A 230,686-nucleotide genomic window follows, 5' to 3' on the forward strand; every position below is an offset into this window, starting at 1 on the left:
AGTGTAGAAGCCATTAAACAATGCGCAGTGGCAGGTCTCGGGATCGCTTTATTGCCTGAAATGGCTTTGAAACAAGAGTTAAGCGAAGGGGAACTGGTTGCATTGCCTTGGGATTTAACAGATGTATCGTTTTCTGCACAAATGCTTTGGCATCGAGAAAAATGGATATCTCCATCCATCGCTGCTTTCATCCAGGTCGCCAAGCGTGAGCTAAGTTGATTGTTCAGAATTTGTTTAGATGTATGTGTTAAAATATTCTTCACAGACATATATGGGGGATTAACAATGGAAAGAAAGATTCGAAATTCTGCAAAAGCATTGATCATCAACGATGGAAGGATGCTTGCAATGAAGCAGGATGATCATGATGAAGTGATCTATATCCTGCCGGGCGGGAGCCAGAATGCAGGGGAGACATTGACCGACGCTGTGAAGCGTGAAGTTGGAGAAGAAATCAGAGTAGAGGTAGAACCGTTATCATTGGAATTCGTTATTGAAGGGGTATACGGTGAAGCTCTTCATCGTGTAGATTTTGTTTTTTTGTGCGAGTACATAGGTTTGATGGACACAGATAGTTCTATTCTGCCAAGTGACGAAAATCAAGTGGAATATGAATGGCTCGAAATTAAAAACATAAACGAACTACCCTTATTCCCTTCAAAATTACGAAAGCAGATTCTTAGATTGGTTGGGGGAGAACCCACGGTTATGTATTTAGGAAATGAGGAAGATGAGGAACTGTATGGTTAGTCGTGTCTAACACATCGAAGCCGAGAATGAATATGAAGTGATGCATAAACAAGCGGAAGTCTTTTATTTATATAAGGAAAGGCTATTTCAAAGGACGTGAGGGTCCAGTGAGATAGCCTTTTTTGCCGTTGAACAAAGTGTACTGATCAATTCGAAAATGCCCCTATACTAAGGGGTTACATAAGGCAAGGCCCACCAAGGTGAGGTGTTACATATCTTGTTCCTTCACACCTGCTGTCATATGTTTCTGACCCCACATGACCATGGATTCAATTAAAGGAACCAATTCCTTGCCTGATTCGGTGAGTGAATATTCCACTCTCGGTGGTATCTCGTTATATTGCTCCCGATGCACGATACCGGAATGAATCAAATCCTTCAAACAGTTCGTTAGCATCGTTCCGGTAATGCCAGGCAATCTTCTTTTTAATTCATTGTAACGTATACAGTCATTTTCACTGAGGATTGCCAGGATCGGAAGATTCCACTTGCCTCCAATGACCTGAAATGCATAAGTCGCTGGACATAACTGATCGAAATTAAACTCGTATTTCACTTGATACCCTCCAATAGTATACTTTTTGATACTAAGTCAGAAAAAGAATCGTACTTGTTCAGAAGATTGTAGACATTATAATCAAACTAACACAAGGAAATCAATTCATAAAGTTAAAGGCGGGATACATGTGAGTAACGAATCTATGATGTGTGATCTGGAAACCGGCATATGTGGTGTGAGCGAAGAAGAGGCTATGCAAGAAATTAATCTGAATCACGTTGGGAAAAAGGTAACCATTTATTACGCAACAGATCCGATTTGCTCTCACTGCTGGGCGCTAGAGCCGGTGCTTCATCGGTTTGTTGAGGAATACGGTCATTATTTTACGTTGGAAATCAAAATGGGTGGGCTACTGGCTAACTGGAACGGTTTCTCGGATGGCGCTAACGGAATTCAGAAACCTTCAGACGTTGCAGGGCATTGGAGGGAAGTGGGGGAACATTCACGTATGCCCATTGATGGTTCCTTATGGCACGATAATCCAATACTTTCTTCCTATCCGCCATCTCGCGTATTTAAGGTCATTCAGAGTACACACCTTGGTAAAGAGCATGAATTTTTAAGACGTGCGCGTGAAGCCGTGTTTGCATTTAATCAAAATATTGGAGAAGATGATGTGCTGACGGATATCGTCAATCAACTGGGTTTGAATGGAAAAGAAGTGGTTGAGGCGGCTGCACAGCAATCTGCACAAGATTTATTAGAGGAAGACTTTGAGCGTGTCGCCAGTTTGGGAGTTAGAGGTTTCCCATCCATTATCATTGTAAATGAAGAGAACCAAGGGATGAAAATTGTCGGAGCACGTTCTCTTGAAACATATGTGCAAGCACTTCAGCAGGTGCTCGGAGCTGATCTGCAACCCAAACAGATTACCTCCTTGGAGCAGAAATTGAAGGAGGGACACCTTCTTTTTTCTAAAGAAGTAGAGGTCATGTACGATATCCAAAAGAGTGACATTGCATCCTATGTGAAATCTGAATTGACAGAGCACACCTATCATGTGGGTCATATTTTGAATGAGATGTATATTAAGCATATCTGAGAAAAAACAAGAAATCTGTAGCAGCACATTATCCTTAACAGAATCTTCCTGCTTCGGCAAACGGTTGTGTTATTCGCACAGGCAAGTCGTCCACCCATTGCGTAGACTAAAGTAGATCAAGTCAAGTGAGGTGAATTCCATGGTTAAGACCAATGAAATACACGTCAAGGCAAAACGGCTCAAAGATCGTCCAGTCTGCGTGACTCTTCATAATGGGGAAACGTACGTTGGCTATATCTCTGGTGTCAATCACGCAGGGGTAGTGATTACCGGAGGCGGAAAGCTTACTCAGGCCGCAATCTCAGCACCCTCATCTGAAGGAAGTGCTCGCAAAAGCAAACCTAAAGCAGAGGCTACAAGAAAAACAGTAACCTCTCGAAAGCGTAAACGGACGAACAATACTCGTAAGTCGCAGGTACGATCCCGGTCGATGTCTTCTCGTTCAATCTCTCGGCAAGCTCAGGTATCATCATTCATGCCTATGTTAGGTTCATTGTTAGGTGGTGGCTTTGGCGGACTTGGCGGTGCAGGCTCGATTGGAGGTATGTTAGGCGGTGGTATGCGGTTGTTTGGCATGATCCAGCGGTTTACACCTGTGGTCAAAATGGGGTATGGCATGATTAAGCAGATTCAGCCATTTATGGGGGCGGTTCAAGGGCTGATGACTCCAGCAAGCCAGGCTGCGGCAGATGCCGAAGGTGAAGAGGAAGCACAACGAGGATAATACTTGAAATGAAAATTGTGAAATAGAACACAACCTTCGTTGCATTTGGGAAGGAAGGATTGCTAGTATGTTGGGTGATCTGATCTCTTTCTGATCTGTTCTTGTATTCTCAGTTAGATGCTTAACTACAAGCTGCTCTCCGTAAGCCAAACGGAGGGTGGCTTATTTGCTTATGCTGTATATGAGGTTTGAACCAGCTCGATTTCGCATGCTTGCTCAATGCTAACGAACCTCAGAAACCTTAAACCTTATTCGGGTCAATATCAAGCCATTAAAATTCGCCCGAATCGGGTTAAATAAGACTCCCTGTGTTTGTTAAATTACTTCGTTGCGAGGAATACAAACTGAGATTTCCAATACGCGTCTAACATCTAACTTTGATACCATGTAGTTCGGCCGACTACCCTTATGCAGCAAAAAGCACCGCGCGCTGGAAGCTGCACACGGTGCGAAAAACAATGCTGATGTTGCAGAGTAGGAGAAAATTCTATTCCGCTCTGATTAAGCTTGTTTGGTTTTAAGACGAATGACGTTCCACGACGCTTTGTTCAGTACAGCTTGCACTTTACCTTGATCTACGGTTGTGTGCCCGCCGTTGTGAGGAAGAACGTTGCGTGGGTTTTCCTTGGTATTGGTTGCTTTTAAGTCGTTGTTCTCCAATACGATATGCTCCACAAATGTGGTTTCTCCGAAGGAACGCAGATCCACATTCAGTTCCAATTTCTCATCCAGATGTCTGTTCACCGCAAAGATCGTGATCGTGCCATTCTCTTCATCATGCACACTGATTGCTTCGAGATAAGGAACATCTGTAAAGTCTTTGGAATCATATTTAGGTGAAGTAGTGATGGAACGCAACACTGTACCACGACCGAAGTTGGATGCGTGCATGAACGGGAAATATGTCGTCTGGAACCAGATCGCTCCGTTATTTTCCGTCATGATTGGTGCAATGGTGTTAATCAACTGAGCAAGACAAGCCATTTTTACACGGTCGGCGTGCTTGAGAATGGTAATCAGGTAACAACCCACGGCTAATGCATCTTCATGCGTGTATACATCTTCAAATTCAGGAGGAGCAATCTGCCAGCGTTCTTCCATACGGCTTGTGCCAATGGATTTCCAAACATTCCATTCATCCAGGGACAGCATCAATTTCTTTTTACTGCGTTTTTTGGCTTGTACAAAATCACAGATCGAAGCCACACTATCAATAAATTGATCCAAATCCAGCGATGTTGCCAGGAAGTCATACGTGTTGTCTTTGTTGTTATTGTAATACTGATGCAGGGACAAGTAGTCTACATTTTCATAGGTGAGATCAAGTACAGTTGCTTCCCAATCTGCAAATGTCTTCATGTCACGGCTGGAGCTGCCACATGCAACGAGTTCAATCTCTGGATCAACCCATTTCATCGCTTTTGCTGTTTCGTTCGCAATACGACCGTATTCATATGCAGTCATTGCACCAATCTGCCAAGGGCCGTCCATTTCGTTGCCAAGACACCAGGTTTTGAATTTATGCGGGTCCTTGTAACCGTGAGAGATACGCAGATCACTCCAGTATGTGCCAGATGGGTGGTTGCAGTATTCAATCAGGTTTCTGGCCGCATCAATACCGCGAGTACCCAGATTTACAGCCATCATCACTTCGGTTCCAACCAGTTTGGCCCAATCTGCAAATTCATTCGTACCTACCGCATTCGTTTCAATCGTCCACCATGCGAGTTCAAGTCTGCGTTTGCGCTCGGCTACCGGGCCCACACCATCTTCCCAGTTGTAACCGGATACGAAATTGCCACCTGGGTAACGAACGATAGGTACATTCAGCGCTTTGATCGCTTCAATAGCATCCTGACGGAAACCTTGAGCATTCGCAGTAGGGTGACCTGGATCATAAATACCGCCGTACACGGCCCGTCCCAGATGTTCTATAAATGAACCATAGACACGTGGATCTACTTCAGCAATCTGAAAGTCTTTATCGATAAGCATTTTGGATGTAAGCAATGGGAAAACCTCCATAGAATTAATTTTAGGTGCGTCATGGACTTTATTTCACGTTGAATTCGCATAAAAGCAAAATCAACTCATTGATTTGTTATCTAATGTGTATCATAATGCTATTATATTGAGCAAGTTCATTTTACAGGGTTCGCTAAAAAACGAATCCTAAATCACTAAATATAATGGATTTTATAGAGATATAGGAGTGAAGTTCATGATGCTTGGCACGGATGCCGCGTCCTTAATCATTTACGAGGCCCTCGCAAGCGAGGCCCGTCTAAATATCGTTCGCTTATTATTGCAGAACAGAGAAATGCACATTAATGCGCTGGCCAAAGAACTGTATCTGAGCAAAGCCATCGTGAGTACTCATGTGAGCAAGCTGCAAAAAGCCGGGATTGTAGGCAGTCGCATGAAGCGGGAGAATGGGGGCACATATAAATACTGCTTTATTCTGCAAGAATTCATGACGATCAATCTCTCTCCTGAACCTGTTGATGCTCCGTACCATGAAGTATCTATTCCAGTTGGTCACTACACGGATTACGAAGCCTGGCCCACCTGTGGAATTGCAACAACAACACAAATGATTGGGCAATATGATACGCCGGCGTGCTTTATGGACCCGGATCGGGTTAATGCGGGTATACTCTGGTTGGCACGCGGGTTCTTGGAATATAAAGTCCCTAATTATCTGAATACAGAACAGCATCTCCAAGAGATTGAGATTTCACTCGAACTCAGTTCGGAAGCACCTCAAGTTAATGAAAACTGGCCTTCCGACATCCGTTTCTCCCTTAATGGAAAAGACCTGGGAACATGGACAAGCCCCGGGGACTTTGGGGATCGGAAAGGCAAGCATACACCGCTGTGGTGGAAATTGGACGTTAACCAGTATGGTGTTCTGAAGGTACTTCGTATTAACAGAGAAGGAACGTTTATGGATGGCCAACGTATCTCGGATGTGTGTATCCACGATCTGCAACTCGATTCATCGACCTACTGGACGTTTGCATTAAGGCCGGAAGAAGGGGTGCCCGGGCGTGGTGGTCTGACACTTTTCGGGAAAGGGTTCGGTAACTACGATCAGGACATTTTGATTCGATACTATTACGAGGATGCAAGGGAATCTACGCCTATTGATGTATAAAATTCCTTCTTTTATGTCAATTTAATAAGACAAAGCACACATAGACGAATTGCATGTAAATTCCATAGTATTGGTATTGACAACGATTACATCGGTGGTGTAAGATACAGCTAAATAAGGAGTGTCACTGATTCGATCAGGCACCACCACAGTCTGGATTTCACAAGTTTGTTTGACTTGTGTCCGGGACCATGGTGGTGCTTTTTGCATATTGGGGGTGAGAACATCATGAGGTTCAAAAAATCGTTAAACAACAACATCGCTCTGGCAGAAGATGCCGAAGGCTACGAAGTCATTGTGATCGGGACCGGAGTTGGGTTCAAAAAAGTGAAAGGACAATGGATTGAACGGGAGCAGATTCAAAAAACATTTCGAATCGGCTCAGATGACAAATACCAGCGATTGGAGCAATTTTTTAATGATATCCCGCTGCAAGTCATTAACGTCACCGATCAAATCATTGAGCATGGCCGGAACCAAATCGGTAAAAAGTTGAATGATTCCATTCTGCTCACCCTAGCTGATCACATTCACTTTGCGCTGGATCGCTTCAAGAGCGGTGTGGACGTGCAGAATCCGCTTCACTGGGATATCCGCCATCTGTATCCTGTGGAATACCGTATCGGAGCCTATGCCGTCGAGCTAATTAACGAAGCTTTTGAGGTAAGTTTGCCGTCAACAGAGGCAAGCTCCATCGCTCTTCATTTTGTGAATTCGCAGTTTGATTCCGGCAGTATGAATCAAACGATCAAGATAACCCAGATGATTAATGACATATTAGATATCATGACGGATCATTTTGGAATGACACTGGATCAGGAAACCACTGATTTTTCCCGTTTCGTTACCCATCTCCGATATTTCATCGTTCGACAATTGAACAGGGAAGTGCTCTCCTTCAAAGATCAGCAGTTTCTGTATGACGTATTGTTGGAGCGATATCCGTCCAGCTTCCAGTGCGCACTTAAGATAAAGGAAGAGATGGAGCAGCAGCGCGGATTCGCAATTACTCCCGATGAGATGGTATACCTCATGATTCACATCGAGAGAGTAACATCCCGTTCCGACACGGGTTGATCTCAATACAACCAGCTTGGAGCTATACCACATGATTATGAATATGGAGTGTTACTGATTCGATCAGGCACCACCAAATGTTTCCGACTCCGCTATCTACGGCGAGCCGGGTTGGCATTTGGTTTTTTTTCGCCCAAAAAAGGAGGAAGCAGCATGAATCATCGGGAGTTGTCGAAAGAAATCATTCACTTAACAGGAGGGCAAGGGAACATAACGCAAGCCTGGCATTGCATCACACGGTTACGATTCAATGTTCGTGATGAAGACAAGGTTCAGCTTGAGCAGATGAGAGCATTGGACGGTGTGCTCGGAGCCCAATTTCAGAGTGACCAGTTTCAAGTCGTCATCGGAAATAAGGTCGCGGCCGTGTATGAAGAGATTGAGGTTCAACTGAAACCGGATGGCAAGCCGCAACCCGAAGCAGGTGCTCCACGTTCCAAAGGCATTAATGCTGTATTGGATACCATCTCGGGTATCTTCACTCCCATCCTTCCTGCCATCATAGGTACAGGTATGCTGAAGGGTATTCTGGCTTTGCTGGTTACACTCGGAGCAATCCAGGAGACAAGTGGAGAGTATCAGATTCTGTCATCTATAGGGAATGCAGCCTTTTACTTTTTACCTTTTCTGCTTGCTGTCTCGTCTGCTCGAAAGTTCAAAGTCAATGAATATATTGCCTTGACCCTCGCGGGTACATTATTGTATCCAACCATCCTGAATGCATATTTGGCAAATCAGCTGGAGCCGATACGTTTTCTCTCACTGCCCGTGTCCATTGTGAATTATACCCAGTCTGTCATTCCAATCATTTTGGGTGTGTGGCTTCTGAGTTATGTTCATCGCTGGGTGGATCGATTCATTCCTGGCCCAGTCAAGGTGATCTTCACCTCGATGATTGTATTAGTCATCACGGTTCCCATTCTGCTCATTGCCATTGGGCCACTCGGGAACTACATCGGTATCTATCTAGAAATGGGTACTTCCTGGCTTTTTGCTCATTCAGGTCCGTTAACGGGAATTGTTCTTGGTGGATTAATGCCATTGATCGTCATGACAGGCATGCACTATGCGTTTTTCCCGGGTACGTTGCAGAATTTGAGCAAACTTGGATATGACGTGCTTTTGTTGCCGATCAACCTTGTGACCAATATGAGTCAGGCGGGTGCCGTGGCGGCCGTGTTTCTCAAAACAAAAGACAAGTCCATGAAGTCCATAGCCTTATCTAGCGGCATCTCTGCCTTGCTCGGCATCACCGAGCCAGCATTGTACGGGGTAACACTGAAGTTGAAAAAACCATTCTATGCTTCACTGATCGGTGGGGCCGCTGGCGGCGGGTTTATTACTGCAGTTGGTTTGAAGTGCTTTGGCTTTGCCGTGCCGGGACTGCTGGCCCTTCCGTTATATATTGGCCCAGGCGGAGGCATGTCTAACTTCTGGTATGCTCTGATCGGTATCGGCATCAGCTTTACCGTTTCATTCATACTGACTTTACTGCTCAAGTGGGATGAGCAGAACACACATAGTAAGGTGGTATCCGGTTCATCTCAGCATCTATCCCAGCCGCATCAAGCCACCACCACTGTTGTGACTGATGAAGAGGCAAGAGCTGTAACCGTACATTCAATTGAGGAAAAGAAAGGCGAAGTATTCAGCCCGCTCACTGGTGAAGTCGTGCCGCTTGCATCTCTACCGGACAAAACCTTTGCTGAGGAGATGACCGGAAAAGGTATTGCCATTCTTCCGCAAGAAGGACGCGTGACAGCCCCATTTGACGGGATCGTCACCATGGTTGCCAAAAGCAAACATGCGGTCATGTTAACGTCGACGAGCGGGATTGAAATTCTTATTCACGTTGGATTGAACAGTGTGTCGCTCAAAGGGAAATTTTTTGACGTCAAGGTTACTACAGGACAAGAAGTGAAGAAGGGTGATCTGCTGTTGGCGTTCGACCTGGATGGCATCCGGGATGCTGGGGTTAATCCGGTCACACCGGTCATCGTAACCAATACACCAGATTACCTTGATGTGGTACCGGTTCAGGTGAAGGGGGTGATTCCGATGAATGAATTGCTTCTCCTCACTGTTCGCTAACAGCTGTATGAAGGCGTACTTTTTTTAAAAGGATTTACGAGCAATATAAAACAACTTTGTACTCACCCAAAAAAGGAGAGAAACCACATGACAAAAACAATTAAACACTCATTTCCTAAAGGATTCTTATGGGGAGGAGCTACCGCGGCCAATCAGCTCGAAGGGGCCTATGACGCAGATGGCAAAGGACTTTCTACTTCAGATATGGCGCCTTATATCCCTCATGAAGAGCGTAACGGGAAAGATTTCACTTTCGACGTGGATTCGGTTCAGCTAGAACAATATCTAAGTGGTAACTCAGGCGTCTATTTCCCCAAGCGGAATGGCGTAGATTTCTATCATCGCTATCAAGAAGACATCGCACTGTTTGCAGAGATGGGATTCAAGGTATTCCGACTTTCCATCGCGTGGACACGCATCTTCCCGACAGGAGAGGAGGAAGCTCCTAATGAAGCTGGTCTGGCATTCTATGACAACGTACTGGACGAGCTGCTGAAATACGGGATTGAACCGCTCGTAACGATCTCACACTACGAAATGCCCGTAGAATTAACCCGTAAATACAACGGTTGGGAAAGCCGTGAGATGATCGATCTGTATCTGAAATTTGCCAACACGCTGTTTGACCGTTACAAAGATAAAGTGAAATACTGGATTACCTTCAATGAAATGAATATGATGCTGACAAGTCTGTACACTGGCGGCGGCATTCTGGAAGATAAAATTAAAGGGACACCGGAGCAGGTAGCCTATCAGGCAACTCACCATCAATTTGTAGCAAGCTCACTGGCTGTCAAAAGTGGCAAAGAGAAGATGCCAAATGCTCAGATTGGCTGCATGATCTGTCGTCTGGAAACGTATGCTGCCTCTAGTAAACCGGAAGATGTGTTGCAGACGATGAAGGAAGATCAGATGAACCTGTTCTACCCAGAGGTGCAGGTAAGAGGCGAATATCCATCCTATATGCAAAGATATTTTGAGGAAAACGGCATTGAACTGGTTAAAGCTCCTGACGACGATGCCATTATTCGGGAAAATACCGTGGACTTTATTGCTTTCAGTTATTACATGACGTATATCGGAAAATATGACCCGAATGACAACAGCAACTCGGGTATGCTGGTAAGTCAGATCAAAAACCCTCATCTGAAAGCTACCGAATGGGGATGGCCTATCGATCCAATTGGTCTTCGCGTCGCGCTGAACCGATTGTATGATCGTTACCGGATGCCACTCTTCATCGTTGAGAACGGGCTGGGTGCTACCGACACACTGAAAGAGGATGGAACAGTGCATGACCCTTATCGCATCAATTACTTGCGCAGCCACATTGAGCAGATGAAAGAAGCTGTCGCTGACGGTGTAGAATTGATGGGATTCACGAGCTGGGGACCTATAGATATCATTAGCTGTTCAACCTCAGAGATGGGTAAACGTTACGGATTTATCTACGTGGATCAGGACAATGCAGGACACGGTTCATTGGAAAGGACCCGCAAGGATTCCTTCTACTGGTACAAACAAGTTATTGAAACGAACGGAGAAACCCTGTAATCATAAAAATTCTTACACGCCGCCCACATGGGCGGTCTTTATTTTGCACTAGTAAAATTAGGAATAATTATGTAGAATTGCGATATTAAAACAAAAGGAGTGAATTCAATGTCTAACAAGGTGATTGTGCTTTAGGTTCACAAAAGGATATTTGCGTTACAGAGATTCCTTTTGTGAACATTGCAGTACGGGAAACCGTCCCAACAATGTTTACTGGAGGAGATCATTATTAAATTTAACGAGGTTGTTAACATTAGCAATACACATGTACTGTCGGTGGTAACCGAGTTGTTTCATCTGGAGGGGTACAATATTCAGCTTATTCCTCCTCATGAGGGAGGGCGGAATGTCGTATACACCTGTGAGCAAGAGGGATGTGAATCGCTAATTCTACGAGTGTCTTTTTTGCCTGACAGAAAGCGTGAAGATTACATTGCCGAACTGGAGTATGTACGGTATTTATTTGATCATGGAGCCAGTGTTTCGAATGTAATGAATTCCAAGAATGGCCATCTGCTGGAAGAGATCACTTATGCTGAGCATAAGTTCTTTGTAAGCCTGTTTAATAAGGCAAAGGGAAAGTTGCTGGTAGAGAACCATTATCAGTATCGTGAAGGGGTTCCGCTTACGGAATACTACTATAATAGCGGTAAAGTCCTGGGCAAAATGCATCAGCTATCCAAAAGCTATGCTCCCGTTCATCGCAGGCATCATTTTTTGGACAAATATAACACGGAGTATATCGAGAGGTTCGTCCCTGAATCATTCTCTTTGCTCAGAAGCAGAATGACGGAACTTCTCCAAGTGGTAAAAGAATTGGGGTCGAGCCAGGAGACATTGGGCATGATCCATTTCGATTATAATGACGGGAATTATTCGATCAATTTTGATACGGGACAAATCACGGTATATGACTTCGACAATTCCTGTTTGGGCTGGTACATGTTTGACCTCGCAAGTCTGTGGATGAACGGAGTCGGTTGGGTTCAATTTGAAGCTGATGCAGACAAACGTAAACAGTTCATGGATGAGTATTTCCAAACCGTGCTCGCAGGATACACTTCAGAAACCCAGGTTTCTGATGCCATGCTGGAGAAGCTGCCTTTATTTATTCAAGTCAGCCTTCTGGAGAATATTTTGGATCATTTTGAGGTGGCGCAACGCGAAGGGGAAGAACCAGAAGAAGATGACGAGGTTCTGTTATATCTCATTAAATGTCTGGAAGAGGATATACCATTTAAGGGGTTTTTCCATGATATCTATTCGAGTGAAGCACCCTTTGAATATGAGGAGCGCTGAAGGATCTAGACCCTAATTAAACCATGAATAACCAATGATTCTAATGATTCACCAAGGTAGAGAGGCAGCCGGATTGACAGGTTGCCTCTTTTTTTGTCTATTGTTATTCGAATTTGGAAGGAGGCACATTGTAGAATTTTTTGAATGCTTTGGAGAACGTAAAGGGGTCGGGATAGCCCAGAAATGCGGCAATTTGCTGGATCGTATATTTTTTCTCGTACAGATAATCTCTGGCCCGGTTCATTTTGATTTGATTAATGTACTGCCCCGGTGTGATACCGAGAATTTTTTTGAACAAAGAAATAAAATATTTCTCAGAGACGCCAGCAATAACAGCAAGTTCATTCACTCGAATGGCACGATGCAGATTCGCATCCACGTATGGGAATACGTTCTGTAGAACTTCCAGACTCGCTTCAATTTTCCTCGGTTTTCGGTCTTTCAAAAATTCACCGTGATAGAAGCCTTGCCCATGTAATTCGAAAATTTTGGCGATCACGAGAAGAAGAGCGGCTTTCATGTAGAGTGGACTTCCGGAAGTGCCGCTACTCTGCTTGAACCTTCGATAGGACGAGGTGAACAGCGTTGATTCCTCCTGAATCAGGTTACCAGGTACGATGCCAGGGAGCTGGAACTCGCCAAGAATCCTTTTTTGATCAGCGATGCTGAAATCAAAGTGTATGTATATGAACCGGCAAAGCTCTCCTGTCGTGGAAGCAGTGTAGGGCATATCCGGATAAAAAAACACGACGTCCCCCGTGGCCGCCATATGCTCGACTCCAGCGATGGTAATCTTGACAGAACCTGATGTAATGAACCACAGATCGTAATCGGAATGTGACTTATGTTCAATCCAATGACTGTCATGCGTTTGTTCCAGATAAGAGCTCATGCGAAGCGTGACATACTCCGAAAGCTCGTCGATTATACTCATATTTACAGTTCCCGATTGCATCGAATTCAGCCGAATCCTCTCTACTTTATGACATCTTTCATTTTCCCCTATCATATCAAAGGAATTACCCTTTGTTAACTATCGTACGATTTGACATCTTTTGAAAACTATCACACATTCCGATTCCATCCCACTCCCCTATAATGAACTTATATCGTTACAAGGAGGGTACTTAATGAATGATATAAGCACACAGCATCCGAAAGTAGTCGTTATTGGCGCAGGAAGCCTGTTTTTCGGTCGTCAGTCCATCTGGCAGATGGTTCACTCCCCCTATTTGAATCAGGGCACGCTGGCTTTGGTCGATACGGACGAGGAACGGCTCTCGAAAATGGTAACTCTGGCGGAGATGGTCGCTAGGCAGAACAACGTATCTTTAAAGATCGAGGGCTCGGTCGACCGTAGAAAGGTACTTCCCGGAGCTGACTTCGTTGTACTCAGCTTTGCGGAGCAATCGGTGAAATATCGTGGCATCGACTGCCAAGTCTCTCTAAAATATGGGATTCGCATGTGTTCTGGTGATACGATCGGCCCTGGTGGGATCTTTCGCGCGATGCGAGAATTGCCGGTGATTATGGAATGTGCCAAGGATATTGAGGAACTGTGTCCAGAGGCCTGGGTGATCAACTATATTAACCCGTCAACCGTTCATGGCATCGCATTACATCGCTATGCACCGAAGCTTAAGTCGTTTGCGCTGTGCGATAGTCATCATATGCCGCATAAAAAAGCCTATTACGCGGTAAGAGCTGGCATCATTGAAGAGAACAGTCAGTTCACCACAGAAATTGACCAAAAATTCGATTTCCGCATCGCTGGAGTCAATCATTTCACTTGGCTGCTCAAAGCCGAGTATGAAGGAAACAATGTGATGCCCACGATCGCAGAAGCCATGCGCAAGATGGCAGGTGAAGAGAACAACGGCGGTGATCGGGGAGCCAAAGCTCTTTTTAACGATGCCATTACCTACGAACTGTATAATATTTTCGGAATCATTCCTACTTGCACGGCACATACGAAGGAATACGTTCGATATTGGCAAGGGCTTGGCAAGACAACGGACACGATTCCACCGTTATCAATCTGGGAGACAGAGGACAGGTATCAGCGGCATGATGAGATGTGGCAGCAGGTGGATGACTTCCTTGCAGGTACTATACCGATTGCCGACTATATGAACACATTTGGCCCGGATCATGCGACCGATATCATTGAAAATATGGTGGGAAATTTGGGCAAGAAGTTCTTTGTCAATACACTCAATCAAGGTGCGGTAACCAATATGAATGCAGATTCCTTCCTGGAACTACTATGCGATGTAGATATGAATGGTGTGAGACCACTCCATGTAGGCGAGATGCCGCGTGGGATCAGAGGGATGCAAGAAATTGTACTGGATACGCATGAACTTACGGTGGAAGCTGTGCTAGAACAGAGCTATGAGAAGTTGCGAAGAGCGATGCTCACTGACCCGCTCGTGAGTTCCATCCATGACGCGGACCAGATCATCCGTGAATTGTTGGAACTGGAGCGTCAGATGATTCCAGACGTTTGGTACAAGGATAGACTACAGTTCAACTAGGAACAGATATCGATAGAAGACCACGTCGTTTCCTTCAAAAGGATTAACGTGGTCTTTGTTTTTAACAATTACCATATGTCATTTAGGAAGATATTCTATTGCACTTTAAACAAGCCAGCATGGTCTTCATAGTACGAAGTAATAAAATCACGAAATTCTCCAACAGAAGGGGATAACCATTTTTGTTTGACCCAGGAGAGGCTAATTGGATATATCGCTGAATCATCAGCAATTTCTACATAGCTTAACCCGAGTGTTCTACATACGGAGATAGGAAGTAATGCAACACCCTGATCAAGTCTGATAATTTCGAGCAGGGTATGAGAATCGACCTCAAATGCAAGGTTGGGAAGGAAGCCTGCTTTCTCACAGAGGGTGGTTGTAAACCGGCTATATTCCTTATTATCTGCAAGCGAAATAAAGGGCTCATCTGCAACAACACTCAATGAGATGCTTGTCTCTCCGACGTATGCATGATTTGTTGGCACAACCAGAACAATATCCTCCTCGACAAGCACAACACTCTCAATTTCCTCATCCTGAATCGGATGCCCCGTAATGCCCAGATTCAACTCACCTTTCTTCAAACCTGTAATAATCTCAGCGCGCGTTCCTATGCCTTGATGGAGCTTGGTATCAGGAGAAGCGTTGATGTAGTCACTTATGAGACCGGTGAGGAAGCGGGTATTCGTAATGGAGATCCTGATCGTATTGGATATATGATGTTCCTCCGCTTTAATCTCCATCTCTGCATTTTCAATTTCAATAAAAATTCGGTTTACGTGTTTCAATAAGATTGCACCTGAGGCATTTAATTGAATGTTTCGTCCTCTCCTGTGAAATAAAGGCGTACCCAGTTCATCTTCAAGTCGTTTAATCGTCAAGCTTAGGGAAGGTTGAGCAATATTCAATTGTGCAGCTGCCTTGGAGATGTGTTCAGTATAGGCAACGGTCTGAAAGTATTTGAGCTGAAGCAATTCCATTTGTCTGCACCTCTTATTTATTTTGATAAATATATATAGTACTTATTATGTATTATATTAAATTTAAATATTGATGTAGAATTTTTTTATGAGATACAGTTCAAATTTTTATATAACAAAACTTAATTAATGTATGAGGCAGGTGTCTTTGATGAAAATCGATGTGAATAACATAACTAAAAATCTGAATACACCCCTAACGGCTCCGGCATATCCAATGCCACCGTACAAATTCGTGAATCGTGAATACTTGAACATTATTTATCGAACTGATGAAAAAGCGTTGCGGGCAGCCGTGCCCGAGCCTTTGGAAATTACTGAACCTTTGGTTAAATTCGAAGTGATGTGGATGCCCGATGTATCTGGACTGGGCGCCTACACGGAAGCTGGACAAGTTATCCCTGTGCAATTCAATGGGGAGGAGGGCGATTATGTGCATTCGATGTATGTAGACAATTTCCCCGCGATTGCAAGTGGTCGAGAACTCACCGCCTATCCGAAAAAGCTGGGCGCACCAAAGTTGTATACCGATTCAGATACACTTGTCGGCACACTTGATTATGGAACGCTGCGTGTAGCCACGGCAACGATGGGATATAAACATGTAGAGATGGATAAAGAACTCGCCAAACATGAGATATGCCGACCTAACTTTATGATTAAGATTGCGACAGACTATACCGGGAATTTAAGAGTATGTGATCTGATCCGAACTCAGATTACGGACATCGAAGTAAAAGAGGCTTGGACAGGACCTGCGCGGCTGCAACTGTTCGAACATGCATTGGCACCTCTGGCAGATCTGCCTGTGTTGGAAGTTGTGTCCGCTTCTCATATCCTTACCAACTTAACCTTGAACGCTGCACAACCTGTATACAACTACCTGGAAGAGAAATAAGGAGGAAAAATAAAATGAGAATTGCAATTGTAGGAGCAGGATCATTGGGAACCATCGTAGGTGCATACCTGGCGGATGGCGGAATGGACGTTGAGTTAATTGATGCATATCAGGAGCATGTTGAAGCTTTAAATCAGACGGGTGCTAAAGTGACGGGTACTACGGAGTTTCAGGCAAAAGTAAAAGCCATTACGCCTGATCAGAAATCGGGACAATATGACCTCGTTTTACTTTTGACCAAACAACTCTATAACGACTCCATTCTTCAGGAATTACTTCCATTCTTGAAAGAAGACAGCATGGTGTGTTCGTTGCAGAACGGGATTCCGGAAGAAAAAGTCGCTTCTATTGTTGGTGAAAAACGCGTCATCGCAGGCTCTGTTGAGTTTGGCGCTACGTTTATTGAACCAGGTGTATCCAGTCTCACAACGGAGTACACGCAATTTAAGCAGTATGCTTTTCAAATTGGTGAATTGAATGGTGTAATCACTGAACGAATTCAACAAGTGAAATCGGTGTTAGACCTTGTGGGCGGAACACATATTTCCGATAACCTGGTTGGAACCAAATGGTCCAAATTGCTGATCAACAATGCATTCAGTGGGTTGTCAGCTGCATTGAATGGGGAATATGGGGACATTATTGATCATGAAGCCGGCATTGTGAGTGCAGCTCATATTGCAGACGAGACGATTAAAGTTGCTCGTGCTAATGGGGTCACATTGGTTAAAATGAATGGATTCGACATCGCTTCACTCGAACTGAACAGCGAAGATGATATCCCTGAACGGGTGAAAACATTACGTTACGTGATGGAGCCATCCAGACTGCTCAAAGCAAGCATGCTTCAAGATCTGGAGAAGAACCGCAAAACGGAAATTGATTATATTAACGGGGTAGTTTCAAGCAAAGCAGAAGGCACCGGAATTGCGACACCTTATAATGATTTGGTTGTAAAGCTGGTCAAATCTGCTGAAGAAACACAAACCGTTCCTGATTTTGACACGAATATAAAAGCTTTTGAAGAATTATTAAGCACACATAAATAAAATTTATTTATTTACAGGTTCATTAGCACAAAATCACATTAAGTAGGGATGTCCTCCGTCATATTTATGACTTGTGAGACATCCTGTTTGTTGTATTGGCTGTTGTATTAATAAATCTAGTTGGAATTTCAGGATTCTCCTACCAAACTCTGATGTGGAGCGTAATTGATATGGATCCGAGGTCTGATATGAATAATCAGTTGTTATACGAATTCGGTTGAGCTAATGCCGAGAGGTGATTACGACAAAAAAACAGCTTGCTGTATAAGGGATTAATAACCGTTGGATAATAATGACATTGACAACTGCAGGTTTTTCCAAAATAATAGAATGTAATTGAATACTGGTACCTTTAATTCAGTCCAGAGAGGCTGGCAAGGGCAGCGGATTTCATAATCACGCGAGAATCAGGGCATATCCCGACATGGGATGCTCTGTGTCTTCGCGCGGGTTATGATACAAAAAGAGGCTACTTGTCAGTGTAAAACCTGATGAAGTAGCCTCTTTTTTCTGCTTTTTTTGGTATCAGATACACTTTATGTTGGGGGTATTCTGATGAGCAAACAAGATCAAGAGTTTTCATGGCAAGCGGTGCCGAAAGGACAAAGAAACAACTTTTGGAAGACGTTATCCGTCATGCTCGGTTTTACATTTTTCTCAGCAAGCATGCTGGCAGGAGGCACATTGGGCGTCAGCTTGACGTTCATGGAGTTCATTGGCATCGTGCTTGCAGGTAATCTGGTGCTTGGTATCTATACAGGGGCACTGGCCCATATCGCTGCCAAAACAGGCTTGTCCACACATTTGCTCGCTAAGTATGCATTCGGTGCAAAAGGGTCGTATCTGCCTTCGTTCCTGCTAGGCTTCACACAGGTCGGATGGTTCGGAGTCGGCGTAGCCATGTTCGCCATTCCAGTCGCGAAAGCGATGGACTGGAACGTGTATCTGTTGATCATCATATTTGGACTTGCCATGACGGCATCGGCCATCTTCGGTATGAAGTCACTCGTCATTCTAGGTTATATCGCAGTTCCTGCGATTGCCATTCTCGGTGGTTATTCCATGTTGGAAGGTGCAGGTTCGCTGGGTGGTCTGCAAGGGTTGCTAGATTACACGCCGACTCAGTCACTTACTGCTGCGGCAGCATTAACGATCTGTATCGGATCATTCATCAGTGGCGGAACACTGACACCTGATTTTGCCCGGTTCTCCCGGACATCCAAACAGGCAGTTACCGCAACCGTTATTGCTTTTTTCCTGGGCAACTCGCTTATGTTTCTGTTCGGAGCAGTTGGCGCAATGGCGTATAACCTGGCTGATATCTCGGAGGTCATGTTCCTGCAAGGATTGATCATCCCGGCGATCATCGTTCTGGGCTTGAATATCTGGACGACCAACGATAATGCACTGTACGCTTCAGGTCTTGGTTTTGCCAACATCACCAAAATTTCAAAGAAATTCTTCGTCGTTGTTAATGGCATCGTCGGTACCGTATTCGCCATGTGGATGTACAACAACTTCGTCAGTTTCCTGAACGTACTTGGCGCGGCGATACCATCCATCGGAGCTATTATTATTGCAGATTACTTCATTGTGAAACGTAGAAACTATAAGCCTTTTGCGGATATGTCTTTCAAAAATGTAAACTGGGTAGCGCTCGTCGCTTGGGCCATCGGCGTGGCATTCGCTCAACTGGCTCCTGGCGTAACACCATTGAATGCACTGCTTGGTACAGCAGTAGCTTATATCATCTTGATGTTGATTGTTCCTGCCAAAGAATCCAAAGAAATGGGGAAAATAAATGATTATACAGAACGCAAAATTGCGGGGTAAAGAAGGATTATGGAGTATTGTTGTGAAAGACGGGAAGTTCGAACAAATCACACAATCACTGGAAGTGACCGACAATGAAGAGATCCTTGATGTCAACGGATCACTTCTACTGCCACCATTTATCGAACCTCATATTCATCTCGATACAACGCTAACAGCAGGCGAGCCGGAGTGGAATCTAAGCGGAACGCTGTTCGAAGGCATCCAACGCTGGTCAGAGCGCAAGGTATCCCTGACGCTTGAGGATGTCAAAACACGTTCCAAAACGGCGCTAAAGTGGCAATTGGCACAGGGCATCCAGCATGTACGGACTCATGTGGACGTTACAGATCCAAGCTTGATCGCAGTTAAAGCGATGCTTGAAGTCAAAGAAGAAATGGCTCCATATATGGACATTCAGCTTGTTGCTTTCCCACAGGAAGGCATTCACTCTTATCCAAACGGTGCGGAATTGCTGGAGGAGTCACTGAAAATGGGCGTTGACGTGGTCGGTGGTATTCCACACTTCGAATTCACGCGGGAATACGGCGTTGATTCCATGAAAGTTACGTTTGATCTGGCTGAAAAATACGATCGGCTCATTGATATTCATTGCGATGAGATCGATGACGAGCAATCTCGTTTCGTAGAAGTCGTTGCCAAGGAAGCCTACGAACGTGGATTGGGTTCACGCACAACGGCAAGTCACACAACAGCAATGGGGTCGTATAATGACGCTTATACGTACAAGTTGTTCCGCCTGCTTAAGATGGCTGATTTGAACTTTGTCTCCAATCCGCTAGTCAACATTCACCTGCAGGGACGTTTCGACACGTATCCGAAGCGAAGAGGTCTGACACGTGTTAAAGAGTTGCAGGAAGCAGGTCTGAATGTATGTTTTGGTCACGATGACATCTTCGATCCGTGGTATCCCCTGGGTACGGGCAACATGTTACAAGTGCTGCACATGGGGATTCATGCGTCGCAGTTGCTTGGTTACGACCAGATCGTGAATTCGCTTGATCTCATTACCAAAAACAGCGCAAGAACGTTACACATTGAAGATGTATACGGTATTGAAGAAGGCAAACCCGCTAACTTTATCGTACTTGAAGCAGAGAACGAGTATGAGGCTGTTCGCAAACAAGCCGGTGTACTGTATTCCTTCAGAGGCGGTCGTAAAATTGCGGAGTCGAAACCGAGGGACACTTCAATCATTTTTGAAGGCAGTTCAGAGAAAGTTACTTTCAATAAATAATCACGCTTTCCTTGAAAGTCGCTATTTTAGCGGCTTTTTTTCTTTTTTGTACGAATCACACCATGCATTATACAACCCAACATTTAACTTACCTTAAGGTTTCCACTAGCAGCTTGCTTCCCGCCTTTCTTACGAACAAAGCTAAGAATCAGCAGCAGCAGTGGTAACAAACCAAATAAAAAAATGGACATATTACCAAGAAAATCGCCCAAAGCTAGCGTTTCCTCCAGGTTTTTGGGTAAATAAGCAATCAAATAGAGCACGGGTAACATCGCAAATTGTATTCCGGTAATATTTTTGAGACGAAACAAATCTCGTATACCAATGGATGCAAAATAGTGCTTGAAGGCATAGGTTGCAAAAATTTGCATTAGCCAAAATACGATGAAAAGCGATTCATAGCGCTCAAATAAAAATCCTTCAATTTCAAAACTCCGAACCATATCAAACGTTGGCCACATCCGTGTCTCAACACCCGACAGAGATAAATTCCCCACGACTGTAACAATTGTTACCATATATATAATCGTACATATAAGTATGCTGAAAATAGCCGTCTTATTACTTGCCTTCACGTCTGTCATATAAGCTGTGACGATGAGCAAAACTTCATATCCGGAATAGGAGAGACAAGATGGCTTAAGTCCCTTCAATACAGGCATAATCCCTTCACCCAGCATGGGTCTGAGATTATTGATATCAAACATTTTCGTACTCAAAAGGAACACCAGTGCGAGCAATGCCAGCGTAACGGGCAGAACGATTGAAAAGACACGAATGATGACCATAAGACCACCCGTTAGCATGTAAATACCAATCCACAAACTAACCATAATGGTGACCCAACTAGGGGTACGCTCAAGGATGTACATACTTGTAATTTCAGCCATGACTCTGACTTCGAATGAACATAGAACAATAAAATATACGATAATTAGAATTCCTAACAGATAAGAAATCCATTTTCCCGTGATTTCAGGAATAAACTCGAACACCGTTTTACCGGGGAATCTGCGACATAACGTTACAAGAAGAAGGCTGATTGTCGTTACGATCAAACCAGCCAGAATGACGGAGATCCATACATCTGGTGTTTTTACCGCCTTGCCAATTGTACGAGGAAGCGTTAGTATTCCTGCACCAAGGATGGAGTTAATAACTACAATTATTACTTCAGAGGTACTGATTGTTGTTGCGGATGTCCTCACAGGCTTCACTCCAAACTGGAAAATTTGTTTGTAGTGTTACCCAATGAAGTTATTTTATGTTATTTAAAATATATAGAAAAAAAGTGCAGGTTGTTTTCGGTCTGCTCGTAATTACACACAGTATCCTAACAAGTTCATGAATTTGTCTCACTAGTTCAGATATTTCTTGCGAAACAGAAGGGGAGATATTCCAACATTTCGCTTGAAACAGGTAGAAAAGTAGGGAGAATATTGAAATCCTATTTCAGTCGCAATACGATCTATCGACCATTCCGTCGAAACCAGAAGCTGTTTGGCCCGCTCTATCCTGAATTGATGTAAATATTGAACAGGTGTCACACCGTACTTCATTTTCATGCAACGAACGATGTAGCTAGGGTGGAAGTGCAATGCTGACGAGAGAGTTTCATTGGTGATTTCCTCTTGGTAGTTCTGTTGCAGAAATAAGGCTACGCTCTCAGCAAGGCGTGAAGCAGGTGTCTTGGCCATATCTGAGGTGCCATTTTCGAGTATAGCCAAAAAACGGAATAGCAGCTGTTGCTTCTCCCAGAAGGATTCTCCCACGGGCAATAGTACAAGCTGGTGCATCATATCAAATGCGAGCTGGGGGTTTAGCAATGTGGTTTTCTTAGGTATTCGTATGGACTTAGGCTTATCAAATGGCGATAGCGGAATTGCTGCTTCCGACTCTTCTATTAAGGGACCTTGATGCCAGTCCACATGCTCAAAATGAACCCAGTAAAACGTTGTTTCCTGTTCGCAGGGCCTGAACGAGTAATGCTCACCTTCCGGCAGTAATACTAGTGCATCACCTGTAGCAAGTGTCCATTCCGTCCCGTTCTCACCGATATGTAGTTCTCCATCGACCACGAGCAACACATCAAACAGGCCGAAATTTCTTCGATTCGGATGACGGTCTCCTGCACGAAACGTTGAACGACCAGATTCCCAGTAATATGGAAGGGGTGGGGTTTGTAACGCAACAATGAATTCTTTGTCCAATGAATTAACCTCATCTTCAGTGTCATTTTGTATAGAAAAAAGCTTATTCCATTACTATTATCGCTTTACGAAAAAGCATATACTCGACGTTGTAAAGAGTCAAATTTTATAAATTCGAGGTGTGTGTAATGGGACAAAAGCAAATCGAAATTCAAGACCAATTTTGGAATACATATTCTGATCTTGTACGAGAAACAGTCATTCCCTATCAATGGGAAGCTCTGAACGACAGGGTGGAGGACGCTGAACCTAGTCATGCCATTCGAAATTTCCGTATTGCTGCTGGCTTGGAGCAAGGCGATTTTGGTGGTTGGGTATTTCAGGATAGTGATCTCTACAAATGGTTGGAGGCCGTTGCTTATTCGCTCCGTCACCATCCCGATCCGAGGTTGGAGCAGATCGCCGATGATTCTATTGAATTGATCGCTCAAGCTCAACATGACAATGGTTATCTGAATACCTATTTCACAATCCAGGAACCTGGGAGACAATGGACCAATCTTTATGAAGCGCATGAGCTGTATTGTGCAGGTCATCTAATTGAAGCCGCAGTAGCGTATTATCAGGCGACAGGCAAGCGTAGATTACTGGAGATCTCTTGCCGATTCGCTGATCTGATTGATCGTATGTTCGGACCCAAGCCCGGACAGATAAGAGCTTACTGCGGGCATCAGGAAATTGAGTTAGCATTGGTCAAGCTTCATACCATTACAGGTGAAGAGCGATATCTGAATCTTAGTCGGTTCTTCATAGATGAACGTGGTAAACAGCCTAATTATTTTATCAAGGAGTGGGAAGGTGGTAACCGGACAAACATCTGGTCCCATGGAACGCCTAATCTGGAAATGTATCAATCTCACCTTCCTGTTCGTGAGCAAAAAGTAGCGGTTGGGCACTCTGTTCGGGCAGTTTACATGTACACAGCGATGGCTGATCTTGCGAGATTAACAGGTGACGACGGACTGAAGGAGGCCTGTGAACGACTCTGGTCGAACACAACAGGCAAACAAATGTACATTACCGGCGGCATTGGTTCGACACATCTCGGGGAAGCTTTTACGTTTGATTACGATCTTCCGAATGATTCCGTATACGCAGAGACCTGTGCTTCCATTGGTTTGATTTTCTGGGCGCGCCGCATGCTTCAATTGGAAGCGAAGAGTGAATATGCAGATGTTATGGAGCGAGCGCTGTACAACAATGTTCTCGGTAGCATGTCTAGGGATGGGAAGCATTTCTTCTATGTCAATCCACTTGAGGTATGGCCAGAAGCAAGTCTGAAAAATCCGGATAAACATCACGTCAAGCCCGTCCGACAAAAATGGTTCGGTTGCTCCTGCTGTCCTCCAAATGTCTCACGCTTACTAAGTTCATTGGACGATTATATATACGATATATCAGAAGAAGAGAGATCGATCTATACTCATCTGTATATTGGAAGCAAAGTTTCCTTTCAACTTGCCGACAGTACAATCACATTGCATCAACGTTCTAATCTGCCTTGGAACGGTCATGTTGAATTCTCGGTTCAGCTTCCCAAGGATAGCGAATCTGTCGAATTTGAACTTGCGCTACGTATACCGGATTGGTTCCAGGAGGAACAGCCCGTGTTGAAGGTGAATGGAGAAAGACAAGATTTTCATATTAAGAATGGGTACGCAAAAATAAAGAGAAGTTGGTCAGATGGAAATATAGTAGAGTGGTTGCTTCCGGTTAAGCCAAATTTAATTGCTGCACACCCATCCATTCGGGCAGATGCTGGCAAAGTAGCCATTCAACGCGGCCCGCTCGTGTATTGCATCGAAGAAGCAGACAATGGAGCCCCGCTCACTACAATCACGTTGGCTGCGGAGCCACAATTAACGGAGTATGCTGATCCAGATCTACTAGGTGGTTGTGTCATCATAGAAGGCGATGGTCTCGTGCCTGATGACAGCAATTTATGGTTAGACGGGATACCGTACCGTTCTTATATTAATCAGAGAAAGGCTGTACGTTTTAAGGCCATTCCCTATTATTTGTGGGGGAATCGCAAGGCTGGTGAGATGAGCGTATGGCTCCGTTTTTAAAGAGGACGTAGGATCACTGGAGGCTTTTTTCGCAGTCACTTTCCAAATAAGCATAATAGAAAAAACGAAGGCATTGACCTTCGTTTTTTTTCTGTTTTGATGAACTCCACCGACTAGTCACTTTTATAAAACTGAATTTATGTGACAATCATGACTCATGACATTTGGATGCTGCTAACCGTGGCGATATTCAAGTTCTGACAGACATAATCAACAAGATCAGGGAAACCGATAAGTGAGCAATTATAGCCCAATATTGATAAAAAAGTTGCGAAGCTATGCTGCTTTGGATATGATTAATTAATTGATGATTAAGATAGTGAGGTAGAAAAAATGATCGCAAGAACAGAAGAAGACTTTAATGGTTTGAAAGAAATCGGAAAAATTGTTGGTGCTATCCGAGATGAATTGGTACAAAAAACAGTGCCAGGCATAACAACTAAAGAGCTTGACGATCTAGCTGGAGCACTTTTTGAGAAAGCTGGTGCAGTGTCTGCTCCAAAAAGTGAATATAATTTCCCGGGATTTACTTGTATTAGTGTTAATGAAGAAGTGGCACATGGTATTCCGGGAGAGCGGGTTATTCAAGAAGGGGACATCGTGAATATTGATGTGTCCGGCTCCAAGAACAGCTATTTCGCAGATACGGGAATTTCGTTTGTCGTAGGCGAAGGTGAAGAAGTATTAACGAAAATATGCGACGTTGTTAAACTGGCATTCGAAGCAGGACTTAAGAAAGCAAAACCGGGCTCCAAAAAAAGTGGAATCGGAAAAGCGGTATTCCAAACGGCCAGACAGCATGGACTAACGGTTATTAAAAACCTTACGGGGCATGGTGTTGGACGTGCGATACACGAAGCCCCTGACCACATCTATAATTATAATGATCCATCGGATGATGAATTGTTAAAAGAAGGCATGGTTATTGCATTCGAGCCATTTGTCTCAACTTCAGAAGAAGAAGTATTCCAGACCGGAGACGGCTGGACCTTTGCTACTAAAAACAGCCATGTCGCTCAAATTGAACATACGATTATTCTTACTAAAAATGGTCCGATTATTGTTACTCAATAAATTTCTGCAAACTGAAAGTCGCTAAATTTAGCGACTTTTTTTGTTTTCTTGTACGTTATAGCATATCGTAATATCTACGTTTGCTTATTAATTTATGTTGAAATTATGGAAGGATTTAACGTATATTTAGGATCTGATGAAAAATAAGAAATGCCCTAATTTTTCCTGTTATAATTTTGTAGTTTTATAGATTAACATAGCAATTCCAATACATATGTTTACTATTATAGTGCGGGCAGTGGTGAGGTAATGCGAAATGAAAAATGAAGCATGTACATTCAACTTTTTCCACTCAGACTTGAAAGGATCGTAATTGTGCTAAAAATAATTAATTTTCTTCTCTTCTTGCTAATCATTTGGGTAGTCATTTTTTATCCTTTTCGTTTGGTTTGGTTTGAAGGTGTAAAACAGATTCCTGCAGACCTTCATGGTGTTTATTTACTTTTCTTGTTCTTTGGATATCTGATCATTTCATCTGCTATGGGACTTATGGTTGGCAAGATGTTTTTCAAACGAAAAGAACAGTAAGTATGAGTAAAAATAATCAGCCTTTTAAGCCATGTATTCTCCAAAACAGGAGGCGACATATGAATACCATTCTGAAAGTTATAGAAAAGCTAAAGTTGAAGGTCTTACATATTGAAGATGTTCCAGAGTCATATAGTTCTGATGTATACAAACTTACTCTTGTCAGTGGAGAAAATGTATTTGTGAAAATCCCATTTAATAAGGATAAACTATACCGTGAATTTCAGATCCTCGAACGATTAAAGGGTGTAATACCTATTCCTAAGGTATTGGACATTTGGTACGGGGATGAAAGTGCTGTTGGAGCGTTGCTCCTTTCAGCACTTCAAGGTATGCCTTTTACAGGAGAGATGGATGAGCATCTTTCTAATCAGATTGGCATGTATCATGCTATGCTCCATGAGGTTAAAACTTCTGGGTATGGTTACCATGGAACTGATGGTTTTAAGTTACTTGACCAAAATAATTGGAGATTATATATCAAAAGTAACTTTGAAAAGTGGAAAGAGCCCTGTAAAGAAATTCTCGACTCTGAATTGTATGAGAGATGTATTCATCACTTTGATGGTGTTTTCTCTGCTTTACCGCATCCTGACGGACCATGCATTGTTCACATGGATTTTAGACCAGGTAATATATTGGTGAATGGTAACGAGGTTGCTGTTATTATTGATTTCGAGAGCGCTCGTAGCGGTTCCTCGGAAATAGATTTCACAAAAGTGAATCGATATATTTGGAAAGTCAATCCGAGAACTAAGATCCCGTATATTAAAGGCTATGAATCAATTCGACCTATGTTGGATCTGGAAAGAGTGCTGCCATTTTACGATCTGTACGATGCTTTCAGCGCAGTTGTTTGGTGTAAAAATAGAGGAATTGAAAAAAATTGTAGATTCCTTCAGGAGAATATTCTTATTTTAAGGAATTCAGTGGGTTATTGAGTAGAATTGATTATATATGATAGGGCTTAATCTCATATGTACTCCATATGATTGTATGCGGTTTCAAAACACCCTAATTGATATAATAAATTCCGTAATTACACCTGGCTTCAAAATAAAAAAATTTGATGAGCATCGTGACTGGGAAAACGAAAATATCCAATGGAAATTTACAATTGAGGCAAATAAATAAATTGAAGATTTATCCCTAGAAAATTTGCTCTTTTGTCGGAGTGACTTTTTCGTGCAGAAATTGCAAGGTATTCATTATGTATTTCCCATAAGCTTACCTTGAAGGGAGGGACTACTACGATGGATTGGTTGGACAGGATGAATGGTGCCATGGAATATATCGAATCAAATCTAGCGGACATTATTTCAATTGATGAAATAGCACAGAGAGCCTGTTGCTCTACCTATCATTTCCAGAGAATGTTTCCATTTATTACTGGCGTATCATTATCGGAGTATATTCGACGTCGACGGTTGACATTGGCAGCATTCGAACTGCAGACAACAGAATCAAAGGTTATTGATGTAGCTATGAAATATGGATATGATTCGCCGGAGGCGTTTGCACGAGCCTTTAAGAATCTTCATGGTATTATGCCTACATCTGCACGCAATACAGGCAACTCTCTAAAAGCCTATCCTCGAATGTCCTTTCACATTTCAATCAAAGGGGATGTCGAAATGAATTACCGTATTGAGCAAAGAGATTCGTTTGAGATGTTTGGAGTATATGGGATTATCAATGCAGATCAGAAAACAGCATTCGCTGAAGTACCTCAATTCCGTATAAAATGTGATGATGATGGCAGCGTTGATCATATGAATGACTTACTGGGACGTTTTGGTGATACCATGTTGCATGCCGCCCTCTATGATCACACGAAAGAATCTTTCAAATACATGATCTGTTATCATGCACCTAAAGGACTTGAGATTCCAGAGAGATTCACAAAACTTGCTGTCCCAGCATTAACGTGGGCGGTTTTCCCCGAGCCGCAAAGTGATATGCAAAAACTATGGGTACGAATCTATTCTGAGTGGTTTCCGACATCTGAATACGAACAGGTTGAGGGCCCTACTTTCGAAATGTATTATGGAATGGCACGGCATGGAAATGTTTCAGGAGAAATCTGGATACCGGTGAAGAAAAAATAACGCACTGATGTTTGCGAAATGCAGGCATTAACGAAGAAGACAACGGAATAAATTCAGCGTATAGTATGGGTCATCCCCACAAAGGATGGCCCTATAACTTGCCGTTACAGACAGCGCCATTAGAGGGAAAGGGAAGATTGTTTGATTATATTATCTTGAGGGGGTTAGATATGGATATTAAAATACGAGAAATAATATCAGATGATTATGCTGAGGTTGTTTTTTTATGGAACGATGTGCTTGGAATGAGCAATGTTAATATTGCAAACTTTCGAGAGACTATGGAAGAGATGAATAGGGAAGGGAATTATAAAACATTTGTCGCATTAATAGAAAATGAAGTGGTCGGATTTGTAACTATTGTTCAAGCTTTATCTGTTGGCGTTCCAATTGGTTATCTACATATTCAAGGTCTTGCGGTTAAAAGAAATGTTCAACACAGGGGAATCGGAACAAAATTACTAAGACAGACTGAAAATTATGCCCAAGAACGGGGAATAGCAAGTATTATATTATGTAGCGGAGTTAAGCGAATCGAAGCCCATGCTTTTTATGAACATAACGGCTATGACAGAGATTCATATTGCTTCGATAAGATGATCGACCTAACTCAAGGTTAAACGGCACTAAATAGGCCCAACTCACTCTGTAATCACAAGAGTAGGATGTTGGGCTTTTTCCGTACTGCATTACACATATCATTAAAACAACCTATACATACGAAGTCATTGATGGATCATATTTCTTCGGTATTGATAAGGCGTAACTCCGTATTCCACTTTGAACAGCTGGATAAAATATTGATTTTTTTTGTAACCGACCATTTGCGCGATATCGTGGACCCGTAGTTCCGAATCTTGAAGCAATTGAGAAGCTTTCTCCAGCCTCTTCCTGGAAATGTAGTTTGACACATTTTCGCCCGTCTCCTGTTTAAACAGTTTGGAAAAGTAGACCGGATGCAGATGTGCAACTTTGCCCAGTTCATCCAGGCTAAGGCCATGTGACAGGTGCTCTTCGATATACGTTTGTACTTTGTCGATGATGGTTTGAATGGACATCTGTTTGTTGTTTGTGATCCGACTGACCCGTTCCATGAGAGTTGACGATAGTTCATCAGGATACTGTAACTGGTTGAATATCCAATCCACGGTCTCGGTGGTATCACGATCCTTATCCGTCAGATACACATATCGAATGATCTCCATGAGAAAGATTACTTTTTGCTTTCGGGAACGGATATGATCATATTTTTTAATAATGTGTCCGGCTGACTCCCCATCACCACATGATGGAGAATGGTTGAATATGGCTATGAAGTCTTCTGAGTGTACATCTTCATTAAGGAAGAACCTGTAGAATATCTGTCGGGTCATGTTTCGATCAGTTAACAAAACTGGAGGAGACACGACCGATTGCTCCAGTTTGATAGTCAGTTCTCCAGCAGCTTCTTCCGGAATAAAAGCAGTCAGTCGGGTTCCAGTAGCCCATACGAGACGATCCAATTTGTCTCCGACAGCATATTTTATAACACTCTCCTGTTCTTGTGTGAAACCTTCCAGCTTGAGACAGCAAAAATGGCGTCCCCCTAGAAATGTAGTATAAGCCTCATACTCCTTACTTAATGTCCCGTTATGACCCAGCAGCGAGAGCAGAAACGCCAATCCATCGAAGTTTTCCCATACAATAGATTGGGCGGGCCTTGTCTTTGCAATATTGTTAATGGCTTTGGACATGGCTTTCTCCACGTCATCTTTATCGACAGGTTTGAGCAGATAGTCGAGTGCACCCAGACGAATTCCCTGTTGCGCATATTCGAACTCGGAGTAACCGGAGAGGATGATAACTTTGGTTGACAAGCCATGTTGGTGGATATGTTGAAGCAGATCGATACCAGAGACTTCGGGCATTCGGATGTCAGTAATCAGAATGTCGATGTGATTTTGAGTCAGCATGTCCCTTGCTTCAATCGAATTGGTCATCGTCTCGATCTGGTCAATGCCGAAAGTGTTCCAATCGAGCAAATGCTTCATGTACTCCACGACGTAATGTCCGTCATCCACAATTAATAAACGCATATCAGCTATCTCCTTTCATCTCGGGAATACGGATGAGCAGCAGGACGGACAAGCCGCCCCAATCATTGGTAGTAAAATGTAACCCACTACGTTCGCCGTACGTATTTTTCAGACGTCGATTTACATTCCAGAGCCCTACACCTTTGATTCCTTCAGGCGGGGAATCGCTCTCAAGCCGAGTCTCCAGGTTGCGGATATCGTCCAGTGAAAGACCCTTCCCGTCATCAGAGACCTTGATCGTTATCGCATCCTCCGTCTGTTTTACATCAATAGTTACTCGATGGGCACCTTGTTGTCCTTCAATCCCATGTTGAATCGCATTTTCAACTACGGGCTGGATGATCAGCGGCGTGAGAGAAAGGGAGGCCAGCTCCGGCGGAAGATCAATGCTGTACTCCATTTTTTTGCTAAGCGCCATAATAATCAGGAAATGTTCTGCAAACTGAAGCTCGCTTTCCAGCGTGACCTCATGCTGATCCAATTTGGTTAAATAACGATAATATTCAGCTAGATGTTTGCTCATGCGCATGACCGAATCAGGTGAAAACTGGGCCACCGACATGATGAAAAACAAACTATTGTACAAAAAATGAGGGTTGATCTGAGCCTGGAGTTGTTGAAGTTCCGCACTTCGCCTGAGCTCCGTTTCGGTCTTCAAGGATACGAACAGATCCTGGATCTCGGTAACCATATGATTAAAACTTTTAAACAGGCTGTAGAATTCTCTATCCGTATTTTCGGTAATACGCGTGTTGTGATTGCCTTGTTCAACCTGTGAAAACTTTCGCTCCAACAAACGAATATTACGGTAATAGTTCCGGTAAAACGTAAAGATCACAACCAGCCCAAGCGTAAAAACGGCTAAAATACTGGCAAAAAAAACCTTGCGATTGCGGTCAAGCGGCTGCAGGAAATCATTCGTCTGTGTATATGTAATCAGATAGGCATCGATGGATTCAATATATCGGGAAAGAACATAGTAATCGTCCGAATTGGTGTGATAATCATATTTTAAAGTGACCTCCGGCTGTGGAGAAACCATATCGGTAACCGCTTTCAAGAGTTCGTTATCGACTTCTTTTTCACTCCATAACTGATCAGTGTTAAACAGAAATAGAGCGTTTGAGCTGTCATTGTTTACAGCCTTTTTCAGCAGATTTTTCAAATAATCGGTATTCAGCTTTACCCCAACAACGTACTGAGTCGGTTCATTTTGTCCGGATTTTTGGATGTAAGGATAGAGGGCAAAGTAATACAAGCTATTGCCGACGATTTGCCAACCCCGTTGATGAACATCCTTGAAAGGAATTCGTGCCTCTGGCGTATTGTTCGTGGACAGAAATGTTTCTTCAGACTTCCAATAGATGCCGATGGACTCGATGGAGCGACTGGATAGAAGCGTTTGCCGCAAGCGATCAACGATATCGTTTTTCTTCATTTGCGAATCGTAATTGCTCAGCTCGATCACATGCCTCTGATAAAACCGGACATCACTGTCAGCTGCATACTGAACCCCGTACATATTTGCCTCGTACATCACTCCATCAAGAATTCCTTTCACATAATCAAGCTGGTTTTTGGAAGCGCCGATCAGATTTTCTTCCAGTGTCTTGGAACTCAATTGATTCATTACGAAAAACAAACTCAACGTTAACAACAGAAAAAAAACAAAAAAATAAATGAATCGTTTCATATACATTTTTCTGATCATATGTGGTTCCTTTCATAACGCCAAACGTAGAAGTGCAAACTCCAGATCGCATTATCCTTAATATAAGCCAAACCTTCGAAAAGCGGAAGGGCAGCATAGGCAATACATGAAAGCGGTTTTAAATTGCTTCAGGTTGGGGTGATGATCTTGAAATTTTGGCATTTTGGAATGAAAGCGCTTTTGTTAAGCTTATCTTCAAGGATCGCTTTTGAAGAGCCATCATAGAGGAGGTATGCAACATTAACGAAACTGTGCCCGCCAGATCCCCGAAAAAAACAAAAACAAAGATTCCCCAGCGATCTTCATTGAAAAAGGAACTTAAGAAAAGCTGGCCTTTGTACGTACTGTGTATTCCCGCTTTTGTGTTTGTCTGCATCTTTTCCTATGGCCCGATGGTAGGATTGCTCATGGCATTTCAGGACTACAAACCATGGCTTGGCATCACAGGTTCACGATGGATCGGGTTAGATAATTTTGAACGAATTTTCCAGTACAAAGAAGCCACACAAGCAATCGTGAATACGCTGATTATCGCCGTTTCCAAAATTATCGTCGGCATTATCGTTCCAATCGTCATGGCTATTTTGCTGAGTGAGATCCGAAATATGGGCATTAAGAAAAGTGTGCAGACACTAGTGTATCTGCCGCATTTCTTGTCTTGGGTTACTGTGGCAGGATTAATGATCGATATTCTCGGATTAGACGGAGGCATCAATCACATCTTGACCCGGATTTTCGGAACCGATCCCATTTACTTCTTGGGTGATCCTGATCTGTTTCGATTCACGGTTGTCATCAGCGACGTGTGGAAGAGCTTTGGCTTCGGCATGATTGTTTATCTGGCTACCATTGCCGGGATCAATCCTTCGTATTACGAAGCGGCAGAGATCGACGGGGCCACACGCCGGCAGCAAATTCGATACGTCACTTTGCCTAGCATGTTGCCCATGATTATCGTCATTTCTACCCTGAGTCTAGGCAATATTCTGGACGCAGGCTTTGATCAAGTATTCAATCTGTACAACCCGCTTGTCTACAGTACAGGAGATATCATTGACACCTATGTCTACCGTTCATCCTTGTTAAACGGGCAATACGGGTTCGGGACCGCTGTTGGACTGTTCAAATCGGGAATCAGCTTGATTTTGATCGTTGTCTCCTACAGGCTGGCCTATAAATATGCCAATTACAAAATATTCTAACAAGGAGGGAGAGGGATCATGTACCATAAGACGACAGGCTATAGAGTATTCTCATATTTTAATTACGCGTTTATGATACTGGCTGGTCTGGCGTGTTTTCTGCCACTGCTTCATCTATTGGCACAATCGCTCAGCAGCAAAGCGGCCATTAGTGGGAATATGGTGTCATTTTGGCCGGTCGGATTCAACGTGGACGCCTATGTCAAAACGTTCAACAATTCCAATTTTAACGGTGCCATGCTGACATCCATTACTCGAACCGTGTTGGGTACAACCATCAGCATGTTTATCCTAATCTGTGCCGGATATGCCCTGTCCAAAGAATTCCGGGGACGCAACGTGCTCATGTGGTTTTTTATCTTCACCATGCTCTTCTCGGGGGGCTTGATACCTTCTTACATATTGATCACAGCCCTTGGATTAAAAGACACGATATGGGTTCTTGTGCTGCCGGGTGCTTTCGGTGCTTATAACCTGATTCTTCTCGTCAATTTTTTCAAAACGATTCCAAAAGCTTTGGAAGAAGCAGCTTTCATTGATGGAGCGTCCTTCTTCGTCATCCTCAGCAAAATATATTTACCATTATCTCTGCCTGGCATAGCGACCGTATCCCTGTTCATTATGGTGGGGCACTGGAACTCCTGGTTTGACGGAATTTTGTATATGTCGGATGCCAGCAAGTATCCGTTGGCTTCGTTCCTACAAACCGTTGTTGTGCAGAGCAACATGCAGAACATGGCGATGAGCCAGTCCGAGGTGGCAGCCATGTCGGAGCAAAGTATCAAGGCAGCTCAAATTTTTGTCAGCACGCTACCGATCATTTTGGTTTATCCATTTTTGCAGCGTTATTTTGTGAAGGGAATCGTACTGGGAGCCGTCAAAGAATAGTTAGAGTAAAGGGGATATGAATTCATGAAAAAAAGAAATGATTTGTGGAAAACGGTAAGTCTGGTCATACTGTCGGCCATGCTTGTGGCTGGCTGTAGCAAAGGGGAGAGTGCTTCCGAGACCGCACCGGCATCGGTACTCAAAGACGGAAAATATGATCCGCCAATGACGATCACCATCGCCAAACAGCAGGATGAAAATGCGGGAAAGTATATCAATGGGGAGACCTTGAATGACAATGTTTTGACCCGTTGGGGTGAACAAAATCTGGGCATCAAGATCCAAACCACCCTGCTGGGCGGAGATGCCAGCCAGTATAATACCAAGCTGCGGCTGGCGTTGACGGGTTCGGAAAAACTGCCAGACGTTCTGCCCGTCTATGATACCATGCTGGTCAATGATCTGATCGAGTCGGGGCAGGTCAAGGAGATTACGGAAGACATCTCCACTTACATGCCTGACCGGCTTAAAGAAATATACAAACAATATCCGACCACTTTCAATCCAGTGGTTAGGGATGGCAAGGTGTACGGGATGGCCATCGCGCCCAATCTGACGGAAGGCGAAGTCATGTTGATCCGCCAGGACTGGTTGGACCAATTGAATTTGAAAGCGCCAACAACGATTGAGGAGTTTGAGCAAGTCATCGCTGCGTTCAGCAATGAGGACCCGGATGGGAACGGCAAGAAAGACACATACGGCTTTACATTCTCGGGTAAAGATTCCTACAACACAGGCTGGGTCAGCGATCCGGTCATGATTTTCAGCGCATACACGGGTAAACATCTTCCAAGGCAATGGCATAATGACAACGGCAAACTCACCTATGGATCTGTCGCTGCTGGCAACAAAGAGGCACTTGCCAAGTTACGCGATTGGTATGCAAAAGGGTACTTGAACAAAGAATTGGCCACCCAAGGGGCTTGGGACGCACTGTCCGATTTTACGGAGGGGAAAGCTGGCATTATCATTGGTCGTCCTTGGCTTTACGACAGTGTGAAGGACGTAGAGAAGAACGTAGAGGGTGCAAAAATTAGTGCTTATCCGACCATTCAAGGCGTGAACGGTGATAAGACCTATCAGTCCGCCCAATTGAACGATGGTGTGTTCATGTTTAATAAGGACTTTCAGAACATGGAAGCCTTCTTCCTATACTACGATAAAATGTACGACGCAGCGTTCAGCACGGGAGATTTCAAATACGGCTACGCTCAGGGATACGATTACGATATCGTCAACGACGAAGTGACTTTTGATCCAACGAAATTTAATAAGCCATTAGAGGCTATACAAGGCGTTGGGAAGATGGCATTCACCAAAAACACACCGAGTGTTGATGGTCCCGGCCAATCGTACTATGATCTGGCGAATGGTGTTAAAGCCGACACGGGCGTCCTCATTCAAAGCGCTTCAAAGGACCAAACGACCCAGGACGGATACCGGATTTCATATGAAAACAAGGATGTTTTGCTGCCCAATGCGTTTAATGGTCCACCAACACCAACGATGCAAAATGTATGGGAACAGTTGACCACCATGGAACAAGAAACTTTCACCAAAATTATATATGGCAATGAGCCGCTTGAGGCATTTGATACCTTTGTCACACAGTGGCACGAAAAAGGCGGAGACACGGTTATCGAAGAAGTTAACGAATGGTACAACCAAGCCAGCGAGACGGATGTTATGACACTGATGAATTTGAAATAAAGTCAATTTTCACCTGAACCAGCCTTCCAACAACAGGGAGGTTGGTTTCCTAAAAAAGGAGATGATGAGACATGGTCAAAGGTAAATCGTGGATGGCTGTCGTCATTGCATTGATGTTGTTAACTGTTCATTTAACGTCCTCAGCACAAACCGTTCATGCGGCTGGTGAAGAGACCAAGATAGCTGCAACACTATTTGTGTTGAAAAATGAATCTGACGTATCCAATGCCAAAATCCATTGGGCACCTGTATCGGGGGCGACTGCATACGAGTTGTACAGATCCGAGAACAATGCGCCATATACGTTAATACAGACCTTAACAGGTATAACGACGGATGATTACGAGCTCAACTTGGGTAACACGTATAAATACCAAGTGAAGGCATACGGTGGGACTTCCTTGTTAACCTCTGCGATCTCGCCAGAATACACCCCTTACAGTCTTCCAGATAACCTCACAACTTTTGATAACACAACGCAATCCACTCTGATGCTTCCGAATGAACTTAAAGTGGGGGATACCTACTATAGGTTTAACTTTGTACAAAAGTCATCAGGCGGTTTTGGCGAAATGATTCAACAGACGTCAACAGATGACATCACATACGGTAACGACAAAGTGGTCCTTTCCTACACGGATCACCCCGATCTGGCGAATTCCAAGTTTGAAGGGATTAACATCCTGTACCATGCGCCTACGAATAAATTTGTTTTTTGGGCTCACTATGAAAACAGTACAGACTACACGCTTGCCAGAGTATCTGTGGCTTCAGCAACGCCTGGAGAAGACTTTATATTTCACAAAAGCTTTCGGCCGGAAGGGAACGAATCCAGAGATATCTCCATTTTCAAAGATGACGATGACTCAGCTTATCTGATCTCTACCGCCAATAATAATTCGGACACGATTCTGTATAAGTTAACCTCTGATTGGCTGGATGTGGATCATCAAGTATCTGTTATATATGAAAATCAACACAGGGAACTACCTAAAATGATCAAAAAGGATGGCATTTATTATTTGTTCTCTTCCCAAGCAGCAGGTTGGTATCCGAGTATTCCTTTGTATTCTTCCGCAGCAAACATAGACGGAGATTGGTCTGAATTACGGACCATTGGCAACACATCAACCTTCTCGGCGCAGTCGGGTTCCGTTATGCGGGTGAAGCCAAACACGGGTGACAACGTGGTTATGGTTGCGTATCGCTGGATGTTCGGTTGGGCAGGTACACAAAATGGAACAACAGAGGAACGATTGCTTCCCGTGTGGTTCTCCGATGGTTATGCATTTTATGATTATTTTGATCAAGTCCTGTACAACACAAGCGATGATACGCTAGTTCCAGTCCAAAATGGAAAACTCCTGTCACAAGGTAAACCGGCAACAGCGCAAACGGCTACCGGAACGAACCCTGCAAGTTATGCGAATGACGGCAACTATCAAACCGAATGGGTGGGCACAGGCAGTTCCTGGCCACATTGGTGGAAGGTCGATCTTGGCTCCGTTCAACCATTGAGTAATGTACAAATCTCCTGGTGGATGCAAAAAGGCTCTGAAGGATTTTACAAATATAAAATAGAAACCAGCACGGATAATGTAAACTGGACCGTGGCGTTGGATCGAACTAATAATACATCTTATGGCTTCACCTCAGATTCTATATCGAACACTGCCGCTAGGTATGTACGGATTAATATGTTAAATGCGACGCTCCATAATAACCCTAACAACTGGTATACCCCAAGGTTATGGGAAGTGAAGGTATTTGGATTGGGTACTAATTAAACGATGTTTTTAAAAGAAAAGAAGAGAAGAGAGGTAACGGTGTGAATAATCAATTAACCAATGGTGGCATCTGGTATGATTCAAGCGGTCAGCCGATCCACGCCCATGGTGGACATATATTATTCCATGACGATTATTATTACTGGTATGGCGAAGATCGAAGAGACGATATATATGTGAGTTGTTATCGTTCCAAGGATCTATTCAACTGGGAGTTTCGAAGCCATATCATTACGATATCTACTCCAGTGGCATCCATTCGAGTTCGGACGAATCTGAGATTAATGAGTGACAAAGGCGGAAAGGTCAATCTCGAACGACCTAAAGTGCTGTTCAACGCGGTGACCAAGAAGTTCGTACTTTGGGTTCACTATGAGAATGGTGATAATTATAACGATGCCGCATGCGCCATCGCCACCTCGGATTATCCGGATAGCCATTTTGTTTATCATGGCAGCTTTAATCCCTATGGGTATATGTCGCGTGACTGCACACTCTTTCAGGACGATGACGGAAAGGCATATTTCATTTCAGCTGCAAGAGACAATGCGGATCTTCATATCTATCGACTACAGGAGGATTATCTTAATGTGGAACGTCTTGTCGAAACGTTGTGGCAGGGGGAGTATCGGGAGGCGCCAGCCGTATTCAAGCGGAATGGAAAGTATTATATGCTGAGTTCATTTTGCACCGGTTGGGAACCCAATCAAGGGAAGTTCGCGATAGCTGATACGATGGATGGCCCATGGGGAATGCTCAGCGACTTTGGGGATGAAACGACGTATCGAACGCAGCCAGCGTTTGTGCTGAAGCGATCAGAGGAGTACCTGTACTTTGCGGATCGCTGGAACGGATCGGACTACTTTCAGTCCAGCTATGTGGTACTACCTATTGAGTTCAATGGGGACATTCCCATTCTAAAGGATTATGCCACGTTATCTTTGCGAGAAGATGCACATCTGATTCATTTTGAACGCTAATTTAACGATAAAACGACTGATGAGAAAAGACTTTGATCCTACAAAAAATGTAGGTTCAAAGTCTTTTTGCACAAATTTTATAATTTCAAATCTAACGAGTAACGATCGCGAAGTACGGATAAATGGTGGAGCTCATGTCCAGCCATAACATATGCTATCGATCGAGTTGAAGCAGGATTCTCACTGACGAGTCCTCTACAGAGCCAAGCTTCCGGCGTGAGGCGACGGAGCATCAGAATGGTTGAGCGGCGTGTAACGGCATATTCTTCGCTCAAATCGGCCAGTGTATACGCATTGAAGGGATGGCTCTGCATAAGCACGTCCTGATCGTAACCGGGATGATTCGTTTTGTCACCTCTGGCGATACGAAGCAATCGGCTGCTCATAATGCGTTCGTTATCCAGAAGATGGCCGATGACCTCCTTCACGCTCCATTTGCCTTCGTCGTAACGATAATTTGCTTGCTCCTCTGTTAATGAAGAGAGCAACGTTGGTACGATATTGGCTTGCAGTTCCAAGCGTTCGATGATGTTCCCTTCAGGCACAAGCCGGATATAACCTTCATAAAAAGCTCCATATTCATCTGTGTTAGGTCGTTCAACCATGGTAATGCCTCCTTCGGTATTCATAACTATGGAATATATTGTAGCATATATCTTGCTACCAGCATTAAGATAGGCCCATCCGCTTGATTGGCAGAAGGGCCGTTTCATGTGATTTGAACATTATATGTCGTTGGGGTGACTACGTCTAATCTGTACGTCCTATGCCTTTTTTCTGAACAAACTTCTCCAATACCTCCAAAGACTCAGTCACATTTTTGAAGGGCAACGTGTCCAGCACTTGTTCCCGGTAACTCTTTTTTGCCGCTGCGCTGAGACGGGAGTCAAGTATGCTGAGTATGCCAAGGTCGGTTTCACTACGAATCAAGCGACCCGTTCCTTGCCTTAACCGAAGAAGCATGTCCGGTACAAACACCTCCATGAACGGATTCTTCGTTACAGATGCCTTATATTCATACACAGGATCGGAAGGAACAGGGAAGGGCAGACGGAAAATAATAATCTGTGACAGGTCAGAACCCTCGATATTCACACCTTCCCAGAATACTCCGGTACCCAGGAGTACACCTTTGCTTTTCCTGAACTCAGCGATAACACTGTCCTGGGAAGATCCCTCTTTTTGAACATGGACTGCCCATGTATTTTCACTTCCCCTTGAAATCAACTTCTGGTGAATGTACTTCATGTCCTCCTTTGCTGAGAAAAGGACGATGGTTCTACCGTGAGTCAGATTACAGAGTTCAACCAGTTCCTTATAAGCTGCTTCAAGATAGTTTTCGCGCTGGTCATGGTCATAATATGGAACGTTGTTCGAGATGTACATCATGGCATGATTGGTGTAGTCAAAAGGGGAGGATTTGCGATCCATAAACTCCCCTCTGTAACCGAGGGAATGTGTCAAATATGAGTATTGTTCCTCCAGTGTATCTCCGCCTTGGCACAACGTCGCCGACGTTAGGATTACAGGCACCTTGTCATTAAATAAGGCGTATTTCAGGAACTGGCTGATATCTTTGGGACAGATGCTGATCGTGGCTGCACCGAAAGGACTGCTTGCCCATAAGAGATAGTTATCTTCTTTTTCTATCAAGACATGAATGAGGGCAATAAGCCCGTTGATGGCTTCAAAAGCGTCATCGATCTCCCGCTCATGGCGTGAGGTCAAAATGGAAAGGCGTAGACTGAAATCTTTCAAATCACTCAACGCTTGGTTCAACGGTATTCCTTTGATCTCCGACACTTTGATTCGGTCGTTATCCTGCTTGGCGTGGTGGAGCAGATCCACATTTACCTGTTTGAATATATGCCGGGCACATTTTTTAATAAAATTGGATTGTGAAAAGAGCTCTTTATCCCCGGACTGCTTCGTGAGCAGCTGCACCGTGGTATCCAGAACGCGGCAGATTCCCCGGTAAGTGAACTCCAGAGTTCTGGCGTCTCGAACTTTTGCTTCCAGATTATGCGCTTCATCAATGATGATCAGAGCAGGCTGTTCCGAGATGATGCTCTTCGTTCCTTCTTTTTTCTTCATCAAATCCCGTATGAGCAGATCCTGGTTCACGATAATAAAATCAATCTCGTGAGCTTTTGCATTTAATTTTGCTCTCATATCATAAAATAAACATGCATTTTTATGCTGGCAACGTTCAAATTTGCAATCATTCACGGAAACGTGGGACCATTCGGCATCACTAACTCCAGCTTTAATATCAGCTCGCTCATCAATCTCATAATCTAATATGCGCTGGGCAAGAGGAGACACGGAGGGGTAGGGATCATCAGACCTGATTAATTCCGCAGCCCTGCTTCGGCAAGCGTACTGACCCATGCCTTTCCCCACAACGGAACGAACCGTTGAGAATCCCAACCGACTGCCAATGATCCTTAAATCTTTATGTATCTGTTCCGAAAGCTGAATGGAGGATGTAGCTATAATGACAGGTTTCTGAGACATTTGATTCGTGAGCAGACTTGGTATCAGGTACGCAAAAGATTTGCCGATTCCAACACCAGCTTCAATCATCGCATGATGTCCATGGATATAAGCATCGGCGATATCGAGTGACATGTCTTGCTGTCCGATCCGCTCTCTAAGACCGATTCGGGGGAACCGGTCATATATTCGGAAGATCGCGTTAACCATAGAACGTTCGATTTCCTTTTGCGGTTCCCGTTGATTTTTTTTATAGAGTTCATTCAACCAATTCATAACGATCGCCCTCCTTCCGAATGATGATCTTCTTGTACTGCATTTTGGAGACGATTTACTTCACAATGGAGTGTTCACGGCATTTTTTAATCTGGATACGCCTTCCTGTAATTGTTCATCTGACAAATGTGCAAAAGATAAATAGATCCCATACTTCGTACCATCAGATGTTGAACTGTTGACTTCTGAGTATACCACACCTTGTAATCTAGCTGATGCCCGAAAGGCCTCATAAGTGGTCACATTACCTCGCCACCAGCCAAACACGTGCAGACCTGCTTCATTCTCTACCCAATCAAACCATGTCGAGAGCTGCTGGTTCAACAGTTTGAGTAAGAGATGGAATTTACGACTGTACAGACGATTCATCCTGCGCAGATGCCGCTCATATTGACCGCTCGTCATAAATGCTGCTAATGCTCGTTGTTCAATCAGGTTGACGGGTCGTGGCTCGTATAATGCCTGCGCCTTTCTAAAGGTGTCTGCCAAGGTAGGGGGAAGAACCACATACCCAAGTCGTACTTCTAAAGGCAAGGTTTTTGTGAAGCTGCCAAGGTAGATAACACGTCCTGCTTTATCAAGTGTTTTTAGCGGTTCAACATGCATTCCCCGATATCGGAATTCACTATCATAGTCATCTTCGACAATCATGGCATCATGCCGATGTGCCCAGTCCAGCAAGGTTTGTCTGCGTTCAAGGCTGAGCATCTCGCCAGTAGGGAATTGTCGTGATGGCGTGACAAACAACATGCGAGCTTCCCAGTCTTGAGGTACAACTCCCTGGCCATCAAGATTGGCTTCAATCAACTTTGCACCCGCAGCCCAAATAGCTTGAGATATCCCGACATAACAAGGACTCTCTGTTACTACATAATCCCCTGGATCTGCAAGTAACTGAGTGAGTAGAGCTATGGCTTGCATGGAACCTGCAGTCACGGCGATATGATCCGGATCGACTTGAATTCCCCGCATTCTCCGAAGATAGGCAGCAATGGCTTCTCTCAATCTCGGTTCACCTGTTGAACTCACCATAGCTGAGGTTGTTTCCAGGTGATGCTCACGCTGCCTTATCTCTGCATACAATCGATTATTCCATTCATCGTAAGGAAACTTGGAGAAATCAGGTTGGTATTTGCTAAAGTCGATCACTTCGTCGCTCTCCATACTGGAACTATTGGTGTGTGCATTTCTTTGAATCGTCTGCTGTCCCAACTGCTGAATACGATTCCCCCAGGCTGATAAGTGATGGGTACACGTTTTCTCGGTGGACGCATCATTGTTCAAATCCAACTGATACGCGACAAAGGTTCCTCTTCCATGCTCTGAAAGAATGTAACCTTGCGCAGTCAACGTATCATACACTTGATTCACGGTTCCCCGGGAAATGTGATACGTCGCAGCTAATTCTCTGGTCGAGGGTAACTTCTCACCATATATTAGATTGCCTTCATGAATAGCATCACGAATCGCATGATAAAGAGCCTTCATCTTGGTATATTTTCGGTTTAAGTATGAACTGTAAGCTACATGAAATTGCATATGCCCTCCAGAGTTATCATTGAAGTGGTACAATAAAAATCGAAATTATTGGATCTTTTTATATGACCATTCTCATTTTATACTAAATCATAGTTTAGAGCGATGCCTTTATTGAAAATCACCCCAAAGTTAATAGGAGGTCTACAATTATGCAAACAGGTACAGATCGTGTAAAAAGAGGAATGGCTGAGATGCAAAAAGGTGGCGTCATCATGGACGTTATGAACGCAGAGCAAGCTAAAATCGCTGAGGCGGCAGGGGCAACAGCAGTTATGGCTCTTGAGCGGGTGCCTTCTGATATTCGCGCAGCCGGCGGAGTAGCCCGCATGGCAGATCCAACGATCGTTGAAGAAGTTATGAAAGTTGTGTCTATTCCAGTTATGGCCAAAGCACGTATCGGTCATTACATAGAAGCCAAAGTGCTTGAATCACTGGGTGTGGACTATCTCGATGAAAGTGAAGTTCTTACTCCTGCAGACGAAGTGTTCCATATTGATAAACATGAGTTCACTGTACCATTTGTATGTGGAGCCAAAGATTTGGGAGAGGCTCTTCGCCGTATTGGCGAGGGAGCATCCATGATTCGTACAAAAGGCGAGCCAGGAACGGGCAACATTGTAGAGGCAGTTCGTCATATGCGCCTAATTAACAGCCAGCTTCGCAAAGTGCAAAACATGTCCAAGGACGAGCTGTATGCTGAAGCCAAAAACCTGGGTGTAGCTTATGAGTTACTCCGCGAAATTCATGAAAATGGCAAACTTCCTGTCGTAAACTTTGCAGCAGGTGGTGTAGCTACTCCGGCGGATGCAGCACTAATGATGCACCTTGGAGCAGATGGTGTGTTTGTAGGATCAGGTATTTTCAAATCAGATAACCCTGAGAAATTCGCTCGTGCCATCGTTGAAGCTACAACACATTACACGGATTACAAACTGATTGCCGAAGTATCCAAAAACTTGGGCGCCCCTATGAAAGGGATCGAAATTTCCAAATTGGCTCCAGAAGAGCGCATGTCGAACCGCGGTTGGTAAGAACAGATTTAACAGCTGGAGTATGAATAGTGTCAAGCAAAGCCGATCCATAGACAAAATGGATCGGCTTTTTGGTTATTGTTGACAAATACAAGCAAAAAGGCGAAGAAAAGAATAGCTGTGTAGTCATCAAATGAGAATGATTATGATTATCATTTACGAAATTCGACATTTGCTGTATACTGACATTAACTATTTTACATAATGCACAAATAGAAAAATATGAATGGAAAAGGGAGAGAATTAAATGTCCACATGGTTAAAAAAAGGAATATTATTTTGTATTATTGCTGTAGTTGTTGTACTCGCAGCATGCTCCAATAACAATGGTGGCAGCGAAGACACGAATGGCAGCTCACAGCAAGCTGCAGAGAGCAGCGACACGAATACAGCAACAAACGGGGAACAAACCGACGCAGACGCTTCAACACCTGCTGAAACAACTTACCCGGTGACCGTTTCAAACTATACAACAGAGAACGGCACATGGGTGAAGAAGGATCAAACGTTTGACAAGGCACCTGAACGAGTAGTTGCCAATACCCAAGGTGCAGCCGAGCTGATGATTCGCTTGGGTTTGACAGACAAACTTGTAGGTGTAGCAGCACTGTTCGGCAGTGTGCCTGATGATATTGCTGATGAATTCAAAAAAATTCCTGTGCTGGCTGAAGGCTATGTAGGTAAGGAATTGACCATAGGTGCTTCGCCTGACCTTGTTGTGGGACGAGGTGGATTGTTTGAGGATGCGGATTGGGGCGTCGGTACAGTAAGCAGCTTGAATGATATGGGGATTAAAACGTACGTACAAAGCACCAGTGTTCCTGATGCATCGTTAGATAGTCTGTATCAGGATATTACTGAATTAGGTGAGATATTCAACGTACAAGCGAATGCAGCGGCATATATTGAGACACTAAAAGCGCGTGAGACTGCGTTGTCGGCCCGAGCTAGCGCTGAAACGATCAACTATGCATCTTTTTCAGATAATGGTGATGGAACCATTGGAATCTACAACGGAAACGGAGATACGTTTATTGAAAGTGCAATGTCATTGATCAATATGCATAATATGCTGATTAATGAAACCGGCACACTCAGTCTGGAGAAGTTAATCGAGATTAATCCGGATGCCCTGATTATTTCCAGGTATGCTGGTGGCATTGATCCTGAACAGACAATTGAAAAACTGCTATCCAACAAGCAGGTACAGAACATCAATGCAGTTAAAAACAAGAAAATCTACATTATTGATTTCAACAACTTCTGGGGCTACGGAGATTCCATCTTCACAGGTGTTGAAGGGCTCGCTGATGATCTCGGGTTATAAATGAATCCCCTTAAAAGTCGCTATTTTAGCGGCTTTTTTTGTTACCAGGAACCAAGTCTCCGACTCTAGTTGAACCGGATTAACTCGTTAAATGATAATGAGAATGGAGTCAAACTTTATTTGGAATCTAACGTTACTATTATAAGATTAAAAATCACATGAATGGGGCGAGTCGATGTGAAAATGAAGTATTTGAAAAAAGTAGTTGTCGTTGCATTCGTGATGTCCGTCTTATTACCACTGGGGGCTCAAAAATCTGAAGCAGCAAAAAAATACGTTAATTTGGAAATTCAGTGGGCGGACGGCCGTATTAACCATGTTGAGACGTTACACAAGGATGGAATCACTTACGGAAGCTTGTTCTCACTTGGTATTAAGGCAGGTCTGCCGTGGGGGATGGAAGATGATAATACGGCCGTACTGAAGAACAGTCAGAAGCATATTGTAGTGCACTTGGGAAGTAAAATTGCCGAAGTGGATGGTCAAAAAGTAGATATGGGCAGTGAACCTGTGTGGTATATTAGTAACCTTTATGTACCGATTAGTTTTCTTGCAACTGCTATGGACGGGGAAGTGACTCATCAAGATACGAAGACGAACAAGGTAACCGTGACTGGGCTGAGTAGTTATACCGATACTTTTTATGGTAGCAACATGGGATACATCTATATGATTCGTGCTGCAAAAGGTGATCTTGAGATTACGAATGCAGTTACTGGAAAAAAGAGTCTGATTCCATTAGGTATAAAGGATATGAATGTAAATACCCATGATCTCAAGATCAATTTTAAGCGGAGTCCTCAAAATCTACTTATTGTCATCATAGAACATACTAACCGAAAAACGGAAGACTACGATCTTTACACGTTGGTATTCAAAAACAAAGGTCTGGTTCGCAAATCCATTGCTCACGGGGTAACGGGGCAGCATGAGATTTTAAATGAAGATAGTACCATTCAACTCATCGATGACAACAGTATACGTATTATCGAAGATGGAAGTGGTAAAGTACTTGAAGTGCTTCCTCGTTGAATAGATATCTGATCGGATATTCTGAATTGTTATAATAAAATAATGTCCAGTTGTCATGCTCTTATATTATTGAATAAAACAATTATCTCAAAGAACCGCTATTAGGTTACTTTGACACTGGAGCGAAATAGAAATGATCTAGGGTCTAAAGAAACCAAAATGTTGAGCTACATGTAAAAATGGTATTGATAGAGCGCCTGGTTCCTTCGATGTCGAGGGGCAGGCTCTTCATTATATTAAATATTTCATTTATAAAATCAGCATAGTCTTAGCGTGTCATAATTAGTTACGGAAATCTTAAAAAATGAATATCTCTGCTTTGAAATTTTCTATAGTGTACCACTCTGCTTCCAGATAAAATGGAAATACCAACCATGTAAGCGCTATCTATTAGTTGCAGTGCAGTTCTCTTTACCTTATTGACCTGCACTCAGTAATATTAACTTTTACATGTTGGAATCATTCATGGAGGTGTATGATGAAGAGGAAGTCTTGGTATACTTTGGCGGTAACAGGTATTGTTTCATTGTTTTTTTCAGTAAGCGCTTTCGCGGGTTATGTGTTCTGGGAACCACTAACCTATTTTAACGCAAGTACATGGCAAAAGGCGGATGGGTATTCCAATGGGGGAATGTTCAACTGTACCTGGCGGGCTAACAATGTCAATTTCACAAGTGATGGAAAGCTTAAGCTTGGGTTGACCAGTTCTGCACAAAACAAGTTCGATTGCGGAGAGTACCGATCCACGAATACGTATGGGTACGGCTTGTATGAAGTCAGTATGAAACCTGCGAAGAACACAGGTGTGGTTTCCTCATTTTTCACATACACAGGTCCCTCACATGGCACCCAATGGGATGAAATTGATATCGAATTTTTAGGGAAGGACACCACCAAAGTGCAGTTTAATTATTATACCAATGGGGTTGGCAATCATGAGCAGATTATCAATCTGGGTTTTGATGCATCCCAAGGTTTCCATACGTATGCATTCGATTGGCAGCCGGGACATATCAAATGGTATGTTGATGGTGTCCTGAAGCATACGGCAACCAGTAATATTCCAAAAACACCGGGCAAAATTATGATGAATCTCTGGAATGGAACGGGTGTAGATAGCTGGCTCGGTCCTTACAACGGTGCCAATCCGCTGTATGCAGAGTACGATTGGGTTAAGTATACAAGTAATTAAGCAGACTGAAGCAGCCCTTAGCGGCTGCTTTTTTACTGTCTTCAAGTGTGTTGTAATTATTCAATCTATATATTCAATATCCAATATCCTAAATTAATGCAATAAATGTTGCAATATTAGTATGGGCATAAATATCATTCATTCATTATGATTAACGTGTAAGCAACATTACATAGACTGGGGGAACGAAGTTGGACACAAGTAAAAAGAGACGCGTAGGCAGCTTGGTCATGATTGGTGTATTGGCCCTATCAGCAGCCTTGAGCGGATGCAGCAACGGAAACGACAAACAGACAGAAACGAGTGCACCGGCGACAACGTTGGAGCTCAAAGATGGGAAATATGATCCACCCGTATCTATTACATATTTACGGCCATGGGGTCCAGATGTGAAGTTTAAGCCGGGTGAGGATCAGGATAACAACGTGCATACCAAATGGGCCAAGGAGAAACTCGGTATTGAGCTGAAAAACCAGTGGATATCTCCTTCCACCAATAATGCATTTGAGACAAAGCTGCGCCTATCACTGGCGTCCAATGCTGAAATGCCTGACATCATTTCGTATCGCGGCGAGTTCAATCTGGTACGTGAATTGATTGAGTCTGGAAAATTTGTCGATGCTGGCGAGTTGTTTGACCAATATGCAAGCGATACATGGAAAGCAGCCGTAAACGAAGATCCTTCTGTATGGTATCCATACATGCAAGATGGAAAAAGAATCGGTATTCCCATTCTGGACTATGCCTATAACGGCGATCCTGTCATGTGGATCCGTGAAGACTGGATGAAGAAATTCAATCTGGAAGCACCTAAAACCATAGATGATCTTGAAGTTATTATGGAAACGTTTACGAACCAAGATCCAGATGGCAATGGGAAGCAGGATACCTACGGATTGACCATTGGCTTCAAGAACTGGCTTAACACCTGGATGTCAGAAGCCGGATGGGTATTTGGCGCTTATGGTACCATGCCGAACCAATGGAATCTGACGGAAGATGGAAAACTTGAATACGGCTCCGTGACACCCGGTGCGAAACAGGCTTTAGCCAAATTACAAAGCTGGATGAGCAAAGGATATATCCCGGAAGAAGCCGGTGTGTATGACGAGACAAAGGCAGCCGAAGAATTTACTGCTGGAAAAGCAGGTATTGTGGTAGGTCCTCACTGGATGCCATCCTGGCCACTGGAGGATGTGAAGAAAAACAATCCTGAGGCTGAATACAAAGCGTACCCGATTCCTTCCGGTCCGAATGGTCAGGCAGGGAGACATGGTACGTCGAATGGAAACGGCGTAGTTCTGATTAACAAAGACATGAAAAATCCGGAAGCCTTTTTCACCTATCAGAACTATCTCTTTGATCACTATGCAAATCCTAAAGAAGGCGACGAGTTCGAACATGGATTTGCCGAAGGATACGATTGGGTTATGGTCGATGGGAAACCATCAACTGATGCAAGTCTAACGGGCGGTTACGCTCCCGAGAAGTACACGTTAACTTTTGATGGAGCGCGTATTCCGAGTTTGAGCATGACAACACTCGCGAAGCTGGCAAGTGGTGAAGAACCAACAACGCCTTTTGAGAAAAAAATCAAATCAGGTGTACCTACACCTATGCTTGATGCAGCCAAAATTGTATTGGATCAAAAAGATATCGTGTTCAATCAGATGTTTACCGGTGCACCTTCCATGACGATGCAGATGAACAATGATATTTTGACGAAGATGGAGAAGGATACCTTCTCTCAAATTGTATATGGCAAAACCTCTGTGGATGCGTTCGACTCATTTGTTGAGAAATGGAAGTCTTCCGGCGGAGATCAGATTACGAAAGAAGTTAACGAGTGGTATGATTCCGTGAAAAGCGGAAAATAGTACGAGGACTGAGACGCGAGTATTACTTCGATGCATCGTGCTCACATAAGCAGACAAAAGGCATTGCTGGATATGAACTCCGGCAATGCCTTTTGCTATGCACTATGAAAACGGGGAAAACGGTGAGTCTGGCAAAACGTTAAAGTCTGGTCGGAGTATTGCCTAAACCGGCAGATTTTCCCGATATTCTTGAGGAGTAAGATCATAAAATTTCTTGAAAACTCGTATGAAATAGGCGGTATTGTTGTAACCGACAAGTTCAGCAATTTCAAATACCTTGGCAGTTGACGTTCGCAAATGATAGGCCGCTTTCTCCATCCTTAATCGGTATACATAGGCAGTAAGTGCTTCACCGGTCTCCGCCTTATATACCTTGGACAGGTATACTGGATGCAGATGCACATGGTCGGCAATGGCAGGCAGTGATACATCTCCGGCCAGATGAAGGTCTACGAAACTCTTGACGCTGCGTACAATGGTGCTGTGATTGTCTCTGAGCTCTTGTTCGGCATCATCTCGTATGTAATAAAGCGTACGTATGGACCAGTCCTGCAACTGCTGTGCAGTAGAATAGCTGGGAGCATGAAAATAACGATTGGACTCGGCTGGAATCAATGATGATATTTGTTTACCATTTTTATGAATGATGTACGCAAATGCACCAGCAAGCGCAAAATACACCTCAATGGTTGACTCCGCAATATCATGATGTTCACTCGAATGCAGCAATTCCTCAAAAATATGCCTGATTTTTTGTTCCACATCCTCAAACCGCCCAGCTTCCAATAGACTGATCAACGTTGGCGGCTGATAAAGTGACCTGATCGTATGAAGCGGATTGGCGTCCGTTTCATCGGAAGCTGTGACAAACAAGCCTTGAACTTGCCCCATCCGTTTACGCATGGACATAACGGCCCGCTCATAGATTTCCCCTATTTCGTGAGGGAACTTGCCCCAGTTAGAGACAGAAATCGAGATCGCACCCTTCAAGTATAACTTAACATTCGTTTGAATCTGGGCAGCATACTGCTCAAGCAGGGTCTGAGGTGTCTCGTTCCTGCTATAGCTCATCGTTGTGGAGTGCTTCATGCTAACCAGAACAACAATGTAATCGTGAACGTCTCGTGTGTGCCAGATATGAAAATGATTATGCATCACTTCACTAATGATATTACATATCGCATATTCCATTAGGGCAAGGTCACCGTGTGCCATTTCAGATAGATGTTTCTCCATGCGAATAACCAGCATACCCAGGTCTTCACCTATGGAGTAGGGAAGCTCCAGCAGATCAAGCTTATCTGCCAGTGTCTTCGGATCATAGACTTTTCCAGTCAGCAATTCATGCAGCATTGTGGATTGAAGCAAGGGCAGGTGATCCTGAAAGGCGTGTAAAGCTCGTTGATGGGAGGCTGCCGTTTCCCACTTTTCTTTTATTCGATGAACGAGGCGTTGGACCGTTTCAATAAGATCTTCATCGCTAACCGGTTTTAGCAAGTAATCAAAGCTTTCCTGGGCGATAGCCTGTTTTGCATATTCAAAATCAGCATGACCTGATAACAGAATCGTCTGTACATGGGGCCATTTTTCATGAATCGCTGTAATAAGCGCTATACCTGACATTTCGGGCATTCGTATATCTGTAATGACAATGTCAATGTCGTGGTTTTCCATGATTTCCAACGCTACCGAACCGGATAAGGCTTCGTGTACTGTGCCAATCCCGCAGCTTTCCCACGGAATGGTCTCGGCCAGCGTTTCCACGACTGATCGTTCATCGTCCACTAGTAATAATTGCAGCATGAGTTGCTCACCTACTTGTTAGTATTGTCGTGCCATACGATGTTAACTTTGATCCCACCTGATTCAGAATGATCATAGGCCAGTCCTGATCCATCACCATAGAGAAAAGACAAGCGTTGGTGGACATTCCATGTGCCACATCCCATGTTCTCATCCAGCGGTTTGGTAAGATTATTCCTTAATTGTTCAAGCTGTTCATCAGACATGCCAAGCCCGCTATCCTCCACTGTAATCGTGTACACATCATTCTCGCAATCGGCATAAATTTTGATCTCACCATTCTCGGATCTGGGTTCCAAACCATGAATAATAGCGTTCTCAATAATAGGCTGAAGGGTCAGTCTGGGAACTGTTTTATCCAAAATAGCATGGGGGACGTCGATTGTAAAATGCATTCGTTCCAATCGCAGTGACTGAATTTCCAAATAATTTTTGACCATCGTCAACTCTTCCCGAAGCGTGGCTTGATCCTTTTCAGACCTGGTTATGTATCGGTAATACTCTCCCAGATTAAGTGCCATGGCTACCACAGCTTTCTCATTTTTCATTCGGGCCATGTTCTTGATATAGAAGAGACAGTTATAGAGAAAATGCGGATTAATCTGCGATTGAAGCTGTTTAAGCGTGGCTTCGCGACTTCTCAATTTTTCCTCGTATACATTCTCGATTAACTCTTGAATTCGTTGTGCCATGATGTTGAAACGTGCAAATAAAAGACTAAATTCATTCCTCGCCGTATGATGCAACCGAACGGAAAAATCCCCGGTGGATAAACGATTCGTTCCTTTCACTAACTGTAGAAGTGGAAGTTGCACACTGCGATAGAGTGTATACAGCACAACAACGCTCATCACGATCAGAACCGCAATTGAAGCGTAAAAGAGATTCCGGCTGCTCGTAATCGGTTTTAATATTTGCTGCATGGGAACATAGTCAACATAGTACCAGCCAAGGCTCTTGGATTGAATGTAAGAGACGTAATATTCCGTCTTGTTCAACGTTGTGCTGAATCCACCACTGGTTTTCAGATCTGCTTCTTTCAGAGAAGGCAGGATGGCCTTCAAGGTATCCTTTCCGGAGCTATTACTGATTAAACCATAATCCGGGTGGAACATAAACGGATCACCCTTGTTGTTTAACTTGTTTTGATTCAGCAGTGCGGTTAAATGGTAATCCGGAAAACTGATTTTGGTAATTAACCGAGCTTTGCCGGGTTTCGCCATCGCTGTCGTTGGATCGGTCGTATACCAGATAAACTGATGATCGGCATAGGTCCACGACTGGGACAGCGGCTCCGTGAATTCGTTATCCCTATAGGGAATATAGGCATAATAATCCGTTGATATCACTTTCTTCATCCGGGGGAAGTACAGCGTAATCGTCGAGTGCCATTTACTCGCTGCGTTATACAGATTCATCTTCTCCAGAATGGCGCTTCCGACTTTTACACGTTCATAAGGTACGTCCTTGTAGTCGGGACGTTGATATTCCTGAATACTGGAATCTTGTCCAATAGACATTCCATATAATGACAATTGGTATATATTGGATTCTACTGAATCCGCAAACGTCGAAAGATGATTCATCGTGTTGTTCTGGATCTCATGTTCGATAACTCGTACGCTTTCCCGGTTCGAGTACGTGTAGAGAAACAATACCAAAATAAGCAGCATCACAAACAACAATGTAATTTTGGTAAAGACATTCATGCGTGTGAGCAAAGTTCAACCTCCTTAATCTCATTAAAATAGTGATATCGTTGTTGCAATATTAGGATATAGATCGCAAATTTCCATTGCTATAATTTTAATATACAAGTTCACGATGACTTGTAAAATATAAATTTTAGAACATGGGGGATGCAGGAGTGAAGGAACATACGTTAGAAACGCCGCATAAACGGCGCTCCACCAGGGTCAAACAGCGCTGGAATATGCAACGGAATTGGACCTTGCATATGATGCTCGTACCAGCCGTATTGCTGGCACTGGTGTTTCAGTACATACCGATGGGCGGCATTGTAATTGCTTTTCAGGATTTTAAGCCTTACTTGGGATTTTCTGAATCCAAATGGGTTGGTTGGGACAATTTTAGATATTTATTCTTATATCCGGATGTAGGTCAGGTGATCTGGAATACACTAGTCATTGCATTTTTCAAAATCATCGCGGGACTGTTCGCCCCATTTTTGTTTGCCATTTTGCTCAATGAAGTTCGCTTGACGGCATTCAAAAGAGTGAGTCAAACGCTTGTGTATCTGCCACATTTCCTGTCATGGGTTATTCTTGGTGGGATTCTGCTCGACATCCTGTCTCCTCAGGGCGGCATGGTGAACCAGCTTGTCGTAGCCTTTGGAGGAGAACCGATCTTCTTCTTGGGAGATGGTACATGGTTCCGTATTACGCTAATCGTCAGCGATGTCTGGAAAGAATTTGGTTTTGGTACGATCGTATTTCTGGCTTCTCTATCCGGAATCAATCCTGCGCTCTACGAGGCTGCCGAGGTGGATGGGGCCAACCGTTTCAAACAGACGCTGCACATTACAATTCCAGCATTGATGCCAATCACAATTGTATTGATGACGCTCTCTATCGGCAATATCCTGAACGCCGGATTTGATCAGGTGTTCAACTTGTACAATCCACTTGTGTATGACAAAGGCGACATCATTGACACCTTTGTATATCGACTCGGAATCTTAAACGGGAAGATGAGTTTTGCCACAGCAGTGGGGTTATTCAAATCAGTGGTGGCTACCATTTTGATTGTTATATCGTACAGAATGGCTTACAAACTGGCTAATTATCGAGTTTTCTAGAGAGGAGAAAAGGGCTTGTATTATAAAACAAAAGGATACCGCATATTTAGCATCGCTAACTATACTTTTCTTGGGATATTATCGTTACTCTGTATTTTACCAATTATTCATATATTGGCTGTTTCATTCAGCAGTATGGCGCCGGCATCATCGAATCTGGTCAGCTTCTGGCCCATTGGTTTCACAACGGACGCTTATGTGAAAACCTTCGGAAATTCAAATTTCATCAACTCGCTTCTGGTGTCTCTTAAACGGACTGTGCTTGCCACGATCATCGGTATGGTCATCATGCTCATTACCGCATTTCCGTTGTCGAAGGAAGATATCAGCTTTAAAGGTCGCTCGTTGTATACATGGTTCTTTGTATTCACCATTTTGTTCAGCGGCGGTCTGATTCCCAGTTACATTCTGATTCAGAAGCTTGGTCTGATGAATACGATCTGGGCGCTTATTCTGCCCGGCGCGCTGTCCGTGTGGAACGTCATTCTGATGATGAACTTCTTCCGTGGTCTGCCGAAAGAACTTGAAGAAGCAGCCTATCTGGATGGAGCAGGTCATATCAAAACGTTGATTCTGGTCTACGTCCCACTGTCGCTACCGGCAATCGCAACCTTGTCTTTGTTTACAATGGTGTATCAGTGGAACTCCTGGTTCGACGGAATGATCTACATGTCTGATATTAAAAACTATCCGCTTGCTTCTCTGTTACAGACTATTATTGTTCAGCAAGATCTCAGCAAAATCAACGTGGATCCTTCCATGTTGGAGAATATCTCGCAGCGGACCGTACGCGCAGCACAGATCTTTATCGGTGCGCTTCCGATTCTGATGGTATACCCGTTTTTACAACGTTTCTTCGTAAAGGGAATTGTTATTGGAGCAGTCAAGGAATAGCTAGATTATGCAAGGATAACTGAGCTGAGGGAGGAAGTAAGATGAGAAGAGGACTGGCATGGTTGGTCGCATCAAGTTTAATGGCTTCACTTGTTTATCCAGCAACTGCTGGAGCAGAAATTGTAAAGGGTCAAGCGGAGGTGGGAAATGTGCAGGCGAAAAGCCTGCACTCCTCTGTTCCCTATACAGACCTCACCGGGCATTGGTCACAATCTGCAGTTACACGGTTGCAAGAGTTGAATGTATTGAAAGGTTATACGAACGGTACATTCAAGCCTAATCAGGAAATTAGCCGAGCTGAATTCGTTATGATTTTGGATCGGGCCTTTGGTTTCACGGGTAAAGCGACGATTGATTCGTATGCGGATATGACTTCAGACGATTGGTACTATGATGTAATGGTACGAGCGAATGGTTCCGGCATCATCGAAGGCACAGACCGTAAACATCTCTCACCGCAAAAACCGATTACCCGCCAAGATGCAGCGGTTATGGTAGATCGAGCGTTTCAGCTTTCAACGATTACAGGTGAAGATAATGAACGATTGGAATTTCAGGATGCAGATGATATTTCCAGTTATTCAAAGAAAGCGCTTACCTATCTGGTGAAAGAAAATATTTTAAATGGCTTCCAAGGTAAATTAAATCCGAAATCTCCGATTACACGAGCAGAGACAGCGGCCATGTTGTCGGCGATGATTACCGATCTGAAAAGTGCTCCTGGTATATATGAGTCCCGGGTGGATGGCAACTTGATTATTAAATCGACGGATGTCACGTTAAAAAATATGATCGTCAATGGAAATCTTCTGCTGGCAGAAGGAATAGGTGAGGGTTCTGTGGTGCTCCAAGGCGTAACCGTTACAGGAAGTGTCATCATTAAAGGCGGAGGCAGTCATTCCATCGACATTAGCAACTCCAAGTTGAATCGAGTGGTCGTTGACAAACGGGGTGAACCCGTCAGAGTTGCCATTGCGGGAGAAAGTAACATTCAGGATCTGCATGTCATGCAAAAATCCATTCTGGAAATCTCTTCAGACAGCCTCATTAATTCTATGAATATTCATGCAGAAGCGACTCAGACCCGAGTGGATACCAAAGGTACGATTCAACAATTAAGTGTTGATGCGAATGATGTTGTTATTAATGGAGAGAAAGTGAAACAAGGTTTGCGTACATCCATGGCAGGGGAAGTTCAGCAACCTGCATCGTCACAGCCTGGGGATTCTACGAGTGTGGCAAACACGCCAACGCAATCTGCTCCAGGAGGGCAAACACCATCCAACCCATCGACACCAAGCAATCCTGCGGGTGAAAAACCGGTGCCTGCTACAACGATTCCGCATGATCAATGGGAACTGGTCTGGAATGATGAGTTCAACGGGCCTGCGATTGATGCCTCCAAATGGACCGTGCAGGATACAGGTCTGGTTTATAATAATGAAATGCAGTATTACAGCCCGGATAACACTCGTATTACGAAAGATCAGAACCGAAGCGTATTACAGATTGAAGCGAAAAAAGGTCCGAAAAATGGTAAGGATTACAGCTCTGGCAAACTGATCTCTATGGGAAAAGGCGACTGGACCTACGGTAAAGTGGTAGTACGTGCGAAGCTTCCTATTGAAAAAGGCATGTGGCCTGCCATCTGGATGATGCCTACGGATGAAGCACATTATGGCGGATGGCCGGCATCTGGTGAGATCGACATTATGGAGCTCATTGGTGGCAATGAGAGTAATAACAAGGTATATAGCACATTGCACTATGATAGTGTGAAGCCTGATGGTTCCCATGGACATGATCAGGGAAGCCTTACTCTTCCGGAGGGAGAAACGTTTGCTGACGATTATCATGATTTCCAGGTGGAATGGTTGCCGGGCATGATCCGCTTTTATGTAGACGGTAAACTGCATCATGAAGTGACTAACTGGCAAACCAAGGCCGCGGGCCAACCTGAGTATTATACGTTCCCTGCACCATTCGATCGTCCATTCTATCTGATTCTGAATCTGGCAGTTGGCGGAGACTGGCCGGGCTCCCCTGAGAGCGACTTCACTTCTGAAACGATGAATGTTGATTTTGTACGTGTGTACTCTTATAAGAATCTCAACACATGGCCTGATGTAACAACCAATCCCATCGAGCCTGTACAACAGCGTGAACCACAAGCCGATGGCAATCTAATCTACAATGATCGTTTTACGGAAGGGTCTGAAGAAAATGGAGTGCCTCTACAGTGGAAATTTATTACGAATGCTGACGGAGCGGGCAGTGTGCAAGTTGTAGAGGATGAGCAGAAAGGCAAAGCAGCACAAGTTAGTATTGATGCATCAGGGACTGAGAACTATTCGGTTCAACTTACTCAGATGCCCATGTACATCAAGAAAAACAAAAAGTACAAGATACAGTTTGATGCGAAGGCTTCTGCTAACCGCACGATTATGTCCAAAGTGAACCAATTCGAAAAGAGTTGGACGAATTATTCGGGTGATAACACCTTTGAACTCACGACTGATTGGCAATCCTATGACTATACCTTCAATATGCGGGATGGATCAGATAATAATGCCAGATTCGAATTTAATTTGGGATTGGATGATAAAACCGTTTGGCTTGCCAATGTTCGACTGATTGAAGTGGGTGAGGCTGATCCATTAGTTGTAGAACGAGATACACTGGCTGATGGCAATTTCATCTACAATGGAACGTTTGATCAAGGTAAAGAGCGTCTGGGATTCTGGACCACCAGTGTTCAGGAGAATGCTGAAGCCAAAATCAGCGTGAATAACTTCTTGAAATTCCCGATTATGGAGCGCCAACTGGTTGTGGATGTTACGCAGACAAATGGTGAACCACAACAGGTTTCGGTGAACCAACCGGAGTTGCAACTGGAGGCGAATTCAACGTATGGATTCTCCTTTGATGCCAAGGCAGATTCACCACGAAGTATGGATATCGATCTTGCCAGCAGTAATGGGCATACGGTGCAGGTTCATCAAGGACAAAACCTCTCATTGAGCCAAGAAATGAAAACGTATACCGGAGAGATCATCGTTGGAGATGGGCCAGCAATCGCACAATCCGAACTTAGACTGTTATTCGGAAGTTCCAACGGCAAGGTATATGTGGACAATGTGCGTCTGACCAAACGAGGCAAACCGCTGTCCGTGAATGGCTACGCACATATCCCTGCAACCGAAGCCTGGATGATGCAAGGTTTGCAACTGGAGGACTCCGTCGAAGGCGGCAAACACGTCAGCTACATGGATCAGGGAGATCTGTTGCAATATAAAATCAATGTAGCCCAAGAGGGGGAATATGTACTCTCTGCCCGAATGGCCAGTGGTAAAAGTGATTCTGAAGTACGATTCAGCATTCAGGATGAACAAGGTACAATTTTTGCTCAGTCCGAAGTGAATCTCGGAGACACAGGGGGATGGCAAACGTACAAAACCGTGTATTTCCCAGGGGTCAACTTGGCAGCAGGCAAATCATATTATGTGAATTTTGAAGGAGCAAATTATAATACCCGTTGGGTGGATATCTCACTAAACAAAGTTCAAAACAGCAAGCTTACAGCGGATCTGAATCATTGGGAGCTGACTCCTGATCATCTGACAGCTTCACATGACGAGGGCAAAGGATTAACGATCAACTTGCCGGGAACAAGTGAACAATGGTGGGAGGCTTTGCTGCAACAAGGTCAGATCGAACTGGATGCAAATAAATCATATCGACTTACCTTCGAGGCATCTGCTTCCAGTCCTAAATCTATGCAAGCGGTCCTTTCTCAGCATGCAGGGGATTTTGTGAAGTATTTCGAAGAAGAAGTGGAATTAACTTCTGATCCACAGTCGTATAGTTATACCGTCACCATGGGAGATACTTCTGATTCGGCAGCCGTACTTGCATTCGGACTAGGATATCCGTTACCTGCAGGTGAACACTCGATTAACATCCATAACATTCAGTTATATGAAGTTAATCCGAATGCAGATCAAGGAGGGCAACCAGCTCATGTTAATCTTATTTCCAATGGAGACTTCTCCAAAGGTAAAGACAGTTGGTTTACCTACGCGGATGGTAATGCAGCTGATCTTGAGATGCAAGTTAGCAATCAACAGCTTCTTGCCAAGATTGGTAATGCTGGACAGAACCCCTGGGATCGTCAAGTCATCAATGAAGGATTTGGCATACAGCAAGGTTTTAAATACAAATTAACGTTTAAAGCCAAAGCAGAGAAGTCCAGAAAAGTGGGTTTGGGAATTGGATGGGTCGACGCAGCTGCCAACTATGAATGGCATGGATTCTTTGGGGCACGAGTTGATTTGACTCCAGAAGAACAGGAGTTCACGTTTACATTTGATGCAACAGAAGCCAGCTATGCGAATACTCGCATCTCATTTGATCTGGGTAACATCGACGGCGCAGAAGACGGTAACACAACTGTCTCTTTGTCCGATGTCAGCTTGATTAATCTGGGTCCTGCCAATTAGCTTCTACTCTCATCCTCTTAGTAGCTAAAAACGTAGAATAAAGTTGCCTTATAGTGACATCATAAAGAGGTAGTACACATCTCAGTTTCCAGAGGAGGATCTCTTTTATGGCTGACCAGAAGAAACGAAAAGAAGCTGCCTGGAAGTCACGAAAGCAAGAACAGCATCCCCATGGTAAAATCAAATCGCTAAAAGAATTATCCAGCGAGTATGAAGAGAAACCTACTACGAATTAAACGAAAGACTGCCAGTGAACATTGCTGGCAGTCTTTTTATACGTTGTAAACATGGAGTGCTAAGTGTATACACATTGTCCTAAAAACGAATGAACATAAGATATAGTGTAGATATAGTTCGTAAATAACTGTGAACAAATTATCAAATCGTTGACATTGCATGTTATTTTAATTAGAATACGAAATGGACTTCAGGTTAAAACAGAGATGAGTATCTTTATGTTTCGTTTTTATGTTTCGTATAGAGCATAGCTGTTAAATCTTTAATCCTAACGACGAATATGGGAGCGTTAATAATACAATCCTATATGAAGATTAGGATTTTTTGATTTTAGCTTGGAGTATAAATTGAAAGTTGGAGGCTGGCTTTAGCATGGACAATTGGTTCAAACTAAAAGAAAGAGGTACGAGCATTCCCACAGAGATTATCGCGGGGATTACAACATTCTTTACAATGGTATACATAGTGATCGTAAACCCAGGTATACTTAGCAGCACGGGCATGGACTTTAACGGAGTATTCATAGCAACGGTACTGGCAAGTATTGTCGGAACCCTGATTATGGGCATATGGTCCAATTATCCCATCGTCATCGCGCCGGGTATGGGACTGAACGCATTCTTTGCATATAGCGTCGTTGCCGGGTATGACGTGTCTTGGCAGGTTGCACTGGGAGCGGTATTTATCGCAGGGATTTTGTTTATTATTTTATCACTTACTTCATTCCGTTACATGTTGCTAGATGCCATTCCTGCAAGCTTAAAACATGCCATAACCGCAGGGATCGGATTGTTTATTACAACGGTAGGTCTTCAAAATGCCGGCATTATTGCCGATTCGGAATCGAATTTGATTACAATCGGCAACCTGGCTGAGCCAATGGCTTATCTGACTATTATCGGATTGATTATTACCGTTGTGCTGATGGCTTACAAAGTGAAGGGTTACCTGTTCATCGGCATGGTGGTTACAGCGATACTTTCCTGGATCATGGGACTATTCCAAATGCCGGAATCCATTGTATCCATGCCGCAAGGTCTCTCGTCAACGGCTTTGCAACTGGATCTGGCAGGTGTATTCTCGAATGGCTTGTATACAATCATATTTACGTTCCTGCTGATCACACTGTTTGATACGACGGGCACGATGCTCGGCGTTGCCGAACAAGCAGGATTGCTGAAGGAAGGTAAATTTCCACGCTCGCGTGGCGCACTATTGGCAGATGCCGTAGGAACAACCAGTGGCGCTTTGCTCGGAACAAGCCCAACCTCAGCTTACATCGAGTCGAGCACAGGGGTGGCTGCAGGAGGAAGAACGGGACTGACGGCGGTAACGGTAAGTGTGCTTCTTGCTCTGACGTTGTTCTTCACACCGATCGTAAGTGTAATTTCAAGCATTCCGGCGATCACTTCTCCGGCACTGATCATTGTTGGCTACTTTATGATTAACGTTATCAGCAAAATCAAATGGGATGATCTCGAAGAAGCATTTCCTGCTTTCCTGATTATCATCCTTACTCCGCTCACGCATAGTATTGCAACAGGGATTGGCGTAGGCTTTATCTTCTATCCAGTACTCAAGTTGCTTCGTGGCAAAGGTAAAGATGTTCATCCAATCTTCTATATCTTTGCAGTATTGTTCTTCATTCAGCTTGTATTCCTGGACCACTAAAAATGGTCTAAACCCTAAAGAGAACTGCTCTAACAAGCAGTTCTCTTTTTTTGCAGTTCATATTCCGTTCATATTCCCGTCACGAAGGGGACATCTTACATGGTTACACTATATCTATGCTGCAAGAGCGGCTCTACAGATATAGAGACAGGAGAAGATGGATGTGGGAAAAACAGAAGATACAACAATAACGGGGACTAAGGGGCGTAAAAGACGGAAGCTATGGTTGAAAATAATGGGTGGTATTATCGGCGCAGTGGTACTGTTTATGGGTATCACGTTTGTTGTTCATACCATCAGTAATGGGATTGAGAAAAAGAAAATTGAATCATATGGCCAATATGTTAATGTCGATGGAAAAAAAATGAATGTATCCATTCAAGGCAGCGGTGAACAAACGATTGTGCTTTTGCCTGGGCAAGGAACCCCATCACCAGTGATTGACTTCAAATTGTTAATCGATGAATTAACTTCTGATTACAGAGTTGTAGCAATCGAACCTTTCGGTTATGGTTTAAGTGACCAAACCGATTCGGAGAGAACAACGGAGAATATCGTCAGTGAAGTTCATGAAGCTGTACAACAGCTTGGGATTAACCGCTACATTCTGATGGGCCATTCCATCACGGGACTATACGCAGCGACGTATGTGAACACGTATCCGGATGAAGTTTCCGCTTTTGTCGGGATCGACAGCAGTGTTCCGAATCAACCTGGGATGGATGTTAAATTACCTTTGAACTTAATGAAATTTCTTAAACAATCAGGGCTGATGAGAGTACTTGCAAAAGTAAGCGGTGATTCAGATGCATCACTTGCATACGACGAACATACCAGAGAACAGATGAGGTTGATCTCGAATCAAGTCTCAACTAATCCGACAATGATCAATGAGCTTGAACACTTGGGTTCCAATTTCAAAAATGGAGAAAACCTCACTTACCCTCGTGATATGCCAATGCTTCTATTCGTTCAATCCAATAACGAGCATAATCCACAATGGATTCCGCTGCACGAAGAGCAAGCGAAACAGTCTGCACAGGGCAAGATGATCCCGATGGAAGGTTCACATTACCTGCATCATACGAAATATAAAGAGATCGCTGAAGAGTTCAAATCTTACATGAAACAACTCCAATAGAGATTGATCATTATTGAACTACGGTACCGAAATGGGTACCGTGGTTTTTTCTGATACAAGCAGCAAATTTACTGAACCAATTGTGCCATATCCGGCTGTAATTTGGTTCGCAAAGCATATAACATGATGGCCCCTACAAGAAACGCGACGGCATCCGCAATAACAAGTGACCAGATCACTCCATGAAATCCATTCAGTTGATTCGCGATATACAATACAGGAATCAGCGTAATTCCTTGAATAATGGACATCACAAAAGCGGCAGTTCCTTGGGCTGTAGCTTGGAAAATTCCAATAAACAACGAAGTCAATCCTGTAATAAACAAGGATAAGAAGGTCACATGGAGAATATAGCTACCCATTTCAATTAATTGTGGATCAGTCGTAAATAAACCAATCAAGTGGTCAGAAATCAGATAAACGATAACGCCGAACAGGACAGCCAGGGCCAGAATCGTTTTAATCGTGAATCCAATGGTTTGTTTCATGCGTAATTTGTTCGCTGTAAATGAGAAGGCAATCAACGGCACGACTCCCTCGCACAGACCCATCAGAATAAACTCAGGAAACTGCAACAAACGCGATGAAATCCCATACCCTGCAATGGCCTGATCCCCATATTCGACAAGAAAAAGGTTAAGAATAAGCGACATGGCACCCAAGAAAACACTCATAACAAAGACGGGAACTCCGATTTTGAACACATTGCTCACAATCTCCTTAGTAACCTTGAACCATTTCAAGGAGACGGTTAAGAACGGGCTCTTATAACTGATGTGGAAAGCGTAGAATGCACTTGCAACCATGTTGGAGATGACCGTTGCAGATGCGACACCAATCACGCCCCAATGGAACACAAAGATGAATAGCGCATCAAGAATAATATTCACCACAACACTGAGCATCATGCCGATCATTGACGTGATTGCTGAACCTTCTGAGCGCACGATATTCTCCAACGTGAAAAACAAGATGACAAATGGAGAACCGATAAGCATGATCGTGACATACTCTTTCGTAAATCCGAAGGAGTCGGGCGTTGCCCCCAGCCCATGAACAATAGGCCCGATCAAAGGGAGACCAACAGCTAGTACGATAAGTCCAAGAACTAAACTGCTGTAAAAGGCAAATGAAGAGACATGCTTCAGATCATCCACTTTTTTCTCACCCAACAAACGAGAGATGAATGTGCCGCTACCTATGCCTATTAAGTTGCCTAGCGCCATAATGACTGCGAATAATGGCAACGTTAGGGCGAGCGCGGTTAACATGGCCGTATTGCCCAATGTACCAAGGAAATAGGCATTCAAGATGGAATAGATGACACTCATTGACGTGCCCAGCATCATCGGGATAGCGAAGTGAGCTACAGCTTTGGCGATTGGTGCTTTTTCAAAGTAATGGAGGTTTTCTGCATCCATGTGGATCACTACTTTCATCATTAATTTTTGATTTAATCTAACACCGTTAGATTGAACCTTACAGTGTTAGATGTTATCATGAACTTATGAACCTGTAAAGCATAAACTTACACTGTTAGATTAAAGGGCGGATAACGATGAAAAAACAACAGCCTCAGATTTCGGAAGATAAGATCTTGGAAACCTCGTGGGAGCTTTTGGGCGAAGAGGGTATTGAGAAATTCAGCATGAGGCGCTTGGCAGACAAGCTGGGCATTCAGGCTCCATCTCTATATTGGTACTTCAAGAGCAAGCAGGCACTTTACCAGCGGTTAGCCAACCAGATATCAAAAATTATTTTGGATGAATTTCAGACTGATGGGAACTGGAAGGAACAGATGGAAGGGCTTGCGATAACTGTACGGAATGTACTCAGCCGATACCCGTGTTCTACCCAGCTCATGATGATGACACTACCCCACGAACCGGACATGATCCGGTTCACCAACCGCATATTGCTCTGCATGGAATCGACGCCACTAGAGCAAGAACAAAAACTACAGGCAGTACTCACGCTTGTGAACTATGTGTTTTACTTCGTTCTGGACAATTACCAGCATCAGCGTAATATCTCTGCTGTTGTTAAGGACAACGAGGAACTTCAGGGTGAAGAGATGATTCACCTTCTGGACGCCATGAGTGAGAAGGAAGCTGGAATATTCAGCAGGATGTATAAGAGCGGTATGTTTGAGGTGATGGGAACTGACGGAGCGTTCGAGTTCGGCTTGAAGCTTATATTGTTGGGGATCGAACAAGTGGTCAAGGAGCAGGAGAAGTAGGTGTGTGAAGCAATGGAGACAGTAACGAGGATTACTGAATGGTAATTAGATAGGTAAAATAACAAAGAATGATAACAACAACCTGCTAAAACAGTGGTTAGTTGGTGTTATCATTCTTTGTTGTTCGAGAATCAAGATGATGATTCTATCGGAAGCTGTAACGCCAGTAATTTTAAAAAGGTTACGGCAATTTAATTACCCTTCGGCATTTTGCTCTCATCCATATACAGCAGGTTCCATCGGTGACCGTCCAGGTCGGCAAATCCTGCGCCATACATCCAGGCGTCCGTTTCACCCGGCTTGCCAAAGATGGTTCCTCCGGCAATCTCTACTTTTCGAATAAAAGCATCAACTTCCTCTTTGCTGTCAGCACCAATGGAAAATATAACTTCTGCGCTGTGAGAAGTATCTGTGATTTTTGAACCTGTAAATTTCTCAAACGCTACATCTGGAAACAGCATGATCGTTGTTTGGCCAATGACAAGCTGGGCTCTCTCGTTACCAACATTCTTCCCATGGAATCCAATCTCATTGAAAAAGGTAGTGGATTTCACAACGTCTTTCACCGGCAGGTTGATCCAGATATTTTGTGACATGGCTGCAGCCTCCTAGAGTATATTTTGAACACTCTTACTATACTCTACTTAAATCCATAATTACATAATCGGGTACATGCGATTATGTAAGAGTTAGAAATAACCGGTATAATGAAGGACCGATTTATCCAACGAAGAGGAAAGCACCTGGGGAGAGTTTATTGATAAAGATGGAAATACAGTCAAGGTATCAGGTACACAGACGTATGATACAAGTCACAAGATTATGCGCTGGGTCACGTTCCGTGATTGGATCAAACATTAATATTCGGACTGGGATAAAACACCGTTCAATCCTTTATCTCCTTCGATCATTAGTGTTTGTCGAAAAAAACATAGTGTCTGAAACAAACAATCTCGGAATATTCCTCCGAATGGTTCTAATTAGTGTTACACAATTTAATAATCTTCCATCCAAAGTCGCTTAATTAGCGACTTTTTTTGTTTTAATAACCTCAAGACTTGACCTACAGTTAACTCTATGTCTTATACTCCGATTAGGCTTGCAAAATTATATGAGGAATTGGAGATTTTATTTATCATGGCGAAGAGCACGAATTGGAATGTTTTTGGACTCGCAATACTACTAGGTTTATTTTCTACATTAGGTCCATTTACGATTGATATGTATTTACCGGCTTTCCCGGAGATTGCACAAAATATGAATACAACGGCATCACTTGTACAATTTAGTCTTACTGCTTGTTTGTTAGGACTAGGTGTAGGACAACTCGTTATGGGTCCTTTGAGTGATGCGTACGGTAGACGGAGACCATTGTTGATCTGCATGGCAGCCTACATTATTTGTTCCTTGGCATGTGCGTTTGCTCCGAATATCGGACTATTGATTTTGTTTCGTTTCACGCAAGGATTTGCGGCATCAGCAGGAATTGTCATTTCCCGTGCGATAGCTAGAGATCTATATAGTGGACATGAGCTCACTAAATTTTTCTCTTTGCTGTTGCTTGTAGGGAATTTGGGGCCTTTGGCAGCACCGATTGCGGGAAGTGGCATTCTTTCCTTCACCACATGGATTGGCGTGTTTATCTCGCTTTCATTCCTGGGGATTTTCTTATTGATCATGACCAAGTGGAGCTTAAAAGAAACACACCCGGCCGAAAGACGTATGGTTCCCGACTTCAAACAGCAATTGGGTAATTACAGAATGCTTCTGCGTGACCGCACGTTTGTTGGCTATATGCTCGCACAGGGAATCATGACGGCAGGGGTCTTTGCTTATGTAGCAGGAACACCTTTTATTTACCAAAATATATATGGTGTTACGCCCACAGTATTTGCTATATTGTTTGCTTCGAATGGAATCAGCTTGATCATCGGTTCTCAAATTGTGGGTCGATTGGCCAAACGTATCCCTGAGCAAACGCTTCTACTATCCGGGCTATGGCTTGCTTTAATAGCAAGTGTCGCGGCTTTGGTGGTAACTTTGGTTCATGGTCCACTTTTCGCTTTGGTCATTCCATTGTTCTTCTTCGTGTGCTCAATCGGCATTACGTCTACAGCGGCATTCCCGTTGGCTATGGAAAGTCAAGCTAAGATGGCCGGAAGTGCTGCAGCACTGCTCGGCGTTGTTCCTTTTCTACTGGGTGCATTGGTTGCTCCTCTGGTCGGGATCGCAGGTGAGGACACTGCCGTCCCGTTAGGACTCACTTTGTTAATGACCAGTGTCATTGCCATTGTTACTTATTTTCTACTCGTTAAAAAAATCTCGCAGCATACACCTAATCATGCCCAGTCTAATGCTGACTTTTAATATAGAAGGAACAGCTCGCCAAGGATTGGCGTGAGGCGTGAGGCATAATGAATATGATTCCATTACAAGTCGCTAACATAGCGGCTTTTTTTGGTTTTTCGTACTGAGCGCTCACTGCTTCAACTGGTATAGGTTTAATCTCTCTTGTACAGCGTTCAGGACTTCCTCCGGAACTTCCTTGACTTTGATATCTTCACCTAGAAAAAGCAACCAATTGGTGATTTCAGTTAATTCGTCTATGTTATGAACGTTCATAAATGCCTTTAGAAGGGCTGTAGTTTGGTACGGATTCGTATAGGAAATTGAAAACTTTAAAGGATGGTACTTTTTATATTGGGCAATCGCCTTTGGGCCAAGTTCCAGAACAAGGTTGATGACCTCTTCCTGCGCATTTCGTTTTAGTTGTTCTACAATCTTTTTCGTACTCCGTCTGTTTTTCGTTGGGTATGCTTCTACACGGATGAGGTTGTCGACAGATATGATGCGTCTATTTTCTTCCTCCAAGTCAAAACCTTCAATGATCCAATGGCCTTTTTGATGATGAAGGTGTAAGAGCACGATGGGATAGGACTTTGTTTTTTTCTCTTCTTGGACAGTAACTAACAAATAACGTTCGATAAGCAAAATTTGGATGAGTTTCTCCAAGGTAGGGTGGGGCAGGTCTGACAGATCTAACAAGTCTGGATTATGGGGATTGGTCCCCTCAAAAAGCAATATTTGATTCAGATGCACAAGGTCATCTTGCTGATTCTCTGAGATAAGGCCCAACAATTTTTCAGCCAAAGATTGACGACTCTTCAGATAAGGAAGCTGTTGATTTCTTGTCGCCATAAAGGCAATGAATAACGCTTTGATTTCATTATCGGTAAACCGGACCGTAGGCAGAAGGGAGTTGTTCATGACAAAATAACCCCCGTCGCGCCCAACTTCAGCGACTAGTGGCATTCCCATCGCTTCAATTTCTCTGATATCTCGAATGGCTGTCGAACGCGAAATATTAAATTCTCGCATGATTTCAGAAATGGTAAAGTGCGCTCGGTTATTGATATACCTCGTGATGATATTAATGCGTTCAACTTTCTTCATTGGCCCCCCTAAACAGTATCATATTCTGACATGATTTAAGGTTATTATAAACCTATCAAGTGAAAACACAAATCAATTGAAAATTAAAAGAGGACGGTGTAAACCATGAGTAATTATCATTTCGAAGAAAAAGACAGCTTTATCGTTTTAGGTATTGGAACAGAACTTAAAAGCGACTACACAGACTATGCTGGTATCATCAAGGAGAAGGCGGATTTTTGGTCCACTGTGAAAGAGGATGGAAGCCTGGACACATTAAAGTCCCTAGCTACTAATGACTATATTTTCGCTGTAAACGAAGCAGTCAATAACAAGATGATGCATTATGCTGGGGTCATGACAGAAGAATCTCTGCCAGAAGCAACGAGAGTAATTCAATTTCCTAAGGGAAAATACCTTGTTGTGAAGGGTGAAGCAGAGACGGCTGATGCGCTCAGTAATATGCTTACTGGCATTGCCTTTGGTCAAGCCCTTCCCGCAGAAAAGGATTATGCCTATGTTGGCGGTCCGAATACAACAGTTGAAATGGGAGAGAAAAACGGTTTGGTATATGGTGAAATGTGGATTCCTGTAGTACGGAATTAAAGAACAGTAGATCATAAGGTCCGAAACTATTTGAAGTGCACCCATTAGAATGGACATTGGTTAACCCATGGTTGATCCGATGAAATTCTACGAGGTGCACTTTATGCGTTGACGGAGACTCACATCAATTTCGCTATCAGGTTCCACCTTAACCGTAAGTTTTCTTTTAATTTGTTGGATATTCGCTTCATACGTGAGATAGTTCAGTAGTTTGCTAGAAAGACATGGATTATGTTGTGCAAAATCAAGATGATTATTCAAAAGAGGCTTTTTATTCAAGAACTTATAACCAAAGTTTGAAAGATCGTTGTCAAAATCCATAATTTTCAATTGATTTAGAAACTTTTCCCTGAATCTAGCGTCTAATACTATGAGTTTTTGAGGGGTTGTAAATAAATAACTAGAGAGTAGAAGGAGCCAAAGACAACGCATGAATATGAAGAAGAAATTATCCATTTTTACCGCTTTAGCCGTTTTTCAGGCATTTGCAGTTGGTTCTGTGAATGCGCAATTAACACAGCAAGGTGACACCACGTCAGTAAACACGGCAAACGTAGAATCCGTAGAGGTGTTAAAACAAGAGCAGCCAATTGCAGAGCGTGAAGTGAAGACGGAGAGCAATAACAAATCGATCAGTACTCCATCCTCTGAAGCCAAGGAAACTAAAACCTCGACTGGCGATCAGGCAACAACCAAAACAGATAGTGAGAAACCTGCATTGGATGGGGAAGAAGCCACTACTGACGCAACGGGCACGAAACCTGAGGTTCAAGAGGAAGTGCCTGAGATGGTTGAAACGCCAGCTACGCCAGCAGAAATAGAGCAACCATCCATTGACGGGACGTCTCCTGTAGCAGCAGGTGGTAATCTGACGTTATACATGAATAGCAACAAAATGGAGCAGGATGGAAAAACGTATCTTGCTGGCCAGCCCATGGCTGTCAAGAACGGTGTATCCTATGTTGCCATTCGTGCGCTGGTTGACCGTGTGGGGTACGGGGTCAAATACGATAACAAAACCAAGGAAACCATCATTATTAGTGGTGACGATGAACTCCGATTCAAGACGAACAGCAAGGACTACACGGTAAATGGAGAGACCAGAACGATGAAAGGCCCTGCTTATCAGCAAAAAAATACGTTCATGGTGCCGTTAACTTCCATCACTCAAGCCCTGAACATCACCTATAAAGTGAATCAGTCAGCCAAGACGGTTGTGCTGAATCTGAATACGAAACCTGTTGCAAGCTTCACCATTACCCAAAAGGAAATCTTTGCAGGCGATACAGTGGACTACGTAACTTCAAACAGTTCACCCAATGGATTGGATATCGTTGACGAACGCTGGACAGGTCGCCAGGATTCATTTGATCAAGCAGGTACATATACGATTTCATATCAAGTACAGGATGCCAACGGCCAATGGAGTGATCCTTACTCGATTACCATTGAAGTTATGACTCCTAATCTTCCTCCTGTAGCCATGTTTGCCACGGATAAAGAACAATATAAAATGGGCGAAAAAATAACATACACCGACCAAAGTACAGATGATGAAAATAATATTGTCAAAGCTGTGTGGGAGAACAATTCACTTGCTTTCTTTGAACCGGGTCCAAAAACGGTAACACTTACGGTTACTGATAATCACGGCGCTACAAACACGTACTCCAAGGTGATCACCATAACCAATGAGACCTTATATTCATTTACCGACTTCAATTTACTCTTCACGCCAGTAGGACAGAAATTCACCTTTAACGGCGGCGAAGTGACTACCATGGAGAAAGTGCCGTATACGTATATAGATGAGCCAAGTTTGTTGATCCGTAGTAACAGCCCGGAAACGGTGAATACGGAAGGCATTGTGTATAAAGAATCATCTTCGGGACAGACCCGTTTCATGATTCACCACGTGAACAATACAGGCAAACGAGTAAAAATGTATGTGATTGCCACCAATAACAACCCGAATCCGGCTGTATTCGAACAGCAGAATATGGGCTTTGCTGGACCTACACCGTATGCTACTGTAGCCGGGAAATTGTCTATTGATAAATGGTTCAAGTCGATTCAGACCGGAGCGGATCAAAAGAAAGAGTACCTTCAACCTGGGGAAAGCAAATTGATTTTGACCGAACTTAATAAAACGCCGATGAAAGAAGGACAAGTCATCTCTCTCTATTCGGATGCATATAGTGATTATTCCTTAGACTATAACGTTATCCTGGTGGAAGAAAATAAAGATCCGTTCGAAGCGTTGCCATTGCTTCCCGTGCTTGATCGTGACGGAGTGCATAACCGGGGGACGTACCCGAACGCAACTCGCATCATAAAGTACGATGAGCACGTGGGACTCAAACCGGCTCGTCTGCCACTTGGTGACAATTCAAGCGATCCCAATCTGGTAGGAACAGATCCGATGGCTTACACAGACGCATCCAACGCGGGTAATTTCGGCGTATTGTACAAAATCACGCTGACCAATGTTGCACCGCGTACGCTTATCTCCTTTAACCCTCGTGGAGGGAAGTACTCCGGAGTAGCGTTGGTGAACAATCAGTTGGTATCGATTGCCGAAGGCAATGTTGCCGTTGCCAATTCAAGTGAACAAAGCGTTCTTTACCGCACCGGATCAATTGGTGAGAGCGTAACGATTCTGTTCTCAGCCGCGCCAGGAAGCAACCTGCCGGTCAATCTGCTCTTTACACCGCTCCCATCGGAGAAGTAAGGTAGTTGTCTCTTATAACGAATGCTTTGAGCGATGCGTTAATCATCGACAGAAAAGACTCCATATGGGGTCTTTTCTTTTCACATCTTATTCCTACCAAGGAGGATTCGAATTCCGATGAATGTAGTCGTCAAGTTGATACGTGGATTCAAAGAGCGGGATAACCAGCGTTTGTTGAAAGATTATCGAGACAAAGTGGAGCTTATCAGAAAACGGAATCTTGAAGCTTGGGACGATCAGCAACTGCAAGCGGAATCCCTTCGGCTGCAAGAAGAGGCAAGATCAGGCACGCCTTTGGATGCTCTTCTAGTTGATGCTTATGCTTTAGTCTGGGAGGTTGCGAAGAGAACACTCGGATTACAGCCTTACGATGTGCAAATTATGGCTGCTATCGCTTTGCATGAGAGATTTTTGATCGAGCAGCATACCGGTGAAGGAAAAACACTCTCCGCTGTTATGCCTGCTTATCTCAACGCGTTGACAGGCAAAGGCGTTCATGTGCTTACTTTCAACGACTACTTGGCAAATCGAGATGCAGAGTGGATGGGCCCGATCTATCGCTTCCTCGGGATAACCGTAAGCTCAGTTCAAGCGGGCATGAGCCTGTTCGAGAAAAGGGAAGCTTACGCCAAGGATATAACCTATGTTACGGCTAAAGAAGCAGGGTTCGATTATTTGCGTGACACAATAGCATTAAATGAAGCTGATACCGTGCATCGTGCTTTCCATTACGTCGTCGTAGACGAAGCGGATTCGCTGCTACTTGATGAAGCGCGGGTGCCACTAGTCATTAGTGGCGATTCGAGCACAACCAAGAGTGATGGTGTTCTTTTCGCAGAAGTGGCCCGGCAGCTGCAGCCAGGAGAGCATTACGATTTTGACGAGTTCCAGCGGAACGTTTACTTGAATGAAGCAGGTGCTGCGAAATCGGAGATGCTGCTGGGATGCGGCAATCTGTACGATAGCGATAACAGTCATTGGTTAACGTCATTGAATTGTGCGCTGCATGTGGAATCGCTATTAAAAAAAGACGTCGATTACATCGTCCGGGATGGTGGAATTGAACTAATCGAGGAACATACTGGCCGTGTGGCCGAGAACAGGTATTTGCCAGACGGGCTGCAAGCTGCCCTTGTGGCGAAAGAAGGATTGCAGTGGAAGGCCGGCGGGAGAATTCTCGGCACAATCACCATTCAGCATTTTATTAGCTTGTATTCGGGAATTTGCGGAATGACGGCTACAGCGCACGCTTCAGCAATGGAATTCGAGGATATCTATGCGTTGCAGGTCGTGCAAATTCCACCGAACCAGCCAAACATACGGATCGACCACAAGCACCGAATATACACCCATAAGGAAGCCAAATATAAGGCACTTGTACAAGAGATCTCCTCCGTTCATAGGGTGGGACGTCCCATTCTTATTGGTACGTCTAGCGTTGAGGAGTCTGATATGCTGGCGGAAGCGCTTGCCGCTGGTGACGTACCTTGCCAGGTTCTGAATGCAAAAAATGATGCGAGAGAAGCCGAAATCATCGCTAAAGCGGGAGAAATAGGCGCGGTAACGGTATCTACGAATATGGCAGGGCGCGGCGTCGACATTCGTCTTGGCGGCGGTAATCCTGCTCAGGCAGAAGTGGTTGCCAAGCTGGGCGGATTATACGTAATAGGTACACATGTGAATGAAAGCATGCGAATAGATAACCAGCTGCGCGGGCGTTCTGGCCGCCAAGGTGACCCGGGAGCTTCCGTATTTTATATAAGCCTGGAAGACGAGTTGATGCTTCGCTTCGGCATTCATAGACTGTTTCGCGCTACCAGACAGGAAGAGGCTCTTGATGATCCTGCGCTCCGTAGCAAAATAGAGCATATCCAGCGCGTTATTATAGGTCAAAACTTCGATATTCAGCGGGAATTAAACAGTTATTCGGATATGGTGGAAGATCAGAGGCGAATTCTATACGAGGAACGTCTCGGAGTTTTGAAAGCCGAGAGACTGATGAGCCCATCGGAGCAGCGTGTACGGCTTTTTTATATCGACCAGTTCTGGGCTGAACATCTGGCATACGTATCTTACATTCGCGAAAGCATCCATCTCCAGAGCATTACCAATAGCAACCCGATCGATGAATTCCATGCGCAAATTACCGAAGCATTCGAGCAAATCCCGGCTAAAATAGATCATGAGTCGGCCCATATGCTTAGAAAACTTGGAGGTTCGAATGATCCTGAGAAATGGGAACAGTTCGGTCTGAAGAGTCCTATTTCGACTCGGACTTATATGATTAACGATCAATACAGCCAAGATAAGCGCAGTTCATGGACAGGAACGACTGTATTCGCTTTTTGGGGCAGTAAGATGCTGAAGCTGCTACTGAAGCCAATATATAGGATGTCAAAATATTGATGGGAGCGTGACATCGATGAACAGTAGAGAACGGTTTACGAGCCGGGTCGATTCGTATTTGAAATACCGCCCGAGCTATCCAATAGAGGCTATTGACCATTTATACGACGTTGTTGGTTTACGTGCGAACAGTAATATAGCAGACATCGGGTCAGGTACTGGGATCATCTCGAAGCTACTTCTGGAACGCGGAAGCTATGTAATAGCGGTCGAGCCAAATCAGGCTATGCGGGAAGCCGCCGAGCAAACGTTAAAAAGTAGTCCGCAATTCGTGAGTATAGCGGGTTCTGCAGAATCTACGGGATTACCTGATCAGTCGGTTGATTTTATTGTCTGTGCTCAGGCATTCCACTGGTTCGATCAATCCGCGGCCCAAATCGAGTTTCGCAGAATTCTACGGCCTGGCGGGAGAGTAATACTCATCTGGAATTCACGTCTTACACACGGTACTCCGTTTCGTGAAGAATACAATCAACTGCTCCATACATATGGAACCGACTACCAAAAAGTTAATCACAAAAATATTTCTCAAACGATGCTGCTCTCTTTTTTCAAGGAAGGTTCAATGCATGAAATGCGATTCAGAATGAGTCAGGAGTTCGATTTCGAAGGATTGAAAGGCAGGTTGCTATCATCTTCCTATAGCCCTGCACCAGGGCATGCAAATTACGATCCTATGATATCAGCACTGCGAAATTTATTTGATAAAAATAATCAAGAGGGTACTGTTGCATTCGACTATGAAACTGAAATATTTTGGGGAGAAGTATAGATCCCCCTAATGAAACCCAGTCATATCAATAAGGAATAAGAATATAACGCCATTTGAAAGTCGCTATTTTAGCGGCTTTTTTTATATTTTATTAGAACAAGTTCTTGTCCAGCTTGCTTGGATTCAGTTGTTGAAACGAACCCTGGTGCACTCCTTAAAATCTTATAAGAAATTCTTGAAATTTCAGAAATTTATCCGATAGGCGGGTGCTATTATACAAATACAAACAAAGACGAGGTGATGAAATGCAAGCAAAATTGGCAGCGGACGCCGTTCCCATCTCCACAAAGCGAAAGTCATGGATAAGGACAATACAAAAGCACAAAGTGATGTATGCTCTCTTATTACCAGCCTTAATTTACTTTGCCGTGTTCAAATACATTCCTATGGCGGGAATCATGATTGCTTTTAAAAACTACAACCTGGCTTTGGGACTATGGGATAGCCCCTGGGTGGGATTCAAAAATTTTACGGATTTTATGAACGGCGTTTATTTCTGGGACATCATGAAAAATACGATCATCATATCGCTGTATAAGCTATTGTTCGGATTCTCCGCGCCCATCGTACTTGCTTTACTCCTCAATGAAGTGTATAGCCAATGGTTTAAGAAAATCGTACAGACCATCACGTATTTGCCTCATTTTCTGTCATGGGTCATTGTTTATGGAATTATGGTGGCATTACTAGCCCCAGGTGATGGTCTCTTTAACATGATTATGAAGGATTTTGGTTTTGAACCCATCTCGTTTCTAACGGAACCTGCCTGGGGCAGATTGCTGATCATCTTATCTGAAGTATGGAAGGATATTGGATGGGGGGCAATATTGTACCTTGCCGCCTTGGCAGGAATAGATCCAAGCTTATATGAAGCGGCTCGAATGGATGGCGCTTCCAAATGGAGACAGCTCTGGCATATCACGTTACCTGGTATTCGAGGAGTCATTATTCTGATGCTGATTCTAAAATTAAGCCATATCCTGGATGCGGGTTTTGACCAAATATTCATGTTTGCCAACACCTTTAACCAGGAGAAGATCGACATTATTGACACATGGGTATACCGGGAAGGGCTGGAGCGTCTCAAGATTGGTCTGGCTACTGCTGTAGGATTGTTTAAAGCTGTCATCGGATTTGCTTTGGTGTTGGCAGCGAATAAGCTCGCCAAAAAATTCGATGGGCAAATTTGGTGAGGTGGTCTTTAGAATGATCCATATGACAATCGGTGAAAAAGTCTGGCAAACCGTCGTTTATGTAATGCTTATTTTGTTATCCCTACTTTGTGTGCTGCCCTTCCTCTATGTGGTTGCTGTCTCCGTAACGCCAGAATCGGAAGTATTAAGAAGAGGGATTGTGATTATACCCGAATCCTTTACCTTTTTAGCCTATAAAGAAGTATTCGTTTCTCAAGGGATCTGGCAGGCGTATAAAATTACGTTGTTTCGAACGATTGTAGGCACTGCGTTAAATGTATTTTTTACAGTAATCGCGGCATACCCGTTATCCAAAAAATATTTGCCCGGAAGAAGTCCGTTTTTACTCTTCATTGTATTTACCATGATGTTCAGTGGGGGGTTAATTCCGACTTATCTACTAATTCGTTCTCTCGGATTGTTAAATAGTCCGTGGGTATTGATTATTCCCAATCTCATTAGTGCATTTAATCTGGTGATCATTAAAGGATTTTTTGAGCAACTACCTGGTGAAATCGAGGAATCCGCGAGGGTAGACGGTGCCAGTGAGCTTCAGACGTTATGGCGGATCATTTTACCTCTGTCGTTACCCGTGCTTTCAACCATTTCCTTGTTTTACGCAGTCGGGCATTGGAACAGTTATTTCGATGCCATTGTTTATATCAATGATTCCAACTACATGCCACTTCAAGTGATTTTGCGCAATATCCTACTTAACGTCGCAACGCAAAGCGCTGATTCACTCGCCAATTCCGGAGCTGTCAGTACGTTCGCTGTGCAAATGGCAACAGTTGTTGTGACTACAGTCCCGATTTTGATCGTTTATCCATTTTTGCAAAAGCATTTTACCAAAGGTGTGCTCCTGGGATCGGTTAAAGGTTAAAAGGTGTTCCAACCTAACTTATTACGGGCAAACCGTGATAATATACAAACAAAGGAGAGGTCAATATGCAGCGTAGAAAGTTTTCGTTTGTTATTCTGTCGGCAATCTTAGGACTTGGAACGCTATTGTCGGGTTGTGGGGGAAATGAAGAAGTTACATCGACAACCTCGAGTAATGTGCAAGACCAGTCTGGCCAGTTTGCAACCAAAATGAAGATCTCCATGTTTAACCAAGGTACGTTCAATGCTGCTGCTCCAGTACCTCCACGGGATGAAGATATTCAACGCCAACTGTTGGAAGAAGAGATGAACATCGACTTGGATATGATGATTCCTCAAGCGGGTCAAGCAACAACCAAACTGAACACGCTCATTGCAGGCGGGGATATTCCAGACTTGATCTTCTTGAAGAGCCGTGCTGATCTTGCACAATATTACGACCAAGGCGTGCTTGCGGATTTGACCCCTTATCTGGATCAGTTTCCTGAATTACAGAAACGGTTTGGCAATGACTCCTGGGAGGCGATGTCCTATCAAGGGAAAACGATCGGAGTTCCAGGCTATGATAATGTAAACGGTATCAGTCGTAGCTTCTTCATCCGTAACGATTGGCTGAAAAAGTTGAATATGGATGTGCCAACGACACCTGACGAGTTGTTCGAAGTTATGAAAGCCTTTACAGAGAAAGATCCGGATGGTAATGGCAAAAACGATACGTACGGATTCATCGGCGGTATGAATAAAGAAGGCAATCTGCAAACCTACGGCTTTGATAGCTTGATGTGGATGTTTGGCGTTAATCCTCCTTCGGCCGTTGAGATTAAAGATAATGAACCGGTATTTCTGTTTATCGATCCCAAAATGAAAGAGGCCCTTGCTTACATTAATAAAATGATGGCAGCCAAAGTCGTAGACCCGGACTGGGTGACGATGAATTCACCTGATCTGTTGGACCAAAAGATGTTTAAGGGTAAAGTTGGTTTCATGATCAGGGATGCCCGCAGACTGGAGCCGGATTATCAGCAGAAAATGAAAGAAATTAGTGGAGAGGTGCCGGAATGGATCGTTATTCCTCCGATGAAAGGTCCTTACGGGGATCAGATTGTAGAGAGAAAATCGTTCCAAGGTAATTCATGGGCCATATCCGCAAAAGCGGACGAGGACAAAATCATTCGCATCTTGTCCATGCTGAATTATCTCTTTACGGATGAAGAAGCTTATCCGAATTTTGCATACGGAATCAAAGGGATTCATTGGGATGTCGTAGATGGCAAGATCAAAAATAAAACCTCGGAGTTATCGAAGGAAATGAAAGAGAAGTACCTGTGGGTCGATCATTATAGAATGCCGCGCCGTGGTGATGATGCGGAGTACTTCAGCTTCCAGAATCCGAAAACGGCGGAAGCCTTCAAGAATAATCAGCAATATGTGGGGCCAACGTTGCCCGGTAATTTATTGACCCCAGACCCGAGCGACACCTTGGATGCTGACCGCCAACGGTTCATTAATGAAAGCTTGGTCAAATTTATGACGGGCAAAGAACCTCTTTCCAACTGGGACAATTTCCTCCAAACGTTGGATACCAAGTTTGACATGCAGAAATATAAGGAAACAGCCACCCAGCAATTTAAAGACGCCGGCCTCATCAAGTAAAAATAAACAAAGAGAGAGTGGCTATTCGTAGCCCCTCTCTTTATTCGCATATGCTATTCTTAGTACAAAACGGAACTAAAAGGAAGATGATCGATGCGAAGAAGAATCAGCTTGCCTTTAAAATTGTTTTTTATCGTGTTCGCGTTTGTATTGGGCTGCATCATCTTGATAAGCCAATTATCTTATCGCTATGTCCAAAAAGAAATACGAACCAATGATATTTATTACACCAATCAAATATTAGACAAGGTGGACCAGTATTTCACCGTTAACTTTTCCTCCTTCCAAACGATCCTCTTCTCGGTTGAAACTTCGGTGAAAGCCAATATTAACCATACCGAAGTGATTAAAGAGCAATTAAGAGAACTGTATGAACTCAACAGTAATTATGTTAGTAATATTTATTTGATCAAAAGCGATTTATCCATTCTGGGCGGAAGTGCACCTACACGAATATTCGATGAACCTTTATCGGAAAGAGAATCTTTATATGATGCGGCTGACAAAAATAGAAGGACTACCTTTGTTAGTGAACCATACAAATCAAAGTACTCCGGCTGGACTGTTACGATGGTTCGTTATCTGAACGGTGCTCCGTTTCCTATGGCCATTGCGGTTGATCTGGATCTAAATGCCATTGAAGAAACCTTGTTCAAGATTAATAAACAGGAACAAATGAATCTGGCTCTGATCACCGCCTCAGGTAAGATCATTGCCGGATTTTCTGAAAATAAAGGACCCCTGAGTATTCAAGATCATACGTTTTCGATCGGGGAGACGTCAGCGGAAGAAATTTTGGATACGTCAGAAACAAATCTTCAACTGCATACGAAGGATGGTATTCCCGTCTCTCTTTTGAAGAAACCAACGGAGAAATTCAACTGGACCATTGTCTCCGTTAATGATGAATCACGTTTGAAAGCAGCTTTGTCCAGATTGGAAACCTATTATATTGAGCTTCTGGCTGCAGGTCTTCTGTTAAGTTTGTTCATTTCTTTCATGGTTGCCAAATTTATAAGAAAACCACTATATACACTCAAAACAAAAATGAAACAGGTCGAACAAGGCATCCTCACAACGACAGTAACCATTAACCGAAACGATGAGTTTGGAGATCTTTCACGCGCATTTGATCGTATGTTACAGCAAATTGTTGAACTGATTCGCCGAGCCGAGCTTCATAATGAACTTGAGCGGAAGCTGGAAATTCAGGTATTACAATCTCAAATAAACCCACATTTTCTGTATAACACGCTTGGTTCGATCAGCAATGTGATACGTCTTGGACAAATAGAGAAAGTCGATGTGGTAATCGGGTCGCTCATTTCATTATTGGAGTATGGGATAGACGATGCTTCTGAGAAGGTTTCCCTACGCCAGGAATTACGCAATGTAGCGGACTATATCGAGATCCAGAACATTCGGTATAACCGAAACTTCAATTTGATTGAACATATCGAAGCAGGATTAATGGATTTTCCGGTTTTCCGAATGTTGTTGCAGCCCCTTGTGGAGAATAGTATCTTCCATGGTTATAACGGAGGCGAGATAGAGGGACCTATTACGATTCATGCGTACAGGGAAGACAGTATTGTGATCATAGAAGTTGTTGACCAAGGTGAGGGAATTCCGGCCGATCAATTAAAGCATATTTTAATCTCAGAACCGAGTGAAGAGGAAGTAAAAAGAAAAAGGATCGGAATGAATAATATTCATGGTCGAATAAGACTTCACTACGGAGATCAATTCGGACTGGAGATCATTAGCATACCTAAGGAAATAACCCGCATACGCGCATTATTCCCGGCAGAATTGCAAAAAGGAGATGCATAATGGGGAAAGAGTATACCTGCTTCATTGTTGACGATGAAGACCTGATCATTCAACGATTGGAATTGTTTTTTAGTGAGCTCTCTCATAGGGATAGACGATTTGTTCTGGTGGGAAAAGCGAATAATGGTCTGAATGGGATCGAGGAGATCATCAAACTTAAGCCGGATATCGTTATATCCGATATTGTCATGCCGCGAATGGACGGAATCTCCATGATTGAGCAGTTAAAAGTGGAGCTCCCCCATACCCAGTACATACTTCTGACCGCTTATTCATCCTTTGAATACGCCCAGCGAGCTATTCAAGCCAACGTATTGGAGTACATTGTAAAGGTTCCGCTAAGGGAAGCTGATCTGAATCGAGCGTTGGATAAGGCAGCTGGAATTCTAAATGAGTTTGAGAAAAAAGAAGCGGAATTTCACTCGTTAAACGTATCCGTACTTGAAAATAAATATAGAGTCCGTAAGCAATTTTTTAACGAACTGATCCGAGGTGAAATTCCTTCTCATCGGGCATCGGATTTTGCCAATCGCATGCAGTTTCATTTCTTTCAAGCCAACTATTGCTGCTTCATCGTTGAGATGAATACGTATGAAAGTTTCCGAAACGAATACGCTGCCGCTGATCAAAACATCTTGAAATATGCGATTACGAATATCATCGAAGAAACCGTGATGAGTGGTGGCCGTGGTGTAGCTGCGGATCTGTCTGATAATCGCTTTATTGGCTTTTTATCCTGGGAAAATAACCGCAGTGATATGGAAACGGAATATGCTTGCCTATCCTTGGGAGGGCAGATCATCACTCATTTGCATCAATATTTGAATCAAAGGGTATCCGTCGCTTTTGGAGGTCCACATCGAGGATGGGAATCGATCAAACAGGCGTACACGGAAGCAAAAAATGTGAGTGAGGATTTCTATTATCATACCGAAAAAGTAGTCAAAACACCGATGCATCGGTTCCAATACCATAATGACAAAAAAGCAGACTTTCAGCAAAAGGTGAATGATTTTCTTATACGGCTCAAACGAAAGATTTCCAAGGAAGAGCTGGACAATGCACTTGCCGAACTGCTGCAATTTGTTTCGGACCATAAAATCCACAAGTCCGTCATGGCGCCCATGATTAGAGACTTGTACAGAGAAATTACCGTAAAGTTTAAATCAGGGAACAAGCTGGCTATGGAAGCAGCTGAATTCCCCATGGAATATATGACATTTCAAGAGCAGCTCGCCTATATTGGCGACTTCACATTCGAATACGTGCATGCAGGCCAACGATTACATCGTGCAGAAATCATGAGTGCTATTCATTTTATAGAGAAAAACCTGAAACAGCGTTTAACGCTGGAGGCCATTGCGGAGGAAGTGAATCTAGCGCCATCGTATTTTAGCAGTTTATTCAAAAAAACAATGAACGAAGGCGTGATTAGCTACATCAACCGTAAAAAAATCAATCTCGCTCTCGAGTTGTTAAATGTCCGGGATTATTCTTTATTGGAATTGTGCGAGGAAGTAGGCATTGTCAATGAAGGTTACTTTTGCAAACTTTTTAAAGAATATACCGGTGATACACCTAAGCAATACCGGATAAAAATGACACGGTAGGAATTCCAATAAGGATGCAAAAAATGTATGATTTTTTCGTGAAATCCTGTAAAAAAAAACGGGCCAAAACCATTACCATGATAGGAGCATCTAATCATGGAGGTTATCAAAATGGAGTCTATAAAAGCTGATGTAACCGTCGTAGGTGGAGGTATTGCAGGGATATGCGCTGCCATTGCAGCTGCACGCCAAGGTCTGAAGGTTTCACTTATTAATGATCGGCCAGTTCTAGGGGGAAATGCGAGCAGCGAGGTCAGAGTGCATATCAACGGGTCGGCTTATCTCGGGAACAGTCCATCCTACTATGCACGAGAGGGCGGGTTGATAGAAGAACTGAAGCTGAAGATATTTCATTACAATCCGTTATACAACAAGAAGCTGATGCTTTCGCTTTCCGATACAGTCTTACTCGACATGGTTTATGATGAGCCCAACATCTCTCTATTCCTGAACACATGCGTACATGAAACAGGTATGGAGAACGGTAGAATCAAATGGGTGGAGGGCCTGCAATTGGCTTCCGAGAGAAAATTTCGTTTTGAAAGCCCTATCTACATCGATTGCTCCGGGGATGGAATTGTTGGATACCAGGCAGGCGCTCACTTCCGATGGGGAAGAGAGGCGAAGCATGAATACAAGGAGGAGCTGGCTCCTGAAGTGGCGGATCATTACACCATGGGCGATACGATTCTGTTTCAAGCCCGTGACGTAGACTATGCCGTTCCTTACAAAAGGCCTGGCTTTGCGTATGATATTACCAAGCTGGACTTTTTCGATAGTATCCGAAAAGGGTTAAACCATCGGTCTTTTCCAAGGAAAATCAACGGACTTGGCGGATTATGGTGGCTGGAATACGGCGGACATATGGATATTATCAAGCATAATGAAGACATTGCATTGGAACTGCGAAAATTGGTGTACGGAATCTGGGATTATATCAAAAACAGCGGCGAGTTCGATGATGTAGACAATCTCATTCTGGATTATGTGTGCCCAATTCCGGGAAAGCGGGAATCGAGACGATTCATAGGGGAACACATGCTGTCTCAAAACGATCTTACAGCAAAACCTCATTTCGAAGATGCGGTATCCGTCGGAGGCTGGTATATGGATCTGCATGCGAATAAAGGCATCTACGATGAAGGGCCAGCTACAGCGTGGAATTTTGTGCCGGGATTGTATAATATCCCGTTTCGCAGCTTATTTTCACGCAATATCCCTAATCTCATGTTCGCTGGCCGCAATATAAGCGCTACCCACGTGGCTTTTGGATCTACAAGAGTGATGGCAACCTGTGGTTGTATGGGGCAGGCGGTAGGAACGGCTGCTGCGTTATGCGTAAAATATGAGGCAGACCCTGTGGCTCTCGTCAAAGCCCATATGGGTGAGCTTCAGGCGCAGCTGCTGCGAGACGGACAAACGATTGTAGGGCTTCAAGAACCGTTGGATCGTTATTTCGCAGATGGATTAACCATTCGTGCCTCGTCTCAGCGAAACTATGAACATCTTCATGCAACCGAAGAGATCTCCTTGGAGAAAGCGTTATGTTTGGTCTTGCCGATTCAGACATCCGTGGCTGAAAGTGTGCAGATCAAAATTAAAAACAGATCCGAGCAATCAGAAACGCTGCAAGTGAAGCTGTACGGCGGGGAACGGAAGGAAAACTATATTCCCACCAGCGAGTTTAAAAAATATCCCTTGCTTATTTCAGCGGGTTACGATGACTGGATTACGCTGGACCTGGGCTGTGAGAAACCGGCTGATGACAAGGTCTACATCGTAATGGAAGGTTCAGAGAGCCTTGCGGTACACACCAATGATGAGAAAATGACTGGAGCGGTGAGCTTCCTTTATATACCGGAAGAGCCATCCAGGCTGAAGAAGCTTAATAAGAGCATTTGCTTCAAGGATCTGAAACCATCCCAGGATATGTATAATCCCGCGAATGTCGTCAACGGATTCTCCAGACCTTATGGTCTGCCAAACGGTTGGATTTCGGAACGTACAGAAGGACGGGAATGGTTGGAATTTGGTTTTGCAAGCCCCAAGAATCTGGATGAAATCCATCTTGTCTTCAATTCGGAGCTGAATTTGGAGCATTTTGACGATCCAATCGAGCCACTGATTCAGGATTATGATGTGACCTTAACGTTTGAGGACGGGATCAAGAGTGAAATTAAAGTCCGCGGAAATTATCTTTCGTTGAATAAACATCAGGTGAATGTGCAAGGTGTAAGCCAGATCCGGTTTGATTTCTGTGCAACGTATGGCTCACCTTATTATGAAGTGTTTGCAGTGAAATTTTTTGCTCCTAAAAATGCGAAGTGAGGTCGGGTGAAGTTGCGATGAAAGAATTTTTTCCTCGGAGAGGGCTTCCTAATGTCATTCAGAAGTTGGAAAATGGGGAACCTGTGACCATCGTTTATTTTGGCGGCAGTAATACACGTTCTGAAGGATACAGAGTCATGACGGCCGATTGGCTGCGAGGGCAATATCCCCATGCCGATATCCGCGCTGTGAACGCAGGCATTGATGGGACAGGATCGGACCTCGGCTGCGCTCGTTTGCAGGCCGATGTACTGCGTCATCAGCCTGATCTCGTTTTTGTTGAATTTGTTGGCAATGATGGGGGAGTCCCCGAATCCAAGGCGCGAATCGAAGGTATTGTCCGACAGATCCGCAAGCACAGCCTATTCACCGATATCCTGTTCGTATATACGATTAAGGAGCGGGATTTGAACTTATTTCAATCCGGAGAGTACCAGAAGGGTGCACTTATGCAAGAGGAAGTTGCCGACTATTACGACATTCCTTCGATTCATCTGGGCGTGGCGGTCAGTCAATTGGTTTCAGGTGGAAAGCTCATTTTCACCTCAAGTGCAGATGTATCCATTCCCGGTGCCATTATTTTTACGCATGATTCGATCCATCCAACGATTCCCGAAGGACACCAGATTTACACAGACACCATCATTCGGTCGTTTGAGAAAATGAGCAAACTTCGAGATCATGTGGGAAAAGTGGAACATCATTTGCCGCAAGACACTCTGGTCCCGGTCAATCCTTGGGAGTATGCAACCATGCTGCCACTGGATCGTCTTACTCATTTTTCCGCAGGATGGTCTTACATGACTCCCGATGATTTTGCCTTAGTGCGCGAGTATGATTGGTTGTTCCCCGGTCTGTGGCGAGCAGTTGATCCCGGTGAGACGATCATAGTGGAATTTGAGGGAACCCACATCGGCTTATTTGATATCGGGGGGCCGGATTCTGGCAGATTGAAGGTGTCGGTGGATGGAGAGGAACCAATTGTTATCGATCGGTTCACACCCTATAACGATCATAATCGAAATCAATATGTTTTCTTACCAGAACTACCCAATGGGAAACATACCGTTCGCTTCGAGATCGATCACGAGAAGACAGACAAAGCGGCCGTGTTTGAAGCAAGTGGCAATGTAAGAAGTATCGCACATGTTCAGCAGCATCCGGATTGGTATGATCAAACGGTCATTCAGCTTGGAAAGTTGTTATTGGTGCAGCCGCCATTATAATGGATTGTTTCACTTGGAAGACTAGGGACATTAGGGACATTTGGAACATGTGATAAACCTGCATTCTATCTGACTGCAATAAGCGCTCAGTTAGATGTAGGTTTTTTACTTAAAATCGTATAAGAAATTCTTAAAATGAAAGAAATTTCACGGTGTTGAGACTGCTAAGATAAAAACGACAGAGCGGGAATAGGCAGAAGGATAAGGTCATAGCTTTTTTACAATCATTTGAGTAAAAGGCAATCTATTATTGAAAGCGTTACCATTTTTGAGGAGAGGCTGTGAATTGTATGGTCAAAAGGAAGCTGTTTTTCTTCATCGTTTTCATGTTGACGATCGTAGTTCCTTTCAGCCTGATTGGAATAAGGACCGCTTATGCGGAGACCTTACCTTATCAGACCATTATCATCGATGACGGGAGTATTAAGATCAATGATGTTCTAACACCTGATGCGGGTAACGAGAACAATGGATATTCGGCTCCAAATTGGACCACAAGCACAGGGGTGAAGGGGTATGATCTTTCCAGCACCAAATATACGAGTAAAGCAGGCAGAACGATCACATGGAATCCACGCTTGGAAGCAGGAACAGCGAAAATTTCGTTCTATAAGCTGGATTGGGCAGATAAAGCAGATAGCAATGTGAAAATTGAGATTGTTCATAATGGGACAACAGATGTAGTCTTTATGGATCTAAGACCCTCATCTGGCGCGCCGGCGGGTTGGGTTGATTTGGGAGAGTATTATTTTTCCGGGGTTGGTGAAGAATTCGTTCAATTGACCCGGTCTACCGGCACCACGAATACAATCCTTACACGAGCTGATGCGGTCAAGTTCGAAGGAAATATTGAGCAAAAAGAGCCACATAAGACGATCATCATTGATGATGGAAGCCTCACGATTGATGATGTCGTCACTGTTGATGCAGGCAATGCCAATAACGGATTCTCCGCTCCGTATTGGACCACAAGCGCGGGAGTGAAGGGATACAACAATTCCAGTTCCAAATATACGGATGCTGTAGGTAGAACGATCACATGGAATCCGCGCTTGGAAGCAGGGACGGCGAGAATATCGTTCTATAAGCTGGATTGGGCGGACAAAGCAGATAGTAATGTGAAAATTGAGATTGTTCATAACGGGATTACGGATGTGAAGTTTCTGGATCTAAGACCCTCGTCAGGTCCATCGGTTGGATGGGTTGATTTGGGGGAATATGAGTTTAGTGGTGATGATAGCGAATTTGTCAGGCTGACTCGAACGCAACCTACGACGGGTACCATTATTACGCGGGCTGATGCAGTCAAATTTGAAGGAAATATCCAGCAGAAAGCCCCGCCGTTGCCCCCGCTGCGGAGCCGCACTTTAGCGAATCTCAGTTACACGGAAAAAGGCAGTATCGAGAATGATAGCTATAAAGCAACTTTCTATGAAGCAGCATGGGATGGGGGCAGCTCTATCGTTCGTGACATGTTTTACAAGAACACAGACACTGGAGACTGGATGCCGATCAATACTGTGGCGGAAAGATTAGAGGAACAATGGGTTGTATTAGACGGGAATGCGGGCAGCCGAACCAATTACTACGATACGATGAATAAGCGATGGATTACATTTGACGGGATCTCTTTTCCAGACAGCCAAACGGCGGTATTAACCGATTCCTCACACGGCAGTGATTACGATTTACAGGTGAACTGGTCCATGGCAGGAGATAAACCCGATGTTTCCTTTGCCTTCACACCTCGCCGTGACGGCAATTATGTGATTGGATATCAGTCTTTCACAACAGAGACAGTCTCCGGCATCAACGAAGTGTTAAATGGATTCCGGTCACATGCCAAAATGGTAGGTACAGTGGAATCTACAAGCTTGAGAGAGCTGAGCGCTCCGATGAGCCTGGTTGAGAAGAATGATGGTTCGGGGAATCCATTGACGTATGGGATATTTGTACCCTCGGGGGAGCTTCCGGTTGAATTTGAACCGGCGGGAGGTGTGACCAAACAACGTTTGGGCATGAGCCTTGTTAACAACGAAGGCAGCGTGCAGCCCATCCTATATGCTCCTCAATTAGGGACCTATTCTCAGATGACCGCTGAAAGCACCTATCAATTTCATATGGGGTTAATCGCGCAAAAAAGTAATCTGTATGATTCCTACACGGATATTCTTCGCAATGAGTACGATTATTCGGCATATCGTGAAAATGTATCAAATAAGTCGCTTACTGACGCGATGTTTAATATGATCGATTTGCTCAAGATTGAGCCGCAAGGAGACGACTCTGTTAATTATGTCCCGTCACCCAGCGGGTGGTGGAGCCGTGCCAAGGGTTTTATTGATATTGAAAATGAGGATAGTGTTCGAACAAGTTCGAATGCGGTTCTTCTGGGGGCTTACTATTTGACCGGGGATGACCAGCTTTATGATACGAGAGCATTGCCGTCCGTTCAGTATGGCGTATCGCGAAATGGTATCGGTTGGTCGCCGACGCAGAAGAAAGTATACGGTGTACCTTCCTTATGGAAAATGGCTACCCTGCCGTTTGATGTTTCAAGCGTAGCCGCTGTCAATCAGATGATGGGCACTTCGGCAGGAATTGGGGCGCTGGCACAGGAAGAGTACCTTATGCGTGATCCTGACCAGAAAGACCGCGGGCCTATCATTCAGCCTCTAATGATGTATCGTATGACGGGAGAGGCACAGTACTTACAGGCTGCGAAGGATGCAGCCGACAGTTATATCACGCAACATATCGATACGCCTGCATCTGTCGATGTGAGTAAAAATGAGTTCATTTATTATTATAGCAAGCTGTGGATGGAGATTTTGGAGCTGTACGAAGAAACGCAGGATTCCAAATACTTGGATGCCGCCTATAAGGAAGCCAAACGGTATGCAACCATGTTTGTTGCTCGTCCAGTTCCTGAAGGGAACGTTACGATTCCTCAACCAGAGACATATAATTACGCGGAGTCATTCCATTGGCCGGAAAGCGGTAAATTTCAATATCCTCGGCTCAAACTTCCCGAAGATATTGCCGGAGGCGTTCAAGCCGAGCGTTGGCTTGTTTCACCAAGCGGATTGACGTTTGAAGCAGGAAGTACAACCGGCTATTATCGGATGAATGCTCAGGAAGCGCCGTTCATGCTGCGATTGTCGCTCTATACAGGGGATAAACTGTTACAGGACATTGCTCATAATGCGGTTATTGGTCGGTATTCCAGTTATCCAGGTTATTATTATAAAGGATTTGCCGTTAGCCAACTTGAACCGGACTTCCCTCTGGAAGGCCCAAGCGGGGCTACATCCATCTATTATCACCATATTCCGGGGCAGCTCGGGCAAACGATGGATTATTTGATCAGCGAACAATCCTTGAAATCGAACGGAAGCATTACATTTCCTTCCGTATTCGAAACGAATTTTTTATGGTTCAAATATCACCTCTATGGGAATAAACCAGGTCAATTTTATGGCAATTCCGACGTTTGGCTATGGATGCCGAAGGAGATCATTAAGACCAATCATCCTCAATTGAACTGGATCACAGGTGAGAGTGGAGATAAATTCTACATTGGGCTAAGCAACGCATCGTCGGAAGAAATTCAGACTCCGATCGAATTGAATGAACAGATCATTGGGTTCAACCCGGCACAAGATTATACTGTAACGATCATCCGCGACAATGGTACACCTGAGCAAACCGTTATGAGTGGCGGAATCATTCAAGCCACCGTTTCAGGCAAGGGCATCACGGCTATCATTGTAGAGGGACTTGACATTGATGTACCGCTGCATCAGATCAGAACAGCTGAACCATCGGATGCAAGCTATTTCTTTGATACTCACAGTCCAATTGATGCGGTTAAAGGTATGCTGATCGTAAAGCCTGACGAAACGGTCTATGATGCTTATGTGCAGGCCAAAACGACAAAACCGGCGACCATTCATTATTCGTTGGATGGCGGGGCTACGTATACGACCGTCCCGGATACGATCTACCCGATGGAATGGTCGATACGGGTGAATGATTTATCCCAAACCTTCACGTACTACGTGGAATCGGAGGGGAAACAGACCCGCAAGCGCACACTCTATCTGCCGGATCGGGTAACGGAAACGCCAGTCCAGCCCGATGATGGGCAGGATCATTCATCGATCATTGTGGATAATACGGAGGCGGAGACAGAAGGTGTCTGGATAAGGGATACAACAGCTAACGACTATTACTATGATAACTATGTGTATGCCAAATCTACGACTGGTACAGCGACAAGCAAAATGAGATGGCGGCCTGAGCTTCCGGAAAGTGTCACGTATAGTGTGTATTACAAGATTCCGCAAATCACTGCAACGAATGAAAATTGGGCAACCAATGCCTCGTTTACCGTTTATCATAATGAAGGCTCCGATACGGTTACTGTTGATGAGACAATGACGAACGGTACTTGGGTGCACCTGGGGGATTATCCTTTTGCTGCAGGTGATAGCGGGTACGTAGAACTAACGAACAAGGCCAACAAATCCAGAGTCGTAGCCGATGCAATGATGTGGGTGGACCCAAACAGGATACCGCAATTGGAGTCTGCCATAGTTCAGTCTGATCGAAACGAGCTGCAGATGACTCAAACCGCACAACTAAGCGTAACCGGCTATTTGGATAACGGTTTGATCGGTGATCTGACACAGGCCGATGTTCAGTATTTCGTTGATCGTACGGATCTGGCTGAAGTGGACAGTAGTGGGTTGTTGACTCTTCTCAATCTCGATGGGGACACGGATCACATTGAGGTATGGGCCACGGTAACGATTGACGGAGTGACCTTAACCACACCGCATTTGAACATCACGATTAAGGATCTAACGATTATCGTCGACAGTACAGATACAACAGGGTTATACACAACAGAAGGGTCTTGGAGCCAAAGTAATTTAGCCGGATACAAAATTGGGGTTAAATCCCGCTACTCAACCGTTCAAGGATCATCCGCAACGTGGAAAGGCCAGTTTCCAGAAGGGAAATATACCGTTTCCATCTACAAGCTCGTCCATACAACGGGAAATGATAATAATGTCAAAGTGGAAGTGAAGCATAAGACGGGTACCGAGGTTACCTATATCGATGCAACAGTCGGCTCATCGGGTTGGCTTAATCTGGGCACGTTTGACTTCACGGGAGACGGCAGCGAGTATGTTCGTTTAACAAGGGTTACGCCTACAACGGTAGACCCGCCAACGCTTCCTGCGGATATGATCTATACAAGGGCTGACGCAGTTATGTTCGAACGGCATTCCGATGATTCGCAGTTGCTTGCAAATGAGGCGCCAGATGAACCGACACTTTCCGAACAAGAGCAGTGAATTATGAATGGAAATGAAACAACGGCAAGTCATGGTATACAAATTATTGTAAAATAACGCTAAGAGCCGAGTGGATCAAAACGATCCATTCGGCTCTTTTTGTTTAGGAGCAAGAAGGTGTGGTCACAGGAAAGGAAGCCAAAAGGCCACCTTCCTCGTACCCATTAAACATTTAAGTTTGCCAAATCCAACTTTTTTGGATTCTCTTAAAAGAATTGCCGCTTACAGATTATGTTTCGTAACACTCAAAACGTTTCTCTAGACCCACACAATTCAGCAATGATACCATCATAGTCGTGCCAGAAAAGAAGATTGCAGGAGGATGTCATTGTGGATCAACTAAAATACGATAATCTAAAGCTGGGGGAGCGCGGAGCCATCATTAGCATTATCGCCTACATATGTTTGACCTTATTAAAACTGATCGTTGGCAATATGGCCGGATCAGAAGCGCTTAAGGCGGATGGATTAAATAATGCTACCGATATTGTGGCCTCCATAGCTGTATTGATCGGTTTGAAGCTTGCCCAACGCCCAGCCGACAAAGACCATACATATGGTCACTGGAGAGCAGAGACCGTTGCGTCACTAGTTGCTTCTTTCATTATGATGGCAGTAGGTTTACAAGTTCTGTTTGAAGCCATCAGTTCTGTGTTCCAGGGTACACATGAATCTCCGGATATCATCGCCGCGTACACAGGTATTTTCTGCGCGGTTATTATGTATCTGGTCTATCGATATAACAAGAGACTTGCTACACGTATCAAAAGTCAGGCGGTCATGGCTGCAGCGCGAGATAATATCTCCGATGCTTGGGTGAGTATCGGTGCGGTCATTGGAATCGTGGGTTCCCAGTTCGGACTTCCATGGTTGGACCCCGTAACGGCTGTTATCGTAGGTTTCCTGATCTGCAAGACCGCTTGGGACATTTTCAAAGAAGCCACACATCATCTGACCGATGGTTTTGATGTTGAACTGATTCAGGAATACAAAAAGACGATTGCCGGAATAGACGGTGTAGAGAAGGTCAAAGATGTAAGAGCACGCAATTATGGCAATAATGCTGTCGTGGATGTTGTCATCACCGTACATGCTGAGCTGGATCTTCAACAAGCACACGATATCTGTACAGACGTGGAGAACGAGTTAATGGAGGAGCATGACGTATACACCGTTCACGTTCATGTGGAACCTGATATGTTGAAAGAATGCATATGAGATTTAGATTTTAAATGAGAAATTCAGCAAAACAAAAAACCAGTGAGCTTTAATCAATCACTGGTTTTTTGCTGATTTCAATTGTGTTTCTGGGAAGGAATCCACGCGTTTATTTATCCCATACCTGACTATCTCGGCAGATTGTAAGTAATCAGATTGTTATATTTATCCGCATGTTTCTGTTCGTCCAGAATGATTCCCCAGACCGTGTCTTTATATATGCCATAAGGGAGACCAAACCATATTCTCCTATACTTTTCCACGGCCGCCAATTCACCTTGAAACGCCTGTTGCAGCCCGCCTAGATAAGAAGTGACCTTCTCAACCGGCTCATTACTTACGCCCGAAATCTCCTGACCTGTCAGATCCTTGTACATTTGCCGATACATTTGATTATGTCCACGTTCATCATTACGGATGCTCGTGATGATGGCAGCCTGATTGGCATCAGGTGATAACTGAATCAGTGAATCATAGAACATCTCATCGTTTCGTTCTCCCTGCACAGCGGATTTGATTAATTCAAGTGCTTCGGCTGTTGATGTTGCCCATACCGGAGTAAAAGTGTACCTGTAACCATAAGGATATGCCACATACATTACGAATCCCTCCAAGACGAATATGAGTTAACATATGCACGTATGCCCATCCGCGTTAACCCTTAGCTGTTTTGTATGTACGCGTTTAACTTTTCAGACCGGGTTTTGATCGCTGGGTAGATGTTTCAATAACACGCCGTACCCGTAAGCCAGCACAAATGGCAGGAGATAGGACAAGAAAGTCCAAAAGATGTTCCAACCGTTAAAATAGATCACATGTCCCAGCATTTTAGCAATCCATTCTATGAATGTCAGTGATAAGGAGGCCGCAAATATGGCTGCCCATGGCTTCGCCCCTTTTACTAAAATGGCATACATCATCAGGCATCCGGCAATTGGATAGATACCGAGGTCCATAGGGAGAGCGGCAAAAGACTGGTTGCGAGTGTTCGGCAGTATGTTCCAGAAATAATTAAACCCCACGTTGTTGATACAAGCAGCAATAGCCACACCTAGTGGATAATAAATAACGAGGATTTTAACGTGTCGTCGCAAAACCCACACGCCCAACAGAATGGGAAGAATCATACCCAAAAGCAAATTTCCTAACATTTATTTTTCCTCCAAAGCTAGTTACTTCAATTATGGATTCTCATGCCTTAAATCAGTCCGTCGTTTTCTTCTCCATAAGACGATCCATTCGATCTGACAGTGCATTTAATTTTTTATCATAATGCTTGTACGTATAGTATCCAATAATTGCTTTGACCGTAAAAAAGAGTATCGCGGCAATAACAATCAATATATAATTGTGGGCAATCTGCCTCAACCAGTCGTTAACCGCATTCATCGGATTTCTCTCCTTCAACACATAGATGGTTAAGTTAGAGTACCCATCTTCATGGGAAATAATGCATGACTATACGGGAGCGAGAACGAACCCAAACGGAAATAAAATCGCCATCCCCTCTATAAAATGCTCCGCGTTTTGTTCCAAACTGATTTCATGTTCATATCATTTTTCTCATATTAACGGATCATGTTGTTTTGTTTCATTTTGTAATGCATAAGGCAACATATTTGAGGACAATTGGGTGAATACTTAAAAGAGTTCCATAATTGTCTAACACGCGAAAGGGTGCTTGTATTGTACGAACATGTTATTATCTTCATCCGTAGTATCTTTGCCTTTATGCTTTTATTGGGAATTGCTCGCATATTGGGAAAACAAACGTTGTCTGATATGAACTTCCATGAATTTGTCACCGCAGTCATCATGGGAGCCATAGCTGCCAATCTAGCTTTTAACGAGAAAATAGAAGTCACACATCTGATTATTTCTCTAATTGTTTTTACCGGAACCTCTTATCTGTTATCTAAATTAAATCTGAAAAGCAGAAAAATCCGTCTACTGGCAGAAGGTTCACCTACCGTATTAATTGAAGGTGGCAAAATCCTTGAAAATAATCTCGCCAAGAATAAACTGACATTGGATTCCTTAAACCAAATGCTAAGACAGAAAGACATTTTCAATATGGAGGAAGTAGAGTACGCCTTACTCGAAGTGAATGGACAAGTTTCAGTCATGAAAAAAAACAAATATAGAACGGCTACGGTTGAGGATGTTCATAGGAAGGTAGAGTCCAAACCTGAACGCATGCCTGTGGAGTTAATTATGGACGGAACGATGTTAAGCAAGAATCTAGAACTAAATGGCATATCAGTTAAGCAATTAATGCAACAGCTTGAATCGAAAAGCAAGAACATAAACGATGTATTTTATGCTGTAAAAGGAAGCGACGGCAGGATCTATATCGATTATTATGAGGATCAAATCAAACATCCCATTGATGTCGAGTGACACCATCAGAAATGAAAAAAATTCCCTTCTCTTCAGATGAAAGAAGAGAAGGGATGATCATAAATTACCGAATTATGGTGAAATTATTGGTGCTTGCTGAGGATATCAAATATGATCTTGGCATTATCTGTGTTGTCGATCAAACCGGCGAAGCGATGACTTGCCGGGCCGTAGGCATATACAGGAACATCCTCCCCTGTGTGTCCACCTGTGGTCCAGCCCGTAAACGAACGGCTATTAATAATGGCTTCAATGGCATTATCAATCTTCGTTACATCTGCACTTTTGGCTGCTTCTTTCACCGATTCAATCTCTTCCGCCTTTAACTCGAGTTTCAGATAACTTTTCAGTGTTTCTTCAACCGAAGCACCTTTCGCAATCTGTGCTGCCATAAAGTCTGGTGTTCGCAGTGCAGCTTTGATCGGGTCTACGAAAAAGTTGTATTCTCCGTCTTTTCCAAGCGTAAGTCCGCCCGTGGAGTGATCGGCAGTAGCCACGACAAGGGTTTCACCATCTTTTTTGGCAAAATCAATAGCTGCCTGAAATGCTGCTGCGAAATCTTCCATTTCACTCATCGCGCCAACGATATCATTATCATGTCCTGCCCAGTCGATCTGGCTGCCTTCAACCATTAGGAAGAACCCTTTATCGTTCGAACTGAGGCGATCAATCGCTGTATTGGTCATCTCAGCCAATGATGGCGTTGCAGCAGTACGATCAATCATCTTGTCCAATCCTCCATCGGCAAACAGTCCAAGAACTTGTTGATTCTTATCAGCGAGGAGAGCGGAACGATCCGTCACATAGCTGAATCCGGCCTTCTGGAACTCCTTCGTCAGGTCCCGACCCTCGCGTACAAAATTGGATTTCCCTCCACCCAGAAGTACATCCACCTTATGCTTGCCATTAATCAACTCATCATAATAATCGTCCGCAATGGCATCCATATTTTTTCGACTGATATCATGGGCACCAAATGCAGCTGGTGTGGCATGAGTGATCTCCGACGTAGCCACGAGTCCGGTGGACTTACCGTTTTCTTTGGCCTGCTCAAGTACGGTTTTGACTTCCTTCTGCTCAGGGTCAACCGCAATGGCCGCATTGTATGTTTTCACGCCCGCCGACATGGCCGTTGCTGCGGAAGCAGAATCCGTCACATTTTGTTTATCATCATCCGGATAGGTCATTTGTGCCCCAACCAGATAAGGGTCAAATACGGTTTTGTCCATGCCCTTCGTTGAAGGATCATCCTTCATATAACGGTAGGCCGAAGTATAAGAGGTCCCCATGCCATCCCCAATGAGGAAGATGATGTTCTTGATTTGTTTTTTCTCCACACTTACAGCTTGAACGGCACTTGCTTGTCCCGCAGACAAGAGAGTAGAAGCCGATACAGCCAGAGTCAGCGCTACCGCTGGTAATACTTTTTTGGATAATTTCACAATGATTCCTCCTCATCATATCTCGAAAACAAAAATGAATGCATGAATCTATATTCATTTGTTCATCATTAAAAAGGTTAGCATTCAATTGTAAATGAAAACCAAGAATTTTGTATACCTGAGGTAAAATAAACAAAATAAGGCGATGTATTGGACAATAGGGTTCCAGCGAAAGATTCACATGATCTACAACAGACGAGATTATAAAAATATACTCATTCCACTATTTTTGAAGTATGATACAACATAAGTAGAACGCTTTCATTTTTCAGTTAAAGTAAATCATTTAAACTCAATCTCATTTCAGGAGGCTTTTCCATTGACCACATCATCTTCAAATTATAATGGGTATCTATTTGTACATTTTATTGGCGAACAACCAGATGGAGAGCAGGTTTATTTCTCCTATAGCGAGGATGGTCTTCACTGGAAGGATCTTAATGGCGGATCACCTGTGCTGTTTTCTGACCTTGGAGAAAAAGGAGTACGGGACCCGTTTCTGATTCGTTCAGTCAAGGAAAATAAATTCTATCTGATTGCTACAGATCTGCGCATCGCAAGCGACAAAGGATGGACTCATGCCGTTAATGCCGGGAGCCGGGACGTAATTATATGGGAATCCAGCAATCTCGTGAATTGGTCATCCCCCTGGAACGTTACATTAGGAGTTGAGGGAGCTGGTTGTGTTTGGGCGCCCGAAGCGGTGTATGATGAAACAACAGATGAGTTTCTCGTATTTTGGGCTTCTGCAACGCAAGAGCCTCAGGAGCAAGAACGAAAGCAAAAAATATACAGCGCTCGCACAAAAGACTTTCGTACGTTCTCCGCATCGGAAAAATACATTGAGCGGGATAATCATATTATTGATACAACGATTCTTCCTTCGGGTGGTTGTTACTATCGATACTCCAAGGATGAAACAACCAAAAACATACGGGTAGAAAAAGGAGACTCTCTCGACAAAGAAGCGTTTGTTCCGCTGCAAGCCCCGATTCTGGAGGCTGTGGCAGGTGTGGAGGGACCTCAGATATTTAAATTCAATGACCGGGAAGAATGGTGCCTGATTGTTGATCGATTTGCTGAAGGCAAGGGTTATCTTCCTCTGCTGACTACAGATCTGGGAAGCGGAGAGTTCCGAATCGTTCCTGATGATGATTTTGATATGGGAAAGAACCAAAAGCGTCATGGAAGTGTCCTGCCCATCACAACTGAGGAGTGCAGCCGGCTTTTGGCTGCTTTCGGGGATGGTCATCAAGTGCTTCCTGGACAATATGCCGATCCAGATGTCGCACAGTTTGAGGATCGTTACTATATGTATCCGACAACAGATGGTTTCGAGGGGTGGTCGGGAACACAGTTCAAGGTGTTTTCTTCTTCAGACCTGAAGCATTGGCAAGACGAAGGTGTGATCCTTGATCTGGGGACAGAGGATGTCACCTGGGCAACCGGTAATGCCTGGGCACCGGCCATTGCAACCCGCAACGGGAAGTTCTATTTTTATTTCTGTGGCAAAATGCTGAATGGAGAGAGTGCCATCGGCGTTGCTGTAGCGGATACACCGATTGGGCCATTCCTGGCCGAGTCGCAGCCTTTGATCACAATGCAGCAGTTAAGACGTCTGGGTATCACCATGGGGCAAGCTATCGACCCTTCTATCTATACTGAAACGGATGGAAAATCGTATTTGCTATTCGGGAATGGACATGCTGCCATTGTGGAGCTTGGTGACGACATGACAAGTGTCTTAGAGGACACCATGAGCAATCTCTCAGGGCTCCATGATTTTCGTGAGGCGGTAACGGTGTTGAAGCGGGGCGGACTATACCACTTTACGTGGTCCTGTGATGATACGGGCAGTGAGAACTATCATGTGAATTACGGTACGTCAGAGCAATTATACGGTCCAATCACCTATCAATACCCGATTCTGAGCAAAAATGTGGAGAAAGGCATGCTGGGCACAGGTCATCACTGTATATTTAATGAGCCCGAAACTGATCAGTACCGGATAGCCTATCACCGTTTTGTCACGCCACTCTCCAGATTTTCCTCTGGAAAGGGTTATCACCGTGAAATATGTATTGATCTGCTTCTTTTCGGCAAGGACAGATTGATTCAGCCTGTTATACTCTAACATAAGACATTCATTTGAATCGTTATTTCATAATTGATCCAATATAAACGCCTGTCAAAAACTCGCTTTTAGCAGTGTTGACAGGCGTTTTTGACAATCATATCAATAAATCATATTTTGGAGGACATATACAGGAGTTGACACAGCTCGAACTGAGTTACTCGCCTTATTTTTCATGTCAAAGATCCCATGAATTATGTTGACTTCAAATTTTTAATATTATAATATAAGCATGCACTTATGTTTAACGGAAGGAGGAAGTGACATGGATTCCATTCAAAATGCAGCAGAAAAGATTAAATTGTTGGGCGATAAAACACGTCTTACGATCCTTACACTCCTCAAAGAACGTGAATGGTGTGTGTGTGAATTTGTAGAGATTTTAGACATGTCACAACCTGGAATTAGTCAGCATTTACGCAAGCTGAAGGATCAAGGCTTGGTTAAGGAGAATAAGCGTGGCCAGTGGGTATACTACTCTTTAAATGTAGAGAATACACCTTATATTAAATCTGTCTTGGAACTGATGCCGGACACGGCAACGATTCTTAAGTCTTTGAATAAAGAGAACTTTACATCCGGATGTAATTAATTTTTTATCAATATATAAGTATATTGTTATATACAAATATAAATCAGATGGCGGAACTGAAAGGGGGAAATATATTGTTTTCTACGCTGCTAGCGTGCATGATCTTTTTAATTACGCTAATCCTTGTCATCTGGCAGCCTAAGAACCTGTCCATTGGTTGGTCTGCTTGCGGCGGAGCAATTCTTGCTTTACTTGTGGGCGTGGTCGATCTTCATGACGTCTGGGATGTAACGCAAATCGTTTGGAATGCTACGCTTGCATTTGTCGCAATCATTCTGATTTCGTTAATTCTGGATCGTATCGGCTTTTTTGAATGGGCTGCCTTACATATGGCCAAAGCCGCTCATGGCAATGGTGTACGAATGTTTGTTTACGTCTCCATCCTGGGAGCAGTGGTTTCTGCTTTCTTTGCCAATGATGGAGGTGCACTGATACTGACACCAATTGTTCTAGCCATGGTACGTGCACTGAATTTTGATGAAAAGAGAGTATTTCCATTTATTATCGCCAGCGGATTTATTGCGGATACGACTTCCTTGCCGCTGGTTGTGAGTAACCTGGTTAACATTGTGTCTGCCGATTTCTTTGGTATTACGTTTATGGAGTACGCAGGAAGAATGTTTGTTCCGAATCTGTTCTCACTGGTGGCGAGTATTGGTGTACTGTATCTCTTTTTCCGCAAGAGTATTCCCAAACGATTTGATGCGAGTGAATTGAAACCTCCGGTAACTGCCCTTAAGGATATGAAGATGTTTCGGTTGTCGTGGGTGGTATTAGCGGTTCTTCTCATTGGATACTTTACCAGTGAATTTCTCGGAATCCCCGTATCCTTTGTGGCAGGTATTGTCGCGATATTCTTCCTGATCATGGCTTCCCGGAGTTCTGCTGTACCGACCGCATTGGTTGTCAAAGAAGCACCTTGGGCCATCGTATTTTTCTCCATCGGCATGTATGTCGTGATTTATGGTCTACGTAATGTAGGCTTGACCGATCTGTTGGCCGTAGTCATTCAGGCTGTAGCAGATCAAGGATTGTTTGCTGCAACAATGGGTATGGGCTTTATCGCGGCAATCATTTCATCCCTGATGAACAATATGCCTACCGTGTTGATTGATGCACTTGCCATCGATGCAACGACAGCAACAGGGACTGTTCGAGAGGCGCTTATCTATGCCAATATTATTGGCTCGGACTTAGGTCCCAAGATTACCCCGATTGGTTCACTCGCGACCCTGCTCTGGCTTCATGTACTTAGCACCAAAGGTGTCAAAATATCATGGGGCACTTACTTCAAGACAGGTATTATAATCACCATTCCGACTCTGCTTATTACCCTAGTGGGTCTGTATCTGTGGTTAATCATTTTATAACTTTAAATAACGAGGAGAGATAAACATGAGTAAAAAAACACTGTACTTCCTATGCACAGGTAATTCCTGCCGGAGTCAAATGGCCGAAGGCTGGGCCAAGAAATATCTGAGTGAGGACTGGGACATCTATAGCGCAGGAATAGAGGCCCACGGTCTGAATCCAAAAGCGGTTAAAGCCATGAACGAGGTTGATCTGGATATTTCGACTCAAACCTCGGACATCATTGAGTCAGAGTTGTTGAACAACGCTGATTTCGTAGTCACATTGTGTGGGGATGCCGCAGATAAATGTCCAATGACGCCTCCGCATGTGAAGCGGGAACACTGGGGATTTGATGATCCTGCCAAAGCGCAAGGTACAGATGAAGAGAAATGGGCCGTATTCCAAAGGGTCCGTGATCAGATCGGGGAGCGTATTAAAGCATTTGCTGAAACCGGAAAATAAATACAACCCTGCCTGAGCAGGATAATTGAATGAATACCGAGAGAATGCCACGATAAGTGGCATTTTTTTGTTCAAAAAAAATGAACGTTTCATTCAGAAACGGTTCTTTGACTTCCCCATAAGCCCAATATAGAGTGAAGACAAGGATGATGGTTGATTTAGTTGATTTAACTATAAAAATGAGAAGCATATTCCCCTTGACTTTCCCCTGCACGGGAAACTATATACTCGCATTATATTAATAGATTGGAGATGATATGTTGTTCAAAATCAGTGCATTTTCCAGGCTAAGTAGGGTTTCGTTAAAAACACTGCGTTATTATGACCAGATTGGCATACTTAAACCGAGAAAGGTAGATCACGACACGGGTTACCGTTACTATTCCGCAGATCAGCTTCTGGAGCTCAACCGAATCCTCATTTATAAAGAATTGGGGTTTACGTTGCCACAAATCACACAATTGCTACAGGAACATATTACATTGGAGAATATTCAAGGCATGTTTCAACTGAAAAAAAGCGAAATTCAGCAGATTATCGATACAGAACAAGCTAAACTCGTCCGAATTGAGGAACGCTTGCAGCTTATGGAGGAAGAGGGGCACGTCGAAACTGGGCAAGAAATCCGAATCAAAGAGGAAAGAGCTCGGCAGTTTCTTTTTCAGACTGGGTACGGGGGGGATGAGGATATTCCGAGTTTATTTCGTCATTTTGATCAGTCATTAACCAAAGAAATACGTCAAATGATCCAGGGGCCACAGGTTGTTTTGTGGAGAGAAATCCCCGGACAAGAGGAAAAGTTCGAATTGGAAATAGGTTATTTCTTAACTTGTGAGCTGCAATTACCTCCATATCCATTTCAACTCCGGACTCTTCCTGCAGAGCCCATGATGGCCACCATAGCTTATCGTTCCAATGCCACCTTTGCCTGCAAAGCCTGTGTTCATTTAGCTACATGGATTGAGAAAAATAACTATCAGATCAAGGAAAACGAAGCGGGTAGGGAACTATATTTACCCTTATCCCAAGAACAAGATGCACAATTCATAGAAATACAGATCCCAATACTAAATAGATAACTGAAGAAGACGGAGTGGAGTAAAGTGAAAAATAAATGGATCATATATATCTTGGCGTTAACTGTTTTTCTGATCGGAACGCTTGAGTACATCATTACAGGAGTCATTGAAATGATCGCCTCAGACTTGAGCGTGTCTACTTCCCAAGTGGGGTTACTGGTGACTGTATTCGCTCTGTCAGCCGCCATTATTGCCCCGATTCTCATTGCAATTACAATAAATATGGATCGCAAGAAGTTACTGTTGTCCACCCTCAGTGTGTTTATTGCCAGTAACGGGCTCATGCTTTTTAACCTTTCTTACGAAACTTTACTATGGGTACGAATAGTTCAAGGGGCTAGCGGAGGCATGGTTACTGTAGTAGCGATGGCCGTATCTACACGAATGGTTGAAAAAGAAAAGCGGGGCAATGCCATCGGCATCATTTTGATGGGGCTAAGCAGTTCGTTAGTGCTCGGTGTCCCAGTGGGTACATTTTTTAGTGAAAGGTTTGGATGGAGAGTTCTATTTGTATTGATTGGATTGTTAAGTGTTCTTCCATTACTTATTATCAACAAAAAGGTTCCGGTAATCAAAGAGGAAGAAAAGATCACCCTCAGAATGCAGCTCTCCATTTTAAAAAATCCACTCATTCTGACGGCCTTGCTTATTACGTTATTGTATATCGGCGGCTATTCAACACTGTTCACGTATATCACGCCGTTCTTGCAAGCTACATCCACACTTACCATGACCGAGATCAGCGGTGTTCTGTTTCTCGCGGGAATTTGCAGCTTTGTCGGATCAAAAGTGGGCGGACAATTGGCAGATGCAAAGGGATCAAAGTTTACAATTGGTCTAGGCCTTCTGTTACAAGGCGTAACTCTTCTTTTGTTTGCTCTAGCTGGAGTTAATCTTGTGATGTTAATCTTGGTTTTAATGATTTTTATGTTAGCCACGTGGAGCATATCTCCGGCCCAGCAACTATATCTGGTTACACTGGCACCTCGTAATCCTGATATTGCCCTTAGCGTCAATACGTCGTTTATCCAATTTGGTTTTGCACTGGGATCTGGATTAGGCGGGATTGTGATCAGTCGTACATCAGTCCTGTACTTAAATTGGTTGGGTTTTGGAGCTGTATGCATTGCTTTACTTCTTGTCATATTACTATTTAAGAACTTGAGAAGCAGGACGGAAACAACAGATCCAGTGTAATTTCAGTGATGGTAATTGTTGCTTCTAAAGTACTTGGTTTTGTTGAGATGCAATCATCCATTATATGTTAAATAAAAAAAGATCTCTTCAGCATTTACTGCATAAGAGATCTTTTGGGTGTATGACAAAGTTATAATGAGAATCATAGTACATCATCATGGCCGAATAGAGCATGAGTTTATTAGCAAATTGCTGATGTTTGTTCATCAATATCAAATTAAATGAGAGCGGAGATTATTATGCGAGAATATATCATCGGAATTGACTTGGGTGGAACCAACATTAAGTCCTCCATTTTCACCCTGGAGTTTCAAAAAATTCACGAAAGAAGCGACCCTACAGAGGCGGTAAAAGGACCGCTCCATGTATTAAACCGAATTGTACACATTATCCAAGAAATGCTGTCTTCTGAGGGGATTGAGCCAGCTTCTATTCTGTGCATGGGTATGGGCATTCCTGGATTATTAGATCCGGAGCTGGGACTATCCATATTTTCACCTAATTTTCCAGGTTGGGAAAACATTCAGGTCGTGAACTATATGAAAAATAATTTTGAATTTCCTGTTTACATCGACAATGATGTTCGGGTAAATCTGTATGGTGAATGGCAGTTTGGCGCAGGCACCGACTATAAAAACCTGATATTGATAACGTTAGGCACTGGTCTGGGATCTGGTATTGTCAATGAGGGAAAAGTCCTCTACGGTACTACATCAAGTGCAGGCGAGATCGGACATATGAATATGTACCGGGAGGGTCGTCCTTGTCGGTGTGGAAGTTCGGGCTGTCTGGGGAGATACGTGTCTGCGGTAGGAATCGTCAAGACCTTTACTGACAAGCTTGAGGAAGGGCGATCAAGTATGATTCTGAAATGGGTTGGAGAGGATTGGACGACAATTACTGCACGTATGATCTCGGAAGCATATGATCTTGGTGATTCACTTGCAATTGAAGTTATGCATGAGACCGGTAAGATTCTCGGATTTGGTCTATCCAATGTAATCAATCTGTTCAATCCGGAAGTAATTATTATTGGTGGAGGAATGTCGGCAGCCGGTGATCGATTGCTGAATACGGTGCGTGACACTGTTGAGAAACATTCGCTAAAGCTTTCATCCCATGCATGTAAAATAGTGCAAGCGAAATTAGGCGGACAAGCAGGGATGATTGGTGCGGCTGCATATGCCAAAAACAAGATGTCATTATAAAGTATCACAATATGATAATAGATCAATTATGCTTGAGAATATGTCATTGCATTATACAGGCTAAAACCTTAACTTAAAATGACAGCAGAGAACGCTAACAAACTCGTTGACGTATACCTTTTGGATGGCTAAAAAGTTAAGTGTAACTGCCCATTGGACAGAGCGAGAGAGTGAGATTTATCTCTCATTCTGTTATGTCAGCCGGGTTCTTTATGTCGTTTATGAATCGCTTGGGTGATACACCCGTCATTTGTTTGAATTGCCTGCAAAAATGCTCGACATTACGATACCCGCACCTGTCGGCGATCTCTGCAACCGTATATTGATGATGTCTGAGGTACTCTTTAGCTAACCGAATTCGGCTATGAATTACATCTTCCATACACGACACCCCAAAGGAGTTCTTATATACAAGCTGTAAGTATCCCGGACTAATATTCATGGTTTTGGCCATGGCAGCAACTGTCCATGGGTGACTCGGATTATTGTGAATCTCTGTTCGAAGCTTCATCAGAGGATAATGCTGCGGGCCAATACTCTCTTGAACGCAAGACTCCAACAGCTTGTTGAACAGCGTTCGTAATAAATAATCTATCGTTGATTCTCGGTTGTTTTTCTGGAAAGAATGCTCAGCAACAAGTAATTGAAACAGCTTGTGACAAAATTCAGGATCATCTAATGGAAATGGTTCGCCCTTCGGTAGGGAAGTTTCAGTTACATACATCTCATCACTTTCGAAACGAATCCAATCATTCACATATTGCTCCGTACAAGAGCGATAATATATTTTCTGATGAGGTGGATAGAGAACGGCACAATGAGGTGGATAATCTATCAATTTCCCGTCCACCCAGAACTGTGCAGGAGTCTGCGTAACAACTAACAGCCAGCAATCATGTCCTTCTGGAATATCAAACACAAACGGATGGTTATGGGCAGCATCATATTCGACGTAAAAAATCGTATTCATTGTTCTTCACCTTTACCATGCAGGTTATGGAATAAATAGAGACACTTATGGAACATTGTAGTTGTTCTCTATTATACGAAAGTAATCGTAAGTGTAATAGATGGTCTATCAATTTATATAAGGAGTGTGCATTGAATGAATAAACAAGGTTTGAATCCATACCTTCCATCCTGGGAATATGTCCCCGACGGCGAGCCTTATGTATTCAATGAACGAGTGTATGTGTATGGTTCACATGACCGTTTTAACGGACATGCCTTCTGTCTGAACGATTATGTATGCTGGTCTGCACCCGTGAATGACCTTGGGGATTGGCGAAATGAAGGGGTAATCTACCAAAAAACTGATGACCCCCTTAATCCAAATGGTCATATGTGCCTGTATGCGCCAGATGTTACGCGGGGTCCCGATGGACGGTATTATCTGTATTATGTGTTGGATAAGGTACCCGTTGTTTCGGTGGCTGTATGTGATACACCTGCTGGCAAATATGAATTCTATGGGTATGTACAATATGCTGACGGCACTCGTCTCGGCGAAAGAGATGGGGATGAGCCGCAGTTCGATCCCGGCGTGATGACTGAAGGACCGCATACCTATCTGTATACCGGTTTTTGTGCACCTGGAGACCCATCAAGACATGGTGCGATGGCCACGATGTTAGGTTCAGATATGCTGACGATTGTGGAAGAACCCGTATTCGTAGCACCGAGCGAACCTTACAGTAAGGGCAGCGGTTATGAGGGCCATGAATTTTTCGAAGCGCCTTCCATCCGCAAGAGAGGGGATACCTACTACCTCGTATATTCCTCTATCGTTATGCATGAATTATGTTATGCCACCAGCCTGTTTCCAAATAGAGGATTTACATATCAGGGCGTCATCGTAAGCAACTGTGATCTCCATATCGACTCCTACAAACCTGCTGACAAACCCATGTATTATGGAGGCAATAACCATGGCAGCATTGTAGAGATCAACGGAGACTGGTATGTTTTCTATCACCGTCATACCAATGGTGACGCATTCAACCGCCAGGGCTGTATTGAGAAGATATCATTTGAAGAGGACGGCAGCATTCCTCAGGTGGAAATGACCTCCTGCGGCTCAAACGGTAGACCGTTGGAGGGAAGAGGCGAGTACCCTGCGTATCTTGCATGCAATCTTTTTACCCAAGAGGATCAAAGGTATACTGGGGGGTTCGGGGCAGGAGCCTGGCTGGACAGCCGATTTCCGAAGATCACCCAGGATGGAAGAGATGGTGATGAAGAGATCGGTTATATTGCCAACATGGTTGAATCCGCAACGGCAGGGTTTAAGTATTTTGATTGCAAAGGGATTCGCCAAATCTCGATCAAGGTGCGTGGATATTGTAACGGGGTATTCGAGGTCAAAACAGCATGGGACGGTCCTGCACTGGGTACAATACCGGTACATTTCACTAATCATTGGAAACCCTATACAGCCGAAATTAATATTCCGGATGGTATACAGGCGTTGTATTTTACATATCGGGGTTCGGGAAGTGCGAGCCTCGCTGCATTTATTTTAGCGTAAAAGTTACAACAGAACATCGAATACCTGAGAAAGATAGAGCAGCTTCTGGACATCCAGTAGCTGCTTTTTGTATTGGTTAGCTTCATGCGGCTCAGAGATTGCTGCATCTCAGTCATCTGAATGTGTGGCTTCACCATTCTGCTGCGAATGACTGCGAAATTCACTTGGCGCGATGCCTGTCCACCGCTTGAACTGGCGGCTGAAATGCGCATTGGTCTTATACCCCAGCATCATCGCAATATGGTCTATGTTCAGGTCGGTTTGTTTTAACAAGCGCTGTGCTTCATTTAGAAGAGTTTCAGATAGAAACTTGCGCGGAGCGATGCCGTATACCTGCCGAAAAATACGATTAACCTGTGACGGGCTAATGCTCAGCGACTTGGCAATATCTTGAATCCAGGTTCGCTCGCTCTCCTGAATTTCCCCATGAAGATGGATATATCTCACCGAATCCTCAATGTGCTCAGCAATCTGATGGGCAATGGTTTCTTTTCTCGACAACGTAACGGATGCTTGCTGAGATAATTGTCCGACCAGGGAACCGAGCAGTTCGAACACAGCGGCATGTACCTTCATCTGTTTGGAAGAGGATAGCGAACTCGACAAATGCTCTGTGGCCAGATTATATAAGGTAGACAGGGAAGAGGACAGCCCCAGAGCCAAATTTGAATTTGCCGGATAATAGATGTCTTTGCAACGGTTGAGTTCTCTGCAAAAGGACGTATCCTGTACACTGAAATGCACGGAAAAGTATGTGAACCCCTCCGGTCCGGCACCCGTACAGGAATGCGTCATACCAGGGCGAATGAACAGAAGATCGCCTACAGTCTGACTGTATAACTGTCCGTTAACAACCATATTCATCTGGCCGTCCATCATCCAGTGCACTTCATACATTGAATGCTCATGAGATGGATACGTCCAGGTTGAATCCACTTTTCTTGCATGTAGCCCCAATAATTGAAAAGACATGCGAACATCAGGCAGACGACCCAAATACACGGCTTCCGAAAGCTTGGCCACAGCACCCCAACCTCCTTATCCTTCTATACTCCAACATCTTATCATTTCGTTGATATCCACTGAACTGAGAATACACACAGGGACGAGAGATGAGTACATCATCCTTGGTTCATCTAATCTAGATTTATCTTAACAGAAAAAAAATGCGTGAAAAGGGTAATTCGTTGGAGTGATTAGAACATCGTCACGAAACCTGGCTGGTGCTAAGGTAATATTATCAACCCAATAGGGAGAATGGGGGCAAGCTTGAATGCGAATTATTCGATTTCTGGACGGGCAACAAAAGTGGCTGGCAGCCGTTACGGATGATGAAAAAGCCTATCGTTTGCCGCAAGCCGATTTTATGACTTTGATCCATCAAGCAAAAGAACAAGGGATATCACCTGTTCAACTTATTGAAAGCGCTTTTAAACCATTAAACAAGCTGACGGATGATTGGACTACCTTACACCTGATCACACCAGTGGATGCCCCGGAAGTATGGGCGGCAGGTGTTACGTATCAACGAAGCAGGGAAGCGAGAAATTATGAAGCGACGGATGGAAAAATGGATGCAATGACCTTTTACGATAAGGTATACGATGCGGAAAGACCCGAAATCTTCTTTAAATCCACGGCAGCACGAACGGTAGGTCCGAATGATGCCGTCACGCTCCGAAGCGACTCCACATGGCAGATCCCGGAGCCTGAGCTTGGATTGGTGCTTGCGGGTGACGGAAGTATTGTAGGATACATTGCCGGTAATGACATGAGCTGCCGTGATATTGAAGGGGAGAATCCGCTGTATCTGCCACAAGCCAAAATGTGGCGCAACTCCTGCTCCATCGGTCCGGCTATCCGATTGGCAGAAACGGTGCAGAATCCCTACGCATTCAGCATTGTCTGCGAAATTTATCGCGCAGGTGAACTGGTTGTTAAGAGCGAGGCAAACACAAGTGAATTAAACCGTAAGCTGGATGAATTGGTCTCTTTTTTAGCAAGGGACAATGATTTGTTTGACGGTACGGTTCTTTTGACAGGTACAAGTATCGTTCCCCCTAATGAATTTACACTTGAACCCGGAGACCGGATTGAAATATCCATTAGTGATATCGGGACACTCGTGAATTCTGTTATTTCAAACTAATCTATAAGGAGGATAAGGCTATGACCGCATTTCAAGTGGAGCAGACGTACAACAATTATATTAACGGAGAATGGGTGAAGGCCACATCTGGTGAGACCGAACCGAGCATCAATCCTGCGAATCGGAAGGAAGTTGTCGGCTATGTACCCACTTCCGGCGTAGAGGATTTGAACCGGGCTGTCGCAGCGGCGAAGGAAGCAGCAAAAAAATGGCGGAGATTATCGGGTGCAGAACGCGGCAACTATCTATTTCAGGCAGCAAATGTGCTGGAACGTCGGGCCGATGAAGTTGCAGAGGCGATGACCAGGGAAATGGGCAAAACACTTCCTGAAGCCAAAGGAGAGACGATGCGCGGTGTCGCGATCTTAAGGTATTACGCCGGAGAAGGCATGCGAAAAACAGGGGACGTTATCCCCTCGACAGACAGTGAAGCGCTGATGTTTACGACTCGTGTACCCCTTGGCGTAGTAGGAGTTATTGCCCCTTGGAATTTCCCTGTAGCCATTCCGATTTGGAAAATGGCTCCGGCCTTAATCTATGGCAATACAGTTGTGTTGAAGCCGGCTCAGGAAACTGCGGTCACTGCGGCTAAAGTCATGGAATGTTTTGAAGAGGCGGGTATCCCGGCAGGCGTTATTAATCTGATTTGCGGCAGAGGCTCAGTGATCGGTTCAGCACTTGCCGAGCATCCGGATGTGGGAGGAATAACGTTCACGGGTTCCAATGAAGTGGGGAAACGGGTCGGTGCTGCAGCGCTAGCACGTGGGGCCAAGTATCAACTCGAGATGGGTGGCAAAAACCCGATCATCATTGCAGCTGACGCTGACCTGGATTTGGCTGTCGAAGCCACCATCAGTGGTGGATTGAAATCAACAGGGCAAAAATGTACAGCTACCAGTAAGGTCATCATTGAACGAAACGTATACGATGCCTTTAAAGAAAAACTGCTCTCGCAAATCCAGGAAATTCGGCTGGGTGACGGCATGTCTGCTGGAAGCTGGATGGGTCCATGTGCGAGTGAAGGACAACTCAATACGGTGCTGAGTTATATCCAAAAAGGTCAGGATGAAGGTGCCGTTCTGCTTGCTGGCGGAAAAAGAGGAGACGGTCCCGGACTGGAAGAGGGATTCTATGTGCAACCGACTGTATTTGAAGGGGTCGAATCCCATATGTCCATTGCCCGGGAAGAAATCTTCGGTCCGGTTCTGGCCTTAATTGCAGTAGATTCCCTGGAGGAAGCGATTGAAGCGGCGAATGACAGCGACTACGGCTTAAGTGCTTCCATCTATACTCAGAACGTAGGGGCGATGCTGTCCTTCATCCGGGACATGGATGCAGGACTTGTCAGAATTAATGCAGAAACGGCCGGCGTAGAGCTGCAAGCTCCGTTCGGTGGAATGAAGATGTCAAGTTCACATTCCAGAGAACAGGGGCAAGCGGCTATCGAGTTTTTCACCGCCATCAAAACGGTCTTCGTGAAGTCATAAACTGTGGGGGGCTATCATGCACGAACAGATTACGTCGATTATGGGGGAGAAGGAAGCCAACTGCTTCGATATCATAGCACATGCTCCAGGGGCTGCCGGACGGCTGCCATTAACGGATGATTTACTGCGAAATGCTCCAAGTGGCGACTTGTTCGGCATGTCCCAGAATGTTGGAATGGGATGGAAACCTGGGGAATTGAACGGAAAACAATTTCTGATCTTAAGTACACAAGGCGGCATTCGCAACGAGGATGGTAGTCCCACAGCCCTCGGTTACCATACGGGTCACTGGGAGGTCGGTCTACTGATGAAAGCTGCCGCAGAAGAACTGTCAAGCCGAGGAGGAATCCCGTTTGCCGGCTATGTCAGTGATCCGTGTGACGGCAGATCACAGGGAACGACCGGCATGTTCGACTCGCTTCCTTACCGGAACGATGCTGCCATGGTATTTCGCAGACTGATTCGCTCGCTGCCGACACGTAAAGGGGTGCTGGGTGTCGCTACTTGTGACAAAGGTCTACCGGCAATGATGCTCGCGCTTGCCGGTATGCCGCAATTGCCTGGTGTAATTGTTCCCGGTGGCGTCACGCTTCCACCTACCGATGGAGAGGACGCTGGTAAAATTCAGACCATCGGTGCACGATACGTCAGCGGGGAACTTTCGCTCGAAATGGCGTCGGACTTAGGATGCCGCGCGTGCGCTACACCGGGAGGAGGCTGTCAGTTTCTAGGTACCGCCGCAACAGCCCAGGTCGTAGCAGAGGCCATGGGCATGACAGTACCACATGCCGCGCTTGCACCTTCCGGGCAGCCCGTCTGGATTGAAATGGCGCGCCAATCGTCACGCGCACTCATCCATATGGAGTCTCAGGGAATGAGGATGGCAGACATCGTCACGGATGCATCCATTCGCAATGCCATGACCGTGCACGCTGCGTTTGGCGGATCGACCAATCTGCTTCTTCACATACCGGCGATAGCCCATGCGGCTGGTTTAACCGTGCCTACGGTACAGGACTGGATACAGGTCAACAAGAATGTTCCAAGGCTGGTTAGTGCCCTGCCTAACGGTCCCATCTTTTACCCGACCATTCGCGTCTTTCAGGCCGGAGGTGTACCAGAGGTTATGCTTCACCTCAGACAGCTTGGTCTGTTGGATGAGTCTGTACCAACGGTTACAGGGACGTCATTGGGACAGGTGCTGGATTGGTGGGAATCGTCGGAACGCCGTCATCTCATGCGGAAGCAGTTGAAAGAGCAGGACGGCATCGATCCGGACAGTGTCATCATGAGTGTAGAACACGCCCAGCAGCTTGGCATCTCTTCGACCGTAACATTTCCAACCGGAAACATCGCTCCGGAAGGTTCTGTCATCAAATCCACCTCTATTGATCCTGCTGTGCTGGATGAGAATGGCGTGTACCGTCATCGTGGCAGAGCCAAGGTATTTACCACCGAACGCGAGGCGATCCGTGCGATTAAGACCGGAGGTATCTCGGCTGGGGATGTGGTCGTGCTGCTCGGACGAGGTCCATCCGGAACAGGAATGGAGGAGACGTACCAGTTAACCTCTGCGCTTAAGCATTTGTCTTTTGGCAAATACGTGTCACTGATTACGGATGCCCGGTTCTCCGGTGTTTCCACCGGTGCGTGTATTGGTCATGTTGGCCCCGAAGCGCTGGCAGGCGGACCAATTGGCAAGCTGCGGAACGGAGATCTGATTGACATCGTGGTGGATCGGAGCACGCTGGAGGGCAGCATTAACTTTGTCGGAGAAGGAGAAATTGAGGTTTCGCCGGAAGAAGGTGCTCTCATCCTGGCACAAAGGACCTTCCATCCGGATATGCGGCCTGATGAAGCTTTGCCGGACGATACAAAGCTCTGGGCTGCGCTGCAATCTGTCAGCGGCGGAACATGGAGAGGCAATGTATACGATGTAGAGCGAATTATAACTGCTCTGGAAGCCGGCAAAAAAGCGCTGGGCTGGTACTGATTTCTACCTTTCGTGTATCTGCTGTTGTACAGATCATCACTTTCATACCGGAGGTTTCTTCCATGAACAGTATCAAGAAAATGATCACCAATCCCATCCTCCCCGGATTTCATCCAGATCCGTCCATATGCCGGGCGGGAGAAGATTATTATATCGCCACGTCCACCTTCGAATGGTTCCCCGGTGTACGCATACACCATTCGCGAGATCTGGTTCATTGGCGACCAATCGCTTCACCGCTGACTCGTGCAACGCAGTTGAACATGGAGGGCAACATTAACTCCGGAGGTGTATGGGCGCCATGTCTCAGTTATGACAACGGCGTGTTTTACCTGATCTACACCGATGTCAAAAGCCGGGTAGGCGCCTTTAAAGACACTCACAATTACCTTGTGACAGCAACCGATATTGAAGGGCCTTGGTCCGAACCGATATATCTCAACAGTAGCGGTTTTGATCCTTCCCTGTTTCATGATGAGGACGGACGGAAGTGGCTGGTCAATATGATATGGGATCACCGCAAGGGCAAAAACCGGTTTGCAGGCATCGTTCTGCAGGAGTATTCGGTTGGGGAGCAAAAGCTGGTCGGGCCAGCCAAGAACATTTTTGAAGGAACCGCTTTAGGATTAACCGAAGCACCTCATCTGTATAAACACAAGGACTATTATTATCTCATTACGGCTGAAGGGGGAACCGGTTATGAGCATGCGGTTACAGTAGCACGTTCCCGGACACTACAAGGCCCTTACGAGGTTGATCCTGCCAATCCGATCCTTACTTCATATGGCAGAACGGATTTGGTTCTGCAGAAGGCAGGCCACGGCAGTCTTGTTGAAACACATACCGGCGAATGGTACATGGCTCATCTGGTTGGACGACCCGTTCATCAAAAATATTGCATTCTTGGACGTGAGACCGCACTTCAGCCGTGTACGTGGAGCGAGGACGGCTGGCTGAGGCTTGCGAGCGGTAACCGGTATCCCGAGGTCCAGGTCATTGCACCGAAGATTACGGCACATCCGTTTGAACCGTTAGCTGAAATGGATCATTTTGATCAATCCGAGCTTCGGAATGACTGGAATACTCTTCGCATTCCACCCGACCCGACTTGGCTCAGCTTGTCGGAACGTCCCGGTTACTTGCGCTTGCACGGTATGGAGTCGATGAGTTCAACACATAGGCAAAGCATGATCGCGCGAAGATTGCAAACGTTTGAGTGTGAAGCCGAAACAGTTCTGGAATTTGCGCCGGATCATCCACAGCAGATGGCAGGATTGATTTTGTACTACGATACCAAGGACTATCTCTATTTACGTGTAACTTATCATGAAGAGAAGGGGCTGTGCTTAGGAATTATTCAGTCCAAGTACGGGATGTATGACGAACTGTTGGAGGATATTCCGCTAGAGTCGGTGAATACGCTTCGCTTAAAAGCAGTGGTTGATCATGATCGCGCCCGCTTTTACTATGCGTTAAATAAGGATTCATCCTGGAATCATGTAGGCGAGTGGGTTGATATCACACATCTGTGCGATGAATCTCCGGAGTATATTCGGTTTACGGGAACCTACATCGGACTTTGTGTGCAGGATCTCGGTGGAACTCGAAAACATGCCGATTTTGATTACTTTGTGTATAGAGAAACAAAGCATGAAGTGAATGCATTAAGCCATATAGATTCTGCGGATGGTGTGTCTGGAGAGTTATCAAGAAATTAGAAGATTGTGTGATATTGCCCAAATGTTATAAGGTGAACTCGTGATAAAATATTTCTATTCGGATAAAGCAGCGCTCCCTTGTGAAGGGGGCGCTGCTTTATAAAATAGGGATGAATAACTACATAATAATATGATATTATGTTTGTCGGTAACAGGTCGAATATAATAGTTGGAGGCATATTATGAAATTATATAAAGTTGTTCAACCCCATAATTCAAACTATCCTGATCCCATCGTTTTAGCTAAAGGAGATACGGTCCTATATGGGAGAGAAGATACTGAATTCCCCAACTGGATTTTCTGTGAATCCGTACATTCTAAAAAAAGCGGCTGGGTACCGAAGCAAATATTAAGCACTCCCAATGAAGAACAGATCGCGACTGCATTATCAGATTATTCAGCACACGAATTAACCGTAAAACCCGGTATCATCGTTACAAAAGAATTTGAACTAAATGAATGGAGTTTTGTTCATACCGCAGAGGGTGAAAAGGGCTGGTTACCAAATAAGGTATTGATTCCATCCGAATAATAATGTAAGGCATAGAGAAACTTACTCTAGATCATAAATGGGGATATTTCGCAGTTGTAATGGTCTAGTTCGTGATTAGGCATGCATTTACCTTGAGGATTTTATTCCTTTCGTGTAATGCATGCCCGTTTTTTATTTGTGCTGTAAATCCCTTGTGATTTTGCGTCCCGTTGGTGTCTGAGCGAGGCCACCGCCGGCTGTTTCGCGAAGGGATTCGGGCATGGCTGATCCGACCTCCAGCATAACCTGTACTACTTCATCCGAAGGGATAATGCTGCGTACGCCAGCAAGAGCCATATCGGCAGCTCCCAGCGCTGTAATCGCCCCAAATCCGTTGCGAACAATACAAGGGATTTCAACCAAGCCAGCAACCGGATCACAAATCAGGCCAAGCGTGTTTTTCAGAGCAAGTCCAACGGCGTGGATAGACTGAGAAGGGGACCCGCCTCGGATTTCCACCAATGCACCAGCTGCCATCCCGATGGCAGAACCTACTTCAGCCTGACAGCCACCTTCCGCACCAGAGATGAACGAATTGTTGGCAATGACGTAACCAATAGCTCCAGATGCGAACAGACCATAGACCATTTGTTCATCCGTCCATCCAAACCGCTCCTGACTGCTAATAAATACCCCGGGAATAATGCCGCAAGAACCCGCCGTCGGTGTAGCAATAATTCGGCCCATGGAAGCGTTGACCTCGGACACCGCAAGCGCGTAACTCATCGACAGACTGGCATGGTCGCCAAGCAAGGGTTGCCCATCTGCACGGTAAGCCATCAGTTTGCGGGCATCTCCGCCAGTCAATCCGCTTTTGGAAGTTGTATCGGTGTGAAGACCTTGATGAACTGCACTTTTCATAATTCCGTAATACTCACGCATTTGGCCGAAAACTGCGTCCTTGTTTTCGCCAGACTCATGACATTGCTCTTCCAACATAAGCTGGCCGAGGCGGAGGTTGCGGGTCTCCGCCAATTCAGCAAGTTGTTTTAAAGTTCGGAAATTCATTGGCGCAAGCTCCTTTTTGGTATAACTGAAGTTAGATATTTAAGCTAAAGAGAGAGTAGAGTGACTTCCTGAACCTCTCGAATGGCTTCGATTTGTTGGACCACGGCAGAATTCATCTTGCCATCGCATTCCAGCACCATCATGGCCTCACCGCGTCGGTTCTTTCGATCCACAGACATATGTCCAATATTGATGCGATTATCCACGAGCAGTCGAGTAACGACAGCAATGACACCAGGTTCATCGCTGTGACGAATGATGAGAGTAGGATAGAGCGCCGTCAACTTCAGGTTGTAGCCGTTGATTCGGACGATTTCGATATTTCCCCCACCGATCGACGTGCCTACCATATTCAATGTGCGATCTCCTGCAGCGTTGGTTAATGCAATCTCGACCGTGTTCGGATGAGGGTACAGGCCTGTCCCCGGACGGATGATGGTTTTCATACCAACAGTCTCTGCATGGGCAAATGCATCAGGAAGTCCGGGGTCATCCGTGTCCATGTCCAGCAGACCGCCGACAATGGCGGTGTCGGTTCCATGTCCTTTATACGTTGCGGCAAAAGAACCAAACATGAGTATCTCCGCATGTGAAGGACATTCCCCGAACAGATGTCTAGCCGTCCGTCCAATCCGTGCAGCTCCAGCGGTATGGGAGCTTGAAGGTCCAACCATGGCTGGACCGATAATCGAAAATACGTCTTTGAACCTCACAGTCTTATTCTCCCCGTTTCGGCGGTTGCACATCTGCAGGAACGAGGCAATCATAGGCTTCTCCGCCGAGTCTGTCCCGTAATTCCTGTTGTGCTTCCTTGATGATCTCTGGATGTAAAATGGACTCAATAGCCGTAGCCGCCATTGCTTTGGCTGCGAGCAACATACCCTTGTGAGCAAAGCTGCTCTTACCCTGAGCAACGGTCTGCCATGCGTGAAGCGGCGTTCCAAATGCCATCGTCGTTGTAATACACTGCGCCGTCGGCACATTCCAGCTGACATCGGCTACATCGGTTGAACCACCCATGAATGTTTCCTTCTCATCCGAATAAGGGGCAATAAAGTTCGGCAGCGGCCGTTCGGCCAGAAGAGGAGCAAGCTCAGGACCAACTAACGCGCCAGCTTCCTGCTGATTTTGGAGCGGCAGCGTGTCATAGATCTCTTTGGCATAATTGTATTCATTCTCTTCATAATCAGGAGCACCGAAGGCAACGAGATGCTGATGCATCACATTTTCAAGCGTACTGTTCGGAATCAGGTTGGCGCAGGCGCCTTCATATCTGAAGTCCATCGTTGTTTCGGTCATCAAGGCAGCGCCTTCTGCCACTTTTACCAGACGTTCAAACAGATTGCGTACCTGTGCGCTCTTGGGAGCTCGAACGAGATACGTGACCTCGGCTTCTGCTTGTACTACATTGGGTGCCAAGCCGCCTGAGTTCGTGATCGCATAATGAATTCTGGCCTGATCAATCATGTGTTCCCGCATATAATTCGAACCGATATTCATCAGCTCAACCGCATCGAGAGCACTACGTCCCAGGTGAGGAGCGGCAGCAGCATGAGCACTAATACCTTTGAAGGTAAATGTACCGTGAATGACTGCATTGGAGCTTCCATGCATAACGGCATTCATAGAATGAGGGTGCCAGGAGAGGGCAGCATCTACATCTTTAAAATAACCTTCCCGAGCCAGATAGGTTTTACCATATCCACTTTCCTCGGCGGGACATCCATAAAAGCGCACCGTACCGGGGGTCTCCGGATGTTCCTGGAGATAGTCTTTGACAGCCACTGCTGCAGCCAATGCACCGATGCCGAGCAGATTATGCCCGCATCCATGACCGTTTCCCCGCGGTTGAACAGGTTGATATGTACTGATTCCGGCTTCCTGGCTGAGATCAGCCAGCGCATCGTATTCGCCTAAGAGAGCAATGACGGGCAGGCCTGAACCATACGAAGCAATAAATCCAGTTTCTAATCCTGCCACACCTTTCTCGATCGCGAAGCCTTCGGATTCCAGTATCCCCATGAGCAGCTCTGCTGATTGGAATTCATCGAATCGGGTCTCTGCAAACTCCCAGATTTGGTCACTGGCATTGGTGAACATATTGCGTTTTCCTTCAATGGCTTCCGAGAGATATTGGGTCAAATCTACAGTTGTAGTCATAATTCATAGCACCCCTTATTCGTTAAAATGGTTGGTTTGTAGTATAAACCTGCACTAAATATCGAAGCAGCATGTGGCTGCAAACTCGTATGTTTAGACCGCTTTTGCTTGCATCTCAGTCGTGTTACCCTGATCCGAATTCGAACGACGGGAGAACATCAGTGTAATGGAGCAGATCAGCGCAAAAGCGATCAGCATGATGAAGGCAGTGGCGTAAGACCCCCCGGAGGCTTCAACCAGGAATCCGATCAGCATCGGAGTGAGGAAACCTGCAAGCTGTGCACCTGTATTGATGAATCCATTGGCTGTCGCAACGACAGATTCGGGCATCGTTTTAAGGGACTTTGAAATGATCAGTGTTGAGATAAATCCGGCCATTGCCGTAACGATTGTCATGTACGTAATGAATGTGGTGATGCTGCCCGCGGAGCCCATCAGATACAGGAACAAGGCCACAAGTACACCGAACACGGAAGCGATCATTCGATCTTTGCCAGCGGGAATGCGGTCAAGCACGTAGCCACTGAGAATCATGGTGAAAATGCTGACCAAAGCCGGAATCGCAGCGAGTAGTCCCATCTGAGTCATATCCAGTCCTCGGACATTGACCATATACGTCGGCATCCAGGATTGAAGCCCCCAGTTCACTGCATAAATGCTGAAGTAGCTGATGAACAAATTCCAGATCATGGGTGTCTTCAGGACGGTTTTCAGCGACGTTTTGGGTGGTAGACCCGAGCTGGAGGCCGAAAGTGCAGGCTTGGCGGGTTCTTTTAATAAAAAGAACATCAAGGCTGTGATGAGGATGCCCCCTGCACCAATGATATAGAACAGGTTGCGCCAGCCAATGGTCACAAGGGCATGTCCGGTAAGAATCGGAGTAATTACCCCCATAATGGCTGCCGATGACAGCATAATGGACATGGCTCTACTTCGCTGATTAACGGGAAAATTCGTGGCAATCGCCTTGGAACCGGAAGGGAAGAAGCTGCCTTCTCCGATACCAAACAGGAAACGAACAAAGATGAGAGAGAACAGCGACCAGGCTGAACCAGTCAAAATAGTAAATACGGACCAGGAGAATAAGGAAACGAGAATAACTTTGCGATAACCGAAACGGTCGGCAAGGGCTCCGCCTGGAATTTGCATAATGGCATATCCCAGAAAAAAGCTGCTGAGGATGATTCCTTGTGCGGAAGCACCAAGGCCCAGATCCTGAGTAATGCCGACAATGGCATAGTTGATGACAAAGCGGTCCAGGTTGCCAAGACACCAGCCGAGAAACAAGAGAGTGAGAACAATGTACTTGAAGTTTTTACTGTGCATGATTTTAGACATCGCGTTACCTTCTTTCTCATCAAATGTTAACTAAATTTCTGTGTTGCTTTAAAGTTACATGATGTAGGGGTTTCAAGACAATGTATATCTCTGTATAATTATCTGAATCAAGATGTGAAAACCTACATTGACAGGAGGCGGCTAGGTTGAATGGAATCTTACATAAAGTCTTGCAGGAACGCTTGGGGAATTGCGATTATGAGGTATGGATCAGTAGTAACTGGACGGATTGGGTACTGATTGAAGCGATCGGCAGTAGAGAAGGGACACCGCCTTTTTTTGTAGAACATCTTCCACTGCAGCATCCCAAAGTAGAACAGGAATCAGAAGAAGTTATGTTAGTTTTCATTCCATACAATAACAATATATGTGTGGCTATCCGGGTTTTTAAGAATTTGGAGTTTTCTGCGGAAGATTTAGTTACACTGTCGTCTTTGCTATACCCATACTATACGGAAGCTGTCGCAAACAAGAATGAACGTGCTTTGAATGAAATCATGAACAGCATTAGGGACGTGACTCAACTTCTGGATCTGAACGAGTTGCTTGGGCGGATTCTGGTAAGTGCACTATCGGTTATCCCTTATGAATGCATTGGTGTGTTGTGGAGGTATGACCCTGCAATCGACGCATTGACGGTTAAGGCAAGAGCAGGGGAGATGGGCGAAGGCATGCTAAGAATGAAACTGAAGCCAGGTGAAGGGATCATTGGGAACACCTTTAAGCGAGGTACACCGAAGCTCTATAACGGTTTATCCTCAGTAGAAGATGATTTTGGCAACATGACAATGGACAACAAATATCATCTGAATTCGGCGTACAATTTTCAAAATATAGGTTCAATCATTTCGGTGCCGATCAAGGTGGAAGGCCAATCGGATTGTGTGTTAATCGTTTATCAAAAAGGGAAGGTCCCCCTATTCACGGAGTCAGATGTGCGGCTCCTGCAAAGTTTTGCTGATCAGGTTTCAATTGCCATCACGAATGCCAAACTGTACGAGAACCTGAGCAAACAGAACGCAACACTCATGAAACGAGATGAGATTCACTCCTCACTCATGCGCCTTTCGTTGCAAAATAAGGGCGCGTTATCGATCGTTAACGAACTGGTGCGTGTTATTGGCGTACCGATGACCTTTGTGGATTTTATCGACAATGAATGGATTCCAAAACGAAACAAAGTCATGAACGGCTGGAATACGGAAAGTCTTCGCACCTTGTACGAATCCTTGCACCATCCGGATTATCTGACGTGTATCGAGGGGGAAGCTGACCGGCCGTATCAATATCTGTATCCCATTGCTTCAGCCAATCAGTGCCTGGGTTATCTCATTATCCAGATGAACACAAAGCTAGAACCGCTACAATTAATTGCGCTGGAGCAGGGAAGCTCTATTTTGGCCCTGGAATTGATGCGCAAGCAGTCCCTAGCCGAATTTTATTTCAAAAAAACACAGCAATTTTTCAACGATCTAAGGCTCAGTCAGGATTCCGAGGATTACTGGCAGAAGTCCGGGGAGATTGGAATCGTTCCTTCAACCGCCATTGTGGTGGGACTGTTGGAGTTTGCGGAGTGGGTCAACCCTTCTACGCTTAGCGCGTTGACTGTTCAATTGGTAGCGTATCTAAGAGAGAAAATGCCAGCAGGAGCGGTGCCCATTGCATTTGGTAATGAAAGACGAATTACAGTGTTGCTTGTGCTGACAGAATCGAACAAACCGGGCAAACTGGAACAACAGTTCAGCGCATTGCTGCCGGGATGGGAACATCGTAATCATGTGAAATTGTTGGGGGGATTAAGTTCCGTGCGGTCTGGAGTCGATGCCATTAATACGGGATACCAGGAAGCGGACAAGGCGCTTGCATATCAGAAGACAAGGGGGGAACAAGGCACAATCCGATATACGGATATTGGTGTTAATCGATTGTTTATCCGGCAACCGGCTGAGGATTTGAATGCATTTATGGCAGAGATCTTTGAGCCCCTTCGGCCTGCCAAAGGGCAGACCGGTGGACTAGAGGAAACCCTCATGACGTATATGGCTTGCGGAAGTTCTGCAGTCCAGGCTGCGGCAGCACTTCATATTCATATCAATACGTTGTATCAGCGTATTCATAAAATCGAAGAGATTCTGGACATGTCCCTGAGTAATCAGGAGCATCTGCTTCATCTTCAACTGGCCTGTTATCTAAGGCAGACATATCGTTCATCGTGATTTTCAAATTAACCTACTCCAGATCATGAATCAAACGTCTCACCCACATAATGAAACGAGTGAATATGAGTTTTGGTCAGTTCGATCACATTCTTGATAAAAACATCACGTGATTCATGATATCCGCTTAATATCCAATTGTTCAATAGTCCAAAAAAACCGTAGGCGGTATAGTACTTGAAATAGTCCATGTTCACCGGGGAGTTATTGATCGTCTCAAAGACAAACTGTTCCTGATAGATTTTGAGTATAGTTTGGGGGAAGCCTGTATGTAGACCGGGTAACGTGTCATCGTATTGAATCAGTTCGAAGAAGTCTCGGTTTTCATAGATATAATCCACGATTTGAAAAGATTCGGCGTCCAGCTTGTTTGTTGAAACCTTTTGACCGTGCCAATAGGGCCTACCTACTGCCCCTCTTAATCCTTGAAGTGTTGTACTCAGCAATTCTTCAGCGAGAAGATATTTGTCCTGGTAGTGTAAATAAAACGTGCTGCGATTGTAACCCGCCTGATCAACGATGTCCTTGACAGACACACCATGAAAGCCTTTTTTCTTAATGAGCTGAATCAGAGCGGTTTTTAGGTGCTCCTTGGTTCGATTACGATGTTGAGCTGTCACAATAAGTTCATTATTCATTCGAAAAAACTCCTATAAATATAGACATATTTTTATGAAGTGTCCACGAGGTAGACACTTGGTCATATCTTAATGATTGGAATGTTACAACTTTAAGCATAGAATTAGTTTTGTAAACATCATATAGCACTATTTATATAGGCGCTATTCAAAATATTATACTGGGGGATTTATTCATGGGCAAACTACAGGATAAAGTAGCAATTATTACAGGAGGAGCATCCGGAATCGGCGCAGCAACAGCTCGCCTGTTCGTTTCCGAGGGAGCCAAAGTGGTTTTGGTCGATCTGAATGAAGAAAAAGGCAAGGCGTTCGAACAGGAACTGAAAGCGCTTAATGCGGAAGCTCTCTTTATCAAAGCAAACATCACGAGTGAAGAAGAGGTTGCCGAGATGTTCAAACAAACCGTCCAAGCCTTCGGTCAAGTGGATATCGTATTCAACAATGCGGGAATCGGACGAGTTCATCCAACGCATGAGCTTGACTACGCCGAATGGCGTAATACGGTCAATGTTGATCTGGACGGCGTTTTCTTGGTGGCTCGTGAATCAATTCGCGAAATGCTGAAAATTGGCGGCGGCACAATCGTCAACACGGCATCCATGTACGGATGGGTTGGTTCGCCTGGTTCAGCAGCTTACAATGCAGCTAAAGGTGGCGTTGTGAATCTGACTCGTTCCCTCGCGCTGGAGTATGCTGAGCAGAATATTCGGGTGAACTCCCTTTGCCCAGGCTTCATCGATACACCGATTATCCCGGAAGAGAGCAAACAAGCACTTGCTGCATTAACACCGATGAAACGTCTTGGTCAAGCAGAAGAGATGGCGAAAGCCGTTCTGTTCCTCGCTAGCGATGATTCTTCCTATATGACAGGAAACAGCCTGATCATTGATGGAGGATACACTGCACAATAAGTGTAGCAATTGTCAAAGCACACAAGAAAGAACATAGTTCCATTAAAAGTCGCTAATCTAGCGGCTTTTTTTATTTTATTGGTATAAGAGCAGTTCCCGAGCCAATGACAACTAGCAAATAGCCCGTTTAGCTACTCATAATAGATGGCCTCATAAGGAAACTCCAACTTATTCAAGCGATATTCTTTGGGTGACATGGACATATATTGCCGAAAAACTTTGCCGAAATAGCTTGGGCTCTCAAAGCCGCATTGTTGACCAATTTGGGAAATCGGAAGTTCCGTTGTGCGGAGAAGTCTAACTGCTACCTCAATGCGTCTGTCTTTGAGATAGGCGAGCGGTGATGTTTTCTCCGATCTCTGAAATAACCTGCACAAGTAGTGTTTATTGATATCGCAATGACTGGCCAGCAGATCTAACGTTAACGGAGAAGCATAATTCTCCCGGATGAACTTTTTACATTTCTCGATTGTTGTTATGGAAAGGGCACCAATATCCCTCTCCGCATCCCGACTCGTCTGCACCAAGATTAGCAACCAGCGGTAGATTTGCATAGACAAACGATACTTGTCGGTGACTTTATCCTGATGAATCAAATGGATGATTTGCCATAACTCTTGAATCAAGGGAGAATCTGCGTTTCGTCGAATGACATGTCCCTCATTATCATGGATCATATCCCAAATTCGGTTGGCTTCATCCCCGCGAATGTTAATCCATATAAATTCCCATGGTTCGTTATTCTCTTGTTTATAGTAATAGCAATGTTCTCCGGAGATTTTAACAAGTAGGGCATGTCCCTTGGGTAAAGGAATCGTTTGATTATCAATATCCAGATAACCTTGACCATTAAGTGTGTATTGAAAAACAACGTGTCCCGGGTCCGGTCTATCATCACTGGGACAACGATATTCCTCGCTCGAAACGATCTGCCATCCAATAGAGTCCAGTGTCATGATTGATGTATCGTCATTACGAAAAGCGTAAGATACCGTATGAACCATACGTGAATCTCCTTCCTGAAAAAGTCAATTATTTTATATAATACGTCACATTTTTTAGATTGTCTGTCTTTTTTTAGACCTGTAAGATAAATGTAAGCGGTAACATAAAGAGGAGGTGGCTGTAAATTGTGTCCCTATGACAACAAGCAGGGCAGGATCGAACTGTTGATTCTAAAAACGAATTTTTAGATAAGGAGGCGTAAATCGAATGATCCGAAGAACTGTTTCCATCCAGAAATCGATGTTTGTATCTTTTTTAGCACTCCTTATGGTTATTTCTCTGGCTGTTCCTCCAGCACCGATGCGTGCAGAGTCTTCTTCAAACAACATGCCGGGTCGCCAAGCAGAATACCTGAACCGGGGGTTGGTTGCGGTTCTTGTAGACAACGGTGTTTTTCTGAGCTGGAGGTATTTAAACAACGACCCAGATGATATCGCTTTCAATATATATAAAAACGGAACCAAAGTGAATACGTCGCCCATAAGCGACGTGACAAACTATGTCGACACCACGGGTTTCGACAGCTCGCAATATCAGATATCCACTGTTGTTTCAGGCAAGGAGCAGATGCAGCCGGAGGTTGTATCGGTCTGGCATAACGATTATCTGCCTATTCCGCTGGATAAACCGGCCGACGGACGGACCAAGGACGGTGGAACCTACTCCTATTATGCAGGTGATGCTTCCGTAGCTGACTTGGACGGGGATGGCGAATATGAAATCGTCTTCTTATGGAGTCCGAGTAACTCCAAGGACAATTCGCAGGCCGGTTATACGGGCAACGTCTATATCGATGCCATCAAACTGGATGGCACGAAGCTGTGGAGGATTGACCTGGGCGTAAACATCCGTGCCGGAGCGCACTACACACAGTTAATGGTGTATGACCTGGATGGCAACGGAAAGGCCGAGGTTGTTGTTAAGACAGCGGACGGCACGAAGGACGGCCAAGGCACAGTTATTGGTGACGGGACGAAGGATTATCGCAATGACGGCGGATACATACTGTCAGGGCCGGAATATCTCACGCTGTTTGACGGTGAGACTGGCGCAGCCGTATCCACGGTGAATTATGATCCGCCAAGAGGCAACGTAAGTGATTGGGGGGATGGTTATGGCAACCGTGTAGACCGTTTTCTTGGCGCCATTGCTTATCTGGACGGTACGAAACCAAGCGTCGTGATGAGTCGGGGTTACTATACCCGCACTGTGCTTGTTGCTTATGATTATGTTGGTGGAGAACTCGTCAAACGCTGGACGTTCGACACCAACGAAGCAGGATCACAATATCAAGCACAGGGCAACCACAATCTGAGTGTACTGGATGCTGACCATGACGGCAAAGACGAGATTATGTTTGGCGCCCTAGCTATAGACGATGACGGCAGCTTGATGTACAGCACCGGACTTGGACACGGTGATGCCATGCACGCCGGTCAGCTTGACCCGAATCGGGATGGCTATCAGGTCGTCAGTGTTCACGAGCATTCAGATGCGGCGTACGGACTGGAGATGCGCGATGCCTCCACAGGTGAAATCCTCTGGGGTGAGAAAACAGGTTTTGACACCGGTCGCGGGATGTCGGCGGACATCGATCCGAACTATCCGGGCTACGAATCATGGGCCACGACCGTTACCAACGGGCAAAGTGTACCTGTAACCAATACCTATTCTGCTGCAGGAAATGCGATCTACACGGTGGACGAAGGGCCCAAAACTGCCAACTTCGCCATCTGGTGGGACGGAGATCTTCAGCGGGAGCTGTTTGACCATCAGTGGGATAATAGTACCGCCAAAGGAATTCCACTCATTTACAAATGGGATTACGAAAATAAAAAGCTGAATGAAATCTTCCGGGCAACCGGTACGTTAACGAACAATCATACCAAAGGTAATCCGGCGCTTCAGGCGGACATTCTGGGCGACTGGCGTGAAGAAATTCTGCTGCGGAGCGAAGATAGCTCGGAATATCGTCTCTACACAACGACCATTCCTTCGGATTATCGCATCCCTACGCTGATGCAGGACCCTGTGTATCGACTTGGCGTAGCATGGCAAAATGTATCTTACAATCAGCCGCCTCACACCGGCTTTTATCTCGGAGCAGAAGCTACAGCATTCCCGAAAGCCGATCTGGCGCTGACCCGCGAAGCAGAAATGCCGCAACAGGTTTACCGTTTTGATTTTGGTACAGAGACAGCGTCAGGAAGTACGGCTATACAGGACACATTATATACACAAGAGAAGGGATACGGCTTCAAGGATGCAAGCGGGGTTACCGTAGGCACAAACGAGGTTTCGGTTGTAACAGGTACGACATTCGCTGTTGACCTGCCAAATGCCAACTATAAGGTGACGCTGCGATTGGGCAGTGATGCGCATAACTCCAACGTGGGGGTCAAATCCGAATTCGTTCAGAAGCTCGCCGTAACAAATGTGACAGCGGGAGCACCGCTCGAGTATTCCTATGATGTTGCATTGGTGGATGGACAGCTTGATCTGCTCTTCACCGGTACAGCCATAGACATCCAGGATGTCATCATCGAAAGATACCCAGAGAAAACGGCTGGTGCGGCAACAACGATCTATATGGCTGGTGATTCAACCATGCAATCTTACAGTGAAGCGCAGGCTCCTCAAGAAGGATGGGGCCAGCAGTTCGGACGTTATTTCTCCAATGGGGCAGTCGTCGTGAACGATGCGATCGGTGGTCGAAGCAGCAAATCCTTCATGGTAGACGGTCGTCTCGATACGATCCTGCAGCGAATTAAGCCGGGGGACTTCTTCTTCATTTCCTTTGGACATAATGACGCCAGTGCAGGGATACCTGACCGGTATGCCTCACCGGAGGACTATAAGATCTACTTGGCTCGTTATGTAAACGGTGCCAAACAGCGCGGCGCTACCCCGGTATTACTCACTCCGGTGGGACGCCGGGATTTCAATACAGTGACTCAGGAATTCAATGTCAGCTTCCCGGCATATGTGCAGGCAGCGAAAGAAGTGGCGGAGGAACTTGACGTGCCGCTGATTGATCTTAGCAAGTTAAGTATTGCGTACTACGACAAAATTGGTAATACAGCTACAGAAAAAGTATTCCTATATGCTAATCCGGGTGAATATCCAAAATACCCGAATGGAATCAACGATAATACTCATTTTAGCAGTTATGGTGCACAGAAAATTGCCGGTCTCGTTGCTGGTGCGGTCAAAGACATGGGGCTGAGTATCTCATCGCTGGTCATTGACCCTGATATTTCCGAACCCGAACCAGAGCCGGAAACCCAGCTCTATGAGGAGGATTTTGAAGGCGACCCTTCGGGCTACCAGTATGCGATGGTCAATGCCACGGGTATTGCAGGAACCATGGCGGGAACGGTGGTTGAACAGTCCGGGAATAAGGTACTGTCTGTCACAGGATCTGGATCAGGCAATCGGGCCAAGGTGTTCCGTCTGTTTGATGCCGTAAACGGCGATCAGGTAAAGGTAAACTTTGACTGGCAATCCGGTAATGTGAGTGCCTATCCGTCAGAAGGTCACCTCACGGTCCAGGATTCCAACGAAAATGCCCTGTTCACACTGTACACCAAAACCGGAAGTACCAAAATTCATTATTATATCGGTGCATATAATCCGGACTACGGCACAGGAGATACAGCTATACCCGAAGGGGGAACGGCTACTGAGATTTCCAAGAACCAGTGGGTCACTGTGGATGCGACCATTAATTTTGCGAAGAAAACGTTGGATCTCACATTAACAGATGTGGCGAATCCGACCGTTACACAAACAATTAAAGATATCCCTATGAGTTCCATCGCATATGCCGACAATGTCAGAGCGATTCGATTCCTCGGAACAAGAAAAGGCGGTGGAGGCACGTTGAACTGGACTACCCAGATCGACAACGTGCGGATTGAAGGCACGCAGCTTCCTTCGGATGGTGGCGATCAGACGGCATTAATCGCTCTGTACGATGAGATTAAAGCACTGGATCTGTCGGATTATACAGATGCATCAAAGGCCGTGGTGAACCGGGCTTTGACAGCAGCGGAAGCGATATTTAATACGGAAGCCACTCAGGCTCAAGTTGACCATGCGTTTAATATGTTAACTGTGGCAAAGGATTCATTGACAAGTGAACCGAGCGAAGAAATAAGTGAATACCGATTTGATTTTGGTTCCGGCGGTGCTGCCGAAGGATACATCAAGGTAGATGCCAAGAGAGCGTACATCGAAGGCAACGGTTACGGTTTTGCCGATACTGCACTGACCGAAGATGAGAACCGGGAGACCGGGGATGCGCTCAAAGAGGATTTCACACGAGTAAATGGCACCTCCTTCCTGGCGGAAATGGAGCCGGCCAATTATCGGGTAACGATGACCATCGGGGATGCAGAGGAATCAACCAGCGCAAATGTTGTTGTGGAGCAAATGACCAAGTTGCCGCTCACAACGGTTGCCAAGGGCGAATTCAAAGAAATTACGTACGATATTGCTCTGATTGATGGGGTATTTAACTTCAACTTCACCGGAAATGCACCGAAGATCAATGCGCTGAAGCTGGAGCGTCTGCCAGATCACAGCGCAAGCGATAAACCTGTTATATATTTGGCGAGCGATTCAACTGTGGCCAATTACGCGGAGAGCTACCGTCCACAAGCAGGTTGGGGCGAAACGTTGGGTGGATATTTTGATGCAAATGAAGTCAGCATTGATAACCGGGCAGTTGGCGGTTTGAGCAGCAAGACCTTCTTGGTCGGCGGATATCTCAATGATATTCTGCTCGACATTCACGAAGGCGATTATCTGTTCATGCAGTGGTCTCATAACGATTCCACACCTTCACGTCCGGAGCGTTATCTTACGCCAGAGCAGTTTAAGGTATATCTGAAAGAATACATTAACGGTGCTCTTCAAAGAGGGGCGATCCCGGTTCTGGTTACGCCAGTGAATCGTCGTGATTTTACCGGAGAAGTGCTGAACAAAAGCTTCCCGGAATACGTACAGGCGATGAAAGAGACGGCGCAGGAAACGGAGACACTCCTCATCGATCTCAATCAGGCCAGTTGGGAGCATTTTCAGGAACTTGGCACTGAAGGAACCAAATCGATATTCATGTGGGTAGGTACAACCGAAGACAACACACATTTGCAGATGAACGGTGCAATCAAGGTGTCTGAACTCGTGGCAGGCCTTGTCAAAGATTTAAATATCCCTTTATCTGATTTTGTCACACTGGAAGGGGAATCACCGGAACAGGAAGCCCCGCATACTAAGGCAACTGTGGAAGGGGAATCGCAGAACGACTGGTATACTTCTCCTGTACAAGTGACCTTTACAGCAACCGATGAAGACTCCGAAATCGAAGGGACCTATTATCAAATTAATGGTGGCGAAACGGTGAGTGGCACGCAGTTGACCCTAGCTGAAGAAGGTACACATACGATCACCTACTGGAGCGTCGATGTTGACGGTAACAAAGAGAGCGAACAATTGTTGTCCATATCCATTGATCTCGTACCACCAACCATTGAAATTCATGGTCAAACCGAGTACACCATTGATCAGCACGTGGAAATTGGCTATACCGCTTCCGATACGGCATCCGGTGTGGCTGAACCGGAGGGTGTGCTTCTGGACACTCCGGCGTATACACTGGAACCCGGCCTAAATCAGGTTACGGCAACCGTCTCCGATGTGGCTGGGTGGGAACAGACGGTAGAATATCGTTTTGCGGTTATTGCTACATTCGACAGCCTGATCAATCTGACCAACGCCTTTGCAGTTGATTCGATCGATCCGAATGCCGGTGTTCTTGCTGATCAGCTCACAAACACGTTACAGCAGGCCAAACAGGCAGCAAACGATCGTGAAGGAGCAAAAGCGCGTCAATTGCTTGCATCCTACGGTAATGACGTCCAATCAGCTAGAGGAACCGTATTTACAGATGAGCAGGCAAGTGTGCTAATCAAGTGGGGGGAATGGCTCCATCAGGCAACGCCACTCGCAAACGGGGCCCCTGGCACTCCGGTCTTGTCTGACAATAATGGTTATGACACGGGTCTCAAAGACGGGGACTATACCGTCACAATGAATCTGTGGTGGGGAAATAACGGCAATCAGTTCAAGCTGTATGAGAATGGTGAATTGATTAAGGAAATTTCCCTGGTGGATCAATCCCCATCTGCCCAATCTGTGCAAGTTGATATTACTGGTAAGAAAAATGGCACCTACATCTATACGGGGGAATTAATCAATGCACTGGGTACAACCATGAGTACGCCGCTGACAGTTGTTGTCACGGATGCTTCTCCGGGGCAAGCCGTTCTGTCGCATGACAACTGGGACGGTGACGGCAACTTTAATGTCACCATGAATCTATGGTGGGGAACAAACGCAACCGAATACGAACTTTACGAAAATGGTGTAAAGATTGATACACAATCGCTGCAATCTCACTCACCTGGCGCACAGTCTGCGGTTACCGCAATCTCTGAAAGGGCACCTGGAATCTATGAGTATGAAGCTGTGCTTCGTAATCCTTCGGGGGAAACCAGATCAGCCAAATTAAATGTGACGGTGCGCGAGTAACTGAGAGGTTTGAGGCATTCCATTATCCACAATGAAATAAAGTAGGTTAGGTTTATAAAAAAAGTGCTATTCCTCATCCATTCGAGGAGTAGCACTTTCTACTTATTTTGCGATAAAATTGTAAAGAGAGTCCATTTTGAGGGAAGAAGGTGCACTTTGAGCAGCAAAATCCATGAATTTATGAGTTGGGCTGAGTCAAACGGTTGGATCATAACTCAGAAATCGAATTGTCATTTAGATTTAGATGTTAGTTTCATAACTAGATACAAAGTTATTCCTGAAGAATATTTAGATTTTTTACGTGTTATGGAACGATGCATTACTCCTGATGAAAAGACATGGTTCCTTTGTGAGAGTGAATACAAAAATAGCTCAGATGCTGATTTTCAATGGAATGAATTTGAACTGCTCAGCTTGGAAGCAGCAAACGAGGACGATCAATGGAGATCAGAAATAACGACATGGTGGAATCATTATCTACCAATCATGATTTCTGTTAACGGTGTTTATTCCTTCTATGCTATTGACTTATCCAATGAAATAGGAGCCATCGTATATGGAGAAGAACCAGAATTTGAAGAAATTAAAAAAGTGGCTAATCATCTGAATGATTTTATGGAACTCATTATGTCGAAATCAATAGCACTTTATTGAGCAAATTTTGATCCTTTTAGAGAACTTCATTTATTAATCTCTTAGATCTTACCATCCACTATGAAAGCGTTTGACATATTTGAATATCAATCTATAATGATGAAAGGAAATTGGACTTGGAGCAAGCTTCCATACACAGGAAGCTTGCTGTTTCATTTTCAGAAGGAGAATAGGTTCCCATGACTCTTAAAAAAAGAATATTTTTACTGTTCTTTCTCAGTGCGTTTATCCCTTTTATCAGCATATTTGCAATCTCTTATTATACTATTGACTCCATCTTCGCCAATAAAATTGATGATGGCATCCGTAGCAATTTACAGCAGGTCACGTCCTCATTGGACAATTCAATCACCAATATGAATCACGTTACCCAGCAATTGTCCTACAGGGGAACTTTGGGCAAAAGCATGGATGAATTCTTGAATCCGTCCTCTGATATCTTTCAATTGATTGAGGCCAGGGACGAATTAAAGAGCGAGTTAAGTGTGGTCACATTTACCAATCCCAACATCGGACTGACACTATATTACTTTGATAAAGAAGGTACAACGCAGTTTAGCAACTTTCCAATCAAGGATCGTTTATCTTTTGACTCTTTACCTGTGCTCTTTCAAACCTATGGCATTAAATACTATGGCCCTCATATCAGTATGAACCGATTCGATGACCAACTCGTTCTGTCCGCTATGCGAAAAGTACAACTCTCCAAGAGGGACGATGTGTACATTTACGTGGAGTCCGGCTTTCGGCTTACACAGGATATCTTGGGTTACAATCAATACAACGGCGCATTATCTCACCTCATCCTGGATGGTACAGGAAACATTGTGTACAGTGAGATACCGGAGGCCATGAAGGTCGGCGAGAATTTCTCCAGCTTAACAGCCGATCCTGCGAAGGACGGAATATCCCGAGGGTATCACTGGTTCAAGGAGGATTCCTCACAGAAATGGAGTGTCGTATCGGTCATTTCGCAGGCTCAATATCAACAGGAGAAAAACCAGTGGTTGCTTCAAATTTTGCTGGTCGCTTTATTTTTCCTCGGCTTTACCGTGTTTCTCGCTTGGCTCCTGTGGAAGATGGTATACAAACCACTCGGGCTGTTCCATTCGGAAATCGATGGGATGTCCAAGAATCCTCAAACGACCGGGAGCCGAGCTCGTACTCAGATTCCCGAATTTGATTTTCTGCTCGGTGAATTTTCGAATATGCAGCATCAGATTGGTGACCTCTTCAAGGAAGTTCAGCAGAAAGAGAAGATTCGTGCAGACCTGGAAGTGGAAAAACTGCTCTATCAGATCAACCCGCACTTTCTGATGAATACACTGGATACAGTGCACTGGTTGGCCGTCATGAATGGTCAAGGGGAGATCGACAAGCTGGTGCAATCATTGAACAAGCTGCTTTATTACAATTTGGGCAAATTAGGGCAAGTATCTACGATGGAAGAGGAGATTGATGCGTTAAGACAATATCTGATTTTGCAGCAAATTCGCTATGACTTTGAATTTGACGTCCGCATTACTGCAGATGAACAAGTGCTTCAAATTCCTGTGCCCCGCTTTATTCTGCAACCGCTGGTTGAAAATTCGTTATATCATGGATTGAGTGACGAAGGTTTTATTCAGATTGAAGTTACATGCACTGCAACGCTGAACATTATGATACAAGATAATGGTGCAGGCATGACCGAAGAAACCATTCATAATCTGCTAAACAATCGTGTAGCTGAACAACAAAAAGTAGGGATGGGCATCGGGCTCAATTACGTTCACCGCATGTTGAAGGCACAGTACGGGGACCAAGCACAACTGGTGATCGAGAGTGAATTGGGGACAGGGACAAGCATCCTGCTCGTACTGCCTATTAAAGGAGAAGATATCTCGGCATGATTAAGGTATTAATTGTAGATGATGATAAGTTGGTACGCAAAGGCATTAGCTCTGCGATGCCATGGAACGAGTTCAACATGGAGGTTGTAGGAGAGGCAAGTAACGGGGCGAAAGCACTGGATTTCCTGAAAACCCAACCGGTCGATCTGATGCTGACGGATCTTGCGATGCCCGTTATGTCAGGGATTGAACTGATGCGAGCTGCGAGGCAGCTCTATCCGGAACTTCATATCGTTGTGTTAACCCTGCATCAGGATTTCGATTATATCCAGGAAGCACTTAGACTCGGAGCCATTGACTATATAGCCAAAGTCCAGCTGGAGAAAGAACAATTCGAGCATGTTTTGCAACGGATACATACCCGAATCAACGGGTTGACGAACACGATCAGAAAGATGCCTTCGCAGAATGAAATCAACGTCCATTATCAACATGTGTATGCACTGGTTTCACAGGATCGCAAATCAGAGCCTAAGTGGCCAATGGAGATAACTGCACATGAAGATGAGATTAGGTGGGAGGTTGAGCGTAATAGCTGCATGTGGGCTGTTCGTCCATCGGAAGAGGATCAACTCTTTCATCAATTGAAAGAATTGTTGCATCAAGATGCCCATAGTACGTTGTTGGTTTTGTCTGATGTACAAGAGCGCACATGGTCACAGATCAAAAACTGGATTATGAATTATACAGATACGTCATTTTTCTATGCGTACAACCCCAATAACCAAGTCATTACCGTTTCGATGAATGAGGACAACACAAGTTTAAAAGAACCGCAGGATGAAGATATCGATCGAATTAAGCAAAGTTGGTTCCAGACACCATGGACCCACAGCGACAGTTACTACAACCAACTCATTGACCAGTTTATATCATTACGATTACATAAAGGTCAGTTGATGGGATTGCTGTACTCGATCGTTATGGAATGGAACCACCTTTTTGCCCAAACTACGCTTGGAAGAATCGCCATGATTCATTCTTTTGAGTCCTGGTACGAGGTTGAAGCATGGATCAAGCAGACAGCTGCAAGCATTCAAAAAGCAGATGCCCAGACTTCCTATTCGCAGGAAATCATCGATGCCGTTAAGAAAGCAGTGAGGATCGTACAAAATGATATGGAACACGCCTATACAGCTTCAGGTCTGTCGCAACAACTCAACATCAGCCGAAGTTATTTCAGTCAATGTTTCAAAGATCTGATGGGTAGAACCTTTAATGAGTACTCCCGATATATCCGGGTAGAGAAGTCCAAAGAGTATTTGCTCAATACAAATAATACGATTTTCTGGATTGCGGAGCGAGTGGGGTATACGGATGAAAAGTATTTCAGCCGCATTTTCCGCGAACTGACAGGTCTGCTGCCGAGCGAATATCGGCAGCTGGGTAGAGGAAATAAATAGCCGACAGCCTCCTGTTTTAGGAGCTGCCGGCTTTTGTTTTTGATTAAAAGTCAGGGTGGTTAGACGAATGTAGATCCGTAAGTAGGGTAAATGCTCACAAGTTAACCATACTTCATAATGCGGACTGAAAAATTGTAATCATATCTCTATCCAAACGGACGTGTAATCCCTATCACGATAGGGCTTCACTCCATTTTATAATGAAAGCGCAAACACAAATATTAAACATCAGAAAAAGGGGAATCGAACTAGATGAGAACAAAATGGTCCATGAAAAGCAATCGGTTGACAAAACGTCTGGCCGTGCTGTCCATGTCTGCCTTAATGGTTGCTGCCCTGGCGGCATGTGGAGACTCTTCCACTCCTCCTACTGCAGAAGAAGCAGGCAAATATGAGGTAACGCCTGGAGATCCGTTCAGTGCCTATAAAGACGAAATTACCGTCACCATGGGACGAGTAACCACAGCCAATCCGAAACTGCCGAGTGGTGATACCTATGAGAATAACGCGTATACTCGGCTGGTCAAAGACACGTTTAACGCTCAGATTTCAGATCAATTTGAAGCCAATGGCGAAGATTATAGCCGTCAGGTTTCGCTCGCCATCGCATCCGGGGAATTGCCAGACATGATGCGTGTTGATTCCAAAGATGAATTAAAAGAGCTGGTGGATAATGATCTGATTGAGGATCTGACAACCATATATGATCAATATGCTACGGATAATATCAAGCAGATATACGATTCCTATGATGGCCGTGCATTAGAAAATGCGACGATTGACGGACGTTTAATGGGACTTCCGGCGACTTCTCTGGATTCTGCACCCACGATGGTTTGGGTTCGTCAGGATTGGTTGGATCTGCTCGGGATTCAACTTGATGCAGACGGAGACGGTGCCATCTCGCTCGATGAAGTAGAGAAAACGGCACAGGAATTCCTAGAAAGAGACCCTGGCCAATCCGGAAACCCGGTAGGTATCCCCTTTGTGAACACGATGAATACAACAGATTACAATGGCTCTGCATATACGATGCTGGGTGTGGCCTCAACCGAAGGAGCCTTCCCGCAATATTGGATGAATGGTGAAGACGGCAAAATCGTGTATGGTTCCACGACAGAAGCAACGAAGAAGATGCTCGGTATCATGGCGGATTGGTTCAAGAATGGGATCATTGACCCGCAATTTGGAACCCGCACGTTTGACGATATTACCGCACTCTACGCCAATGGCCAAAGCGGTATTGCTTTTGGACCGTGGCATATCCCTGACTGGGGACTGATCAGTGCCAAACAGATGGATAAAAATGCGAAATTCTCGGCTTATACGCTGGAGGACGCAAGTGGCAAAGTTAACGTGGCGCATGCCAATCCATCCAATCAGTTTATCGTGGTGAGAAAGGGATATGAACACCCTGAACTGGCCGTTAAGATTCTTAACCTGTTCTACGATAAACTGGCCAATGATAAAGATGCCGCTACAACCATGCCGGAAGCTGCCAAGTACCAGGAGACCGGGGTAGACGGATCTACGAGACCTTTTAATATCGAAGTCAACTCGGCTACATCGCTGCTGGATGATTACTCTGACGTTGTTCGTGGGATCAAAGGTGAGATTGGTTTGGATGAGGTTCGAACAACCGAATCGAAAAACAATATCGGCAGCATCAAAACTTATTTGAGCGACATGGATACGGATGATGTGACTGCTTGGTCCAAATATCATTCACGGATCAACGGTGTTGGACTAATCGACAAACTGACACAGGAAAAGAAATTCGAATGGATGACACCTGCTTTCTCTGGAACCACAGCAAGCATGAAACAGACGTGGGCCAATCTGACGAAGCTCGAACAGGAATCGTTTATCAAAATTATAACGGGTTCAGAACCTTTGGATTACTTCGATACATTCGTGAATAACTGGAAAAAACAAGGCGGTGATCAAGTCATTCAGGAAATTGAGGACGAGATCGCATCCAAACAATAACATCTATGAACAGTAGCGGGGCTGCGATACGCAGCCTTTCTTCAACGAAAGGGGTTCATTCATGAAACAGGGAAATATGAAAGCGAGAGGCCGGCTTGGCCCAGGTGCCATGTACCATATGATGATGCTGCCAGGCATTTTGTTTTTGCTGGTATTCAGCTATTTTCCAATGGTCGGCATCATTACGGCTTTTCAGGACTATATACCGGCCAAAGGCATGTTTGGCTCTGAATTTGTAGGGCTGAAACATTTTACTTATATGTTCAAGCTGCCGGATATCGCGCAAGTCGTCAGCAATACGTTGGTGATAGCGATTGGCAAGATTTTGCTTGGAACGATGATGGCCATCATTTTTTCCGTGTTGTTAAATGAAATTCGTGTCAAATACGTTAAAAAATCGGTGCAGACGATCGTTTATCTACCGCACTTTCTATCCTGGGTTGTACTGGCATCGGTCGTTGTCAACATGTTCAGTTTGGATGGCATTGTGAATCAAATGCTCGCGTTCTTTGGCCTGGAAAATATTAATTTTCTTGGCAGCAACACCTGGTTCCAGCCACTGATTATCGGTACAGATGTATGGAAAGAGTTTGGTTACAGTTCCATCGTGTATTTGGCTGCGATCACGTCGATTGATCCCGGTCTGTATGAAGCGGCAGGTATGGATGGAGCCAGTTGGTGGAGAAAAGTATGGCATATCACCTTACCAGGCATGCTGCCTATTATTCTGCTCATGGGCGTAATGAGCCTGACCAACATTTTGAGCGCCGGTTTCGATCAAGTTTATAATCTGTATAATCCGGTTGTCTATGAGTCGGGCGATATTCTGGACACCTATGTTTATCGAATTGGTCTCGTTGGGCGACAGTATAGCTTCGGTACGGCTGTTGGCTTGTTTAAGTCCGTAATCGGTATTGTTTTGCTGATGTCTGCCAACCAGTTGGCCAAAAAATATACGGATCGAAAAATATTCTAAGGAGGCCAAACCTGTGTCCTATTCAGCAAGCTGCAAAAAACGAACTGGCCGGTTTGTCATCTATGCCATTGTGATTATGCTGGCATTGATCTGCCTTCTTCCGTTATGGAATATCGTTGCCATATCATTCAGCAGCAGCGAGGCGGTATCTGCCAATGCAGTAGGTCTCGTTCCGGTCAATTTTACAACAGCAGCGTATACCAAAATTATCGATGATGCTCAGTTTTGGCGTTCCTTTGGCATATCTGTTCTACGTGTCGCACTTGCCCTTGTGCTTAATATGATTCTGATTATTTTGATGGCTTATCCGTTATCCAAATCGAAGCGGGAATTCAAAGGCAGAAACATTTATATGAATATCATGATTTTTGCCATGTTGTTCAGTGGAGGTATGATTCCGACTTACCTGTTGATCAAAAACCTGGATATGCTAAATACGATATGGGCACTTGTTCTGCCAGGCGCTGTTCCGATTTTCAGTGTCATCCTCGTGATGAACTTCTTCTCTGCTGTACCTAAAGCGCTTGAAGAAGCAGCCTTCATTGATGGAGCCAATCCGCTTCAAGTCTTGTTCAAAGTGTATGTTCCCGTGTCCATTCCAGCGCTGGCGACAGTTGCCTTGTTCAGTATTGTGGGGACGTGGAATGACTTCTTCAGCGGTCTGATCTATATGACCAAAGTCAGCAACTATCCGCTAATGACCTACATTCAATCCCTTAACGTGAATATTGCCGATTTGCTTCAAGCCGGTACGAATTCCAGTGAGCTCAGCAACCTGACTGAAATTTCGAACAAAAACCTGAACGCAGCCAAAATCGTAGTTGCTGTTATCCCGCTGTTGCTGATTTATCCGTTACTGCAAAAGTACTTTGTGACTGGTATTGTCGTCGGATCGGTCAAAGAATAACGTTAAGGAGGTTCAATGAACATGGAAAATAAAAAATGGTGGAAAGAAACCGTTGTGTATCAAATATATCCACGGAGTTTTCAAGATAGTAACGGAGATGGCATCGGCGACTTGAAGGGCATTGTATCCCGATTGGATTATTTGCAGGAACTCGGCATTGGTGCGATCTGGTTATCACCTGTGTGCAAGTCCCCTCAGGATGATTACGGTTATGATATTTCAGATTATCAGGATATTGATCCGATGTTTGGGTCTTTGGAAGATATGGAAACGTTAATTCTTGAAGCGAAGAAACGAGATATTCGGATCATCATGGATCTGGTGTTGAACCATACATCGGATGAACACCCCTGGTTCCAAGAAGCCAAAAAAGGCAAAGACAATCCGTACCATGACTATTACGTCTGGAGAGATGGTGTTGAAGGAACCCCTCCGAACGACTTGGGGTCAACCTTCGGTGGTTCAGCTTGGGAATGGGTGCCTGAGATCGGGCAATATTATTTACATCTATTTTCCGTCAAACAGCCAGATCTCAACTGGGAAAACCCGAAAGTCCGGCAGGAGATATACAACATGATCAATTGGTGGATCGACAAGGGTGTTGGTGGTTTCCGACTTGACGTTATCGACTTAATTGGCAAAGAACCGGATGCAAAGATTACGGGCAACGGACCGAATCTGCATAAATATATCAGGGAACTAAGCAAGGAGACGTTCCAAAACGCGGAAGACCTTCTGACCGTAGGTGAGACATGGGGCGCCACTCCGGAAATCGCCAAACTGTACAGCAACCCGGACGGCAGCGAGTTTTCAATGGTATTCCAATTTGAACACATCAGTCTGGATGAACAAGAAGGCAAAGGAAAGTGGGCTCTTAAACCTTTGGATGTGTTGGAATTGAAAAAAGTGCTGTCCAAATGGCAGACGGAGCTGGGAGGCGAAGCCTGGAACAGTTTGTTCTGGAACAACCACGATCTGCCCCGAATTGTCTCTCGTTGGGGGAACGATGGCGAATTCAGGATCGAATCGGCTAAAATGTTGGCTACCCTTCTTCATGGCATGCAAGGCACGCCTTATATTTATCAGGGTGAAGAATTGGGTATGACGAATGTGCAATATGCAATTGAGGATTATCGAGATATTGAATTGCTGAACTTTTATAAGGAAAGAATGGGGAGAGGTTATCCTGAAAGCAGCGTGATGGAGTCAATCTACGCCAAGGGCCGCGATAACGCACGAACACCTATGCAGTGGGATACTTCTGATAACGCAGGTTTTACACGAGGGGAACCCTGGATTAAGGTAAATCCGAATTATAAGCATATCCATGCCGAGCAAAGTTTGAATAACCCCGAATCCATATTCCATTATTACCGGAAGTTGATTCAACTTAGAAAAGACCATGAAGTCATTGTATATGGTGATTATGAGCTGATCTTTCCAGAAAACCCAGACGTATTTGCCTATACCCGCACGTTGAATGGTACTACGATTCTGGTGGTGTGCAATTTCGAGGGCGATACAACCGAACTTTCGCTTCAGGAGCATTTAACAAAGTCCAATCAGCTTTTGATATCCAATTATGCAGGTGAGCTCTCCGAAGGCATATTACGCCCATATGAAGCAAGAATGTACCTTATGCATAATTAAAGCATACTACGTAATATGTTATATAATTGTCAGTTCTCAAGAAAGAAGGATTATATTCAATGAAAAGAGTATGGTGGAAAGAAGCAGTAGCCTATCAAATCTATCCGAGAAGTTTTATGGATTCCAACGGAGATGGTGTTGGTGATATTCAGGGGATCATATCCAAGCTGGATTATATCCAAGATCTCGGTATTGATCTGATCTGGATCTGCCCAATGTATAAGTCACCCAACGATGATAATGGTTATGATATCAGTGATTATTGTTCCATTATGGATGAATTCGGCACGATGGCAGACTTTGACCAATTACTGCATGAAGTGCATCACCGTGGCATGAAACTTATTATGGACTTGGTGATTAATCATACAAGTGACGAACACCCGTGGTTTATTGAATCCAGAGCTTCGCTGGATAACCCCAAACGAGACTGGTACATCTGGAGAGATGGGAAGAACGGAGAGGAACCGAATAACTGGGAGAGCATCTTTGGCGGTTCTGCCTGGGAATATGATGAAGTCTCCGGACAGTACTATCTCCATCTGTTCTCCAAAAAACAACCGGATTTGAATTGGGCTAATAAAGATGTTCGTAAATCCATATATGAAATGATGAATTGGTGGCTCGATAAAGGGATTGATGGGTTCCGTGTGGATGCTATTAGCCATATTCACAAGGAAGAGGGCCTCTTGGACATGCCTGTTAAAGAAGGCTTCAAATACATCTCTTCTTTTGAAAAACATATGAATGTGAAGGGAATCCAGAGTTATCTGCAAGAAATGAAAGAGAATACATTGTCCAGATATGACGTCGTGGCTGTTGGGGAAGCGAACGGAGTAAAGGTAGAGGACCAGGAAGATCTGCTGGATTGGATCTGTGAAGTCAGAGGGAAATTTAATATGGTTTTCCAATTCGAACATCTAGACCTTTGGAAAAACAGTACGGACAGAGAACTGGATATCCCCAAATTGAAAAACGTCTTGACCAAGTGGCAGAAATCCTTGGAAAACGTCGGTTGGAATGCTTTGTTTATTGAAAATCATGATCAACCCCGCAAAGTTTCATCTTGGGGAAATGACAGTGCGTATTGGTATGAAAGTGCCACTGCGCTTGGTGCTATGTACTTCTTCATGCAAGGCACACCTTTCATATATCAAGGGCAAGAAATTGGCATGACCAACGTGGCTTACCCTTCCATAGAAGATTATAACGACATCGCCGATCGGAATATGTATCAGATTAAAAGTGAAGAGGGGATGTCTCATGAAGAGATCATGAACATCATCTGGGCTTCAAGTCGTGATAATTCCAGAACGCCGATGCAGTGGTCTTCGTCCAAAGAGGCCGGGTTTACCGCCGGTACGCCATGGTTAAAAGTGAATAACAACTACGTCAATATTAATGTAGAGAAACAACTTCAGGAACCACGTTCCATCCTTCACTTTTATAAACGAATGATTCAGCTGCGAAGAAAACACGATACGTTGACTTACGGTATCTATGAACTTCTTATGCCGGATCATCCGAGTGTATATGCATATACACGTACACTGGCAGACCAACAGGTGCTGGTTGTCATCAATCTAACCGAACATATCGTGGAGCTTGAGGAAGATGAGCTTGGCCTCAACTTCTCGGAGATCTGGCTTACCAACTATGAGAGTGGCATGCTGCCAGTGGTGTTGCGACCGTTCGAAACAATCGTTGGTTTAAGCGATAACGTATAAGCAGGAAACGTAAAAAGCGTCTATATCATGTTCTGAATGATATAGACGCTTTTTAATTGTTGTGTGGCGGGAGTATCGGAATTCGCCAATAATTAACCATTACATTGGTTAGCCACATGAAATTCAGCGGAGAAAGTTAGTTTTATTGATGGAGAACATCCGCATATTCGGAGATACGTTCGAAACGTCCCTTGGCAAAAGGGCATAAAGGTAAAATCTTAATATCGTTTTCCCGCGCATATTCAACCATAGCTTTGATAAGTTCATCCCCAAGCCCTTGTCCCCGAAATGCATTTTCAACCAATGTGTGATCAATAATGTATAGTTCTGGACTTGAAATTACATACGTCATTACCGCAGCAATGTCGCCGTTATCATGAATAAGAAATCTCTTGTTGGCAACTTCATGTTCTACATTATGCATGTTCATCCTCTTTCTTTGTTGAGTCTTCATCGTTCAGAAGCTTGTACGTCAATGCTCCGCTTGGACATGTGTCGATATGACGGGCAATGGCCTCCGAAGTCTCACCATCAGGATCAACCCAAGGACGCTTGCTCAAATCAAACACAGCAGGGAGGCCCTTTACGCAAATACCGGAATGAATGCAGACATCCGAATTAAACATAACCTCGATATCCTTACCGTAGTATACCTTTTGTTTACTCATAATTACTCACATCTTTCACGGTTGAGTTTTGTTTACATATCTATAGTTCAGTCTTACCTGGCAAGCAGTATTCTGCCTAGCTTTCGATGTCCGAATTATAAATGAGGAATCCTTAATTAGTCAACGTGAAAACTCCTATTACGTTGGGGGATTTGATTTAGTGACCTCAATCTGAAATTGATCGGAATAGGATTTGAGGTTGCCAGCAAGGCCAGCGAGCTGCCCGGAGATGTCCGACAGTTCACTCGCGGATCGCTGCTGCTCCACAGCACTGGCCGTGACTTCTTCAGCCATGGCTGAAGTTTCCTCGGTTGCAGACGCGATATAGCTCAGGTGCTGTTCCACCTCCTGTCGAATGGAATGCATATCCATCGTCCGGTTTTCCAAACGCTGAGCAAGCTCATGCACTTCAGTCGATAATTGGCTAACCTGTCGGAACGCCTGAAGGCAATCCGCGATCTGTGCTTCCTGTTCCTTGACCGCCACCATGTTCGCTTCAAAATGACTGCCCATCCGGTGGGTTTCTTGGACAAATGAACTCAGAATCACATCAATCTCCTGGATGGAACGTTCGGACTGTTGAGCAAGCATTCCCATTTCACCAGCAACGACCGCAAAACCTTTACCTGCCTCACCAGCACGAGCTGCCTCGATTGAAGCATTTAGCGATAGGATCTGGGTTTGTTTCAGGATGTTGTGGATTTGTCCACTAATGGAGGATGCGAGTTCCGATTGAGTGGTTAGGGACCTGGAAATTTCCTGCTGATGCTCAACCCGCTTGGCATTCTCCCGGCCTTTCTCAAGCAGAACCTCATGTTCACGTGTAACTTGTACTTGTACGGCAGACAGCTGCTCTGAAGTATGAGTAAACTGTTGCACGTAAGAACCTACTTCATCCATAATTTTGCCGAGATTCTCCGAATGCTGGACGGAATGTTCGGTTTCTTCTGCCTGTTTCATGGAGCCTATAGCAATTTCCTCGATTGCTCTGGAGAGTTCTTCAGTCTGACGCTGATTCGTCTGAGCCGTTTCCGCAATATTGGCCGAGGACTTCTGCAGCGTATTCGAACCTTGTTGTATTCCCATCAGGATGTTTGTCAATTGGGCAACCATGACGTTAATCAGATCACTGATGTCACCGAGCTGATCGTTGGTCATATGTGTGGATACTACTTTGAGATTCCCATCCGCAACCTGTTCCAGACTTGACTTAATATCCCGTACTTGTCTGAGGATACCTCTTACCACCAATAACATCATGACCAGCGATAGAATCAATACAACCGCGAAAATCGGTATAATGGTTCGATAGGCATTATTCACGGAGATCGAGGAGACTTGATTCACCGCCCCAGCAGATATATCGATTCCCAAATAGCCAATAATCGCACCTTGTGAATCCTTGATTGGTGTAAAAGAGGACAGTAGCTGTCCCCAGGTTGGATCGTCTACAATACCTGTTGTCACGACTTCACCGCTTACTAAACGTTCCTGAATCTGGGGGTTGAATTCCATGGCAGTCCCGTATGGGCTATATTCCGTATCGTCCCAATCCGCTCCATCCACAGTGTAGATCCATCCGTCCGACGTTTTTTCATACATATAAACATATAAGGCTCCCGATTGAAGCCTAACTTTAACAAGTTCGTCTCTAAGACTTTTGTATTCGCTGCTCTCCTCTGAAGCAGTAGAGGATAATGTCTTGAGTAATTCAGATTCCTTGCCTAGTTGAGAGGCAGTATTCACTGCCAACTGTTGATTGTTATGCTGCATGGTCATTAGTGAAGCATTTTTACTGGAATCGATCGTGGTCCACATGATTAGACCGCCCATGGTCAGTAGTGGAACCAGAATGATTAAATACAGCTTGAACCTTAAATCCATCTTTTTTTTGCGAGTCTGTCTCACGTTCTGCTCCCCCTTGGATGTAATAAAGCAATATGGTTTATTTGTATAACCCCATACTATTTATCGTAACATTGAAGAGGGAAATGAAGACTAAATCTAAATTTGTATATACATATAGGTTACAGGTGAGAAAACGGGAGCCATATTCATGTTAAGTTTTATTCAATTGAGGTGAACATATAGAAAGTATTCGAATCTGGGAGTGAGAGGAAGGGCTACAAATGGATTGTGCTTGATGGTAAACAGTGTTACTCTAAAAGTCTGTGTTCGACAAATTATTTAATGATGATCACCAATTTAGGTATAAAGAAAGGTAACATGATGATAAAAGTTGATAACCTATCCTTCTCGTTCCCGCAAAAGGAACTATATCAAGACATTTCATTTACGCTTGAAGAGGCACAACATTGTGCTTTCATAGGAACAAGTGGCAGTGGGAAAAGTACACTGATCGATATATTGATGGATCCGGAAAGATATTTGTTCGATGGCAAGTTAGAGATAGACCCCGATTGCAAAATCGGGTATGTGAGTCAGTTCTCGCAAGTCGATAACACGAAAGAAATGACTGTTTTTGAATATATCGGAGAAGAATTCATCAAGATACAAGATGAAATCACAGCCCTTTATGCGGAAATGGCAACTACATCGGATATGGATTCGCTGATGGATAAAGTTCAATTGGCTTTGGATGCCTTCCAGGCCATGGACGGGGATAATTTCGAAAACACCATTAATAAACAGCTAAATCTGGCTAACCTCATGAAGCTAAAAGACCTTGATGTATCCGAATTAAGCGGCGGGGAATTCAAACTTATTCAAGTAATGAAGGAAATGCTGAATCGTCCAGACTTAATGATCATGGACGAACCCGATGTATTTTTAGACTTTGAAAACCTGAACGCACTTAAAAAATTGATTAATACCCACAAAGGTATGCTGCTCGTTGTTACGCACAATCGCTATCTATTAAATCATTGTTTCAATAAAATAATACACCTTGAAAACACGGAGATCCAAGAGTTTGATGGGCGATACATCGACTATAACTTCTCGCTGCTTCAGACGAAGATCGAGTTACAAGAAATTGCAGTTGCTGAAGCTGAAGAAATTGAGAGATACGATCACATCATTGACAATCTTAGAGAGATCGCCACTTATAATTCGGAAGCCTCAAGAGGCAGAGCGTTAAAAGCCAGAGTCAGGTTTCAAGAGCGCTTGGAAGCACGTCGAATTAAAGAGCCCTTTGTCGATATCAAGCAGCCGAATATCCGTTTTGGCATCGAAAAGGAAATAGAAGACACCGTTGTGGTTAACGTCAATAACTATAGCGTTTCCTTTGACGAGTTGCTTTTGGACCATGTGAACTTTGAGATCAAATCGACAGATAAAGTAGCCCTGATCGGTCCAAACGGTACCGGAAAAACGACCTTACTCCGTGAAATCTTCCAAAACAATCAGGATTCCATTGAAATAAATGCTGATGCTACAGTGGCTTATTTATCTCAGTTTCAAGGTGAAATGCTTAAGGATTCGAATACCATACTAAATGACTTTATTGATGCCGGTTTTCAAACGTATGATGAGATTAGATCGCATCTTGTGCACTATGGCATCGAAGGAGAAATCCTTGATCAGAAGATAGAGTCTTTATCTGGTGGAGAAAAAAACATGCTCCAATTGGCTAAAGTTGCTGCCAGTCAAGCGAGCGTATTGCTTCTTGACGAACCGACAAGCCATTTGGACATCTATAGCCAAATCGCATTGGAGAAAGCTATTGAGGACTACAAAGGTGCGATTCTAATGATTTCTCACGATTTCTATTCGGTTGTAAATGGTATGGATTATGTTTTGATTATCGAGGACAAGACGATTACTAAAATGAGTATTCAAGAATTTAGAGAGATGATATATACGAGTCATTTTAATGAAGACTATCTTGAAACGGAACAAAAGAAAAAGTCTGTTGAACTGAAAATCGAAATGGCTCTGAAAGATACTAATTTTGAACTTGCAAAAAGTCTGGTAGATGAGCTGGAAAAGCTGATTAAGTTGCTTTAGACAGCTAATTAGTTCATAAATTAAATCCCCCTGTATGCGGATTAATCCGTATACAGGGGGATTTCTTCTAGAAACAGCTAAACGAGCTGATTCGCTGCAGATCAATGCCGGTGTATAACCAGAAGAAGCCATTCCAGCGGAACCCAGCCACCGAATTTCTACCTACAAATACCGGGTACATCCAGAAGCCGGGACCACGATCCGGCCAAATATATGTGTAGCGAAACAGACAGCCAGATATGGCTCTTGGATCAACTGCAAATAACGATGCGGGTTGCTGTGGAATGAATGATGGTGGCGGCCCGGTAGGTGCTTGCACGCCTTGTGGTCCACCGCCTCCACCACCGGGGAACGATGGCGGACCAGGCATTCCACCGGGTCCTCCTGGTCCCCCAGGTCCTCCGGGAAACCCAGGTCCTCCGGGAAACCCAGGTCCACCAAACCCTCCGCCAGGTCCAAAAGGAGGTAAAAATGTCATATCACATCACTCCTGTTCATTAGTCTAATGTATTGTATGTAGGCCATTGAGCAGGGGAATGGGTGGGAGCCTATAGAAGGCCGCTAATTATAATGAAACGATCACAGCCGAAATGCTATTCCAGCAGTTCTAACTTTTAATAATATCTATAATTTGTTTTAGCGCCTTTTTGGCTTCAGGGATGGGGAATACCGGGAATACGTGATTCATTTTTAGATACTCGATATAATTGATATCTACAGATTGCCGGGCCGCTTTTTCTTTAAATTTACGTGCATCCGGAAGGAATAATTCATGGGTCCCGATAAACAGGGAGATTTTACCCAGGTCTTTGATCTCGCCATGAAGCGGGCTGACCAGGTAGTGAGAGAGTGGCAGTTCACCTGCATATAATTTTCCAGCTTCAACAAGCATGTCCCAGTTTAGCATTGGCTCCTCATCAATCATTGCAATGACCTCGGGACTGCTCAATGTAATGTCAAGCCATGGAGATAACAGAATGATATCCTTTGGCTGAGGTAACCCTTGTTCTGCCAAATATTGCGCAAAGGCCAGCGTAAGGCCACCGCCCGCAGAATCACCCATGATGGTGATATTTTGCGGTTTGGTTATTTTCAAGATATGCTGATAGATGTTCAACACACATGCAATTGCATCCCTACACTGATAGTTTGGCGCTTTTGGATACACTGATGCATACACCGTACAATTTAATTGCTCCGTCAATTGATTCAGGAAATGCCAGTGCCATGTCAGTGGCTGCTCAACGTATCCTCCGCCAGGCAAATATAGAACAACCCGTTCATCAGATTGAGTGTTGGATTTCATAATATAAGTATCTACGGGGAGGCTCTGATCCTTGGTAATATTGTATTTGTGTTTAAGCTTCACAGGGACTTCATAGGGGACGCTATTACTCTTTCTACGTTCTTCCATAAATTCATGTACATTCATTTTTCTTTTCGTCATTTTGAGCAACAATTCTACAAGAAAACTTCGAATACTACGCATACTATCGACCTCCTTAGACAAATCATACTTGATTATAAGCATAAAATATATTTAATAATATTTTAGTATCCTAAACAATTAATTAAGGATAGGAAGAATGAGATGAATATTTCCCAGCTTCAATATCTAATATCTGCTGCACAATTCGGTTCATTTACCAAGGCAGCAAGTGTACATCATCTAACCGTGCCAACAATCAGCCAATCCATCAAACAGCTTGAAGAAGAGATGGATACCATCATTTTTCACCGCACCAAAAAGGGCGTTTCTCCGACAACAGAAGGGGAGTTGATCCTGAAACATGCAGCAGCTATTCTAAAAAATATAGACAGTATGCAGCATGAATTGCTCATGTTAAAGGAAGATCATATGGAGAGCATTACGATTGCAACCATTCCCGGTTTTGTTCCGCAAGTCGTTCAGGCAACGTTGGAGCTAATGCAAAGTTATCCCGCGCTTAAGGTGCAGATGATTGAAGGAGATACTCAGACCGTCATGAAGCAAGTACAGGAAGGTTATGCAAACATGGGTTTATTATCTTACAGTAAAAGTCAACAAAATTCTACGTTTGAATGGGTCCCGATCGTAGAGGGCAGTGCAGTAATCATTATGAATACCAGTTCACCACTGCGTTATTTCAAAATGATATCTCCAGAAATCTTGGAGAACGAAGTATTTGTTCTATATAAAGATGAACATATCGAAAATATTGCCCATGATCTTATGTCTGCAAGTGCTGGCAATCGTATATCTTTAATTACGAATAACACGGATGCGTTGGGTCAGATGGTCGTTAAGGGCAATGCGATTACAATTGCTCCCGATTTTATCGTTAATGCTTTGGCCTCCACCTATAAGGAACAATTGGTCACGGTTCCAATCCAACAGCTCAGCTCCGATAACAAACCCATACTGGGTAGAATTACAAAAGTGAATGAGCCTATCCCTATAATGGTTGAAGAATTTACAGCCAGACTTACGGATCTGGTTAATCATATTAGTCCCCAGATGAATTGAAGGACATACGGAGATATCGGCATCAACTTTTCTGTGCTTCTCACAGGAAAGTTGACTCACACCATAAAGTGATATACTTTTATATCAAATGATAATTTAAGTTTTTATATTTTCACAAAATACGAAGAGATTGGACGGATGCAGCTATGAAAATGCCTTCGAACATTAAATTAATGGTGGATAGCACTTCAGATTTATCAAAGGAACTGCTCGACCAGTACGATATCAGCGTTGTACCTTTATATGTCGTTATGGGCGCTCAATCCTACAAAGATAATATAGATATCATGACTGGAGAATTGTATCGTCGCTCAGATGAAGAGGGCATCATTCCCAAAACAGCTGCGCCATCTCCAGCCGATTTCATTCATTATTTTGAAAAATCACTCAAAGAAGGCAAACAAATCTTATATATCAGCATGTCATCCAAGGTGTCTTCCACTAACCAGAATGCACATATTGCAGCATCCGAGCTACCGCATGGGCAGGTTCATATCGTGGATTCCATGCATCTGTCTGCAAGCTATGCCATGCTGGTGGTACGTGCGGCAAGGGCACTTGAAGAGGGTTGTTCGCTTGAACAAGTGATCAAGGATATTGAGAATGTACGAGAGAAGGTTAATATTGAGGTATTCGTGGACCGTCTGGATTATCTGTATAAGGGTGGACGAGTGAGCAGTTTACAGCATTTGATCGGGAATGTCCTTAAAGTCCGTCCTGTGCTGAATATTATTCAGGGAGAAGTGCGCTCTATTCGGAAGTATCGCGGGAAAATGGAAAAGGCTCTGGACGGAGTTGTACAAAAAATTGTTAGCCGTAAAGATGAGATTTGTCCAAACGTACTTATTATCGCTCAAACCTTTGCAGAGAAAATGACGGATAAACTGTATGCATCTCTGATGCAAACGAATCACTTTAAAGATATTATTCTTATTGAGGGCGGGTGTGTTATTGGCTCGCACACAGGTCCTGGTTCAATTGCTGTCAGTTATATCGATTTGTAAAACTAAATGTGACAGCTTTTTTCAGAATATCGGAGTAGAGATTAGCCAACCACCTAAGTGGTTGGTTTTTTTTATATTCAGAACCTTTATTCCAGAATTTAAGTGATATCTCCTATCTAGTGAAGTGTTGACAAAAACAAATGATCTTTGTATTATACCCATAGGGGTATACGTATTATAGTTAATCTCCTGTTTATAACGGAGTGCAGAGCCATTTCTGAAGAAAAACATATCATTCGTTGCTCTGTTCTAATGCTTGTCTTATTCATAATCATATTGGAGGAGGTTGTTACAGTGTCCGAAATTAAAGTAGATCAAACCATTGATTGCAAGGGGCTTGCGTGTCCTATGCCGATCGTAAGAACGAAAAAGGCTATCGATCAACTTGATGCTGGTCAAGTTATTGAAATACAAGCTACAGATAAGGGTTCTCTCATTGACATCCAAGGCTGGGCCAAAAATACAGGTCATCATTATCTGGGAACATTAGAGGATAATGACGTTCTTAAACATTATGTTCGCAAAGCGAGTGCGACCGAAACCAAAGAAGAGAAGAAACATCCATATGTCATTTCAACTGATGAATTACAGATCAAACTTGCAGATCATGAGAAGGTGACTGTACTGGACGTACGTGAACCTGCTGAATATGCATTTAATCGAATTGCGGGAGCCATTTCTATTCCGCTTGGTGAACTCGAGAACCGAATCCAGGAGCTTAATCAGGAAGATGATATTTATGTTGTATGCCGAACCGGCAACCGTAGTGATCTGGCTTGTCAATTTCTTACCGAAAAAGGATTCAAAAAAGTAAATAATGTAGAGCCAGGCATGACTGGCTGGACAGGGCCAACAGAAAAATAAATAACAATTAAAAAATCGGAGGTAATAACAATGAGTACAAAAGTGGCTATTATTGCAAGCAATGGTGGGATGTTCGATGCATACAAAGTGTTTAATATTGCTACCGCTTCAGCAGCAACTGAAGCAGAGGTTGCCATTTTCTTCACATTTGAAGGATTAAACTTGATTCATAAGCAAGCCCATCACCAGCTGCCTCTCCCGGCAGGAGCTGAACATATTGCTGAAGGCTTTACAAATGCAAATGTTCCATCTATTCCACAGCTCGTAGAAATGGCTCAGGAGTTGGGAGTCAAAATTATAGCTTGTCAAATGACGATGGATGTAATGAACCTGACCAAAGAAGACTTTATCGATGGGATTGAGGTCGGCGGAGCAGTCACTTTTCTAGATTTTGCGAAGGATGCCAATGTTACATTGTCGTTCTAATGAGCTTGCAGGATGAAAGGGGAAACTAGCAATGGAATTAAGAACAATGACGGCAAAGGAACTAACTACTATTGTCTTGGCTAAAGAAGAAATATTTATCCTTGATGTTCGGAATGAAACAGATTTCAACGATTGGAAGATTGAAGGATACGGTGTAGATATCGTGAACATTCCTTATTTTGATCTGTTAGACGGCGTTGATGATGCACTCGACAAGATCCCTGATGGAAAAAAATTGCTTGTTGTATGTGCAAAGGAAGGCTCTTCCAAATTTGTGGCAGAACAAATTGTTGAAGCTGGCAGAAGCAACGTCTATTACCTTGAAGGCGGCATGAAATCATGGAGTGAACATCTGGAACCCGTCAAAGTTGGCGAATTGAAGGATGGAGGTTCATTGTTTCAGTTCGTAAGAGTTGGGAAAGGCTGTTTGTCTTATATGGTTATTTCGGGGGGAGAAGCCGCAGTGATTGACACCCTGCGGATGACGGAAGTGTTTGAACAGTTTGCAAGAGAGCAAGGAGTACAAATTAAACACACACTGGATACACACCTGCATGCCGATCATATTTCAGGCGGACGAAAATTAGCTGAGCATACGGGTGCCACTTATTGGCTGCCTTCAAAAGATGCAACTGAAGTTACTTTTAATTATGAGAAGCTTGAAGAAGGGCGTGACATCACGGTCGGCAGCACAACGATTCAAATTCAGCCCATTTACTCTCCCGGACACACCATCGGAAGCACATCCTTTATTATAGATAACCAATATCTGTTGACCGGCGATATCCTGTTCATTGAATCGATTGGTCGTCCTGATCTGGCGGGTCTTGCAGAGGATTGGGTAGGTGATCTTCGTGAAACACTTTATACACGATATAAAGAACTTTCTCCAGAGCTTATCGTCCTGCCTGCACACTTTGGAAAAGTAACGGAGCTCGGGGAAGGCGGCCGGGTTATGGCGAAACTTTCTGATTTGTATCAAAAAAATCCGGGCCTTAACATTGGTGATGAGCAAGATTTCCGTCGCACGGTGACCAAGAATCTTCCACCTCAACCGAATGCGTATCAGGAGATCCGGCAGACAAACATGGGCAAAATTACACCCGATGAAGATAAACAACGTGAGATGGAAATTGGTCCCAACCGCTGTGCCGTGCATGACAATTAAAAGGAGGAACATGAGATGAAAACAGATATGACTGTAGATACGAAAGGATTGGCATGTCCTATGCCGATTGTTAAAGCAAAGAAAGCACTGGATAGTCTGGAAGCCGGACAGATCATGGAAGTCCTGTCTACGGATAAAGGTTCCCTTAATGACTTTCAGGCTTGGGTGAAGCAAACGAAACATGAATTGATTTCTCATGAGGAAAAGGATGGAGTGTATACGTTTTACGTTCGAAAAATCTAAATCACTACAATAAGCGAACACGCAGTAGGAAGCCGGGCAAATGTTCGCGTGTTTAAAACTGGCTTAATTCAGATTAAGCCAGGGAAAGGAGGAGAACTATGGATTTCCTCATGTTGATCATTATGATCACTCTTGGCTTAATCGGGTCCTTTTTCTCAGGGTTGTTAGGGATCGGTGGGGCCATTATTAACTATCCGCTATTGCTGTATGTACCTCCACTATTCGGGGTAGCTCATTTCACAGCTCATGAGGTTTCTTCAATTAGCATGTTTCAGGTTTTCTTTGCTTCGCTTGCAGGCGTTCTGGCATTTCAGAAAAACAGCAAAGGAAAGCTGGAGCCACCCGTCATTCATAAGGGACTCGTTGTTTATATGGGAAGCGGGATTCTGGCAGGAAGTCTGATCGGAGGATATATATCGGGATTGCTTCAAGGAGATGTTATTAACCTGATCTACGGCATTCTTGCTTTGTTGGCAGTTATACTGATGCTGATTCCTCGCAGGGGCTCGGATAATATACAAGATCATCTTCAATTTAATAAAATCATCGCGGTTGTGTCAGCGTTTATCGTGGGTATTGTCTCGGGAATTGTCGGTGCGGGCGGGGCGTTCATTCTCATTCCCATCATGCTCACCATTCTTAAAATACCGACACGTACGACCATCGCTTCTTCACTTGCCATCGTCTTTATCTCAGCCATCGGCGGGGTAATTGGAAAGCTTACTGGCGGACATATTCCTTTATGGCCAACTTTATTTACAGTCGTAGGAAGTTTGATCGGTGCTCCTCTAGGATCCAAAATCAGTTCCAAAATCAATGTCAAGGTGCTTCAGTATGGACTCGTTGTATTGATTGCGCTGACAGCCGTGAAAGTTTGGTCAACAATTCTTTAGAGGAGCGAAACACATTCTCAAGATATTGTAATTTATGTATTCAAGAAAGCGGGGATTAAGATTAATGGCAGATAAATCAACGATCGTCTTATTCAGCGGGGAGCTGGATAAAGCAATCGCGGCGTTCATTATTGCAAATGGAGCAGCGGCATATGATCACGAAGTAACGATATTTTTCACGTTCTGGGGGCTGAATGCTCTTCGGAAAGACGAGGTTATCCAGACCAAAAAAGGTTTTCTGGAAAAGGCCTTTGGATGGATGATGCCACGAGGAGCCAACAAACTTGGTCTTTCCAAAATGAATTTTGGCGGTTTGGGTCCGCAAATGATTAAACATGTTATGAAAAAACACAATGCCTTATCCCTGCCTCAATTGATGGAATTGGCACAAGAACAAGGAGTGAAGCTGGTTGCTTGTACCATGACCATGGATCTTCTAGGTTTAAAACAGGAAGAGTTACTCGATGGTTTGCAATATGCAGGTGTTGCTGCTTATCTGGGTGATGCATCGAACGGAAAGGTAAACTTATTTATTTAAAGGTGTAAGCTAACCTTTTTTGCTCTATAATATACCTATACTGGTATGCTATAAAGGAGAGTAGATTGGATATGGAATATCATTATTCAGATAGCTTAAAAACACGTTTGCGCAAAATTGAAGGACAGGTCCGTGGTGTGCTTCGTCTAATGGAAGAAGATAAACCTTGTAAAGAGGTTGTTGCTCAGTTGTCCGCTGTCCGTAATGCTTCTGACCGGGCTCTAGCACAAATTGTGGCAGATAATCTCCAACAATGTATCAAGGCTGAACAAGAAGCTGGCAATAATGATACGAGTAAGTTAGTGAAGGAAGCGGTGGAGCTTCTTGTGAAAAGCCGATAGGCAAGGTACAAGAATCAGAATTAAAATGGAGAGTCTGGCTAGACTTGAGAAAGTTCTAGTCTGTTGTTAAAATACCCATAGGGGTATATGTTTAAAATGATAATGGACGGCATATGGATACATTCAGCATATGTTCGGTTTGAAGATAAATAGAAAGCATCTTGAAAACCATATTTTTTATAAAAGGAGCGGATGTAGATGGCATTTCAAATTCCAAAAGTAATCACCCCTCAAGAGGTATCGTCGCAGTTGAAACAAGGGGAGCAGCTATACCTGCTAGATGTTCGGGAGGATGCTGAGTGGGAAGAAGGACATGTACAGGGGGCAAAACATATTCCGCTAGGCCAGTTGATGGAACGGGTTGAGGAACTGCCAGTCTCACAAGAGATCATTGTGATCTGCCGAAGCGGGAACCGTAGCGGCCTGGCCTGTGAACTTTTACATGAGAAAGGGTTCCAGATTGTGAATATGACAGGCGGTCTTAGCAACTGGACAGATTACGATCAATTGGTTAGATAAGACCTGTTCACTGCAGGAATGAAAGCACGTGGAAGAAAGGATGTTATGAATGACACTGGTGTATATTGCAGCTACAATTGGTATCCTATGGCTAATCATTCAGCTCTGGCCGGTCTCCTCCCTAACCTATGTGAACAGCAAGGAATGGGACCCGTCACAGAAACGGTGGTCTAACGTCAGAATACTGGATATCAGAGACTCAAGCGAGTACTGGCAAGATCATATCCCGGGTTCAATTAATATATCCATTGGCCGATTGTCTGCAGTCTGGATGAAGGAGCTGTCACCCGATCAGGAGGTCATGATCTTTTCACGGAATTGGCTATCCCGCCAAAAAGCAGCCCGCATACTGGCACGCCGTGGATTCAGACAGTTGTATGCAGTGAAGGGTTGTTATTTTGCCATGAATAGAAAGGGAGAGTCCAGTGAACACAAGCACTGTTATTAATATCGCCATTTTGCTTCTGATTGTATGGTTCCTCTATACTCGACTGAAGCCGGTCACCGGCTTGACCAACCTAAAACCGGATGAATTCCGACAGGCCATCAAAACAAACCCTCCAGGCATGGTGGTGGATGTGCGCGAGCCTGCTGAATATAAAAGAGGGTATATTCCGGGAGCAATTAACATCCCCTTGTCGCAACTGCAGCAGCGATTAAGCGAGATTCCACAGAACAAGCGTGTTTTTCTATACTGCCAGAGTGGCATGCGCAGCAAGAGTGCAGCCAAAATATTAAGCAAGCAAGGCTACGCTCAGATCTCTAATCTTCAAGGCGGCGTAAGTGCATGGAGAGAAAAATTGATTTCCAAAAAATAAATTCCCCACCTATATGCTGTATAACAGCAGTCCATTCATCGGGCTGCTGTTTTTTGACGTTTTTCAAAACAGATAATTATACCCGGGTAATATTGACTTTATATTTTTACCCGGGTAATATAAAAGAGTCAAGGTAAGATCAGAGAAGGAGGAGTCATATGCAAGCTTCATCACACCCAATCAGCTACACCGCTTTTGTGGATCGAGCCTGCTTCGCGAAGGGCTCATTACAACATGTTGTTGGTATTGCCAAAGATAATCTGGAGGACAGTCAACTTGCACAAATCCTTATTTTCCATGATGGGACAGGTAAACCGGTTGACGTTGATTTTCGCGGGAGCACCGTTGAAGTGCTTGACCGATTACACGGCGAGGGTATGAAAGGGCCTACTTCGGATACAACAGAAAAAGAAAATGAACAGCCTGCTCGCAAGGTTGGTCGTCCCAAGCTGGGCGTAGTATCTGGCGAAGTTACGCTACTTCCCAGGCAATGGGAATGGTTGAAAGCTCAACCCGGAGGCGCTTCTGTCACATTGAGGAAACTGATTGATGAAGCCCGCCGTGTGGGTGAGAGTGAAAGTAAAGTTCGTGCCGCTCAAGAAGCGACGTATCATTTCATGACTGCAATGGCAGGCGACTTTGACCAGTATGAAGAGGCTCTGAGAGCACTGTATGCCGGCAATGAAGCTCTTTTTTACGAATGGATTGATGACTGGACGCCAGATATCAGAGACTATGTTAAGGATTTGGCCAAAGGTGCGTTCATGCAACAAATATAAATTTGAAGGAGAATATTTTAATGAATAGATTAAACGTTAATGGTATTGATCTTGCTTATGACAGTTATGGCGATGAAAAGCATGAAACCATTCTCTTGATCGCCGGGCTGGGAACACAAATGATCCGATGGACGGCCCCCTTTTGTGAAATGCTGGCAGCCAGAGGATACAGGGTAATTCGTTTTGACAATAGAGACACCGGATTATCTACTCATTTTAGTCATCACGATCCTCTGGATTTTGAAACACTCGCCAGAACACTTATGTCAGGACAACGCCCCCATATACCTTACACGCTTGAGGATATGTCTGATGATACGATTGGATTGTTAGATGCACTGGACATCGCGAAAGCACATATTGTTGGACGTTCCATGGGTGGTATGATAGCCCAACTCACTGCCAGCCGTTATCCCGAGAGAGTGATCTCGCTAACTTCAATCATGTCCACTACAGGCAATCCAGAACTTCCGCAGACTTCACCAGAGATCATGGCGTTAATGACTCGTCCAGCTCCGAACCCGAGAGAGGATGAGGCAGGATATCTGGCTCAAAGTACGGCTTTTGCCAGACAGATTGCAGGTACGGGTTATGCGTTTAACGAGGAAGAGTATCATTCCATGATTCGTGAAGAACTGCGACGAGCGTATGATCCGGGCAGTATCGGAAGACAAATTGCAGCTATTGCCGTATCCGGAGACCGGCGTCCGCAACTCGCAAAAATAGGTGTGCCCACGTTAGTCATCCATGGAGCGGAAGACTCCATGTTTGTGCCAGCATGCGGAGAAGACACGGCGAAAGCCATCCCGGGCTCCGAATATATGGTGCTTAAAGGCATGGGACATGATTTGCCGGAACAGCTGTTTGGAACGGTCATTGACGGAATTGTTCGAACAGCTCAGCGTAACAAACCGAATTGAAATGATGAATCATAGACCTCCAAAGTGGCCTTAGAAAACAATTTCTAAGGCCTTTGTGTTTATCTTTAGATAATAGATAATCTGACGATTTTATCGTCAACAAGTACAAAATGATAATTCAATAATAGTGGATCGGGTAGACCAGTCTTGTCGTAGGTACCATCGAGCTTGCATGTTAGCACAATTTCATCTCCTATTTTTTTTGCCTTTGTTGGCTTTAAGGTTACATTCGCCGCGAAATGGTTTTGATCACTCCATTCCCGAATCGCCTGTTTACCATTTCGCTTTTTTCCTTCATCTAATACAACGGCATTTTCTGAAAAACAATCTACAAATACTGCTGGGTCTGGTTTATTAGATGCATGAATGTATTTGCTAATTACAAACGGTAAATGATTGAGATCCATATTGTTCCTCCTCTTATTAAATCGCATTAGACGGTAGGGATAGTTCCCCCATCAATGACATATTCACTACCTGTAATAGATGCTGCTCGGTCTGATACCAGAAATGCGGCCAGCTCAGCGACTTCTTCAGGAAACCCTGGCCGTCCAATGGGGATACCTCCGAGTGAAGTCATGAGTTGTTCAAGAGCACTTTCTCGACTTCCAGTTTCCGCTGCGATCCGATCAATTAGTGCGTCAGCCGCTTCTGTCTGGATAAACCCTGGAGACAATGTATTTATGCGAATTCCTTGAGGGGAAAATTCATTTGATAGTCCCTTGCTATAATTAGCCAGCGCGGCTTTTGCAGATGCATAAGCCAGTGTAGTTTCATATAAAGGCAAACGTCTTTGGATAGAAGTGAAATGAAGAATAACGCCTGAATTATTTTCTAACATAAGTGGAATTAAGCCACGATCAAGTCGAACTGCTGCGAGTAAATTCCAATTTAATGCATGAAGCCAATCGTCATCATTCAATACAAGTGCGCCTCCAGGTGGTGTGGTTGATCCACCTACGCAATGGACAATAATATCGATGCCTCCAAGTTGTTCTTTTACTGCTGTAATTATTTGATCTGTACCTTCAGGTGTGGCGACATCTGCTTGAACAAATTTCACTGAATTGGGCAAGTCAGTGGATACTGAACGGGCAGTAGTAAGGACTGTAGCTCCGGCGTTTGCAAGTCTTTTTACAACAGCTTGTCCCATTCCCTTTGTTCCTCCAGTTACCAGCACCTTTTTGCCTTTAAATTCAGATAGAGAGTACTCAAATTCTTTATGCATAATTATTCCTCCTAGTAATAATATTCAATGATTAAAAACTGCTTTGTCTCTTAACATTGTGTTATGAGAGAGGAGCTAGAACTAATACTACACTTGCCACTTTCATAACGTCCAATTTATTATAATAATGAAAATGATGAATAATATTAATATAGGAGGTTGTCCTAATGGAACTTACACAATTAGAATACTTTATGACCGTTGCACGGCTTGAACATATGACATTAGCCTCCAAAAAACTCGGTATTACTCAGCCAGCGTTAAGTCATGCAATTGCCAAGCTTGAAAATGAAATAGGAGCTCCATTATTTGAGCGCAATGGACGCAATATAAAGCTGAACCGAAACGGTACCATGTTCTCTAAATGGATTGGTAGAGCCCTACAAAATATTGAAAATGGGCTCAGGGAAATCGAAGAGTGGTCCAATCCTGATACGGGTGTAATTACGTTGTCTTATCTAAACATTCTTGGTGTTGAATTGATTCCTAACCTAATCCGGAGTTATCAATTGAAGTACCCTAAAGTGCGGTTCGAATTGACACAAGGAAATTTAGGGGATATCGATGAACATCTAGAACAAGGATTTTCGGATGTTATGATTACATCGAGGGAATCTACTTTGGACAATCATCACTGGAAAACGGTTCAAAATGTTCCTTTATATATCGTTGTTTCCTCCCAACATCGTTATGCAGATTGTAATGCTCTTAGTTTGGCAGAGCTATCTGGCGAGCCGTTTATTGGATTGAAAAACAACTGCGGATTAAAAGAAACGATCATGTCCCGTTTTCGACATACCGGTTTTGTTCTTGCTTCGGCTTATGAAGCGGAGGACCTGATCACTGTAGCCGGTTTTATCAAATCGGGTCTTGGTGTATCAGTATTGCCAAAGACATTGGGGTTAATGTTAGATGAATTGGTCTGGATCCCTATCCTTGATGAAGGATGGTACTGGGAAATCGGGTTGAAGTGGAGAGAAGATCATCATATTTCTCCAGCAGCCAAAAGGTTTATTGCATTTGTTGAAACTTTACATCCAAAAGAATGACCGCCAAAATTTAGGATTGAAGAAGTCATGGCAATATGCAAGAACATCTATCTATTAAAGTCGCTTTTTAAGCGACTTTCTTATATTATTGGTACAAGATCATAGTCAATTACCTAGAAGTTATCCAAACGGGGCACCGAATGGGACTTTTTTTTTCTAGCACGGAAGAATATTTCGAAGAAATGATAGGGTGATAGGGATGAGAAGACTGGAGTCTGGCATGACAATAGACAACGAAATATTCACTGATATTGTCAGGTATGAACACGAAACGATCAGCGAAACAACCATAACAAATTCGAATATTGGTTCACCTATATTTTGGAGCTGTAACCTGAAACATCTTGTATTTGATACCTGCGATTTTACCAATGCGAGATTTTTTGCCGGTTGTACGATTGATCATTGTACTTTTATCCGTTCCGACTTACGCTCTGTTGGCATTGCCAGGAACGAAGCTGTTTTCACCAATTGCGAATTTCCCTCCTGCGATCTGAGAGGCATGACATTGGAGAATGCAACGTTTATCGACTGTACTTTTTTTAAATGCCGATTTAATGACCGGATTCTACAAGCGGCGAATATCGTCAATTGTTCCTTTACCGGCAAGCTGGTGGATATTACGTTTGAAGGAGATGGCACACAAAAGCTAATCGCCAATTTTGAAAACTGCATCCTTGACGGAGTTCGTTTTGTAGGCTGTGACCTAACGCAATGTATTCCGCCAAAATCAAAAAACCATGTATATGTTGAACAGGTATCCTCACGTGTGAAAAAGGCTATGAAGAAGATAGACGATGACGCTGATCTATCTGACGATGTTCGGAAAGTACTCGTCCGCAATCTGCGCAAGCTTGAGCATATGGAACAATATATTTTTAACACGGCGCATATGAAGAAAATATATGGTGATGTATTTGTTGAACGATTTTTCAGCAGTCTGGAATAATGCGTAAACAACTCGGCCGCGGAAAAATGTCAAAGGACACGAACATATTTTCATTAAATCGCTATTTCAGCGGCTTATTTTTTTTGTACAAGTTCGTGTTTCGATTGAAGAAAAAAGGACTTGTTCTCATGTTGTATCTCCAATTAAACCTTTTACAATCATTGTCAGTAAGCTATAATAAAATAATCGATGGGAATACCGAATATAAAAGTGAAATAATGTAATTGTTCGAGACAAAGTATAAGTAGAAATTGATTACGGGATCGGCACGGCACATTGTGTTGAGTGACGTGAATCCATATAAAAAAATCGGAGGTATCGTTATGATCAAGAAGAAACTTTGCACAGCCGTTAGCGCAGCTTTAATCGTTTCTATGCTGGCTACTGGCGGAATCGTCGTTTTCCAAGGTAAAACAACATTAGAGGTAGCGAAGTCGGCAGGAGATAAAAAGGTTGAAGTTATTAAAGCTATCCAAAGCACCTGATGCAAAAGTCAACAGGAATCAAAAAACTTCAAATGTTACATAAAAAAAACCAAAGTTCCGATTGGAACTTTGGTTTTTTTATGTACTTGCATGTAATAGAAGGAGAAGATTGTACTACATTCCATTACGTGCCCGGAACTTCAGGCTGCAAGTTTTCTTGTTCCTCCAGCAGTCGTTTCAGCTTTTGGCGCTGCCGTTTTTCCTTCTGACGTCGCTCTTTGTCCTCAGCCTGCAGTGCCTTGAGCAGGGAGAAACACATCCCGATAAGGACTACAGCGAACGGCAATGCAGACACGATGGAGGCCGTCTGGAGGCCGTTCAATCCCCCACTAATCAGCAACACTACCGCAATAGCGGACTGCATGATTCCCCAAGTCAATTTCACTCTTGTACTTGGGTTTAGTTTGCCATCTGAAGACAGCATGCCTAACACAAAGGTAGCCGAATCAGCCGACGTAATAAAGAAGGTCATGATGAGGAGTGTTGCGATGAATGCTACGATCGAGCCCAAAGGCAACTGCTCCAACATAAGGAATAGGGCGGTTGTCGCATCTTCCTTGACGGCTTCCGCCAGATGAGCGGCATTGAACAATTCCATGTGAAGTCCGGTTCCGCCGAAGACTGAGAACCATATAAATCCGAAAAGGCTTGGAATAACCATGACGTAAATTACAAATTCCTTGATGGTTCTGCCTCTGGATACTCTTGCGATAAAAGTGCCGACAAAAGGAGCCCATGCGATCCACCAAGCCCAGTAAAATAACGTCCATGCTCCAATCCAGGTTTCTCTTGAGAACGGCGTCAATCTCAAACTCATGTTAATAATATTCTGCATATAACTGCCCAAGGTTGTCGTGAATGTGTCAAATATGAAAGAAGTCGGTCCAGTCGCTAATACAAACACCATCAATAGCACAGCTATAACGAGGTTGGTGTTGCTTAGAATCTTAATCCCTTTATCCAGACCGGAGGTTGCCGAGATTAGAAACAGTACGGTTACAATTGAGATAATGACAATCTGGGACAACGTCGAGTTAGGAATACCGAATAAGTAATCCAGTCCCCCACCAATCTGAAGTGCACCCAATCCAAGAGAGGTTGCAACACCAAAGATGGTGGCAATAACAGCCAGAATATCAATGATCTTGCCAAGCCAGCCAGCCGCAAGACGCTCACCGATCAGAGGAATAAAGGTAGAACTGATCAACCCTTTATAACCTTTCCGGAACTGGAAGTAAGCGAGCGCCAAACCGATAACGGTATAAATCGCCCAAGGATGCAGCCCCCAGTGAAAGAAGGAATAACGCATGGAAAGTCTTGCTGCCTGCGCAGTTCCGGCTTCTGCTCCTTCCGGGGCAGATAAATAGTGGGACAGGGGCTCGGCAACTCCCCAGAAAACCAGTCCGATTCCCATACCAGCGCTAAACAGCATGGACAGCCAGGAAATCGTAGAATATTCCGGTTCATCATCGTCATCCCCCAGCCTGATCCCGCCAAATCGGCTGAATGCCAGATAAAAAGCAAAGATCAGGAAGAACAGTGTCGCTAACAAATAAAACCAGCCAAAATTCTGAATAGAGAAGTTGTAGGCAACGTTTGCTGCATCCGCCAGCTGATCAGGAGCGACGCCCCCCCATATTGCAAACAGTGCAACGATGATAATTGTGATGGTAAATACCATGATGAGACCTCCATTATGTAATCTTCATCCAACTTTTCCTTAGTATGTGCTAGTCCGGCTAGTTATCATTCGGAAAGCCAGCTGTTGATAACATAAAACAATTCGACGTGTATTGAAACAGGTGAGGAGAAAGTCCTCTTTTTCAAAGGAGAGGATTTATCGATTTTTGATGTCCCCCAAGGAGAAGAAATGTTGAATAAAAAATGATAAGAAGGGGGAGAGTAGGGAGAAAAAGGGGGGGAAATCCATGTACCGTTTAACCGTTCTAGCCATTAGTCTTTTTCTGTTCTTTGGAGCATATCATACTGCCGAAGCATCAGAAATATCCACATCTTCTCTCATTAGTGATCTACAAAAAGGGGGTTACATCCTTTATGTCCGACATGGAGATGCAACAGTTGGAGTTGATCAACCAGATTTTAGTCTGACAGATTGCTCCACACAGAGGAATTTAAGTGCGCTTGGAAAGGAACAGGCAGAAAAATATGGTCATGCTATTCGGAAACTAAATATCCCCGTCCATTTCCCCGTGGAAGCAAGTCCCCTGTGTAGAACTCTCCAAACTGCTCAGATTGCGTTTGGTGCACAAAATGTAAAAGAAAATACATTTTGGTTAAACATATATAAACTCAGTCAAAATCTGGACACAGAAAATATAAACAGTACAATTCAAGCATTTACAAATGAAGTAGAGCAAACCTCTCCAACGAATTCGAACAGGCTTATTGTAGCTCACTCTTTTCCTAGCGGTCTGGGATTAGGAGAACTCTCGAGTATGGAGACAGTCATTATTAAACCACTGGGAGACCATAAAGGGTATCAAGTTGTTGGAAAATTGAAATTAGAAGATGTTTTACAGCAAGCTGGAATGTCTTAGATGTCGAGGGACAAGAAGAACATATGCTCATTCAAGTCGCTATTTTGGCGGCTTTTTTTATCGTTTCCTGACGGAAAAAATAAGAATCTAGAAATTAATAAGATCATATACTTTATATAAAGTGGTTCCAAGAGAGGGATTCTACGTTCAAAATTGAATACATTATGAAGGATTGTCTATTTTACCAATATTGGCTATATCGATCAAGAAAGACGATTCTCAAAATAATGAGAGGACTGATTATATGAAAACGACACAACTTTTATATATGTTTGCAAATGAGAACAGTAACTTTGTTGTATCTATGAATGAAGATTCAGGTAAACGACTAACTAATTATGGTGAATGTGAGGAGAAAATAAATGAAATTGGTACTTCAGAATGTAAGGAAGAGTTTTGGTGATCAACACGTATTAAACGATCTCAGTTTTCAATTTGAAAAAGGAAAGATATATGGCCTTCTGGGACGAAATGGTGCTGGAAAAACAACATTATTTAATTGTTTAGGTGGCGAGATACAGGCGGATGGTGGCACTATGAAAGTCGTGGACGAATCCACATCACGTAACATCGAGATAGATGATGTTGGATATGTATATTCCATGCCATTGTTACCGGAGTTTCTAACGGGATATGAGTTTGTACGTTTTTTCATTGATGTTAATTTTGAAGTGATTGAAGGTCGAGGAGACGACATTGACGCTCTCTTTGATATGATGCACATGACACAGGAAGACCGGCATAAACTCATTAAGCACTACTCACATGGAATGAAAAACAAAGTGCAAATGATGTTATTTTTACTCACTAAACCAACAGTAATCTTGCTAGATGAACCTCTCACTTCCTTTGATGTCATCGTTGCCAGCGAGATGAAACAATTGCTGCGAAATATGAAAAAGGATCATGTACTCATTTTCTCAACTCATATATTACAATTGGCAACCGATCTGTGCGATGAATTAATTATTCTAAATGATGGCAGTTTGACGCAGATTTCACCCGATATCCTCACCCAGCCCGATTTTGAAGAGAAGGTCATTAAATTATTGCGGAATGAAAGCGATATTGTTCCTACAGAAACAGAACGGAAACAGATGGAAAACAGAGTTGAGAAGGAGAATGCCGATGCAGGAAATGTTTAGTACGGTTTCTCGCATGCGGCAGCTGCAGATTATTACTCTCGTAAACCGCCTCATATATTTCATGCAGAGGATACCCGTTGTAGGCCGTTTAGTTAGTGAACAAACCTATGCTGCTTTTCGGACGAAACGTATCCTTGGTGCGATCGCAGTGATTTTGATGTTTGTCGCTGGTCTGTTAGAAAGTTTATTCTATATCGGGGGCATGCTTGCATTGCCCATATTCTTATGGACAGAGGGATATAACACGACAGAGCGGTTTGCACTTCTTCTTCACATGTATTTTTGCATTAGTGGAGTCATGGCCGGAATGACTAGTGCAAAAGTTTTGGAATCAAACAAATTGAAGTATACTGCTGTTCGACTTATGCGAATTGTGCCTACCAAATTTATGCGAGCCGGGCTGTTTTACCGGTATACTACATTCTTTCTGTATCAAGGGATTGCCTTTTCTTTGGTTTCATGGTTCTTTGATTTTTCAATATCTCATGCGCTTCTGATCGTTGGAGTTATGACGATTTGGCGCGTAATGAGCGAAGTTATACATTTGGCCATTTTTCGATGGAAAGGGACTATTCTTATACAGAAAACATGGATTATGGGCTTGGTTATGATACTCACACTAACTGCTGCGTACCTTCCATTGACGTCACTGAGCATTCCTCTTGGGGGAGCGGTGATATTGGATCAACGGTGGCTTGTCACACTCATATTGTTATCGGGGACTGTTGCTGGTTATATCTTACTCAAACATACCGATTACACAGCAGCGGTACGCGCAGTAACGAACCAAGCTGATCCTTTGTTAAATACGGAAATCATGATGGCTGATCTTCAACAGAAAATGGTTCAGTCAAAAGATCATGAGCATAGTAGCGATTCCTCGGCTAACCTGCATGATCGCGTGCAAACTTCATTGGATAAAAGGGGATACGAGCAAATTCACAACCTCCTGTTTACTCGGTACGATCATCTCGTCCATTTGCCTTTTCGCAGACGTTTAACAGCTATTATGATCATCGGATTATTACTATCTTTCTTGGCACTCATCTTCAGAGATCATGTCTCTCTAAACACGGTGGAACGATTTACGCCTATACTCATTATGGCTATGCTAAGCCTGACAATAGGTCGAGAGGTTTGTAAGGGGCTATTTTACCATTGTGATATGCAGCTTATGCGCTACTCCTTTTATCGCAAGCATGCGAAGCAACATTTTCGTCTAAGATTTAGAAGTGTATTATCCTTAAACCTAAAATTAGGTGCGTGTCTAGCAGCCGTACTAAGTATCTCTATACTTGTTTTGTCTGAAGGAAAGGATATAAGTACATTGCTTGCCATCTGGTTTATGACGATGACACTGTCCATATTTTTCTCAGTACATCATTTATTGGTATATTATGTATTCCAACCCTACACAACGGAGTTGGACACCAATAATCCTCTTTTTACATTAGTGAACAGTCTTATTTCATTAGGCTTTGTTATAACGATGTTTTTAGGTCCAACTCTGTGGGTGCTCACTGTTATCTTAATTGTATTGACTGTAGGCTATCTGTTCAGTGCGGTACCTGTCGTATCCAAATATGCTCAAAATAACTTTAGAGTGAAGTGAAAGAAAGCCCCAATCATTTTAAAACGCTACTGACATAACGTTGTCAGTAGCGTTTTTTTATCATTGGATATGTAAAAGTAAAAGATATGGATAAGTAACATGTCTGTTTTACAAAAAAATAGGACACAGTTAGATTTAGAAAGGATGATATATTGTGAATTTTTCTTCTGTACGCATCATTACTGACGACGTGGATCGTCTCGTTGAGTTCTACGAAAAAGTCTTGGAGGTTACGGCAGAACGACCTGCACCGGTATTTGCCGAACTCGTTGTGCCATCATGTACCCTTGCAATAGGACATACCCAGACGGCACAGTTATTCGGTACGGATGCTGTACTGAGCGCTCATAACCGTACTGTCATTATTGAGTTTCGAGTCGATGATGTAGAAGCCGAATATGAGCGCTTAAAGTCATTTGTCGATCATTGGGTAAAAGAACCGACCATGATGCCGTGGGGAAACCGTTCCATGCTGTTCCGCGATCCCGATGGCAACCTACTTAACCTTTTTGAGCCCGTGACTGAGGATGCGATTAAACGGTTTAAAGATAGACATTAACATACAGTTTCAATGAAATTTGTTCATCTACGACGAATTGGAGTATGATTGGGGAAGACATTACTTCTTTGGAGGGGGACATCTGTTTTGGATGAGCAGTTTCTAGATTTATTGGCCGAAAAATATGATACGGAAGAAAAGATCGTAACCGAGATCATCAACCTTGAAGCGATCTCCAATCTCCCGAAGGGAACCGAGCATTTTGTCAGCGATTTGCATGGGGAGTTCCAGGCATTTCAGCATGTACTAAGAAACGGTTCGGGTACCGTCAGAGAGAAAATCAAAGAATTATTCCGGGAATCTTGGACAGATCAAGAAATCAATGATTTTGCCGCTTTGGTTTATTATCCGGAAGAAAAAATACAGCTGGTCATAGGTGAACTGAGCAATAAACAGGCTCTGAACCAGTGGTATAGACGAACGATTGAACACATGCTTAAGCTTATCTCTTATGCCTCTTCCAAGTATACTCGCTCGAAATTGCGTAAAGCTCTGCCGGAGCAGTATGTATATATTGTAGAAGAGCTTCTATATAAGACGGACTCGACCAACAATAAGGACCCTTATTACGAGGAAATATATCGACAAATTATATCCTTGGGACAGGCGGACAAGCTCATCATCGGCCTTGCTTATACGACCCAACGCCTGGTAGTTGACCATCTTCATGTGGTTGGAGATATCTATGACCGGGGGCCGGACCCTGATAAAATTATGGACACGCTAATCAACTACCATTCTGTAGACATTCAGTGGGGGAACCATGATGTCCTCTGGATCGGTGCTTATGCGGGTTCTCTGGTCTGCCTTGCGAATATTATCCGGATCTGCGCCAGGTACGATAATCTGGACATCATTGAAGATGTGTACGGAATTAATCTGCGCCCACTACTAAATCTGGCGGAGAAATATTACGAAGACAATCTGCCCTTTAGACCTAAACTGCAAGCTGGCCATAACGTATCGGAGCAGGAAATTCTGCAGATCACCAAAATTCACCAGGCCATTGCCATGATCCAGTTTAAACTGGAAATCCCGATTATTAAGAGACGCCCATACTTCAATATGTCTGAAAGACTTTTGCTGGAGAAGATTGATTACGACAACAATGAAATTAATATCTGCGGAAAAACGTACACATTGGAAAACACCTGTTTTAGCACCATAAATCCGCAGCAGCCTGAGCAATTGCTGGAAGAAGAACGTCAGGTAATGGAAAAGCTCCTGTTCTCCGTTCAGCATTCCGAAAAGCTGGCCAGACATATGAACTTTCTTATGAAGAAGGGTAGTCTTTATTTAAAATACAACGGGAATTTGTTAATCCACGGCTGTATTCCTTTGGATGAAGAAGGAAATATGGAAGAAATGCAGATTGAAGACAAGACATATGCGGGTCGTCAATTGCTTGATGTTTTTGAAGATTATCTACGCTACGCCTTCGCGCATCCGGAGGAGACAGAAGATCTGGCAACGGATATGGTATGGTACATCTGGACTGGGGAATGTTCCTCGCTCTTTGGAAAGAGAGAAATGACTACGTTTGAACGGTATTTTATCCAGGATAAAGAAGCACATAAGGAGAACAAGAATCCCTACTACCATTTACGTGAGAATGAAGAGGTGTGCCGGAAAATCCTGCAGGAGTTTGATTTGAATCCGGATCATGGACATGTCATTAACGGCCACACGCCAGTCAAAGAAATTCGTGGAGAGAGCCCTGTTAAAGCAAACGGCAAAATGATCGTGATTGACGGCGGTTTTTCCAAAGCCTATCAATCCACAACGGGCATTGCCGGATATACGTTGCTGTTTAATTCCTTTGGCATGCAGCTCGTCGCCCATCAGAAATTTAATTCAAAAGAAGATGTGCTATGCAACGGAACGGACGTATTGTCTGTAAAAAGACTGGTGGATAAGGAACTGGAACGAAAACTGGTGAAGGAAACCAATGTTGGAGAGAAGCTGCTGCAGAAAATCTCAAATTTGAAGGACCTTCTGGAATATCACTATATGAATTAAAACGATTGCTAAAAACATCCGGATTAAATGTTGGAGTGTAATTAAGCACAGACGCTCGTACAGGCAGGGAAGTAAATACCCTGCCTGTACGAGTTTTTCTTTTTTAAAGGGAGCGATGTAACAGAAGGCAGGAGCCTATGAGATGCCACCGCCACAGGAATCAATTATCCCTTAGTATTGATCCAGATGGGTAATTCCTCTTGAGTATAGGTTCTGCACTAAATTGAGAAATTCTTCTGATGATAAATCCTTTTCACGCTGGAGCCAAAGACGAAATAAAGCAAGGGAAGTTGTCAGGTAAAACTCAATTAAGTATGGCGTTTTATGTCATTCAACAGATCATTTTCAACAGCGTCTAACAATGCGTAAATGTCCGTAAAGTATTGATAAAAGGTGCTGCGGTTATATCCTGAGTTTTTTGCAATTTCCTGAACCGAAATTTTTTCAATCGGCTTTTGACTATATAGCTCACAGAAAACTTCTATAAACTTTTGTCTTGTTTTCTCCGTTATTTGAGGTTGCTTTTTCATGTTTTCCTCCTGTTATGGAATACGAGTATTATCCGACAAATATTAAAAAACTGCTGGTTGATCAAGGCATAATGAAGATTTATAATCGCATCATACAACATGTTGTCTGATAATCAAAAGGAAATATTATTACCTAGGGGGGTGGATCATGTCAACCACACAAGAAAGAATTTTAATTTTTGGTGCAGGTGTTATCGGGAGCATGTACGCAATTAAGTTTATTGAAGCAGGATTTGATGTTACCGTGTTTGCACATTCGAATAGATATAAATCATTGAGAAAAAATGGCCTGCAATATGTAGAAAAAGGGGCAGTTAGATCGATTGAAGTGAATGTCATTGATACACTCGAACATGACGATGTATATGATTTTATTTTCGTTACCGTTCGTTATGATCGATCCGAATCAGCGTTGTTCGCGCTAAAAGATAATCAAAGCAAAAATATAATTACGATGACTAGTAACTCCATTGGATTTTCCTCGTGGCTGGATATCGTAGGAGATAGACTTTTACCAGCTTTTCCAGGCTTCGGAGGACAGATTAAAGATGAAGTATTACATGCTCGATTTTTACCAAAGTTTATAGCTGCAACTGTATTTGGAGAAATTAATGGTGTGGTGACAGAGCGTATAGAGAACCTTGCAAAATTATTTAAGACAGCCAAGCTTCCCTACGTTATTAAAAAGGATATGCAATCGTATCTAATCACACATTCCGTATCAGACATTGCCATGTTGAGCTTTTTGCATTCTGGACATAAGATCATTGATCACAAAACAGCCAGAACCAGAACGACGGCACACCGAATAACAGTCACTTTGAAAACGTATCTAAGGGCAATACAACAAGCTGGCGTTTCACTCGATCCGCCCATTTTTAAAATGGTGCTTAAATTTCCGAACTTATTGTTGGATCTATTTTTTATGACATGGCTGCGAACTAAAATGGTTAGGGATATGATGTTGCCGGATTATGCAAATAATGCGAACAATGAGATTTTACAACTGAACAATGATTTGAGGAGATTTTTAAGTCAAAATGATATTACATCGAGAACGAACTGGATGGATAACCCAAAAGAAATGTGAAATGAAGCGATCACTTGTATCTCTCAGTTACCCTCGGTCCGTCATATTTCTTGAGCCGCTTGCAACTGGAATAAGAAAATAAAAAAATTGACATGAAACCAGTTACATACTTTAATCTTGTTTTGTAGCGAGAGATCACAATCATTCATATAGAACTCATGATGAGTTTTTTTAAACACTTATTAAATATACATTATAAAGTGTTTAAATAAAGTGGATTATCTCAAGCACGAGAGCAAACAAATTATACAATGGAGGGCATAAATATGATTAAACTGGTAGTCACTGATTTAGATGGAACGTTTTTGAACAATAAGGGTTCGTACGATGTTGAACTTTTCAAAAAGGTTTATGCCGAGATGCAGCAAAAAGGAGTTACTTTTGTAGCCTGTACCGGGAAACAATGTGAACGTGTAGAAAAACTGTTTGATGAGCATGGCAAAGGAGTCTGGATTCTGGGTGACAGCGCTGCTCGAATCAAAAAAGATGGTGAAGTCATCAAAGAGTTCAGCATGGAAAAGGAACTTGCCATGAAGGCGATTGATCGAATTCAGGATTTCGACAACACGATGACTCTTATCGTATGTGCAAGCGATGCTGCTTACGTTCATTCTTCCATTTCCGAAGAAATGTACGAAGTCGTGAAGGGCTCCTATGAACGTGTAATCAAAACAGATTCCTTCGAAACCATTGAGAGTCATTTTATCAAAATTACGGTCTTTGATACGGAAGGACGCAGTACAGCATTAAGAGCGCATGTGGAGGGTACAATGTTCGGACAGATTTACATTGTTGACTCGGAGGCCAGATGGCTGGATATTACGGCATTACACACACACAAAGGAGAGACCGTGAAGAAGCTGCAAGACATGCTGGGTGTCACATACGAGGAGACGATGTCATTTGGTGACGGTGAGAATGATGTGGAGCTTATGGCCATCGCCAAATATAGCTTTGCAGTAAGTAATGCTTGTGATAATACGAAAAAAGCAGCAAGTTTCATTACGAAATCCAACGAAGAAAAGGGTGTTCTTCTAACGATTCAAAAAATCCTGGATTTGCAGTAATCCTTGTCTGACAAGGTACTACATGTTCGATCTAACGGGGGCAATCTTAGGATTGCCCTATTTTCATTGGATAAAAACGTTACTTGGGGTCCGAGTCGTTGTTGGTAACTTGTTTGCGATAATGCTGTGGAACTACACCCATCTGTTTACGGAAAATGGACGAAAAATAACTGGAGCTTTGAAAACCGCAGGCAAGTGCAATTTCACTTATGGATCTCCGTGTTTCTTTTAACATTTCACAGCTTTTCTGAAGTCGATATTGGGTGACATAGTTGTTTGGCGATTGGCCCACATATTTGTTAAACAATTGGCAACATCGACTTCTGCAAACAGCTCCGGCAGATGCGATCTCCTCAAGTGTTATCTTCTGATCATAGTTCTGGTGAATGAATTGAGTCATTTCCTGAACATGCGTTAATATGCCAGGTTGACCGGAAACAGGCTTCAACTGATCGCCAATTGTAGCGCACAACGACAACGCTTGGGATACCAAACGAAGTGGATTGGGAGGCGTATGTTCCCTATGCATTTCCCGATAGAGTTCCTGAATGGACTGTACGATGTCTTGTTGCCAGGCCATCTGCTCTGTGAGTACAACAAAATCAGCCATATTGGAACTGAACTTCTCTTCCCAGTACGTCTTAAGATATGAAGTTTTCTCTCCAAGGATAGAGGGATGAATAACGACCACCAGGAACGAACAATCGTCGTGATCCGCAGCAGCGTAACCAAAATGCAAACGTTGGCTATTCACAAAAAGTCCGTCTCCTTGATGCAATCGCGTGATACTTCCATTAACCGAGAAATCCATTGATCCCTTTAATATATAGATAAACTCCAGATCCACATGCCAATGTGCAACTGCGGCATGATTATCAAATTGATGAAGGCTTCCTTTGCGGACATAAAGGGGGACATCAGGAAGATTATAATCCAACCGTTCTGATAAATCAGAGAACACCTCTAAATCTGTCATTGAGAATCCCTTCTTTGCACAAATGTATACGATATTAATAAAAGTATAGCCAATATTGATGGAAACAACAACGATTACGTACTATCTTTATATTATTGAGAACAACCGAGAGGACAGATACAGGTGAGAAAACGCATGCAGATTCAAGGGTTCGGCAAACGCGATTTTAATCGAGAGTTAGTCTCGCTTGTAATCCCCATTGCACTACAAAATCTAATATCCGCAACGGTGATATCTGTTGATGTGATCATGCTGGGTATGATCAGTCAATCTGTAATGGCAGCCGTATCACTCGCCGGACAAATCACCTTTACCTTAACATTGTTTTACATGGGATTGTCAGCGGGGGCGAGTATCCTCACTGCCCAGTACTGGGGGAAGAAGGACTCATTAACCATACAGCGCATTCTGAGTATTGCCTGTGTATTCTCCCTAAGCATATCGATTCTGTTTTTCTTGTCTTCCTTCCTGATTCCCGATACACTCATGCGCTTATTCACCAATGATCCTGAATTGATTCAATATGGTTCAAGGTTTTTACAGTTTAATTCCTTTTCTTACCTCGTCATGGGATTATCGCATATGTATCTGAGTGTAGTTCGAAGTATGGAAAATGCAAAACTCAGTGCGTGGGTCAGTTCATTATGCTTGGTCTTAAACATTATATTTAATGCTATTGGCATTTTTGTACTATTCCCATCCAATCCGGAACTTGCGATTGCGGCAGTGGCTCTTGCCACGGTCTTGGCACGTATAATTGAACTGGCATGTTGTGTGATTCATTCCTTTACTAAGGGATCCATTCGCTTTCGTTTACCAGTACGTGACAGTATGCATCGTAATCTATTAAAGGATTTCCTGAGATATACCCTGCCTGTGCAGGGGAATTATATCGTATGGGGAGGAGCACTTACCGCTACGGCTGCCATTATAGGCCATGTGAACTCCGATATGGTAGCGGCAAACTCCATCGCATCTGTAGTCAAGAACTTGGCGGTTGTTCTCTGTGGCGGCATAGCTACCGGGGGCTCTGTACTGATTGGAAAGTATCTGGGGCAGGGTGAAATGGAGAAAGCTAAGTATGCGGGTAACCACATGTGTTATTATGCACTCATTTTTGGAGCCATTGCAGGCTGTACCATTTTGCTTATTAAACCTTTAGTTTACTCCATCGTCAGTCTGAGTCCAGTCGCTCAAAGCGATCTGGATGGCATGTTATACATTAGTGCGTATTATTGTATTGCGAAGTCTTTTAACTCCACAACGATAGCAGGTATATTCCCGGCCGGTGGAGATGCGAAGTTCGGATTATGGTGTGACATGGTTGTCATGTGGCTTATTATTTTACCACTTAGTTACCTGTGCGCTTTTGTTTGGCAAGTATCTCCCATTTTTTTATACGTCATCATCAGCTTAGACGAGTTAATTAAACTACCCATTGCTTTCACCCGTTATCGTCAGTTTAAGTGGCTCAATAACTTAACTAGAAACTTTACATAAACCTGATCTTACCAGGGGTTATGTAACTTACTCTACTAAATAATAGCTTTTCATAAAGGAGAAGATGATATGAATATCCGTGAACGAATGGCAAGCAAACAATTATTTTCAGATGATGATGCAAATTACCCGAAAGAGGCTGCGGAATTAGCCAAAGCACGCCAGCGAGGTAAAGCCTTATGCTATGAAATAAATAATTTGCATCCAGATGATGTTGAAATGCGAAACACGTTAATGAAGCAGCTTTTTGGCAGTATGGGGGAAAATGTGTGGATGGAGCCGCCACTTCGGATGTCCTATGGCTCAAATACGACCCTAGGGAATAATGTATATATTAATTTCAATCTGACCGTGGTGGATGACTATACAGTAACCATTGGGAATGATGTCATGTTTGGCCCAAATGTAACGATTGCTGTAACAAGTCATCCTGTGCACCCTGAGAAGCGCAAAGAAGGCGGAATGTTTGCATTGCCCGTGGTTATTGAAGATGGGGCGTGGATTGGAAGCGGAGCGATTATTCTACCAGGCGTCACAATTGGCGAGGGTAGTGTCATTGGTGCCGGCAGTGTTGTAACCAAGGACGTGCCTGCAAACGTAATTGCTGTTGGAAATCCATGCAGAGTGCTTCGTGAGATTACCGAACAGGATCGAGAATTCTACTACAAAGATATGCGTTTTAATCAGGTTGAATGGTAAAAGAAATGACATCTACCTTCTGGAAAGGAGTTCATTGATGATTATAGATATCATATATGCGATTATTACATTGTTAACTCTGTTTTTTGTCCTTAGAGCCATTGTTCATTCCCGGCGAACCCATTTCATAGCTAGTAAAATGAACAGACATTTAGAACATTACTATAATGAAGATGCCTATCATAATGATATTGCCTCTAAGGATTAACATTGGTATCTCTTCCACGTTGCATTGCTCACCTGGTATGACGGTTTTGCATTCAAATGATCTGGTGAAAACATATATCAATACAGTCTGGATGGAGAGTCATTTATCAGCTTTGGTTAAGTCTTCCACTTGGATGGGGGCATTATCGAGGAGACCGGGTCGGCGTGTACAACTTGAACCACGAAGCAGAACAAGGCTATGCGGATGTAGAATTCTTCAATTACGATTCTGAAGATGCTATTAAAAATCGTTGATTCATCTTCCTGGAAACTTAGCGGCTATTACTCGGAATATGTTCTTGTCCCAAACCGAAGACAAGACCCATATTCCGATAGTGTCCCAATCAGTTTACGCGATAGATGGAATTCAAGTAATTCGAAATTAATGCGGTATCATCCAGAGAGGTACGCAGTGCGATGTAACCGTCGGGACGAATCAAGACGAGTTCTTTGCTTGCTACATTGTATATTCGATAGGCATTGCCTTCTGTGTCTATGATGCCTTCCGTCCCATCTGCGTTAGATGGCAGGATATAATGCACATGGAGTTCATCGTCGGTGAAGTTATTTAAGGAAGGAACAATACAATCAACGCAGTTTGCAAAAGCCAAAAGCGTCCAGTGTGGACCGCGCAATAGGTCAAATATACTTCCTGCAAATCCGGTGCCTTGCAGGCCCGTAGCATTAGGAGCGCGATCCCCAGGAAAGGGAGAGGCAGCATGGGGTAGAGCATACGGACGGGTAAGAGAACTTGACCGATAGGAAATGAGAAGTCCACTCGTCAGATCGTCGGATATGGTGCTCAAAGATTGGGACAACTCTCCGCTTTCTGTCACCGTTGCAACAACCGCTCCCATCTTCTTCGTGCTGTCCTCAAGCACGGCTTGAGCCACAGGACGGCGCTCTTCATCGTACGTGTCGAGTAAGGAGGTATCCGCTCCGCGAATGACAGCAGCGAGCTTCCAGCCTAGGTTATACGCGTCCTGTATGCCGGTATTCATACCTTGACCACCTGCCGGTGAATGAACATGGGCAGCATCGCCAGCAAGGAAAACGCGGTCTTTACGATAACGTTCTACCATTCGAACGTTGACCCGATAGATGGACAGCCAGGAAGCATCTGTGAGTCGAACACGTCCAGCCCTGGCGCGCCGGTCAAACATGGCTTGATATATCTCTAGCGACGGCTGCTCTGGTTCTTCGTGGTCTGCTGGAATGGTAGCCTGCAGTTGCCAAATATCGGATTTCGGCAGCGGTGTCACTCCGACCATCCCCTCTGAAGATGTCCAAATATAGATACGGTCACGATCTAATCCTTCCAATCGTACATCGCCAAGATACCATCGCTCATGATCGTGTGTTTCTCCAACCAGCGGTAATTGAATAAACTTGCGAATATTGCTTTTGCCCCCGTCAGCGCCGACGACATAACGAGTGCGAATGTGCTCTTCCCCTTGTGAGGAATTTACGGTTACCGTTACACCATCCACATCCTGAACAAGCCCTGCAGCTTCCATGCCCAACTCAACTTGCCCGCCAAGCTCTGCATATCGGTCACGCAATGCTTTTTCCACATCAAATTGAGCAATCCAGACCGGATCACTATAGGGGGTTTCAAGTTCGACGCTGGCTGCCACGGTAATAGACGGCTTATCCACACTCCTGCCATCTGCGGTATAATAACGAACAGGCAGATCTACGACACCTGTGCCAACAATGTGATGAACGGCGTCCAAGTCATCGACCACTTCAAGCGAGCGAGGCTGGATTGCTTTAGCACGAGAAGCAACGTTGTATAAGGTGCTTCGTTCAATAATACGATGGGCGACGTTTCGACGGGCAAGATCGCAGGCAAGTGTAAGCCCAGTGGGACCGGCCCCGACAATAAGAACATCAACAAAAGACCGCATGGTATTCATGGTTGAACCCTCCTTGATCATTGTTTTGATAGGTTACAAATGTTATACTACACCGTGCAGTGTAGTTTGTAAACAAAGCTTTCACTCTAAGCGTTTTCTGATAGCATACATATAGGGGGAATAGAGGAATGGAACATACGGAAAACAAGAAAATCCGAAAGGGCTCTTCTGACAAACGAGCTAAAATTATTGCAGCAGCAAGAGATCTATTTCTTTCAGATGGTTTTGAGCGTTCCAGTGTCGATGCGATCGCAGCAAAAGCAGGTGTTTCCAAACGGACCGTTTACGATTATTATGGTGACAAACAGAACCTGCTGCTTACCGTTGTGGAAGATTCCAGCTCTGCGGTTCTTGACATGATCGAGCAAGGGATTTCAGACCACCTCTCGGAATTCACAGATCTGAAACAGGCACTCATCTTGTTTTGCGAGCAAATAGTAGCTTCTGCGAACGGCTCATCCGACTATAAGGCTTTGATCCGTTTGGTTATGGTGGAAGCTGCCAACCTGCCAGACTCATTTTTGGAAAGGTTGGATAAGGCAACTGAAGAAAGGCTCATCAGGAGATTTACAGCGTTTGGTCAAGACGGATTGCTTGATGTGCCCGATCCTGAAATGGCTACCAAACATTTCACTGCATTAACGTTTTTATTGGTCTTTAATCAACCTGGACAAACAGGGACATTGGAGGCGGAACAAACCAAACGTATCATCACTGAAGGGGTACGTGTCTTTCTTTGCGCATATGCACCCCGTGGCGTTTAAAACGAAAATCAACCTCATCCGTACGAATTGCGATTTCGCTTATCGATAAAACACTGGTGGGGCTGCCAAATTAGCATAAACATATGCTGAGGATATGTAGGCATTCAAAAGCAGAACAGGAAGAAGGTCTGGGTGTAATCTGCCCAGACCTTTATTCTTACATTAGATTATCCTTGGAGGGAGGGCAAGGTAACTGATTGAGCTTGCTTTCAGGCTCTTCACCATTTTTTACACGTTTTATATTCTTTATAAAGAAATCATATCTTGTTCTATGATATTTCCGACCATCAGGCATTCCCGCTGTATGGGGAGTAAGTATTACATTACTCAGATTCCGGAGCTCACTGTCCAGAGGAAGTGGTTCAGATTCAAACACATCCAGGCATGCACCTGAAATATCCCCGTTTTTTAATGCATCTATTAAGTCCTTTTCGTTGACAATCCCGCCACGGGCTGTGTTGATAAAAAGAGATGTATTCTTCATTTTTTTGAATGTCGCTTTGTTGATCAGCTGTTTGGTTTGCTGATTCAAGGGCACATGTACACTGACGATGTCCGATGTGCTTATAAGCGTATCGAAATCCACCATTTCCACCAAATCGTCCGATTGTGCAGTGGCATTTCTGGCATAAGCCAGCACATTCATATCAAAGACCCTGCAAAACGCAGCTACTTTTTTTCCGATCGCGCCCAAACCGATAATCCCAATCGTTTTGCCTTTTAATTCACTCCCTGTATAGTCCAATTGATGTTCATCCATCTTGTTTTTCATGAAAGTATCCAGAAACGGTATGTTTTTATAATAAGATAATATCAGTGCCATTACGTGCTCGGACACTGCCTGTGCATTCACTCCTGCAGCATTGGCCACCCAAATGCCGAGCTGTGTACAGGCAGGGATATCCACATTATCATATCCTGCACCCGTCTGTACCAATTTCAATTTTTTTGCGATAGAAAGCAGGCTATGATCCACTTTAATATGTTCAGGAATGATTACTTGGCAATCTTTAATATGATGCAGCATTTCGTTTCCAGGCGGAACAATTACAACGTTCCAGTCTTGCGGAAAACACCTTGCAATATTTAATTTTGAGGTCTCGCTAAAATAGCCAACGATGAGAATCTTCATTTGTCAAACCACCTTTCATAACCTATACCATTTTTCAAATATAACACGTTTGATGTTCGTTATTGAGTAACGTCGTTAGGAGAGTATGGAAAAGAATCCAAATAAACAATATACTAGCTATATAGTTTTTTGTTGAGGTGAATATCAAATGAATGAAATGGATGAATCAAAACAAATTGTATTACAAATCGGCATTGCATTGAAAAAGTACAGAAAAGAAAAAAACATGACCTTAGACGACTTATCGGAATTAACAGGCGTAAGCAAACTTACACTGGGAAATATAGAACGTGGCGAGACCAATCCAACTTTGGCCATTATATGGAAAATATCAAAGGGAATATCTTTACCGCTATTGGCTTTGTTCACAGCAGAGAAACCTGTTAGTTTGTATCGGGCAGGCGAGGGACTGCGGTTTTCTAATGATGAAAAAAATTGGATCATTGAACCCGTTTTTAAAAGCAATGATATTGAAATGTGCCGGGCTTATTTACAGCCAAACAGCTCATATTACCCTGAAGGTCATCATGTGAATACAACTGAAATTGCGACAGTAATGACCGGTTCCATTGAGTTACAAGTCAATGGAGAGATTCACATATTGAATCAATATGATACGATCAGTTTCCGTGCAGATTACCCTCACGCTTATACCAATCATACGAATAGCGAAACAGTGCTCCATATATCCTTAAAATATGGTTTCTAAAAGTCGAAAAGCCACTTATTAAATGCAACTCCGAATTCCATGACGGAAACTCGGAGCTGCATTTTTTTAGGTAGTTTTAGTATACCATAAAATAATTATTGTTTAATAAAGTATATTATAATATACTTTCGTTATTCGCGCGAATGTTATAGCAAAGTTTTTAAGCAACAGGAAGTAAATATAATATGCAAGAATTCAGGAAGGAGACATAAAGAATGCCGACTAAACAAAATAAAAAATTCGTGCCATCCTCTATAGCGTTGATCATTCTCGGCATTATCGTTATTGCAGCTAATTTACGCACGCCCTTGACCTCAGTTGGTCCTTTAGTGGGTTTTATAAGGGATGACGTTCATATTTCTAATACATTAGCAGGTCTGATCACAACGGTACCTTTGCTTGTCTTTGCTTTATTATCACCTCTCGTACCCAAATTAGGGAGAAGGTATGGGGTTGAGCGTATCATTTTGATTGCCTTAATCTTGCTGACTGTTGGTATTGTAATACGATCTTTATCTGGTGCAGTTAATCTGTTTATTGGGACAGCAGTTCTTGGATTCGCCATTGCCGTATGTAATGTATTATTGCCGAGTATAATCAAACGGGATTTTCCAAATAAAATCGGATCCATGACAGGAGTTTACTCTATTTCAATGAATTTATCTGGGGCAATCGCTTCGGGAATCAGTGTACCGCTAGCCATAACCGCAGGGCTAAAATGGCAGGGAGCACTGGCGGTATGGGGGATACTAAGCTTTGTATCAATCCTGTGTTGGTTACCCCAATTAAGAAATCAAACGGACCAAACAGCCAAGACGAGTCAACAGATGGCCAGCAACGATGTGAATGTCTGGCGATCCCCACTTGCCTGGCAAGTAACGATTTTTATGGGGATACAGTCCATGGTTTTCTATGTGTTGATCGCATGGTTGCCCGAAATTTTAAAGCAGCAAGGAATTGAATCCAACCAATCAGGCTGGTATCTCTCCATCATGCAGTTAGCTATGCTTCCATTTACCTTTATTGTGCCTGTGATTGCTGGGCGCATGTCTAGTCAACGCTTGTTAGTCGTCATCACAACCATTTTGCTTTTGACCGGGACGCTCGGACTTCTTTACGGCAGTTCCAATATCATTCTGTTGTGGATCATCATACTCGGAATTGGTGGAGGCTTCGCCTTTAGTTTGGCCATGATGTTTTTCGGGTTACGCACTGAAAATGCGCATCAAGCAGCGGAACTATCTGGTATGGCCCAATCGATCGGATATCTTCTTGCCGCACTCGGTCCAGCTCTTATAGGATATCTGCATGATGCAACAAATAGCTGGAACCTGCCACTTTTCATTCTTCTAGGGGCTTCGATCTTACTCTTTTTAGTGGGTATAGGAGCAGCAAACAACCGCTTTGTAGGTAGTCAAAATAGTTACGAAATGTCACGGAAAGGATGATAACTATGTTTGACAAAATTCTGGTCGCCATTGATAAAGGCGAAATAACGAACAAACTCCTTGATGCAACCGTTGAAATAGCACAAAATAAACAAGCTCAAGTTACCTTGGTTCATGTTAGCCAGAGTTATGTGCCGATCGGCATGACGTTTTTACCAGAGAATTTTCTGGAAGACATATTGAACGAAATGGAGAAAGCGAGTTTGGAACAGTTGCATCAAGCCAAATCTAAATTAAAGTCTGCCGGAATTAACCCGGAAACTATTCATCTTAAGGGAGATCCTGGGCATGAACTATTGAATTATGCAAGGGATACGGAGCAGCAACTTATTATTATCGGGAGCCGTGGGCTAAGAGGCATAAAAGAAATGATGCTTGGAAGTGTCAGCCACAAGGTTTCACAGTTATCAAGTTGCCCAGTCCTCATTGTTCATTAACTCCTCTATACAGCGGCATTTCAGGATATTGTGTCCTACAAATGCCGCTGTTTTTTCTATCCTTTAGTTGCCGAAAATGATGAAGGATCAGAGGTTTCATAACACTATAAGCAGCTTAATTATAATATGTGGTAAAATAGACGGGGCAATAAGCCTAGATAAGCACATGCATCTGGCAAAGGAGTTAACCATGACCAAACAACGTAAAATCATTCTAACCTTAACCATATTCTATACATTGTTTATTCTTTATTTTATGTTCCTCGCCTTCGGTAGAAGAGATGCTTCAGAGACAACGACTGGCTATACCTTTCTTTTCTCCCCAGATAGCTTTTTTAAACTGCCGGCTCTATCTGAACTCCTGCATCCCAGTCTCATGACTTTAGTTGATTTGGGTAACATTGCCGCCTTTATCCCTTTTGGTATCCTGATGCCATGGTTGTACAGGATTACCTTTGCCCGGTTCTTTACCTTGTTTGTTATAGCGATTCTTGTGCTGGAAACCATCCAGGCCCTTACCTTACTTGGTAGTTTCGATATAAACGATGCCATTCAGAATACGATAGGAGCAACCATTGGTTATGGGGCGTACAAACTTGGTTTCCGTTCCCGGAACCTCTGGCGCAATCTGGTAAGAACGGCTATTTCCGGTATGATTCTTTTATTAGTCGTATGGGGATTATTCGGAGCGATAGATAACGCAGCAACTAAAGTAGAAGGCCCTTTTGTGGCAATCAACGAATGGATGGACAGTTCGGGTAATTCATCATCTGCAGACAAACCGGACAGCATCAAAATAAGCGATCAAAATGTAAAGATTCTCTATAATATGTACGGCGCTGAAGGCGGAGATCCTAAAACGTTTACATACACGTCTGAGGAAGAGACGATTTTCTCTTTTTATTACGGAATCCCTGAACCAACAGATTATTCAGGAAAAATTCGTGTTACCCTCAATGGAAACGAGATAATGACCGGCTCTGGAGAAGATCAGCGGATTGATCCTGAACTATTCCCGTTGATATTCAAGATTCCTCTCGAACCGGGAAGCGAACTGAAGATCACCATCGAAGGGAACGAAAAAGTATGGGATGTAGGCTATAAACGGATGCAATATTTTTGGAGCAGCTAAATGTTTGATCTTCCATGCCTTTTTAGGCTTGAAAAATGGATAAAGCAGTACAAAAAAAGGACCGTAAGTGTTCATCTCCCATCGATGAATGCTTTCGGTCCTTTTATCTAATGAACGACGGTATCGGTCTTCGTCTCTCTTGATTAACGTCTTCGGAAGGCTCCGCCACGTGCGAGAGCGAAGAAGATGAGCAGGGCAATAATGGAGCCAACGATGGCTGGAATAATGTGAAATCCGCCAATCACCGGTCCCCTTGGTCCCAGCAATTCCGTTCCTAACCAGGAACCGATAAAACCCGCAATAACGTTCCCAAGTACACCGCCCGGTACATCTCGCCCAATCAAGTTGCCGCTTAACCAACCAATAAGTCCACCAACAATGAGTACCCAGAGCAGATCCATGGATTGTTCTCCTTTCTTCGGGTTTATTACAAGTTATGTGGGGTTCGTTGGATTATACCTCATCTTCCTGTCGGTGGAGGAATCTAAAGCGTCTGTGCTAAGATGGGTTAATATAGGATTGAAGACGTTGGAGAACAAGGGTAGATAGGGGTGCGTGTACATTTTGAAGAAAATCTTAGTCATTGATGATGAAATCGCTATTCGAGATTTAATTGAGCTGGTGCTAAGGCGAGAAAACTATGATGTGCAGACCGCAGAGGACGGCAAAACGGGCCTGAGGCTGCTCGACTCTTTTCAACCCGATATAGTGGTACTTGATCTGATGCTGCCAGATTGCTCCGGATATGATTTGTGCAAGGAAATTACCGGAAAACGCGCCATTCCTGTGATTATGCTCTCAGCCAAAAATGAGGTAATCGACAAGGTGCTTGGACTAGAACTGGGCGCGGAAGATTATATGACCAAACCCTTTGATAATCGTGAGTTGCTCGCTCGCATCAAGGTGATTCTGAGAAGAAACGAGAGCAAGGAGGAATCAAGCGAAGGAACAGAGGTGACATCTACACGCATCATTCATGAAGAGTTGACATTTGACTTGGAAAGCCGAAGAGTGCTGAAAAACGATGTACCTGTGTCTTTAACGGCCAAAGAGTTTAAAATTCTGGAAACGTTACTCAAAAGGCCAGAAAAAATTTTTACCCGGGATGAATTGCTGCAGATTGGGTGGGGATATGACTTTATGGGAGACAGTCGCAGTGTGGATATGACCATCATGCGATTACGGAAGAAGTTGGAGGATAACGCGGACGAACCGAAGTATGTTAGGACGATCTATGGATTTGGCTATCAACTTGGAGGTGGCGAGGCCTGAAGTATGCAACCCGGTTACTGCTGAATTATTTATTTTTCTCCGTGCTGTCCTTTGGCATCATCATTTTTGCGGTGAACAAAGCAATCGATTACTACAGCTTCGTAACCATTGAGAAACAGATGATGGAGAAGGCGGATCTGTCCGAGCTGTCCTTCCGTGAGGTGCTAGCTCAGCATAGATCATCCTCAGGGGAGCCGCAAACGGAGGAGATCGTCAGACTTGCTCTGGAGAAGCTGAAAGCTTCAGGCAAGGAAGTACGTATCTATGATAGCTCCAAGCAATTACTGGGCTTGGCTGTGGATGGCATCATCATTAATGATGGCAAACCGCTTATTTTCGACAAAAATATAGAGAAAGCACTGAGCGGCAGTTATGCCTACACCGTCACGGAAGATCATCAGCTTTATTTTGCAACGCCCATTCAGAATCAATTCTACGAAAACGCTTATGTGTATGAATTCGTGGATGACATTTCCTACTTTTATGCGATCATGAATCAAATCCGTTATATCCTGTTTGCAGGTGCAGGCGGTTTCATTGTGCTGATTACGTTATCCAGTCTGTGGATTGCAAGCAATACAACCAAGCCGATTAAGATACTGCTTGGCTCTGTGCAAAGCTTCTCCAGACAGGAGTTTCGGAGAGTTCATCTAAAACGGAAGGATGAGCTAGGCATGCTGGCAGATGGGCTGGATTCCATGGGGCGACAGCTTCATGATTACATTCAGTACCAGAAACAATTTGTCTCCAACGTATCTCACGAGTTAAAAACACCCTTGGCAGCCATTCGTGGTTTCTCTCAATACTTGGTCGAAGGAGAGACTGAGAACAAGGAACTGCAAAAAATCTATGCTCATCTGTTGCAGGAATCGGATCGACTCACCCGCTTGATTAATGAACTGTTATTATTATCCCGATTCGATAAGGCGGGTTCTAATGATTTGGAAGCCCGGAAGACGGAAATGAACGAACTGATTCAGCAAGTTGCAATGAATATGGGAGCCAAGGCTAAGGATAGAGGGATCGAGATCAGAGTTAGTCAGGCGGAGCAAGAACCGGAAGATGACGGTACGACAAGAGTGCAAGCCAACGTGAATCCAATGCTGATGTCCCATGCCATCGCCAATCTTGTGGACAATGCCATCAAATATTCAGGCAGTCCATCGCTGATCGAATTGAAGTTGGAACATACGCCAAGCGAGGTCGTTATACGGATACGTGATCAAGGCATAGGCATCGCGGGCGATGAGCTGGAGCGAGTGCAGGAACGCTTTTACCGAGCGAAAAATGCAAGTACAGCAAATGGGTCGGGTCTTGGACTTTCCATTTGCAAAGAGATTGTAGAGCGGTTTAATGGGTATATCGACATTGAAAGTCAACTGGGAAAAGGGACGACCGTTACAATTGTTTTGCCTCGTGCGTAGCCCTGCATTTCAAACCCAAGCCTAAATAGGTAACGTTACAAGATTGGTACATTTCTGTTATAAGACTAACAAATCTTTTATTTATAATCACTTCATAAGAACAAATCACACATTTATGGAGGGATCATGATGAAATTAACAAAGAAAGCTGCAAGTTTTATCGTACTAGGTGCGTTACTAACGGCGGCATTAACGGGCTGTCAATCCAGTGATGCTACATCTCCAGCAACCGGACAGAACACAGCAAACGAACAGAACACAGGCGAAGGTACAACAAATGCTAATACGCCTGCTTCCGAAAGTGCTGAAGAAAAGGGAACTGAAGCTATTAAGGAAGGTTCGATGGAGAAGGAAGGCAATGTGGTACTGAAGGAGCTTGCTTTTGTCTTTAATGAGCATACCATTGCGATTTCGGATACAGCGAATGAAGAACAAATGGAACAGATGCTGGGCAAACCGGATAACCTGAAATCTCATACGTACAGTGCTGACGATGGAACCAATATGGATAACTTAATCGGTTTTACGGAAAAAGTGTACACGTATCCCGGTCTGGAGATTAAAACCATCAGTATACCTGAGGGGAAACAAGACTCCATCTTTCATATCGAAATCACAGATCCTAAGTACGCCACAGTGCGAAACATTAAAGCAGGGGATAGCCTCGATACACTCAAAAACGCCTACCCTGAGGGGAAACTCGTTGGTGATGGCGCTCCAGATGAGGAGGATGACTTCCGTTACGAGCCGTCCAATTATGTGGATGTGATGTCATTTCATATCAAGGATGCCAAGGTCGAGAGCATTCAAATCTACAGTCTTCTGGACTAATAAGTAGTGAGCAATGTTGGTAAGCCATTCATGCGATTCACCTTCAATATCTGAATAAAAATGAAAAGTTAACCCTCATACATCCTGAAAAGGAGCATTGAGGGTTAACTTGGTTTTAGGACTTTTAAATTAAGCGCTGCTTGGGCAAATGCAGAATAACGTTGAATTGATCGCCATGAATTTCGATGTTGATCTCCCCGCCGTGCAGCTCAACGATACTTTTCACAATGGACAGCCCTAGGCCAGAGCCTTCTGTCTGGCGGGATTCATCTGCTCTTTTGAAACGCTCGAACAACTCTTCCGCAGCAAAATCAATCTCATACGCAGCCGTATTTTGAATTTTGAATTGTACCTGATCATCAGACTCGTCCAAATAAATATAGATTCTGGTTCCTGGAAGCGAATATTTCTGCGCGTTGCCAATTAAATTTTCGAATACACGCCAAATTTTATTGCCGTCCAAATGTGCATGGATGGGGAATTTCGCGATCCTCTCCCGAATCACTGCCGACGCTTGTCCCATACCAGTGTTGGACTCGGCGATCGCCTGTGTCAATAATGTCGCGACATCGACGTACTCAATATCCAGCTCTACTGTACCGCTGGCCATCTTGGAGATTTCGAACAGGTCTTCAATCAACAGCTTCATCCGTAGCGCCTTCCGGTCCAGAGTTTCAATATACGCTCGGGTAGTCTCCGTAGACAGATCTTCTTTTTTTAATAAATCAACATAGTTGATAATAGAAGTAAGCGGGGTTTTCAAATCATGCGATACGTTGGTAATCAGCTCTGTTTTTAACCGTTCACTCTTCATTTGATTCTCCAGCGCGCTTTGATACCCGGCTTTCATATTGTTAATATAGCCAGCAAGCTTGGATAGGGCATCCTTGCCGGTTACCTGAATCGTATTCTGAATATTGCCTTCGGCAATTTCTTTGCTCCCGTTGATGATGGCGATAAAGCGTCCAAGCTTGGAAAGGATATACGGAACCAGGAACAGCACATACAGCAACACATAGAGTATGAGCAAGTCCTGTTCGTATACACCGTAATATGTGGCTGCCTGCCAAATACAAATGCCCGCTATCGGAGTTAGCAGAAACATCATGATGATGCCAAACGTTAATCTCCAGTTCTGCAAACTGGCTCTAAGACCGGTTCTCCAGCTATGAAAGTAATCCATCAGCAGGCTACCATGCCAGAAGGAACGTCCAGCTTGGGGTGCCTTAAAATAAAGAAACAACCTGCTTGCCAGTAAGCAAAGAATAATAAAGGCAAGCAGTGCCTGGATGTAACTTGAAGTTGAATAGCTAATACTCAACCCCGTGTATGAATACGAGTTTATAAGTATGAGGATCCATGAGATCGCGGCGACAATGATGACAATAAGGTCGATTGGAAGCTTCCGATCGGCTTTATTTTTTCTCGATTTTGTATCCAATTCCCCATACCACCTTTAAATATTTTGGGTCTTTAGGGTTGATTTCAATTTTTTCACGGATGTTTCTTACATGTACGGCAACCGTATTCTCTGAAGTGAAGATCAGTTCATTCCACACGCGCTCATAAATCTCTTCAATGGAGAAAACTCTGCCTTTGTTCTCCATCAGCAGCTCCAGAATTTTGTATTCCTTCGGGGTTAATCTAACGTCCTCACCATCTATCTCAACAGTCTTCGAGCTTTTGTTCAGCACGAGTCCTCTTACTTGTATAAGCTCATCCCCGTTTGACTGAAAGGAACCTAAATTCGTAAACCGGCGCAGCTGAGATCGGACTCTGGCAATCAGCTCTAGAGGATTGAACGGCTTCGTAATATAGTCATCAGCACCAACGTTGAGTCCTAAAATCTTGTCGCTATCTTCTGACTTGGCGGAAAGCATAATGATCGGTATATTTTTGTTTTCACGAATTTTAAATGTCGTTTTAATTCCATCGAGCTGCGGCATCATGTTGTCCATAATAATAAGATGAATGGTTTCTTGTTCAAGAATTTCCAGCGCCTCCAATCCGTTAGAGGCAGTGAATACATCCACATCTTCGCTTTTCAAATAAATAACGAGCGCTTCTCGAATTTCTGGTTCATCGTCTACAACAAGAATGTTATTGATAGCCATTATTTCTCACCTTCATCACGATATTTCTTATACTTGCTAATCCGGAACTCATGTATCCCGAAAATTCAACATGGCCGGGGGGAGCGTCTGCAAGCATCAGCTCCTCTGGTGATTCTTCCTGATCTGTGTAAAACCCATGTACCCCAAACCTGGACAGAATCTGCATAACCGGTCTGCTGTTCACCGTGTGAACATAACTTTTTACCCCAAACTTATTCAGTGCTGAAACTAAATTGGGGTTTAGATACACGCGGTATGCAGGCATGGCAACAGCTGTCAGTTGTTTGTCCCTTACGAATTCTACAATACTTTCGGCGGAGGCGCCAGTTTTGTAAAGTGAATATATTTTGTTTGGAAAGGGATGGATTCCCATAACCGTGTCATACATTTCCGGGCTGAAGATTTCAGGTATAACCCGGTTGAGCAGTGCAGGATCCGTACGTCGAACCTCATTGACTAGATGCACAAACTGCTGCTGAATTTGCGCTTTGCTGCCTGCTTTCGTGTCCACAATTAAGTCAAAATCAGGATATTGCTGCATCAGCTGCAGGATGTCCGGCAGGGTAAGAGGGTGGAATCTTCCCATAATAAGCGAGTTCGCAAACTGAAGCTTGGTTACGTTTCGTCCGCGATGAGCAGTCAAGCCGGGCTGTAGCTTCTGCGACCAATCATGTCTGGCTACAAGCTTCCCGTCCGTCGTCTGCACAAGATCAACCTCGAACAAACGGTACCCTCTATTGTAATTGGTTATAAATGCCTCATAAGAATTGGTGTAGCTGGCACCGTCAACTCCACCGAATGCATGTGCAATAAGCCTGTTTTCCTGCCAGCCGCTGGCACCAGGTATAGAGTCCGGCTGATTCTGACTTGTCCTAACAAGCCCCCAGTTGCACCAGATCATTCCTGCCATAATGACTATGAGTAAGCTTAACATCATCGTTTTCTTCATTCGTTCTGCTCCTTCGTTATCCCGATGTAAGTCATACTACAGGACGCAAATGAAGAAGGAGTGGTATAAAAACGAAGGAATTTATGAAGTTTGTATACATTGAAATTCATATAAAAAGAACAAAGCGAAGGCTCGGAAACGGCAAGTTGATCCGCTGGTTTGAGACTGGCACTCAACAAATGCATGAGACGTTGTTGGATGTGTGGATTATAAACAGGGAGGGTGGAAGAGTGAACAAGTCGAGGACGTTTCTTTAAGTATGTATCGTGACGCAGCAGAAACAAAGGCGGAATGGTTCCCCCCTTGTTTCATTACTAGATTATGGACACAGGGTACATTATGCACTTAGAAATCTCCGGCTGTAGTTAGGCGCTGTCAGGACGGAATGTTCATAGCCGTTTGAATGTTTTTCAGGTCGAGCTGAATTTGCTCTGGAATATGGAAAGGATGGTATAACCCATGCTGTACCATATAATTTGATATCTTTTCATGAGAGTCTATCGCTTCATCGAGCTGTTTCATCAGAATTTGCTTGATTTCGGGAGTGGCACATTCGGTCACAGCCATGGCGTAATTTCTGACTCCACTCTTGGCGTTTATCAACAGATCCATTGCGATCACATCATCCGTTAGCGTATGAAGGCCTGACATATGTTCTAATATTGGGTTCATTTGGTTATCTCCTATACAGTCGCTTTAGTCAGCACTCCACCAAGCTCCTGAAGCTGCTGTTGTGATAATATCGCATCTTGTTGCAAAATTTGCTTGAGCTCCGGGTCGGTTACGAGAGCTTGCATGGTCTGGGATTTAGTCAGGCAAACCGTCTTGAATGCTGCAATTTCATGTACCTCGAGCACCTCATGCAATGCGTATTTGGAATTCATTCGAATTGTCCTCCCATGTATCTATCCATATTTAAGGCTTTAAGATGACTTTAATACAATTGTCCGTTTTTGTATCGAACACTTCATAACCACGCTTGGCATCACTGAGGGGAATGACGTGTGTAACAATGTTGCCAGGGTCCACTTTGCCAGACGTAACCAACTCGTACATATATGGCATATAGTGAATGACTGGAGCTTGTCCGGAACGGATATTCACGTTTCGCTGCATGATGTCACCCAGTGGGAATCCGTTATAGCGTCCACCGTATACCCCAGTGACTTGGATGGTTCCGCCTTTGCGGACAGCCTGAGAAGCAATGATAAATGCGCTCATAGTACCGCCTTGCAGTTTCAAACCGCTGGCTAAATACTCAAGATCGCTCATCTTGCCGTCCATTCCTACTGCATCAATGACAACATCGGCGCCGCCTTTGGTCATTTCCTTGAGCGTATTGCCAATGTTCTGATCTTGTTCGAAGTTTACGATTTCGACGTTGTTCGTTCGCTTCGCATGCTGCAAGCGGTAATCGACATAGTCAACGGCAATGACCCGCTTTGCTCCTTTCAGCCAGCAGAATTTCTGGGCCAAGAGTCCGACTGGGCCGCATCCGAGCACGATGACCGTATCTCCATTTTTTACGCCAGCATTATCTACGCTCCAGAATGCCGTAGTCATGGCATCTGCGATCAAGCTTAGCTTTTCATCCGGTTGTTCGCAGTTCTCAGGAATTTTGAAGTGGGTGAAATTGGCAAATGGAACCCGTAAATACTCAGCTTGCCCGCCAGAATATCCGCCGGTCGTTCCCGAGTAGCCGAAATATGCGCCCATATCTCCGTTCTCGTTGGAATTGTCACATTGGCTTTCCAGCTGATTTTTGCAATAAAAGCATTCTCCACATGCGATGTTAAACGGGATGATTACACGGTCGCCTTTTTTTAGGTTTGTCACGCCAGGGCCTACTTCTTCTACGATGCCCATCGGCTCATGTCCGATGACATAGTTCTCCTGAAGGTTAGGGATCATCCCGTGAATAAGATGAAGGTCAGAACCGCAAATGGCGGTACTGGTGATCTTTACGATCATATCGTCCGGTTTCTCAATCTTTGCATCCGGAACCTCTTTGACCACGACATTTTTAACCCCTTGATACGTTACCGCCTTCATGCTTTATGTCCTCCAATATGTTCATCTGGGGTCCGATCAAACATCCCTTTACGCGACGTATCACCCGGGAACAGATTCATCTGCCCGATCATCACCGTATTATTCGCCGAAAGCTGGTCGAGTTGGTACTGTTCATTCAGCTCGTAAGGATGGAACCATTTTTTGCGAATCATGAGCTCCGAGATTTCCTGGTGCATTGCGATTCCTTGTTTAAGCTGAGAGTGCAGAAGGGCTCTTACATCTGGTGAAGCCGTTTCCGTCAGGGCGATGGACAAATTACGCACACCTTCCTTGGCACGAATAAGGAAGTCCATGGCAAAAGTCATATCTGCCATTTCCGGCATATTTAATGAATTAATCGGGTCTAAATAATCGGTATTCATTTGAGCTCCCCTTAATGTGTTATAGGTGTCGGACTAGTTGGAACAGGCGCTTGGAAAGGAGCTTTGGCATAAATGGCTTGCAGCTCGGCGATCTGTTGTATGGACTGAGTGACGTCTTTCTGCATTAAAGCTTTTAGCTCTTGGTCAAAGACCAGGCCTTGCATCAGTTTTGACTTGGCGATGCACAGTGTTTTGAAGTTTAAAGCTTCATGCAGTTCCATCGATTCGTGCGGCGCTAGTGTTGGGTTGTTCATGGAGAACTGATCACCTCCTTTTTTTTCATCAACGTTAGATTTTCCAACGAATCGGATCTTATACTAAAATCTTAGAAGGGTTGCGGAAGATGGAAGATCCGAATATTCCCATACCGTTGCAGGAATATAAACAATTTCTTAATCCGATACTTATTTTTGTGTTTTATATGATCTTGCAAAAGGGAGGAGGACTCACTGTGCCCAATAAAAACAAAATTGATCTAGCCACCGAAAATGCAAGAAAACCGGCAGAAGGTGCCCTTAACTCGAGTGGAAATACACTGGAGCAGCATGCATCTAATGCGGTTTCTGAAGTGCAGACAGCTTTAAATCAGGCAATAAGCTCGTTAAATGAATCTAATGCAACAGATTCACAAGCGTTGGAAAAAGCCCGGCAGCAATTGACCCGAGCAGATGAATTTTTAGATCAAGCGCAAACTTCCGCAAACGCATTACGTCTCCCGGACCAACAATAAAACGGTCCTAGAACTGATAAGCTTGTCAGTGTTTTTCCTTCTATTCCGTATTTTCTCCGATACTCTCTGCATGGGGATTTACCCTGCGTTGACGATCGGAGGAAGCAATTTTCCTAGAACACATATAGTTACGGTCACATGCTTCGGCTCACGCCGAAGTTTTTTGTATTTTAGATGTATGGGACAATTTCAAAATCACGGTTGAAAAAGAATGATTAAGGGCCAGGCATTAGAAAAAGTCTTGAACATAATTATAGGTAATATCTATCCAACTATGTTGAGGAGGACATCATACAGCCTATGTTACCTATGGAAGAATATTTTGGTAAGTTAGAACTCGTTCATTCCTTTTACGGGGCTATGCCTACAGGCGTTAGTGTATCCGAAACCGGGCGTATCTTTGTTTGCTTTCCGAAATGGGGAGATGACGTTAGATTTACGGTAGCGGAAATTGTTGAGGGTCAGTTGCAGCCATATCCTAACTTAGAAACGAACTTGAGTACCCCATCGAATAACGCTATGTCTTTCATTAGTGTGCAAAGTGTTGTTACAGATGGAAGAGGAACCCTGTGGGTACTGGATACGGCTGCACCTAATTTTTCTGAGCCAATTATAGGAGGGGCAAAATTAGTCGCGGTAGATTTAGAAACAAATACAATAAGAAAAGTATATATATTTGCAGATGATGTTGTCTTACCAACAACGTATCTGAATGATGTCCGATTTGACTTTCGTGTAGGTAACGCAGGTTACGCATATATAACAGATTCTTCTTCCAATGGTCCAGGCGCTATTATCGTCGTAAATCTAGAAAACGGCAATGCGTATAGACGGTTGCATGGAGCAAGCTCAACCTCACCCGACCCGTATTTTATACCGAAAGTGGAAGGTAAAATTTTGATGAATCGAAACGCGGATGGTTCGACATCTCCCTTTCGCTTGGCCTCTGATGGGATAGCCATTTCCCCTGATGGGAAAATGTTATTCTATTGTCCATTAACCAGTCGCCAACTATACTCGATCTCAACCGAATCGTTAAGAGACAGAACGATACCGGATTTCAAATTAAGTGATCTTGTGCAGTATTGGGGAGAAAAGGGAGCATCGGATGGGATGATCACGGACGCAATAGGAAACGTGTATGCTGGAGATTATGAGAATGATAGCATTCGCAAGATATTGCCGAATGGAATCATGGAAACCATCGCCCATGATCCCCGAATTTTATGGCCAGATACGTTTTCTATTGGTCCGGATCAATACTTATATGTAATTGTGAATCAATTACATAGGCAGGCAAGATTTCATTATGGAAAAGATCTGCGACAAAAACCGTATAGTTTACTCCGTATGAAAATTGATGAATTACCTGCACTACCTTTTGATCAATAGATTCGATTAAAACTTAAAGATGCAGAGTTTCACCCTGTTGTGATTTCAAACGGGATTCATAGTCTCAGGAGTACAACATGCGTCATGGACATACGTATATAGCACTGCTATAATAGAAGTTATGAGCACATATGACAAAATATTAGCAGCTGCTCTTAAGGTACTGGAAGAAGAGGGCGGAGCCCAATTTTCGACGCGAGCTGTCACTTCGATCGCGCAGGTTACGGCTCCTACACTCTACCACCATTTCGGTAATGCCGATGGACTCCTGAGTGCAGCTATAGTGGAAGCGTTCAAACAGTTATTCGAAAGCAAAATTGCCGCAGTGGAGTCACCTATTCCAGAGATGGCGCTTCGTCAGGGGTGGGATGACTATGTCCGCTTCGCGGCAGCCCGTCCTCGAATATATGCGGCAATGATGGGGCGGCTGCTAGAGGGCGCCCATATCGAGGCGGCAGATCAGTCACATCAAGCACTGGTGCAAAATGTTCAAAGAGTTGCCGCCGCAGGAAAACTGGCTGTTTCAGCCGAAACTGCGGCAGATCTGGTCTGGGCTTCTGCCAATACGGCCTCATGGCTGTATGTGACGTCCCAAATTCGCAAGGTACCCCCACCCCAGCCCGACGTCGTTGATCCCATTCGAGAAAGCGTGATGCAGATCATCTTGATCCCAATGCCGGATTCTGCTTCAAAATGAGGGATCGATGAAAAAGCTTGGAGACTCCAGACAAAGCCCCTATGTGGGCTTTGTTTTGTTTCATGGTAAAGATGATGAACCACAAACGGTAGCACATAAGAGAGATCGCCTATCCAAGCAGGATGGCGATCTTTTTCATTTTCAAAGGGTTTCGATGAGCTCATTCCTCGCGCTACGGTATGTCGTGAGCGTCGAAGTATATCACGCTGTGCCCGTCATTAATGATGTCAGATCGCAGGAGGATTACAATATGAAAAATATATAGCACCGCTATAGACAGCTCTATATAGCGGTGCTATAATGACCGTATAACAGTGCTATACAGTGATTCATAACTTATCAAACTCGGGAGGTTTACAATGCGATATAAAACTCAAGAAATGGTTGTCGTCACAGGTACTTCAAGTGGAATCGGCAGGGCTACCGCGGAGCAGCTTGCCGCTGAAGGATTCCACGTTTTAGCTGGGGTTCGCCGTCAGGAAGATGCCGACAAAATCAAACAAAAAAATATCGAACCGGTCATTCTCGATATTACTGCTATCGACACACTAAGGACGCTAGCCGAACGAGTGGAGCAAGATCCGCTTGGTCGCCCGTTGCGCGCCGTGGTCAACAATGCTGGCATTGCCGTTAATGCACCTCTTGGGATGGTTCCGCTGGATGAATTACGCCGTCAGATCGAAGTCAGCGTGATCGGGCAAGTTGCGGTTATTCAGGCGCTTACTCCCGCCTTGCTGAAGAGCGGCGGACGCGTAGTGAATATCGGATCCGTTGGCGGCAAAATTTCAATGCCCGGTTTCGGAATTTATTCAGCTGCAAAATACGCGATGGAAGCGATCAATGACAGCCTCCGCAGAGAGATGTCCTCGTTCGGACTCAAAGTTATCATGATTACTCCGGGCGGTGTCAGCACCAGCCTGTCGGAGAAAGGGGTTACGACAGCCAATCGGCTGTCCAAGTTGATGACGCCCCGATCAGCACAGACGACATGACCGCCTTTTTGACGCCGTGAAGGCGCAGGCTGAATCGTGGGCAACGAGCGGTATTCCTCCTGAGAAAGTGGCAGAAGTGGTTTCACGAGCCATCCACGCAAGTAATCCGCGCACTCGCTATACGGCTGGCCGAGATTCGGCACTGCTGACCCGACTGGTTCGTATTCTCCCGGATAAACTTCTCGACCGGATGCTCCGCAGCCAGATGAAGCTGCAGTAACGGGAGTATGACTGATGTCACAACAACCGTTTAAACATGCATTATTGATAACATAGGAGGAATCAACATGAACGATACCAATAACCGTTACGTTACTGTACTCTGGGAGGCGAGAGCCAAGGCAGGGAGAGAAGCCGAGATGAAGGCGTTTATGACTGCAGCTGTCACCCCGTCACGGAACGACCAGGGTAACATTGACTATGAGGCTCACGAGGTAGAAGGCCAGCCTGGTACATTCATCATCCACGAGCGCTGGGAAAACCGGGATGCTCTCGATCGACACCTGAACGCCCCGCGGATGCAAGAACTTGTGCCTCAGCTCTTAGAACTGATGGAGGGATCCATTGAGGAAGGGATTCGAATCCTGAAACCGTTTCGTCCAGCGCATTAAACTAGAACATTGGGGAGGTCAAACATTGGCAACGATCGATGATTTTACAGCACTAGATATTCGTGTGGGAACGATTAAGGAAGCGGAGTTTTTTGAAGAAGCAAAGATCCCTGCGATTAAGCTTAAGATTGATTTTGGACCGGAGATCGGGATGAAATCCTCAAGTGCACAAATAACGAAGCGTTACAAGGCTGAGAACATTATAGGAAGACAAATTGTAGGAATCATCAATTTTCCTCCTCGGCGCATTGCTGGATTCAAATCGGAGGTATTAGTTTTGGGCGGAGTCCCGGAAAAAGGAGATGTTATTCTGTTAACGCCGGATACTGAAATCCCTAACGGCACTCCTATTGCATAAGTTAGACGACAAGAACGTTAACTGAATACAAACAAGAAAGCTGCTGACCAAAGTGTGACTGCACCCCAATTGTTAGACACCAACTAACAGATCGGAGGTGCAGTTTTTTTGCCAAAAAATTAATATGGACTCACTCCATTCCTTTAATCTTTGGAGTAATCATGAATTCGTTTATGAAGCAGAAATAAGGTCAGCACTTACGGAGTTCACACATTATAAATAAGATATTATTTTTCCAAAAAGAAAACGATCTTACCATATATTCAGGGTCATTTGCTCTACTCTTATGAAGTAACCGATTACATTATTAACGTTTACCAACGGAGGAGAGCGAATGAATCCTAATTTGAAAGAAATCATCAGTCAAATGACATTGGAAGAAAAAGCAGAACTCTGCTCAGGTAAAGATTTCTGGAACACCATATCCATCGACCGCCTTGGGGTTCCCTCTATTATGATGACAGATGGCCCTCACGGACTTAGAAAACAAGAGGGGAGCGCAGACCACTTAGGCTTAAACAAAAGTATACCGGCTACCTGCTTCCCATCCGGAAGCGGAGTTGCCTCATCATGGAATCGTGAACTTGCCGATACGATGGGGAAAGCAATCGGACAAGAAGCAGTGGCAGCGGATATTTCGATTGTTTTGGGGCCAGGTGTGAATATCAAGCGTTCCCCGCTGTGTGGCCGAAATTTTGAATATTATTCTGAAGATCCTTATTTATCGGGAACTTTGGCAGCCAGCTATATTCAAGGCGTACAAAGCCAAGGCGTGGGTACTTCCATCAAACATTTCGCTGTAAATAACCAGGAATATAAGCGTATGTCTGTCGATGCGGTGGTGGATGAACGGACTCTAAGGGAAATCTACCTGGCTAGCTTTGAATATGCAGTGAAAGAGGGTGAGCCATGGACTGTCATGGCCGCTTATAACAGAGTAAATGGTGATTTTTGTTCCGAAAACAGCCGGTTATTGACTGAGATTCTTCGGGAAGAATGGGGATTTGCAGGCGTAGTGGTGTCGGATTGGGGGGCTGTCAATGAACTGGATCAGGGACTAGCTGCCGGTCTGGACCTTGAGATGCCTTCCAGCAACGGAATAGGATGCAAGAAAATTATTGAGGCTGTTCAATCGGGAGAGCTGAGCGAAGAGGTGCTGGATCAGTCTGTTGAGAGATTGTTGTCACTTGTATCCAAAGCTGTAGATAGCCTGAGGAAGTCAGTATCGGTTGATGTAGAGGCACAGCACCAGTTGGCCAGAAAGATTGCAAGTGAATGTATGGTCCTGCTTAAGAATGAAGAGAACATTCTCCCTCTAAAAACTGAAGATTCCATCGCGGTTATCGGAGCATTTGCGCAACAACCACGCTACCAGGGCGGTGGTAGTTCACACATTATGCCGACGAAGCTGGATAACATCTATGAAGAAATCCTTAAAACAGCCACTGACAGTGCAAGCATCTCGTATGCCGCCGGTTATAGATTAGACGAAGATGTTGTAAACGAAGAACTCATTCAAGAAGCAGTAGCTGCCGCAAAGAATGCACGGGTTGCAGTGATATTTGCCGGGCTGCCTGAACGTTATGAGTCCGAAGGTTTCGACCGGAAACACCTTCAATTGCCGGAAAGTCACAGAACTTTAATTGAAGCAGTCGCGGAGGTTCAAGAGAATATTGTTGTTGTATTGAGCAACGGAGGGCCTATTGAAATGCCTTGGCTGAATAAAGTTAAGGCTGTATTGGAGGCATACCTTGGAGGACAGGCTTTGGGCGGTGCAATCGTTGATATTCTCTTTGGAAGCGTAAATCCAAGCGGAAAACTGGCTGAGACATTCCCTAAAAAGCTGATTCACAATCCGTCGTACTTGAATTTCCCCGGAGACGGCGAGACTGCCGAATATCGAGAAGGTATTTTTACAGGTTACCGTCATTACGATACAAGAGATGTGGAGCCTTTGTTTCCATTTGGCTTCGGGTTGAGCTACACCCAATTTGAATATAGTGATCTACAGGTTAGTCATAAACAGATCAAAGATACCAGCAGTGTAACGGTTACTGCAAAAATTAAAAACACGGGTGAAAGAGCGGGAAAAGAGGCCGTTCAGTTATATGTACGTGATGTGGAATCAACGGTGCCACGGCCACTTCAGGAATTGAAGGGGTATACCAAAGTTTCACTTCAGCCTGGTGAAGAGACTACCATACATTTTGAACTGGACAAAAGAGCCTTTGCTTACTACGATATTAAGCTGAAAGATTGGCATGTGGAGACAGGTAAATTCGACATTATGGTCGGAAAATCTTCAAGAGAGATTGAACTCGTTGAAACGATCGAGGTAGAATCGAGCGTAATGATTACGAAACCAATTACCAGACATTCCACGTTCGGAGAGTTACTGCAACATCCCGTTGGAGCTGAAATTATGGGTGCGATGGGGCAATATGACGGGAATGAAGCAGGACTGGGTGAAGGAATGCAGGAATTAGTTATGGGTACCACATTGCACAATGCAGCACTTATGAGCGGCGGTCAGTTCACAGAAGAAACACTACAGACTATCTTATCCGCTGTTAACCGTTGAATGCATGAATAATTAGAATAAGCCCGTCATAGTCGGGCTTATTCCTGTATCATATGATGCGTTTGTTGATACTGCTTCGGGGTTCTACCTGTGTGTTTTTTGAAGATTTTGGTGAAATAACTCTGATCCGTAAAACTCAAAAGAGACCCGATTTCAGAAAGTGGAGTGCTCGTAAATTGAATCATATGTTTAGCTTCCTCAATTTTAATCTGTTGAATATATTCATTCACGGGAATCCCAACTTCTTTTTTAAATAGTACAGATAGATAGTTTGGGCTAATACCGGCATGTTCAGCAATTTCTTCGTGTGTAATTTTGGAATAACGGTGATTATATATATAATTTTTACAAAGTGTTACGATTTTAGAATGCTGCGATTCTTTAACCTGAGAGACTTTCTCGGTTAACGAAAAAAATGCTTCCAAGCAACATTGATCGATTTCTTTATCGGTTCGTAGATCCTCGAGGCGCTGTATGTAAATATCACTTACCGAAAAAGCAATCTCCGAATAAAGCCCCCCGTCAATGGCTGCTCTGGCTGCAAGTGCTATACCGATGATGCCAAGATTCTTTTTAGAACGGATATGACTTGATTTGGACAGGACCCCTGTATTTTCATGACCAAGTTGTGTAAAGTGTTTGAGCATATCCAATTTACCTTCTTTAACGATCGTTAACAATTTCTTTTCATTTAGCGGGTTGTGATGGAGCGTCTCATCATAGCCTTTTGAAGAATTTATGGAACCTTGTATTTCTTTTTCCTTGATATGAATACCGCGCAAATAGTCCTGTACTACATCCTCAGCTTCGATCAATTCGTGATTAAACATTTGATTAACCAAGATCGTGATGTTGATTAGCCTCTCATGAGGTATCACAGGAACAGATTGATAATAATGAAATACTTGTTCCCGGTTGGCAAAGAGATGTGTGTCATTAATGAGCCCATTTATTTTATGTTCACTCAAGCTAAATGGAAGGCAAGGTCCTAAAATGATGGTTCCTTCATCGTTCAGTTCGTTACCAATACGAATTAAAATGTAGTTCTCAAAAAACATCGTTCTTACAATTGAAGGATCTTCTTTACACACGGATGGATCAAACCCCAACACTGAAAAAAAGAATTGTTTATCATTTTTATACAGCGGATTAAGTATTCGATTACCCAACAGTTCGAATTGAACCTCTCCGGTGGAGCTTACAAAGAAGATGGACATATCAAAAAGTTCTGCAACGAGTTTACATTGACGTTTTAGATCCATTTTGTGTTTGACTCCTTTTTTCAATCATTTTATCACATCAAAATTATAAAATTACAATGATATTACCATATTGTATGAGTAAAATTCTTTATGATATTTTAGTAAGCGTTAACATTTAGGTGTGTGAGATCTATGTTGAAGGGTGGTCATCTCATGGAATTAAAAGATTTCCGGATTGAATACATGCTTAATCCGATTGGACTGGACACAGTAAACCCAAGATTCTCATGGAAATTAGGTTCTGCTGAACAGGACGTTATGCAATCCGCTTACCGAATAAGTGTCTCACAAGATTTGCAGAAAATCTGGGATTCTGGGAAGAAGGATGAAGACAACTCCGTTTTAGTGGAATATGCTGGTCCTCGTTTACAGGCCTCGACTTTGTATCAGGTTCAAGTCGAAGTTTGGGATAACCAAGGTAATCACGCAGTCATGGAAGGACATTTTGAGACCGGGTTGCTGAACGGCAGCAACTTTCAGGCAGAGTGGATTACACATCCATTCCCGAGCGAAGAAAGTGCTCCACCCGTTTTCTACAAAGAATTCTCTATCGAAAAGGAAATTCAGCAAGCCCGAATTTATACCACTTCCCTCGGTGTTTATGAAATTGCGATCAATGGGACAAGAGTAGGAGAAGACTACTTTGCACCTGGATGGACGAATTACAACGAGCGATTGCAGTATCAGACTTACCGTTTGGACGGGATGCTGGAGAGCCAGAATAAAATAGAGATTACAGTGGGGAATGGCTGGTATAAAGGCATATTTGGTTTTACTTGTACTCCCAACCATTACGGAGATAGAGTTGCTGCACTCGCGGAAATCCACATTGTCTATACGGATGGAACAAAAGAGATCATTGCAACCAACAAAACCTGGCAGGTGACTACCGGACCCATCCGTTCAAGTGAAATTTACATGGGTGAGACTTATGATTCTTGTTTTCATGAAAGTCAGTCCTTCCATGTGGAAACGGCCTCTTTCGATAAAAATCGCCTTGTTGCTCAGGAAAGTGAACCTGTCAAAATCACAAAAAGGCTCCCTGCACTTCAGTTGATTACAACCCCTAAAGGAGAATGTGTCATTGATTTCGGGCAAATCCTTACTGGGTTTGTAGAGCTTCGAACCAAAGGGCGGAAAGGTCAAACGATAACCATACGGCATGCGGAGGTTCTTGATAAGGAGGGAAATTTCTATCCGGATACGTTAAGGCAGGCAGTATCGATTGATCGATTGATCTGTAACGGTAAAGATCAAATTTTCCGCCCTCATTTCACTTTCCATGGATTTCGGTATATCGCCATTGAAGGGGTAGATGAGATCCAGCTCGATCAATTCACAGCTTGCGTGCTGCATTCAAGTCTGGAGGAAACAGGCCGTTTCGTGACCTCCAATGCGATGGTGAACCAGCTGCAAAGCAACATTCAGTGGAGCCAAAGAGGTAACTTTTTGGATATACCGACGGATTGCCCTCAAAGAGACGAGCGTCTAGGGTGGACAGGAGATGCACAAGTATTTGCAGGGACCGCTGCCTTCAATATGAATGTTGCTTCCTTCTTCAAGAAATGGCTGCGCGACCTTGCCTCTGAACAGACGGAGGAATATGGGGTTCCCCATGTCATTCCTAACATTCTTGGAAATCAGGAAGGGGCCGCTGCCTGGAGCGATGCCGCTGTTATTGTCCCTTGGGTCATGTACCAAACCTATGGAGATCTTCGATTGCTGCGAGAACAATACGACAGCATGAAGGGGTGGATCGATTATATTACTGCACGTTGTGGAGCTAATGGATTATGGCAGACTGGTTATCAATATGGGGACTGGTTAGGGTTGGACAAAGAGGAGATTAGTAACGAAAGAACAGGGGCTACAGATGTTTATCTGGTAGCAAACGCTTATTATGCGTATTCGACCGAACTCGTTGCAAAGACAGCCAAGCTTCTGGACAAAACCGAAGATGCCGTCCGTTACGAAAAATTGCATAGCCAGATCAAACAGGCTTTTAATGCAGAATATATCTCTTCAACTGGCAGACTGGTCAGCGAAACACAAACGGCCTGCGTGTTAGCTCTACATTTCAACCTTGCCGAGGAAAGATACAAGGATCGGATCCGCAAGACACTTGAAAACAATATTGCAAAACATAAGAACCATCTCACGACAGGATTTGTTGGTACTCCATATCTGTGCCATGCCTTATCCGATAATAACCTACATGACCTTGCTGGTACCTTGTTTTTAAAAGAGGATTTCCCTTCCTGGTTGTACGCCGTAAAAAAAGGGGCAACCACGATATGGGAACGCTGGAATTCCATTTTGCCTAATGGTGATTTCGACACATCAGGTATGAATTCCTTGAATCATTACGCCTATGGATCCATTGGTGAATGGATGTATAGAAAACTCGCGGGAATTAATCCAATTGAAGCAGGTTATAAGAAGATTCTGATAAAACCTCAATTCATCCGAGGAATCAGTTCGGTAGATGCTGCTTTTGATTCGGTCTACGGAGAGATAAAAAGCGCTTGGTCCTGCAGGGCGGGTAACATTATTGTAAATGTAACGATACCAGCAAATACAACAGCCATTATTGTACTGCCTGAGAAACCTGTGCCTGTGGAGGTTGGTTCCGGATCTTACAGCTTCGAATATGCGACGCAAACCAGTCTCGAAAGAGAACGGTTTACGTTGGATTCGACACTTAAAGAGATTGTGGAAGAACCCACAGCAGTTCGAATGTTAAACGAGCACGCTCCCGGTATGCTGGATCACCCAATGATCCAATATGCTTATGATTTATCTGTAAGCGAAATGCTGGCCAATACTCCGCCGGAGACTGAACAGTTATTTAGAAGAGTCATTCAAATGCTCAATGCCTCCTAGGTGTGAAGGGAAAGGATAGAATATAGAAGGCGCTGCTGGAAACGAGCAGCGCCATTTTGTATTACGGAAATTCGTTTTTGAATACCGAAATTATAGCGCATAAAAAAAGCGAAGTCCCAACATAAAATTACTAAAAAAAAAATGAAGTTACCATATTTATGTTTTGCGGAGGACTAAAATAATGTTTGAAAGCGGTACCATGAAGCGAATGAAATAAGGGGGAACAGCAATGAAAGCAGAGCGGGAAATCCTTAATCCACCAGTTGTAAAGGGAAGTAAGAAGTCCAGGGCATTGGGCCTTGATGCCCAAGGAATCCAGAAAACAATGCGCCCTTACCATTACTTAGGCGACGGAGCAGCGCAAGTTGCCTTAAACTCCATCAACGGACTGATTGGGATGTTAACTTATTTTTATACAGATAAGGTAGGGATTGCAGCTGCCACAGTGGGTACGATTATGCTCATCACCAAATTTATCAATGCAATAGCAGACTTGCTGATGGGTAGAATCGTTGATGCGACAAAATCCAAATACGGAAAGGCCAGACCTTGGATTCTATGGATGGCTCTACCAACCCTGGCATCTATCATATTACTGTTCACAGTGCCCGCCGAGGCATCATCAACGGTAAAAACCTTCTATGCTTTAGCTACAGTAGCGTTTGCTTCAGCCATTGTGTATACGGGAATTGCGATCCCTTTCGGAAGCTTGATGGCGATCCGTACCAGAAGTGTAGAAGAACGCGGTAAAATGGGCCTTACCCGAACCATCTTTGGATATATTATCGGAATGATTATCGCTATCGCATTAATTCCATTAACCAATATGCTCGGTGGGGATCAAAAAGCATGGATTATCGTTGCGGTTGTTCTGGGTATTGTATCTTTCATTTCCTTGATCCTGACCTTCTTAGCATCCAAAGAAAATAATGCTGGCATAAGTATTGTTGAAAGCGATAACATTCCCTTCTGGGAAAGCATCAAGCTCTTATTCCAGAACAAATACTGGGTCATCATGCTGTTTGCTCAGTTATTAATCAACATGCTATATACACTTAATGGTTCAACAGGAATCTATTACACCAAGTATATTCTCGGGAATGAGAACCTGATCGGAATCATGGGGGCAGTTGGATTAGTCCCGGTTTTTTTGGGATTTGTTATGGTGGGACCCATGATCAAGAAATTCGGACTTACCAGAACTGCACGGATAGGCATGATTCTTGGGATCGTTTCATCACTTATTCGTTGCTTCATGCCATATAACTTTATTGCAGCTATAGTACTTGGCGGTATCGCGACACTGGCAACCATTCCAATGATGGCTGTAGGCGGGGTGTTGGTGAACAACACCGTGGAATACGGTGAATGGAAGACAGGTAAACGATTAGTTGGGATGGTCAATAGCGCAAACAGCTTTGGCGTTAAAATTGGTATGGGCCTGGCTGCCGCGATGATCGGCTGGATTCTTGCCTTGGGCAATTACGATGGAGCGTTAATAACACAGGCGGATTCAGCGATTACCAGCATCCTGGTTCTGACGGTATATCTTCCTTTGGTGATCTTCGTACTTACGTATCTCTGCTTGCGCAAGTACGATTTGGATGAGAAGTATCCTCAAATTGTAAAAGAACTGGAAGAACGCTTAAATCCTTAGGAAGATGCAAGTTATCGCGTATTACTGGGATTAAATGAACCTATTTGAAAGTGAATCGTTAAATATGATAGTCTTTATATTGTAGTGATATTAATACTATCATTTTAAGGAGTGATGTGATGTTTACCAATGAAAATCAAGGTCGTTCCAAGTCCAAAGTAGATTTCATGGATCATTCTTTCATTCAGCAGCCTTTCCCAGTCTACGAAAAGCTGCGTGCCGAAGAGCCTGTCCATCGACTATTACTGCCAAGTGGGCATGCTGCGTGGATGGTTACCCGATATGAGGATGCCGTCAACATTTTGCAGGATAGTCGCTTTGTAACCGGGGTTCTCGATAACAGGAACGATGAAACGGAGGAGTCCCTTCCTCCGCATCAGGCGATTATCTCACGGAATCTGATCAGTGTTGGTCCAGAAGATCATCGTCGACTGCGGCGCTTGATTCAGAAGGCATTTACTCCCCGCATGATTGAGAGGCTGCGGGGACGAATTGTGGAAATAAGCGATGAATTGCTAGACAAGATTCAGGCCGGAAACACTCGGGAGTTTGATTTGATCGAGGACTATGCTTTCCCGCTGCCCATTATCGTTATTTGTGAAATGTTAGGTGTTCCGCTGAAGGATCAAGACAAATTCAGAGCCTGGTCCAACACCATTATGGAGAGTGTCAGCAATCCGCAGATGAACCAGGAGAGCGATGAAGTGATGAAGGCTTTTGTAGATTACTTACAAGAACTGATCACGCAGCGGCGCAATCATATTCAACAAGACCTCATCAGCGATCTCATTGGTATAGAGGAAGAAGGTGACAAACTAACAGAGCAGGAATTATATGCACTTGTGTTCGTACTTATCATAGCAGGGCATGAAACCACAGTGAATCTGATAGGGAACGGCATGCTGGCGTTGCTGGAACATCCGCAGCAAAAGCAACTACTTATGGATCAACCGGATCTGATTCAAGCAGCGGTTGAGGAAGTGCTGCGATTTAACGGGCCCGCAGAAATTAGCAATGTTCGCTGGGCTACGGAAAACGTTGATTTTCAAGGAATACAAATTCGCCAAGGAGACATGATGCTGGTCGCTTTATCCTCAGCGAATAGGGATTCCAGTCAATATGAAAACCCCGATACGTTTGACATTACTCGCAAAGTTAATGACCACATTGCTTTTGGTAAAGGAATTCATTATTGTCTAGGCGCTCCACTTGCGAGACTTGAAGGCGAGATTGCGATCAACGCTTTACTTCATCGGCTGCCGGAGATCCGGTTAAATACGGATGCGAAGCTGCTGGAGTGGAGGCCAGGAATGATCATCCGGGGACTCAAAGCTTTTCCGGTCGTATACTAATATATTGGAGAGATGAACCTAATGAGTTATAACGAGAATATCAAAATTGGTGAATTATTGAACAACGCAGAATCGTTTGCTGTACTGGAGAAGCATTTGCCAGAATTCGTGAAGGAACCAACGTTCAAGATGGCCACTAACTTTACGTTGGATCAACTAGCTGCATTGCCTCAGGTAGATATTCCTTTGCCTACTCTTCAGAGTTTGAAGCAGGAACTTGCAGCCATTGAGTTTGGAGCAACAGTCCAGAAGCAAGAAATTGGTGCACCGACAGGAAATAAAGAAGGTATTTCTCTGGAAGGTAGAGTGATCGTTGTTACGGGAGCTGGCAGTGGAATTGGAAGAGCCAGCGCGGTGCTTATGGGATCACGCGGAGCGAAGCTTGTTTTGGTTGATTTCAATGAGCAGACAGGGGAAGAAACGTTAGCACTGGTTCGCGAAAATGGCGGCGAAGCTACTTTTGTACAGGCTGACGTATCCAAAGAAAGCGATGTTCAAAACTATATTCAAAAAGCAGTAGATGCCTACGGAAAAATTGACGTGGCATTCAACAACGCGGGCATACTCCAGAAATTCCAACGTTTCCAGGATATCTCCGAGGAAGAATTTACACGGATCATGGATGTGAATGTGAAAGGGATCTTTTTAGGCATGAAATATGCCTTGCAGGTTATGGATAAACAGGGATACGGGCATATCATTAATACGGCATCCACTACGGCTATTCGTGCTGAACACAGTCTGGGTGCATACACCGCAAGTAAACATGCGGTTGCGGGTTTGACTAAAGCGGCGGCTATTGAATATGTGCGCAAAGGCATTCGTATTAATGCCATCTGTCCAGGAGGTGTGGCTACAACATTGACGGCTGCGGTTCCGCAATCGCTGCAGGAAAGCGGCTACGTACCTGAAGAGTTTCCGAATATGCGGATCGGGCGTTATGCAGAGCCTGAAGAACTCGCCCAGATCGTTGCGTTTCTTGCATCTGATTATTCCAGTTACATGACAGGATCAATCATCCTCGCAGATGGTGGCATCACACTCTAATCATTGGTTCAAGTTCACCTTCTGAATTGCTATAAATATAGGAACTTTCCGGAGGGAGGACCCTTTTGGCAAGTTTCGCATAATTCTTCAAAGTTATCGTCCATAAGTCTAACTTGTGGACGATTTTCATTATAAAAAGGGATGTACGAAAGGGCATGCACGATCGTACATCTTTTAGGTGGTGATTTGGACTATAATGACTTATACAAGAGGTGATCCCATGAAAATAGTACGGAAGAAGACGAATCCGGCCGGAATAAATGAAGAAACGGACCCGATTGCGTCTTCACGTATTCCCATAATCATCTGGCTTTGGCTTGTTGCCATGGCTACTATGATCCTGCAAACGATGTCAGCCCCTATATTAGTACCCAGTATTATCTTTGTAGCTGCAATGTTAATTCATACCATGGTGTACTGGGAAGTAAACAAACTTATACAACGATCCAAATTACTCTACATACTTCTTCAATCAGGGTTGATTTACGGAAGTGCCATGTTAATGCCAGACGGTATGCCTGCTGTATTGATTGGTTTAATTCCCGTATTGATTGGACAGACCCTTGCCATATACTATGAGACGGCAAAAATTGTGTTAGTTGCGTTCGTATTATATTTGTTATTCTGCACGGTAACCCTGTTTACACGTTCGGGTACAGATGTTGCCTTGTTAATTCTATTACTGTTAATGATGATCGTTGTTGTGGTATCCTACGCGGTGCTTTTCTATCGTCAGGTTAATGCTCGTGTTAGAACATTAACATTTCTGCATGAGCTGGAGAAGGCTCATCAAAAAGTAGAGGAATTGACGCTAACAAGCGAGCGACAACGTATGGCAAGAGATCTGCATGATACATTGGCTCAAGGACTCGCCGGTATTATAATGCAGCTGGAGGCCGTCGACGAGCACATGAATCGAGGGAGTTTTCCGCGCGCCCACGAGATTATCCGCAGTTCAATGGGCCAAGCACGCCAAACATTGGCTGATGCACGCAAAGCCATTGATGACCTTCGAACCAAGGCCACACCGGCTATTACCTTTGGAGAAGCAATACAGGAACAGACGCTACGTTTCCAACAGGCGACCGGAATTGAAGTCGTTTTGGAAGGGAATGCTCCGAGTTTCATATCCAAAGTAGGCATGGAGCACGTATTGCACATTTTAAGTGAATCGCTAATGAACATAGCCAGACATGCTCAGGCAACGAGCGTAATCATTCACATGGCTATGGAGAAAGAAGATTTCCATCTTATTATACGAGATAACGGAAGGGGCTTTAGCGTAGACCGAATCGGAAAACAATCCGGGCACTATGGCTTGATCGGGATGAATGAACGGGCCAGGTTGATCGGTGGCAACATTGAGATTGAAAGCGGAAAACAAGGAACGACTATTTTGTTTCGTGTTCCACTTGAAAAAGGAGAAGTCTGAATGAAATATAACATACTCATCGTAGATGATCATTGGGTGGTACGTGAAGGACTTAAACTAATATTGGAGACCAGTGAAAACTATCTGATTGTCGGAGAGGCTGAGGAAGGAGAAGAAGCTATCCGAATTATGTTAGACAAAAAACTTGATGTCATTCTCCTGGACTTAAATATGCCGGGGGGACTAAGTGGCTTGGATACCTTGAAACGTATGAACGAGCAACACATTCGTATACCTGTGATTATTCTAACGACTTACAACGAAGATGACTTGATGATCGAAGGACTTTCTCTTGGAGCCAAAGGGTACTTGCTCAAGGATACGAGCCGAGAACAATTATTTCGAACGTTGGATTCTGCCATTCGTGGAGAAACACTACTTCAACCTGAAATAACGTCAAGAGTCTTTGCGTTTCATACGAAGTCTGCTCAAGAACCCCAAACACAGCCACAACTATTAATTGACAAGGAGTCAACTCTGATTAGTGAGAGAGAGTTACTCGTTTTACAAGCCGTGGCTCGTGGTTTACGCAGCAGAGATATTGCTTTTGATATGGGTATTGCCGAGAGAACAGTAAAAGCATATCTCACCAACATTTACAACAAACTTGGAGTGAATTCGCGATCAGAAGCTGTTGCAGTAGCTGTCGAGAAGGGGATCTTACACTTGTAAACCTATAACTGTAAGGCACCCTTTCGTAATCAAAGATAAAAAATAGTATGCCCGTTATGACATATCCCTTCTATGCCCCATCGTACATGAAAGGCTTGCCCTTTCGTACGATTTTTTTTTGGTTTTATTTCGTTAACATGAGGATACAGAGCATTTCCTTAGATAGCTCTTGGATTTTTGTGGAAGTGAAAGGGGAAGAAATAAGTTATGGCAAAATGGTTGTATCGTCTCGGGGTTTGGTCAACGAGAAAACGGAAAATGGTCATTACGATGGGACTAACACTTCTTATTGTGCTTGCATCTTTAGGACTTGGTATGGGTACTTCGTTTACGGGTGAAATGACTATACCAGGGACGAAGTCGGATCAGGCCGCGAAAGTACTAAACTCAGAGTTTCCATCATCAGATGACGGTGGTCAGATCAGGCTCATTTTCAAAGCGAAAAATGATTCATTGACTTCCGAGGCAAATAAAAATTACATTCGGCAAGCCCTGAAAGATGTAAAGACGGATTTATCAGTCAAATCTGTAGCTAGCCCATTTGAGTCAATGACTCTAAGTGCGGATAAAAAGATTGGTTATGCGGACATTACGTATTCTAAACCTGCCAGTGAAGTGGATGAGCACTCGAAAGAGCATGTGTTGAACATTGCAGAGTGGCTCGGTAAGGAAGGGATTCAAACAGAGATAGGAGGCAGTGTTGCCTTTTCTGAAATAGAAGTTGGGGGCATATCCGAAGTCATTGGTATCCTGATTGCCTTCATGATTCTAGCATTTACGTTTACTTCGTTTCTAGCAGCAGGACTACCCATACTTACAGCGGTCATAGGACTCGGAATTGGTCTAATGACTGTCATTATTGGTTCTAATTTCGTATCGATGTCATCATTCTCCATTACGTTAGCAGTCATGCTTGCTTTAGCAGTCGGTATTGATTATGCACTATTTATCATGTCACGGTACCGTCAGCAGTTGGCAGAAGGATATGACAGAGAAACAGCGATCGCTCAGGCTAACGCAACAGCAGGAGGCTCGGTTGTATTTGCAGGACTGACTGTAATTATCGCGCTAGTGGGGTTATCCGTCGTACAAATTCCCTTCATTACGATGATGGGACTTGCGGCTGCTATTAGCGTATTTGTAGCTGTCCTCATTGCGATCATTCTCGTACCTGCCATATTGGCTGGAGCAGGAGACCGCATCAGTCCGTCCCGCGAAAATCGTTGGCTGAGAAAATGGTCCGGGAGCAAAAAAGAGAAAACAAGCGAAAACGCATGGAGTCGAGTTGTCACAAGAAAGCCTTGGCTTACTACCATTCTATGTATTGCAATCTTAACGATGTGTACCTTGCCTTTTCTGCATATGCAACTTGGCTTGCCCGATAATGGCCTGAAATCGACTGAAACGACTGAGCGTCGTGGATATGATCTCATGGCTGAGGGATTCGGTGAAGGGTTCAATGGCCCACTCGTGATTGTCGCCAAAGCTAATCATAGTGACGATCCTCAAGCAGCAATCGCTCAAGCGACGGCTTACATCAACGATCTGCCGAATGTCTCTAGTGCAACACCCGCAATACCGAGTCCATCGGGAAATGCAGCCATCATTACAGTATTACCTGAGACAGGCCCGCACGATATTCGAACGACTGAACTGGTGGAGACTATACGTGAAAAAGCCGATCAACAAAACAATAAACAGGTCGAGATTATGGTTACAGGAGGGACTGCGGTTAACATTGATATTTCGGAGAAATTGCAACAGGCATTACCTAAGTTCGCTTTATTGATTGTGGGTCTGGCCTTTGTACTACTCATGCTCGTGTTCCGATCTTTGCTTGTACCGATTAAGGCTGTACTTGGTTTTCTGTTTACACTAGGTTCAACACTCGGCTTTATTGTTTGGGTCATTCAGGATGGTTATCTGGCCAGTATGTTCGGTATCCCTGAGCCTGGACCGGTGCTTAGTTTCCTTCCCATTCTAGTCACTGGAATTCTGTTTGGTCTTGCCATGGACTACGAGGTGTTCCTCGTCAGCCGAATGCGTGAAGACTTCACTAAGACCGGAGATGCACGACAATCGGTAAAAAGCGGGATAAAGCATAGTGGACCTGTCGTTACTGCTGCAGGTTTGATTATGATCGCGGTGTTCGCCAGCTTTATTTTTGCCGAAGATACCATTATCAAATCCATGGGATTAGCTCTGGCATTCGGCATACTTGTCGATGCTTTCATCGTGCGTATGACACTTGTGCCAGCTATAATGACCCTTCTTGGAAAAAGCGCGTGGTATATCCCCGCATGGCTTGATCGCTTGTTGCCTAACATCGATGTAGAAGGCGAATCGGTTATGCGAGAAAACCATAAAGATACCAGTGGTTTTGATCAACCTATTATTGGGAAGAACTCACCTGTAAAAAGGTAGAGGATGAGGGGGCTGCACAAACTGCAGCGCCTTCTCCGTCGGATTTCATGAATCTGTCTGCAACGTTCATACGAATTGAAATCAAGGTTTCAAAGACTCTAGAAAAAGAGATTTCAGTAAGTTGAATTGCTCGGATGGGTCTACACGAGTGTTGAATGCATCGATACCTTCCAGCATGGACATTTTCTTGGAAAATGTTCCGAATACATTCATCATCGTAAGTAGGTTGTTGACGGAATTTGAACTGGTGCGGACAGAACGATCCTGTTCTCCCAACGCTGCCAATTCGGTAAATAATCCAATGATTTTGTTATATTCCGTTTGATATAATTCCATATGCTCTACAGGCTCTTTGGAAAGCGCCACGTAACATTCAAAGGCTTCAATCAACTTGGAGTTTTGTTGATGCTCTGTTTGCTGAAAGAAGATCAGGGCATCGAATATTTCGTTTAATTTCTCGTAACAGGTTCCTTCTCCATGCACAATCTTTTCAAAGATAATCACTTCGGATTGAACAATATGTGAAGCAACAGCAACAATCAAATGCTCTTTCTTGGGAAAATAGCGGAATACAGTAGCTACGCCAAGGCTCGCAGCCTTGGCAATTTCCTGCATGGTGGCCTTTTCGAATCCTTGCTGTGTGAAAATAGAAATGGCAGCTTCAATGATGCTTAAACGACGTTTTTCTCGCAGCTCGCTACGCTCATTCTCTTGGCGTTCTCGGGGTTGAATAGGGATAACCTCCTGTCTCTGTAACTCAGGTTATGCTAACAATTGCAATTCTATTTGTCAACGAAGTAAGGTATGCAACGGTTATATACTCAAATAACCCTAATCAGATCACTAGCCAAGATTAGCTATAGAGGGAGAATTCATTATAAATGAACAAACTAAAATGGTTATTGCAACATACGAGAACAAGAACAAAGATCATGTTGAATTACCCGTAGTTCTTGAAGGTGGAGGAAATATCACCGATGCGATTTCTAAGTAATAACGATCGGAAGACATTCTGATGCAGCATAGTTTATGACGCACTACATAGCAGATGATAACATTTTGTTATCATTATTCGATTTTTGTTATATGTAAGCGATGACAAAAGAAATATAATCCATTTATCTGGATGTTTGTTAAATCATCTATAAATTGGATAATCAATGAAAAGGAGGATCACATGAAACAATTACGTCAATGGAATATTGGTTTTTTAGTTTTACTGCTCGTTTTAACTACCCTTCCATTTTCAAATGTTTCACACGCAGCCAATGAAGTCACAGGTACAGAAGCAGGACAGTTCAGCACCAATTTTGAAGATGGTACACTTCAGGGATGGACTGCACGGATTGGTACAGAAAACCTCACAGTAACAGAAAAGGAAGCATATGAAGGGAAATCAAGCATGTTGGTTACCAATCGTGAACGATCCTATCATGGACCCATGTTCTCGATGAAAGAGCTGCTTCAGCGTAATCAATTATATGTAATTACAGCATATGTCAAGCTGACACAAGAGCCAGCTACCGATCAAACGTTGCAGCTCACCGCGTATAAAAAAACGAATGCCGAAAGCTGGAATTCGATCGGCAGCGTGGAGATCGCTAAAGCGCAATGGAATACTTGGCATAAGGTCACTGGAACATTCCAGTACAGTGATGACCCTGCTGAGCTGAAACTATTCATTGAAACGCCTTACATCTCTGAGGATAGCGTAGATACGTTATCGTTCTATGTGGATGATGTATCCTTTGTTCCATCCGAGCAACCGAAGATTGAAGAAGATATTTTATCTCTGAAAGATTTGTATAAAGATGATTTTCCCATTGGTGCAGCGGCATATCGCTGGCAGCTGGATGGCGCATATGGACAACTGCTGTCGAAACACTTTAACAGCCTGACTGCAACCTATGAAATGAAACCGAGATACATGTCGCCCTCCGAAGGAGTATATGAATTCGAGGCTGCCGATCAATATGTGAAGTTCGCCGAGGAACATCATATGGGTGTACGCGGACATGCGCTGCTGTGGCATATTGATGCTGCAGAATGGATGCTGAAAGATGCTCAGGGCAAACCTGCAAGCCGGGAGTTATTACTTGCCCGGATTAAGGATTACGTTGAAACCGTCATGACCCGATATAAAGGGAAAATTGATGCCTGGGATGTGGTAAATGAGGCGATTGCCGATAGTAATGGTGATGCCAGTGGTTTACGTAAGAGCCCTTTTTACGAACTCATCGGACCGGATTATATTGAAAAAACCTATGAATTCGCTCGTGCAGCCGATCCGGACGCCAAACTATATTATAACGAATACTTCACAGAAGTCCCTGAGAAAAGAGATCATATGTATCAGTTGGTCAAACGACTTAAAGAAAAGGGACTGATCGATGGCGTGGGCTTGCAGTCCCACTATAATCTGGCTTCCCCGCCCGTAGAAGAAATTGAGAAAACCATCAACCTCTTCGCTGGACTTGGACTGGATATTCAGATCACGGAACTGGATGTAGATAGCGGAATCCCGTTTGGTGAAGATATGCCCGTTGAAGTTGCTGTACAACAGGCTTATCGCTACAAGGAACTAATGGATCTGTATCAAAAACACAAAGATCAGATCTCTTCCGTAACCCTGTGGGGACTTCAGGATGAGAGGTCTTACAACAACCAGGCGATGTTGTTTGATTCAGAACTGAAAGCCAAAAAAGCTTACTGGGGACTTGTAGATGAGGCCAGCTTGCCTGTTTTGACACAGAGAGCCATCTCGCTTTCGGGTAAACCCGATAACAAAAAAACGCTTCATGACCCACTATGGAATAAAGCCGTGTCTACATCATTGAAGGGAGAGTCATCCGGTACAGCCAGCTTCCGTACCTTATGGGACCCCAAAAACCTCTATCTTCTGGTCGATGTACAAGATGCGAAAGTCGATGAGAATGACCGCATAGACATCTTTGTTGATTTTAATAATGGCAAGACCTCCTCCTACGAAGGAGATGACCGACATATTGTAATTACACGTAAAGGCAAATATCAGGGTAAGGATGTACGTACTTCTCGTGTAAGAGAAACGAAAGGCGGGTATCAGGTAGAATTGTCCATTCCTTGGAGTCATATAAAGGTGAATTCCGGCTCTGAAATCGGCTTCGACATCCGTGTGACGGATGGCAGTGCAGGTGAAGAGCAACCGAATCAAGCATTGTATTGGAATGACCGGACACTATCCCAGGATACAGATACTAGCAAATACGGCGTGATTCAACTAGACCCTATGCCAAAATCTGCAGAAGCTGTGCAAGCTCACGTCCAGATTGACGGGATTAAAGAGGTGGTGTGGAATAAGGCCGTTCCTTTTGAAGTAAAACGGTTGAATAAAGAGCCCGGCGCTGAGGCCGTGGCTCGTGCACTGTGGTCAGATGAATATCTGTATCTGCTGATCGACGTTACAGACCCAAACATTATCACGGATAGTATTAATCCATGGGATCAGGATTCGGTTGAGATTTTCCTGGACGAAAATCACCAGCGCACACCGTATTTCCAATATGATGACGCCCAATTCAGAGTCAGCGCAGACAACGTGGGAACCTTCGCAGGCAGCGCCTCGCCTGGACGGTTCACAAGTGCGGTGAAGAAAACCAAAAAAGGCTATCTGGTCGAAGCCAGAATCAAGTTGCAGTCCCTGACGCCCAAAGCAGGAGATGTGATCGGTTTCGAGCTTCAAATTAATGATAACCAGGGAGAGGGCAAGCAAAACGTAGCGAAGTGGAATGATACCACGAATGAAAGCTGGAGAAATACGTCCCAGTATGGCATTCTCTCATTTGCAGGAAAAGACAAACATTAAATCTTCGTTAGGTATCACTGTAAAGTCAGAACCCTCATACTTGTGGAGAGAACACTCCATAGGTATGGGGGTTCTTTTCGTGCAAACGACAAGTCATATTAACAATTTGTTATCGAAGCTATGGTTTTATCATGTTGACTTGGAGGGAGCCACTCTATACTTAAACCTACAGAGATCATTCAGAACCTTGGCTGATGTCTCTGAAACCAATAGAGAAAGAGGGGGAGCACACGAATGAGTAATGCAAAAGCCAATACACCGCCCCAAGCCGATGTGATTCGTCCGAGTCCCCGGCGTACCAAACGCAATAAAGGCTCCAGGCGAACGCTGGCACTGGATCTGATGTTATTGCCAGCAGTTATCTTGACGTTCATATTTGCGTACATACCGATGGGTGGATTGGTCATTGCTTTTCAGGATTACAAGCCCTGGCTCGGGTTTGCCAAGTCTTCCTGGATTGGACTTGAGCATTTCCAATTCCTGTTCAGTATGCCGGAGAATGTGCAGGTGATCTGGAACACCCTGATTATTGCGGGGTTGAAACTGATTGGAGGTCTGATTGCACCGCTGATCTTTGCCTTGCTCCTTAACGAAGTACGAAAGGAAACCTTCAAGAAGAGTATACAAACGTTCGTTTATCTGCCGCACTTTCTGTCATGGGTCATCCTAGGCGGAATTTTGCTGGACATGCTTGCAACAAAAGGCATGATCAATCAGTTTCTCGGGGCGGTGTTTGGTATTGAACCGATCTTTTTCCTTGGGGATGGCACTTGGTTTAGAATCGTCGTTGTTACAAGTGATATCTGGAAGGAATTTGGGTTCGGTGCCATTATCTTTCTTGCCTCGCTGGCAGGCATTAATCCAGCACTGTACGAGGCAGCTGAGGTGGACGGAGCAAGTCGCTGGCAGCAAACCTGGTCCATTACGATTCCGGCTCTCATTCCCATCATGATCGTGGTAGGAACGTTGTCCCTCGGGAATATCCTGAACGGAGGATTCGATCAGATTTTCAATCTGTATAACCCGCTCGTTTACGATAAGGGTGATATCATCGACACCTTTGTTTATCGGGTAGGTCTCATCGATGGCAAGTTTGGATTCTCGGCTGCAGTCGGACTTTTCAAATCGGTGGTTGGATTCGTGTTGATCGTGATTGCATACCGTGCAGCGTATAAATTTGCGAACTACCGTATTTTCTAGAAAGGAGACCTCACCTCATGTATCACAAAACGAAGCCTTACAAAGTATTCACTGTGTTTAACTATACGTTCTTAATTTTATTATCACTACTCTGTATAGTCCCGTTGATTCACATTCTCGCGGTCTCCTTCAGCGGTAAAGCAGCGGCCAATGCGAATCTGGTTGGACTCTTTCCGGTAGAATTTACGCTTGATGCTTATGAGAAAACATTGGCCAATGAGAACTTCCTTCGTTCCCTATGGATTGCTGTACAGCGAACTGTGCTGGGTACAATCCTGAGTATGGTTATTGTGACGTTGGCGGCCTACCCTTTATCTCGGGAGAATCGCAGCTTCAAGCGACGTAACATCTACACCTGGTATTTTGTATTTACGATGTTGTTCAGCGGAGGATTAATTCCATTCTACATTCTTATCCAGAAACTCAATTTACTCAACACGATGTGGGTGCTTATTCTTCCCGGAGCGGTATCTGTCTGGAACATGATTCTTTTATTGAATTTCTTCCGCAACGTTCCCAAAGAGCTGGAGGAGGCTGCCTTCATCGATGGTGCGGGTTACTTTCGAACATTGATCTCTGTCTTTTTGCCCGTGTCGATGCCAGCCATCGCTACACTCTCCTTGTTCTCCATGGTAGGGCACTGGAATGCCTGGTTCGATGGGTTGATTTTCCTGACGGATCACGAAAAGTATCCATTAGCCACCTTCCTCCAGACGATCATCGTACAGCAGGACTTCAGTAAAGTTTCCGTGCGGCCCGAAGACCTGGAGAACATCTCACAACGGACGATCAAGGCCGCTCAGATATTCATTGGCATGGCACCGATTTTGTTTGTATACCCCTTACTGCAACGCTTTTTTGTTAAAGGGATTGTTCTTGGTGCTGTTAAAGAGTAAGACGGATTCAGATCTAACCAATTTAGAATGATATGGGGGAGACAACATGTTTAAAACATGGCAAAAACCGCTTCGCATATTGATGGCTGCTACAATGTTATCCGGTGTGCTCGCAGCGTGCAGCAATGAATCGACATCAGAGAACAAGCCTAGCGACAGTAATGAATTTTATTCCGCTCCGTTTGAAAATGGTAAATATGTTGAGCCGGTTACCATCTCGACTGTATTTCCGATCACCAGCAGCTTGAAGTTCAAAAATGGGGAAAATATTGAAAATAACGTTCATACGAAGTGGGCTCACGATACACTGGGGATCGATATTAAATACTTATGGACGGTGAGTGAACAAAATAATGCGTACCAGACCAAACTTCGTCTCATGTTAACCTCGGGACAGAAAATGCCGGATATTATCTCTTTCCGTGGTGACTCCACGCTAATCAGTGATTTGATCGAATCGGGTCAATTCACGGATGCGGGGGAATTATTTGATAAATATGCCTCCGATGTTTACAAAAAAGCGATGGCGGAAGATCCAAACGTATGGAATCCGTATGTCCGTGATGGTAAACGAATGGCTATTCCCATTCTGGAGAACGCTTACAATAATGACCCCGTCATGTACATTCGCGAAGATTGGCTCAAGAAGTTAAACCTGAAAGCACCGACCACCTTAGCCGAGTTGGAGACGGTCATGGATGCCTTCGTCAATCAAGATCCGGATGGCAACGGCAAGAAGGATACCATTGCTTTGTCTGTAGGTTTCAAGAATGACTTGAACACCTGGATGTCGGAATCCGGCTGGATTTTTGGCATGTTTGGAGCGATGCCTAATCAGTGGAACAAAGCCGCAGACGGTTCACTTGCCTACGGCTCCATCCAGCCTGAGATGAAGCCCGCACTGACGAAAATGAAAGAATGGATGGAAAAAGGATACATTGATAAGGAAGCGGGGCTTTATGATGAGCCCAAAGCAACGGAGGCGTTTACTGCAGGCAAGTCCGGTATAATCGTTGGCCCTTACTGGATGACAGGCTGGCCGCTCCCGGATCTGCAAAAAAACGTGCCTGATGCCGAGTATAAAGCATATCCACTTCCGGCCGGCCCTGACGGGAAGAGGGGACGACATGGAACGCCAATAAGTACAGGAGCCGTTCTCATTAATAAGGATATGGAACATAAAGATGCATTCTTTGTATATCAGAACTATTTGTTTGATCACTGGGCTAATCCGGACAGCACAACGTTCGTGCACGGATTTGCTAAAGGTTATGATTATGACATCGCTCCAGACGGAACCGTTTATAAAGAACTGCAAAGCGATAAAATTCCTGGTGGCTGGATTGATGCGATCCGTTATACGTTGACGTTTGACGGCGCGATTATCCCTAACCTGATGATGAATACCCTGGCAGAGCTTGCAGGTGGGAAAGAACCAACCACTCAGTATGAGAAAAACCTGGCAGACCGCATCCCTGAACAGATTAAGGCCGCCAAGATTGTCATTGACCAGAAGGATATCATCATGCCTGAAATGTTCACGGGTGTTCCCACGAAAACACAAGTTTCCCGAGGCGATATGCTGAGCAAGTTGGAAAAGGAAGTGTTGAATAAAATCATTTATGGCCAAGCACCTGTTGAGGATTTTGATGCATTCGTGCAACAGTACATGTCTTCTGGCGGTAAACAGATCACGGAAGAAGTAAACGAATGGTATGACACGATAAAATAAAAAACGAACCGCACTACATGTATAAGGAGTTTTATTTACCTGTATACATGTAGTGCGGTTTTTTACTTTGTTTTACGCTAACTTTCTTCATGATAATCTGCTTTATTGCTCCCGGTAATCCTGGGGCGTCATACCGAATTTATCGCGAAACACCTTGATGAAGTATTGGGAGTTGGCGTAGCCCAGTTTATCGGAAATCTCATATACCTTATCCTGCGAGTGGTTAAGCAGGTAGAGAGCAAGATCCATTTTGACACTTAAAATGTACTCACTCAAGCTGATGCCTTGAAATTGTTTAAACAGCTTGGAGACGTAAACCGGATGCAAACATACATGATCTGCGATCGATTGAAGGCTAAGGGAGTGCAGATTGGCGGAAACAAACGTCTTGATCTGATGAATGACGTCATGTTGCTCACCTAAAGACTGTTCTTCCAGCTTCATGCGCAGTCGATCAAGCATGTTCTCGGCCCAATCTGTAAGCTGGGATACGGACCGAAAAGGCACACGTGGAACCCATTCGTTTCCGGCCAGATCGGATAACAGAGCTTGATTTTTGTGGGCAATGTAATGAAAGGCTGACAACAATATAATCTGAATCTCGTCCAGATGTTCTTCGGTTTGTTCAGGCAGCATGCCATAACCTGCCTCAATTCGGTGCAGACGTTCTTTGAATACTTCCCATTGTCCTGTTTCAAGCAAATGATTGAAGGTTGGTGGTTCATATAAAATATGCAAGGAACGAATGGATACGGGACGATAGCTTTCCTGAAGGGAAAGGAAGTACCCTGTACCGTTACCTACCTGCTTTTTGAGAGCGGACAGGGCTTGCTCATACATGTCACGGATATCATGCTGGAGTTTACCCTTTTGGCTCAGGATAACGGAAATGCCACCTTTCAGATATTCATTGACGTTATGATGCAGCTGTAGGGAAATATGCGTGAGACCCTGATTCTGATCCTCAATCTGATCCTGTGCCGGCAATTGCTTACAGTGACTTACCTTCAACAAGAAAACCAGATAATCATAACGATCCCTGCAATGCCAGGTATGAAAAGCTGTATTAAATAACTCACATGCAATGTTGGTCACAGCGTATTCAAACAATTGCAGGCTGCTCGTCGTATGCCTGGTGAAATGTTCTTCTAGCCGTACCAGAACGAGTTGAACTTCATCTTCGGCATGGAAGGGCAGATGATAGTGTGCCAACTTGTCGTTCAAAGCATCTTCTGCATAACGATTACCTTCAATCAACTGATTCAGCAGCCTGTCCTTCAACGAAGGCAGATGCTCGCGAAACGAGTTCATCGCCTGTTCATAGGACAAGGCTCTGCGAATGTGCTCCTCAATGGAAAGTACCGTCTTTTCCAGACATGCCGCCAGTTTTTCGACATCTAGCGGTTTTAGCAAATACTCAACAACCCCATGTTTGGTCGCTTCTTTCGCATACTCGAACTCGGCATAACCGGTAAGCAAAATACAGGGCAGGTTGGGTCTAGCCGCCTTGATCTGCCGAATCAGCTCTAGTCCGTTCATCACCGGCATTGAAATATCGGTAATCACGATATCTACGGTCTGTTCATCCAGAATGGATAAGGCCTGCATTCCGGAATATGCTTTGTGAATACGCTCAATCCGATATTCATCCCATGGAAATGAGATCTCAAGATCGTCAATCACATAGGATTCATCGTCAACCAACAGAATCTGATGCATCTGCAATATCCTCCTTATGTATCGTAATCATGCACAGGGTACCTTCATATAGGCCAGATTGAACGGACAAGCCCGACCGTTTGCCATATGTGAGTCTGATTCGCTGATTGACATTTCGAACTCCAGTTCCGATCTGTTCCTCCGGGCGGGTTAGTTCATCCATGTGTTTGCAGATCAGCGACAGTCGCTCTTCGGGCATGCCTACACCATTATCTGCAACGATGATACGGATGACCTCTTGGTCCTGCTCCGCACGAATCGTAATTTGCCCTGAACCCATGGAGGGTTCAATCCCATGTTTGACCCCATTTTCAACAAGTGGCTGCAAAATCATACGAGGGATACGTACCGAGAGAAGCTCTTTGGGTACATCGATATCAAAAGTAATCGTTTTTTTTCGCATATGAATAATCGACATGTAATGATTCACAAAACGTAGCTCTTCACCTAGCGTGGAATCCATATCTTCAATACGATGAATATAACGGCAGTAGGAAGCCAGTTCCAAGGTCATGGCTGTGACTGATTCATAATCCTTTACACTCGATTTGCTCTGAATATAGTTGAGACAGTTGTATAGGAAATGGGGATTAATCTGAGCCTGATACTGCTTGAGTCTGGCCTCTTTGACAGAAAGCTCGCCAAGAAGCACTTGTTCAATTAATGTCTGCGTATTCTCAGCCATTCGATTGAACGATCGACCCAGGATTTTGAATTCCAGAATCTGAGTTTCGTCGACCCGGCTGGAGAAATCTCCACGGTCAAACCGGTCGATCGCTTTACGCAACCGAATAATGGGTTGTTGAATCTGATTACGCAGAGCCATGATGTACAAAAGCGAGAGAAGCAGCAGGGCTACAAGTGCCAGTACAAACAACGTATTGTTACGTGAAATGGATTGCTGAAGCTGATTGGTTGGATGATAGTCGATAAAGTACAGATCCAGAATACTTGCTTTCATATACGTGATGAAGTAATTCCTGTCCTGAAAGGCAATTTCAAAGAAACCACTGTCATTTCTGAGCTGTGGAACAACCTGAGCATCCGCCTGGGTAAGTTGAAGGGAGCCTGAACCGCGAATAGCTGTTTGAAAATGGGAATCATACAGCATTGGTGTTCCGGATGTATAATCAGACATCATTTTCTGCAAGACGTCTAATGAGATCCTGATCTCGATATACATCGGCCCTCGATGTCCCTTGGTGAGATGTGAATAATAACCTGTGCCATCCTTGTTCATATGTAATATCCATTGATCGAGCGGGTCTTGAGACATGGAGAATGATCGAAACGAGAACTGTGGATCAGAAGATACCGTGTCCTTATGATCCGGATAATACAAAATAATGGTATTGTTCCATGAGGTGGAAGCACTGTTTAAAGCCAGCTTCTCAATGAGCTCCAGCTTGGCCTTGTATTTAGCAAAATCATTTCCGTAATGAAGAACATATGTATAACCTCTGACGGATTGATCCTCTGATAATGTTAGCGCATTCATTAATACCTGTTCAAATTGATTTGATAGCTGGGAGGACATGAATCGCACTTCGCCCAATTTATTCTTTTCTAACTCTCGTTGAATATCTTCCACATTTAATCGATAGATCCACCAGAAGATCAGTACAATCAGCATAAACATCAGTACTAGACCGAGTGCCAGCTTTCGAAAAATAGAGCCGTTCTCTGTGGCATACTTTTCCTTCAACATGTCATTTCCTCCTGTAGAAAAAGAACGATCATCTCCAGCTTTATTGTTGTTTGTTCAACCACTCCGATTGCAGCATTGCATATTGAAACTCATCTATCCAGAAACCTTTGGACATGTAATTTTCGAGCAGGTGTCCTTCACGTCTCATGCCCAATCGCTCTAACACTTGAATCGACTTGGTGTTCCTTACATCGGCAAAAGCGATCAGCTTATGTTTATTTAGAGCGCCAAATACATAGTCCATCAGGGCACAAAGTGCCTCATTCATGTATCCTTTGCCTTGAAATTCAGGTGCAAGAGTGAATCCGAGCTCGACAATCTGAGGTTCATCTGCACGTGTATGAATGGCACAATCGCCGATTAATTGATCCGACTCCGTTAGAGCAATGGCGTATTGGAACCAGGTCCCGGGCTGGTTAGGGGAATGTACTATTTGTTTGTTAATAAATGCTTCAGCTTCTTGGAGCGTATAATTTTCCCAGGATTGAAAACGGGAAACATCTGGATTAGCCCGGTAGTGATAGAACGAATGTACATCCTGCAAAATGAAATTGCGAATAACAAGGCGCTCAGTCACGCAATATACTTCGTTTGATTTCTTCATATCATAAACCTCACTTTTTCTGTGTAATGTTCTCTTGCAGGTGCTGGTGGCTTCATTTCTCTGGTTTTGATTCTAACATAAATCGCCGTAGCCTATTATTTTTACAGGCTTACGGCGATTGTCCAATCTAAACTGCTTTTGCTTCAAGTGTTGACGTTAGCACCTGTGATTCTCTTCGCAGGAATAATCCTATACCTAATGAAGCCAAACCAATAATCAGTATACAGGCTCCTAGCTCTACACTATAAAAAGTCAACTCACCGTGTCTAAAGGCCATTCCACGAATCATACGATTGAGCCAATTCATAGGCAAACCCCATGCTGTAACCTGAAAAAATGTTGGAAATGCAAGCGGCGTCAGTTGAATACCTGTTACCAGAAATGATGGATATAGGATCAAGCTCATTCTGGCACCAACCCTGGACACGTTTTGAACAGAATAACCGAGTAACATCGCGAGCAAACATAATGCCATCGAATACAGCAATAAAGGAATGATAAAGACATACGGTGCCGCTTCAAATCGCATATGTCCCACTTGTTTTAACATCCCATAACTGAGCAGGGAAGAGCAGGTGCTTAATATCACATAGGGCAAGACACGAATCCACAGCTGGAAGGGGGAACTCCCCTCAGATATAAGCTTACCCTCTTGCCGAAGACGGGGAGCGATCGCGCCAGCTGCACCCGTCGTGAGCATCAGTATAATGATATTTACAAATCCGATCACCATGGTACCAATATAACTTGAATTGGGATTATATAACATGCGCTGCGCTTGAGACAGCGGGGATACCAAAGCTTTTGCTGATTCGATGTCCATGCCGGTTTGAGCAAGACGTGATACAGCAAGCGTCATATTTTCGGTTGTTATTATTTCTTGAATTGCAGGCCGAATACCACTCAGGCTAGAAGGCATGGTGTTGTCCATCCATACCCCGATACTTGAGGGCAATCCCTGGTCTTTACGTTGCTCTATTCCTTCCGGCAAGAAAATGACTGCCACTGCCTTCTCGTTCGCCAGCAGCGTATCCGGAGAGAGGCGATTGGCAAACACATTTGTGACTTTCATATATTGAGAAGCATTGATTTCTTCAATAAGTTGCCTTGAATATGAAGAGTGATCCTCATCCACAACGACAACCGGTGTTTCGCTCAACTGATTGCGGGAGAACATAAGTCCGAAAAATACAGCGGCAATTAGAGGGGCAGCAAAAATAATAATGATCCACTTACTCCCGCGTATGTGCTTCCATTCATCAGCCAGTGATTTCATCAAGCTGCACCTCCGCAGTCATTCCCGGAAGCAAATCTGTACTTGTTGGAATAGAGATCCGGATCAGAAACATACTTAGATCTGCTTGGCCTTTTTCCCGCGTCATTCGCAGATTGGCGAATTGAGGAGAGGGGGCGATCGACGTAACCACACCTTCCTTTACAAGAAGATTCTCCAGATATGGAAAACGAACGTTTACCTTTTGATCTGCCTGAAGCTGGTTAATCTGTGATTCTGGAATATACAGATCAACATAAAACCCTTCAGTGTTAGGTTCCGTATTCAATATTCCCTGCTTTTTACTTTCAGCCTGACTCACGGCGTCTGTCCCCTTCGCGATCAACAAACCGCCTGCCAAAATAATGATCAAAGTTATGATGATATATAATCTCCATTTAGTCTTCAAGATAATCTCTCCCTATCTAATTACTCTCTTTATGATATGAATTCGTTCACATACAACTTTCCAACCGTAATCAAACGACTCCGGTTACCTTCTTTCCATTCTCTGATGGGCCTGTTCTGCGGCCTCCATGATGATTTCGCCTAGCGTTGGATGCGGATGAATGGTCATGGTTATATCTTCTACTGTTGCTCCCATCTCAATCGCAAGGGAAAGCTCAGATATAAGAGTAGATGCTTCAGCCCCGACAATCTGTGCACCCAATACAAGGCCAGACTCAGCGTGAGCAACGATTTTGACATATCCTTCGGTTTCCTTCAGAGCCAGTGCACGGCCATTAATGGAGAAAACAGATTTGCCAACGACAACAGGAATTGATTTTTGCTTACATGCCGCTTCGCTAAGACCAACGCTCGTAATCTCCGGGTGAGAAAACACAACGAGCGGAATAGCTTTGTAGTCGATGACAGAGGGTTTACCCACGATAGCTTCTGCTGCAATTTTTGCTTCATAGGAAGCTTTATGAGCCAAAGCAGGGCCTTCAACAATATCTCCAATGGCATAGATATGCGGGATGGATGTTCTGCACTGCTTGTCAATCTCGATCAAGCCTTGTGGAGTAGGGGACAGACCTATATGTTCGAGACCCAAGGTTCCATCTGTGTTCGGTTTCCTGCCCACCGTAATTAATGCATAGTCAGCTTGAACAACATGGTGTTCATTCTGACGCATATAGTGGAGATCGATGTGACTCGTATATTGGTCTGCCCCTGTAACCTTAGCTTCGGTTAAGATGGTTATCCCGTCCTTTTTCAGTTGACGAACGACAGGTGCAACAAGCTCTGCTTCGAATCCCGGCAAAATCTGTTCACCGCCCTCGAGCATCGTAACGTTAGTTCCAAATCTCGCAAACATCTGACCCAGTTCCACGCCAATATAACCGCCGCCAACCACAACGAGACGCTCCGGTATGTCGGGCAGCGATAGCGCCTCAGTGGAAGAGAGAATCCGTCCGCCGTAAGGAAGAGAGCTTATTTCAATCGGACGGGAACCGGTAGCCAGGATGAGATGCTTAAAGCTTATTCGACGCGCCCCCTGTTCAGCGTGATATATTTCAGCGATATTCGCATCAGTTAATCTAGCTTCTCCTTCGATAACAGTCACACCCGCCGTTTTGAGTAAAAACCGAACCCCTCCAGACTGCTTATCCACCACAGCTTGCTTGAACACCTGAGCCTCCTGATAAGAAGAAGCTCCGTCAACAGCTCCCCATTGTCTGCGCATATGAAGACGCTCCGCTTCAGCAATGAGCGCTTTGGAAGGAATACAGCCTACATGCGTACAGACACCTCCGATCTGTTGGCGCTCTACAATGGCTGTTTTCATGCCTAGTTGTGACGAACGTAAAGCAGCCACATAACCGCCAGGCCCTGATCCAATGACCAGCGTATCTACGACTTCTAATAAATTCATGATTCGTACCTCCAAACTTAAAATATGATGATCGTAATATATTATAGTCATCATATTTTAAGGGAGTCAATACTCCATTTATAATCACTCTCCCTTTGCTGAAGATGGTGATATATGAATTGACATTATATAATATGATAACTATAATATTTTAAAATACACTCACAGATACAGACTTATATAAGGGGGAGAAGTAGGGATGCCTTATCCAAAAGGGCACAAGCTCAAAGTTCGGAACCATATTATTACCAGTGCGGCCAAAGCATTTCGAACCCATGGCGTGCGGAATATTAGTCTTCCACATATTATGAAAGGTGCTGGACTGACACATGGGGGATTTTACTCCCATTTTGAAAATAAAGATCAGCTTGTGATGGAGACCTGTCATTTCGCCATTAGTGATACCATTGCAATGCTACAGAGCATTGCAGACAAAAACAAAAACGAAGATCAGACGTCGATTGAGGCTGTCATTGATTTTTATTTAAGTTCCCTGCACCGAGATCAGACGGAAGTCGGTTGTATCTTACCAGCTTTATCGGGAGAGATTTCCCAACTATCGGAGGATATTCGACAAGCTTACACGCAGGAGTTGCAACGTTTTATCGCGTTTATTACAACTATGGCTGGGATGAATACCGCTGATGGTTATGCGTTGGTAAGCAGTATGGTAGGTACCGTTGCACTGGCACGGGCAGTTAGTGATGCGAAGTTCAGTGATGACTTGTTACAGGCAGGTCGTGTGCAGGCCAAACAAATGGTAAAGATCGGCTCCAGGTAACAACGACATTGATGACACAGAGGAAATGGGGGAATGATCGGATGATCATTAGAGAAGCCCGTATTGCAGACTATCCACAATTGAGACATATTTATTTGGATTCCCGGCGGGAGAGCTTTCACTGGGCCAATGCCGATGAGATGAGTCTAGAAGATTTTGACCGGGATACATCGGAAGAACAGATTCTTTTGGCAGAGGACAACGATCAAGTACTTGGATTTGCGTCACTATATGTACCTGACCGCTTTATTCATAATTTGTTTGTGCACCCAAGTGCTGCCGGCAAAGGGGTGGGAAAGCAGTTACTTCAGCAATCCGTGGTCGAACTGGGAACGCCTGTCACATTAAAATGTGTCTCGGATAATCATAAAGCACTCACATTTTATAAAAAGCAAGGCTGGAAAGCTATTGTAGAAGAAGGTGAACCTGGATCAAGATATTGGGTTCTTCAATATAAGGAATGAGGGAAAAGAAGACATGAATATCAGAAAAATAAATGAAAATGGAGTATCTATTGCTTACGTTACGAGTGATGAAGAATTAATTACCGATGTTCAATCCGCTATCGATCTTATGGCTACGGTTCGATATGAAGCCGATTGTCACCGTATTATAGTTAACAAATCTGCTGTCAGTGAAGTGTTTTTTGATCTGAAAACACGGCTGGCAGGTGAAGTGTTGCAAAAGTTCATCAATTACCAGACCAAAATTGCGATCATTGGTGATTTTTCCGGTTATACTAGCAAAAGTCTTCGAGATTTTATCTATGAAAGCAACATGGGGAACGATATATTCTTCGTAACAGAGGAAGAACTGGCTATTGAAAAGCTAAGCAAGAAACAGTGATTTAAATTAACTAGGGCGTGTCTGAAAACTCCGAAGGGAGCAGATTTTGCCGAATTTTCGTTCCAAGCAAGAAAGTTTTCTGCAGGCGTGCCGGGGCACGTCAAGGGAAAGTGACGCAGCAGGGGGCGAAAAGGCGGTGAAAGATGCACTTCAGCGAGTTTTGAGACACGCCCTAAAGAGAGATGGAGAGATTGAGATGGATATTGTGTCATATCGGGAGCAAGATCAGGAACGACTGGTTCAGATTTGGGAGAGAGCTGTTCGAGCAACACATTCATTTTTGGAGGAACAACACATTCAATTCTATCGGGATGTGGTAAGCAAAGTATTACAGGAACGGCAAGTCGAGGTGTGGGAAACTCTAGATAAAGAACATCAGCCTGTCGGTTTTATCGGGTTGCAAGATAACTTTATTGAGATGTTATTCGTCGATCCAAGTCAGCATGGACAGGGAGTTGGTCGTCTGCTGATCGAACATACTGTCAAGATCAAAGGACGCCACCTGAAGGTGGATGTCAACGAACAGAATCCTGGAGCTGCACAATTCTATAGCAAAATGGGGTTTGTACAGATCGGACGCTCCGAATTCGATGGTTCTGGTAATCCGTTCCCGCTATTGCACCTGGAAATTTCATAAAGGATAAGAATGTTCTCGTTGAAGTCGCTAATTTAGCGGCTTTTTTTGCGAGCGTAACCTAGTATGATCTGAATCCTTCACTTGGTCCTATGCCAAATATAAATATTTACCTCTTGCATAAGGAACACATGTTCGGTTTATAATATATACAAACATACGTTCTTAAATGTACAGGAGTGATTTCAGTGTGGACTAAGCAGCGAACCATCATGCTCATTGATATGCAGAGTTTTTATGCTTCAGTCGAAAAGGCAAAAATGCCCCAATACAAAAATAGACCTCTCGCCGTTGCAGGCGATCCAGCAAGACGTTCTGGCATTATTCTTGCCGCTTGTCCATTAGCCAAAGCTAAGGGGGTATCTACCGCAGAACCACTCTGGCAGTCTCTTCAGAAGTGCCCTGAACTGATCATTGTCAGACCTCACATGCAAGAATACATTGAAGTTTCCACCCAAATTATGTCCATTATTGAGGAATTCACCGATCTGGTTGAGCCATACAGTATAGACGAATTATTCGCTGATTTTACAGGGTCTATGCATTTATTTGGTAATGATCCAATCGATTTGGCCAAACAAATTCAAGACAAAATCTATAACGAAACAGGGGTTTACGCCAGAGCGGGCATTGGTGAAAACAAAATTATCAGTAAATTGTGCTGCGATATGATTGCTAAAAAAGCGGAAGGTGGCATTTTTCACTTAAAGAAAGAGGAGTTACATCTTCACATTGGAGATAAGCCCATCCGCGATATGTGGGGGATTGGCTCAAGAATGGAAAAACATCTCTGGAAGATGGGTATCCGAACCATTAAAGACCTGGCGAATACGCCTCTTTCCAAATTAAGAAGCAAATGGGGTGTTAATGGAGAAGTCATCTGGAGGGTTGCCAATGGACTCGACAATTCGCCGGTAACGGTCAACACACACAATACACAAAAGGATATCGGAAACGGAATGACCCTGCCCAGAGATTTCACAGAAGCATGGGAGATTGAAGTGGTTATTCTCGATATCTGTACAGAAGTGTGCAGAAGAGCCCGTAAAAAGGGGCTGATGGGTAGTGTCATATCTTTGAGTGTATCGGGAGCAGATTTTGATCACCCAACGGGTTTTCACAGGCAGGTTAAACTGTCTGATCCTACAAACATAACCGTTGATGTGTGCAAAATAGCCAAACGCATATTCCATCAACATTGGGATGGGCAACCTGTGCGCCGTGTAGGCGTATCCCTATCTCAATTATCCAATGCGGATACATATCAACTATCTTTCTTCGATGATCAAGAGCAGAAACGAGCCATTGATCAGGTGATGGACAACATCAAGGATCGATATGGCGACATTGCCATTCTTCGAGCGAGCTCCATTACGGCTGCGGGCCAAGCGATCGATCGAGCATCTAAAATTGGGGGGCATTACAAATGAGCAAAAAACTGGAGGCCAATGGATTATGGGAATCGAGCCGCATGATGCTTCCACAACATAAAGAACGAATTATACAGCATCGTACTCAAATTCATGTTCAAGCGAAACCTCTGATTCATGAAGATGAGTGGGAGATTATTGCTCAACATATAGATATGTCCCTCAACTATACGTTGCAAGCCACCTTTGAAGTATTTCATGAGTCAGGCAATCGGTATATACACGGGATCGTCACTTCAGTCAGTGCCTTTGGAAAAAAAATAAAAATTGAAATGGATAATGGATTTGAATGGGTCGATTTTGATCAACTGGTCACTGTAAAGTTTGAAGAAGGAGGAGGTGTGTACGGT

At 44.1% G+C, this 230,686-nt stretch carries 194 protein-coding genes (3 of these 194 cut by a window edge); 137 read left to right on the forward strand and 57 right to left on the reverse strand.

Annotated elements, in window-relative coordinates; genetic code table 11:
• Together MKY85_RS14800 and MKY85_RS14805 are read left to right on the forward strand one after the other, a co-directional pair.
• Positions 1-219 carry the 3' portion of a LysR family transcriptional regulator gene (locus tag MKY85_RS14800; protein ID WP_342573194.1) on the forward strand. 666 nt of this gene lie to the left of the window's left edge, so the window shows 219 of its 885 coding nt (coding positions 667-885); its start codon lies beyond the left edge, outside the window; its stop codon occupies positions 217-219.
• A 66-nt stretch (positions 220-285) separates the two neighbouring features.
• On the forward strand, positions 286-750 hold the full coding sequence (locus MKY85_RS14805) for an NUDIX domain-containing protein (protein ID WP_339242757.1): 465 nt from the start codon (positions 286-288) through the stop codon (positions 748-750).
• A gap of 208 nt (positions 751-958) precedes the next feature.
• Here the strand turns inward: MKY85_RS14805 and MKY85_RS14810 are convergent, their stop codons facing one another.
• On the reverse strand, positions 959-1,306 hold the full coding sequence (locus MKY85_RS14810; RefSeq protein WP_339242759.1) for a helix-turn-helix domain-containing protein: 348 nt from the start codon (positions 1,304-1,306) through the stop codon (positions 959-961).
• 130 nt (positions 1,307-1,436) lie between these two features.
• Here MKY85_RS14810 and MKY85_RS14815 point away from each other — a divergent pair, with 130 nt between their 5' ends.
• Both MKY85_RS14815 and MKY85_RS14820 read left to right on the forward strand, forming a co-directional pair.
• The gene (locus tag MKY85_RS14815; RefSeq protein ID WP_342573198.1) at positions 1,437-2,351 is read left to right on the forward strand and encodes a DsbA family protein; all 915 of its coding nucleotides are present in this window, start codon (positions 1,437-1,439) and stop codon (positions 2,349-2,351) included.
• 139 nt (positions 2,352-2,490) lie between these two features.
• The gene (locus MKY85_RS14820; protein ID WP_342573200.1) at positions 2,491-3,075 is read left to right on the forward strand and encodes a hypothetical protein; all 585 of its coding nucleotides are present in this window, start codon (positions 2,491-2,493) and stop codon (positions 3,073-3,075) included.
• A 501-nt stretch (positions 3,076-3,576) separates the two neighbouring features.
• Here MKY85_RS14820 and MKY85_RS14825 read toward each other — a convergent pair.
• On the reverse strand, positions 3,577-5,070 hold the full coding sequence (locus tag MKY85_RS14825) for an alpha-N-arabinofuranosidase (RefSeq protein WP_339243079.1): 1,494 nt from the start codon (positions 5,068-5,070) through the stop codon (positions 3,577-3,579).
• Between the two features lie 226 nt (positions 5,071-5,296).
• Here MKY85_RS14825 and MKY85_RS14830 point away from each other — a divergent pair, with 226 nt between their 5' ends.
• From MKY85_RS14830 to MKY85_RS14850, 5 genes are all read left to right on the forward strand, one after another.
• Positions 5,297-6,232: an ArsR family transcriptional regulator gene (locus tag MKY85_RS14830; protein WP_342573202.1), complete on the forward strand. Its 936-nt coding sequence runs from the start codon at positions 5,297-5,299 to the stop codon at positions 6,230-6,232.
• A 228-nt stretch (positions 6,233-6,460) separates the two neighbouring features.
• Positions 6,461-7,309, forward strand: a complete 849-nt coding sequence (locus MKY85_RS14835) for a PRD domain-containing protein (RefSeq protein WP_342573204.1) — start codon at positions 6,461-6,463, stop codon at positions 7,307-7,309.
• Positions 7,310-7,462: 153 nt separating this feature from the next.
• Entirely contained in the window at positions 7,463-9,400 is a 1,938-nt protein-coding gene (locus MKY85_RS14840; RefSeq protein ID WP_342573206.1) for a beta-glucoside-specific PTS transporter subunit IIABC, read from the forward strand.
• Positions 9,401-9,487: 87 nt separating this feature from the next.
• Positions 9,488-10,954 carry a family 1 glycosylhydrolase gene (locus tag MKY85_RS14845; protein WP_342573210.1) on the forward strand — a complete coding sequence of 489 codons (1,467 nt, stop codon included), beginning with the start codon at positions 9,488-9,490 and terminating at the stop codon, positions 10,952-10,954.
• A gap of 276 nt (positions 10,955-11,230) precedes the next feature.
• Positions 11,231-12,253, forward strand: coding sequence for a phosphotransferase (locus tag MKY85_RS14850; RefSeq protein ID WP_342573379.1), 1,023 nt, complete (start codon positions 11,231-11,233; stop codon positions 12,251-12,253).
• 103 nt (positions 12,254-12,356) lie between these two features.
• On the opposite strand, the gene MKY85_RS14855 is transcribed toward MKY85_RS14850, so the two are convergent.
• A complete protein-coding gene (locus MKY85_RS14855) occupies positions 12,357-13,208 on the reverse strand; it encodes an AraC family transcriptional regulator (RefSeq protein ID WP_342573211.1) in 852 nt (283 codons plus the stop codon).
• Between the two features lie 175 nt (positions 13,209-13,383).
• On the opposite strand from MKY85_RS14855, the gene MKY85_RS14860 reads away from it, so the two are divergent.
• Complete coding sequence (locus MKY85_RS14860) at positions 13,384-14,790, forward strand: glycoside hydrolase family 4 (RefSeq protein WP_342573213.1); 1,407 nt, start codon at positions 13,384-13,386, stop codon at positions 14,788-14,790.
• Positions 14,791-14,885: 95 nt separating this feature from the next.
• Here MKY85_RS14860 and MKY85_RS14865 read toward each other — a convergent pair whose 3' ends face one another.
• Positions 14,886-15,773: a LysR family transcriptional regulator gene (locus MKY85_RS14865; RefSeq protein WP_342573215.1), complete on the reverse strand. Its 888-nt coding sequence runs from the start codon at positions 15,771-15,773 to the stop codon at positions 14,886-14,888.
• A 151-nt stretch (positions 15,774-15,924) separates the two neighbouring features.
• Between MKY85_RS14865 and MKY85_RS14870 the strand changes: the two genes are divergently transcribed.
• The 4 genes from MKY85_RS14870 to MKY85_RS14885 all read left to right on the forward strand — a co-directional run bounded on the left by MKY85_RS14870 (position 15,925) and on the right by MKY85_RS14885 (position 20,790).
• The gene (locus MKY85_RS14870; protein WP_342573380.1) at positions 15,925-16,671 is read left to right on the forward strand and encodes an acetoacetate decarboxylase; all 747 of its coding nucleotides are present in this window, start codon (positions 15,925-15,927) and stop codon (positions 16,669-16,671) included.
• A gap of 14 nt (positions 16,672-16,685) precedes the next feature.
• The gene (locus MKY85_RS14875; protein WP_342573217.1) at positions 16,686-17,720 is read left to right on the forward strand and encodes a ketopantoate reductase family protein; all 1,035 of its coding nucleotides are present in this window, start codon (positions 16,686-16,688) and stop codon (positions 17,718-17,720) included.
• Between the two features lie 555 nt (positions 17,721-18,275).
• Positions 18,276-19,553, forward strand: coding sequence for a cytosine permease (codB, locus tag MKY85_RS14880; RefSeq protein WP_342573219.1), 1,278 nt, complete (start codon positions 18,276-18,278; stop codon positions 19,551-19,553).
• Positions 19,522-20,790 carry a cytosine deaminase gene (locus tag MKY85_RS14885; RefSeq protein ID WP_342573220.1) on the forward strand — a complete coding sequence of 423 codons (1,269 nt, stop codon included), beginning with the start codon at positions 19,522-19,524 and terminating at the stop codon, positions 20,788-20,790. The genes codB and MKY85_RS14885 overlap by 32 nt, the downstream gene beginning before the upstream one ends.
• An 83-nt stretch (positions 20,791-20,873) precedes the next feature.
• On the opposite strand, the gene MKY85_RS14890 is transcribed toward MKY85_RS14885, so the two are convergent.
• Positions 20,874-21,998 (reverse strand): GerAB/ArcD/ProY family transporter, encoded by a 1,125-nt coding sequence (locus MKY85_RS14890; protein ID WP_339242782.1) that lies wholly within the window; start codon positions 21,996-21,998, stop codon positions 20,874-20,876.
• A gap of 150 nt (positions 21,999-22,148) precedes the next feature.
• The gene (locus tag MKY85_RS14895) at positions 22,149-23,000 is read right to left on the reverse strand and encodes a helix-turn-helix domain-containing protein (protein WP_342573221.1); all 852 of its coding nucleotides are present in this window, start codon (positions 22,998-23,000) and stop codon (positions 22,149-22,151) included.
• A gap of 128 nt (positions 23,001-23,128) precedes the next feature.
• Here MKY85_RS14895 and MKY85_RS14900 point away from each other — a divergent pair, with 128 nt between their 5' ends.
• The 5 genes from MKY85_RS14900 (at position 23,129) to MKY85_RS14920 (ending at position 29,399) form a co-directional block, all read left to right on the forward strand.
• A complete protein-coding gene (locus tag MKY85_RS14900) occupies positions 23,129-25,069 on the forward strand; it encodes a beta-L-arabinofuranosidase domain-containing protein (protein WP_342573223.1) in 1,941 nt (646 codons plus the stop codon).
• 333 nt (positions 25,070-25,402) lie between these two features.
• A complete protein-coding gene (gene map / locus MKY85_RS14905) occupies positions 25,403-26,143 on the forward strand; it encodes a type I methionyl aminopeptidase (RefSeq protein ID WP_339242788.1) in 741 nt (246 codons plus the stop codon).
• A 587-nt stretch (positions 26,144-26,730) separates the two neighbouring features.
• The gene (locus MKY85_RS14910) at positions 26,731-27,612 is read left to right on the forward strand and encodes an aminoglycoside phosphotransferase family protein (RefSeq protein ID WP_342573225.1); all 882 of its coding nucleotides are present in this window, start codon (positions 26,731-26,733) and stop codon (positions 27,610-27,612) included.
• 312 nt (positions 27,613-27,924) lie between these two features.
• Positions 27,925-28,779, forward strand: a complete 855-nt coding sequence (locus MKY85_RS14915) for an AraC family transcriptional regulator (protein ID WP_339302399.1) — start codon at positions 27,925-27,927, stop codon at positions 28,777-28,779.
• 170 nt (positions 28,780-28,949) lie between these two features.
• Positions 28,950-29,399 carry a GNAT family N-acetyltransferase gene (locus MKY85_RS14920; RefSeq protein WP_342573228.1) on the forward strand — a complete coding sequence of 150 codons (450 nt, stop codon included), beginning with the start codon at positions 28,950-28,952 and terminating at the stop codon, positions 29,397-29,399.
• A gap of 105 nt (positions 29,400-29,504) precedes the next feature.
• Here the strand turns inward: MKY85_RS14920 and MKY85_RS14925 are convergent, their stop codons facing one another.
• Together MKY85_RS14925 and MKY85_RS14930 are read right to left on the reverse strand one after the other, a co-directional pair.
• The gene (locus MKY85_RS14925; protein ID WP_342573230.1) at positions 29,505-30,854 is read right to left on the reverse strand and encodes a response regulator; all 1,350 of its coding nucleotides are present in this window, start codon (positions 30,852-30,854) and stop codon (positions 29,505-29,507) included.
• A 1-nt stretch (position 30,855) separates the two neighbouring features.
• Complete coding sequence (locus tag MKY85_RS14930) at positions 30,856-32,484, reverse strand: histidine kinase (RefSeq protein ID WP_339242798.1); 1,629 nt, start codon at positions 32,482-32,484, stop codon at positions 30,856-30,858.
• Between the two features lie 488 nt (positions 32,485-32,972).
• Here MKY85_RS14930 and MKY85_RS14935 point away from each other — a divergent pair, with 488 nt between their 5' ends.
• The 5 genes from MKY85_RS14935 to MKY85_RS14955 all read left to right on the forward strand — a co-directional run bounded on the left by MKY85_RS14935 (position 32,973) and on the right by MKY85_RS14955 (position 39,132).
• Positions 32,973-33,767: an ABC transporter permease subunit gene (locus tag MKY85_RS14935; protein WP_339255194.1), complete on the forward strand. Its 795-nt coding sequence runs from the start codon at positions 32,973-32,975 to the stop codon at positions 33,765-33,767.
• An 18-nt stretch (positions 33,768-33,785) separates the two neighbouring features.
• The gene (locus MKY85_RS14940) at positions 33,786-34,655 is read left to right on the forward strand and encodes a carbohydrate ABC transporter permease (RefSeq protein WP_342573232.1); all 870 of its coding nucleotides are present in this window, start codon (positions 33,786-33,788) and stop codon (positions 34,653-34,655) included.
• Positions 34,656-34,679: 24 nt separating this feature from the next.
• Positions 34,680-36,365, forward strand: coding sequence for a hypothetical protein (locus MKY85_RS14945; RefSeq protein WP_339255195.1), 1,686 nt, complete (start codon positions 34,680-34,682; stop codon positions 36,363-36,365).
• A 71-nt stretch (positions 36,366-36,436) separates the two neighbouring features.
• Positions 36,437-38,152 (forward strand): discoidin domain-containing protein, encoded by a 1,716-nt coding sequence (locus MKY85_RS14950; protein ID WP_342573233.1) that lies wholly within the window; start codon positions 36,437-36,439, stop codon positions 38,150-38,152.
• A gap of 41 nt (positions 38,153-38,193) precedes the next feature.
• Positions 38,194-39,132 (forward strand): family 43 glycosylhydrolase, encoded by a 939-nt coding sequence (locus MKY85_RS14955; RefSeq protein WP_339255198.1) that lies wholly within the window; start codon positions 38,194-38,196, stop codon positions 39,130-39,132.
• A gap of 77 nt (positions 39,133-39,209) precedes the next feature.
• Here the strand turns inward: MKY85_RS14955 and MKY85_RS14960 are convergent, their stop codons facing one another.
• From MKY85_RS14960 to MKY85_RS14970, 3 genes are all read right to left on the reverse strand, one after another.
• A complete protein-coding gene (locus tag MKY85_RS14960; RefSeq protein ID WP_339242808.1) occupies positions 39,210-39,737 on the reverse strand; it encodes a DinB family protein in 528 nt (175 codons plus the stop codon).
• A 145-nt stretch (positions 39,738-39,882) separates the two neighbouring features.
• Positions 39,883-41,904: an ATP-dependent DNA helicase gene (locus MKY85_RS14965; protein WP_342569868.1), complete on the reverse strand. Its 2,022-nt coding sequence runs from the start codon at positions 41,902-41,904 to the stop codon at positions 39,883-39,885.
• Between the two features lie 60 nt (positions 41,905-41,964).
• Positions 41,965-43,443, reverse strand: a complete 1,479-nt coding sequence (locus MKY85_RS14970; RefSeq protein ID WP_342569869.1) for a PLP-dependent aminotransferase family protein — start codon at positions 43,441-43,443, stop codon at positions 41,965-41,967.
• Positions 43,444-43,589: 146 nt separating this feature from the next.
• On the opposite strand from MKY85_RS14970, the gene pdxS reads away from it, so the two are divergent.
• From pdxS to MKY85_RS14995, 5 genes are all read left to right on the forward strand, one after another.
• On the forward strand, positions 43,590-44,474 hold the full coding sequence (gene pdxS, locus MKY85_RS14975; RefSeq protein ID WP_253442583.1) for a pyridoxal 5'-phosphate synthase lyase subunit PdxS: 885 nt from the start codon (positions 43,590-43,592) through the stop codon (positions 44,472-44,474).
• A 247-nt stretch (positions 44,475-44,721) separates the two neighbouring features.
• Positions 44,722-45,801, forward strand: coding sequence for an ABC transporter substrate-binding protein (locus MKY85_RS14980; protein WP_342569870.1), 1,080 nt, complete (start codon positions 44,722-44,724; stop codon positions 45,799-45,801).
• 183 nt (positions 45,802-45,984) lie between these two features.
• Positions 45,985-46,833, forward strand: a complete 849-nt coding sequence (locus tag MKY85_RS14985) for a stalk domain-containing protein (RefSeq protein WP_342573382.1) — start codon at positions 45,985-45,987, stop codon at positions 46,831-46,833.
• Positions 46,834-47,311: 478 nt separating this feature from the next.
• Positions 47,312-48,025, forward strand: coding sequence for a glycoside hydrolase family 16 protein (locus MKY85_RS14990; protein WP_253442587.1), 714 nt, complete (start codon positions 47,312-47,314; stop codon positions 48,023-48,025).
• A 191-nt stretch (positions 48,026-48,216) separates the two neighbouring features.
• Positions 48,217-49,902 carry an extracellular solute-binding protein gene (locus MKY85_RS14995; protein ID WP_339255226.1) on the forward strand — a complete coding sequence of 562 codons (1,686 nt, stop codon included), beginning with the start codon at positions 48,217-48,219 and terminating at the stop codon, positions 49,900-49,902.
• 162 nt (positions 49,903-50,064) lie between these two features.
• On the opposite strand, the gene MKY85_RS15000 is transcribed toward MKY85_RS14995, so the two are convergent.
• Together MKY85_RS15000 and MKY85_RS15005 are read right to left on the reverse strand one after the other, a co-directional pair.
• Positions 50,065-51,705, reverse strand: a complete 1,641-nt coding sequence (locus MKY85_RS15000) for a response regulator (RefSeq protein WP_342569871.1) — start codon at positions 51,703-51,705, stop codon at positions 50,065-50,067.
• Positions 51,706-51,716: 11 nt separating this feature from the next.
• Positions 51,717-53,426: a histidine kinase gene (locus MKY85_RS15005; RefSeq protein ID WP_339242820.1), complete on the reverse strand. Its 1,710-nt coding sequence runs from the start codon at positions 53,424-53,426 to the stop codon at positions 51,717-51,719.
• A gap of 212 nt (positions 53,427-53,638) precedes the next feature.
• Here MKY85_RS15005 and MKY85_RS15010 point away from each other — a divergent pair, with 212 nt between their 5' ends.
• The 6 genes from MKY85_RS15010 to MKY85_RS15035 all read left to right on the forward strand — a co-directional run bounded on the left by MKY85_RS15010 (position 53,639) and on the right by MKY85_RS15035 (position 62,965).
• Positions 53,639-54,523, forward strand: coding sequence for an ABC transporter permease subunit (locus MKY85_RS15010; protein WP_253442589.1), 885 nt, complete (start codon positions 53,639-53,641; stop codon positions 54,521-54,523).
• Between the two features lie 15 nt (positions 54,524-54,538).
• The gene (locus tag MKY85_RS15015) at positions 54,539-55,417 is read left to right on the forward strand and encodes a carbohydrate ABC transporter permease (RefSeq protein WP_253435956.1); all 879 of its coding nucleotides are present in this window, start codon (positions 54,539-54,541) and stop codon (positions 55,415-55,417) included.
• A 41-nt stretch (positions 55,418-55,458) separates the two neighbouring features.
• The gene (locus tag MKY85_RS15020; protein WP_342569872.1) at positions 55,459-59,916 is read left to right on the forward strand and encodes a carbohydrate binding domain-containing protein; all 4,458 of its coding nucleotides are present in this window, start codon (positions 55,459-55,461) and stop codon (positions 59,914-59,916) included.
• 107 nt (positions 59,917-60,023) lie between these two features.
• Positions 60,024-60,152, forward strand: coding sequence for a DUF6254 family protein (locus MKY85_RS15025; RefSeq protein WP_219845137.1), 129 nt, complete (start codon positions 60,024-60,026; stop codon positions 60,150-60,152).
• 373 nt (positions 60,153-60,525) lie between these two features.
• Positions 60,526-61,824: an NCS2 family permease gene (locus MKY85_RS15030; RefSeq protein WP_342569881.1), complete on the forward strand. Its 1,299-nt coding sequence runs from the start codon at positions 60,526-60,528 to the stop codon at positions 61,822-61,824.
• A gap of 157 nt (positions 61,825-61,981) precedes the next feature.
• Positions 61,982-62,965 carry an alpha/beta hydrolase gene (locus tag MKY85_RS15035; protein WP_342569882.1) on the forward strand — a complete coding sequence of 328 codons (984 nt, stop codon included), beginning with the start codon at positions 61,982-61,984 and terminating at the stop codon, positions 62,963-62,965.
• Between the two features lie 68 nt (positions 62,966-63,033).
• Here the strand turns inward: MKY85_RS15035 and MKY85_RS15040 are convergent, their stop codons facing one another.
• Positions 63,034-64,386 (reverse strand): MATE family efflux transporter, encoded by a 1,353-nt coding sequence (locus MKY85_RS15040; RefSeq protein ID WP_342569885.1) that lies wholly within the window; start codon positions 64,384-64,386, stop codon positions 63,034-63,036.
• A 137-nt stretch (positions 64,387-64,523) separates the two neighbouring features.
• Between MKY85_RS15040 and MKY85_RS15045 the strand changes: the two genes are divergently transcribed.
• Entirely contained in the window at positions 64,524-65,204 is a 681-nt protein-coding gene (locus MKY85_RS15045; RefSeq protein WP_339255236.1) for a TetR/AcrR family transcriptional regulator C-terminal domain-containing protein, read from the forward strand.
• Positions 65,205-65,395: 191 nt separating this feature from the next.
• Here MKY85_RS15045 and MKY85_RS15050 read toward each other — a convergent pair whose 3' ends face one another.
• Complete coding sequence (locus tag MKY85_RS15050; RefSeq protein WP_342569887.1) at positions 65,396-65,800, reverse strand: VOC family protein; 405 nt, start codon at positions 65,798-65,800, stop codon at positions 65,396-65,398.
• 541 nt (positions 65,801-66,341) lie between these two features.
• Here MKY85_RS15050 and MKY85_RS15055 point away from each other — a divergent pair.
• Positions 66,342-67,571 carry a multidrug effflux MFS transporter gene (locus MKY85_RS15055; protein ID WP_342569889.1) on the forward strand — a complete coding sequence of 410 codons (1,230 nt, stop codon included), beginning with the start codon at positions 66,342-66,344 and terminating at the stop codon, positions 67,569-67,571.
• A 111-nt stretch (positions 67,572-67,682) separates the two neighbouring features.
• Here the strand turns inward: MKY85_RS15055 and MKY85_RS15060 are convergent, their stop codons facing one another.
• Complete coding sequence (locus MKY85_RS15060) at positions 67,683-68,657, reverse strand: HTH domain-containing protein (RefSeq protein WP_342569890.1); 975 nt, start codon at positions 68,655-68,657, stop codon at positions 67,683-67,685.
• A gap of 105 nt (positions 68,658-68,762) precedes the next feature.
• Here MKY85_RS15060 and MKY85_RS15065 point away from each other — a divergent pair, with 105 nt between their 5' ends.
• From MKY85_RS15065 to MKY85_RS15125, 13 genes are all read left to right on the forward strand, one after another.
• Entirely contained in the window at positions 68,763-69,242 is a 480-nt protein-coding gene (locus MKY85_RS15065; protein WP_342569892.1) for a GyrI-like domain-containing protein, read from the forward strand.
• A 430-nt stretch (positions 69,243-69,672) separates the two neighbouring features.
• Positions 69,673-71,973, forward strand: a complete 2,301-nt coding sequence (locus MKY85_RS15070; protein WP_342569893.1) for a stalk domain-containing protein — start codon at positions 69,673-69,675, stop codon at positions 71,971-71,973.
• A gap of 117 nt (positions 71,974-72,090) precedes the next feature.
• A complete protein-coding gene (locus MKY85_RS15075) occupies positions 72,091-74,379 on the forward strand; it encodes a DEAD/DEAH box helicase (protein ID WP_342569895.1) in 2,289 nt (762 codons plus the stop codon).
• A 16-nt stretch (positions 74,380-74,395) separates the two neighbouring features.
• A complete protein-coding gene (locus MKY85_RS15080) occupies positions 74,396-75,151 on the forward strand; it encodes a class I SAM-dependent methyltransferase (RefSeq protein WP_342569896.1) in 756 nt (251 codons plus the stop codon).
• Between the two features lie 245 nt (positions 75,152-75,396).
• A complete protein-coding gene (locus tag MKY85_RS15085; RefSeq protein WP_091018885.1) occupies positions 75,397-76,344 on the forward strand; it encodes an ABC transporter permease subunit in 948 nt (315 codons plus the stop codon).
• 13 nt (positions 76,345-76,357) lie between these two features.
• The gene (locus MKY85_RS15090) at positions 76,358-77,227 is read left to right on the forward strand and encodes a carbohydrate ABC transporter permease (RefSeq protein WP_253436011.1); all 870 of its coding nucleotides are present in this window, start codon (positions 76,358-76,360) and stop codon (positions 77,225-77,227) included.
• Between the two features lie 65 nt (positions 77,228-77,292).
• The gene (locus MKY85_RS15095; protein ID WP_342569901.1) at positions 77,293-78,879 is read left to right on the forward strand and encodes an extracellular solute-binding protein; all 1,587 of its coding nucleotides are present in this window, start codon (positions 77,293-77,295) and stop codon (positions 78,877-78,879) included.
• Positions 78,880-78,972: 93 nt separating this feature from the next.
• On the forward strand, positions 78,973-80,712 hold the full coding sequence (locus tag MKY85_RS15100; protein WP_342569902.1) for a histidine kinase: 1,740 nt from the start codon (positions 78,973-78,975) through the stop codon (positions 80,710-80,712).
• Positions 80,712-82,322, forward strand: coding sequence for a response regulator (locus MKY85_RS15105; RefSeq protein WP_342569903.1), 1,611 nt, complete (start codon positions 80,712-80,714; stop codon positions 82,320-82,322). The genes MKY85_RS15100 and MKY85_RS15105 overlap by 1 nt, the downstream gene beginning before the upstream one ends.
• A gap of 111 nt (positions 82,323-82,433) precedes the next feature.
• Complete coding sequence (locus tag MKY85_RS15110; protein ID WP_342569905.1) at positions 82,434-84,650, forward strand: FAD-dependent oxidoreductase; 2,217 nt, start codon at positions 82,434-82,436, stop codon at positions 84,648-84,650.
• 17 nt (positions 84,651-84,667) lie between these two features.
• A complete protein-coding gene (locus MKY85_RS15115; protein ID WP_342569906.1) occupies positions 84,668-85,876 on the forward strand; it encodes a GDSL-type esterase/lipase family protein in 1,209 nt (402 codons plus the stop codon).
• Between the two features lie 290 nt (positions 85,877-86,166).
• Complete coding sequence (locus tag MKY85_RS15120; RefSeq protein ID WP_342569907.1) at positions 86,167-91,242, forward strand: hypothetical protein; 5,076 nt, start codon at positions 86,167-86,169, stop codon at positions 91,240-91,242.
• A gap of 330 nt (positions 91,243-91,572) precedes the next feature.
• Positions 91,573-92,460: a cation diffusion facilitator family transporter gene (locus tag MKY85_RS15125; protein WP_342569908.1), complete on the forward strand. Its 888-nt coding sequence runs from the start codon at positions 91,573-91,575 to the stop codon at positions 92,458-92,460.
• A 128-nt stretch (positions 92,461-92,588) separates the two neighbouring features.
• Here MKY85_RS15125 and MKY85_RS15130 read toward each other — a convergent pair whose 3' ends face one another.
• From MKY85_RS15130 to MKY85_RS15140, 3 genes are all read right to left on the reverse strand, one after another.
• A complete protein-coding gene (locus tag MKY85_RS15130) occupies positions 92,589-93,059 on the reverse strand; it encodes a ferritin-like domain-containing protein (RefSeq protein WP_342569909.1) in 471 nt (156 codons plus the stop codon).
• Positions 93,060-93,152: 93 nt separating this feature from the next.
• Entirely contained in the window at positions 93,153-93,611 is a 459-nt protein-coding gene (locus MKY85_RS15135; protein ID WP_339255265.1) for a hypothetical protein, read from the reverse strand.
• A gap of 52 nt (positions 93,612-93,663) precedes the next feature.
• A complete protein-coding gene (locus MKY85_RS15140) occupies positions 93,664-93,849 on the reverse strand; it encodes a hypothetical protein (protein ID WP_342569911.1) in 186 nt (61 codons plus the stop codon).
• A gap of 288 nt (positions 93,850-94,137) precedes the next feature.
• Between MKY85_RS15140 and MKY85_RS15145 the strand changes: the two genes are divergently transcribed.
• Positions 94,138-94,860, forward strand: coding sequence for a DUF421 domain-containing protein (locus tag MKY85_RS15145; RefSeq protein WP_342573386.1), 723 nt, complete (start codon positions 94,138-94,140; stop codon positions 94,858-94,860).
• An 83-nt stretch (positions 94,861-94,943) separates the two neighbouring features.
• Here MKY85_RS15145 and MKY85_RS15150 read toward each other — a convergent pair whose 3' ends face one another.
• On the reverse strand, positions 94,944-96,305 hold the full coding sequence (locus MKY85_RS15150) for an alkaline phosphatase (RefSeq protein WP_342573388.1): 1,362 nt from the start codon (positions 96,303-96,305) through the stop codon (positions 94,944-94,946).
• A gap of 316 nt (positions 96,306-96,621) precedes the next feature.
• Between MKY85_RS15150 and MKY85_RS15155 the strand changes: the two genes are divergently transcribed.
• The 7 genes from MKY85_RS15155 to MKY85_RS15185 all read left to right on the forward strand — a co-directional run bounded on the left by MKY85_RS15155 (position 96,622) and on the right by MKY85_RS15185 (position 104,327).
• Entirely contained in the window at positions 96,622-98,436 is a 1,815-nt protein-coding gene (locus MKY85_RS15155; protein WP_342569913.1) for a family 43 glycosylhydrolase, read from the forward strand.
• Between the two features lie 265 nt (positions 98,437-98,701).
• The gene (locus MKY85_RS15160) at positions 98,702-99,028 is read left to right on the forward strand and encodes a metalloregulator ArsR/SmtB family transcription factor (RefSeq protein ID WP_339255268.1); all 327 of its coding nucleotides are present in this window, start codon (positions 98,702-98,704) and stop codon (positions 99,026-99,028) included.
• A 47-nt stretch (positions 99,029-99,075) separates the two neighbouring features.
• Complete coding sequence (locus MKY85_RS15165; protein WP_342569916.1) at positions 99,076-100,398, forward strand: arsenic transporter; 1,323 nt, start codon at positions 99,076-99,078, stop codon at positions 100,396-100,398.
• A gap of 25 nt (positions 100,399-100,423) precedes the next feature.
• Positions 100,424-100,843, forward strand: a complete 420-nt coding sequence (gene arsC / locus MKY85_RS15170; RefSeq protein WP_342569918.1) for an arsenate reductase (thioredoxin) — start codon at positions 100,424-100,426, stop codon at positions 100,841-100,843.
• Positions 100,844-101,103: 260 nt separating this feature from the next.
• Entirely contained in the window at positions 101,104-101,922 is an 819-nt protein-coding gene (locus MKY85_RS15175; RefSeq protein WP_342573389.1) for a helix-turn-helix domain-containing protein, read from the forward strand.
• Between the two features lie 24 nt (positions 101,923-101,946).
• Positions 101,947-103,119 carry an MFS transporter gene (locus MKY85_RS15180; protein ID WP_342569920.1) on the forward strand — a complete coding sequence of 391 codons (1,173 nt, stop codon included), beginning with the start codon at positions 101,947-101,949 and terminating at the stop codon, positions 103,117-103,119.
• 239 nt (positions 103,120-103,358) lie between these two features.
• Positions 103,359-104,327, forward strand: coding sequence for an ROK family protein (locus MKY85_RS15185; protein WP_342569921.1), 969 nt, complete (start codon positions 103,359-103,361; stop codon positions 104,325-104,327).
• 184 nt (positions 104,328-104,511) lie between these two features.
• On the opposite strand, the gene MKY85_RS15190 is transcribed toward MKY85_RS15185, so the two are convergent.
• Entirely contained in the window at positions 104,512-105,297 is a 786-nt protein-coding gene (locus tag MKY85_RS15190) for an AraC family transcriptional regulator (protein WP_339255286.1), read from the reverse strand.
• Between the two features lie 135 nt (positions 105,298-105,432).
• On the opposite strand from MKY85_RS15190, the gene MKY85_RS15195 reads away from it, so the two are divergent.
• A complete protein-coding gene (locus MKY85_RS15195; RefSeq protein WP_342569922.1) occupies positions 105,433-106,854 on the forward strand; it encodes a family 43 glycosylhydrolase in 1,422 nt (473 codons plus the stop codon).
• 108 nt (positions 106,855-106,962) lie between these two features.
• On the opposite strand, the gene MKY85_RS15200 is transcribed toward MKY85_RS15195, so the two are convergent.
• The gene (locus MKY85_RS15200) at positions 106,963-107,877 is read right to left on the reverse strand and encodes an AraC family transcriptional regulator (RefSeq protein WP_339233587.1); all 915 of its coding nucleotides are present in this window, start codon (positions 107,875-107,877) and stop codon (positions 106,963-106,965) included.
• 250 nt (positions 107,878-108,127) lie between these two features.
• Between MKY85_RS15200 and MKY85_RS15205 the strand changes: the two genes are divergently transcribed.
• The 5 genes from MKY85_RS15205 to MKY85_RS15225 all read left to right on the forward strand — a co-directional run bounded on the left by MKY85_RS15205 (position 108,128) and on the right by MKY85_RS15225 (position 114,734).
• Complete coding sequence (locus MKY85_RS15205) at positions 108,128-109,003, forward strand: fumarylacetoacetate hydrolase family protein (protein ID WP_342569925.1); 876 nt, start codon at positions 108,128-108,130, stop codon at positions 109,001-109,003.
• A gap of 20 nt (positions 109,004-109,023) precedes the next feature.
• Positions 109,024-110,490, forward strand: coding sequence for an alpha-ketoglutaric semialdehyde dehydrogenase GucD (gene gucD / locus MKY85_RS15210; RefSeq protein ID WP_339255296.1), 1,467 nt, complete (start codon positions 109,024-109,026; stop codon positions 110,488-110,490).
• A gap of 16 nt (positions 110,491-110,506) precedes the next feature.
• Entirely contained in the window at positions 110,507-112,483 is a 1,977-nt protein-coding gene (locus MKY85_RS15215) for a YjhG/YagF family D-xylonate dehydratase (RefSeq protein ID WP_342569927.1), read from the forward strand.
• 62 nt (positions 112,484-112,545) lie between these two features.
• Complete coding sequence (locus MKY85_RS15220) at positions 112,546-114,201, forward strand: glycoside hydrolase family 43 protein (RefSeq protein ID WP_342569928.1); 1,656 nt, start codon at positions 112,546-112,548, stop codon at positions 114,199-114,201.
• Between the two features lie 182 nt (positions 114,202-114,383).
• Complete coding sequence (locus MKY85_RS15225) at positions 114,384-114,734, forward strand: SH3 domain-containing protein (RefSeq protein WP_339255301.1); 351 nt, start codon at positions 114,384-114,386, stop codon at positions 114,732-114,734.
• 132 nt (positions 114,735-114,866) lie between these two features.
• On the opposite strand, the gene sdaAA is transcribed toward MKY85_RS15225, so the two are convergent.
• The 4 genes from sdaAA to MKY85_RS15245 all read right to left on the reverse strand — a co-directional run bounded on the left by sdaAA (position 114,867) and on the right by MKY85_RS15245 (position 119,240).
• Positions 114,867-115,742 (reverse strand): L-serine ammonia-lyase, iron-sulfur-dependent, subunit alpha, encoded by an 876-nt coding sequence (gene sdaAA, locus MKY85_RS15230; RefSeq protein WP_342569929.1) that lies wholly within the window; start codon positions 115,740-115,742, stop codon positions 114,867-114,869.
• Between the two features lie 44 nt (positions 115,743-115,786).
• Complete coding sequence (gene sdaAB / locus MKY85_RS15235) at positions 115,787-116,455, reverse strand: L-serine ammonia-lyase, iron-sulfur-dependent subunit beta (protein WP_342569930.1); 669 nt, start codon at positions 116,453-116,455, stop codon at positions 115,787-115,789.
• Between the two features lie 4 nt (positions 116,456-116,459).
• Entirely contained in the window at positions 116,460-117,902 is a 1,443-nt protein-coding gene (locus MKY85_RS15240) for a M20 family metallopeptidase (protein ID WP_342569931.1), read from the reverse strand.
• Between the two features lie 93 nt (positions 117,903-117,995).
• Positions 117,996-119,240 (reverse strand): MFS transporter, encoded by a 1,245-nt coding sequence (locus tag MKY85_RS15245; RefSeq protein WP_342569932.1) that lies wholly within the window; start codon positions 119,238-119,240, stop codon positions 117,996-117,998.
• 146 nt (positions 119,241-119,386) lie between these two features.
• Here MKY85_RS15245 and MKY85_RS15250 point away from each other — a divergent pair, with 146 nt between their 5' ends.
• A complete protein-coding gene (locus MKY85_RS15250) occupies positions 119,387-121,456 on the forward strand; it encodes a helix-turn-helix domain-containing protein (RefSeq protein ID WP_342569934.1) in 2,070 nt (689 codons plus the stop codon).
• A gap of 23 nt (positions 121,457-121,479) precedes the next feature.
• Here the strand turns inward: MKY85_RS15250 and MKY85_RS15255 are convergent, their stop codons facing one another.
• The gene (locus MKY85_RS15255) at positions 121,480-122,094 is read right to left on the reverse strand and encodes a TetR/AcrR family transcriptional regulator (protein WP_339233600.1); all 615 of its coding nucleotides are present in this window, start codon (positions 122,092-122,094) and stop codon (positions 121,480-121,482) included.
• A 176-nt stretch (positions 122,095-122,270) separates the two neighbouring features.
• Here MKY85_RS15255 and MKY85_RS15260 point away from each other — a divergent pair, with 176 nt between their 5' ends.
• Positions 122,271-123,008, forward strand: a complete 738-nt coding sequence (locus MKY85_RS15260; protein ID WP_342569936.1) for an SDR family NAD(P)-dependent oxidoreductase — start codon at positions 122,271-122,273, stop codon at positions 123,006-123,008.
• Between the two features lie 131 nt (positions 123,009-123,139).
• Here MKY85_RS15260 and MKY85_RS15265 read toward each other — a convergent pair whose 3' ends face one another.
• Positions 123,140-124,012: an AraC family transcriptional regulator gene (locus MKY85_RS15265; RefSeq protein ID WP_339255308.1), complete on the reverse strand. Its 873-nt coding sequence runs from the start codon at positions 124,010-124,012 to the stop codon at positions 123,140-123,142.
• A gap of 208 nt (positions 124,013-124,220) precedes the next feature.
• On the opposite strand from MKY85_RS15265, the gene MKY85_RS15270 reads away from it, so the two are divergent.
• The 9 genes from MKY85_RS15270 (at position 124,221) to MKY85_RS15310 (ending at position 141,805) form a co-directional block, all read left to right on the forward strand.
• The gene (locus MKY85_RS15270; protein WP_342569938.1) at positions 124,221-130,607 is read left to right on the forward strand and encodes a GDSL-type esterase/lipase family protein; all 6,387 of its coding nucleotides are present in this window, start codon (positions 124,221-124,223) and stop codon (positions 130,605-130,607) included.
• Between the two features lie 156 nt (positions 130,608-130,763).
• On the forward strand, positions 130,764-131,261 hold the full coding sequence (locus MKY85_RS15275; RefSeq protein ID WP_342569940.1) for an SMI1/KNR4 family protein: 498 nt from the start codon (positions 130,764-130,766) through the stop codon (positions 131,259-131,261).
• Positions 131,262-131,440: 179 nt separating this feature from the next.
• Positions 131,441-133,153: a histidine kinase gene (locus MKY85_RS15280; protein WP_339233611.1), complete on the forward strand. Its 1,713-nt coding sequence runs from the start codon at positions 131,441-131,443 to the stop codon at positions 133,151-133,153.
• Positions 133,150-134,556 (forward strand): response regulator, encoded by a 1,407-nt coding sequence (locus tag MKY85_RS15285; protein ID WP_342569944.1) that lies wholly within the window; start codon positions 133,150-133,152, stop codon positions 134,554-134,556. The genes MKY85_RS15280 and MKY85_RS15285 overlap by 4 nt, the downstream gene beginning before the upstream one ends.
• A gap of 252 nt (positions 134,557-134,808) precedes the next feature.
• Positions 134,809-136,545, forward strand: coding sequence for an extracellular solute-binding protein (locus MKY85_RS15290; RefSeq protein WP_339233616.1), 1,737 nt, complete (start codon positions 134,809-134,811; stop codon positions 136,543-136,545).
• 61 nt (positions 136,546-136,606) lie between these two features.
• A complete protein-coding gene (locus MKY85_RS15295) occupies positions 136,607-137,521 on the forward strand; it encodes an ABC transporter permease subunit (protein ID WP_342569946.1) in 915 nt (304 codons plus the stop codon).
• Positions 137,522-137,597: 76 nt separating this feature from the next.
• Complete coding sequence (locus MKY85_RS15300) at positions 137,598-138,428, forward strand: carbohydrate ABC transporter permease (RefSeq protein ID WP_339261438.1); 831 nt, start codon at positions 137,598-137,600, stop codon at positions 138,426-138,428.
• Between the two features lie 21 nt (positions 138,429-138,449).
• Positions 138,450-140,078, forward strand: a complete 1,629-nt coding sequence (locus tag MKY85_RS15305; protein ID WP_342569947.1) for an alpha-glucosidase — start codon at positions 138,450-138,452, stop codon at positions 140,076-140,078.
• A 59-nt stretch (positions 140,079-140,137) separates the two neighbouring features.
• Positions 140,138-141,805 (forward strand): alpha-glucosidase, encoded by a 1,668-nt coding sequence (locus tag MKY85_RS15310; protein WP_342569948.1) that lies wholly within the window; start codon positions 140,138-140,140, stop codon positions 141,803-141,805.
• Positions 141,806-141,947: 142 nt separating this feature from the next.
• Here the strand turns inward: MKY85_RS15310 and MKY85_RS15315 are convergent, their stop codons facing one another.
• The 3 genes from MKY85_RS15315 to MKY85_RS15325 all read right to left on the reverse strand — a co-directional run bounded on the left by MKY85_RS15315 (position 141,948) and on the right by MKY85_RS15325 (position 144,381).
• Positions 141,948-142,229 carry a GNAT family N-acetyltransferase gene (locus MKY85_RS15315; RefSeq protein WP_342569949.1) on the reverse strand — a complete coding sequence of 94 codons (282 nt, stop codon included), beginning with the start codon at positions 142,227-142,229 and terminating at the stop codon, positions 141,948-141,950.
• Positions 142,222-142,473, reverse strand: a complete 252-nt coding sequence (locus MKY85_RS15320; protein ID WP_339255322.1) for a (4Fe-4S)-binding protein — start codon at positions 142,471-142,473, stop codon at positions 142,222-142,224. The genes MKY85_RS15315 and MKY85_RS15320 overlap by 8 nt, the downstream gene beginning before the upstream one ends.
• Before the next feature lie 138 nt (positions 142,474-142,611).
• Complete coding sequence (locus MKY85_RS15325; protein WP_342569950.1) at positions 142,612-144,381, reverse strand: methyl-accepting chemotaxis protein; 1,770 nt, start codon at positions 144,379-144,381, stop codon at positions 142,612-142,614.
• Positions 144,382-144,702: 321 nt separating this feature from the next.
• Between MKY85_RS15325 and MKY85_RS15330 the strand changes: the two genes are divergently transcribed.
• Positions 144,703-146,442: an ATP-binding cassette domain-containing protein gene (locus tag MKY85_RS15330; protein WP_339261440.1), complete on the forward strand. Its 1,740-nt coding sequence runs from the start codon at positions 144,703-144,705 to the stop codon at positions 146,440-146,442.
• Positions 146,443-146,509: 67 nt separating this feature from the next.
• On the opposite strand, the gene MKY85_RS15335 is transcribed toward MKY85_RS15330, so the two are convergent.
• Positions 146,510-146,920, reverse strand: coding sequence for a collagen-like protein (locus tag MKY85_RS15335; RefSeq protein WP_342569952.1), 411 nt, complete (start codon positions 146,918-146,920; stop codon positions 146,510-146,512).
• Between the two features lie 129 nt (positions 146,921-147,049).
• Positions 147,050-147,931, reverse strand: coding sequence for an alpha/beta hydrolase (locus MKY85_RS15340; protein WP_342569953.1), 882 nt, complete (start codon positions 147,929-147,931; stop codon positions 147,050-147,052).
• Between the two features lie 102 nt (positions 147,932-148,033).
• On the opposite strand from MKY85_RS15340, the gene MKY85_RS15345 reads away from it, so the two are divergent.
• From MKY85_RS15345 to MKY85_RS15410, 14 genes are all read left to right on the forward strand, one after another.
• Positions 148,034-148,948, forward strand: coding sequence for a LysR family transcriptional regulator (locus MKY85_RS15345; protein WP_342569954.1), 915 nt, complete (start codon positions 148,034-148,036; stop codon positions 148,946-148,948).
• Between the two features lie 146 nt (positions 148,949-149,094).
• Positions 149,095-149,952, forward strand: coding sequence for a DegV family protein (locus MKY85_RS15350; protein ID WP_342569955.1), 858 nt, complete (start codon positions 149,095-149,097; stop codon positions 149,950-149,952).
• 252 nt (positions 149,953-150,204) lie between these two features.
• A complete protein-coding gene (locus MKY85_RS15355; RefSeq protein ID WP_342569956.1) occupies positions 150,205-150,816 on the forward strand; it encodes a sulfurtransferase TusA family protein in 612 nt (203 codons plus the stop codon).
• Between the two features lie 30 nt (positions 150,817-150,846).
• Entirely contained in the window at positions 150,847-151,242 is a 396-nt protein-coding gene (locus tag MKY85_RS15360; RefSeq protein WP_339233646.1) for a DsrE/DsrF/DrsH-like family protein, read from the forward strand.
• A 31-nt stretch (positions 151,243-151,273) separates the two neighbouring features.
• Entirely contained in the window at positions 151,274-152,410 is a 1,137-nt protein-coding gene (locus tag MKY85_RS15365; protein ID WP_342569957.1) for an MBL fold metallo-hydrolase, read from the forward strand.
• Positions 152,411-152,425: 15 nt separating this feature from the next.
• The gene (locus MKY85_RS15370) at positions 152,426-152,653 is read left to right on the forward strand and encodes a sulfurtransferase TusA family protein (RefSeq protein ID WP_339233650.1); all 228 of its coding nucleotides are present in this window, start codon (positions 152,426-152,428) and stop codon (positions 152,651-152,653) included.
• A gap of 98 nt (positions 152,654-152,751) precedes the next feature.
• On the forward strand, positions 152,752-153,546 hold the full coding sequence (locus tag MKY85_RS15375) for a sulfite exporter TauE/SafE family protein (RefSeq protein WP_339233652.1): 795 nt from the start codon (positions 152,752-152,754) through the stop codon (positions 153,544-153,546).
• A gap of 64 nt (positions 153,547-153,610) precedes the next feature.
• Entirely contained in the window at positions 153,611-154,084 is a 474-nt protein-coding gene (locus MKY85_RS15380; protein ID WP_339233654.1) for a DsrE/DsrF/DrsH-like family protein, read from the forward strand.
• 71 nt (positions 154,085-154,155) lie between these two features.
• On the forward strand, positions 154,156-154,425 hold the full coding sequence (locus MKY85_RS15385) for a metal-sensitive transcriptional regulator (protein WP_339233656.1): 270 nt from the start codon (positions 154,156-154,158) through the stop codon (positions 154,423-154,425).
• A 198-nt stretch (positions 154,426-154,623) separates the two neighbouring features.
• Entirely contained in the window at positions 154,624-154,944 is a 321-nt protein-coding gene (locus tag MKY85_RS15390; protein ID WP_339233658.1) for a rhodanese-like domain-containing protein, read from the forward strand.
• A gap of 49 nt (positions 154,945-154,993) precedes the next feature.
• Complete coding sequence (locus tag MKY85_RS15395; RefSeq protein WP_339233660.1) at positions 154,994-155,392, forward strand: rhodanese-like domain-containing protein; 399 nt, start codon at positions 154,994-154,996, stop codon at positions 155,390-155,392.
• A complete protein-coding gene (locus MKY85_RS15400; RefSeq protein WP_339255334.1) occupies positions 155,370-155,762 on the forward strand; it encodes a rhodanese-like domain-containing protein in 393 nt (130 codons plus the stop codon). The genes MKY85_RS15395 and MKY85_RS15400 overlap by 23 nt, the downstream gene beginning before the upstream one ends.
• 158 nt (positions 155,763-155,920) lie before the next feature.
• The gene (locus MKY85_RS15405) at positions 155,921-156,541 is read left to right on the forward strand and encodes a DUF2239 family protein (protein ID WP_342569958.1); all 621 of its coding nucleotides are present in this window, start codon (positions 155,921-155,923) and stop codon (positions 156,539-156,541) included.
• 20 nt (positions 156,542-156,561) lie between these two features.
• Positions 156,562-157,461 (forward strand): alpha/beta hydrolase, encoded by a 900-nt coding sequence (locus tag MKY85_RS15410; protein ID WP_339233666.1) that lies wholly within the window; start codon positions 156,562-156,564, stop codon positions 157,459-157,461.
• A gap of 65 nt (positions 157,462-157,526) precedes the next feature.
• Here the strand turns inward: MKY85_RS15410 and MKY85_RS15415 are convergent, their stop codons facing one another.
• Both MKY85_RS15415 and MKY85_RS15420 read right to left on the reverse strand, forming a co-directional pair.
• The gene (locus MKY85_RS15415; protein WP_339233669.1) at positions 157,527-157,868 is read right to left on the reverse strand and encodes a nuclear transport factor 2 family protein; all 342 of its coding nucleotides are present in this window, start codon (positions 157,866-157,868) and stop codon (positions 157,527-157,529) included.
• 26 nt (positions 157,869-157,894) lie between these two features.
• Positions 157,895-158,689 (reverse strand): SDR family oxidoreductase, encoded by a 795-nt coding sequence (locus MKY85_RS15420; protein WP_339233671.1) that lies wholly within the window; start codon positions 158,687-158,689, stop codon positions 157,895-157,897.
• A 167-nt stretch (positions 158,690-158,856) separates the two neighbouring features.
• Between MKY85_RS15420 and MKY85_RS15425 the strand changes: the two genes are divergently transcribed.
• The 3 genes from MKY85_RS15425 (at position 158,857) to MKY85_RS15435 (ending at position 161,172) form a co-directional block, all read left to right on the forward strand.
• Positions 158,857-159,738: a LysR family transcriptional regulator gene (locus MKY85_RS15425; protein WP_339233673.1), complete on the forward strand. Its 882-nt coding sequence runs from the start codon at positions 158,857-158,859 to the stop codon at positions 159,736-159,738.
• 199 nt (positions 159,739-159,937) lie between these two features.
• The gene (locus MKY85_RS15430) at positions 159,938-160,687 is read left to right on the forward strand and encodes a pentapeptide repeat-containing protein (protein ID WP_339255340.1); all 750 of its coding nucleotides are present in this window, start codon (positions 159,938-159,940) and stop codon (positions 160,685-160,687) included.
• Between the two features lie 323 nt (positions 160,688-161,010).
• Positions 161,011-161,172, forward strand: a complete 162-nt coding sequence (locus MKY85_RS15435; RefSeq protein WP_339233675.1) for a hypothetical protein — start codon at positions 161,011-161,013, stop codon at positions 161,170-161,172.
• Positions 161,173-161,296: 124 nt separating this feature from the next.
• Here MKY85_RS15435 and MKY85_RS15440 read toward each other — a convergent pair whose 3' ends face one another.
• The gene (locus MKY85_RS15440; protein ID WP_342569960.1) at positions 161,297-162,853 is read right to left on the reverse strand and encodes a BCCT family transporter; all 1,557 of its coding nucleotides are present in this window, start codon (positions 162,851-162,853) and stop codon (positions 161,297-161,299) included.
• A gap of 247 nt (positions 162,854-163,100) precedes the next feature.
• Here MKY85_RS15440 and MKY85_RS15445 point away from each other — a divergent pair, with 247 nt between their 5' ends.
• The 6 genes from MKY85_RS15445 (at position 163,101) to MKY85_RS15470 (ending at position 169,065) form a co-directional block, all read left to right on the forward strand.
• Positions 163,101-163,730: a histidine phosphatase family protein gene (locus MKY85_RS15445; RefSeq protein WP_339308308.1), complete on the forward strand. Its 630-nt coding sequence runs from the start codon at positions 163,101-163,103 to the stop codon at positions 163,728-163,730.
• Between the two features lie 244 nt (positions 163,731-163,974).
• On the forward strand, positions 163,975-164,133 hold the full coding sequence (locus MKY85_RS15450) for a hypothetical protein (protein WP_342569961.1): 159 nt from the start codon (positions 163,975-163,977) through the stop codon (positions 164,131-164,133).
• Positions 164,093-164,875, forward strand: a complete 783-nt coding sequence (locus tag MKY85_RS15455; RefSeq protein WP_342569962.1) for an ABC transporter ATP-binding protein — start codon at positions 164,093-164,095, stop codon at positions 164,873-164,875. The genes MKY85_RS15450 and MKY85_RS15455 overlap by 41 nt, the downstream gene beginning before the upstream one ends.
• Complete coding sequence (locus tag MKY85_RS15460; protein ID WP_342569963.1) at positions 164,859-166,487, forward strand: hypothetical protein; 1,629 nt, start codon at positions 164,859-164,861, stop codon at positions 166,485-166,487. The genes MKY85_RS15455 and MKY85_RS15460 overlap by 17 nt, the downstream gene beginning before the upstream one ends.
• A 154-nt stretch (positions 166,488-166,641) precedes the next feature.
• Positions 166,642-167,046: a VOC family protein gene (locus tag MKY85_RS15465; RefSeq protein WP_339233681.1), complete on the forward strand. Its 405-nt coding sequence runs from the start codon at positions 166,642-166,644 to the stop codon at positions 167,044-167,046.
• Between the two features lie 87 nt (positions 167,047-167,133).
• Positions 167,134-169,065, forward strand: coding sequence for a fructose-1,6-bisphosphatase (locus tag MKY85_RS15470; RefSeq protein WP_342569964.1), 1,932 nt, complete (start codon positions 167,134-167,136; stop codon positions 169,063-169,065).
• A 308-nt stretch (positions 169,066-169,373) separates the two neighbouring features.
• Here MKY85_RS15470 and MKY85_RS15475 read toward each other — a convergent pair whose 3' ends face one another.
• Complete coding sequence (locus tag MKY85_RS15475) at positions 169,374-169,595, reverse strand: TetR/AcrR family transcriptional regulator (RefSeq protein ID WP_342569965.1); 222 nt, start codon at positions 169,593-169,595, stop codon at positions 169,374-169,376.
• A gap of 148 nt (positions 169,596-169,743) precedes the next feature.
• Here MKY85_RS15475 and MKY85_RS15480 point away from each other — a divergent pair, with 148 nt between their 5' ends.
• Positions 169,744-170,685, forward strand: a complete 942-nt coding sequence (locus MKY85_RS15480) for a 2-dehydropantoate 2-reductase N-terminal domain-containing protein (RefSeq protein ID WP_342569966.1) — start codon at positions 169,744-169,746, stop codon at positions 170,683-170,685.
• A gap of 266 nt (positions 170,686-170,951) precedes the next feature.
• The gene (locus MKY85_RS15485) at positions 170,952-171,752 is read left to right on the forward strand and encodes a Cof-type HAD-IIB family hydrolase (RefSeq protein ID WP_339255355.1); all 801 of its coding nucleotides are present in this window, start codon (positions 170,952-170,954) and stop codon (positions 171,750-171,752) included.
• Between the two features lie 79 nt (positions 171,753-171,831).
• Here the strand turns inward: MKY85_RS15485 and MKY85_RS15490 are convergent, their stop codons facing one another.
• Complete coding sequence (locus tag MKY85_RS15490; RefSeq protein WP_339255356.1) at positions 171,832-172,728, reverse strand: AraC family transcriptional regulator; 897 nt, start codon at positions 172,726-172,728, stop codon at positions 171,832-171,834.
• Positions 172,729-172,851: 123 nt separating this feature from the next.
• Here MKY85_RS15490 and MKY85_RS15495 point away from each other — a divergent pair, with 123 nt between their 5' ends.
• Together MKY85_RS15495 and MKY85_RS15500 are read left to right on the forward strand one after the other, a co-directional pair.
• Entirely contained in the window at positions 172,852-174,228 is a 1,377-nt protein-coding gene (locus MKY85_RS15495) for an MATE family efflux transporter (protein WP_339255358.1), read from the forward strand.
• Between the two features lie 69 nt (positions 174,229-174,297).
• A complete protein-coding gene (locus MKY85_RS15500; RefSeq protein ID WP_342569967.1) occupies positions 174,298-174,927 on the forward strand; it encodes a sugar O-acetyltransferase in 630 nt (209 codons plus the stop codon).
• A gap of 551 nt (positions 174,928-175,478) precedes the next feature.
• Here MKY85_RS15500 and MKY85_RS15505 read toward each other — a convergent pair.
• A complete protein-coding gene (locus tag MKY85_RS15505) occupies positions 175,479-177,053 on the reverse strand; it encodes an FAD-dependent monooxygenase (RefSeq protein ID WP_342569968.1) in 1,575 nt (524 codons plus the stop codon).
• 128 nt (positions 177,054-177,181) lie between these two features.
• Here MKY85_RS15505 and MKY85_RS15510 point away from each other — a divergent pair, with 128 nt between their 5' ends.
• Entirely contained in the window at positions 177,182-177,817 is a 636-nt protein-coding gene (locus MKY85_RS15510) for a TetR/AcrR family transcriptional regulator (protein WP_342569969.1), read from the forward strand.
• Between the two features lie 157 nt (positions 177,818-177,974).
• Here MKY85_RS15510 and MKY85_RS15515 read toward each other — a convergent pair whose 3' ends face one another.
• The gene (locus MKY85_RS15515; RefSeq protein ID WP_342569970.1) at positions 177,975-178,949 is read right to left on the reverse strand and encodes an NAD(P)-dependent oxidoreductase; all 975 of its coding nucleotides are present in this window, start codon (positions 178,947-178,949) and stop codon (positions 177,975-177,977) included.
• A gap of 148 nt (positions 178,950-179,097) precedes the next feature.
• Between MKY85_RS15515 and MKY85_RS15520 the strand changes: the two genes are divergently transcribed.
• The 4 genes from MKY85_RS15520 to MKY85_RS15535 all read left to right on the forward strand — a co-directional run bounded on the left by MKY85_RS15520 (position 179,098) and on the right by MKY85_RS15535 (position 182,675).
• On the forward strand, positions 179,098-179,658 hold the full coding sequence (locus tag MKY85_RS15520; protein WP_342569971.1) for an XRE family transcriptional regulator: 561 nt from the start codon (positions 179,098-179,100) through the stop codon (positions 179,656-179,658).
• A gap of 215 nt (positions 179,659-179,873) precedes the next feature.
• Positions 179,874-181,106, forward strand: a complete 1,233-nt coding sequence (locus MKY85_RS15525) for an MFS transporter (RefSeq protein WP_342569972.1) — start codon at positions 179,874-179,876, stop codon at positions 181,104-181,106.
• 5 nt (positions 181,107-181,111) lie between these two features.
• Positions 181,112-181,543 carry a universal stress protein gene (locus MKY85_RS15530; protein WP_342569973.1) on the forward strand — a complete coding sequence of 144 codons (432 nt, stop codon included), beginning with the start codon at positions 181,112-181,114 and terminating at the stop codon, positions 181,541-181,543.
• 190 nt (positions 181,544-181,733) lie between these two features.
• On the forward strand, positions 181,734-182,675 hold the full coding sequence (locus MKY85_RS15535) for a VanZ family protein (protein ID WP_342573391.1): 942 nt from the start codon (positions 181,734-181,736) through the stop codon (positions 182,673-182,675).
• 143 nt (positions 182,676-182,818) lie between these two features.
• Here MKY85_RS15535 and MKY85_RS15540 read toward each other — a convergent pair whose 3' ends face one another.
• Positions 182,819-183,076: a GlsB/YeaQ/YmgE family stress response membrane protein gene (locus MKY85_RS15540; protein WP_091029919.1), complete on the reverse strand. Its 258-nt coding sequence runs from the start codon at positions 183,074-183,076 to the stop codon at positions 182,819-182,821.
• A gap of 154 nt (positions 183,077-183,230) precedes the next feature.
• Here MKY85_RS15540 and MKY85_RS15545 point away from each other — a divergent pair, with 154 nt between their 5' ends.
• From MKY85_RS15545 to MKY85_RS15555, 3 genes are all read left to right on the forward strand, one after another.
• Positions 183,231-183,947: a response regulator transcription factor gene (locus tag MKY85_RS15545; RefSeq protein ID WP_253436246.1), complete on the forward strand. Its 717-nt coding sequence runs from the start codon at positions 183,231-183,233 to the stop codon at positions 183,945-183,947.
• Between the two features lie 71 nt (positions 183,948-184,018).
• Positions 184,019-185,371: a HAMP domain-containing sensor histidine kinase gene (locus tag MKY85_RS15550; RefSeq protein WP_342569974.1), complete on the forward strand. Its 1,353-nt coding sequence runs from the start codon at positions 184,019-184,021 to the stop codon at positions 185,369-185,371.
• A gap of 126 nt (positions 185,372-185,497) precedes the next feature.
• Positions 185,498-186,202 (forward strand): hypothetical protein, encoded by a 705-nt coding sequence (locus tag MKY85_RS15555; RefSeq protein ID WP_342569975.1) that lies wholly within the window; start codon positions 185,498-185,500, stop codon positions 186,200-186,202.
• Positions 186,203-186,326: 124 nt separating this feature from the next.
• On the opposite strand, the gene MKY85_RS15560 is transcribed toward MKY85_RS15555, so the two are convergent.
• The 8 genes from MKY85_RS15560 to MKY85_RS15595 form a co-directional block, all read right to left on the reverse strand.
• Entirely contained in the window at positions 186,327-187,643 is a 1,317-nt protein-coding gene (locus MKY85_RS15560) for a HAMP domain-containing sensor histidine kinase (protein ID WP_339233785.1), read from the reverse strand.
• Positions 187,618-188,316 (reverse strand): response regulator transcription factor, encoded by a 699-nt coding sequence (locus MKY85_RS15565; protein ID WP_339233788.1) that lies wholly within the window; start codon positions 188,314-188,316, stop codon positions 187,618-187,620. Before MKY85_RS15565 ends, MKY85_RS15560 begins: the two co-directional genes overlap by 26 nt.
• Positions 188,303-189,265 (reverse strand): phosphatidylinositol-specific phospholipase C/glycerophosphodiester phosphodiesterase family protein, encoded by a 963-nt coding sequence (locus MKY85_RS15570; protein ID WP_342569976.1) that lies wholly within the window; start codon positions 189,263-189,265, stop codon positions 188,303-188,305. The genes MKY85_RS15565 and MKY85_RS15570 overlap by 14 nt, the downstream gene beginning before the upstream one ends.
• A gap of 375 nt (positions 189,266-189,640) precedes the next feature.
• Entirely contained in the window at positions 189,641-189,937 is a 297-nt protein-coding gene (locus MKY85_RS15575; protein WP_339255376.1) for a spore coat protein, read from the reverse strand.
• An 11-nt stretch (positions 189,938-189,948) separates the two neighbouring features.
• On the reverse strand, positions 189,949-190,149 hold the full coding sequence (locus MKY85_RS15580) for a hypothetical protein (RefSeq protein WP_253436282.1): 201 nt from the start codon (positions 190,147-190,149) through the stop codon (positions 189,949-189,951).
• A gap of 31 nt (positions 190,150-190,180) precedes the next feature.
• Complete coding sequence (locus tag MKY85_RS15585) at positions 190,181-191,317, reverse strand: zinc-dependent alcohol dehydrogenase (RefSeq protein WP_342569977.1); 1,137 nt, start codon at positions 191,315-191,317, stop codon at positions 190,181-190,183.
• A complete protein-coding gene (locus MKY85_RS15590; protein ID WP_342569978.1) occupies positions 191,314-191,700 on the reverse strand; it encodes a spore coat protein in 387 nt (128 codons plus the stop codon). The genes MKY85_RS15585 and MKY85_RS15590 overlap by 4 nt, the downstream gene beginning before the upstream one ends.
• A gap of 11 nt (positions 191,701-191,711) precedes the next feature.
• On the reverse strand, positions 191,712-191,954 hold the full coding sequence (locus MKY85_RS15595; protein ID WP_342569979.1) for a spore gernimation protein GerQ: 243 nt from the start codon (positions 191,952-191,954) through the stop codon (positions 191,712-191,714).
• 89 nt (positions 191,955-192,043) lie between these two features.
• On the opposite strand from MKY85_RS15595, the gene MKY85_RS15600 reads away from it, so the two are divergent.
• From MKY85_RS15600 to MKY85_RS15635, 8 genes are all read left to right on the forward strand, one after another.
• A complete protein-coding gene (locus MKY85_RS15600; protein WP_342569980.1) occupies positions 192,044-192,430 on the forward strand; it encodes a hypothetical protein in 387 nt (128 codons plus the stop codon).
• A gap of 291 nt (positions 192,431-192,721) precedes the next feature.
• Positions 192,722-193,822, forward strand: a complete 1,101-nt coding sequence (locus MKY85_RS15605) for an L-dopachrome tautomerase-related protein (protein ID WP_339261444.1) — start codon at positions 192,722-192,724, stop codon at positions 193,820-193,822.
• Positions 193,823-193,943: 121 nt separating this feature from the next.
• A complete protein-coding gene (locus MKY85_RS15610) occupies positions 193,944-194,519 on the forward strand; it encodes a TetR/AcrR family transcriptional regulator (RefSeq protein WP_342569981.1) in 576 nt (191 codons plus the stop codon).
• Between the two features lie 359 nt (positions 194,520-194,878).
• On the forward strand, positions 194,879-195,511 hold the full coding sequence (locus MKY85_RS15615; protein ID WP_342569982.1) for an SDR family NAD(P)-dependent oxidoreductase: 633 nt from the start codon (positions 194,879-194,881) through the stop codon (positions 195,509-195,511).
• A 16-nt stretch (positions 195,512-195,527) separates the two neighbouring features.
• On the forward strand, positions 195,528-195,731 hold the full coding sequence (locus MKY85_RS15620) for a hypothetical protein (protein ID WP_342569983.1): 204 nt from the start codon (positions 195,528-195,530) through the stop codon (positions 195,729-195,731).
• A 67-nt stretch (positions 195,732-195,798) separates the two neighbouring features.
• Entirely contained in the window at positions 195,799-196,122 is a 324-nt protein-coding gene (locus MKY85_RS15625) for a putative quinol monooxygenase (protein ID WP_339255388.1), read from the forward strand.
• 25 nt (positions 196,123-196,147) lie between these two features.
• On the forward strand, positions 196,148-196,480 hold the full coding sequence (gene csaA, locus MKY85_RS15630; RefSeq protein ID WP_339255390.1) for a chaperone CsaA: 333 nt from the start codon (positions 196,148-196,150) through the stop codon (positions 196,478-196,480).
• Between the two features lie 334 nt (positions 196,481-196,814).
• Positions 196,815-199,061, forward strand: a complete 2,247-nt coding sequence (locus tag MKY85_RS15635) for a glycoside hydrolase family 3 C-terminal domain-containing protein (RefSeq protein WP_342569984.1) — start codon at positions 196,815-196,817, stop codon at positions 199,059-199,061.
• A gap of 38 nt (positions 199,062-199,099) precedes the next feature.
• Here MKY85_RS15635 and MKY85_RS15640 read toward each other — a convergent pair whose 3' ends face one another.
• Positions 199,100-200,323: a helix-turn-helix domain-containing protein gene (locus MKY85_RS15640; protein WP_342569985.1), complete on the reverse strand. Its 1,224-nt coding sequence runs from the start codon at positions 200,321-200,323 to the stop codon at positions 199,100-199,102.
• A 153-nt stretch (positions 200,324-200,476) separates the two neighbouring features.
• Here MKY85_RS15640 and MKY85_RS15645 point away from each other — a divergent pair, with 153 nt between their 5' ends.
• The 7 genes from MKY85_RS15645 to MKY85_RS15675 all read left to right on the forward strand — a co-directional run bounded on the left by MKY85_RS15645 (position 200,477) and on the right by MKY85_RS15675 (position 211,790).
• Positions 200,477-203,206 (forward strand): glycoside hydrolase family 78 protein, encoded by a 2,730-nt coding sequence (locus MKY85_RS15645; protein ID WP_342569986.1) that lies wholly within the window; start codon positions 200,477-200,479, stop codon positions 203,204-203,206.
• Positions 203,207-203,435: 229 nt separating this feature from the next.
• A complete protein-coding gene (locus MKY85_RS15650; RefSeq protein WP_339255398.1) occupies positions 203,436-204,863 on the forward strand; it encodes a glycoside-pentoside-hexuronide (GPH):cation symporter in 1,428 nt (475 codons plus the stop codon).
• A 119-nt stretch (positions 204,864-204,982) separates the two neighbouring features.
• Positions 204,983-206,215 (forward strand): cytochrome P450, encoded by a 1,233-nt coding sequence (locus MKY85_RS15655; protein ID WP_342569987.1) that lies wholly within the window; start codon positions 204,983-204,985, stop codon positions 206,213-206,215.
• A 288-nt stretch (positions 206,216-206,503) separates the two neighbouring features.
• On the forward strand, positions 206,504-207,262 hold the full coding sequence (locus tag MKY85_RS15660; protein ID WP_342573393.1) for a glucose 1-dehydrogenase: 759 nt from the start codon (positions 206,504-206,506) through the stop codon (positions 207,260-207,262).
• Positions 207,263-207,482: 220 nt separating this feature from the next.
• Positions 207,483-208,694, forward strand: a complete 1,212-nt coding sequence (locus MKY85_RS15665; protein ID WP_342569988.1) for a sensor histidine kinase — start codon at positions 207,483-207,485, stop codon at positions 208,692-208,694.
• A complete protein-coding gene (locus MKY85_RS15670; protein WP_342569990.1) occupies positions 208,695-209,366 on the forward strand; it encodes a response regulator transcription factor in 672 nt (223 codons plus the stop codon).
• A 207-nt stretch (positions 209,367-209,573) separates the two neighbouring features.
• On the forward strand, positions 209,574-211,790 hold the full coding sequence (locus MKY85_RS15675; RefSeq protein ID WP_342569991.1) for an MMPL family transporter: 2,217 nt from the start codon (positions 209,574-209,576) through the stop codon (positions 211,788-211,790).
• 81 nt (positions 211,791-211,871) lie between these two features.
• Here MKY85_RS15675 and MKY85_RS15680 read toward each other — a convergent pair whose 3' ends face one another.
• Entirely contained in the window at positions 211,872-212,528 is a 657-nt protein-coding gene (locus tag MKY85_RS15680; RefSeq protein WP_342573395.1) for a TetR/AcrR family transcriptional regulator, read from the reverse strand.
• Positions 212,529-212,967: 439 nt separating this feature from the next.
• On the opposite strand from MKY85_RS15680, the gene MKY85_RS15685 reads away from it, so the two are divergent.
• From MKY85_RS15685 to MKY85_RS15700, 4 genes are all read left to right on the forward strand, one after another.
• Positions 212,968-215,634, forward strand: a complete 2,667-nt coding sequence (locus MKY85_RS15685) for an endo-1,4-beta-xylanase (RefSeq protein WP_342569993.1) — start codon at positions 212,968-212,970, stop codon at positions 215,632-215,634.
• Between the two features lie 342 nt (positions 215,635-215,976).
• Positions 215,977-216,834, forward strand: coding sequence for an ABC transporter permease subunit (locus MKY85_RS15690; protein WP_339261449.1), 858 nt, complete (start codon positions 215,977-215,979; stop codon positions 216,832-216,834).
• Between the two features lie 17 nt (positions 216,835-216,851).
• Entirely contained in the window at positions 216,852-217,730 is an 879-nt protein-coding gene (locus MKY85_RS15695; RefSeq protein ID WP_339233796.1) for a carbohydrate ABC transporter permease, read from the forward strand.
• A 46-nt stretch (positions 217,731-217,776) separates the two neighbouring features.
• Entirely contained in the window at positions 217,777-219,462 is a 1,686-nt protein-coding gene (locus tag MKY85_RS15700; protein ID WP_342569994.1) for an extracellular solute-binding protein, read from the forward strand.
• Between the two features lie 102 nt (positions 219,463-219,564).
• Here the strand turns inward: MKY85_RS15700 and MKY85_RS15705 are convergent, their stop codons facing one another.
• The 6 genes from MKY85_RS15705 to lpdA all read right to left on the reverse strand — a co-directional run bounded on the left by MKY85_RS15705 (position 219,565) and on the right by lpdA (position 226,645).
• A complete protein-coding gene (locus MKY85_RS15705) occupies positions 219,565-221,181 on the reverse strand; it encodes a response regulator (protein WP_342569996.1) in 1,617 nt (538 codons plus the stop codon).
• Entirely contained in the window at positions 221,159-222,889 is a 1,731-nt protein-coding gene (locus MKY85_RS15710) for a histidine kinase (protein ID WP_342569997.1), read from the reverse strand. Before MKY85_RS15710 ends, MKY85_RS15705 begins: the two co-directional genes overlap by 23 nt.
• Positions 222,890-222,929: 40 nt before the next feature.
• Complete coding sequence (locus MKY85_RS15715; protein ID WP_342569998.1) at positions 222,930-223,493, reverse strand: GNAT family protein; 564 nt, start codon at positions 223,491-223,493, stop codon at positions 222,930-222,932.
• A gap of 127 nt (positions 223,494-223,620) precedes the next feature.
• A complete protein-coding gene (locus tag MKY85_RS15720) occupies positions 223,621-224,769 on the reverse strand; it encodes an ABC transporter permease (RefSeq protein WP_342570000.1) in 1,149 nt (382 codons plus the stop codon).
• Entirely contained in the window at positions 224,753-225,175 is a 423-nt protein-coding gene (locus tag MKY85_RS15725) for an HlyD family efflux transporter periplasmic adaptor subunit (RefSeq protein ID WP_339255422.1), read from the reverse strand. Before MKY85_RS15725 ends, MKY85_RS15720 begins: the two co-directional genes overlap by 17 nt.
• An 84-nt stretch (positions 225,176-225,259) precedes the next feature.
• Positions 225,260-226,645, reverse strand: coding sequence for a dihydrolipoyl dehydrogenase (gene lpdA, locus MKY85_RS15730; protein WP_342570002.1), 1,386 nt, complete (start codon positions 226,643-226,645; stop codon positions 225,260-225,262).
• 199 nt (positions 226,646-226,844) lie between these two features.
• Between lpdA and MKY85_RS15735 the strand changes: the two genes are divergently transcribed.
• On the forward strand, positions 226,845-227,426 hold the full coding sequence (locus MKY85_RS15735; protein WP_339233814.1) for a TetR/AcrR family transcriptional regulator: 582 nt from the start codon (positions 226,845-226,847) through the stop codon (positions 227,424-227,426).
• A gap of 41 nt (positions 227,427-227,467) precedes the next feature.
• The gene (locus MKY85_RS15740) at positions 227,468-227,890 is read left to right on the forward strand and encodes a GNAT family N-acetyltransferase (RefSeq protein ID WP_342570004.1); all 423 of its coding nucleotides are present in this window, start codon (positions 227,468-227,470) and stop codon (positions 227,888-227,890) included.
• Between the two features lie 13 nt (positions 227,891-227,903).
• Positions 227,904-228,272, forward strand: a complete 369-nt coding sequence (locus tag MKY85_RS15745; protein ID WP_342570006.1) for a DUF4180 domain-containing protein — start codon at positions 227,904-227,906, stop codon at positions 228,270-228,272.
• A gap of 190 nt (positions 228,273-228,462) precedes the next feature.
• A complete protein-coding gene (locus MKY85_RS15750; protein WP_342573397.1) occupies positions 228,463-228,909 on the forward strand; it encodes an acetyltransferase in 447 nt (148 codons plus the stop codon).
• 209 nt (positions 228,910-229,118) lie between these two features.
• Positions 229,119-230,336: a DNA polymerase IV gene (locus tag MKY85_RS15755; protein WP_342573398.1), complete on the forward strand. Its 1,218-nt coding sequence runs from the start codon at positions 229,119-229,121 to the stop codon at positions 230,334-230,336.
• A protein-coding gene (locus MKY85_RS15760; protein WP_339255430.1) for a YolD-like family protein crosses the window boundary here: on the forward strand, positions 230,333-230,686 show its 5' portion. Its footprint extends 15 nt past the window's final position; 354 of the gene's 369 nt are visible here — the first part of the coding sequence; the start codon lies at positions 230,333-230,335; the stop codon falls past the right edge of the window. Before MKY85_RS15755 ends, MKY85_RS15760 begins: the two co-directional genes overlap by 4 nt.
• On the forward strand, positions 230,685-230,686 hold a 2-nt sliver of the coding sequence (locus MKY85_RS15765) for a hypothetical protein (protein WP_339233825.1). 367 nt of this gene lie beyond the right edge of the window; just 2 of its 369 coding nucleotides fall inside the window; the start codon is cut by the window's right edge — 2 of its three bases fall inside, at positions 230,685-230,686; the stop codon falls past the right edge of the window. The genes MKY85_RS15760 and MKY85_RS15765 overlap by 17 nt, the downstream gene beginning before the upstream one ends.

It is taken from the genome of Paenibacillus sp. FSL R5-0749 (assembly GCF_038595085.1).
In the GTDB taxonomy this organism is placed as follows: domain Bacteria; phylum Bacillota; class Bacilli; order Paenibacillales; family Paenibacillaceae; genus Paenibacillus.

Excerpts from the sequence above, each read along its gene's own strand:
- MKY85_RS15520 (WP_342569971.1), top strand. The coding sequence starts at position 179,098 with ATGAATGAAATGGATGAATCAAAACAAATTGTATTACAAATCGGCATT.
- MKY85_RS15575 (WP_339255376.1), bottom strand. The coding sequence starts at position 189,937 with ATGAACCCAATATTAGAACATATGTCAGGCCTTCATACGCTAACGGAT.
- MKY85_RS14985 (WP_342573382.1), top strand. The coding sequence starts at position 45,985 with ATGAAGTATTTGAAAAAAGTAGTTGTCGTTGCATTCGTGATGTCCGTC.
- MKY85_RS14825 (WP_339243079.1), bottom strand. The coding sequence starts at position 5,070 with ATGCTTATCGATAAAGACTTTCAGATTGCTGAAGTAGATCCACGTGTC.
- MKY85_RS14865 (WP_342573215.1), bottom strand. The coding sequence starts at position 15,773 with ATGGAATTGCTTCAGCTCAAATACTTTCAGACCGTTGCCTATACTGAA.
- MKY85_RS15600 (WP_342569980.1), top strand. The coding sequence starts at position 192,044 with ATGGAAGATCCGAATATTCCCATACCGTTGCAGGAATATAAACAATTT.
- MKY85_RS14950 (WP_342573233.1), top strand. The coding sequence starts at position 36,437 with ATGGTCAAAGGTAAATCGTGGATGGCTGTCGTCATTGCATTGATGTTG.
- MKY85_RS15445 (WP_339308308.1), top strand. The coding sequence starts at position 163,101 with ATGTACCGTTTAACCGTTCTAGCCATTAGTCTTTTTCTGTTCTTTGGA.
- MKY85_RS15385 (WP_339233656.1), top strand. The coding sequence starts at position 154,156 with ATGGAATATCATTATTCAGATAGCTTAAAAACACGTTTGCGCAAAATT.
- MKY85_RS15615 (WP_342569982.1), top strand. The coding sequence starts at position 194,879 with ATGCGATATAAAACTCAAGAAATGGTTGTCGTCACAGGTACTTCAAGT.
- MKY85_RS15420 (WP_339233671.1), bottom strand. The coding sequence starts at position 158,689 with ATGCATAAAGAATTTGAGTACTCTCTATCTGAATTTAAAGGCAAAAAG.
- MKY85_RS15130 (WP_342569909.1), bottom strand. The coding sequence starts at position 93,059 with ATGTATGTGGCATATCCTTATGGTTACAGGTACACTTTTACTCCGGTA.
- MKY85_RS15535 (WP_342573391.1), top strand. The coding sequence starts at position 181,734 with ATGACCAAACAACGTAAAATCATTCTAACCTTAACCATATTCTATACA.
- MKY85_RS15010 (WP_253442589.1), top strand. The coding sequence starts at position 53,639 with ATGCAACGGAATTGGACCTTGCATATGATGCTCGTACCAGCCGTATTG.
- MKY85_RS15280 (WP_339233611.1), top strand. The coding sequence starts at position 131,441 with ATGACTCTTAAAAAAAGAATATTTTTACTGTTCTTTCTCAGTGCGTTT.
- MKY85_RS15720 (WP_342570000.1), bottom strand. The coding sequence starts at position 224,769 with ATGAAATCACTGGCTGATGAATGGAAGCACATACGCGGGAGTAAGTGG.
- MKY85_RS14965 (WP_342569868.1), bottom strand. The coding sequence starts at position 41,904 with ATGAATTGGTTGAATGAACTCTATAAAAAAAATCAACGGGAACCGCAA.
- MKY85_RS15655 (WP_342569987.1), top strand. The coding sequence starts at position 204,983 with ATGTTTACCAATGAAAATCAAGGTCGTTCCAAGTCCAAAGTAGATTTC.
- MKY85_RS15310 (WP_342569948.1), top strand. The coding sequence starts at position 140,138 with ATGAAAAGAGTATGGTGGAAAGAAGCAGTAGCCTATCAAATCTATCCG.
- MKY85_RS15035 (WP_342569882.1), top strand. The coding sequence starts at position 61,982 with ATGGATGTGGGAAAAACAGAAGATACAACAATAACGGGGACTAAGGGG.
- MKY85_RS15160 (WP_339255268.1), top strand. The coding sequence starts at position 98,702 with ATGGATTCCATTCAAAATGCAGCAGAAAAGATTAAATTGTTGGGCGAT.
- MKY85_RS15370 (WP_339233650.1), top strand. The coding sequence starts at position 152,426 with ATGAAAACAGATATGACTGTAGATACGAAAGGATTGGCATGTCCTATG.
- MKY85_RS15705 (WP_342569996.1), bottom strand. The coding sequence starts at position 221,181 with ATGCATCAGATTCTGTTGGTTGACGATGAATCCTATGTGATTGACGAT.
- MKY85_RS15395 (WP_339233660.1), top strand. The coding sequence starts at position 154,994 with ATGACACTGGTGTATATTGCAGCTACAATTGGTATCCTATGGCTAATC.
- MKY85_RS15315 (WP_342569949.1), bottom strand. The coding sequence starts at position 142,229 with ATGCATAATGTAGAACATGAAGTTGCCAACAAGAGATTTCTTATTCAT.
- MKY85_RS15120 (WP_342569907.1), top strand. The coding sequence starts at position 86,167 with ATGGTCAAAAGGAAGCTGTTTTTCTTCATCGTTTTCATGTTGACGATC.
- MKY85_RS14925 (WP_342573230.1), bottom strand. The coding sequence starts at position 30,854 with ATGCGTTTATTAATTGTGGATGACGGACATTACGTCGTGGAGTACATG.
- MKY85_RS15715 (WP_342569998.1), bottom strand. The coding sequence starts at position 223,493 with ATGAAGAAATCAAACGAAGTATATTGCGTGACTGAGCGCCTTGTTATT.
- MKY85_RS15665 (WP_342569988.1), top strand. The coding sequence starts at position 207,483 with ATGAAAATAGTACGGAAGAAGACGAATCCGGCCGGAATAAATGAAGAA.
- MKY85_RS15040 (WP_342569885.1), bottom strand. The coding sequence starts at position 64,386 with ATGGATGCAGAAAACCTCCATTACTTTGAAAAAGCACCAATCGCCAAA.
- MKY85_RS15425 (WP_339233673.1), top strand. The coding sequence starts at position 158,857 with ATGGAACTTACACAATTAGAATACTTTATGACCGTTGCACGGCTTGAA.
- arsC (WP_342569918.1), top strand. The coding sequence starts at position 100,424 with ATGAGTAAAAAAACACTGTACTTCCTATGCACAGGTAATTCCTGCCGG.
- MKY85_RS15475 (WP_342569965.1), bottom strand. The coding sequence starts at position 169,595 with ATGAAAAAGCAACCTCAAATAACGGAGAAAACAAGACAAAAGTTTATA.
- MKY85_RS14935 (WP_339255194.1), top strand. The coding sequence starts at position 32,973 with ATGGCATTTCAGGACTACAAACCATGGCTTGGCATCACAGGTTCACGA.
- MKY85_RS15205 (WP_342569925.1), top strand. The coding sequence starts at position 108,128 with ATGCGAATTATTCGATTTCTGGACGGGCAACAAAAGTGGCTGGCAGCC.
- MKY85_RS15525 (WP_342569972.1), top strand. The coding sequence starts at position 179,874 with ATGCCGACTAAACAAAATAAAAAATTCGTGCCATCCTCTATAGCGTTG.
- MKY85_RS15185 (WP_342569921.1), top strand. The coding sequence starts at position 103,359 with ATGCGAGAATATATCATCGGAATTGACTTGGGTGGAACCAACATTAAG.
- MKY85_RS15610 (WP_342569981.1), top strand. The coding sequence starts at position 193,944 with ATGAGCACATATGACAAAATATTAGCAGCTGCTCTTAAGGTACTGGAA.
- MKY85_RS15270 (WP_342569938.1), top strand. The coding sequence starts at position 124,221 with ATGATCCGAAGAACTGTTTCCATCCAGAAATCGATGTTTGTATCTTTT.
- MKY85_RS15670 (WP_342569990.1), top strand. The coding sequence starts at position 208,695 with ATGAAATATAACATACTCATCGTAGATGATCATTGGGTGGTACGTGAA.
- MKY85_RS15060 (WP_342569890.1), bottom strand. The coding sequence starts at position 68,657 with ATGAAGAAAGTTGAACGCATTAATATCATCACGAGGTATATCAATAAC.
- MKY85_RS15440 (WP_342569960.1), bottom strand. The coding sequence starts at position 162,853 with ATGGTATTTACCATCACAATTATCATCGTTGCACTGTTTGCAATATGG.
- MKY85_RS14915 (WP_339302399.1), top strand. The coding sequence starts at position 27,925 with ATGGATTGGTTGGACAGGATGAATGGTGCCATGGAATATATCGAATCA.
- MKY85_RS15020 (WP_342569872.1), top strand. The coding sequence starts at position 55,459 with ATGAGAAGAGGACTGGCATGGTTGGTCGCATCAAGTTTAATGGCTTCA.
- MKY85_RS15500 (WP_342569967.1), top strand. The coding sequence starts at position 174,298 with ATGAATATCCGTGAACGAATGGCAAGCAAACAATTATTTTCAGATGAT.
- MKY85_RS15165 (WP_342569916.1), top strand. The coding sequence starts at position 99,076 with ATGGCGGAACTGAAAGGGGGAAATATATTGTTTTCTACGCTGCTAGCG.
- MKY85_RS15635 (WP_342569984.1), top strand. The coding sequence starts at position 196,815 with ATGAATCCTAATTTGAAAGAAATCATCAGTCAAATGACATTGGAAGAA.
- MKY85_RS14970 (WP_342569869.1), bottom strand. The coding sequence starts at position 43,443 with ATGCAATTTCATGTAGCTTACAGTTCATACTTAAACCGAAAATATACC.
- MKY85_RS15625 (WP_339255388.1), top strand. The coding sequence starts at position 195,799 with ATGAACGATACCAATAACCGTTACGTTACTGTACTCTGGGAGGCGAGA.
- MKY85_RS15245 (WP_342569932.1), bottom strand. The coding sequence starts at position 119,240 with ATGTCTAAAATCATGCACAGTAAAAACTTCAAGTACATTGTTCTCACT.
- MKY85_RS15375 (WP_339233652.1), top strand. The coding sequence starts at position 152,752 with ATGGATTTCCTCATGTTGATCATTATGATCACTCTTGGCTTAATCGGG.
- MKY85_RS15085 (WP_091018885.1), top strand. The coding sequence starts at position 75,397 with ATGCAAGCAAAATTGGCAGCGGACGCCGTTCCCATCTCCACAAAGCGA.
- MKY85_RS15390 (WP_339233658.1), top strand. The coding sequence starts at position 154,624 with ATGGCATTTCAAATTCCAAAAGTAATCACCCCTCAAGAGGTATCGTCG.
- MKY85_RS15380 (WP_339233654.1), top strand. The coding sequence starts at position 153,611 with ATGGCAGATAAATCAACGATCGTCTTATTCAGCGGGGAGCTGGATAAA.
- MKY85_RS15070 (WP_342569893.1), top strand. The coding sequence starts at position 69,673 with ATGAATATGAAGAAGAAATTATCCATTTTTACCGCTTTAGCCGTTTTT.
- MKY85_RS15075 (WP_342569895.1), top strand. The coding sequence starts at position 72,091 with ATGAATGTAGTCGTCAAGTTGATACGTGGATTCAAAGAGCGGGATAAC.
- MKY85_RS15745 (WP_342570006.1), top strand. The coding sequence starts at position 227,904 with ATGAATATCAGAAAAATAAATGAAAATGGAGTATCTATTGCTTACGTT.
- MKY85_RS15435 (WP_339233675.1), top strand. The coding sequence starts at position 161,011 with ATGATCAAGAAGAAACTTTGCACAGCCGTTAGCGCAGCTTTAATCGTT.
- MKY85_RS15105 (WP_342569903.1), top strand. The coding sequence starts at position 80,712 with ATGGGGAAAGAGTATACCTGCTTCATTGTTGACGATGAAGACCTGATC.
- MKY85_RS14900 (WP_342573223.1), top strand. The coding sequence starts at position 23,129 with ATGGGACAAAAGCAAATCGAAATTCAAGACCAATTTTGGAATACATAT.
- MKY85_RS15140 (WP_342569911.1), bottom strand. The coding sequence starts at position 93,849 with ATGAATGCGGTTAACGACTGGTTGAGGCAGATTGCCCACAATTATATA.
- MKY85_RS15055 (WP_342569889.1), top strand. The coding sequence starts at position 66,342 with ATGGCGAAGAGCACGAATTGGAATGTTTTTGGACTCGCAATACTACTA.
- MKY85_RS14845 (WP_342573210.1), top strand. The coding sequence starts at position 9,488 with ATGACAAAAACAATTAAACACTCATTTCCTAAAGGATTCTTATGGGGA.
- MKY85_RS15110 (WP_342569905.1), top strand. The coding sequence starts at position 82,434 with ATGGAGTCTATAAAAGCTGATGTAACCGTCGTAGGTGGAGGTATTGCA.
- MKY85_RS15360 (WP_339233646.1), top strand. The coding sequence starts at position 150,847 with ATGAGTACAAAAGTGGCTATTATTGCAAGCAATGGTGGGATGTTCGAT.
- sdaAA (WP_342569929.1), bottom strand. The coding sequence starts at position 115,742 with ATGAATTTCCGAACTTTAAAACAACTTGCTGAATTGGCGGAGACCCGC.
- MKY85_RS15695 (WP_339233796.1), top strand. The coding sequence starts at position 216,852 with ATGTATCACAAAACGAAGCCTTACAAAGTATTCACTGTGTTTAACTAT.
- MKY85_RS15365 (WP_342569957.1), top strand. The coding sequence starts at position 151,274 with ATGGAATTAAGAACAATGACGGCAAAGGAACTAACTACTATTGTCTTG.
- MKY85_RS15710 (WP_342569997.1), bottom strand. The coding sequence starts at position 222,889 with ATGTTGAAGGAAAAGTATGCCACAGAGAACGGCTCTATTTTTCGAAAG.
- MKY85_RS15095 (WP_342569901.1), top strand. The coding sequence starts at position 77,293 with ATGCAGCGTAGAAAGTTTTCGTTTGTTATTCTGTCGGCAATCTTAGGA.
- MKY85_RS15735 (WP_339233814.1), top strand. The coding sequence starts at position 226,845 with ATGCCTTATCCAAAAGGGCACAAGCTCAAAGTTCGGAACCATATTATT.
- MKY85_RS15410 (WP_339233666.1), top strand. The coding sequence starts at position 156,562 with ATGAATAGATTAAACGTTAATGGTATTGATCTTGCTTATGACAGTTAT.
- MKY85_RS15640 (WP_342569985.1), bottom strand. The coding sequence starts at position 200,323 with ATGGATCTAAAACGTCAATGTAAACTCGTTGCAGAACTTTTTGATATG.
- MKY85_RS15755 (WP_342573398.1), top strand. The coding sequence starts at position 229,119 with ATGCTCATTGATATGCAGAGTTTTTATGCTTCAGTCGAAAAGGCAAAA.
- MKY85_RS14940 (WP_342573232.1), top strand. The coding sequence starts at position 33,786 with ATGTACCATAAGACGACAGGCTATAGAGTATTCTCATATTTTAATTAC.
- MKY85_RS15290 (WP_339233616.1), top strand. The coding sequence starts at position 134,809 with ATGAGAACAAAATGGTCCATGAAAAGCAATCGGTTGACAAAACGTCTG.
- MKY85_RS15675 (WP_342569991.1), top strand. The coding sequence starts at position 209,574 with ATGGCAAAATGGTTGTATCGTCTCGGGGTTTGGTCAACGAGAAAACGG.
- MKY85_RS14930 (WP_339242798.1), bottom strand. The coding sequence starts at position 32,484 with ATGAATCAATTGAGTTCCAAGACACTGGAAGAAAATCTGATCGGCGCT.
- MKY85_RS15045 (WP_339255236.1), top strand. The coding sequence starts at position 64,524 with ATGAAAAAACAACAGCCTCAGATTTCGGAAGATAAGATCTTGGAAACC.
- MKY85_RS15025 (WP_219845137.1), top strand. The coding sequence starts at position 60,024 with ATGGCTGACCAGAAGAAACGAAAAGAAGCTGCCTGGAAGTCACGAAAG.
- MKY85_RS14980 (WP_342569870.1), top strand. The coding sequence starts at position 44,722 with ATGTCCACATGGTTAAAAAAAGGAATATTATTTTGTATTATTGCTGTA.
- MKY85_RS15345 (WP_342569954.1), top strand. The coding sequence starts at position 148,034 with ATGAATATTTCCCAGCTTCAATATCTAATATCTGCTGCACAATTCGGT.
- MKY85_RS15490 (WP_339255356.1), bottom strand. The coding sequence starts at position 172,728 with ATGACAGATTTAGAGGTGTTCTCTGATTTATCAGAACGGTTGGATTAT.
- MKY85_RS15030 (WP_342569881.1), top strand. The coding sequence starts at position 60,526 with ATGGACAATTGGTTCAAACTAAAAGAAAGAGGTACGAGCATTCCCACA.
- MKY85_RS14860 (WP_342573213.1), top strand. The coding sequence starts at position 13,384 with ATGAATGATATAAGCACACAGCATCCGAAAGTAGTCGTTATTGGCGCA.
- MKY85_RS15355 (WP_342569956.1), top strand. The coding sequence starts at position 150,205 with ATGCTTGTCTTATTCATAATCATATTGGAGGAGGTTGTTACAGTGTCC.
- codB (WP_342573219.1), top strand. The coding sequence starts at position 18,276 with ATGAGCAAACAAGATCAAGAGTTTTCATGGCAAGCGGTGCCGAAAGGA.
- MKY85_RS15505 (WP_342569968.1), bottom strand. The coding sequence starts at position 177,053 with ATGAATACCATGCGGTCTTTTGTTGATGTTCTTATTGTCGGGGCCGGT.
- MKY85_RS15300 (WP_339261438.1), top strand. The coding sequence starts at position 137,598 with ATGCTGGCATTGATCTGCCTTCTTCCGTTATGGAATATCGTTGCCATA.
- MKY85_RS15540 (WP_091029919.1), bottom strand. The coding sequence starts at position 183,076 with ATGGATCTGCTCTGGGTACTCATTGTTGGTGGACTTATTGGTTGGTTA.
- MKY85_RS15065 (WP_342569892.1), top strand. The coding sequence starts at position 68,763 with ATGAGTAATTATCATTTCGAAGAAAAAGACAGCTTTATCGTTTTAGGT.
- MKY85_RS15090 (WP_253436011.1), top strand. The coding sequence starts at position 76,358 with ATGATCCATATGACAATCGGTGAAAAAGTCTGGCAAACCGTCGTTTAT.
- MKY85_RS15645 (WP_342569986.1), top strand. The coding sequence starts at position 200,477 with ATGGAATTAAAAGATTTCCGGATTGAATACATGCTTAATCCGATTGGA.
- MKY85_RS15190 (WP_339255286.1), bottom strand. The coding sequence starts at position 105,297 with ATGAATACGATTTTTTACGTCGAATATGATGCTGCCCATAACCATCCG.
- MKY85_RS15225 (WP_339255301.1), top strand. The coding sequence starts at position 114,384 with ATGAAATTATATAAAGTTGTTCAACCCCATAATTCAAACTATCCTGAT.
- MKY85_RS15590 (WP_342569978.1), bottom strand. The coding sequence starts at position 191,700 with ATGAATACCGATTATTTAGACCCGATTAATTCATTAAATATGCCGGAA.
- MKY85_RS15455 (WP_342569962.1), top strand. The coding sequence starts at position 164,093 with ATGAAATTGGTACTTCAGAATGTAAGGAAGAGTTTTGGTGATCAACAC.
- MKY85_RS15195 (WP_342569922.1), top strand. The coding sequence starts at position 105,433 with ATGAATAAACAAGGTTTGAATCCATACCTTCCATCCTGGGAATATGTC.
- MKY85_RS15115 (WP_342569906.1), top strand. The coding sequence starts at position 84,668 with ATGAAAGAATTTTTTCCTCGGAGAGGGCTTCCTAATGTCATTCAGAAG.
- MKY85_RS15350 (WP_342569955.1), top strand. The coding sequence starts at position 149,095 with ATGAAAATGCCTTCGAACATTAAATTAATGGTGGATAGCACTTCAGAT.
- MKY85_RS15260 (WP_342569936.1), top strand. The coding sequence starts at position 122,271 with ATGGGCAAACTACAGGATAAAGTAGCAATTATTACAGGAGGAGCATCC.
- MKY85_RS15305 (WP_342569947.1), top strand. The coding sequence starts at position 138,450 with ATGGAAAATAAAAAATGGTGGAAAGAAACCGTTGTGTATCAAATATAT.
- MKY85_RS15265 (WP_339255308.1), bottom strand. The coding sequence starts at position 124,012 with ATGGTTCATACGGTATCTTACGCTTTTCGTAATGACGATACATCAATC.
- MKY85_RS15415 (WP_339233669.1), bottom strand. The coding sequence starts at position 157,868 with ATGGATCTCAATCATTTACCGTTTGTAATTAGCAAATACATTCATGCA.
- MKY85_RS14960 (WP_339242808.1), bottom strand. The coding sequence starts at position 39,737 with ATGGTTGAACGACCTAACACAGATGAATATGGAGCTTTTTATGAAGGT.
- MKY85_RS15255 (WP_339233600.1), bottom strand. The coding sequence starts at position 122,094 with ATGAATAATGAACTTATTGTGACAGCTCAACATCGTAATCGAACCAAG.
- MKY85_RS15570 (WP_342569976.1), bottom strand. The coding sequence starts at position 189,265 with ATGAAGAAAACGATGATGTTAAGCTTACTCATAGTCATTATGGCAGGA.
- MKY85_RS14945 (WP_339255195.1), top strand. The coding sequence starts at position 34,680 with ATGAAAAAAAGAAATGATTTGTGGAAAACGGTAAGTCTGGTCATACTG.
- MKY85_RS15510 (WP_342569969.1), top strand. The coding sequence starts at position 177,182 with ATGGAACATACGGAAAACAAGAAAATCCGAAAGGGCTCTTCTGACAAA.
- MKY85_RS15215 (WP_342569927.1), top strand. The coding sequence starts at position 110,507 with ATGCACGAACAGATTACGTCGATTATGGGGGAGAAGGAAGCCAACTGC.
- MKY85_RS15580 (WP_253436282.1), bottom strand. The coding sequence starts at position 190,149 with ATGAATTCCAAATACGCATTGCATGAGGTGCTCGAGGTACATGAAATT.
- map (WP_339242788.1), top strand. The coding sequence starts at position 25,403 with ATGATCGCAAGAACAGAAGAAGACTTTAATGGTTTGAAAGAAATCGGA.
- MKY85_RS14835 (WP_342573204.1), top strand. The coding sequence starts at position 6,461 with ATGAGGTTCAAAAAATCGTTAAACAACAACATCGCTCTGGCAGAAGAT.
- MKY85_RS14910 (WP_342573225.1), top strand. The coding sequence starts at position 26,731 with ATGAATACCATTCTGAAAGTTATAGAAAAGCTAAAGTTGAAGGTCTTA.
- MKY85_RS14870 (WP_342573380.1), top strand. The coding sequence starts at position 15,925 with ATGAAAATCGATGTGAATAACATAACTAAAAATCTGAATACACCCCTA.
- MKY85_RS15295 (WP_342569946.1), top strand. The coding sequence starts at position 136,607 with ATGAAACAGGGAAATATGAAAGCGAGAGGCCGGCTTGGCCCAGGTGCC.
- MKY85_RS15340 (WP_342569953.1), bottom strand. The coding sequence starts at position 147,931 with ATGCGTAGTATTCGAAGTTTTCTTGTAGAATTGTTGCTCAAAATGACG.
- MKY85_RS15080 (WP_342569896.1), top strand. The coding sequence starts at position 74,396 with ATGAACAGTAGAGAACGGTTTACGAGCCGGGTCGATTCGTATTTGAAA.
- MKY85_RS15285 (WP_342569944.1), top strand. The coding sequence starts at position 133,150 with ATGATTAAGGTATTAATTGTAGATGATGATAAGTTGGTACGCAAAGGC.
- MKY85_RS15000 (WP_342569871.1), bottom strand. The coding sequence starts at position 51,705 with ATGCTGCAATTATTACTAGTGGACGATGAACGATCAGTCGTGGAAACG.
- MKY85_RS15690 (WP_339261449.1), top strand. The coding sequence starts at position 215,977 with ATGTTATTGCCAGCAGTTATCTTGACGTTCATATTTGCGTACATACCG.
- MKY85_RS15685 (WP_342569993.1), top strand. The coding sequence starts at position 212,968 with ATGAAACAATTACGTCAATGGAATATTGGTTTTTTAGTTTTACTGCTC.
- MKY85_RS15565 (WP_339233788.1), bottom strand. The coding sequence starts at position 188,316 with ATGGCTATCAATAACATTCTTGTTGTAGACGATGAACCAGAAATTCGA.
- MKY85_RS15480 (WP_342569966.1), top strand. The coding sequence starts at position 169,744 with ATGTCAACCACACAAGAAAGAATTTTAATTTTTGGTGCAGGTGTTATC.
- MKY85_RS14820 (WP_342573200.1), top strand. The coding sequence starts at position 2,491 with ATGGTTAAGACCAATGAAATACACGTCAAGGCAAAACGGCTCAAAGAT.
- MKY85_RS15135 (WP_339255265.1), bottom strand. The coding sequence starts at position 93,611 with ATGTTAGGAAATTTGCTTTTGGGTATGATTCTTCCCATTCTGTTGGGC.
- MKY85_RS14920 (WP_342573228.1), top strand. The coding sequence starts at position 28,950 with ATGGATATTAAAATACGAGAAATAATATCAGATGATTATGCTGAGGTT.
- MKY85_RS15585 (WP_342569977.1), bottom strand. The coding sequence starts at position 191,317 with ATGAAGGCGGTAACGTATCAAGGGGTTAAAAATGTCGTGGTCAAAGAG.
- MKY85_RS15450 (WP_342569961.1), top strand. The coding sequence starts at position 163,975 with ATGAAAACGACACAACTTTTATATATGTTTGCAAATGAGAACAGTAAC.
- MKY85_RS15700 (WP_342569994.1), top strand. The coding sequence starts at position 217,777 with ATGTTTAAAACATGGCAAAAACCGCTTCGCATATTGATGGCTGCTACA.
- MKY85_RS14885 (WP_342573220.1), top strand. The coding sequence starts at position 19,522 with ATGATTATACAGAACGCAAAATTGCGGGGTAAAGAAGGATTATGGAGT.
- MKY85_RS14805 (WP_339242757.1), top strand. The coding sequence starts at position 286 with ATGGAAAGAAAGATTCGAAATTCTGCAAAAGCATTGATCATCAACGAT.
- MKY85_RS15515 (WP_342569970.1), bottom strand. The coding sequence starts at position 178,949 with ATGAAGATTCTCATCGTTGGCTATTTTAGCGAGACCTCAAAATTAAAT.
- MKY85_RS15320 (WP_339255322.1), bottom strand. The coding sequence starts at position 142,473 with ATGAGTAAACAAAAGGTATACTACGGTAAGGATATCGAGGTTATGTTT.
- MKY85_RS14875 (WP_342573217.1), top strand. The coding sequence starts at position 16,686 with ATGAGAATTGCAATTGTAGGAGCAGGATCATTGGGAACCATCGTAGGT.
- MKY85_RS15460 (WP_342569963.1), top strand. The coding sequence starts at position 164,859 with ATGCAGGAAATGTTTAGTACGGTTTCTCGCATGCGGCAGCTGCAGATT.
- MKY85_RS15430 (WP_339255340.1), top strand. The coding sequence starts at position 159,938 with ATGAGAAGACTGGAGTCTGGCATGACAATAGACAACGAAATATTCACT.
- MKY85_RS14855 (WP_342573211.1), bottom strand. The coding sequence starts at position 13,208 with ATGCAATCGGGAACTGTAAATATGAGTATAATCGACGAGCTTTCGGAG.
- MKY85_RS15330 (WP_339261440.1), top strand. The coding sequence starts at position 144,703 with ATGATAAAAGTTGATAACCTATCCTTCTCGTTCCCGCAAAAGGAACTA.
- MKY85_RS15220 (WP_342569928.1), top strand. The coding sequence starts at position 112,546 with ATGAACAGTATCAAGAAAATGATCACCAATCCCATCCTCCCCGGATTT.
- MKY85_RS15555 (WP_342569975.1), top strand. The coding sequence starts at position 185,498 with ATGATGAAATTAACAAAGAAAGCTGCAAGTTTTATCGTACTAGGTGCG.
- MKY85_RS14840 (WP_342573206.1), top strand. The coding sequence starts at position 7,463 with ATGAATCATCGGGAGTTGTCGAAAGAAATCATTCACTTAACAGGAGGG.
- MKY85_RS15485 (WP_339255355.1), top strand. The coding sequence starts at position 170,952 with ATGATTAAACTGGTAGTCACTGATTTAGATGGAACGTTTTTGAACAAT.
- MKY85_RS15050 (WP_342569887.1), bottom strand. The coding sequence starts at position 65,800 with ATGTCACAAAATATCTGGATCAACCTGCCGGTGAAAGACGTTGTGAAA.
- MKY85_RS14990 (WP_253442587.1), top strand. The coding sequence starts at position 47,312 with ATGAAGAGGAAGTCTTGGTATACTTTGGCGGTAACAGGTATTGTTTCA.
- MKY85_RS15405 (WP_342569958.1), top strand. The coding sequence starts at position 155,921 with ATGCAAGCTTCATCACACCCAATCAGCTACACCGCTTTTGTGGATCGA.
- MKY85_RS15650 (WP_339255398.1), top strand. The coding sequence starts at position 203,436 with ATGAAAGCAGAGCGGGAAATCCTTAATCCACCAGTTGTAAAGGGAAGT.
- MKY85_RS15100 (WP_342569902.1), top strand. The coding sequence starts at position 78,973 with ATGCGAAGAAGAATCAGCTTGCCTTTAAAATTGTTTTTTATCGTGTTC.
- MKY85_RS15595 (WP_342569979.1), bottom strand. The coding sequence starts at position 191,954 with ATGAACAACCCAACACTAGCGCCGCACGAATCGATGGAACTGCATGAA.
- MKY85_RS15335 (WP_342569952.1), bottom strand. The coding sequence starts at position 146,920 with ATGACATTTTTACCTCCTTTTGGACCTGGCGGAGGGTTTGGTGGACCT.
- lpdA (WP_342570002.1), bottom strand. The coding sequence starts at position 226,645 with ATGAATTTATTAGAAGTCGTAGATACGCTGGTCATTGGATCAGGGCCT.
- MKY85_RS15240 (WP_342569931.1), bottom strand. The coding sequence starts at position 117,902 with ATGACTACAACTGTAGATTTGACCCAATATCTCTCGGAAGCCATTGAA.
- MKY85_RS14830 (WP_342573202.1), top strand. The coding sequence starts at position 5,297 with ATGATGCTTGGCACGGATGCCGCGTCCTTAATCATTTACGAGGCCCTC.
- MKY85_RS15530 (WP_342569973.1), top strand. The coding sequence starts at position 181,112 with ATGTTTGACAAAATTCTGGTCGCCATTGATAAAGGCGAAATAACGAAC.
- MKY85_RS15740 (WP_342570004.1), top strand. The coding sequence starts at position 227,468 with ATGATCATTAGAGAAGCCCGTATTGCAGACTATCCACAATTGAGACAT.
- gucD (WP_339255296.1), top strand. The coding sequence starts at position 109,024 with ATGACCGCATTTCAAGTGGAGCAGACGTACAACAATTATATTAACGGA.